Raw genomic sequence first — 228,561 nt, 5'->3', positions numbered from 1 at the left:
TCCTCGATGGACATGTCACCGTCGTAGGGGATCAGCTGGGTCTTGCGGTCGTCGCCGTACTTCTCGACGAGCGCGGTCAGCTCCGCGCTGACGATGCCGCGCTGGCGGACCGGGGAGGCGAGGATCTCGTTGTACTCCTGGATCTTCGCCTGGAGTTCGTCGTGCTCCTGGACGATCTTCTGGCGCTCCAGGGCGGCCAGCCGCCGCAACTGCATCTCCAGGATGGCGTTGGCCTGGATCTCGTCGATCTCCAGCAGGCCCATCAGGCCCGTACGGGCGATCTCGACGGTGTCGCTGCGCCGGATCAGCGCGATGACCTCGTCGATGGCGTCCAGCGCCTTCAGCAGGCCGCGCAGGATGTGCGCCCGCTCCTCGGCCTTGCGCAGCCGGAAGCGCGTACGGCGGACGATGACCTCGATCTGGTGCGTCACCCAGTGGCGGATGAACGCGTCCAGGGAGAGCGTGCGCGGGACGCCGTCGACCAGCGCCAGCATGTTGGCGCCGAAGTTGGTCTGGAGGTCGGTGTGCTTGTACAGGTTGTTCAGTACGACTTTGGCGACCGCGTCCCTCTTCAGGACGATGACGAGGCGCTGACCCGTGCGGGACGACGTCTCGTCGCGGACGTCGGCGATGCCGCCGAGCTTGCCGTCCTTCACGCCGTCGGCGATCTTCTGCGCGAGGTTGTCGGGGTTGACCTGGTACGGCAGCTCCGTGACGACCAGGCACTGGCGGTTCTGGATCTCCTCGACCTCGACGACCGCGCGCATGGTGATCGAACCGCGGCCGGTGCGGTACGCCTCCTCGATGCCCTTGCGTCCGACGACGAGCGCGCCGGTCGGGAAGTCCGGGCCCTTGATCCGCTCGATGAGCGCGTCCAGCAGCTCCTCGTGCGTGGCCTCGGGGTTCTCCAGGTACCACTGGGCGCCCGCCGCGACCTCGCGCAGGTTGTGTGGCGGGATGTTGGTGGCCATGCCGACCGCGATGCCCGCCGAGCCGTTGATCAGCAGGTTCGGGAAGCGGGAGGGCAGGACGGTCGGCTCCTGGGAGCGGCCGTCGTAGTTGTCCGTGAAGTCGACGGTCTCCTCGTCGATGTCGCGGACCATCTCCATCGACAGCGGCGCCATCTTGCACTCGGTGTACCGCATGGCCGCCGCCGGGTCGTTGCCCGGCGAGCCGAAGTTGCCGTTGGAGTCCACCAGCGGCATCCGCATCGACCACGGCTGCGCCAGGCGGACCAGCGCGTCGTAGATCGAGGAGTCGCCGTGCGGGTGGTAGTTGCCCATGACGTCGCCGACGACGCGGGCGCACTTGTAGAAGCCGCGCTCGGGGCGGTAGCCGCCGTCGTACATCGCGTACAGGACGCGGCGGTGCACCGGCTTGAGGCCGTCGCGGACGTCCGGCAGGGCGCGCGAGACGATGACGGACATCGCGTAGTCGAGGTACGAGCGCTGCATCTCCGTCTCGAGCCCGACGGGCTCGACGCGCTGCGCGATGACGCCGCCCTCTTCGGAGGTGACGGGAGTGTTCTCGTCGGTCATTGCTGGTGAAGGTCCTTCCTGGTGCGGTCAGCTGAGACCGACTCAGATGTCGAGGAAGCGGACGTCCTTGGCGTTGCGCTGGATGAACTGGCGGCGGGCCTCGACGTCCTCGCCCATGAGGACCGAGAACAGGTCGTCGGCCTGGGCGGCGTCGTCGAGGGTGACCTGGCCGAGGACGCGGTGCTCCTGGTCCATCGTGGTCACGCGCAGCTCCTCGGCGTTCATCTCGCCGAGGCCCTTGAAGCGCTGCACCGAGTCGTCCCGGATGCGCTTGCCCGCCTGGCGGCCCAGCTCGATCAGCGCGTCGCGCTCGCGGTCGGAGTACGCGTACTCGAAGTCGTCCTTGCCCCACTTGATCTTGTAGAGCGGGGGACGGGACAGGAACACGTGCCCGGCCTCGACCAGCGGCCGCATGAAGCGGAACAGGAAGGTCAGCAGCAGGGTGTTGATGTGCTGGCCGTCGACGTCGGCGTCCGCCATCAGGATGATCTTGTGGTAGCGCAGCTTCTCGATGTCGAAGTCCTCGTGGACACCGGTGCCGAAGGCCGAGATCAGCGCCTGGATCTCCTGGTTCTGGAGGATCTTGTCGATCCGCGCCTTCTCGACGTTCAGGATCTTGCCGCGGATCGGCAGGATCGCCTGGTACTCCGGGTTGCGGCCGGACTTGGCCGAGCCGCCCGCGGAGTCACCCTCGACGATGAAGATCTCGCACTTGGTGGGGTCGTTGGACTGGCAGTCGGAGAGCTTGCCCGGCAGGGACGCCGTCTCCAGCAGGCCCTTGCGGCGGGTCAGGTCGCGCGCCTTGCGGGCCGCCACGCGCGCGGTGGCCGCCTGGATGCCCTTGCGGATGATGTCCGCGGCCTCGTTCGGGTTGCGGTCGAGCCAGTCGTTGAGGTGTTCGTAGACCGCCTTCTGGACGAAGGTCTTCGCCTCCGTGTTGCCCAGCTTGGTCTTGGTCTGGCCCTCGAACTGCGGCTCGCTCAGCTTCACCGAGATGATCGCGGTCAGACCCTCGCGGATGTCGTCACCCGTGAGGTTGTCGTCCTTCTCACGGAGGAGCTTCTTGTCGCGCGCGTACTTGTTGATGAGGTTGGTGAGCGCCGCGCGGAAGCCCTCCTCGTGGGTGCCGCCCTCATGCGTGTGGATGATGTTGGCGAAGGAGTACACGCCCTCGCTGTAGCCGCTGTTCCACTGCATGGCGACTTCGAGGGAGAGGCTCTTGTCCTTGTCCTCCGCCTCCAGGTCGATGACCGTGGGGTGCACCGTCTCGCCCTTGCGGGAGTTCAGGTACTTCACGAAGTCGACGATGCCGCCCTCGTAGTGGTACGTGACCGTCTTGACCTCGGCCGTCTCGTCCGCGCCCGCCTCGTCCGCCCCCGAGGTGGCCTTCGCCGACTCGCGCTCGTCGGTGAGTTTGATCGTCAGGCCCTTGTTGAGGAACGCCATCTCCTGGAAGCGCCGCGAGAGCGTCTCGAAGGAGTAGTCGGTCGTCTCGAAGATGTCGCCGTCGGCCCAGAAGGTGACCGACGTGCCGGTCTCCTCGGTCGCCTCGTGCTTCGCCAGCGGGGCGGTCGGTACGCCCATCTTGTAGTCCTGCGTCCAGCGGTGGCCGTCCGTGCGGACCTCGACGGAGACCTTGCTCGACAGGGCGTTCACGACCGAGACGCCGACGCCGTGCAGACCACCGGAGACCGCGTAACCACCGCCGCCGAACTTGCCGCCCGCGTGCAGCACGGTCAGTACGACCTCGACGGCGGGCTTGCCCTCGGACGGGACGATGCCCACCGGGATGCCACGGCCGTTGTCGACGACGCGGACGCCGCCGTCGGCGAGGATCGTCACCTCGATCGTGTCCGCGTGGCCCGCCAGCGCCTCGTCGACGGAGTTGTCGACCACCTCGTACACGAGGTGGTGCAGTCCTCGTTCACCGGTCGAGCCGATGTACATACCGGGACGCTTGCGGACCGCGTCCAGGCCCTCGAGGACCGTGATGGCGCTGGCGTCGTAGGACGCCGTGACGGAAGCCTCGGCAGCACCGGCCGGGGCCTCGGTGGACGGGATGTTCTCGTTGGGGTTGCCGGAATCGGCCACGAAGCGCCCTTTCTGGCACAGCACGAGCCGGGCTCGTCGGCGGTTGCCGGAGCGGCTGCGGCATGTTGCGGTGGTAAGCCTTGATCAGCGTTGCTCAGCGTTTCCCGGACGGTCCCCACGTTCGGGGCGGGATTCTCTCCCAGTCTACCGGTAGCACTGACAGTGATGGGGGTTTGCCGGTACCTGAGTCCTCATGTGCCGCCCTGAACGGCGCTCGTCCGACTCCCGATATGCGGATGGGGGCTCCAAGAGGCTCACAGAGGCACTCAGCGCTTCGGGGCGTCAACCCTTTGCTACTCCAGGGTCAGGTCGCGATTCGCAACTGTGTGCGCCGGGCGCGCGGGCCCGTCCACAGGGACATACGGGGCCGTCCGAGGGGCGCGCCGAAGTCCCCTACGTGACGTTCGTCACCCGTAGGTGTCGCCGGGGCCAGTGCTCCCCGGGGCCCGCAGCGGGCCGTAGCGGCGGGCCGGGCCGCCGGGGCCGAGCACCTTGATCTGCCGCACCGCGCCGTGCCCGAGGTCCTCGTTGAGCCGGGCGACCAGCGTCGGCGCCAGCAGCCGCAGGTTCGTCGCCCAGGCCGTGGAGTCGCAGCGGACCACCAGCACGCGCTCGTCCTCGTCGTACCGCTCGGGCACGCAGTGCTTGGCCACGTCCTCCCCGACGATCTGCGGCCAGCGGCCCATCACGCCGCCCACCGCCGCCGGGGCCTCCCAACCGCGTTCGGTGATCAGCCGGTTGATCGCCGAGCCGAGCGCCATCGGATCACGGCCGTCGGCGCGCGCGCCGGAGCGCAGCCCGCCGCGACGCGCCTGCTTCCGCTGCCGCACCGCGTCCCCACGCGCGCGTGCCTGCTCCCGCGCCGCGCGCAACGCCACGCGCGCGAGGTCGACGCCGGAGGGCGCGGCAGGCGCCGCCTTGCCGGGGTCCGCCGGGGTCCGCCTCGGGGTGTCCTCGGGGATACTCCCGGGACCGCCCCCAGGGATCTGGTCGCTCATACGCGCTCCACCGCCCCCCCGGACACCGCGTACCGCGCGCCGCTGAGCACGTGCGGTACGTCGTCGTCGACCGCGGCCGTCACCAGCACCTGCTCGCCGGGCGCCACCAGCTCCGCCAGCCGCTCCCGGCGCCGGGTGTCCAGCTCGGCGAACACGTCGTCGAGGACCAGCACCGGCTCGTTGCCCTCGGCGCGCAGCAGGTCGTAGGAGGCCAGCCGCAGCGCCAGCGCGTACGACCAGGACTCGCCGTGGGAGGCGTACCCCTTCGCGGGCAGCTCGCCCAGCTTGAGCAGCAGGTCGTCGCGGTGCGGGCCGACCAGGGTGACGCCCCGCTCGATCTCCTGCTTGCGGACGTCCGCGAGCGCCGCCGTGAGCTGCTCGTACAGCGCCTCACGCGCGTGTGCCTCGCCGGGCGCCGACGGCTTGTACTCCAGGGCGAGCGGGCCGCCGCCGGGGGCCAGTTGCTCGTACGCCTTGTCGGCCAGCGGCTGGAGCGCGGCGATCAGGTCGAGGCGCTGGGCGAGCAGTTCGGCGCCCACGCGCGCGAGGTGCTGGTCCCACACGTCGAGGGTGGACAGGTCCATCGAGCGGCCACCGTGGCGGCGGGCCAGCGCCGCCGACTTCAGCAGGGTGTTGCGCTGCTTGAGCACCCGGTCGTAGTCGGAGCGGACCCCGGCCATCCGCGGGGAGCGCGCGGTGATCAGCTCGTCCAGGAAGCGGCGCCGCTCCCCGGGGTCGCCCTTGACCAGCGCGAGGTCCTCCGGCGCGAACAGCACGGTGCGTACGATGCCCAGGATGTCCCGGGGTCTGACCTGCGAGGACCTGTTGACGCGGGCCCGGTTGGCGCGGCCCGGGTTCAGCTCCAGCTCGACCAGTTGCTGCCGCTCGCCCTGCCGCACCTGCGCCCGGATGACCGCGCGCTCGGCGCCCATGCGGACCAGCGGGGCGTCGGAGGAGACGCGGTGGCTGCCGAGGGTGGCGAGGTAGCCGACCGCCTCGACCAGGTTCGTCTTGCCCTGCCCGTTGGGGCCGACGAAGGCCGTGACGCCCGGGTCGAGCGGGACCTCGACCCGGGCGTACGAGCGGAAGTCGGCCAGCGACAGATGCGTGACGTGCATGGTCGTTCGCCGACCTCCCCCGGCGTTGTGGACCGCCGAAACGGTCCTGTGGACTACGAGGCGGCCCTGTGGACCACCTCTTCTCGACCGGACTACTTCTTCTCGACCGCGTGGCCGCCGAACTGGTTCCGCAGCGCCGCGATCATCTTCATCTGCGGCGAGTCCTCCTGGCGCGAGGCGAACCGGGCGAAGAGGGACGCCGTGATCGCGGGCAGCGGCACGGCGTTGTCGATGGCGGCCTCCACGGTCCACCGGCCCTCGCCGGAGTCCTGGGCGTAGCCGCGCAGACCCTCCAGGTGCTCGTCCTCGTCGAGGGCGTTGACGGCCAGGTCGAGCAGCCAGGAGCGGATGACCGTGCCCTCCTGCCAGGAGCGGAAGACCTCCCGGACGTCGGTCACGGAGTCGACCTTCTCCAGCAGCTCCCAACCCTCGGCGTACGCCTGCATCATCGCGTACTCGATGCCGTTGTGGACCATCTTCGCGAAGTGGCCCGCGCCGACCTTGCCCGCGTGGACGGCGCCGAAGTCGCCCTCGGGCTTGAGCGCGTCGAAGACCGGCTGCACCTTCGCCACGTTCTCCGCGTCGCCGCCGTACATCAGCGCGTAGCCGTTCTCCAGGCCCCAGACGCCGCCGGAGACGCCGCAGTCGACGAAGCCGATGCCCTTGGCGGCCAGCTCCGCGGCGTGCTTCTCGTCGTCCGTCCAGCGCGAGTTGCCGCCGTCCACGACCACGTCACCGGGCTCCAGCAGCTCCGCGAGCTGGTCGATGGTGGTCTGGGTGGGCTCGCCCGCCGGGACCATCACCCACACCACGCGCGGGCCGCTGAGCTTGCCCACAAGCTCTTCCAGGCTGTGGACATCGGCGAGATCCGCGTTGCGGTCGTAGCCGAGGACGGTGTGGCCAGCGCGGCGGATCCGCTCGCGCATGTTGCCGCCCATCTTGCCGAGGCCGACGAGACCGAGCTCCATCAGTTGTGTTCCTTAGGTTCGCGAGGTGGCGTTACGGCCGTCCGTGCCGCGGCACGTTCGTACCCACGTACGAGCCTAAACCCGGACGCTCACGCACACCTGTGGGCATACGTGCTCATACGTACGCCCCACCTGCGGCTTCTGGGGAGCCCGGGGTCAGCCGCTCAGCCGGACCGGCATGATCAGGTACTTGTACGCGTCGTCCGCCTCGGCGTCCAGCGCGGGCTTGCCGCTGAGCAGCGCGGGCTTGGTGGACGTCGTGAAGGAGAGCTGCGCCACCGGGGAGTCGATCGCGCTCAGGCCGTCCAGCAGGAAGGTCGGGTTGAAGGCGATCGAGATGTCGTCGCCCTCCAGTTGGGCGTCGACCCTTTCCACAGCCTGTGCGTCGTCGCTGGAACCGGCCTCCAGGATGAGCACGCCCTGCTCGAAGCTGAGCCGCACCGGGGTGTTGCGCTCGGCGACCAGGGCCACGCGCTTGACGGCCTCCACGAAGGGCGCGGTCTCGATGACGGCGACGCTGTTGAACTCGGTCGGGAACAGCGTCCGGTACTTCGGGAGGTCGCCCTCCAGCAGGCGGGTCGTCGTACGGCGACCGGCGCCCTCGAAGCCGATGAGTCCCTCGCCCGCGCCGGAGCCGGACAGCGCCAGGATCACGCTGTCACCGCTGGTGAGCGCCTTGGCGGTGTCCAGGAGCGTCTTGGCGGGCACCAGGGCGACCGCGGAGGTGTCGGGGTTCTCCGGCTTCCACAGGAACTCGCGGACCGCGAAGCGGTAGCGGTCGGTGGAGGCCAGCGTGACCGTGTCGCCCTCGATCTCGATGCGGACGCCGGTGAGGACGGGCAGCGTGTCGTCGCGGCCCGCGGCGATGGCGACCTGCTGCACGGCGGAGGCGAAGACCTCGCCGGGGACCGTGCCCGTCGCGTTCGGCATCTGCGGCAGCGCGGGGTACTCCTCCACCGGCAGGGTGTGGAGGGTGAAGCGGGAGGAGCCGCAGACCACCGTCGCCCGTACACCGTCTGTGGAAATCTCCACCGGCCGGTTGGGGAGGGCGCGCGAGATGTCGGCGAGCAGACGGCCAGAGACGAGGACCGTGCCCTCCTCCTCGACCTCGGCCTCGACGCTGACCCGCGCGGAGACCTCGTAGTCGAAGCTGGACAGGCTCAGCTGGCCGTCCTCGGCCTTCAGGAGCAGGCCGGCGAGGACAGGCGCCGGCGGACGGGCCGGGAGGCTGCGTGCCGCCCAGGCCACTGCCTCCGCGAGTACGTCGCGTTCCACCCGGATCTTCACGGTTAGCCGCCTCCTGCTGTTGCCGGCGCTTCTCGCCCTGCTTCGCTTCGTCGTCTGTCTCGGTGTCGCCGGTCCCGGGACGGGAAGGACACCGGGGAACAGTCTGACGCACGGCACTGACAGTAGGTGCCTCTCGGGGTCAAGTCGTGACGAGGGGCAGCCGGGCTCCGAGCGGCGAGTTGTGCACAGGACCCGCTTCGAAACGAATTCCCCGCTCTAACTGGTTGGGGGTAGTAGTAGGGCCTGTGGATACCGTGGATAACCACGTTTGCCCAGCTCAGAGCGGGAATTTTGTCCACGGACCCTGTGGGCGGAGGCGGTGGACAACCAAGGTCCGCTGTGGAGAACAGAAAGTTCTGCACACCCCGTGCACAGGCAGGGGCGAGTTCTCCCCAGCGCCGTCCCCAGCTTTACCCATCTTTCCCACAGCCCAACCTGGCACCTTTGTGTGACGCGCTTCACTCGACGCGGTGAGGAGGCGCGTCATGTTGCCGAACAGTGGACAGAGCTGTGGAGAAGCTGGGGATCGCTGGGGACAATCGGTCCCAGCCTGTGGGTTGCCGGTGGACAACTCCGTGCACAGGCTGTGGACCAAGTCGCTGTCCACAGGTTGTGGAGATCTTTCGTCCACCAATCCACAAGGACCTGACCTGGCCTGATGATCTATCAACAGGGTCGGCTGTGGATACGGTCTGGACAACTTCGCGGTCCCCAGGATGTGGACGGCAGAAAGTCACCGAATCTGTGGAGAGTGGCCGTAACCCGGCGAGTATTCGAACAGCGGGTGGCGCGCGGGCGAGCACCGAGGAGGCCCCGGGAACAGCGAAGGGCGCCCCCGGAAGTCCTCCGGGGGCGCCCTGGACGCCGTACGAGCGGCCCTGGAGCCGCCCCGGTCAGCCGTTCTTGATGCGGTTCGTCAGCTCGGTCACCTGGTTGTAGATGGAGCGCCGCTCGGCCATCAGATTGCGGATCTTGCGGTCGGCGTGCATCACCGTCGTGTGGTCCCGGCCGCCGAACAGCGCGCCGATCTTCGGCAGCGACAGGTCCGTCAGCTCACGGCACAGGTACATCGCGATCTGGCGCGCCGTGACGAGCTGCCGCCCGCGCGAGCTGCCGCACAGGTCCTCGACCGTGAGGCCGAAGTAGTCCGCGGTCGCGCTCATGATGGCCGTCGAGGTGATCTCCGGCGTCGAGTCGTCCCCGCCGGGGATCAGGTCCTTCAGGACGATCTCGGTGAGCCCCAGGTCCACCGGCTGCCGGTTGAGCGACGCGAACGCCGTCACCCGGATCAGCGCCCCCTCCAGCTCGCGGATGTTGCGCGAGATCCGGGAGGCGATGAACTCCAGCACCTCCGGCGGGGCGTTGAGCTGCTCCTGCACCGCCTTCTTGCGCAGGATCGCGATCCGCGTCTCCAGCTCGGGCGGCTGGACATCGGTGATCAGGCCCCACTCGAAACGGTTCCTCAGCCGGTCCTCCAGCGTGACCAGCTGCTTCGGCGGCCGGTCGCTGGAGAGCACGATCTGCTTGTTGGCGTTGTGGAGCGTGTTGAACGTGTGGAAGAACTCCTCCTGCGTCGACTCCTTGTCCGCCAGGAACTGGATGTCGTCGACGAGCAGGATGTCCATCTCGCGGTAGCGCTTGCGGAAGCTGTCGCCCTTGCCGTCGCGGATGGAGTTGATGAACTCGTTGGTGAACTCCTCCGAGCTGACGTACCGCACGCGCGTGCCCGGGTACAGGCTCCGCGCGTAGTGCCCGATCGCGTGCAGCAGGTGCGTCTTGCCGAGCCCGGACTCCCCGTAGATGAACAGGGGGTTGTACGCCTTCGCGGGCGCCTCGGCGACGGCCACCGCGGCGGCGTGCGCGAAGCGGTTGGAGGCGCCGATGACGAACGTGTCGAAGAGGTACTTCGGGTTCAGCCGCGCGGTCGGCTCACCGGGGCCGGTCGCCGGGGCGGGCTGCGCGGCCAGCGGGCCCGGGGCGCCGCTGGAGGCGGGCAGCGCGGAGCCGACCGGGCCGCCGCGGTGCACGTGCCCGGAACCGGCGGGCGGCTCGGGCAGCTCCCGGCGGCCGTCCCGCTGGTCGTAGTCGCCGCGCGGGGGCTCGTACTCGGAGCGCTGCTGGTCGTAGGACGGACGATCCACAGGCTGTGGGCGGTAGTCCTGGGAGGGGCCGCCGTACTTGTCCTGCGATCCGTACGCGTCCTGTTGGCCGTACGAGTCCTGCGGGCGGTACGGCTCCTGCGCGCCGTAGGAGTCCTGCGAACCGTAGGTGTCCTGGGAGCCGTAGGAGTCGGATGAGCCGTACGACTCCTGCGACGACGGCGACGCGTACGGGTCCCGCTCCGGGAAGCCGAGGCGCTGCTGCTGCCAGCCGTAGTCGTCCTGTCCCGGGCGCGGCCAGGCGCCGGGCTCGGGGCGCTGGTACTCCGACGGGTAGGCCGGGCGGGCGGTGGGGAGCTGGTCCCCCGGGTGCTGGTCGCCGCGGTGGCGGCCGTAGCCGTCGTAGGGACCGGAGGGCGGCTCCGGCTCCTCGTAGCGGTGCTGCTGGGGAGGGCTCGGCGGGGCCGGGGGCTCACCGGCGGAGTCGTCCACGGTGATCGCGATCCGGATCGGCCGACCGCACTCCCGGCTCAGGGTCTCGCTGACGACCGGGGCGAGACGGCCCTCCAGTACGCCTTTCGCGAATTCGTTCGGTACGGCGAGCAGGGCGGTGTCCGCGACCAGCGCCAGCGGCTGACAGCGGCGGATCCAGTGCTCGTCCTTGGCCTCGACCCCCTGCCCGCGGCCCTCGCCGAGGAGCTGTTCGAGTACTCGCGGCCACACTGCGGCAAGATCGGCGGGTACGTCAGCCACAGGGCACGCTCTCTCATAGTTCCCACGAACGTGTGGTTCACGGGACGGGTCGGGATGTAAATCGGGTGGGGTGGGGACAAGGGAACGAATCGGAGTTCAGCCAAGGTAGTCAGGGCGACGGGTGCGGTTCAAGTTGTTGTCCCCAGCCTGTGGATAGTGTCTCCCACTGGCCCCTGGTTTGACCGAATGGCGCAGCCGCGCGTACCGTAACCAGGTCGAGTTGTCGATGGCTGCTGCCGCCTGCCTCCGATGGGCACAGATCACGTCTCCGCTGGTTGGCGGAGGGATTGCGGTGATCGGAAAGCGGTGCACTCGGGCGTAACGCGAGCTACTCGTGGGCGCACGGTGACAGCCAGGACGGCACCCCGCCAACCCCGATTTCTTTCTGGAGCCCCCGAGTGAGCAAGCGCACCTTCCAGCCGAACAACCGTCGTCGCGCGAAGACCCACGGCTTCCGGCTGCGTATGCGCACCCGTGCCGGCCGCGCGATCCTCGCGTCCCGCCGTGGCAAGGGTCGCGCCCGTCTGTCCGCCTGATCCCGGTCAGGTCATGACGTCGTGCTGCCCACCGAGAACCGGCTGAGGCGGCGCGAGGACTTCGCGACCGCGGTACGACGAGGCCGCAGGGCTGGACGCCCTCTCCTCGTCGTCCACCTACGAAGCGGTGCAACGGACCCGCACGCGCCTGGGGAGAGCGCTCCCCCGACGCGTGCGGGTTTCGTCGTCAGCAAGGCCGTGGGTGGCGCGGTCGTACGCAACAAAGTCAAGCGCAGACTGCGTCACCTGATGCGGGAGCGGGTCACCGACCTGGCCCCCGGTAGCCTGGTAGTCGTACGGGCGCTGCCCGGGGCGGGCGACGCCGACTATGCACAGCTAGCCCGAGACCTGGATGCCGCGCTTCAGCGGCTGCTGGGAGGGGGTGCGCGATGAAGTACCCGCTGCTGGCGCTGATCAAGCTGTACCAGTGGACGATCAGCCCGCTGCTCGGACCGGTGTGCAAGTACTACCCGTCGTGTTCCCACTACGGCTACACGGCCATCGACCGGCACGGTGCGATCAAGGGCACGGCGCTCACCGCCTGGCGCATCCTCCGGTGCAACCCGTGGTCGCTGGGCGGTGTGGACCATGTCCCACCGCGCAAGCGCCCGCGGTGGCACGAAATGCTGCGCGGTGCGTGGCGCGCACGCAAGGGCGGGCCCTCCGCCGCCGACCCGGCCACCGAGGGACAGAATTCTGTGAGTCCTTCCAGCCCGGCCGCAGAGACCTCGTCCCATGCCCAAGGAGCATGATTAGTGGACACGATTGCCAGCCTCTTCAGCTTTATCACCACACCCGTCTCGTGGGTCATCGTCCAGTTCCACAAGCTGTACGGTGCGATCTTCGGCCCTGACACGGGCTGGGCCTGGGGCCTGTCCATCGTGTCCCTGGTGATTCTGATCCGTATCTGCCTGATCCCGCTCTTCGTGAAGCAGATCAAGGCGACGCGCGCGATGCAGACGCTCCAGCCGGAGATGAAGAAGATCCAGGAGCGCTACAAGAACGACAAGCAGCGCCAGTCCGAAGAGATGATGAAGCTGTACAAGGAGACGGGTACCAACCCGCTCTCCTCGTGCCTTCCCATCCTGGCGCAGTCGCCGTTCTTCTTCGCCCTCTACCACGTGCTCAACAGCATCGCGTCGAACGACACCATCGGCGTGATCAACACCAGGCTGCTGGAGAGCGCGCAGAAGGCGCACATCTTCGGTGCTCCGCTGGCCGCGAAGTTCACCGACAGCTCCTCCAAGGTCGAGGCGCTCGGCTCCTCGATCACCGATGTGCGGGTCGTCACCGCCATCATGATCGTCCTGATGTCGCTGTCGCAGTTCTACACGCAGCGCCAGTTGATGACGAAGAACGTCGACACCACGGTGAAGACGCCGTTCATGCAGCAGCAGAAGATGCTGATGTACGTCTTCCCCGTCATCTTCGCCGTCTTCGGCATCAACTTCCCGGTCGGTGTCCTCGTCTACTGGCTGACCACCAACCTGTGGACCATGGGCCAGCAGATGTACGTGATCCACAACAACCCCACCCCGGGTTCGAAGGCCCAGGCCGCCTACCTGGAGCGCCTGTACAAGCACGTCACGCACCACAGCGGGGCCCGCAACCGTCGCGACCGCGCCATCATCAAGGCCATCGTCGCCAAGGGCCGGGACCGCAACGAGTACGAGCGCAAGTTCATCAACGGGCTGAGCAAGGCGGGGCTCGCCGCCCAGGCTGACGGCACCGTGAGCAAGAGCGACAGCGCGGTAGCCGTCGCCACCGAGGACGGTGCCCCCGCTTCCACGACCGCTCCCAAGCGTCAGCAGCCCAAGCGGCAGCCCAAGTCCAAGCGCCAGTCCGGCGGCGGTGCGAAGAGCACGTCGGCCACGGGTGGCGGTGCTGCCGATGAGGGCGACGCGTCCTCGTCGTCGACGTCGCTGAGCAAGTCCGACGAGCCGCAGGGCGGCAAGCCGTCCGGGTCCACCGGGAAGGCGGCACCCAAGTCCGGCGGCGGCCGAAGCCGGGCCCAGTCCGGTCAGCGCAAGGGCCCGCAGCGGCCCAAGTCCCCGACCAAGAAGTAAGAAGGAGTCCATCCCGTGACGGAAGGCACCACCTCCGCCGCTGCCGAGGGCGCAGACACCCTGACCCGCCTGGAGCAGGAGGGCGACATCGCGGCGGACTACCTTGAGGGCCTGCTGGACATCGCGGACCTCGACGGTGACATCGACATGGACGTCGAGGGCGACCGCGCCTCTGTCTCGATCATCAGCGACACCGGCAGCCGCGACCTGCAGAAGCTGGTCGGACGCGACGGCGAGGTGCTGGAGGCCCTCCAGGAGCTGACCCGCCTGGCCGTGCACCGGGAAACCGGCGACCGCAGCCGACTGATGCTGGACATCGCGGGCTACCGGGCGAAGAAGCGCGCCGAGCTGTCCGAGCTGGGCGCGAAGGCGGCGGCCGAGGCGAAGAACAGCGGTGAACCGGTGAAGCTGAAGCCGATGACGCCGTTCGAGCGCAAGGTCGTGCACGACGCGGTCAAGGCCGCGGGCCTGCGCAGTGAGTCCGAGGGCGAGGAGCCGCAGCGCTTCGTCGTCGTGCTGCCCGCCTGAGTCAGGCCCCGGCCTGGTCCTCACCAGTACCGGTCTGGGGCCTCGGCGGTCCCACATCCTCCGGCCCCGTCTGTTGCGCAGGCGGGGCCGAACTTTGTCAGCCTGTAGTTCTGGAGTCGGCGCTCAGCGCGTCGATGCGGTACGGAAGGACGGTCCCCGTGACGGAGGAAGCTGAACTCCCCCCTGCGCCCGAGCAGGCCCGCGATGTATTCGGCGATCGCTACGGGGATGCGGTCCGGTACGCGGAGCTTCTCGCCGAGGCGGGAGTGCAGCGCGGGCTCATCGGTCCGCGTGAGGTGCCCCGGCTGTGGGAGAGGCATCTGTTGAACTGTGCGGTGCTCTCCGAGGTCGTGCCCGAGGGCGTGACCGTGTGCGACGTCGGATCGGGGGCCGGGCTGCCCGGCATCCCGCTGGCGCTCGTCCGCGACGACCTGAAGATCACGCTGCTGGAGCCCCTGCTGCGGCGTACGAACTTCCTGACCGAGGTCGTCGAACTGCTGGGCCTTGACCATGTGACCGTGGTGCGAGGACGTGCTGAAGAGGTCATGGGGAAGCTCCCGCCGGTCCATGTGGTCACGGCACGTGCCGTGGCGCCACTGGACCGGCTCGCCACCTGGGGCATCCCTCTGCTGCGTCCCTACGGCGAGATGCTCGCGCTCAAGGGCGACACCGCCGAGGAGGAGCTGAAGAGTGCGGCCACCGCGCTGAGCAAGCTCGGCGCGGTGGAGACGTCCATCCTGCATGTGGGTGAGGGCGTCGTGGACCCGATGTCCACCGTGGTGCGTGTGGAGGTCGGGGAGAGCCCGGGCGGGGTGCGGTTCGCGGCCAAGAGGGCGAAGGCGGCGCGGACAGGAAGAGCGCGCCGACGTCGTTGATCGCTCATGGCGACAGGACGTACTCCACACAAGCTGTCAAACCTATGCATGACGGAGTGTCTCCCGGGCGGGGGCCTAGCCGCTGTGCATCGTGTTTCACGTGAAACGTCGCTCACTGCTGCACGGCATCATCAGTCGCGGCCGCGCTGCGGCCGAACCTCGCGACCGTAAGCCTCTCGGTTCTCTCGGGCAGGCTCCTCCCCGAGGAGAGGCTTCATCCCGTGACGCTCCGTCGCCCCCACGGGGCACGGAGTTGTCCACAGAGGTGGATTTCTCCACAGAACACCAGGGCTCACTGGTTCACGACCCCGAAGGCATGGGAGGCTCTGTTCATTGCGAGCCTGAAGTCGAGGAGAGTGAATCCTTGCGGTCCGACGCCAACATCGCGGGACCGATGACCGATCCGGTCCCCGGTCCCCGTACCGAGTCGATGGGGGACGATGTTTCACGTGAAACACCGCCCCCGATGGACGACACGCCTATCGGTCGTGCTGCCCAACTGGCGGTTGAGGCTCTGGGCCGCGCCGGTGAGGGCCTGCCACGGCCCGAGGAGACCCGTGTCATCGTGGTCGCCAACCAGAAGGGCGGGGTGGGCAAGACGACGACGACCGTCAACCTTGCCGCGTCGCTGGCTCTGCATGGCAGCCGTGTCCTGGTGATCGACCTCGACCCACAGGGGAACGCCTCCACCGCGCTGGGGATCGACCATCACGCCGAAGTCCCTTCCATCTACGACGTGTTGGTGGAGAGCAAGCCGCTCTCCGAGGTGGTCCAGCCGGTCCCCGATGTCGAGGGGCTCTTCTGCGCGCCCGCCACGATCGATCTCGCCGGTGCGGAGATCGAGCTGGTGTCCCTCGTGGCGCGCGAGAGTCGGCTTCAGCGAGCCATCCAGGCGTATGAGCAGCCGCTGGACTACATCCTCATCGACTGCCCGCCCTCGCTGGGTCTGCTGACGGTCAACGCCCTTGTCGCGGGCCAGGAGGTCCTCATCCCGATCCAGTGCGAGTACTACGCGCTGGAAGGGCTGGGCCAGTTGCTGCGCAATGTCGATCTGGTGCGGGGGCACCTCAACCCCACACTGCATGTATCGACGATTCTGCTCACCATGTACGACGGCCGGACGCGCCTCGCGTCCCAGGTCGCGGAAGAGGTGCGCACCCACTTCGGCGATGAGGTGCTGCGGACGAGCATTCCCCGCTCGGTCCGTATCTCCGAGGCGCCGAGCTATGGGCAGACGGTGCTGACCTACGATCCAGGATCGAGTGGCGCCCTCTCCTACCTTGAGGCGGCACGGGAAATCGCGCTGAAGGGCGTGGGCGTCAGCTATGACGCGACGCACGCCCATATCGGCGTCCAGAGCGAACAGAGCATGGTGGAGGGGATCCAGTGAGCGAGCGACGGAGGGGGCTGGGCCGAGGACTTGGCGCACTGATCCCAGCGGCACCGACGGAGAGGACCCCGGCCCAGACCGCGGTCGCAGGCGCCACGGCGCCCTCCCCGTCGGCGGTGCCGGTGATCACGGGCGACCGTGGGGTGGCCGCGGCAAAGGTGGCCACGCTGCCGCCTGTTTCACGTGAAACAGAGGAGCCCTCGCTCCCCGCGGCATCGGACGCACCCGCGTCGGTCATGGGCGCGCACTTCGCCGAGATCCCTCTCGACGCCATCACACCGAACCCTCGGCAGCCGCGCGAGGTCTTCGATGAGGATGCCCTTCAGGAGCTGGTGACCTCCATCAAGGAGGTGGGGCTCCTCCAGCCCGTGGTCGTCCGGCAGCTCGCTCCGGGGCGCTATGAGCTGATCATGGGCGAGCGCCGCTGGCGGGCCTGCCGTGAGGCGGGGCTGGAGGCGATCCCGGCGATCGTGCGGGCCACGGAGGACGAGAAGCTCCTCCTGGACGCCCTGCTGGAGAACCTGCACCGGGCGCAGCTGAACCCGCTGGAAGAGGCGGCTGCCTACGACCAGTTGCTGAAGGACTTCAACTGCACCCATGACCAGCTCGCGGACCGGATCGGACGCTCCCGTCCCCAGGTCTCCAACACCCTGCGGCTGCTGAAGCTCTCTCCGGCCGTGCAGCGACGGGTGGCCGCCGGGGTGCTCTCCGCGGGCCATGCTCGGGCACTGCTCTCCGTGGAGGACTCCGAGGAGCAGGACCGGCTGGCCCACCGGATCGTGGCCGAGGGCCTGTCCGTGCGGGCGGTCGAGGAGATCGTGACGCTGATGGGCTCGCGGCCCCAGGCGACCCAGCGCTCCAAGGGACCGCGGGCCGGTGCCCGGGTCTCCCCGGCGCTGACCGACCTGGCGACCCGGCTCTCGGACCGCTTCGAGACCCGGGTGAAGGTGGACCTGGGACAGAAGAAGGGCAAGATCACCGTCGAGTTCGCTTCGATGGAGGATCTGGAGCGCATCCTCGGCACCCTCGCCCCCGGCGAGGGACCGGTGCTCCAGCGGAGCCTGGATGACGACGAGTCCGAGGAAAAGGACGCCTGAACCAGCAAAGTGCGGGCCGTGTCCGGTGTGTAACGGACACGGCCCGCACTTTGCTTTTTGGCGGTATCGAGGGGAATCGCTTCGTGGATACGATGCGATCGAGTAGAGCGCACCCTCCTGACAGCCAGCTCTGAGGGGAGACGGAGCCGTGCGAGCGATGAGCCGGACCGGACTGGTGAGTGCGGGACTGGGGCTGGGCGCGGTCGGTGGATTCGTCGGCAGCCTGCTCAGGGAACGGAGCGCTCTGGCAGCCGCCCGCGCTGCGGCGGGTGGACGAGGAAGCGAGGAACAGGCTTCATGGGGCGTCGGCTCGTACCGCTCACGCTGGACAACCTTCAGAACCTTCCCCAGCGCTGTCGCTCGTGCGTCTTCTGGGAACTCGACCCGGTCAGCGGTGAGGCCGCGCTAAAGGCGGGCACGGCCGCGGTGGAGAAGGAGGCCTGGATCTCCGCCGTGCTCCTGGACTGGGGCTCCTGTGGCCGTGTCGTCTACGTCGACGACGTGCCGGTGGGCTTCGTCCTGTACGCGCCCCCGGCCTATGTGCCGCGTTCGACGGCGTTCCCCACGAGCCCCGTCGCCTCCGACGCGGTGCAGTTGATCACCGCCTATCTCGTGCCGGAGTTCCAGGGGCAGGGGCTGGGCCGGGTGATGGTCCAGACGGTGGCCAAGGATCTGCTGCGGCGGGGCTTCAAGGCGATCGAGGCGTTCGGTGACGCGCGCTGGAAGGAACCCGCCTGTGTGCTGCCCGCGGATCATCTGCTGGCGGTGGGGTTCAAGACGGTCCGGCCGCATCCGACGTACCCCCGGCTGAGGCTGGAGCTGCGGACGACGCTCTCCTGGAAGGAGGACGTCGAGATGGCGCTGGACCGGCTGCTCGGGGCGGTACAGAAGGAGCCGGTGCTTCGGCCGCTGTGAGAGCTGGCGCTGTGAAGGGCCGCTGTGACGAAGAGGCCGGTGTGGCGAAGGATTCGGTTCGGCGTGACGAAGGGGCCACCCCCTCGTGGGACGCTGTTGGTTTATTCGGCCCCTCGCGTGACGTCGGTCCCCACGACCCGGTTGTGGTCGTGGGGACCGACGTTTTTGCACGGGGGTGGGTGTCGATGTCGCTGCGGCCGAAGGGTCCGGGGGAGATTCCGGCGGAGACGGTGCGGGTGGCCCGTGCCGCGTTTCCGAAGGGCAGCCTGGCGATCCGGGTGCGGGACGAGTTGGGGCCGATGTTCCACGACGAGGACTTCGCGGATCTGTTTGCCTCACGCGGCCGGCCTGCCTGGTCTCCGGCCAGGCTGGCGCTGGTGTCGGTGCTCCAGTTCGTGGAGGGGCTGACCGACCGCCAGGCCGCGGAGGCGGTGCGGGCGCGGATCGACTTCAAGTACGCGCTCGGGTGTCGGCGTACAAGCGAACGTGCACCACCTCGTACGGATGAAAGTGCACCATTCTTGATGCGGTGATGGGGTGCCAGCCGTGAGCCTGCTGCTGTCGTTTCGGGGTGGCAGGGAGGCCGCTGACGGTGGTTTTGGATCCACATCGCTGGCTGGAGTTGAGGCGGTTCCGGCCGCTGTACGAGTCCGGTGCGATGAGCTTGCGGGAGATCGCGAAGGAGACCGGGCTGAACCGCCGGACGGTCAGCAAGTACCTGAAGGACTCCGCGGCGGTCGCGCCGCCGAAGAGAGAAACAGCAGATCAGCGGCCTCGGCGGGTGGTGGATGAGGTCGCGCCGCTGATCGACGCGATGCTCAGGTCGGAGATCCTGCTCAAGGGCAGGGTGATCCACGACCGCCTGGCCCAGGAGTACGGGGTCGCGATCAACTACCAGCGGGTGAAGCTCTATCTGCAGGAAGCCCGGCCCCGGATCGCGGAGGAACTGGGCATCAGCCCGGGTGAGCTGGCGGGCCTGCACCGGCGCTTCGAGGTCGTCCCCGGTGCTCAGGCCCAGGTCGACTGGGGAGACGAGGGCAAGATCCTCGCGCATGTCGGCATCCCGAAGGTCTATTCCTTCCACATGACGCTGTCGTACTCGCGCGACCCGTTCTGCTGTTTCACCACCAGCCAGGACCTGGCCACGTTCTTCGACTGCCATCGGGCCGCGTTCGCGCACTTCGGCGGGGTGCCGATAAGTATCGTCTATGACCGCACCAAGACGGTCGTGCGCCGGCACGTCGCCCCGGGTGAGGCGGTTCCGCTGCACCCGGAGGCGGTCGCCTTCGCCGGCCACTACGACTTCGACATCGACGTGCTGGCCGCCTACCGGCCTCAGGGCAAGGGCCGGGTCGAGCGGCAGGTGAACATCGTCCGCGACCACGTCCTGGCCGGGCGGGCCTTCTCCTCCATCGAGGAACTCAACGCCGCCTTCGCCGCCTGGGTCCCGCTGCGGCGGGCGAAGGTCCACGGCACCCACGGTGAGGTCATCGGACACCGGGCCGTGCGCGACCACATGGCCCTGCGTCCGCTGCCGGCGGCCCCCTACGTGGTCGCCCAAAGGCACCTGCGGCATGTCGGCAAGGACTGCCTGGTCGCCTTCGACGCGAACCTCTACTCGGTGCCCGCCCGCAAGGTCCGCCCCCGCCAGCTAGTCGAGATCCGGGCCACGAAATCGCAAGTCAGCCTCCATTCCACCGTTCCCGATGCAAGCGGCCAGACCCTGCTGGCCATCCATCCGCGGGCCGTTGGCCGGGGCGCCCGCATCGTGGATGAGACGCACTGGGACGGCCTTCCCACCGGCGCAGGCCGCCGCGTCACCACCGGTGACGACGCTCTGCCCTCACCCCGACGCGGCCAGCCGCCGAAGGCGGAGGCCGGACCGCTGCAGGCTCTGCTGAACCGGGCCGCCGCCGCGAACGTCGAGGTCGGCCGCCGCCCGCTGTCGGTCTATGACGAGCTGACCGGCACCCGTCCCTTCACCACCCCGACCAAGGAAGCCCGTTGAGCGAGCTGACCAGCACCCGCATCCGCACCACCGCCGCCAAGCTCGGCCTGCCGCACCTGGCCGAGGCCCTGAACCAGTACGTCCAGCGGGCGGACGAGGCCAAGATGGGCTACCTCGACTTCCTCGACCTCGTGCTGGCCGAGGAACTCGCCGTCCGCGACGACCGGCGCTTCCGCAACGGTCTGCGGCTGTCGAAGCTGCCGCACCACAAGACGCTGGAGGACTACGACTTCTCCTTCCAGCCCGACCTCGACCCGCGCAAGGTCAAGGACCTGGCCACCCTCTCCTTCGTCGAGGACAAGGCCAACGTCGCTCTGCTCGGACCGCCCGGGGTCGGCAAGACGCACATCGCCGTCGCCTTGGCGGTCGCGGCCTGCCGGGCCGGCTACTCGATCTACTTCACCAGCCTTGACGACATGGTCCGCCACCTCAAGGCCGCCGAGGACCAGGGCCGTCTGATCAGCAAGCTCACCAGCTACCTCCGGCCCGCCGTTCTCGTGGTGGACGAGGTGGGCTACCAGCCGCTGGAACGGGCCGAGGCGAACCTGGTCTTCCAGGTCATCTCCAAGCGTTACGAGAAGGGCTCGATCATCCTGACCTCGAACAAGACCTTCGGCGAATGGGGCCAGGTCTTCGGCGACGAGGTCCTGGCCACCGCGATCCTCGACCGGCTCCTGCACCACTGCGAAGTCGTCTCGATCAACGGCAACAGCTACCGGCTCAAGAACCGCCTCCAGGCCATCGAGCGGGAGACCGACGTGGCCTAACCAGTGGTGCACATAACTTCGTACTCGGTGGTGCACTCACATAAGTACCTGGACATCGGGCTTCAACTCGATGATCCCGGCTTTGATTTCTCGGTGCTGTCGGAGTTCAGGGACCGGTTGGCCGGGGCTGACGGCGGGCGCCGGGTCATGGACGGTGTGCTGGTCGCAGCCCGCGAGAAAGGGCTGCTCAAGAGCGCGGGCCGGGCCCGGACCGACTCCTCGCACGTGCTGTCGTCGGCGCGTGAGCTGTGCTGGCTGGAGCAAGTGGCCGAGACGCTGCGTGCGGCGCTGAACGCCCTCGCGCAGGCAGCTCCGGACTGGCTGACCGAGATCGCTGAGCCGAACTGGTTCCGTCACTACGCCACCAGGGCCGAGGATTCCCGGTTCCCCAAGGCCCGCGCGAAGCGGGACGAGGTGGGGTCACGGATCGGCCGGGATGGGACACGCCTGTTGGAAGCGGTCTTCGCTGCCGATGCCCCCGCAGAACTCCGCGCACTCGACGAGGTGGAGTTTCTGCGCCGGGTCTGGGTCCAGCACTTCCACCGGGTGGGCGGCGAGGTGACGCGCAGGGGCCCAAAAGACCGGCCGCCGGGCACGACGCGCCTGGTCAACCCCTATGACCCGGAGGCTCGTGTCGGCGTCAAACGGGACACCATGTGGGACGGATACAAGGTCCACCTCACCGAGACCTGCGGCGAGGTGGACGTTCCGAACCTGGTCACCAACGTGGCCACCACCGTGGCAACCGTCGCGGACAACGCGATGAACGAGGAGATCCACGCCTCCCTCGCCGCCCGGGACTGCCTGCCCGGCGAGCACTGGGTGGATGCCGGCTACCCCACCGCCGCCCACGTCCTCGCCGCCCGCACCCGGCACGGCGTCGAGCTGCACGGGCCACTGGCCGGCAACACCTCGTCCCAGGCCAAGGGCGCTTTCGGGCTGGACGCGTTCGCCGTCGACTGGGAACACCAGCAGGTGACCTGCCCAGGTGGTGCCACCGCCACGGACTGGTATCCCCGCAACGACTCCAAGGGCCTGCCGGTCATCCGCGTCAGGTTCCCCGCGAGCCGCTGCGGCCCCTGTCCCCACCTAAGCTCCTGCGTCAGCTCGGCCACCGGCCGCCGCCGGGAACTCATGCTGCGGCAACAGCAAGCTCAGCACGACGCCATCCGGCACATCCGCGCCGAACAGCAGACCGATGCGTGGAAAGAGCGCTACAAGATCCGGGCCGGGGTCGAAGGCACCATCTCACAGGCCGTCGGGCGTTGCGGCCTGCGCAGATCCCGCTACCGGGGCCTGGCAAAGACCAGCCTCCAGCACCAGCTCACCGGAGCCGCCCTCAACCTCGCCCGCATCGACGCCCACCTCACCGACACACCACGAGCCCGCACCCGCACCAGCCACTTCGCAGCACTGTGCCCCGCCGAGCTGACGCTCGACGGGGCACAAGCAGGGGCCGAATAAACCAACAGCGTCCCTCGTGGGAGCGGCCCCTTCGTTGTTTCACGTGAAACATTGCCGTCGGCTCGACGGCGGTGATCACTCGGCGATGAAGTCCTCAAGGTCGCGGAGGATCGCGGCCTTCGGCTTGGCGCCGACGATGGTCTTGGCGACCTCGCCGTTGGTGTAGACGTTCAGCGTCGGGATCGACATCACGCCGTACTTCGCGGCCGTACCGGGGTTCTCGTCGATGTTGAGCTTGACGATCTCGATCTTGTCGCCGTGCTCCTTGGCGATCGCCTCAAGGGACGGCGCGATCTGGCGGCACGGCCCGCACCAGGCGGCCCAGAAGTCCACCAGGACGGGCTTGTCGCTCTTGAGGACGTCCTGCTCGAAGGAGTCGTCGGTCACGTTCTTCAGGGTGCCGGCCACGGCGGGCTCCTTAACTGGTTGTTGCGTGGGGTGATGAGGGTCAGACGGTGGTCTTCTCGGGCTCGGCCATCTCCTCGTCCGCCAGGGCGGCGAGGAAGCGCTCGGCGTCCAGAGCGGCGGAGCAGCCGGTGCCCGCGGCGGTGATCGCCTGGCGGTAGGTGTGGTCGACGACGTCACCGGCGCCGAAGACACCCGTCAGGTTGGTCCGGGTCGAGGGGGCGTTGACCTTCAGGTAGCCCTCCTCGTCCAGCTCTAGCTGGCCCTTGAAGAGTTCGGTGCGCGGGTCATGGCCGATTGCGATGAACAGGCCCGTCACCGGGAGGTCGGACAGTTCGCCGGTCTTGACGTTGCGCAGCTTCAGGCCGGAGAGCTTCGGGTCGCCCTGGATCTCGGCGACCTCGCTGTCCCAGACGAAGGTGATCTTCGGGTCGGCGAAGGCGCGCTCCTGCATCGCCTTGGAGGCGCGCAGGGTGTCGCGGCGGTGCACGATCGTCACGGACTTGGCGAAGCGGGAGAGGAAGGTCGCCTCTTCCATCGCGGTGTCGCCGCCGCCGATGACGGCGATGTCCTGGTCCTTGAAGAAGAAGCCGTCACAGGTGGCACACCAGGAGACACCACGCCCAGAGAGCGCGTCCTCGTTCGGCAGCCCGAGCTTGCGGTGCTGGGAGCCGGTGGCGACGATCACGGCCTTCGCCTGGTGGACCGCGCCGGAGGTGTCGGTGACGGTCTTGATCTCACCGGTCAGGTCGACGGAGACGATGTCGTCCGCCACGAGCTCGGCACCGAACCGCTCGGCCTGGGCCCGCATGTTGTCCATCAGCTCGGGGCCCATGATGCCGTCCTGGAAGCCGGGGAAGTTCTCGACCTCGGTGGTGTTCATCAGCGCACCGCCCGCGGTGACGGCACCCTCGAACACCAGAGGCTTCAGCGACGCGCGCGCGGTGTAGAGCGCCGCCGTATAACCGGCGGGCCCGGAGCCGATGATGATCACGTTACGGACGTCGCTCACGGCTTGATTCCTCGTCTCTGGACTGAATCGTTCGACCGGTGGGAGTCTCGTTCCGGACTCTCACCCCACCCAACGGATCCTAAGGGGCGCACATTCCCGCTGTGTCCGGGCACACGAAGAAGCGCGGGAGGGCGAGATCAGGAACGCGGGTACGAGTGCTTCAGGAGCACCCTGGCCTTCACCGAAGCCTGATCCACACAGGTCGCGTCCACGAGGTAGGCGGTGACCCGGCTGGGGTCGGCGTCATCCGGGAGCACGACGAGCAGAGCGCGCGTCCCCTGATAGGTGCCTTCCTTGGCGGCCAGGGCCGCTTCCGGACCGTCGAGGGTCTGCTGGACGCACTCCGGGATGATCACCGTCGTCTCTTTGAACAGCTCGGTGGCCCCGTTGGTCGGGGAGCTGGGTGCGGACTCCACGCCGAAGCCGCCAGGCGAACGGACGCCACCTCGACGGTTCTGCTTCTCCGCGAGGAGATCCGCGACCTGTGTCTCTAGCTGTCCCTCAGAGAAGGTGTCCGCCGAGGTGGACTGCTCGCCCTGGGCGCTGGTGTCCGGCTCGCCGCCGCTCAGTGACGACCACAGGACGCCGCCCAGCCCGAGGGCGGCAGCCGAGAGGACGGCGCCCAGCACAACGTTCCTGCGGCGGCCCCCGCGCTTGCGGTCCTTGCGCCCAGGGCCGGTGGAGGAGGTACGGGCATGTCCGGCCGGGCGGCCGACGGACGATGTTTCACGTGAAACACGCGCGCTGTCGTCCGCGCCGGACGGGGCGCGGGAGGCTTCGACGGGTGTGCCGTCCAGAGCCTCGGGCGCCGTGGCGTTCAACAGCGCCTCAGCGGCGAGGGCGGCGTCGATACGCCCGGCCACCTCGGCGGGCATGGGCGCGGGGCCCGGGAGAGTGCCGAGCAGGCCGCGGATCTCCTTCAGCGAGATGTGGACATCCGCGCAGAGTTCGCACTCCTCCAGATGCCGCCGTACGGCGGTGGTCCGGTCCGGGGGGAGCAGGCCCTCGGTGAGGTCGGAGATCTCGGCGACATCAGGGTGCTCCGCCGCGTCCGTCGTGGATGTCACGCTCGCCCACCTCCGCCCTTCACAGAAGCTGAATCACTTGACCCGGAATCTCGCGGCCCGTCGTCACGCGGCCCCGCTGCCGGTGGGACGGATGCCCCCTGCGTCCGGTTCCGTCGCTCACCCGATGGTGTGCCGCTCCCGGCCTTCTCCGGCCGCAGATGGGTGAGCAACGGCAGCAGTCTTGCCCGGCCCCGGGCGCAGCGGCTCTTCACGGTGCCGACCGGCACATCGAGGACGCGGGCCGCTTCGGCGACGGGGTAGCCCTGCATGTCCACCAGGACGAGGGCGGCCCGCTGGTCCGCCGGGAGGGTGCCCAGTGCGGCGAGGAGCTGGCGGTGCAGGTCGTTGCGCTCGGCGGGGGCCGAGGCCGACTCGTGTGGCTCCAGGAGCTGCTCCAGCCGCTCGGTGTCGTCCACCGGCGAGGTCTTCCGGGAGGCCGCCTTGCGGGCCCGGTCGAGGCAGGCGTTCACCGTGATCCGGTGCAGCCAGGTCGTGACGGCCGACTGGCCGCGGAAGGTGTGGGCGGCCCGGTAGGCGGATACCAGGGCGTCCTGGACGGCGTCAGCGGCCTCCTCGCGGTCCCCCAGCGTCCGCAGCGCCACCGCCCACAGCCGGTCGCGGTGCCGCCGCACCAGCTCCCCGAACGCTTCGTGGTCGCCCTTGACGTGCCGGGCGAGGAGGTCCTGATCGCTCACATCGCCGTACGCGATGTCCTCTGCCATCGGGCCCCCTCGCCTTCGGCCGACTCAGCCCGTGAACTTCAGGTCGGTGATGGCCTGCTTGTAACCCGCGCTGCTGTACCCGTCCGTGGGCGCGTTCGGGACGGCCGTGATCCACAGCAGCACGTACTGGGTCTTCACCGCCTTCGGCGCCTTCATGGTGAGAGAGGTGCCGCTCGTGGTGGCGGTGCCGATCTTCGTCATTCCGTCGACGCCCGTCGACGGGGTAAGGGAGTCGGTGGCGTAGAGGGTGGCCGTCGTGTGGTCACCGCCGTACCGGAGCGCTATTGACGCGGCGGATACCTCCTTGGCCGAGCCGAGGTCGTAGACGATGCCCACGCCCGGCTTGTAGGGAGCCAGCTCCGGACCCTCGTTGTAGCGCTTGGTGCGCCAGAACGTGGAGCTGTCGCCGTCGTACGTGTTGCCGACGTCCTCGGCGGCCTGGGCGTCGCCGCTGGCCACGTACTCCTGCGCACCCTCGATCGCCAGGGGCTTGGTGGGCTTGGGCTTCTCGTTGCCCTTGTCGTTGTCGTCGGTCGTCTGCGTCTGGTTGGTGTCGTCGGCCTTGTCGCCCTGCTGCATCAGGGCGTCGGCCAACTGCCAGCTACCCAGGCCCAGTGCGGCGATCAGCAGCGCGGAGACCGCCCACTTCAGCGCCTTGCCGGTACGGCTCTGGAGCGGGGGTGGCGGGGACGGCACCGGCTGGGTGGCGCCGGGTGGCGCGGTGCGGCCGTAGGTGCCCTGCTGGTAGGTGGTGCGCTGGTACTCGGGCGGCGCGGTGAACGCGGGCTCCGGCGGGCGGATGCGGGGCATCTCGCCGATCGCCTTCACCAGGTCCTCGGGCGTGGTGCACGCCGATTCATGGCGGGAGGCGGTCGCGCCGTCGTTGACGAGCGCGCGCATCGCCAGCTCCGACAGCCCACGGTGCACCCCGGCACGCACCTGGTCGGGGGCGATAAGACCGACGTCCTTCGGCAGCCCTGACAGGCCGTAGGCGTCGCTCTCGTACGGCCAGCGCTGGGTGAGCGCCGCGTACAGCAGGGCGCCGATCGCCTCGGTGTCGGTGCGCTGTGGGGTGTCCGAACTGATGCCGCGCAGCGCGGCGTTGACGGCGAGGCCGCGGATGCGCCACTGGCCGGTGGAGGCGCGCAGCACGGCGTTGGGGTTGAGCCGGAGATGGGCGAGGCCCTCGCGGTGCGCGGCGGCCATGGCGGCGGCCACCTGGCTGACCATCTGGTAGGCGTCGTGCGGCTCCAGCGGACCGGCGGACAGCAGCGTGGTCAGCTCGGTGGCGTCGGGCAGCCATTCGTGGACGACGTAGACGAGGTCGTTCTCCTCGACCGCGTCCAGCACCTGGACGAAACGGGGGTCGCCCAGCAGGGCGGAGGAGCGGGCGGCGGCGAGCACGGAGCGGGCCCGGGAGTGATCCGCGGGCAGGACGTGGACGCCGACGGCGCGGCGCAGTTTCTCGTCGACCGCGCGCCAACTGCTGAAGCCGTCCAGACGGGTGACGCACTCCTCCAGGCGGTACCGTCTGGCGAGCTTGTGACCGCTGTGCAGTTCCGGCGGTGAGGTCTTACCGGGACCGCTGGTCCCGTCCCTCCCCTGTGCCTCGTCGTTCTTCGTGTTCCGCTCCAGGTTCTGGGCCACCCCGTCGGCCGTGGACTGGTCCGCCTGATCCGCCTTGGCGGTCAGCGGCTCGTCGCCGCTGTTGTCTGCCACGTCGACGGCAGCCGTGCTCCGTTCCGCCACCGTCGTTCCTGCCTCCCCATCCGTTGCGCGCCGTTCGACCTCGTGCGCGCCGTCCGACGCCGAAACCAATTGTGCCCACAGACCGCCGCTATGCACGACACACGATGGCGGACGATGGTTGTGCGCATACCCCCGCGTCAGCGCCCCAGACGCCCACGGACCATGCCGACGAGCGAGTTCAGCTCCTCCACACGCATCCGCCGGGCACCGACGAAGAAGACCGCGAGCAGTACGAGACCACCGGCCAGCAGCGCGGCGAAGGAGCCCGCGACGCCCTGGCCGAGTACCTGGGTGATGCCGTAACAGGCAGCGCCGGCGAGCAGGGCCGCGGGGATCGAGGCGATGCTCAGCCGGGCGTAGGTGCGCAGTACCCGCGCCCCGTCGAGGTCGCCGCCCAGCCGCCTGCGCAGCCGCTGCCAGGCGACACCGACGCCGATCACGTAGGCCAGGCCGTACGAGGCGGCCATGCCGACCACGGCCCAACGGGCCGGGAGCAGGGCGAAGCAGAGCGCTGAGGCGCCCGCGTTGACGGCGGCCACGATGACCGTGTTGTAGAAGGGCGTGCGGGTGTCCTCGTAGGCGTAGAACGCGCGCAGGACGACGTACTGCACGGAGTACGGGATCAGGCCGAGGCCGAACGCCATCAGCATGTAACCCATGTTGGTGGCGGCGTTGCTGCCCGAGGAGCCGAAGATCAGGGTGCACATCGGGACGCCGAGGGCGACGAACCCGAAGGCGAGCGGCACGATCGCGACGGCCGTGGTGCGCAGACCCTGGGAGATGTCGTCGCGGACGGCGCCGCCGTCGTCCTCCGCGGCCGAACGGGAGATCCGGGGCAGCAGGGCCGCCATCAGGGAGACGGTGATGATGGCCTGCGGCAGGCCCCAGATGAGCTGGGCGTTGGCGTAGGCGCTGAAGCCGGTGCCGGGGATGTTGGTGTCGGCGACGGCCGCGGTCGCGAGCTGGGTGACGACGAGGGCGCCCGCCTGGTTGGCGAGGACGAACAGGATCGTCCACTTGGCGAGCATCGCGGCCTTGCCGAGGCCGTGGCCCTTCCAGTCGAACCGCAGCCGCAGCCGGAACCCGGTCTCGCGCAGGTACGGGATCATGGCCAGCGCCTGGACGACGAGGCCGAGGAGGATGCCGATGCCGAGGAGTTGCTGGCCCTCCACCGGGATGTTGGTGACCTTCATGCCGGAGTGCTCGGCGGAGCCGTACACCCACAGGAACATGGCGAGGGTGACGATGATGACGACGTTGTTGAGGACCGGCGTCCACATCATCGCGCCGAACCGACCACGGGCGTTGAGGATCTGACCCATCACCACGTGGACGCCCATGAAGAAGATGGACGGCAGGAAGTAGCGGGTGAAGGTGATGCCGACCTCGTTGGCCGCCGGGTCCGTCGCCACCGAGTTCGACAGGGCGCGGACCAGCAGGGGCGCCGCGAACATCGCGATCAGGGTGAGCAGGCCCAGAGCCACCATGACGAGGGTCAGCAGCCGGTTGGCGTACGCCTCGCCGCCGTCCTCGTCGTCCTTCATGGCGCGCACCAGTTGGGGTACGAAGACCGAGTTGAGGCCGCCGCCGACGGTCAGGATGTAGATCATCGTCGGCAGTTGGTAGGCCACCTGGAAGGTGTCGCCGAGGAGCGCGGTGCCGAGGGCCGAGACGATCAGCGCCGAGCGGATGAAGCCGGTCAGGCGGGACACCATCGTGCCCGCCGCCATCACGGCGCTCGACTTCAGCAGTCCGGTCGCCCGTCCGCCCTTCCTCGGCGCGGACGCGGGCAGGGGCTCGGAGGGCTCGGCGGCGGGGGGCGGCACCGACGCCGTGGGGGCGGGCGCGGGCGCCTGGGGCGCGCCAGCGTAGGGACCCGTCGCGTTGTACGGGCCTGAGCTGTACTGACCCGCCTGGTAGGGGTCCGCCTGGTAGGGGCCCGGCTGGTACGGGCCCGCCCCGGACGGGTCCGCCGGTCCCGGGCCCATACCCGGCTCGGCGGCCTGGCCCGGTACCCCGGGATACCCCGTCGGCTGGTGCGTCCCGCTCTGCTGCTGGTCCCTGAACAGGTGCGCGAAGGCGTCCGGCTGCGGCTGCTCCCCACCGTACTGGCCGACCAGGTCGTCCACGCCGACGTACTGCGTGCTGCGCGGGTCGTCGCCGTACGGCAGGTACTGCGTCGGCCCCTCCGGCTCGGGCGCCGGGGTCTGCGCCCAGACGCGCGGGTCGGGGGCGTACGGCGAGGGCGGCGGCTGGGCGTACAACTGCTGCGGAGGCGGATAGGTGCCCGGGGGCGGCGGGGGGTGCGCGGCGCGGTCGTACAGCGCCTCGGCGACCGGGTCCTGCGCCGAGAGGTCCTGGGACTGGTACGGGTCCTGGTCGTAGGCGTCCTGGAGGTACATGTCCGCCGGGTGCTGCGGCGGCACCTGGCCGTGCTCGGGCGGCGGGCCCTCGGGATGGCCCGGGTCGCCCGCGGCCTGGCCACGGTCACCGTCGTACGGCGCGTTCATGCTTACTCCACCTCATCGGTCCCGGCCCCACCGGCCTCGGTGTCTCAACGGTCCACTCTCTCACCCGTCCCGGACGGGTCGGGGCTTTCCGTTGCGGTGTCCGGCCCAGGGTCACTCGGCTGCTCCGGGTCGCCTGCCCCGGCTCGCGCGCCGGACTCCTGTGTGTGACGGTCCGCGGGGTCCTCGGGGTTTCGTGGATCGCCGGTGGATTCGTCGTCGCCGTCGTTCGCGTCGTCCGGGACGTCCGTCTCGTCCTCCGCGGCCCTGCGGGCGGCGGCGCGCTTGCGCTGGGTGTACATGCGGAAGCCCGCGAGGACGAGCAGCAGCACACCGCCGCCGATGACCAGCATCACAGTGGCCGTGACCTCGGTGACCTTCACGTCGAACGTGACCGGCGTGCCGTACGCCTGCCCGTCCTCGGTGAACAACTGCGCCACCACCGTGACCCGGCCGTTGGCGTTGGCGGACGTGGGGAACTTCACCGACTGACTGTGTCCGCCGGAGACCGTGACGGGCACCTCGGAGTAGGTGTTGCCGCCGATCTCCAGACGCGTCGGGCTGGTCGAGGTGAGCCGCAGCACCAAGCGGTCGACGCCCTGCACCAGGTTGTTCTGCACGGTCACCGGGATGGTGGCGCTGCGCCCGGAGAGCTTGGTCTCCGACTTGTCGATCAGTCTGACCTGGCCGATCAGGTCGTCGAGGTAGCTCTCCACACCGGCGCGGAAGATGGCCGCCTCGGAGGCCCGGCCGCGCCACGAGGTGGACATCTCACGGTTGATGGCCCGGCCGAACGGGGTCACCACCCGGGTCTCGTCGGTGAGGATCACCTTGAAGTGGTCGAGCTTCTCCTGCGTGGTCGCGATCTGGTCGAACGTCGCCCGCGGCAGTTCGTGCTTGCGCAGCGACGAGGGGTACGAGGAGCGGGAGGGCACCTTCGTCGTGGCCGCGGGGTCCGGCTTGGCCTCCGCGGTGGCGGTGAGATCCTGGGCCTCGGTCCAGGTGCCGTCCTGGAGGGCGCTCACCGCCTTGGCCATCGCGCGCGCCTGGCTCGCGGTCGGCATCCGCGGCGGGGCGACGACGATGCTGCGCTGCTTGTTCGTCTGGAGGTTCAGCGCGAGGCTCTGCGCCAGGAACCGCTGCACGGCGAGTGCGGTGGTGGACGCCTTCGTCAGGTCCCCCTGGAACGCCGTCGACATCCGGGAGTCCGCGACCACCGCCGTGGTGCCACCGCCGATCGGGCGGGCCGCGGACGGCGTGTAGGGCAGACCGCCCGTCTCCTCCAGGCTGTCGCTGCGCGCGATCACCTTGTCGGCTCCCGCGGAGGTGGCGACCTTGACGATCGACGGGTCCACGGCGCCGTTCAGCGGCCAGGCGAAGTCGGTACTCGGGGTGACGTGCAGCACGGACCGCACGGTGGTGGCGGCGACGTCGGTCGCGGCCTTGAGGTGGCTCAGCGAGCCGGGGACGTTCGTGCCGTTGTGGGCGAGGGAGGCCAGGTCGGGGTCGCCGAACGGCAGGGCGACGACCTCCTTGCCCGCCACCGCCCGCTGGAGCTGGGCGAGCCACTTCCTGGCGACGGCCTGGTGGGTGCCGGAGACGGTGGTGTCGCCCTCGGCCTGGATCTCGTAGCCGCGCGTCATGGCGTCCACGGTCGCCAGCAGGTCCGGGTCGATCACCCAGGTGACGTCGAGGGAGCTGCCCAGCGACACCAGCTGCTCCAGACGGCCGCCCGCGGAGATCTCCTTGGCGAGGTCGTCATCGCTGAAGATCGGCGTCTGCTGCTCGTTCGACCCCGTCTCCGCCGTCATGTGGGAGGCGGCCATGAGCGGCCACAGAACGGTCGTCTTCGTCGACGTGTCGGGCTCGTCGGGCTGCCACGGCAGGAAGGTGCGCTGGATACCGAGCACCTGCTCCCAGGGCTGCGCGGACGTCTCACCGGACAGGGAGACCCCGAGCTGGTAGACGCCGCTGCCGTCGAGGTCCAGGTCGTCGACGGGAACGGAGATGCTGAAGCGCTGGGCGACGCCCGGGGTGAGCTTGGCAAACTCCTGGTCGGGGGCGTCGTCGACCTCTGTACCGTCCGTGCCGGGGACGTAGTCGGTGCGCTGGGAGACGCTGTCGATCTCCGAGCGCGTGGTCAGCTCGGGACCCAGGCGCAGATCGACGTGGGCGTCCGTGATCGCCTGCTTGCCCTTGTTCGTGACGGTGCCGGAGACGGTCAGGGTGTCGCCCTCGCCGGGGACGGCGGGGCTGAGCGAGTCAAGGGCGATGGCCACGGTGCGCGAGCCGGAGGCCGCCTTGGCGGAGGTCTGCCCGGCGGCATTCGCGGTCTGGGGGGCGGGAAGCTGGAGCAGAGCGGCCAGCAGGGGGACCCCGGCGATCAGTGCTGCGGTGCGCCGCAGCCTGGGGCGGGCAGGTGAGGGACCGGTCCCCTGGAAGTCTGCCGCCTCGGCCACGCCCTCGCCCGTCCCTCGTCGTCGTCAGTGGTCGTCGGAATGTGCGTCCACGCATGGTAACGATGCCCGCTGAGGGGAAGTGCCGCGGACCGTGTCACAAGATCGTAGGAGCTGGACCGCCGACCTGTATACGCGCCTCTGCAGGGGAACGCGCGGTTGGCGGAGAACGTGGGCGTACGCCGTTAAGGGCGCGCTCGCCGGTGTCCCGGCCACGTACCCTCTCTTGTTGTGCCGAACGCCAACGAAGACAAGCTCAGTGTCCTGAACCAGGTGCAGCGCCGTGCGGTAGACGAGCCGCTGACGGTCGCACCCGTCGCCGACGACCTCGCGCGCCGCTTCGCCGCGGCCGGATTCTCCCTGGCCCTGGTCGGCGGCTCGGTCCGGGACGCGCTGCTCGGCCGACTCGGCAACGACCTGGACTTCACCACCGACGCCCGCCCCGAGGACGTACTCAAGATCGTGCGACCCTGGGCGGACGCCGTGTGGGACGTCGGCATCGCCTTCGGCACGGTCGGGGCGCAGAAGGACGGCTACCAGATCGAGGTCACCACCTACCGCTCCGAGGCGTACGACCGTACCTCGCGCAAGCCCGAGGTGGCCTACGGCGACTCCATCCAGGACGACCTGGTCCGCCGTGACTTCACGGTCAACGCGATGGCGGTGGCACTGCCGGAGAAGACGTTCATCGACCCGCACGGTGGGCTCGACGACCTCGCGGCGCGGGTGCTGCGCACCCCGGGCACACCAGAGGCGTCCTTCTCGGACGATCCGCTGCGGATGATGCGGGCGGCGCGGTTCGCCGCGCAGCTCGACTTCGAAGTGGCTCCCGAGGTCGTCACGGCCATGACGGAGATGGCCGGACGGATCGAGATCGTCTCGGCCGAGCGGGTCCGGGACGAGCTGAACAAGCTGATCCTGTCCGCGCACCCCCGCAAGGGCCTCGCCCTGCTCGTGGAGACCGGCCTCGCCGACCGTGTGTTGCCGGAGCTGCCCGCCCTGCGGCTGGAGAGCGATGAGCACCACCGGCACAAGGACGTCTACGACCACACGCTGATCGTGCTGGAGCAGGCGATCGCGCTGGAGGAGAACGGCCCCGACCTGACCCTGCGGCTGGCGGCGCTCCTGCATGACATCGGCAAGCCGCGCACGCGACGGTTCGAGAAGGACGGCCGGGTCTCCTTCCACCACCATGAGGTGGTCGGCGCGAAGATGACCAAGAAGCGCATGACGGCGCTGAAGTACTCCAACGAACTGGTGAAGGACGTCTCGCGTCTGGTGGAGCTCCACCTGCGCTTCCACGGCTACGGCACCGGCGAGTGGACCGACTCCGCCGTCCGCCGCTATGTGCGGGACGCCGGGCCCCTGCTCGACCGGCTGCACAAGCTGACCCGCTCCGACTGCACGACCCGCAACAAGCGCAAGGCCGCCGCGCTGTCCCGGGCGTACGACGGTCTGGAGGAGCGCATCGCCCAGCTCCAGGAGCAGGAGGAGCTGGACGCGATCCGTCCCGACCTCGACGGCAACGAGATCATGCAGATCCTCGGTATCAAGCCCGGCCCCGCCGTCGGCAGTGCCTACAAGCACCTGCTGGAACTGCGGCTTGAGCACGGTCCGATGGGGCACGACGACGCGGTGGCGGCACTGAAGGAGTGGTGGGCCCAGCAGAGCTGAGGCTGTGGAACGAGGTCATGTTTCACGTGAAACATGACCTCCCCAGAGATGTGAAGAGGGCCGGTGTTTCACGTGAAACACCGGCCCTCTCCCTGTGTGCTTACTTCTTGTAGTCCTTCAGGCAGAGCAGGAAGTTCGAGCCGTCACCGGACTCGGTGTAGACGTACTCGAAGTCCTTGGCCTCGGTCTCGCACTTGCTCTGGGCGGTGATCCCGCTGTAGTTGCCCTTCACCTTCGCCAGCACCTCGTACTGGGCGTCGGACGAGCTGCAGTCCACGACCTCAAGGTCCGGGTTGTTGTCGTCGCTGCTCCCGCGGTGCATACAGTCACCGACGGCGGCCGTGTTGGCGTCGTCCTGGCTCGATATGTAAGCGCCGACCGCCACACCGACGACGATCACGGCCACGACGATGTTCTTGATCGTCTTGAAGCTGAGCTTGCGACGCGGCTGCTCCGGCGGGACCGGGGCGTACGGCGCGGTGGCCTGCTGCGGGAAGCCAGGCTGGCCGCCCTGGGGCGGGTACGGAGCCTGGGGCTGGCCCTGGGCGAAGGGATTCTGGCCCTGGGGCTGGCCCTGAGGCTGGTTCTGTGCGAACGGGTTGCCCTGGGACGGCGGAGTAGACACTTGGGGGTCCCCCTTGAACATAGGTGCGTGGCGCGATGACGTCGCGCGATAAGACCCACGTAAGTTATCGGCCTCCACTGACAACTCCGCGGCCGGATACGGCTCTGTGTCACTGATGTGACACTCTGCGGCGTTCAAAGCGGGCCATAGCCACCGCAACCGCTCCGTAGATAACGGCCACCGTTACCACCAGCGGGGCCGAGCGGCCGTCCGGCGGGAGCATCAGCGCGGCCATTCCGGCGGCGCCGACGAAGGCGATGTTGAACAGGACGTCGTAAACGGAGAAGATCCGGCCGCGGAAGCCGTCCTCGACCGAGGACTGCACGACGGTGTCCGTGGCGATCTTCGCGCCCTGTGTGGTCAGTCCCAGGACGAAGGCCGCGACCAGCAGCGGAACGGTGGCGAACGGCAGCCCGAGGGCGAGTTCCAGGACCGCGGCAGCCGCCGAGCACGCCACGATCCAGCGGCCGGGGCCGAGCCGGGTCGCCGCCCACGGCGTCACCACGGCCGCCGCGAAGAAACCGGCGCCGGACACGCCCAGCGCCAGCCCCAGCAGGGCGAGCCCCTCGTCCGTGTCGGAGGTCAGGGCGTAGCGGCACAGCATCAGCACCGTCACCGTCAGGGCGCCGTAGCAGAACCGCATCAGCGTCATCGCCCCCAGCGCCCAGGCGGCCTCCCGGCGCGGCGGCGCGGCGAGGTGCCGTACCCCCGCCACCAGGTCCCGGGCGGTCCCGGCGATGGCCCCCACCAGATGGGGCTGCACACGGTCCAGCTCGGGCCCGAGCGCCGCCACCGCGATCCGCAGCGAGGCGAGGGCCGCGCACAGGTACAGGCCCGCTCCCAGCAGCACCACGGCGGCGTCGGAGTCCGAGACCAGCAGCCGTACGACGAAGGCGAGGCCGCCGCCCGTGGTGGCGGCGAGCGTGCCCGCGGTCGGGGAGAGCGAGTTGGCCATCACCAGCCGCTCGGCGTCGACGACACGCGGCAGCGCGGCGGAGAGCCCCGCGAGGACGAAGCGGTTGACGGCGGTGACGCACAGGGCGGAGACGTAGAAGAGCCAGTCCGGGACCCCGCTGATGATCAGCGCGGCCGTCACCGCGGCGAGCGCGGCGCGCAGCAGATTGCCGTAGAGGAAGATCTGGCGGCGGCGCCAGCGGTCGAGCAGGGCGCCCGCGAAGGGGCCCACCAGGGAGTACGGCAGCAGCAGGACCGCCATCGCGGAGGCGACCGCGGCGGGCGAGGTCTGCTTCTCGGGCGAGAAGACGACATAGGTGGCGAGGCCGACCTGGTAGACCCCGTCGGCGCCCTGGGAGAGCAGTCGTACGGCGAGCAGTCGCCTGAAGCCTCGGAAGCGCAGCAGGACGCGTAGATCGCGGACGACGGCCATGGGCACAGCCTCACATACCGAAAGAGTCCCCGGGTGTGCGACCCGGGGACCCTCAACAGCTCACAGGACAGCGCCTGGTCAGCGGTCGACCTCGCCCTTGATGAACTTCTCGACGTTCTCGCGGGCCTCGTCGTCGAAGTACTGGACCGGCGGGGACTTCATGAAGTACGAGGACGCCGACAGGATCGGGCCACCGATGCCGCGGTCCTTGGCGATCTTCGCGGCACGCAGGGCGTCGATGATGACACCGGCGGAGTTCGGGGAGTCCCAGACCTCGAGCTTGTACTCCAGGTTCAGCGGGACGTCGCCGAACGCACGGCCCTCCAGACGGACGTAGGCCCACTTACGGTCGTCGAGCCAGGCCACGTAGTCGGACGGGCCGATGTGGACGTTCTTCTCGCCCAGCTCCCGGTCGGGGATCTGGGAGGTGACGGCCTGCGTCTTGGAGATCTTCTTGGACTCCAGGCGGTCACGCTCGAGCATGTTCTTGAAGTCCATGTTGCCGCCGACGTTCAACTGCATCGTGCGGTCCAGGATGACGCCCCGGTCCTCGAACAGCTTCGCCATGACGCGGTGCGTGATGGTGGCGCCGACCTGCGACTTGATGTCGTCACCGACGATCGGGACGCCCGCCTCGGTGAACTTGTCCGCCCACTCCTTGGTGCCGGCGATGAAGACCGGGAGGGCGTTGACGAAGGCGACCTTGGCGTCGATGGCGCACTGGGCGTAGAACTTCGCCGCGTCCTCGGAGCCGACGGGCAGGTAGCAGACGAGGACATCGACCTGCTTGTCCTTGAGGACCTGGACGACGTCGACCGGGGCCTCGGCGGACTCCTCGATGGTCTCGCGGTAGTACTTGCCGAGACCGTCGAGGGTGTGGCCGCGCTGGACGGTGACGCCCGTGCTGGGCACGTCGCAGATCTTGATGGTGTTGTTCTCGGAGGCGCCGATGGCGTCCGCGAGGTCGAGGCCGACCTTCTTCGCGTCGACATCGAACGCGGCGACGAACTCCACGTCACGGACGTGGTAGTCGCCGAACTGGACGTGCATCAGGCCGGGGACCTTGGTCGCCGGGTCGGCGTCCTTGTAGTACTCGACTCCCTGCACCAGCGACGCGGCGCAGTTTCCGACGCCGACGATGGCTACGCGAACCGAACCCATTCCGGTTGCTCCCTGTGTGTACTCGGTGAGGCCCTGACAGGGACCTCACGTGGCGGTGTCGTCGGGCGTATCCGGCCGGGGTTCGTCCCCGGGCCGGGGCAGGCCGCCCGTCGCTCCAGATGTGGTGTCCTGCTGAGCGGACCCCCCGGTGGCGGAACCTCTGAGGTCCCGCCCGGCCCGCTCGCTCTCGATCAGCTCGTTCAGCCAGCGCACTTCGCGCTCCACGGACTCCATACCGTGGCGCTGGAGCTCAAGGGTGTAGTCGTCGAGGCGCTCCCGGGTGCGGGCCAGGGAGGCGCGCATCTTCTCCAGGCGCTCCTCCAGCCGACTGCGGCGGCCCTCCAGTACGCGCATCCGTACGTCGCGTGAGGTCTGCCCGAAGAAGGCGAACCGCGCGGCGAAGTGCTCGTCCTCGTAGGCGTCGGGGCCCGTCTGTGAGAGCAGTTGCTCGAAGTGTTCCTTACCTTCTGCCGTCAACCGGTAGACGATCTTGGCCCGACGACCCGCGAGGGTGGCGGCGGGCTCGGAGACGTTCCCCGGTTCCTCGATCAACCAGCCGTTGGCGACCAGCGTCTTGAGGCACGGGTAGAGCGTCCCGTAGCTGAACGCGCGGAACACACCCAGTGATGTGTTGAGTCGTTTGCGCAGTTCATAGCCGTGCATCGGAGATTCGCGGAGCAGGCCGAGTACGGCGAACTCAAGAATCCCGGAACGCCGGCTCATCGTCGCCTCCTCTCTGCCGCGGGGATCCCGTGACGGTCTTTATGTCGCGCTGATGTATCGACTCGATACATCCAGACGATAGAACGCCGCTCCTGGTGCGACAAGGGGGAGGACAGTGAACGGCGTCACATCACTGATTCGTCTGAAGCAAGTTGCCGGATTTGGGGTGAACTTCGGGCCTAGACGGGTTTACAGGCTGCGTAGTCTGTGCGCCATGCACACCACCGGGAACCGAGTTGCGCCAGGGGGCGTCCCTGTCCCCGGTGCAGTACGGGTGAATGCGGTAACGACCGCATCCGTACTTCGGGGGGACCGGAAACCAGCCGCCGTTTCCAGGCGCGCAGAGGTGCGCCTGCCCGAGGAGTAATCGTTCGATGAGCGAGCACCGTCGCAAACCGCCGCAGCCGCAGGGAGGCGGACGTGCCGCGGCCCGACGCGGCCAGTCCGGCCCGGCCTCCGGCCGACGCGCGGCACCGCGAGGCGCCACCGGGTCTCCTTCCGACTCCTATGGGTCGGGTACCCACGGGGGTGAGGAGCGCCCCTACGGTGGTCGCGCCGAAGCCCGCCGCGCAGCGCAGAGAAGCGGAGGGGGCCGCCGCAGAGGCGCCGAGCCGGGACGCGGCGGCAGGCGCGCCGCTCCCGGTGGCCGTGCCGCTGACCCCGGGAAGAAGCGGCTCATCGACTACCCGCGCGCGGGCCGGTACGGCTGGCGCCGCTGGGTGCCCTCCTGGAAGCTCGTCTCCGGCCTGAGCCTCGCCTTCTTCGGCAGCCTCGTCGCCATCGCGGGCGTCGGCTACGCCATGGTGAGCGTCCCCAAGGTCGCCGAGACGGCGACGGCCCAGAACAACGTCTACTACTGGGCCGACGGATCCGAGATGGTGTCCACCGGCGGGGAGACGAACCGGCAGATCATCAACCTGTCGCAGATCCCCAAGGAGATGCAGTACGCCGTCGTCTCCCAGGAGAACAAGACCTTCTACACCGACAGCGGCATCGACCCGAAGGGCATCGCCCGCGCCATGTTCAACATGGCCCGCGGCGGCGACACCCAGGGCGGCTCGACCATCACCCAGCAGTACGTGAAGAACGCGATGCTGGACGACCAGTCGCAGACTGTCACCCGCAAGTTCAAGGAACTGTTCGTCTCCATCAAGGTGGGCGCGTCGGTCTCCAAGGACGACATCATGGCCGGGTACCTGAACTCGGCCTACTACGGCCGCAACGCCTACGGCATCCAGGCCGCTGCCCGCGCCTACTTCAACAAGGACGCCATCGACCTGAACCCGGGTGAGTGCGCGTTCCTGTCGGCCATGCTCAAGGGCGCCACGTACTACGACCCGGCCGGTGCCACGTCCATCGACCCGGTCAACGCCACGCCCGAGAAGAACAAGAAGCGGGCCGAGGTCCAGATGCAGGACACGCTGGACAAGATGGTCGAGCTGGACCACCTGGACGCCGCGACCCGGGCCAAGTACACGAGCCTGCCCAAGGTCAAGAACCCCCGGGCCAACACCGCGCTCAGCGGCCAGACCGGCTACCTCGTCGACCTGGTCAACGCCTACCTGGTCAACAACAGCGACAAGACCCACATCACCGAGCGCAAGCTCCGGGAAGGCGGCCTGTCGATCCACACGACCTTCGACAAGAAGAAGGTCGCGGCGCTGGAGAAGGCCGTCAAGAAGGTCGAGAAGGCGAACATCGACCCCAAGAAGCGCCCGGACACGGACACCCACGTCCAGTTCGGCGGAGCCTCCGTCGACCCGGCGACCGGCGCCATCGTGGCGATCTACGGCGGCAAGGACGCCACCCAGCACTTCACCAACAACGCCGATGTCACCGGCGCCCAGGTCGGTTCGACGTTCAAGCCCTTCGTGCTCGCGGCGGCGATGAAGTGGGGTGTGCGGGACCCCGACCTCGGTGAGGTCCAGGCCCAGGACGAACGCACCGTCGTCTCCCCGAAGAGCCTGTACAGCGGCAAGAACAAGTTCAAGATCAAGAACTACGACGGGAGCGTCTGGCACGACGAGGACGGCAAGGAGTGGCTCCAGGTCAACGACGGTGACGAGTCGCGCGGCAACCCGCCCGACTACAAGATCGACCTCCGTACGGCGATGCAGTACTCCGTGAACTCCGCCTTCGTACAGCTCGGCATGGACGTCGGCCTGGACAAGGTGAAGGAGGCGGCTGTCTCGTCGGGCATCCTGGAGAGCAGCCTGGCGGGCGCGAACTTCCCGTCGTTCTCCATCGGCACCTCCGACCCCAGCGCCATCCGGATGGCGGGTTCGTACGCCACCTTCGCCGCCAGCGGCAAGCAGCGGGCCCCGTACTCCGTCACCAAGGTGACCAGCAAGGACGGTCCCATCTTCACCCACGAGGTGGAGACCGAGCAGGCGTTCACCTCCCAGGTGGCCGACAACGTCACCGACGTGCTGAAGACCGTCGTGGAGGCCGGTACGGGTACCAACGCCAAGCTCCCCGGCCGCGACGTTGCCGGTAAGACCGGTACCACGGACGACAACAAGTCCGCCTGGTTCGTCGGCTACACGCCGCAGCTTTCGACGGCGATCAGCATGTTCCGGTACCCGGACGACGAGAGCATCAAGAACCGTACGTTCCTGAAGATGTACGGAACGGGTGACCAGGAGTCGATCCACGGTGCGTCGTTCCCCTCCGAGATCTGGCAGGCGTACATGTCCGAGGCGCTGAAGGGCCAGCCGGTGAAGCGGTTCCCCAAGCCGGAGCCGATCGGCGAGGTCGTCAACGACGAGGAGTCCGCGAGTCCGTCGCCCTCGGTCACCGAGACGGAAGAGGAGAGCCCGACCCCGACTCCGACGCCCACCAAGACCAAGCACAACACCCCGACGGCGACCCCTCCGACCGAGACCTGCGATTCCTGGTGGGGCTGTGGGGACACCGGCGGCAACGGGAATGGCAACGGCGGCGAGACGGGCGGCACGGAGGAGACCACGACACCTCCGCCGTCATCGAGCGAGACCACCGGCGAGGAAACCGGCGGGAACGGAAACGGCAATGGGAACGGAGGCCTCTTCGGAGGCGACACCACTTAGCCGTCATATGACCCGGCACGGGTGTTTCACGTGAAACACGGCGAGGGCCGCCGCACCGACCCAGGTGCGGCGGCCCTCGCCGTGTTCCCAGACGGGTACGGCAGGATGAGCCCCATGCCCAGTGCAGAGACGACACAAGCGAGCGCACGCCGGTCCGACCTGGTGCAGCCCACACGGGCCGACGAGGTCGCCGCGAGCGGCAGTGAGCTGATCGGCGGTCCCATCGGCAGGCACGCCCTGCTGGGGACGTCCTGGTGGACGCCGGTACGGGTGATCGCGCTCGTGGCGATCGGCATGTTCGCCCTCGGCCTGGTCCAGAAGGCGCCCTGCTACAACGGCGGCTGGTTCTTCGGCGCCAGCTCGCAGTACACGCACGCCTGCTACTCGGACATCCCGCACCTCTACAACGGCCGCGGCTTCGCCGACGGGCTGGTGCCCTACTTCGACCGGCTCCCCGGCGACATGGAGTACCTCGAGTACCCGGTGCTCACCGGCGTCTTCATGGAGGTCGCCGCCTGGCTCACCCCGGGCAGCGGCAGCATCCGGGACCAGGAGCAGTGGTACTGGATGGTCAACGCCGGGATGCTGATGGTCTGCGCGGCCATCATCGCCGTCTGCGTCTCCCGCACCCACGCCCGGCGCCCCTGGGACGGTCTGCTGGTCGCCCTGGCCCCCGCCTTCGCGTTGACCGCGACCATCAACTGGGACCTGCTGGCCGTCGCCCTCACCGCCGCCGCGATGCTGATGTGGTCACGCGGGCGCTCGCTGGCCTTCGGCGTCCTGCTGGGGCTCGCCACGGCCGCCAAGCTGTACCCCTTCCTCCTCCTCGGCCCTCTGTTCGTCCTGTGCTGGCGGGCAGGGAAGTGGCGGGAATTCGGCAAGGCGTTCGCGGGCGCGGCCGTCGCCTGGCTGGTCGTGAACCTGCCGGTGATGCTGCTCGCCTTCGACGGCTGGTCGAAGTTCTACACCTTCAGCCAGGAGCGCGGCGTCGACTTCGGCTCCTTCTGGTTGATCATGGCCCAGAACTCCAGTAACCCGATGAGCACCGAACTCGTCAACGCGCTCGCGATGTTCCTGGTGCTGCTGAGCTGTGCGGGCATCGCGGCCCTCACCTTCACCGCCCCGCGCCGACCACGCTTCGCTCAGTTGGCCTTCCTGATCGTCGCCGCGTTCATCCTCACCAACAAGGTCTACTCGCCCCAGTACGTGCTGTGGCTGGTGCCGCTGGCCGTCCTCGCCCGGCCCAAGTGGCGGGACTTCCTGATCTGGCAGGCGTGCGAGGTCGCGTACTTCCTCGGCATCTGGATGTACCTCGCGTACACGACCAGCGGCGACGCCCACAAGGGACTGCCGACCGACGGCTACCACTGGGCCATCGGCCTGCACCTGGTCGGCACGGCGTACCTGTGCGCCGTCGTCGTACGGGACATCCTCATGCCGGAGCGGGACGTGGTGCGCCGGGAGGGCGACGACGATCCCTCGGGCGGTGTCCTGGACGGAGCCGAGGACGTGTTCGTCCTCGGGACTCTGGCCCGTCCGCCCCGGCACGCGGCGCCTCTCGGGGAGGGGCCGCAGGTGAACTGGGGGGAGCCTGCCGACGGGCCCGGCCCTTCCACGGCCGGTCAGTGACGCGGGAGACGGCGAAGCGGCGCCGCTGACATGGTGCCGGTGATGTTGTGCGCGGCCCTTCGGCCCGCTCGGCTCACCGGCGCCCCTCGTGCGTCAGCGGTCCACCAGGGGCGGGTGGTGCCTCAGCGGTCCACCAGGCGGTCGAACTGCGTCGTGGTGTGCCGGAGATGGGCCACCAGCTTGTCGCCCACCTTCGGCTCCGGCGCGTCCGCGGGCACGAACAGGATCGAGACCTGCATGTGCGGCGGCTCCGCGAACCAGCGCTGCTTGCCGCCCCAGACGAACGGCGAGAGGTTCCGGTTGACCGTGGCCAGACCGGCCCGTGCGACGCCCTTGGCGCGCGGCATGACGCCGTGCAGCGCCTTGGGGGCCTCCAGCCCCACCCCGTGCGACGTTCCGCCCGCCACGACCACCAGGAAGCCGTCTGAGGCCGCCTTCTGCTGCCGGTAGCCGAACCGGTCACCCTTGGCGACCCGGGTGACGTCCAGGACGGCGCCCCGGTACTCGGTGGCGTCGTGGTCCCCCAGCCACAGCCGCGTGCCGATGCGGGCGCGGAAGCGGGTCTGCGGGAACTGCTGCTGGAGCCGGGCGAGTTCCTCGGCCTTGAGGTGGCTGACGAACATCGTGTGCAGCGGCAGCCGGGCGGCGCGCAGCCGGTCCATCCAGCCGATGACCTCCTCGACGGCGTCGGAGCCGTCGGTACGGTCCAGCGGCAGATGGATCGCGAAGCCCTCAAGACGGACGTTCTCTATGGCGGCGTGCAACTGCGGCAGGTCCTGCTCGCTCACCCCGTGCCGCTTCATCGAGGACATCACCTCGATGACCACGCGGGCCCCCACCAGGCCGTACACGCCGTCGACCGACGACACCGACCGGATCACCCGGTCCGGCAGCGGCACGGGCTCCTCGCCGCGCCGGTACGGCGTCAGCACCAGCAGGTCACCGCCGAAGAAGTCCTTGGTGCTCGCGGCCTCGTACGTCGTGCCGACCGCCAGGACGTCCGAGCCCAGCCGCGTGGCCTCCTCCGCCAGCCGCTCGTGGCCGAAGCCGTAGCCGTTGCCCTTGCAGACCGGGACGAGCCCCGGAAACTGCTCCTGCACGTGCTTGTGGTGCGCCCGCCAGCGCGCGGTGTCGACGTAGAGCGTGAGCGCCATGGCCGGACCTGGAACCTTTCTCGTGGCTGCGGTGTATCAGAGGTATGGAAGCTATGGAACCAAACGGCCGCGGCTCAGCGGCGCGACATGTAGATGTCGAGCGCCTTGTGGAGCAGCTTGTTGAGCGGGAAGTCCCACTCGCCGAGGTACTCGGCGGCCTCACCGCCCGTGCCCACCTTGAACTGGATCAGACCGAAGAGGTGGTCGGTCTCGTCCAGCGAGTCGGAGATGCCCCGCAGGTCGTAGACGGTGGCGCCGAGGGCGTAGGCGTCCCGCAGCATCCGCCACTGCATCGCGTTCGAGGGCCGGACCTCACGGCCGATGTTGTCGGAGGCGCCGTAGGAGTACCAGACGTGCCCGCCGACGACCAGCATCGTCGCCGCGGCCAGGTTCACCCCGTTGTGGCGGGCGAAGTACAGCCGCATCCGGTTGGGGTCCTCGGTGTTGAGGGCCGACCACATGCGCTGGAAGTACGACAGCGGGCGCGGCCGGAAGTGGTCGCGCACGGCGGTGATCTCGTACAGCCGCTGCCACTCCTCCAGGTCGTGGTAGCCGCCCTGGACGACCTCCACGCCCGCCTTCTCCGCCTTCTTGATGTTGCGGCGCCACAACTGGTTGAAGTTCTTGTGCACCTCTTCCAGCGACCGGTTCGCCAGCGGCACCTGGAAGACGTAGCGGGGCTGCACGTCGCCGAACCCGGCGCCGCCGTCCTCGCCCTGCTGCCAGCCCATCCGGCGCAGCTTGTCCGCCACCTCGAAGGCGCGCGGCTCGATGAAGTCGGCCTCGATGTCCCGCAGCCGCTTCACGTCCGGGTCCTGGATGCCCTTCTTGATGGACCCGGACTCCCAGCGCCGGATCACCACGGGCGGGCCCATCTTCACGGAGAACGCGCCCTGCTGCTTGAGGTGGGCCAGCATCGGCTGGATCCAGTCGTCCAGGTTCGGCGCGAACCAGTTGATGACCGGGCCCTCGGGAAGGTAGGCCAGATAGCGCTTGATCTTCGGGAGCTGCCGGTAGAGGACCAGGCCGACGCCGACCAGCTCGCCGGTGCGGTCGTCGAACCAGCCGAGGTTCTCGGAGCGCCACTCCGCCTTGACGTCCGCCCAGGCCGGGACCTGCATGTGGCTCGCCGCCGGCAGGCTCTGGATGTAGGCCAGATGCTGCTCGCGACTGATGGTCCTCAAGGTCAGGCTCATTCGGGGCGCTCCTCGGGCTGGTGTGTCCCCATGGGGTCAGGGGCTCCGGCTCTCGCGCCGAAGCCTACTGCGCCCAGGGAGCGCCCTGACTGGGCACACGGCACCTTTGCCCCGGGCCATGGCCTACCGGAGTACACCGGGGCGTTACGGGAGGACGGCGTCCGCGGGTCCCGGACGCCGCCGCGTCAGCCGACGACGCCGCCGAAGAGCCCGCCGTGTGCCATCCCGAGGAAGAAGCCGACGGCCGAGGCGCCGAGTCCCAGGATCAGGCCGAAGCGTTCGCGGGTCGTCTCCGAGACCCACTGCCCGTACGCGCCCGTCAAGATCCCCAGCAGGCCCGTCCAGGAGCTGAGGAGATGCAGGTCGTGGAACATCGCCGAGACGAAGGCCGTCACTCCGAGCACCAGCGTCACCGCGAGCAGGGTGTCCTGGAGCGGATGACGCCGGTCGTCCGTGGCGAACAGGGAGCCGGCGGTGTTGGGTCGCATTGCCTGTGCCATGGGGCACCTCCTGCGGAAGACGGCGCACTGTAGCGCCATACACACCCGATGTGTACAGATTGACTGCCTTCCCGGGTGGATTTCAACCGGAAGCGGTCGTGCGGGTAGGCTGTACCGTCTGCACCGGTGTCTGCCCACACCGAGTCGGCGACGCGTCAGGTACCCGTCCCGACCGACCTGGGAAACCGCCTACCGACCCCGATTGTCAGTGGCGGCCGATACCGTTGCGTACGCATCACAACCCTCCTGCCACGGAACGACCGTGGCCGCTGAGTCCAAAGGAGGTGGGTTCCACATGCGTCACTACGAGGTGATGGTCATCCTCGACCCCGACGTCGAGGAGCGCGCTGTCTCCCCGCTGATCGAGAACTTCCTTTCTGTCGTCCGTGACGGCGGCGGCAAGGTCGAGAAGATCGACACCTGGGGTCGTCGTCGTCTCGCGTACGAGATCAAGAAGAAGCCCGAGGGCATCTACTCGGTCATCGACCTTCAGGCCGAGCCTGCGGTCGTCAAGGAGCTCGACCGCCAGATGAACCTGAACGAGTCGGTCCTCCGGACCAAGGTCCTCCGTCCCGAGACCCACTGAGCTTCCGCTCAGCAGATCTCGGGTTTCGAGTAGCAGCACCAGCAGCCAGCAGCAAACCCGCCGAGAGGTTCCCCCATGGCAGGCGAGACCGTCATCACGGTCATCGGCAATCTTGTCGACGACCCCGAGCTGCGCTTCACCCCCTCCGGTGCGGCGGTCGCGAAGTTCCGTGTCGCGTCCACTCCCCGCACCTTCGACCGTCAGACCAATGAGTGGAAGGACGGCGAGAGCCTGTTCCTGACCTGCTCGGTCTGGCGTCAGGCGGCGGAGAACGTCGCGGAGTCGCTTCAGCGAGGTATGCGCGTCATCGTGCAGGGCCGCCTGAAGCAGCGGTCCTACGAGGACCGTGAGGGTGTCAAGCGCACGGTCTACGAGCTGGACGTCGACGAGGTCGGCCCCAGCCTGCGCAATGCCACGGCCAAGGTCACCAAGACCAGCGGTCGCGGCGGCCAGGGTGGCTACGGCGGCGGTGGCGGCCAGCAGCAGGGCGGCGGCTGGGGCGGCGGCCCCGGCGGTGGCCAGCAGGGCGGCGCTCCCGCCGACGACCCGTGGGCGACCGGCGCACCCGCCGGTGGCCAGCAGGGTGGCGGCGGTGGCTGGGGCGGCGGCTCCGGCGGCTCCGGTGGCGGCTACTCGGACGAGCCCCCCTTCTAGACCTTCGGGTCCCGGCCCCTGGAGGGCCGAGGGCGGGCCGTAACCCAAACTTCTTGATCACACAGGAGAAACACCATGGCGAAGCCGCCTGTGCGCAAGCCGAAGAAAAAGGTCTGCGCTTTCTGCAAGGACAAGGTCACGTACGTGGACTACAAGGACACGAACATGCTGCGGAAGTTCATTTCCGACCGCGGCAAGATCCGTGCCCGCCGCGTGACCGGCAACTGCACGCAGCACCAGCGTGACGTCGCCACGGCCGTCAAGAACAGCCGTGAGATGGCGCTGCTGCCCTACACGTCCACCGCGCGCTAAGGGAAGGGTGACCGAATCATGAAGATCATCCTCACCCACGAGGTCTCCGGCCTCGGTGCCGCGGGCGACGTCGTCGACGTCAAGGACGGTTACGCTCGCAACTACCTGATCCCGCGGAAGTTCGCTATCCGCTGGACCAAGGGTGGCGAGAAGGACGTCGAGCAGATCCGTCGTGCTCGCAAGATCCACGAGATCCAGACGATCGAGCAGGCCAACGCGGTGAAGGCGCAGCTCGAGGGCGTCAAGGTCCGCCTGGCCGTCCGCTCCGGCGACTCCGGCCGTCTCTTCGGTTCCGTCACCCCGGCCGACGTCGCCTCGGCGATCAAGGCTGCCGGTGGCCCCGAGGTCGACAAGCGCCGCATCGAGCTGGGCTCGCCGATCAAGAGCCTGGGCGCTCACGAGACGTCCGTGCGTCTGCACCCCGAGGTTGCCGCCAAGGTCAACATCGAGGTCGTCGCGGCCTGATCGCCGCACTCGGCTGGAACAGCTCAGAAGGGCCGCACCCTGTGAGGTGCGGCCCTTCTGCGTGCCCAGGCTCGGGCCGTCTTCTTGGCGGCGCTCGGGGGAGGTCCGGCCCGTGCTGGTCGAAGCCCGGCGGTGGTTTCACGTGAAACGCGGCGCCTGCCCGCGATCAGCGCGTGGCACCGGTCACCACCCAGCGGCCCGAGCGCGTGCGCACCCACAGGGTGAGCATCCGGACCGTCATCATCAGGTTCATCGCCAGCCAGAGCGCGGTGAGGCCACCGCCGAAGGTGGGCACGAGAAGCGCGACGGGCGCGAAGACCACCAGGGTGAGCAGCATGGCCCAGGCGAGATAGGGGCCGTCGCCCGCGCCCATCAGCACACCGTCCAGCACGAAGACCACCCCGCTGATGGGCTGGCAGACCGCTACGACGATCAGCGCGGGTAGCGCGGTGTCCTTCACCAGGGAGTCGCTGGTGAACAGCGGCAGGAAGAGGGGGCGCGTCAGGACGACCAGGACCCCGAGGACGACCCCCGCCGCGACACCCCACTGCACCATGCGGCGGCACACATCGCGGGCGCCCTGGGCGTCATCGGCGCCGAGATAGCGGCCGATGATGGCCTGTCCGGCGATGGCGATCGCGTCCAGGGCGAACGCCAGCAGGCTCCACAGCGACAGGATGATCTGGTGCGCCGCGATATCGGCGTCCCCGAGGCGGGCGGCGACGGCCGTCGCGATCATGAGGATCGCCCGCAGGGAGAGCGTGCGGACCAGCAGCGGCACCCCGGCCTGGGCTGATGCCCTGATACCGGCGAGGTCGGGGCGCAGCGCGGCCCCGTGCCTGCGGGCGCCGCGGACGACGACGAGGAGATACACCGCGGCCATCCCGCACTGGGCGATGACGGTGCCCCACGCCGAGCCCGCGATGCCCAGGCCGATGCCGTAGACGAGGACCACGTTGAGGGCGGCGTTGGTGACGAAGCCCGCGATGGCGACGTACAGGGGCGTCCTGGTGTCCTGGAGTCCGCGCAGGACACCGGTGGCGGCGAGGACGACGAGCATGGCCGGGATGCCGAGGGAGGAGACCCTGAGGTAGGTGGTGGCGTACGGGGCCGCGGTGTCGGAGGCGCCGAAGAGGTCGACGAGCGCCGGCGCGGTAGGCAGGACGACGGCGATGACCGTGGCACCGAGCAGCAGGGCGAGCCAGATGCCGTCCATGCCCTGGCGGATCGCGGCCTGGAGGTCGCCCGCGCCTACCCGTCGGGCGACGGCGGCGGTGGTGGCGTAGGCGAGGAAGACGAAGACGCTCACGGCGGTGGTGAGGAGGGCGGAGGCGACGCCGAGTCCGGCGAGTTGGGCGGTGCCGAGATGGCCCACGATGGCGCTGTCGGCCAGGACGAACAGGGGCTCGGCGACCAGTGCGCCGAAGGCCGGAACGGCCAGCGCGACGATCTCTCGGTCGTGCTGTCGCCGTGCGGCGCGGGGGGTCGCGGGAGCCTGTGTCATGAGCACCAATCTAATCTTCCACAGGTAAGAGATGCAAAGCCTATACGACCCTTACTGCTGGTCTCGCGCTGTGCACTCCCGCACACACTCCGGAAGGATCTTGAGCCGACCGGGGAAGTTTTTCTTCTGCACAGCCGGTGGACGGGATAACGGCAGGTCAGAGCAGGTCTTTGCGGAAGGGGCGGAGCTTGTTCACAGGGCTGTCCACCGGGTCGTGCACAGGTTTCGCCGAGTTCTCCACAGCATCCGGGTCGTCGTCCACATGGCCTGTGGATAACCAGATTGGCTGACGGTGCCCGGGGGCCTACGGTTGTCCGGCGCCCGCTCCGTCTGTCGGCAGCTAAACCATCACAAAACCGACGCGTCACAAGTGGAGTTGGGCTTCTCGGATTGTCGGTGCCGTGCCGTAGAAATGAGGGGCACGGCGAGGTCCGCTCGGCGGACGGGAGGAGGTGGCTCGGTGAGTATTTCCGAGCCCTTGGACGACCCGTGGGCCGACAGCGGCCCCAGTGATCGTCTGCCCGCGTCCCGTCGCCGCAGCGACGGAGGGCGGGGTCGCGACGAGCAGCACGACCGCGGCCCGGACAGCCCCGCGTGGGACGGCGGAGGTTCGTCCTTCGAGCGGGTGCCGCCCCAGGACCTCAACGCCGAGCAGTCCGTCCTCGGCGGAATGCTCCTGTCCAAGGACGCCATCGCGGACGTCGTGGAGATCCTCAAGGGCCATGACTTCTACAAGCCCTCGCACGAGACGATCTTCCAGTCGATCCTCGACGTCTACGCCCGGGGCGAACCGGCCGACCCGATCACCATCGCCGCCGAACTGACCAAGCGCGGTGAGATCAACAAGGTCGGCGGTGCGGCCTATCTGCACTCGCTGGTCCAGACGGTACCGACGGCGGCGAACGCCGAGTTCTACGCCGAGATCGTGCACGAGCGCGCGGTCCTGCGTCGACTGGTCGAGGCCGGAACCCGTATCACCCAGATGGGATACGCGGCCGACGACGACGTCGACGAGATCGTCAACCGCGCCCAGGCAGAGATCTACGCGGTCACCGAGCAGCGCACCAGCGAGGACTATCTGCCGCTCGGCGACATCATGGAAGGCGCCCTCGACGAGATCGAGGCGATCGGCTCCCGCAGCGGCGAGATGACGGGCGTGCCCACCGGGTTCACCGACTTCGACTCCCTCACCAACGGGCTGCACCCCGGGCAGATGATCGTCATCGCCGCGCGTCCGGCGATGGGCAAGTCGACGCTCGCGCTCGACTTCGCCCGCGCGGCGTCCATCAAGAACAACCTGCCCAGCGTCATCTTCTCGCTGGAGATGGGCCGTAACGAGATCGCCATGCGCCTGCTGTCGGCCGAGGCCCGGGTCGCGCTGCACCACATGCGCTCCGGCACCATGACCGACGAGGACTGGACCCGCCTGGCACGCCGGATGCCGGACGTGTCCGCGGCGCCGCTCTACATCGACGACTCGCCCAACCTGTCGATGATGGAGATCCGGGCCAAGTGCCGTCGGCTCAAGCAGCGCAACGATCTCCGGCTGGTGGTCATCGACTACCTCCAGCTCATGCAGTCGGGTGGTTCCAAACGCGCCGAGAGCCGTCAGCAGGAGGTCTCGGACATGTCCCGGAACCTCAAGCTGCTCGCCAAGGAGCTGGAGCTTCCGGTCATCGCCCTCTCCCAGTTGAACCGTGGCCCGGAGCAGCGCACCGACAAGAAGCCGATGGTCTCCGACCTGCGCGAATCCGGCTCCATCGAGCAGGACGCCGACATGGTGATCCTCCTGCACCGCGAGGATGCCTACGAGAAGGAGTCACCACGCGCCGGTGAGGCAGACCTGATCGTGGCCAAGCACCGAAACGGCCCCACGGCGACCATCACGGTCGCCTTCCAGGGCCACTACTCGCGGTTCGTGGACATGGCACAGACCTGATCCGCGCAGGCGGTATGTCGGGCGGGCGGACCTCGGGTTCCGCTGTCAGCCCCGCGGCGGACCCGCCTCAATGCGGCGCAGCACCGGAGCCAGGCGAGGGGCTCCCAAATGCGCTCGACGTGCGGGTGTTCGGCGGGGTGGACTGACGGCATGACGACTTCTCAGGGAGATCTGCTTCCCAGTACTCGACGGGCGTTGCTGCACCGGATCGCCGTGGCTCAGTCCGAGGGGCGGGCGCCGTCGCTGGTCGCGGCGGTTGCTCGGGGTGGGCGGGTGGTCTGGCACGGGGCGCGCAGCTCGGTGGACGGGCATGGGCCGGACGAGAACGTGCAGTACCGGATCGGTTCGATCACCAAGACGTTCACCGCCGTGCTGGTGCTCCGGCTACGGGACGAGGGACTGCTCGATCTCGCGGACCCGTTGGAGAAGCACCTGCCCGGGACCAGCGCGGGCACGGTCACGATCGCCCAGTTGCTCGCGCACAGCGGTGGGCTCGCGGCCGAGTCGCCCGGGCCGTGGTGGGAACGTACGCCTGGATCCCTGCGGCCGGAGCTTGCCGACGTGCTCGGTGAGCAGCCCTTCCGGCACCCCGTGGGCCGTCGGTTCCACTACTCGAACCCTGGCTACACCCTGCTGGGCGCGCTGGTCGAGCAGGTGCGGGGCGCCGCGTGGGCGGACGTACTTCGGCGGGAAGTGCTCGAACCCCTGGGGCTGGGCCGTACGAGCGTACGGCCGCAGTCTCCCCACGCGGGCGGCTGGGCGGTGCACCCCTGGGCGGATGTGCTGGTGCCGGAGCCCACCGAGGATCTGGGACGGATGGCCGCCGCCGGTCAGCTCTGGTCGACCACCGCTGACCTGGCGCGCTTCGCCGTCTTCCTGATGCACGGGGACGACCGGGTGCTCAGCGAGGAGAGCGTCCGGGAGATGCGTGCACCGGCCGCGGCGGTCGAGGCGGCGGATGTGGCGGACGGTTACTCCTATGGGCTCGGTCTGGAGGTCCGGCACCAGGACGGGCGGTTGCTCGTGGGGCATTCGGGTTCGCTGCCGGGCTTCCTGGCCAACCTGGTCTTCGCCGTGGAGGACGACGTGGCGGCGGTGGTCCTGACGAACTGCACCTCAGGGCCGGTGGCATCGGCGGTCGGTGCGGACCTCGTACGGATCGTCGCCGAGGCTGAGCCACGGATCCCGGAGCCCTGGCGGCCCCTGCGGGAGGTGGAACCGGCCACGCTGGAGCTGGCGGGGCAGTGGTACTGGGGGACGTATGCCTTCGGGCTGCGGGTGACGGCCGATGGGCTGATCTCGCTGGAGCCGTTGTCCGGTACGGGTCGCCGCTCGCGGTTCCGGGCGAACGGTGATGGCACCTGGACGGGACTGGAGGGCTACTACGCCGGTGAGCTGCTCCGGGCCGTCCAGCGGGCGGACGGAACCGTGAGCCATCTAGACCTGGGGTCGTTCGTGTTCACCCGCCAGCCCTACGACGAGGAGGCGCCGGTGCCGGGCGGTGTGGATCCTGATGGCTGGCGCGGGATCGGCTGAAGCTGGGGTTCCGTCGGCTTGGCCGCGAGTGAGGGGCGTCCTGTTTCACGTGAAACAGGACGCCCTCTGCCGTCAGAGCGGGAGCTTGAAGCCGGTGTGCGATGCCTCGAAGCCGAGTCGGTCGTAGAAACGGTGGGCGTCCGTGCGGGAGTTGTCGGAGGTTAGCTGCACCAACTGGCAGTCCTGCCGACGGGATTCGTCGATGGCCCACTCGATGAGCTGGGCGCCCAGACCGTTGCCGCGCTCGTCGGCGTGGACGCGGACGCCCTCGATGATCGATCTGGTGGAACCGCGGCGTGACAGCCCCGGAATGACCGTGAGCTGGAGTGTGCCGACGACGCGGCCCTCGCGGACGGCGACGACCAGATGCTGGTTCGGGTCGGCGCTGAGACGGTCCAGCGCGGCCCGGTAGGGGGTCAGATCGTCCGGGGACTCGCGCTGGGCGCCCAGCGGGTCGTCGGCGAGCATGTCGACGATCGCGGCCAGGTCGTCGGCGGCTGCGGCGCGTATCTCAAGATCTCCCATGCGTGGAACCCTAGGCGGGCACGTTCAGGGACTCCACGACGCGGACAAGAGGGGCGAGTTCGGGGTTCGTGGCGGCTTCGTCCAGGGCCTCGCGCAGGGCGGCGTCATTGGTGGGCCGCGCCTCGTCCAGCAGCTTCAGACCGGCCTCCGTGACATCGGTGTAGATGCCGCGGCGGTCGGTGGGGCAGAGATAGCGCTCCAGCAGGCCGCGGTCCTCAAGGCGGGTGACGAGGCGGGTCGTGGCGCTCTGGCTGAGGACGACCGCGTCCGCGACCTGCTTCATCTGGAGATGGCCGCCGTCGCCGTTGTGCTGTCGGCTGAGGACGTTGAGCAGGGAGTACTCGCGCGCGCTCAGTCCGTGGTGGGTCTGCAGGGCGCGCTCGATACGCGCCTCGATCCTGCCGTGCAGCAGGGAGAGGGTGCACCAGCCCTGGGCGAGGGCGGTGAGCGCGGGGTCCGTCGCTGTCATTGACGTCTTCCTTCGTCCCGGAGCGGCTGCGTTCAAGGATAGAGCAGTGTCGCAATAGACCGCCGTTGCGTATAGCCCGCGTCTGCAAGTATTGTGTTCACCTGTAAAGCGCTCATGCAATCACCTGGGAAGGTACCCCTCCATGCCTCTCGCGCTTCTGGCCCTCGCGATCGGGGCCTTCGGCATCGGTACGACCGAATTCGTGATCATGGGTCTGTTGCCCGATGTCGCGAGCGACTTCGGGGTCTCCATCCCCACGGCCGGGTTCCTGGTCACCGGCTACGCGCTCGGCGTGATGTTCGGTGCCCCGCTGATGACCGTGCTCGGCACCAAGGTCTCCCGCAAGCGGATGCTGATGCTGCTGATGGGGCTGTTCATCGTCGGCAACCTGCTCTCCGCCGTCGCCCCGGCCTTCGCGGTCATGCTGATCGGCCGCGTGGTCGCCTCCCTCGCCCACGGCGCCTTCTTCGGTATCGGCTCGGTCGTGGCGGCCGAACTCGTATCCCCCGACAAGAAGGCCGGAGCCATCGCGATGATGTTCACCGGGCTGACCGTCGCCAACGTCGTGGGCGTTCCCCTGGGCACACTCGTCGGGCAGTCCGTCGGCTGGCGCGTCACCTTCGGCATCGTCGCCGGGCTCGGCGTACTCGGCCTGCTCGGCGTCGCCCGGCTCGTCCCCGACCTGCCCAAGGCGGAAGGGGTGCGGTTGCGCCATGAGGTGGCAGCCCTCCGGAACGTCCAGGTCCTGCTCGCCATGGCGATGACCGTGCTCGGCTTCGGCGGGGTCTTCGCGGCCATCACCTACATCGCGCCGATGATGACCGACGTCGCCGGGTTCGCCGACTCCTCCGTCACCTGGCTGCTGGTCCTCTTCGGGCTCGGCATGGTCGGCGGCAACCTCGTCGGCGGCAGGTTCGCCGACCGCGCCCTGATGCCCATGCTCTACGTCTCCCTGGGCGCTCTCGCCGTCGTCCTCGCGCTGTTCACGCTCACGGCGCACCACAAGGCCCTCGCGGCCGTCTCCATCGCCCTGGTCGGCGCGCTGGGCTTCGCCACCGTCCCGCCGCTCCAGAAGCGGGTCCTGGACCAGGCGCACGGCGCCCCGACCCTGGCCTCCGCCCTGAACATCGGCGCCTTCAACCTCGGCAACGCCCTGGCCGCCTGGCTCGGCGGGCTGGTGATCTCGGGCGGTCTCGGCTACACCGCCCCCAACTGGGTGGGCGCGCTGCTGGCCGCCGCCGCACTGGGCCTCGCGGTCCTGTCGACCGTCCTGGAACGCCGGGACGGCACCGTCCCCAGCACCGTCGTCGCGGCGGGCGTCGGCGCCGCCGAGCAGCGGACGGCGGTCCGTCACTGACCGAGGGACAGCGGCCTCCGCCCACGTCCCTCACAGGCACGCGCACAGCCCAGAAGAACGCCGGTTCCCGACTCCGGGGACCGGCGTCTCTGTTGGCCGGGTCGCTCAGCCCGCGGCCACCGTGAGCGGAGCGAAGCGTCGGGTCCAGTCCCCGGGCAGCTCGGTCATGCCGTACGTCATGACCGAGTTGAAGGCGATGGACGCGAGGCCGTGCTCCTTCACCCAGGCGAGCAGTTCCTCGTGCCGTACGTCGATGTCGGTGCGCAGTGGTCGGTCGGTGTGGGCGGCGAGCGAGGCGATGAGGGCCTTCGCTGTCTCCGTGTCCCGGCCGATCAGCGGGCCCACCACATGGGTGTCCATGTTGGGCCAGGCGGCGGCATAGCCGATGATCTCGCCGCCCGCCACGGCCACCCGTACCCGGTCGGCGAAGGCGGGCAGCCGGGTGATGAGGTGGGTGCGATCCGTGCCGAACGCCTGGGCGTCCAGCCGCAGGATCGCCGTGAGGTCCTCGGCGGTGGCGGGGCGGGTGGCGACCTCGGGTTCCGGCCCGCCGGGGACGAAACGACCGCGCACCATCTCCGCCCGGCCGGTGGCCTTGAACCCTAGTTCCTCGTAGAGCGGGCGGCCGTGCGAGGTGGCGTGCAGGGTCAGGGGAGTCGTGCTCATCGTGGAGAGGACATGGCGCATCAGCCGACGGCCGACGCCTCGGCGGGCATGACGCTCAGCGACGAGAACCATGCCGATGGCACCCAGCTCCGGGCGGTCCGGGACTCCGTACTCCGTGACCACACAAGCGCTGACGAGGCCGCCCTCGGGGTCGTCGATGCCATATCCCTTTCCGGCCGTCAGGAGGAATCCCCATTTGTGTTCCTCACGCGGCCACCCCCGGTCCTCGGACAAGTCGGCGCAGGCGGGGAGATCGCGAAGCGTCAGTCGGCGGATGGGGAGAGCGGCGAGGGGAGGAGTAGGCACGCAGGTCAGGCTGTCAACGTCTGCCGGTGGCGTCCACCTGTTTCGGAAGAGATGTACGCGCTTTTGGTCAAGCGCAGACTGAGTGCCCAGCGTTCGGGCAGGTACGGGGTGTTTCACGTGAAACATCAGAATCGGCGCGGCACTCCCGGAAATTGCTGAATTGATCGTTCGCTCCGTGGCCAATACCGCTCCAGAGAGAGGGACTTGTGTGCGCGGCAGTGGCCTGTAGGGTCGACTCCCGCTCCCGAGGGAATGGGTCGATGTTCGAGGCGAGGCAGACCATGGACGCTCCGACCACCATGTCGGCCGACGACGGCGCTTCCGACGGAAGCGGCTGGTTCGCACCGAGGGACGCCTCCCCGGACGCCGTCCTCGTCCGCCGGACCATGAACGAGATAGCTCCGGTGGCCGACAAGGTCACCTCGTACTTCTACGCGCTGCTCTTCGTACGCCACCCGGAACTGCGGCCGTTGTTCCCGGCCGCGATGGACACCCAGCGGGACCGGCTCTTCAGGGCACTGCTCACCGCCGCCGAGCACATCGACCACCCCACGGTCCTGGTGCCCTATCTGAAGAACCTGGGCCAGGGGCACCGCAAGTACGGCACCCGGTCCGAGCACTATCCGGCGGTGGGTGAGTGCCTCATCGGGGCGCTGAGCCAGTATGCGGACGCCGTCTGGGACGAGCGGACCGAGGCCGCCTGGATCCGCGCCTACACGACGATCTCGCAGGTGATGATCGACGCCGCGGCGGTCGACGAACTGAGGGCTCCTGCCTGGTGGCACGCGGAGGTCGTGGCCCACGACCTCAGGACGTCGGACGTCGCGGTCGTCACCGTCCGCCCCGACCAGCCCTACCCCTTTCTGGCCGGGCAGTACACCAGTGTGGAGACCCCCTGGTGGCCACGCGTCTGGCGGCACTACTCCTTCGCCTCGGCGCCCCGCCCGGACGGACTGCTCACGTTCCATGTGAAGGCGGTCCCCGCGGGCTGGGTCTCCCACGCCCTGGTGCACCGGGCGCGCCCCGGCGACATCATCCGCCTGGGCCCGCCCACCGGGTCGATGACCGTGGACCACACCACCAGCAGTGGACTGCTCTGCCTCGGCGGCGGCACCGGCATAGCCCCCATCAAGGCGCTGATCGAGGACATCGCCGAGCACGGCAGGCGCCGACCGGTCGAGGTCTTCTACGGCGCCCGCACCGACCACGACCTCTATGACATCGACACGATGCTCCGGCTCCAGCGGGCGCACCCCTGGCTCGCGGTCCGCCCGGTCGTCGAGCAGCAGGCGCAGGCCCAGCTCCCGGACGCCCTGCGCGGCTACGGCCCCTGGAACGAGTACGACGCCTACCTCTCCGGCCCGCCCGGGATGATCCGCAGCGGTGTGCACGCCGTGCTGGCGGCCGGAATCCCGGCCGAGCGCATACGGCATGACGCGGTCGAGGAACTCATGGCCCCGACGAGCTGACGGTCACCCCAGGTCAGGCGCGTGCATCGCTCGTACGCCCTCGATATTGCCGTCCAGGTAGTGCCGGAGCGACAGCGGCACGAGATGGACGGAGGCGATGCCGACGCGGGTGAAGGGCACGCGCACGATCTCGTACTCGCCCAGCGGCTCCTCCACCTCGGGGCCATGGCGCAGGGCCGGGTCCATGGACTCCAGTCGGCAGACGAAGAAGTGCTGCACCTTCACGCCGGTCGCGCCGCCGTCCTCGCCGATGTGCTCGACCGTGTCCACGAAGCAGGGGACCACATCGGTGATCTTGGCGCCGAGTTCCTCGTACACCTCGCGGTGCAGGGCGTCGACGACGGTGGTGTCCCCCGGCTCGACCCCGCCCCCGGGAGTGACCCAGTAAGGATCCACGCCGGGCTTGGTGCGCTTGATCAGGATCAGGTCGCCGCCATCCAGAAGAACGGCGCGGGCGGTGCGCTTGACCACGGGTCGGACGGTCATGGAAGAAATGTGGCCCGCATGGTTCCACGTGAAACATCGCGAAAGGTCACCAGCCGAGCCCGGAAAGTGAGCTTCCCCGGCCACCATGAACGCTTGTCTCAGCACCAGTCGGCGGCGGCCCGCTGAAGCCACTCATGGGCCCGAGCGATATGCGGCATGGCCAGGGTGCCCGTGCGCACGACCAGGAAGTACGTACGCAGCGGCGGCACCGCGGGCTCATGCAGGGCGATCACGTCACCGCGCTCCAGGGCGGACGCGCACAGATAGCGGGGCAGCACCGCGAGCCCGGCACCCGCGCTCGCACAGGCGAGCACCGCCCGCAGATCGGGCACGATGACGGTTCCGGACGCGGAGGGGCGCGAGTCGAAGACAGAGGCCCAGTAACGGGAGATGAAGGGCAGCGACTCATGCACCTCGACGACCGGGACGTGCTCCAGGGCGAGGGCACCCCTACCGCGCAGGGCTCCGGGGCCGATCTCCTTGGACCAGCGGGGCGCGGCGACCAGGACGTGCTCCTCGTCGCAGAGCGCGGTCGCCGTGAGCAGGGCGCCACGCGGCTGGGTCGTACTGATGGCCAGGTCGTGGTGTCCGGCGGACAGTCCCTCCAGTGCCTCGTCGGCGTTGCCGAACGAGACCCGCAGGGCGAAACCCTGTCCGTCCTCGCCGGTCAGTCCCACCAGCGAGGGCAGCGCCCGTTCGGCGGTGAACTCCGGCGGCCCGGCCAGATGCAGGGTCCGTAAGGAGGAGTCGTCGTCGAGCCCGGTCTCGGTGATCTCCACCAGGGCGTCGAGGTGCGGTGCCGCCTTGTGGGCGAGTTCGTCGCCGATGGTCGTCGGGGTGACGCCCCGCGCCTGCCGCAGGAACAGGGGACGGCCGAGCTGTCGTTCCAGCGTGCGGATCTGCGAGGTGACAGCGGGCTGGGACAGGCCCAGCAGGGCGGCGGCGCGGGTGAAGGAACCGGCCCGGTGCACGGTGACGAACGTGCGCAGCAAGGCCAGATCCATGGCGCGCCCACCCCTTCTCGGGCCCTGCTCGAGCTTCGGGCAGGGCCCCAACGATAAATAAGTCGATAGCCCTCTGCCGCTACTGTGATTGGACACTGACACAGAGTCAACTAGCCTTGTACGCGCGGTTCTTCGCGCGCAGAACCGAAGACGGTCCGAGCCACGAGGGGGGAGGCTCGGACCGTCCGTTCTCCGTACCCGCGCCCACGGCGGACGTTCAGGCAGCGCTCACCCCGCCGACGCCTCCAGCGCCCGCAGCACGTCGGCCACGAGATCCCCGGGATCCTCGGCGCCGACCGACAGCCGGATGAAGCCCTCCGGCACCGCGTCCCCGCCCCAGCGACCGCGCCGCTCGGCCGTGGACCGTACGCCACCGAAGCTCGTCGCGTCGTCCACCAGCCGCAGCGCGTCCAGGAAACGGTCCGCACGCGCGCGCGAGGGCAGCGTGAACGACACCACACAGCCGTAGCCCCGCATCTGCTGCGAGGCGATCTTGTGCGAAGGGTCGGTCGGCAGCCCCGGGTAGCGCACGTCGAGCTGCTCGGGCCAGTCGCGCAGCGCCTCCGCCACGGTGAGGGCGGTGGCGTTCTGCCGTTCCACACGCAGCCCGAGCGTGGCGATCGACCGGTGCGCGAGCCATGCCTCCATAGGCCCGGGGATCGCCCCGACGATCTTGCGCCAGCGGCGTACGGCGGCCATGACCTCGGCGTCGCGGCCGGTGACGTACCCCAGGAGGATGTCCCCGTGCCCGGTGAGCTGCTTGGTGCCGCTGGCCACGGAGAAGTCGGCGCCCAGTTCCAGCGGGCGCTGCCCGAGCGGCGTCGCCAGCGTGTTGTCGACGGCGACCAAGGCGCCCCGCGCGTGTGCCGCACCGACGAGCCTGCGCACGTCGCACACGTCGAGCCCGGGGTTCGACGGCGTCTCGATCCACAGCAGCCGCGCGCCGTCGAGGACGTCGAGCTGGGCGTCACCGCCGGTCGGCGCGGTGCGCACCTCGATGCCGTACGCCTCCAACTGCGCCCGCACCAGCGGCAGCACCTGGTAGCCGTCGCTGGGCAGCACGACCGCGTCCCCGGCGCGCAGTTGGGAGAAGAGCACGGACGAGATGGCGGCCATGCCGGAAGCGAACGCCAGCGTCTCCACGCCGTCCGTGCCCGGCGCCTCCAGCTCGCCGATCGCCCGCTCCAGATGGGTCCAGGTCGGGTTCTCGTCCCGGCCGTAGGTGTACGGGCCCGTCGGGTCGCCCGGCAGATGGAAGTGCGCGGCGAACACCGGCCCGGGGAGGGTCGGCTCGTGCTTCACCGGCTGCGGCAGCCCCGCCCGTACCGCGCGCGTGCTCTCACCGGTGGCGGTCGCCGCACCGGACAGGGCCTCACGCGCGCGTGCGCCGTCCTCGTGCTGCCGCCCCGTACCGCTGTTCGCCTCGCTCATGCCGCGCGTCCCTCCACTTGCTCACGTACCGCGGCGAGCAGACCCGTGCTCGCCGCCTCCACCATCTCAAGACACTCCACGAAGCCGTCCGCGCCCCCGTAGTACGGATCCGGTACGTCGAGGTCGTCGACACCCACGGCGGGGTCGTACGAGCGCAGCAGCCGCACCTTGGCGGCGTCCTGCTCGGTGGGCGCGAGGCGGCGCAGGGCGCGCAGATGGCCGGAGTCGAGCGCGACGACGAGGTCGAGCCGGGCGAACCAGGCCGCCTGGAACTGCCGCGCCGTGTGCTCGGCGGCGTACCCGTGCTCCTGAAGTACGGCCGCCGCGCGCGGGTCGGCGCCCTCGCCCTCGTGCCAGCCGCCCGTACCGGCGCTGTCGGCCTCGACCAGTTCGTCGAGCCCGGCCTCCGCCACGCGCGCCCGGAAGACGGACTCGGCCATCGGGGAGCGGCAGATGTTGCCGGTGCAGACGAAACAGACACGGTAGGTCATGTGCTCAGTCCCCGTCGGGCAGGACGACGTTCAGCGCCCAGGAGACGATCGAGATGATCAGGCCACCCAGTACGGCGGTCCAGAAGCCCTCCACGTGGAAGCTCAGGTCGAGCTTGTCCGCCAGCCACGAGGTGAGCAGCAGCATCAGGGCGTTCACGACCAGGGTGAACAGGCCGAGCGTCAGGATGAGCAGGGGCAGGCTCAACAGCTTCACGACCGGCTTGACCAGGAAGTTCACCAGGCCGAAGATCAGCGCGACCAGCAGCAGGGTGCCGATCTTCTTGCCGGTGCTGTCACCGGTCAGGGTGATCTTGCCGACCAGCCACACGGCCACCGCCAGGGCGCCCGCGTTGGCGATCGTCTTGACTAGGAAATTCATCATGTGTCTGATCGTGGCAGACGAGATCGGCTACGAGCACGGGTGCGAGGGCGACGAAGCGATGAAGGCTTTCCGGCTGGACGAACTGGAGGCGGAACGCGCCGCCAACGAGGGGGCTTACCTTCAGTTCCTGCGGGAGCGGAACATGTCGGTCGGGCTGTACGCGCTGGACGCGGGCGAGCCGGACCCGCAGAAGCCGCACAACCAGGACGAGGTGTACTTCGTCGTCAGCGGGCGCGCCGCGATCACGGTCGGCATGGAGACCACGCAGGTGGCGCGCGGCAGCGTGGTGTACGTCCCGGCCGGGGTCGCCCACAAGTTCCACCACATCAGCGAGGACCTGAGGGTCCTGGTGGTGTTCTCACCGCCCGAGGGATGAGCCGCGCTCTCCGGGTTCCCTAGGGGTTCGGTCAGGGGAGGACAAGGGGTGCGGGGCGCCCGCTGGGCCCCTCGGCGCCCTAGCATCGAAGCAGGACATCGAAAAGGGTCGGCCCCAAGAAGCGTCGGCCCTCGACAGCCCCCGGCAACTGCGACGGGCGGAGAGACAGGACGAAGGCAATGCGAGAGATCTTCGCGGGACTTCCGTGGTGGGTGAAGTGGATCGCGGTGCCGGTCATCGCCCTGGTCGTGTTCGGCGGCCTGATAGCCAGCGTCATCGGCTTCGTGATCGGCCTGCTGTTCAAGGTGCTGGTCTTCGTGGCCCTGGTCGGCGGACTCATCTACGTCGTACGCAAGTTCACCTCCAGCTCCTCCTCACGCGGCGACTGGTGACCGGTTTCGGCGACGCGTGAGCGGTGCGGCGGTCGGCCCGGGGTTGAAACGGGTGGACCGGGTCGGGCGGCTGGTGCGCGGCGGCACGGGCAGGGTGACGGGTAACAGGATGCGCGGGTTCCCTCGGGCGGGGGAAGTTTCCCGCGCAGGCCGTCTGAGAGCGGCAATCGACGGTTAGAGTCCAGAACTCGTCGCGGGGAAGGACCCCGCGAGCGGCGCACACCTCCTCCCGTGTTCCCCGCACGGACAGCCCCCTCGCGCTCCGGGAGTGACTCTTGCCCACGGTTGACACCGCCCCAGCCGACCCAGAAACCCACGCACCCGCCGCGGCCACCCTGACGACCGCCCTCCCCACGCCGGGCCCACGCTTCAGGCCACCCGAGCAGCCCTCGCCACCAGCGACCGCGGCAGCGGCCGTACGAGCCGCCCCCGGCCCAAGGCGCCGGGCCGCCGCACCCGCGCCGGTGGCCCCGACGTGCTCCTCCGCGCAGCGGCCCTCCGAGCCGCCCCCGTCTCCGCACGCCACCACCCTCATCGGTTCCGTGCAGCGCGCCATGCGCCTGCTGGAGTGCGTCGCCGGGCACGAACACGGCGCCCCCGCCAAGCAACTGGCCCGTGAGACCGGCCTCGCCCTCCCCACGGCCTACCACCTGCTGCGCACCCTCGCCCACGAGGGCTATCTACGCCGGGAGCAGGGGCTGTACTTCCTCGGAGAGGCCGCCGAGCGGCTGAGCAGCGTCGGAGCCCAGCAGAAACGTCGCAGCACGATCGTTGACGCCCTCGCGCGCTGGCGGGACGCCATCGGCGTACCCGTCTACTACGCGCTCTACCGCGAGGGCGAGATCGACGTCAGATGCGTCTCCGACACCCCGGGCAACCCGGCGGTGGAGGAGTGGGCCGACTTCCGGGAGACCGGACACGCGCACGCCATCGGGCAGTGCCTCCTGTCCCAACTGGACGACGGCGCCCGCCGCGACCACCTCGACCGCTACCCCGTGCAGCCGATCACCCCGTACACGGTCCGCGACAACCACGGCCTGCTACGACGGCTGGAACGGAACCAGAGCATGGAGCCGGTGGTCGAGCGGCAGGAGTACGCGCTCGGAACGGTCTGCGCGGCGATCCCCCTGACCGTGGGCACCACCGCCGCGACGATGGCGATCTCCCTCCCGGCCCACCAGGCCGACCGGCTGCTCCCCGCGGTCCGGCAGTTGCAGGACGAGATCGGACAGTTTCTCGGCTCACTTGCGATCTCTATCAGTATCTGAAAACTCACTCCTTGTGATCTGATGCACACATTCAGCAAGATTCCAACAGTGTTCAGGGTTCATTCCCGGCCAGTCGACGGCAAATGACGGGGTAGGCGATGCGCGAGTCCGTACAGGCGGTACAGGCAGAGGTCATGATGAGCTTTCTCGTCTCCGAGGAGCTCTCCTTCCGCATCCCGGTGGAGCTGCGCTACGAGACCTGTGATCCCTATGCCGTGCGGCTGACCTTCCATCTGCCCGGGGACGCACCCGTGACCTGGGCGTTCGGGCGTGAGCTGCTGATCGACGGGGTCGGTCGGCCGTGCGGCGAGGGCGATGTGCGGGTCACACCGGTCGAACCCGAGGCGCTGGGCGAGGTCCTGATCCGGCTCCAGGTCGGCGCCGACCAAGCGCTGTTCCGGTCGTCGTCGGCACCGCTCGTGGCGTTCCTCGACCGCACCGACAGGCTGGTGCCGTTGGGCCAGGAGGGCGTGCTCGGCGACTTCGACGCCCACCTCGACGAGGCCCTCGACCGCATCCTCGCGGACCAGGGCGCTGGGTGAAGCGTTACTCCAGACAGGTGGCGTAACGCTTCACCTGCGGATGCGGATGCGGATGAGGGCGGGCGAGGGCGCGCTTCTCGCTCCGACTCGCCGGGTCAGCGCCTCCGGCGACGCCCCCGGCCGCCAGATGCCGCAGCCGGGCGGGCCCCGGTCGGTGCGGCGTCCTGGCCCTGCCGGGGTCCGGGCCGGTCGGCCGAGACCACGAGCGCCGCCAGCGCCGTGGTGACCGGCACCGACGCCACCAGGCCGATCGAGCCCACCAGTGTGCGCACGATCTCCTCAGCGACCAGTTCGCTGTTGGCGACCGCCCCCACGCTGCTCTGCGCGATGGAGAAGAGCAGCAGCAGCGGCAGCGCGGCACCGGCGTACGCGAGGACGAGGGTGTTAACGACGGACGCGATGTGGTCGCGGCCGATGCGGATGCCCGCGCGGTACAGGCCGCGCCAGCCCATCGTCGGGTTCGCCTCGTGCAACTCCCACACGGCGGAGGTCTGTGTGACGGTCACGTCGTCCAGGACGCCGAGCGAGCCGATGATGATACCGGCGAGCAGCAGACCGCTCATGTCGATCGTCGGGTACAGGCCGTGGATGAGGCCGGTGTTGTCGTCGGTGTTGCCGGTGAGCGCGGCCCAGTCGATGAACAGCGAGCCGAGGACGCCGATCAGCAGCAGCGAGACCAGGGTGCCGAGTACCGCGACCGATGTACGGGCTGACAGACCGTGGCACAGGTACAGGGCCATCAGCATGATGGCGCTCGCCCCGATGACCGCCACGAGCAACGGGTTCGAGCCCTGGAGGATCGCGGGCAGGATGAAGAAGTTCAGCACCAGGAAGCTGGCGGCGAGGGCGACCAGCGACATGACGCCCCGCAGCCGTCCGACGACCACGACGGCGACCGCGAAGATGCCCGCGAGCAGGGCCAGGGGCAGCCTGCGGTTCACATCGGTCACCGAGTACTGCAGGTCCTTGGGCGCCGAGGGCTCGTAGGCGACCACGACCTCCTGGCCCTCGTGCAACTGCCGGGACTGGTCCGGCTGCACGATCTCGGTGAACGTACGGCCGCTGTCCTTGCCGGTGTCGATCCGGATCGTCGCCTTCTTGCAGGTGCCCTGCGCCTGTTGCTGCGCGGAGGAGCCCTCGGCGGTGGAGGTGTCGCCCGTCGGCGGGACCGTGGAGCCGTTCACGGAGGAGCAGCTCAGGCTCTCCACCTTGGTGACCGTGGCCTGCTGGGTCTGCCGATCGAAACCGACCCCGGTGCGCTCGTGCGGGGGCGCGCCCCCGGGCCACAGGACGGCGAGACCGATGACGACCGCGGCGGTGAACGGGATGAGGATCGCCGCGATCACCTTGCGCAGGTGCTGGGAGACCGGCGCGGCGGGCCCGTGCCCGTGACCGTGCGAGTGCCCACCTCCGGCGCCGTGTCCGCCGTGGTCACCAGGCCCGTGCCCTCCGTTTCCACCGACTCCGTGCCCATCGTGGTCACCGGACCCGTGTCCACCACCGCCGCCGGACGCCCCGTGTCCACCACCGCCGCCGGACGACCCACGTCCTCCGCCACCTCCGGGCCCGCGCCCCCCAGGGCCACCGGAACGTCCGCCGGGGCCACCGGAAGCACCACCGCTTCCGGAACCGGCACCGGAACCGGCCCCAGGCCCGCCCCCCGGGCCGTACCCACCCCCGTACTCACCGCCGGGCCCGACGCCGTACCCCCCACTGGGCCCACCACCAGGCCCACCGCTGGGCCCGGCCCCAGACCCGTACCCGCCCTCGCCGCCGAATTCGGACCCCGCTGAACCCTGGCCCCGGCCAGGGGCATTGCCGGTTCTGGGGGCGGAGCCGCGTGGTGGTTCGGGCGGTGGGAACGGAGGATGCTGCGTCGTGGTCACCGACCGATCATCGCAAGAACGACAGAGGCCCTCTGTTCACCGCGCCCGAATTGACGCTAGCGTGGAGCCACCTTTGTAAACGCGGGAGCTCGGAGCACCGGGCTGAGAGGGCGCTGACCTCCGTCCCAGCGATGTTTCACATGAAACGTCACCCACATCGAGTGATGTTTCACACGGGACATCGGCGGACGGAAACCGCTGCGTCGACCGCCGAACCTGTTACCGGGTAATGCCGGCGTAGGGAGTAGGTCTCATGGCCAACAAGGACGTACGCACGCCTGCCTCCACGCAGCTCTCCAGCGACACGGAGTCTGCCGAGGTCGGGAAGTCCATCGGCTGGCACAAGGCGTATGTCGCGGGCTCCCGCCCCGACATACAGGTGCCGGTCCGTCAGGTGCACCTCACCAACGGGCAGTCGGTCACGCTGTACGACACATCGGGCCCGTACACCGATCCACTCGTCGACACGGACGTCCGCAGGGGTCTGTCACCGCTGCGCGAGAACTGGATCGTCGCCCGCGGTGACACCGAGGAGTACGCGGGCCGCCCCGTCCGTCCCGAGGACGACGGGATCAAGCACACCTCGCCGCGGGGCGGGCTGCGCAACCTGGACGCGGTCTTCCCCGGTCGGCCGCGGCAGCCGCGCCGGGGCCGCGACGGGAAGGCGGTCACCCAGCTCGCGTACGCGCGCCGCGGGGAGATCACGCCGGAGATGGAGTTCGTGGCGCTCAGGGAGAACGTCTCTCCCGAGGTGGTCCGCGAGGAGATCGCGGCGGGGCGGGCCGTGCTGCCCGCCAACGTCAACCACCCGGAGATCGAGCCGATGATCATCGGCAAGCGGTTCCTGGTGAAGGTCAACGCCAACATCGGCAACTCCGCGGTGACCTCCTCCATCGAAGAGGAGGTCGAGAAGATGACCTGGGCGACCCGCTGGGGCGCCGACACGGTCATGGACCTGTCCACCGGCCGCAACATCCACACCACCCGCGAGTGGGTGCTGCGCAACTCCCCGGTCCCCATCGGCACGGTGCCGCTCTACCAGGCGCTGGAGAAGGTCGACGGCAGGGCCGAGGAGCTGACCTGGGAGATCTACAAGGACACGGTCATCGAGCAGGCCGAGCAGGGCGTGGACTACATGACCGTCCACGCGGGCGTGCGCCTGCCCTACGTCCCGCTGACCGCCAACCGCAAGACCGGGATCGTCTCCCGCGGCGGCTCGATCATGGCCGCGTGGTGCCTGGCGCACCACAAGGAGAGCTTCCTGTACGAGAACTTCGAGGAACTCTGCGAGATCCTCGCCGCCTACGACGTCACCTACTCCCTCGGTGACGGGCTGCGGCCGGGCTCGATCGCGGACGCCAACGACGAGGCGCAGTTCGCGGAGTTGCGCACGCTCGGGGAACTCAACCAGATCGCCAAGCGTTGGAACGTACAGACGATGATCGAAGGCCCGGGACACGTCCCGATGCACAAGATCAAGGAGAACATCGACCTTCAGCAGGAGATCTGTGATGAAGCTCCGTTCTATACGCTCGGCCCGCTGACGACGGACATCGCTCCGGCGTACGACCACATCACCTCCGGCATCGGTGCCGCGATGATCGCCTGGTGGGGTACGGCCATGCTCTGCTACGTCACGCCCAAGGAACACCTGGGCCTACCCAACCGTGACGACGTCAAGACCGGCGTCATCACCTACAAGATCGCCGCCCACGCAGCCGACCTCGCCAAGGGGCACCCAGGTGCACAGGAGTGGGACGACGCCCTGTCCGACGCCCGTTTCGAGTTCCGGTGGGAGGACCAGTTCAACCTGGCCCTCGACCCGGACACGGCCCGCGAGTTCCACGACGAGACCCTGCCTGCCGAGCCCGCCAAGACAGCGCACTTCTGCTCGATGTGCGGGCCCAAGTTCTGCTCGATGAAGATTAGTCAAAGCATCACAGAGCGGTTCGGTGGTGCGGCGGCTGAGGGGGCGTCTCAGGAGGAGGTCGCGGAGGGGATGCTCCAGAAGTCGAGGGAGTTCGCGGCCAGCGGGAACAGGGTGTACCTGCCAATCGCTGAGTGACATGAGAGGGGGCAGTCGTGAAAGGCTGCCCCCTCTCACTTGTAGTTGAGGTGTCAACTGGTCAGTCTGCTGGCACATGCTGAGAGTGAACTTCCTGGCACGAGATCCGCTTTCCGGTTTCGGCTACCAAGAGGGCAGGGCGGCGGGTAAGTTGCAAGTGGCTAGTGGAAGGTGCTACCGTGATTCGCGGTGGTGAGGTGTTATTTGCCAAGCTAACCAATGACATGACATGAGAAGGTGAGAGGTCCTTCCTTGGCATGTCATGGAATGCCCCTCCCTTCTTAACTGTGAAGGAGGGGTACTTTTATGTCTGGGTTTGATTCGGTGATCAGTGCGATTCTGCTTGCCATGCTGATTGCGTTGGTGTGCATGATGTTTGATCGCGAGAACGGACGTAATTGGCGTGAGACGGTACAGTCGTCCGCGCGCGCATTCCGCTACGGACTGGGTCTGTGGATCTCGTTTCTGATCATCTACGGTGGCGCCGAAACCATTGATCGTTTGTAGCGGCCAGCGGCTCTAAAAGGGATAGCCAGACGGCGGTTGCCTCCAATAGACAAAGCTAGGGCCCCGTTTCTGAGATGGCAAACGGGACCCTAGCTGTGGGCGTTTTCAAAATGGCAGCTCGGGCCGGGTGGTACCTCGTTTGATGGTCGTGATCTGATCGTGGAAGTCGCGGCTGGCGGATTCGCGCGGGTAGCGACTGCGCAGTTCTTTGTCTAGCTCGTCGGCGACTAAAAGGAGCGATGGTAGGGACTTACGGTCGGCTGCCAGGGCAGCTGTGCCCATTTCGATGGCCTCTTCAATGTCGCCGGTGCGGGCGGCGGCGACTCCGAGGGTGAGGCGGGCTTCTGCGGCGCGCATCGGGGAGATTTCGGTGCCGTCGGGGCCGGTGCTGATGGTGATGACGGAGCGGGCGTGGGTGGCTGCGCGTTCGTCGTCGCCGAGGAGACGGTAGGCGTCCATCTCGTAGAAGTCCCACTTGTCGGGATCGATGATGAAGTGGTGTTCGGGGTGGTCCGGGCGGGGCAGGCGGTCCAGGCGGGCGCGTCCGGCGTCGAGGGATTCGCGGACCAGGCGGGCGTCTCCCATGCGGGCGGCGGCTCGGGCCTTGTGGGCGTAGAGCTGTACACCGACGGAGTGCGTCTGGTCGGCGACGTGTCCGGCCTCGACGGCTTCGATCATGTCTTGCCATCGGCTCTGGGTGAGGGCGAACCAAGCCTCGATCTCCCATGCCCATGCCTTGATCTCGCCGTGTCCGGTCTCCTCGCCGATGCGGAGGGCGGCGGCCTTGCTCAGGTTTGCGGCCTCGCGCTGGCCACGGTCGTACTGGACGCAGGCGTTCAGCAGGAAGAGCCATCCCGCGTCGACCAGTAGTTCCCGGTGCTGGCGCAGCGTCGTGCGGCCTTCAAGTTGCTTGGTGACGTAGTGCAGGCCGTTGCGGGTGCGCTCGTGCAGGTAGTCGGCGTCCGCGTACGGGTATGCGCGGGCCAGTTGGTCGATGCCCTGCTCGATCGACTCCAGGGCGGCGCTGTTGATGCTGGACATCTCCGTGCGTCGTAGTACCTCGGCGACGTCCCACAGCCCTGCGCCTCCCTGCTGGATCAGAGCGCTTGGGTCATCGGTGTGGGAGGCGACGGAGGGTCGTTCCAGTTCCCATGGGCGTGGTGCGAGTCCCGCGAGGTGGCCTGGGATGCGTAGGCCGTCGACCACTTCGAGGATCTTGTGGAACTGGGTGATCCGGGGACGTACGCCCTTGCCGTCGGTCTCCGGTCGGGCCATCTTGCCGATGTGTTCGCGCTTGTAGCCGACGGCTTCAGCGATCTTGGCGAAGCTGATGTTGCCGTGGAGTTTGGCCAGTCGGAAGACTTCGCCGAAGTCGTGGTTCGCGATGGCTGACCGTACGTCTGCGCGTTCGAGTACGTGCGGCGGTAGTGCTGCTGGTGTGGGTGCAGCCTCGGTCATCTCACTTCCCCATTGTGATTGACCTGATGTTCTGGGTTCGCTCTGCTCCTGTGATCTTCATTTCACGGTCTGTCTCGCGAGTGTACCCATGAGGGGGGTCCCCAAGAGGGGGGAGCGACAGCCGTGGCAGGGGGTGCACTCTCACGTCATCCTGTCGGGAAGGGCCCGGCAGGCGTGACCTGAGACGGGACCGTGTCATGGACGCGAGGAGCAAGCGGCCGGATGAGCATGAACGGGTGGCTGACGAACTGAGCGCGTACGCGTACTGGCGCGCGGCTCCCGATCCATCCTCGGGCGGTCACTTCCTCACACTGACGCTGTTCGCGGACTCGCCCAAGACCGGCAGTATCGCGCGGGACATGACGGCTGTGTTCCTCCGCTCCGCGGGTGCGGAAAGTGTCGTGGACGATGCCCGGCTGATCGTGTCCGAGCTGGTGGGGAACGTCGTGAATCACGCCGTGCCGGAGCCGCGTCTAGCGCACCCCGGCGGTAACCGGCGTATCGATGTGACCTTCAAGATCTGGCCGCGGTGGCTCTTCATCGGGGTTACCGACGAAGACTCGACGCCTCCTCTTCTCCCCATGGGCGACACGCTGTCGCCGGAACTGGTGGGAGAGCTGACCGAAGCGGTCTTACCTGACAGCGGTCGGGGGCTGATGATCGCGCAGCGGCTGGCGACGTCGGTCTGGTGGACCCCAGAAGCTCAGGGCGGCAAGACCGTCTGGTGTCGCCTCGATTTCGACAGCCTTGCATGGGGCCTGCCCGCTTGGTGATCTCCGGCCGTCGCCAGTCTGATGCTCTGGCTCTGAGCGGCGGCACGGAAAGCGGCCGGAGGTGATCTCCGGTCCATGAGGCGTGGCCTCCTGGGCGGCCTGCCGAGTTCCCCACTCGGTCTCAGGGGGCCACGCTTCACAACCGAAAACCCGAAACCGGGCCACCCCCTCAGCCCTAGGAAAGCGTGAGGGTGGCCCGGCAGGGGACGCGGCGGTCCCCGGTGCCTGATGGTACCGGGGCCGTCGCGCTGCGCTGCATCGCTTTCGGCTGCCCGGTAAGCAAGTTGACGATCCGTTACCTGCGACTGGGTTGAGGTGGACAGGGTGACTGGCACGGGCGGGAACTGGCCCGAGGGCGGCTCGGAGGCGTTCGCGGGTGCTGACTCGGGGCTGTGGGTTCGCGGAGTCGACTATGTGGCGGGCTGGCGAGAGGCTCATGAGGCTGCCGACCGTCTCAACCGGGCATTGCACGGGGTGGGCTTCGAGTTGTCGGAGCTGCGGGCAGTGGCCTCAACAGACGAGTCTGGGGGCGGGGTGGTGCGACTGGCGGGCTTGCCGGGCGCCGCAGACCGTTTGGCCATGGTCCTCGCGAATCTCGCGGGTGGCGACGGCGGTGCGTCGTGAGGTGTCGCGCGGCTGGTGAGCGGTGCACCTGGGCACGTCGGCGGCTGGAGAGACTTTGGGCTGGAGCTGCCATGGGGCGAGTGAACAGGGGGCCTTACGCTCGCCAGCGGATCGGGCAGTCTGTGGAGCTGCCCGCAATAGCCCGATCGGCCCCCTGTTCTTCGAGGCTCGCCCCATGGTGGCTGCCTAAAGTCTCGGAGGCCGCCGACCCCCGGCCCACCACACCCCTGCCTACGTCGGCCGGTCGACGCTTCGACTCCTCGGGCGTACTGCGGGGTGGGGCGCCCGGCGTCCGGACGGGACCGGCGGCCACGCCGCACGCCCGGCCGGGGCGGCCGGGTGGCCCGGCGCGCCGCAGGCGCGCCCTTGAGGAAGTGAAGACTGTTTCGACCGATGCCGGTTCGGCTTCAGGTGCGGGTGCGGCGTGCGGGCTGTTTGTCGGCGGTGATTCGGTAGGCGAGTTCGGCTCGGTCGGCGCCGATGCGCAGTTCTTCGAGGATCAGCGGGTGGTCGTCGGTGCCGTGCGCGACGCGGGCGACGTGCAGGACGGGGGTCGCGTCCGGCAGGTGCAGTGTGGTGCGTTCGTCGGGCAGTGGCATACGGGCGCTGACGGTTTCCGACCACCACAGCTTGTGGCCGTCGGTGGTGAGCAGGCGGTAGATCGCTGCCGGGCGCTTGCAGGGCTCCTCGGCGAGCAGGGGCACGGCTTCGGCGACCTCGAAGGGGATCAGTGTGCGGTGCATCGCGCGGGTGCCGGTCGCAGTGTGGATCAAGAGTCGGTCGCAGCCGAAGAGGGCTTCTTCTTTGCCCAGTGCGAGCAGTCGGCTGGTGGCCTTGGTGGTGTGGGTGCGGTAGGTGCTCGGTTCCTCGGCTTCCTCCCAGACCTCGCCACCCGGCATGGTGAACCGGCCATCGGCTGTGCGGTCGATGCGGCGTTCCATGGTGAGGGCGGGGTGTCCGGTGGAGCGGACGAAGCTGCCTTTGCCGTGGCGGACGTCGATAAGTCCTTCGGCGCGCAGGGCGGCGACGGCGTTGCGGACGGTGGGGCGGGATACGCCGTAGCGGGCCATGAGCTGGGCTTCGGACGGAAGCAGGGAGTCGGGCGGGAAGTCGCCGTTCAGGATGGCTTCGCGGATCGCGGCGGCGACCTGCTGATAGAGGGCTCCGGGGCGCTGGATCTCCGACATGGGCGGCTTCTCCGGTGAGGTCGTCGTAGGCACGTCGCACGCGTGTCATCACTCGTCAGCATAAGTAGTTGCGCTCTCGCCGTACAGCACTCCATAGTCGTAACTCGTAAGGACAAGTGACGTCAGCATCTTGATTGACGTCGTCGACTGGCCAGGGAGGCCAACACTCATGCAGTCCATTCCCGTGGACACGGCACGCCTGGGCGTACTGCGGTGCGCCAACGTGCCGGAAGTGAAGTTCAGCAACTCCGAGACACAGGAGGTGAAGAAGGACCGCGACGGCAATCCTGTCTACACCGTGGCCGTCACCGTGCGGCCCGACGGACGCCGTATCTCCGTGATCGAAATCGCGGTGAGCGGTGAGCCGAAGGGCCTGGAAGCGGGCCAGATCGTGAAGGTGATCGGGCTGACGGCGTTCGTATGGTCGATGGGCGACCGTAGCGGCGTCAGCTTCCGCGCCGACACCATCACCCCCGCGCACGGACCGGCAGCACACGGCAAGGGCGGTGACGCCTGATGGGACCGATGCTGCTCGCCTTCGCCCTGGCGGTGCTGGCCTGGATGCTGGTGCTCGGTGACCTGGCACGCCGCCACCGTCCGGCCTGGCACTGGTACCTCACCGGGTACCCGCTCACCGCGTGCCGGGTCGTGTTCACCTGGCGCAAGGTCGCCCTCCTCAACGACCTCGCCGTGTCCCGGCGCCCGCCCCGCGGGCTGCTCGGGGACCTGATGGTCAAGGGCGATCCGCTGCGGCCGGTGGCCCCCAGGGTCTCCTTCCCCCGCGCCACCCGCATGGGCCTGACCGTGACCGTGCGGCTGCACGCAGGCCAGACCCCGGCCACCTACATGGCAGCGGCCGATGCGCTCATGCACGCCTGGAAGGTGCACGCAGTGCGGGTCACCTCGCCCGAACGCGGGCTCGTCCTGCTCACCGCGACGGCCACCGACCCCCTGGAGCGGCCCGGCTTAGCCACCGCCCCCGCCGAATTACTGTCCGCGCTCATTGGCGCGCTGGAGAGCGGCGGGGCGTGGGTGATGAACCTGCGTCTGGTCCCGCACTGGCTCATCGCCGGGGCCACCCGCTCGGGCAAGTCCACCCTGCTGGCCCGGCTCATCACCCAGCTCGCCCCGCAACCGGTCGCCCTGGTCGGCATCGACTGCAAGGGCGGCATGGAACTCGGCCTGTTCGCCGGACGGCTGTCCGCGCTGGCCACCTGCCGACGCGAAGCGGTTGCGATCCTGTCCGCGCTCGTCGTCGACATGCAGGACCGGATGAGCGCTTGCCGGGCGGCCGGGGTCCGCTCCATCTGGGAGCTACCCGACACCCTGCGGCCGGTGCCGGTCGTCGTCATCGTCGACGAGATCGCGGAACTGTACCTGTCCGACGGCACCCGCGAGAGCAAGGCGGAAGCCGACCAGTGCTCCACCCTCCTGCTACGCCTCGCGCAGCTCGGGGCCGCGCTCGGCGTGCACTTGGTCGTCGCCGGACAACGGGTCGGCTCCGACCTCGGGCCCGGCGTCACCGCCCTGCGCGCCCAGCTCGGCGGCCGAATCTGCCACCGCGTCAACGACCCCGGCACCGCCGAAATGACCCTCGGCGACCTCAACAAGGACGCCGTGGCCGTCGCTCAGGCGATCACGGCTGAGGAACGGGGTGTGGCCGTGTGCACCGGGCGGGACGGCGGCTGGAGCCGCGCCCGCTCCCACCTCACACCGACCGAGGAAGCCGTAGCAACGGCACGCAAGCACGCGGCAATGACTCCGGACCTGCCCGCCCTCGGCCGTGGGCTGGCCGCGCTGGAAGGAGACGACAAGTGATCAGCGAAGGAACAGCGCTCACGTTCGCAGTGATCTTCGGGATCATCACCGTCCTCCTCGTCCGTTCCCGCGACGTACGCGCCTGGGAAGCGGTCTGCGTCGGCCTCTTCGGCGTCTACCTCGGCCAGACCCCCGTGATCCACACCATCCACGGACTCGTCACCTGGACCATCACCGGCTTCTCCCACACCTGAGCAGAAAGGACACACGGCCATGCCCATGCCACGCGTGCGCTGCCCCCACTGCAAAGGCGACGGAGCCCGCAAGACCTGGACCGGACGCAAGCGGCGCTGCCGCGTCTGCCGGGGCACCGGAACCATCCGCTGAACCCACCCCACCCACACCCACCAACTGGAGGAGATCCCCATGACCCACACCACCCCACCCGCCACCATCCAGGCCGCTACGGCGGCCCACCCCGAAAGGGCACCACCATCACCCCGCAGCACACCGAGGCTGACAGGCGCGCCACCCTCGACCGCGCGGCGCGCCTGCGTCAGCTCCCCGAAACCGACCGCGACGCCATCCGCCTCGCCCAAGACCCCCAGTTCCCGCGCTGGCTGGAACAGGTCACTGCCACCGGGGGCTGCGCTCACCCCGTCCACCTATCCGGCTCGACCACCACCCTGGACGGCACAACCGGCGAGATCCTCCACCACTACGACACCCGCACCGAACCCGGCGAACGCCTCCTCGTCCGTTGCCGCAACCGCCGCGCCACCATCTGCCCGGCCTGCTCACGCCTCCACGCCGGGGACACCTACCACCTCGTCCGCGCTGGCCTCCTCGGCGGCAAGAACATCCCCGCCACAGTCCGCCACCGCCCCCGGCTCTTCGTCACCCTCACCGCACCCTCCTTCGGGCCCGTCCACCGCACCGGGGAACGCTGCCGACCGCGCCGCGACGGCGGCCGGTGTGAGCATGGTCGGCCCCTCGGCTGCGGGGCACTCCATGCACCGGATGCGGCCTCCGTCGGACAGCCTCTATGCGCCGACTGCTACGACTACGCGGGCCATGTGCTGTGGCACGCACACGCCTCCAAGCTGTGGGACCGCTTCGCCATCGACGTACGGCGACGCCTGGCCTCCTCGCTCGGCCTCGTACAGTCCCGCTTCGCCCAGCACGCCCGGCTGTCCTTCGCACGCGTCGCCGAATACCAAAAGCGCGCAGCCGTCCACGTACACGCCATCATCCGCCTCGACGGACCAGACGGACCCGACACCGCACCTCTCGCCTGGGCCACCGCAGACCACCTCACCGGGGCCGTACGCACCGCCGCCGGACGGGTTATGGTCCGCACCCCCTACAGTCCAGCCGTGGGCGAACTCACCCTCACCTGGGGCGCCCAGCTCGACATCCGGCCCCTGCACTCCGACGGCGACGGACCAGATGACGACGCCGTAGCCGCCTACGTCGCCAAGTACGTCACCAAAGGGGCCAGCGACACCGGCTCAGGTACCGACCACCCAGTCACCACCCGGCACGACATCGACACCGCCCCCGTCAGCACCCACGTCCGCACCCTCATACGAACCTGCTGGCGCCTCGGCGGCCTCCCCGAATACGCACCCCTCCGCCTCCGAGCCTGGGCCCACACCCTCGGCTACCGCGGCCACATCCTCACCAAATCCCGCGCCTACTCCACCACCTACGCCGCACTCCGCGCCGAACGCGCACGCCACCTCGCCCACGCAGACACCCCCGACACGATCACCGAACGGCACTGGCGCTACGTCGGCTCCGGCCACACCCCCGGCGCAGCCCTCATCGCCGCAGGCATCGCCGAAGACCTCGCTCGGAACCGTGAAGCCGCCCGGGAAGATCTGCCGACCGGTGGTGATGCGGACTGAGCACCCCCACGAGGAAGACAGACGCCACACAGTCTGAAGAGGCCACGCTTCGTGCATGGATCGACCGCCAGATACGCCAATCTCCCCCACTCTCCGACGGTCAGCTCCGGAGCCTGGGGGAGATCCTGGGACTTCAGCTCATTCGGAAGTCCGCCACACGGGCTTGAGTAGGTCGGGGTCGAACGTCTTGTTGCCTTTGCCACCCGGCACGGCGATCACAGCGCTCAACACCTTCTTGATCGCCTCGCGCTTCTGCGTGAGGGTCTTCGACCCCCACGACTTCCTGACATCTTCCTGCGCTTCCTCGGCTTCCGCCCTTAGCGCTTCATGTGCCCGCTGATCGGCGCGCAGTTCCTTGATGCGTCGTTCGAGGACAGGAAGGTTGCGGAAGAACGCCTCATCGTCGATGTCCGTGTCTGCGTCATCGTGCCAACGCCGTTCGAGTTCGCGGCGACTTTGGAGGGCCCGCTCCAGGGCCTCGGCCTTGTCCCAGTCCGGTACCGCCTGGGCCTTGGTCGCGGCATCGCGCTCCAGCTTCGCGATCACCAGTTCCTCGATGGCCTTGTCTGTCTTGTCGCCGCGCTTGTACGTCTTGTTGCAGCCACCGTCCACGGTCTTCTTGCACATGTAGGCGTGCTGGTACTTCAGCCAGTCGTTTGCTTTGAGCCCGATCATCTTGTTGTTGCAGACCGTGCCGTCCTCCAACACGTGGCCGCAGCGCAGGATGCCTGTCAGCAGGTACTTGTGGACGAGACCGCCGCGCGGAGTTCCCGTCCCGCCACCCCGCTCCCTGATCTTGGACGTAACGGCGAACCACTCCTTCGGAGTGATGATCGGGTCCCACTCGCCAGTGATCGGCTGGTCATCGCCATCCCGGACAAGCTCACCCTTGATCTCGCGGTACCCACAGAGCCTCGCGTTCATCAGGACCTGCTTGACCGTCTGGTACTGGAAAGCGTTCCCACGGCTCGTCAGGAACTCGGCTTCCTTCCACCGTCTGGTGATCTCCGAGATAGAGGCCCCCGCGATCACGTCGTGCACGGCCTCCCGGATTGCGTCGGCCTCCTTCGTCCGCAACGTGACCTTGTCGTCCTCCCACCCGAAGGGACGCCACGCGGACACTGACTGCCCGCGGATCGCGCGACTGCGGTGGCTGTTGCGGCTCCTGCGCTGCTTCTTCCTCGTCTCGCTGAGGGACATGGCGACCCCTACAAGTCCCTTGATCTCAAACCCTTCGGCGTAGAGATCCTGCATCCCGTTCGAGTCGTGGTACACGCGCCCTTCATGTGAGGCGAACGCCTTCAGGTACCGCTCCCAGTCGCTCGGGCGTCGGTACAGACGGTCGTCGTTCACCGCCATGACGCCGTGGATCGGGTACCCCTCCGGCGTCGCTCCTGCCGAAAGATCGGCAATCAGCTGCTCGAAGTCGTCCCGTACGACGCTCTCCTTGCTCGCGCTCTTGTCGTTGTCCGTGTAGCGGTAGACCACCAGCCACCCGAACCTGCGGGCGGCATCCGTCATGTCGCGGTGCTGGTCCTCGATGCCGTGGGCGTCCTTCACCCGGCCGTCGAACGAGATCCGGGCGTAGCAGACGACGCACTTCAAGTTGGGATCGGCGGCCAGCATCGCGCGAACTTCCTCGACGGACGGCAGTCCCTCGGGTACGCCTCGCAGCTTGCTGACCAGCTCTTCGCGCTTGCCCACGGTGTTCCCCCTCGGTCCAAGTCGGGCTGCTGGAACGACCGTAGCGCATGTGAGGGTTCTATTAATGCTCTACTCGATGAAGATCTCCCAGGACATCCGCCGTGAGCACGGCGGGACACAGCGGGAGATCGAGCTGGGCATGGCCGAGAAGTCGAAGGAGTTCGCGGCCAGCGGGAACAGGGTGTACCTGCCCATCGCGGACTGACGCCAGCGCGGCGTTGCCGGTCAGCCCTGGCGTGGCTGGCGCCCCCTGGGTATCCGTGGTGGCTTGCGCTCCCCTCGGTGGGGGGCGCAAGCCGTGGGCTACTCCGGTGGGTGGTGCGGACCGTGGGCTACTCCGGTTTGTGGTCCGGGCCGCCGAAGTCCGGGCTGGTGTAGTCCGGGCTGGAGAAGCTGGGGCGGGCGCCCCGGCCGTCGCTGGGGCTGCTGAATCCGGGCCGGTCGTAGCCGAGGTGGGGCATCCGACCGGCCGGCCTGACGGGGTGGTGCGACGCACCATCGCGTCGGGTGCGGTGAGGGCCTCCCGCAGGAAGGGGATGATGCCGCGTTCGAGCAGGGCCTCGTGCCAGGCTTCCCTGGCCAGGGTGACCTCCTCGCTCAGTTCGGCGTACGGTCCGGCCTCCAGGGCGGGCCTGTTGTGCAGGGCCGTGATCAGCAGCCCCACGGCGGCGACCAGGATCGCGACCGCGGCCACGGCGCCGAACACCCAGCCGGTGGTGATCATGGACTGGGCGATCTCCAGGTCGGGGTTGAGTACCTTCAGGACGTACCCGACGAGCAGGAAGATCGCCGCGGCGGTTCCGGCGAGGACGGGAGCCAGGACCGCTATGACGGCCACGGCCCCCGCTCCGGCCGTCTCGGCGACCTCTCCCATGGTGGCGGCGAGCCCTATCGCTCCGTGGTCCGGCTCGGCCGAGCCGGATTCGCGTACGGACGACGGGGCGGACGACGCCGGTTGGCGCAGTTCCTCGCGGACCTTGACGTAGTGCTGGTATTCGGTTGCCGCCGCCGCCGTGATGAGGGCGGAGGCGCCCAGTGCCATGGTGCGCAGTTGTTCGGGATTGAGCCGCTGTCCCACAGCGGCCAGTTCCGGGCGGTGTGGTGCGGAGCGCAGCGCCTCATCGAGGATCCGCTCGTAGTCCTGGCGGTCCTCACTCAGCAGGTGCTGCGGAACGCTGTTCATGTGCATCCCCCGATGCTCCGTAGGGCTTGGGGCTCGCACGCTGACGAGCCGTCGGGCAGAAACGGAGGGGAGCCTGCTACGGATACGCCGATGGTAGAGCGGTGATGGTGCGCGGTGACAGGGGGTTTGCAGAAATTGGGCCCCCGGCTGCCTCGGCCCGCGCGCTCAGCGATCATCCTCCGTGGGGAGGGCGCCTACCCGTTGAAAGGTCAGTCATCCAGTGGAAGTTGCTGGACCAGCAGCTTTCCGGCCATGGTCACCCCGCCGTCCATGGCGATGGCGAGGCCGTCGGCGTAGACGTGCGGTCCCGCGACCACCGGGCCGCCGCTGTCCTCGCCCTCCTCGGAGCCGACCTCGCCCAGCAGATAGGGAATGGGGCTGTGGCCGTGAACGATCCGGGTGCCGCCGTACGTATCGAGCAGGGAGCGCACGGCGTCGGCGCCGCCCTCGTCGCGGAAGGAGAACCGCTTGGTGAACTTGCGGAAGAGGTCCCAGACCTCGTCCGCGTCGTTGCGGGTGAGGGTCTCGCGGACGGTGTCGTTGACGTCCTCGATGGAGCGGCCGTAGTCGAGATAGGCGGTGGTGTCGGAGTGGACGAGCAGGTGGCCGTCGACCTCCTCGACGGCGTCGAGGCGGGCCATCCACTGGAGGTGGTGGTCCTGGAGGCGGTCCATGTCGGTCTTCTGACCGCCGTTGAGCAGCCAGGCGGCCTGGAAGGTGGCGGTACCGGCACCGGAGTTGACGGGAGTGTCGCCGAAGCGCTTGGCGCCGATGAGGAGGAGTTCGTGGTTGCCCATCAGGGCCTTGCAGTAGCCGCCCGCCGCGGCGGCCTCGGCGGACAGCCGCATCACGAGGTCGATGACGCCGATGCCGTCCGGGCCGCGGTCGGTGAAGTCGCCGAGGAACCACAGCCGGGCGGTGCCCGCGCACCACTGTCCGGCGGCGTCGATCAGGCCCTTCTCGCGCAGGGCGGCCAGCAGCTCGTCGAGATAGCCGTGCACGTCACCGACGACGTACAGCGGGCCGGGCCCGGTGCCGGTGCCGGGCTGTGCGGTCGGGGCGGGGGCGGGATCGACGGTCACCTGAAGCGTGTCACCCCGGTTGATGACGGGCAGGTCGCGCTGGGTGGGGGTGTACTCGTCGGGGTAGTTCACCGGCTCGGTGGCGGGCCCGGTGGCGCTCTCACCGGCGCCGGGCGGATACGGGCCGGTCTGGTGGACGTACGCGGGCACCCGGAAGTCGCGCAGCGTCGCCGTCCGCTCCACCTCGGGTCCCTGACCGGCCCCCTGAGTCATCGACCCCTCCACCATCGCGCCGCAGTCGCACCGCTTCGGACTGCCTGGTCGCAGCGGCCCGCGGTGTCGTGGGCCCATCATAGGAATGCGGATCGTGCCATGTGATGACCCAGGGGTAGTGAATCGGAGCAGGACTCCGGTTCATCGCGGCTTTCGCCCCGATTGGCCGGGACTTCGACCGGGCGGGTAGCCGGTCGTGAGCCACCCGGAGGAGGGAGGGGCGTCAGGGGGTCGGGGTGACGCACGGTGTGGACGTGACGCTCGTGTCCCCACCCGACCGGTCCCTCGGCGGCTCCGGTCGCTGTGCTGCCCCACTCCGTCGGATTCCCTGACGCCCCCCGTTCCCCCGCCCCCGTTCCCCCGCGTCCCATGCCGCCTCCCCCCTACTCCCCCTCCTCGGGCGACCGCGGCGGGCTGACCGTCGTACGGGACGGTCGGCGTTGGGACGACGTGCGGACGATCAGTTCCGTCGGTATCACCTGCTCCACCGGGTGGTCCGACTCCAGGCCCTCGATGGCGTCGATGAGGAGCTGCACCACGGCCGTGCCGATGCGGCGGGGCTTCAGGGAGAGCGTGGTGATGGGCGGCTCGGTGTTGGCGTAGACGGTGGACTCGCTGCAGCAGACCAGAAGCAGGTCGTCCGGTACGCGCAGGCCGTAGCGTCGCGCGGCGGCGAGCAGATCGGTGCCGTTGGGGTCGAAGAGGCCGTAGACGGCGTCGGGCCGGTCCGGGCGGGCGAGCAGCCGGTCGGCGGCGACGGCGCCCGCGCACGGGTCGTGGGCGGGATACGCCTCGTACACCGGGTCCTGGCCGACGCGCTCGCACCAGCGCAGGTAGGCCGTGGTGGACAGGTGGGTGTAGGTGTCGGTGGTGGTGCCGGTCAGCAGGCCGATCCGGCGGGCGCCCGCGTCGGCCAGGTGGTCGAGGATGCCGAGTACGGCGGCCTCGTGGTCGTTGTCGACCCAGGCGGTGACCGGGAGCGCCCCGGCCGGGCGGCCGTCGGAGACGACGGGTAAACCCTGCCGGACCAGTTCGCTGACGACCGGGTCCTGGTCGGAGGGGTCGATCACGACCGTGCCGTCCAGGGCGACGTTCGACCAGACGTCGTGGCGTGAGGTCGCGGGGAGGATGACGAGGGCGTAGCCGCGGGCGAGCGCGGCGGAGGTGGCGGCGCGGGCCATCTCGGCGAAGTACGCGAACTCGGTGAAGGTGAAAGGTTCATCCCCGTAGGTCGTCACGGTCAGGCCGATCAGACCGGATTTCCCGGTACGGAGTGTGCGGGCGGCGGCCGAGGGGCGGTACCCCAGTCGGTCCGCCACCTCGCGGACGTGGCGGCGGGTGGCGTCCGGGAGCCTGCCCTTGCCGTTGAGGGCATCGGAGACGGTTGTGATGGAGACTCCGGCGGCGGCGGCGACGTCCCTGATGCCTGCCCGACCCGGCCGACTGCCTCGACGTGAGGTTTCCGCGCGGCTCACCTGGTGCTTCCCTGCTGCTGTCATGGCGAGCCGATAGTAGGGCTCATGAGGTGGGGTAGTGCGGACGCATATGCACCCGTTGACAGGCACGTTTCTGCATGGTCATCTCCTGTCAATTCCCTGGGAAAGCGAGGGATTTGGGCCGTCGCGCAACAGGAGGTGACTTGTCGGCGCGCACCCGCCTGCCAAGCGGTCGATGTTTCGAAGAGGTCTCAACTCACCTTCACGAGGGATGCGCGCTACGGCGTGAGCCACCGGCGCGTAGATATATGTAGGGCGCGCCCCCCGGTTCGTACGCCTTCATGTCGCTTCATACGGACCTCGCCCCCGAAGGGCCCCGTGGGTCGGGAGAGGCCGCTTCCCACCTGTTCGCAGCGAGGCCGAATCCTCATAAGGTGAGGAGTATTGGAAGCCGGTGGTGGCGAGGCGCCGCCGGTGGTCGCGAGGAGGACTGCGGTGAGCGAGACGAGCCCCAAGCTGCGCGCCGAGCTGGAGGGGATCCCCACCTACAAGCCGGGCAAGCCCGCCGCTGCCGGTGGCCCGGTGGCGTACAAGCTGTCCTCCAACGAGAACCCCTACCCGCCGCTGCCCGGTGTGATGGAGAGCGTGACGGCGGCTGCGGCCTCCTTCAACCGCTACCCGGACATGGCCTGTACGGCGCTGATGAACGAGCTGTCCGAGCGGTTCGCGGTGCCCGTCTCGCACGTCTCCACCGGCACCGGTTCGGTCGGTGTCGCGCAGCAGTTGATCCAGGCGACGGCGGGCCCCGGCGACGAGGTGATCTACGCCTGGCGGTCCTTCGAGGCGTACCCGATCATCACGCAGATCAGCGGTGCCACCTCGGTGCGGGTGCCGCTGACGCCGGGCGATGTGCACGACCTGGACGCGATGGCGGACGCGATCACCGACCGCACCCGGCTGATTTTCGTCTGCAACCCGAACAACCCCACCGGCACGGTCGTCCGCCGGGCTGAGCTGGAGCGTTTCCTGGACCGGGTGCCCGGTGACGTGCTGGTCGTGCTGGACGAGGCGTACCGCGAGTTCATCCGCGACCCCGAGGTGCCGGACGGTGTCGAGCTGTACCGGGAGCGACCCAACGTCTGTGTGCTGCGGACGTTCTCCAAGGCGTATGGCCTGGCCGGGCTGCGGGTCGGCTTCGCGATCGCCCATGAGCCGGTGGCGGCGGCGCTGCGCAAGACGGCGGTGCCGTTCGGGGTGAGCCAACTGGCGCAGGACGCGGCGATCGCCTCGCTGCGGGCCGAGGACGAGCTGCTCGGCCGGGTCGGCTCACTGGTGTGCGAGCGCAACCGGGTGGTCGAGGGGCTGCGCGCGCAGGGCTGGACCGTGCCGGAGACGCAGGCCAACTTCGTGTGGCTGCGGCTGGGGGAGCGCACGGTGGAGTTCGCGGCGGCGTGTGAGCAGGCGGGCGTGGTCGTGCGGCCGTTCCCGGGCGAGGGTGTGCGGGTGACGGTCGGGGAGGCCGAGGGGAACGACATCTTCCTGAAGGCGGCGGAAGGGTTCCGCAAGGAGCTGTGAGGTCCCCCACGGGGGATCTTCTCCGGGTAGCGGGCTCGCGCGATGGCGTCTACGTCATTCCGCGGGCCCTTTCTCGTGCCTGGGCCGTGTCATGGGCCGGACAGTCCACACCCCGCCGGGACCGTCGGGTCGGCTTGGGTACCCCCCCGCCTCTCCAGCGTCGAACAGTCATGCGTCATAATTGCTTGTGAATGTGAACGCGTTCACAAGCGTGTCCCGATTGCCCCCACGATGTGCGTGACAAACGGGGCAAGTCGCCGCGGTGTCCACGGCGAGGTAAGGAGACTGACGACGTGGAATTGGCATTGGCGCCGGAGACACTGGCGCGTTGGCAGTTCGGCATCACCACCGTCTACCACTTCCTGTTCGTTCCGCTGACGATCTCCCTCGCCGCCCTCACGGCCGGACTGGAGACCGCCTGGGTGCGCACGGGCAAGGAGAAGTACCTCCAGGCGACCAAGTTCTGGGGAAAGCTCTTCCTGATCAATATCGCGATGGGTGTCGTCACCGGCATCGTGCAGGAGTTCCAGTTCGGCATGAACTGGTCCGACTACTCGCGCTTCGTCGGTGATGTCTTCGGCGCTCCCCTCGCCTTCGAGGCGCTGCTCGCCTTCTTCTTCGAGTCGACCTTCATCGGTCTGTGGATCTTCGGCTGGGACAAGCTGCCCAAGAAGATCCACGCGGCCTGCATGTGGATGGTCTCCATCGGCACCGTGCTGTCGGCGTACTTCATCCTGGCGGCGAACTCCTGGATGCAGCACCCCGTCGGCTTCCGGTTCAACGAGGAGAAGGGCCGCGCGGAACTCACCGACTTCTGGCTGGTCCTGACCCAGAACACCGCCATCGCCCAGGTCTGGCACACCCTCTCGGCGGCCTTCCTCACCGGCGGCGCCTTCATGGTGGGCATCGCCGCCTTCCACCTGCTGCGCAAGAAGCACATACCGGTGATGCGGACCTCGCTCCGGCTCGGCCTGGTCACCCTGACCCTCGGCGGCCTGCTCACCGCGGTCAGCGGCGACCACCTGGGCAAGATCATGTACGAGCAGCAGCCGATGAAGATGGCCGCCGCCGAGGCGCTGTGGGACGGCGAGGGCCCGGCGCCCTTCTCGGTCTTCGCCTACGGCGACGTCGACAAGGGCCACAACAAGGTCGCCCTGGAGATACCCGGCCTGCTGTCCTTCCTGGCGCACAACGACTTCGACACCTATGTGCCCGGCATCAACGACACCAACGAGGCCCTCCAGAAGCAGTTCGGCCCCGGCGACTACAAGCCCATCGTCCCCGTCGCCTACTGGGGCTTCCGCTGGATGATCGGCTTCGGCATGGCGTCGCTGGCCCTCGGGATGCTGGGGCTCTGGCTCACCAGGAAGAAGTTCCTGCTGCCAGCCGCCCTGCGGACCGGGGACGACGAGGTGCCGCACCTGGTCCTGCTGAAGAAGCCCCTCGGCTCCCGGCTCACCCGGCTCTACTGGTTGCTGGCCCTGTGGACCATGGCCTTCCCGCTGATCGCCAACTCCTGGGGCTGGATCTTCACCGAGATGGGCCGTCAGCCCTGGGTCGTCTACGGACTGTTCCAGACCCGCGACGCGGTCTCCCCCGGTGTCTCCCAGGGCGAGGTCCTCACCTCGATGATCGTCTTCACGGCGCTCTACGCGATCCTCGCCGTGATCGAGGTCAAGCTGCTGGCGAAGTACGTCAAGGTCGGGCCGCCCGAGCTGACGGAGGCCGACCTCAACCCGCCCACGAAGATCGGCGGCGACCTCCGTGACGCCGACAAGCCGATGGCCTTCTCGTACTAGGCCGAGGGAGCTGCACAGTCATGGAACTGCACGACGTCTGGTTCGTCCTGATCGCCGTCCTGTGGATCGGCTACTTCTTCCTGGAGGGCTTCGACTTCGGAGTCGGCGTCCTCACCCGGCTGCTCGCCCGTGACCGGGCCGAGAAGCGGGTACTGATCAACACCATCGGCCCCGTCTGGGACGGCAACGAGGTCTGGCTGCTCACCGCCGGTGGCGCCACCTTCGCCGCCTTCCCCGAGTGGTACGCCACCCTCTTCTCCGGCTTCTACCTGCCGCTGCTGATCATCCTGGTCTGTCTGATCGTCCGGGGCGTCGCCTTCGAGTACCGGGTCAAGCGACCCGAGGAGAACTGGCAGCGCAACTGGGAGACCGCGATCTTCTGGACCTCGCTCATCCCCGCGTTCCTGTGGGGCGTCGCCTTCGGCAACATCGTGCGCGGGGTGAAGATCGACCGGGAGCTGGAGTACGTCGGTGACTTCTGGGACCTGCTCAACCCCTACGCCCTGCTCGGCGGCCTGGTCACGCTGGCGCTGTTCACCTTCCACGGGACCGTGTTCGTCGGCCTCAAGACCGTCGGGGACATCCGGGAGCGGGCCCGCACCCTGGCCCTCCAGGTCGGCCTGGTGACCGCCGTCCTGGCGCTGGTCTTCCTGGGCTGGACCCAGCTCGACAACGGCGACGCGGCCTCGCTGGCGGCGCTGGTCGTGGCCGTGGCGGCGCTGGTGGCCGCGCTGGCGGCGACCCGGGCCGGGCGTGAGGGCTGGGCGTTCACCCTCTCCGGGCTGACCATCGTGGCCGCCGTGGCGATGCTCTTCCTCACGCTCTTCCCGAACGTGATGCCGTCCTCGCTCAACGCGGACTGGAGCCTCACCGTCACCAACGCCTCATCGAGCCCGTACACCCTGAAGATCATGACCTGGTGCGCGGGCATCGCCACCCCGGTGGTGCTGCTCTACCAGTCGTGGACCTACTGGGTGTTCCGCAAGCGGATCGGCACCCAGCACATCGCACCCGAAACACAGCACATCGCATCCGAAGTCGCCCACTGAGGTGTGTTTCACGTGAAACCAATCGATCCGCGTCTGCTGCGCCACGCCCGTGCCACCCGGCGGTTCCTCATCGCCGTGGTCGGCCTGGGCGGGGTGGGAGCGGTGTTGGTCATCGCGCAGGCGATGCTCATCGCCGAGACGGTGGTCGGCGCGTTCCAGCACGGAAGGTCCGTCGCCGAACTCCGTACTCCCCTGCTGCTCCTGGTCGCCGTCGCCGGTGGCCGGGCGCTGGTGGCCTGGCTCACCGAACTCGCCGCGCACCGCGCGAGCGCGGCGGTCAAGTCCGAGCTGCGGGGACGGCTGCTGGAGCGGGCCGTGCGGCTGGGGCCGAGCTGGCTGAGCGGGCAGCGGACCGGATCGCTGGTGGCCCTCGCCACCCGGGGCGTCGACGCCCTCGACGACTACTTCTCGCGCTATCTGCCGCAGTTGGGACTCGTGGTCGTGGTGCCCGTGGCGGTGCTGGCGCGGATCGTGACCGAGGACTGGGTGTCCGCCGCGATCATCGTGGTCACCCTGCCGCTGATCCCCGTCTTCATGATGCTGATCGGCTGGGCCACCCAGTCCCGGATGGACCGGCAGTGGCAGTTGCTGTCCCGGCTGTCCGGGCACTTCCTGGACGTCGTGGCGGGGCTGCCGACGCTGAAGGTGTTCGGCCGGGCCAAGGCCCAGGCCGAGTCGATCAAGCGCATCACCGGTGAGTACCGGCAGGCGACGATGCGCACCCTGCGGATCGCCTTCCTGTCGTCCTTCGCCCTGGAACTCCTCGCCACCCTCTCCGTCGCCCTGGTCGCCGTGACCATCGGAATGCGGCTCGTCCACGGCGACATGGACCTCTACGTCGGCCTGGTCGTGCTCATCCTGGCACCGGAGGCGTATCTGCCGCTGCGGCAGGTGGGCGCGCAGTACCACGCGGCGGCGGAGGGACTGGCCGCCGCCGAGGAGATCTTCACGGTGCTGGAGACCCCGGTGCCGGAATCGGGCCACCGCCCGGTCCCGGACGGGGAGATCGCCTTCGAGCACCTGACCGTCCGCTACCCCGACCGCGCCGCCGACGCGGTCTCCGAGGTGTCGTTCACCGTGGCACCCGGCGAGACGGTGGCCCTCGTCGGCCCCAGCGGCGCGGGCAAGTCGACCCTGCTGCACGCCCTGCTGGGCTTCGTGCCGCCCACCGGTGGACGGGTGCGCGTCGGCGGCGCCGACCTCGCGGACCTCGATCTGGAGCAGTGGCGGTCCCGGGTGGCCTGGGTGCCGCAGCGCCCGCACCTCTACGCCCAGACGATCGCCGAGAACGTACGGCTGGCCCGACCCGACGCGGACGACGACGCCGTACGCCAGGCCCTCGCGGACGCCGGGGCGCTGGAGTTCGTGGACGCGCTGCCGCGGGGCACGGACACCCTGCTCGGTGAGGACGGCGCCGGACTCTCCGCCGGGCAGCGGCAGCGGCTGGCGCTGGCCCGCGCGTTCCTCGCGGACCGGCCCGTGCTGCTGCTCGACGAGCCGACGGCCGCGCTGGACGGGGCGACCGAGGCGGAGGTCGTGGCGGCGGTACGGCGGCTCGCGGCCGGACGGACCGTCCTGCTGGTCGTGCACCGGCCCGCGCTCCTGGAGGTCGCGGACCGGGTGGTCCGGCTGACGGAGACCACGGCGCTCGACACGTCGGCTCCCGCCACCCGGGAGACGGCACCGAAAGCCCACCGCCCCATAGAGACGGCACCGACCGGCGACCCCGCCGAGGGCGCCACGGAGCCCCGGCCCACCGGCGGCGTGCTCGCTCGGGTGCGCGCCATGTCCCGCGCCCGGCACGGGCGGCTCGCCCTCGCGCTGCTGCTCGGCAGCCTCGCGCTGGGCAGCGCCGTAGGACTGATGGCGACCTCCGGCTACCTCATCTCGCGGGCCTCGCAGCAGCCGCCCGTGCTGTACCTGATGATGGCCGTGACCGCGACCCGCGCCTTCGGCATCGGGCGGGCCGTGTTCCGGTACACCGAGCGGCTGGTGTCGCACGACGCCGTGCTGCGGATGCTCGCCGACACCCGGGTGGCCGTCTACCGGCGGCTTGAGCGGCTGGCGCCCGCCGGACTGCGCCGGACCCGCCGCGGCGACCTGCTCTCCCGGCTCGTCGCGGACGTGGACGCGCTTCAGGACTACTGGCTGCGCTGGCTGCTGCCCGCCGGTGCCGCCGCGCTGGTGTCGGCGGCGTCCGTGGGGTTCACGGCGTGGCTGCTGCCGGAGGCCGGTGCGGTGTTGGCGGTGGGGCTGTTGGCGGCCGGTGCCGGGGTCCCGCTGCTCACCGGTGCGGTGGCGCGGCGCGCCGAGCGCCGGTTGGCGCCCGCCCGCGGGGCGCTGGCGACCCGGGTGACCGACCTGCTCACCGGCACCGCCGAGCTGACCGTCGCCGGGGCGCTGCCCGCCCGTACCGCCGAGCTGCGGCAGGCCGACGGCAGGCTGACCCGGATCACGTCCCGCACGGCGACGGCCACCGCGCTCGGTGACGGGCTCACCGCGCTGGTCTGCGGACTGACCGTGGCCGCCGCCGCGCTGGTCGGCGCGCAGGCGGTCGCGGACGGGCGGCTGGGCGGCGTCGCCATGGCCGTCGTGGTCCTCACCCCGCTGGCCGCCTTCGAGGCCGTCCTCGGGATGCCGCTCGCGGCCCAGTTCCGGCAGCGGGTGCGCAAGAGCGCAGAGCGTGTGTACGAGGTGCTGGACGCGCCCGAGCCGGTACGGGAACCGGAACAGCCCCGGCAGGCGCCGCTGTCGCCGTTCCCACTCGTCGTGCGGGACCTGACCGCCCGGCACGCCGGGCAGGACCGGGACGCGCTCGCCGCGGCCGGACTGCGGCTGGAGGAGGGGCGCCGGGTCGCGGTGGTCGGGCCGTCCGGGTCCGGCAAGTCGACGCTGGCGCAGGTGCTGCTGCGGTTCCTGGACGCCCGCGCGGGGTCGTACACGCTGGGCGGGGTGGACGCGTACGCCCTCGACGGTGACGACGTACGGCGGCTGGTCGGGCTGTGCGCGCAGGACGCGCACCTCTTCGACAGTTCGGTGCGGGAGAACCTGCTGCTGGCGCGGAAGGACGCGACCGAGGCGCAGGTGCGTGACGCGCTGGCGCGGGCGCGGCTGCTGGAGTGGGCCGACGGACTGCCGGACGGACTGGACACGCTCGTCGGTGAGCACGGGGCACGGCTGTCCGGGGGGCAGCGGCAGCGGTTGGCGCTGGCGCGGGCGCTGCTGGCCGACTTCCCCGTCCTCGTCCTCGACGAGCCCGCGGAACACCTCGACCTGCCGACCGCCGACGCGCTGACGGCGGATCTGCTGGCGGCGACCGAGGGGCGCACGACGCTGCTCATCACCCACCGGCTGGCCGGGCTTGAGGCCGTGGACGAGGTGATCGTGCTGGACGGGGGGCGGGTCGTGCAGCGCGGCCGGTACACGGAGCTGGCCGCCGTCGAGGGCCCGCTGCGGGAGATGGCGGCGCGGGAGGCGGAGGCCGAGCTGCTGGTGGGCGTGGGGTAGCGCCGCGGGGCCCTGTCGTCGTCAACTCGGTGCTGGCGTCCGGTCGTACGACTCGGCCATCCGTGCCCGACTGTCCCCCGGGCGTACGACGTGAACAGGACTCGGGGCGGTCCACGGGGCCACGATCGCTGATATGCGCTCACCTCGCCGTCGCCCGCCGCTCGTTCCGGTGCTGCTGTGCGCGCTCGTCGTGTTCGTGTCCCGGCCCTCGGGTGCCTTCGGCGGCGACGGCATCACCGGCTCCGGGATCAGCGCCGAGGTGGCGCGGCTGTACGAGGACGCGGCGCTGGCGACCCAGCAGTACGAGGCGGGGCGGCGTGACGCCGAGGCGCAGCGGGAGCGGGCCCGGCACCTTGAGGGGCTGCTGGACGGTCGGCGGCGGGACATCGCGGCCCTGCACGAGGACCTGGGCCGGATCGCCCGCGCCCAGTACCGCACGGGCGGTGGGCTGCCCGTCGCGGCGCGGATGCTCCTGTCGGACAGTCCCGAGGAGCTGATGCGCGGTCAGCGCGTCGTGCGGCAGGCCGACCTCGCCGTGCACCGCGAGATCGACCGGAGCCGTCGCGCGGAGGCACGGCTCGCCACCGACGAGGCGCGGGCCAGGGCGGAGTGGGAGCGGCTGGAGCGGCGCAGCGCCGAACTCGCCGCGCTGAAGGACTCCATCCAGCGGAAGCTGGAGGAGGCCCGTGGGCGGTTGCAGGGGCAGGCAGACGTCTCGGCCGCGGCGGGCGCCTGTCGGGGCGCCGTCCGACTCGACCAGCCGGAGACGGGGTTCACGGGTGCGTGGGTCGCGCCGGTGGAGACGTACGAGTTGTCCGCCGGGTTCGGCAGCGGCGGGGCGCGCTGGGCGCACCGGCACACGGGGCAGGACTTCGCGGTGCCGATCGGCACGCCGGTGCGGGCGGTCGGCGACGGCAGGGTGGCGAAGGTGGCGTGCGGGGGCGCCTTCGGGATGCAGATCGTCGTCCAGCACCCCGGCGGCTACTACACGCAGTACGCCCATCTCGCCTCGGCCGCCGTCGACCCGGGGGAGCGGGTGCGCACGGGGCAGTGGATCGGCCAGTCCGGCTCGACCGGCAACTCCACCGGCCCCCACCTGCACTTCGAGGTACGGGTCACCCCGGAACTTGGCTCGGGCGTGGACCCGGTGGCGTGGCTGGCGGCACGGGGAGTACGGCTGTAGCGGCTGGGCGGTCTGAGCGCGCCCTCCGCGAGGCCGGGCGGTCTGATTGCGCACCCTCCGCGAGACCAGGCGGGCCGATTGCGCGCCCCCGCATGACCAGGCGGGCCGATCGCGCACCCCCGCGCGGCTGGGCGAGCCCATCGCGCCCCCCGCGGCAGGCGTGCCGTTCCCGCTACCCCGCGCGGCCACGCCGCCGACGCCGCTACGCCCGTTGCGCCAGCAGTCGTTCGATCACCACGGCCACGCCGTCGTCGTTGTTGGCGACCGTACGGCCGGACGCCGCCGCGATCACGTCCGGGTGGGCGTTGCCCATCGCGTAGGACTGCCCGGCCCAGGTGAGCATCTCGACGTCGTTCGGCATGTCACCGAAGGCGACGACCTCCTCGTGCGAGATGCCGCGCTCGGCGCAGCACAGGGCGAGGGTGCTGGCCTTGGAGACCTCGGGCCCGCTGATCTCCAGCAGGGCGCTGGGGCTGGACCGGGTGACGTTGGCGCGGTCGCCGATGGCGAGCCGGGCGAGGGTGAGGAAGGCGTCGGGGTCCAGCTCGGCGTGGAAGGCGAGGATCTTCAGCACCGGCTCGTCGGCGTGGGCGGCGTCCGGCGCCAGCAACCGCTCGGCCGGTTCCAGGGTGTCCGGGACCTCCAGGTGCATCTTGGGATAGTCCGGCTCCTGGTGGAAGCCGTACGTCTGCTCGACCGCGAACACCGTGCCCGGCGCCGCCTGCCGCAGCAGTTGTACGGCCTCCAGCGCGTTCTCCCGGGCCAGCTCGCGCACCTTCACGAACCGGTGGGCGCCGGGGCCGCCGTGCAGGTCGACCACGGCGGCGCCGTTGCCGCAGATGGCGAGGCCGTGGCCGTGGACGTGGTCGCTGACGACGTCCATCCAGCGGGCCGGGCGGCCGGTGACGAAGAAGACCTCGATGCCCGCCTCCTCCGCGGCGGCCAGCGCGGCGACCGTCCGTGGGGACACCGAGTGGTCGTCGCGGAGCAGGGTGCCGTCGAGGTCGGTCGCGATCAGCCGTGGCGGTACGGCGGATGCCTGGGCTTCGGGCTGTCGAGTCGCTGAGGTCACCCCGCCATTGTCCCGCATATGCCCGCACGCCCGTGCGGGAGTCCGCACATCTGAGGGGGCGCACGGGCGTTCCCTGTGGGAGCGGAGGGGGACCGCGCCGCTCAGCGCAGTTGCGCCGGAGCCTCCAGCGCGATCCGCTCGAAGACCTTCTCGTCGGCGGCGAAGTCGGAGTCGGGGATCGGCCAGTGGATCACCAGCTCGGTGAAGCCCAGCTCCTGGTGGCGCCCGGCGAAGTCCACGAACGCGTCGAGGGACGTCAGCGGGCGGCCACGGTCCGGGGTGAACCCGGTGAGCAGCACCTTCTCCAGCTCGGCCACGTCCCGGCCGACGGTGGCGCAGGCGTCGGCCAGCTTCTCGGCCTGGCCGCGCAGCGCCTGGACCGACTGCTCCGGGGTGCCGTTCTCGTACAGCGCGGGGTCACCCGTGGTCACCCACCCCTGCCCGTGCCGGGCGACCAGTTTCAGCCCGCGCGGTCCGGTGGCGGCCACCGCGAAGGGCAGCCGGGGGCGCTGCACACAGCCCGGGATGTTCCGTGCCTCGTGCGCCGAGTAGTGCTTGCCCTCGTACGACACCGCGTCCTCGGTCAGCAGCCGGTCGAGTAGCGGCACGAACTCGGCGAACCGGTCGGCCCGCTCACGCGGTGTCCAGGGCTCCTGGCCCAGCGCGGTGGCGTCGAAGCCGGTGCCGCCCGCGCCGATGCCGAGGGTGACCCGGCCGCCGGAGATGTCGTCGAGGGAGATCAGCTCCTTGGCGAGGGTCACCGGGTGCCGGAAGTTCGGTGAGGTCACCAGGGTGCCCAGTCGCAGCCGCTCGGTGATGGACGCGGCGGCGGTCAGCGTCGGTATGGCGCCGAACCAGGGGCCGTCCCGGAAGCTCCGCCAGGACAGGTGGTCGTAGGTGTAGGCGGTGTGGAAGCCGAGCTGCTCGGCCCGTGTCCAGGCGGAACGGCCGCCTTCGTGCCAGCGGCGGTACGGGAGGATCACGGTGCTCAGTCGCAGACTCATGCGTCGAGCGTATGCGTCCCCGGTGTTTCACGTGAAACACCCGGTGTGGTCATCGCACGCGGCTGCTCAGCCACGGGCTCAGGCTGATCATCGGCATGTACTCCTTGTGCGTGCGGTCGCCGGGCAGCGGCACGATCAGGAAGTAGCCGGGTGGGAATCGTCGTCCCTTGACGAAGGCGAGGTCGTCGAAGACGGAGCGAAGGAAGGCGGGCACCTCATCGCGCGGGATGTCGGGACACTCGACGCCCTCCACGGTGATCAGCGCGTCGTCATCGGGATAGAGCCGCACGCTCAGCCGGGGCAGCCCGCCGAACTCGACGAACGCCTCGTGCGGCAGCGAACCGTCCGGGTCGGCGATGACGCCGATGCCCGCGGCGCTGCGGCGGGAGGTCTGGTCCGCGCCGATGTCATGGCTGACCTCGATCTCACGGCCGTACTCCGTGGCGAGGGCCCGCAGGACGGTGACGGCGGCCTCGGTGGTGGGCAGATGCTGGTCCATACCTCTGATCATGGACCGCACGCCCCCGGTCTGTCAGTGGCTCCGGACCGCCAGCGGGTCAGTGCGCTTCCGGGAAGCGCAGGTACCGCGCCGGTACGGCCTGGGTCAGCCACACCCCGTTGGCGCTGACGCGGAACTCATAGCCGTCGCGGTGCATGGCGGCGGCGTCCACGGAGAGCACGACCGGACGGCCACGCCGGGCACCCACGCGGGTCGCGGTCTCGCGGTCGGCGGAGAGGTGCACGTCGTGCCGGTTCATGGGCCGCAGGCCCTCGGCGCGGATGGCGTCGAGATGACGGGCCACGGTGCCGTGGTAGAGGTACGGCGGCGGGGTCACCGCGGGCAGTCCGAGGTCGACCTCGATGCTGTGGCCCTGGCTGGCCCGGATACGGGTGCCGTCGATGGCGAAGCGCCGCTTGTCGTTGTGGGCGACCACGTGGTCCAGCTCCTCCCGGGTGACCCGGAAGCCGTGGGCGCTGGCCGCCGCGAGCAGCGCGTCGATCTCCACCCAGCCGCCCTCGTCGAGGGTGAGGCCGATCCGCTCGGGCTGGTGACGGAGGTGTTTGGAGAGGTACTTGGACACCTTCACGGTGCGTCTGTCGTCGAGGCTTTCGCTCATGACCTCAGGGTGCCGGGCGAGATGCGGATCACGCACTTTGTTTTGTCGCCGAGGTTTGATCCACAACCAACACCAGTTATCCACAGGAGAATTGACGGTCTTGTGGACAACCGCCTCCCCAGACGCCCCCGCCCTACACCGGCGGCTCCAGCCGCGCGATCCCCCGCAGCACCCCCGGCGCGAACCGGTACAGCAGCCGCAGACCACGTGCCTCCGCCGTCACCGGCACCACCGCCTCGTTGCGGACGACGGCGCGCAGGATCGCGTCCGCGACCTTCTCCGGCGGATAGTTCCGCAGCCCGTACAGCCGCGCCGTGCGCTTCCGGCGCCGCCGCTCCTCCTCGGGGTCGGCGCCCGCGAACCGGGCCGTGGAGGTGATGTTGGTGTTCACGAACCCGGGGCAGATCGCGGTCACCCCGATGCCCTGGCCCGCCAGTTCGGCGCGCAGCGACTCGCTGAGCATCAGCACGGCGGCCTTGGAGGCGCCGTACGCGGGCAGCGCCCTGGACGGCTGGTACGCCGCCGCCGACGCCGTGTTGACGATGTGGCCGCCCTGGCCGCGCTCGGCCATCTGACGCCCGAAGAGACGGCACCCGTGGATGACGCCCCACAGGTTGACGTCGAGCACCCGGCGCCAGTCCTCCGTCGTGGTGGCGAGGAAGGGGCCCGCCAGACCGATCCCCGCGTTGTTGACGAGGACGTCGACGACGCCGTACTCGGTGGCGACCTTGTCGGCGAGCTTCTCCATGGCCTGCTCGTCGGAGACGTCCACGGTCTCCGCCCAGGCGGCCGGGGCGCCGAGCAGCCGGGACGTCTCCGCGGTGCGGGCGGCGCTCTCGGCGTCCCGGTCGACGGCGACCACCCGGGCACCGGCCGCCGCGAACGCGTACGCGGTGGCCTGGCCTATGCCGCTGCCCGCCCCCGTGACCAGCACCAACTGCCCGCCGAACCGCTCGGCGTACCGCCCCTTCGGCACCGAAGCGGGCCGCGCACCCCGCCCAGCCCCAGCCCGGCCAGCCCCAGCCCGCCCAGCCCCAGCCCGCCCAGCCCCAGCAAGGCCAGAACCATCCCGGCCAGAACCAGCAAAACCAGCCCCACCCCCGCGAGAACCACCCTGACCACCCCCGCCAGCCTCCCCCTCCTCCAACGCGCTCACGAAATCCGCGACCCACGCGGCCAACTGGTCGGGACGGCTGCGCGGCACCCAGTGCTTCACGGGCAGCGCCCGCCGGGTCAGCCGCGGGACCCACCGCTCCAGGTCGTCGTACAACCGCTCGGAGAGGAACGCGTCGTTCAGGGGCGTGATGAGCTGCACCGGCACATGGGCGTACGCGTCCTCGCGCGGGCGACGCAGCCGTGGCCGGACGTTGTCCCGGTACAGCCAGGCGCCGTGCGCGGCGTCCGTCGGCAGCGACGAGGTCGGGTAGCCGTCCGAGGGCACCCGCTCGGCGCGCTCCAGGAGCCGCGGCCACGCCTTGCCGAGCGGCCCCCGCCAGGCCAGTTCGGGCAGGACGGGCGTGTGCAGCGCGTACACGTACCAGGACCGGGCGCCCTGGCCGAGGACCTGGGCGACCCGGCGCGGGGTGGGACGCCGTACGCGCCGCTTGATCCAGTGGCCGAAGTGGTCCAGGGACGGCCCCGACAGGGAGGTGAAGGACGCGATCCGGCCCTCGGTGCGGCGGACGGTGGCGAACTCCCACCCCTGCACCGAGCCCCAGTCGTGCCCCACCAGGTGCACCGGGCGGTCCGGGCTCACCGCGTCGACGACGGCGAGGAAGTCGTCCGTCAGCTTCTCCAGCGTGAACCCGCCGCGCAGTGGCCGCGGCGCGGCGGACCGGCCGTGCCCGCGGACGTCGTAGAGGACGACGTGGAAGCGGTCGGCCAGGCGCTCGGCCACCCGCGCCCAGACCTCCTTGCTGTCCGGATAGCCGTGCACCAGGACGACCGTCGGCCGGGCCGGGTCGCCCAGCTCGGCCACGCACAACTCCACGCCCCCGGTCCGCACCCAGCGCTCCCGCGCACCCTTGAGCACCCCTACGCCTCCTCAGCCCCGGAACCACCGTCGCGGTACGTGCCCGTAACGTGACACCGGCGAATCTTCCACTTGTTAGAGAAAGCGTCAATAGCATGGCCCGTAGCCCTCAGGCAGGGCATCCCCTACGGGCCCGTAGTCCCGGAGGCGGACGCCAAGACAGCTCTGCGGTCTGACGACCCGAGTGGCCCGCGTCACTACTGTCGACGACGTGACTGTGATCGCGACCGAAAGCCTGAGCAAGCGGTTCCCCCGGGTGACCGCGCTTGACCGGCTCTCCGTGGACGTCGGGCCCGGTGTCACCGGACTCGTCGGAGCCAACGGCGCCGGCAAGTCGACACTGATCAAGATCCTGCTGGGTCTCTCCCCGGCCACGGAGGGCCGCGCCCGGGTGCTCGGCCTCGACGTCGCCACCGAGGGCGCCGCCATCCGCGAGCGCGTCGGCTACATGCCGGAGCACGACTGCCTGCCGCCCGACGTCTCGGCCACCGAGTTCGTCGTGCACATGGCGCGCATGTCCGGCCTGCCGCCCACCGCCGCCCGCGAGCGGACCGCCGACACGCTGCGCCACGTCGGCCTCTACGAGGAGCGGTACCGCCCCATCGGCGGCTACTCCACCGGCATGAAGCAGCGCGTCAAGCTGGCCCAGGCCCTGGTCCACGACCCGCAGCTCGTCTTCCTCGACGAGCCGACCAACGGCCTCGACCCCGTCGGCCGCGACGACATGCTCAACCTGATCCGCCGCGTCCACACCGACTTCGGCATCTCGGTCCTGGTCACCTCACACCTGCTCGGCGAACTCGAACGCACCTGCGACCACGTCGTCGTCATCGACGGCGGCAAGCTGCTGCGCTCCAGCTCCACCACCGACTTCACCCAGACCACCACCACCCTCGCCATCGAGGTCACCGACACCGACGACCACCCCGACGGCACCCGCGCGGTTCGCGAGGAGCTGCACGCGCGCGGCGTCGAGGTCCTCGACGGCAGCGGCGGCCTCCCCGGCGCCGGACACATCATGCTGGTCACCGCGCAGGGCGAGGAGACCTACGACCTGATCCGGGACGTCGTCGCCGACCTGGGCCTCGGCCTGGTCCGCATGGAACAGCGGCGCCACCACATCTCCGAGGTCTTCAAGAACGCCGACAGCGAACCCGCTGGGGAACGGAAGGAGGCCGTGGGCCATGGCCGTTGACCACCCCGTCGCGACGCCGCCGGGCGGCGACGAGACCCGCATCCACAACATCGGCTACCGCAGCTACGACGGCCCCCGCCTCGGCCGCGCCTACGCCCGCCGCTCCCTGTTCTCGCAGTCCCTGCGCGGCGCCTACGGCCTCGGCCGGTCGGCGAAGTCCAAGGTGCTGCCGATGCTGCTGTTCGTGGTGATGTGCCTGCCCGCGGGCATCATGGTCGCGGTCGCCGTCGCCACCGACGCCAACGACCTGCCCGTCGAGTACACCCGCTACGCGATCATCATGCAGGCCGTGATCAGCCTGTACGTCGCCGCGCAGGCACCCCAGTCCGTCTCCCGCGACCTGCGCTTCAAGACCGTACCGCTGTACTTCTCGCGGCCCATCGAGACCACCGACTACGTCCTCGCCAAGTACGCGGCACTCGCCTCGGCGCTGTTCGTCCTCACCGCCGCCCCGCTGCTCGTCCTCTACATCGGGGCGCTGCTGGCGAAACTCGACTTCACCGACCAGACCGAAGGCTTCGCACAGGGGCTCGTCGCCGTGGCACTGCTCTCCCTGCTCTTCGCCGGGCTCGGCCTGGTGATCGCCGCGGTCACGCCGCGCCGCGGCTTCGGCATCGCCGCCGTCATCGCCGTACTGACCATCTCCTACGGCACGGTCTCCGTCGTCCAGGCCATCGCGTTCGAGCAGGACAGCACCGGCGCGATCGCCTGGCTCGGCCTGTTCTCGCCGATCACCCTCATCGACGGGGTGCAGTCCGCGTTCCTCGGGGCGCCCTCCGCGTTCCCGGGCGGTGAGGGCCCCGGCACCGGCGAGGGAGCCGTCTACCTCCTCGTCGTCCTCGGCCTCATCGCCGCCTGCTACGGCCTCCTGACGCGCCGCTACCGAAAGGTGGGCCTGTGACCACGCTCAGCATCGACCATGTCTCCCGCTGGTTCGGCAACGTGGTCGCCGTCAACGACATCACCATGACCATCGGGCCCGGCGTCACCGGCCTGCTCGGCCCCAACGGCGCGGGGAAGTCCACCCTCATCAACATGATGGGCGGCTTCCTCGCCCCCTCCACCGGCACCGTCACCCTCGACGGCCAGCAGGTCTGGCGCAACGAGCAGATCTACCGGCACATCGGCGTCGTCCCCGAACGCGAGGCGATGTACGACTTCCTCACCGGCCGCGAGTTCGTCCTCGCCAACGCCGAACTGCACGGCCTCGGCGCGCAGGCCGCCCAGCGGGCGCTGGCGACCGTCGAGATGGAGTACGCGCAGGACCGCAAGATCTCCACGTACTCCAAGGGCATGAGGCAGCGCGTGAAGATGGCGTCCGCGCTGGTCCACGAGCCGTCGCTGCTGCTGCTCGACGAGCCCTTCAACGGCATGGACCCCCGCCAGCGGATGCAGCTCATGGACCTGCTGCGGCGCATGGGGGACGAGGGCCGCACGGTGCTGTTCTCCTCGCACATCCTGGAGGAGGTCGAGCAGCTCGCCTGGCACATCGAGGTCGTCGTCGCCGGACGGCACGCGGCCAGCGGCGACTTCCGCAAGATCCGCCGTCTGATGACCGACCGTCCGCACCGCTACCTGGTGCGCTCCAGCGACGACCGCGCCCTCGCGGCGGCGCTGATCGCCGATCCGTCGACGTCCGGCATCGAGGTGGACCTCACGGAGAACGCGCTGCGCGTGCAGGCCGTCGACTTCGGCCGCTTCACCGCGCTGCTGCCGCGGGTGGCCCGGGACCACGGCATCCGGCTGCTGACCGTGTCGCCGTCCGACGAGTCCCTTGAGTCCGTCTTCTCGTATCTCGTCGCGGCGTAGGAGGCCGAAGATGTACGACCCCACAGTCGCCCGACTCACCTACCGGGCCCTGCTCGGCCGACGCCGGGCCCTCATCCTCGGCGCGCTGCCACTGCTGCTGATCGTCATCTCGATCGCGGTGCGCGCGCTCGCCGGGGCCGACGACCAGACCGCGTCGGACGTCCTCGGCGGGCTCGCCCTCGCCACGATGGTGCCGATCATCGGTGTCATCGCGGGCACCGGCGCGATCGGGCCCGAGATCGACGACGGGTCCGTGGTGTACCTGCTGTCCAAGCCGCTGAAGCGGCCGACGATCATCTCGACCAAGCTGTTCGTGGCGGTCGCGGTGACGATGGTGTTCTCCGCGCTGCCGACGCTGGTCGCGGGGCTGATCCTCAACGGCAACGGGCAGCAGATCGCCGTCGCCTACACGATCGCCGCGCTGGTCGCCTCCATCGCGTACGCGGCGCTGTTCCTGCTGCTCGGCACGGTGTCGCGGCACGCGGTGGTGTTCGGGCTGGTGTACGCGCTGGTCTGGGAGGCGCTGTTCGGGTCGCTGGTGCCGGGGGCGCGGACGCTGAGCGTGCAGCAGTGGTCGCTGGCGGTGGCCCAGGAGGTCGCGGACGGGTCGCTGGTGACGTCGGACGTCGGGCTGACGACGGCGACGGTGCTGCTGGTGGGCGTGACGGTGCTGGCGACGTGGTACGCGGGGCAGAAGCTGCGCACGTTGACGCTGGCGGGGGAGGAGTGACGGCGGGGGGAGCCGCCCCAGCGGCTCCCCCCGGCTACGGCAGCAGGCGTTCCAGCACCACCGCGATCCCGTCCTCCTCGTTGGAGGACGTCACCTCGTCCGCCACCGCGCGGAGCGACTCGTGGGCGTTGGCCATGGCCACACCGTAGGAGGCCCAGGCGAACATCGGGAGGTCGTTGGGCATGTCGCCGAAGGCGATCGTCTCGGCGGACCGTACGCCCAGGCGGCGGGCCGCGAGGGAGAGTCCCGTCGCCTTGGAGAGGCCGAGGGGGAGGAGTTCGACGATGCCCTCGCCCGCCATGGTGACGGTGACGAAGCCGCCCGCGACCCGGTCGGCGACCTTCGCCAGCTCGTCGTCGGACAGGGTCGGGTGCTGGATGTAGAGCTTGTTCAGCGGCGCCGCCCACAGGTCCGACGCGTCCGTGAACGGGACCGCGGGCAGGTGCTCGGAGATCGCGTACCCGGGGCCGACGATCACGTCGCCCTCCAGGCCGTCCCGGCTCGCCGCCAGGAACAGCGGCCCGACCTCCGCCTCGATCTTCGCCAGCGCCACCCCGGCCAACTGCCGGTCGAGGGTGACGGAGGTCAGCAGCCGGTGCTCCCCGGCGTGGTACACCTGCGCGCCCTGCCCGCAGACGGCGAGGCCCTGGTAGCCGAGGTCGTCGAGGATGTGCCGGGTCCAGGGGACCGCGCGGCCGGTGACGACGATGTGCGCGGCGCCCGCCGCGGTGGCCGCGGCGAGCGCGTCACGGGTGCGCGCGGAGACCGACTCGTCGGAGCGCAGCAGCGTCCCGTCGAGATCGGTGGCGATCAGCCGGTACGGGAACCCCGCGGTGGCACTCGCGTCGCTCACTGGGACACCGGTTCCAGAACCTCCCGGCCGCCGAGGTAGGGACGCAGCACCTCGGGCACGCGGACCGAACCGTCGGCCTGCTGGTGGTTCTCCAGGATCGCGACAATGGTCCGCGGTACGGCGCACAGCGTGCCGTTGAGCGTGGCCAGCGGGCGGACCTTCTTGTCCTCACGGACCCGGATGGACAGCCGCCGGGCCTGGAACTCGGTGCAGTCCGAGGTCGACGTCAGCTCGCGGTACTTGCCCTGCGTCGGGATCCACGCCTCGCAGTCGAACTTGCGCGAGGCGGAGGAGCCGAGGTCGCCCGAGGCGACGTCGATGACCCGGAACGGCAGCTCCAGCGAGGTCAGCCACTGCTTCTCCCAGTCAAGCAGGCGCTGGTGCTCGGCCTGGGAGTCCTCGGGGAGGACGTACGAGAACATCTCGACCTTGTCGAACTGGTGGACGCGGAAGATGCCCCGGGTGTCCTTGCCGTGCGAACCGGCCTCGCGGCGGAAGCAGGGCGAGAAGCCCGCGTAGCGCAGCGGGAGGCGGTCGGCGTCGAGGATCTCGTCCATGTGGTAGCCCGCGAGGGCCACCTCGGAGGTGCCGACGAGGTACAGGTCGTCCTTGTCGAGGTGGTAGACGTCCTGGGAGGCCTGGCCGAGGAAGCCGGTGCCGCCCATGGCCTGCGGGCGGACCAGCGCGGGGGTCAGCATCGGGGTGAAGCCCGCGGCGGTGGCCTGCGCGATCGCCGCGTTCACCAGCGCCAGCTCCAGGAGCGCGCCGACGCCGGTGAGGAAGTAGAACCGCGAGCCGGAGACCTTGGCGCCGCGCTCGACGTCGATGGCGCCGAGCAACTGGCCCAGCTCCAGGTGGTCCTTGGGCGCGAAGCCCTCGGCGTCGAAGTCGCGGATGGTGCCGTGCTCCTCCAGCGTGGCGAAGTCCTCCTCGCCGCCCACGGGGACGTCGGGGTGGACGAGGTTGCCGAGCTGGAGCAGGAGCGACTGGGTCTCGCTGTCGGCCGCGTCGCGCTCGGCGTCGGCCGCCTTGACGTCGGCGGCGAGCTGGCTCGCCCGCTTCAGCAGTTCCGCCTTCTCGTCCCCGGCGGCCTTGGGGATCAGCTTGCCGAGCGACTTCTGCTCGGCGCGCAGCTCGTCGAAGCGGACGCCGGACGACCTGCGCCGCTCGTCGGCAGACAGGAGAGCGTCGACGAGCGCGACGTCCTCTCCACGGGCGCGCTGGGACGCGCGCACACGGTCGGGGTCCTCACGGAGCAGGCGAAGGTCAATCACGCGGACAAGGCTACCGGTGCCGGATGAGCGCCCACGACTCACTATTCCGAGATGCGGCTTATGTGCACTTCTGGGAAAATCGCCGGACTCTGTCAATAAACCGTGTCCCAATTCCCTGAGACGGGGCAGTCAACGGGCGTGTGATTGACCGGATCGCCTTGTGGAGAACGGGACTTGGCGCTACCCGGCGGCCCGGTTGTCCACAGTGCTCCACACCCTCCGAGGAGTTATCCACAGGCTGTGCGGAAGATCTGTGGATGCGGGAATTGATCACTCCGTTCTCCGCGATCAAGGGCGATCAAGCCTCGGGATTCCCCGCGCAAACCCCATTTACCCGCACTTTCGAGTGGAAAGGGGTCGCTCCAAAGGATTGATCAAAGGAAAAGAGTGGACGAAGGGTGACCTGTGCGCCCGAGCGCCCAAGAGGGTGCTGTAGGGCGATTTGTCGACTGGCTGGCGCTTCTCTGTCGACTTGTCCCCAGGTCGAGAAGCGGACCTGTGGATAACTTCTGTGGGTAACGAAGATACGCAGGTAGGACTGGTGGGCGGAGCCGGTTCTGGCTAGAAACGGCCGTCCTGGCAGCGCGCCACCCAGTCGGACGCCGCCATGAACTCCTCGTCCGACGTCCCCGGCAGCGGCACGCCCACGTCCCCCACCGCCACGTCCGCCCGCGGGTACGAGCCGAGGAACCGCACCTCCCGGCAGCTCCGCTTCAGCCCACGCAGCGCGTCGGCCACCCGGCGGTCCGCGATATGGCCCTCGGCGTCGATGCAGAAGCAGTAGTTGCCGATCCCCGCCCCGGTCGGCCGGGACTGGAGCAGCATCAGGTTGATCCCCCGGGTCGCGAACTCACCCAGCAGATCGCGCAGCCCACCGGGATGGTCGTCGCGCTGCCACAGCACCACCGACGTCTTGTCCGCGCCGGTCGGCGCCGCGGGCCGGGCGGGCCTGCCCACCAGGACGAACCTGGTCTGCGCGTTCTCCGCGTCGTGGATGTTGGTCTCCAGCGGCACCAGGCCGTAGCGCGCCGCCGCGAACTCACCGGCGAACGCGGCGTCGTAGCGGCCCTCCTGCACCAGCCGGGCGCCGTCCGCGTTCGAGGCCGCCGACTCCCAGGCCACGTCCGGCAGGTGCGCCTTCAGCCAGTTGCGCACCTGCGGCTGCGCGGCCGGGTGGGCGGTGACCGTCTTGACGTCCGACAGCTTGGTGCCGGGCCGGACCAGCAGCGCGAAGGTGATCGACAGCAGCACCTCGCGGTAGATCATCAGCGGGCGGCCCGCGACCAGCTCGTCCAGCGTGGTGGTGATCCCGCCCTCGACCGAGTTCTCGATCGGCACGAACGCGGCCTCGGCCTCGCCGCCGCGCACCGCGTCGAGCGCGGACTGCACCGACACGTACGGGATCAGCTCCCGGGTCGCCGCCTCGGGAAGCGTCCGCAGGGCGACTTCGGTGAAGGTGCCCTCGGGACCGAGATACGCATAGCTCGCTGGCATGACCTCACCCTAATGGGCGGCCCCGGCACCAACCTGCCCAGGCGCCGACCTGCCCAGGCGCCGACCCGCCCAGGCGCCAGCACGGACACCGCGACGCCCCGCCGCCTCGCCGCCAAGGGCGCCTCACCCTTCCAGCAGCGCCTGCCCCACGTACCCGCCCTCCGGCGCCCCGCCCGGCACCGCGAACAGCCCGCTCGCCTCGTGCCGGATGAACGGCGACAGCGCGTCCCCCCGGTCCAGCTTGCGCTGCACCGGCACGAACCCGCGCAGCGGATCGGCCTGCCAGCAGACGAACAGCAGCCCGGCGTCGGGCGTCCCGTCCGCGTCGAAGCCGTCGTGGTACGAGAACGGGCGCCGCAGCATCGCCGCACCCCCGTTCTGGTCGGGCCGGGAGATCCGCGCGTGCGCGTTGATCGGCACCACCAGACCGCCCTCGGCGTCGGTCTTCTCCAGGTCCATCTCGGTGGTCTCCCCACCCCCGGACAGCGGCGCCCCATCGGCCTTGCGGCGCCCGATGACATCCTCCTGCGCCCCGACCGACAGCTTCTCCCAGTCGTCGAGCAGCATCCGGATACGGCGTACGACGACATAGGAGCCGTTCGCCATCCAGTCGGGGTCCCCGCCCTCCGGGACGTAGATCCGCTGGTCGAAGTCGGGCTCGCTCGGCTTGGGGTTGCGGGTGCCGTCGATCTGGCCCATCAGGTTGCGTGCCGTCATCGGCTGGGCGGTGGCCCCCGGCGACCGGTTGAAGCCGTTCATCTGCCAGCGGACCCGGGCCGCGGCACCCGCGTCCTTCTGGAGGGCGCGCAGCGCGTGGAACGCCACCAGCGCGTCGTTCGCGCCGATCTGCACCCACAGGTCACCGTCGCTGCGCGCCTTGTCGAGCCGGTCGGAGGAGAACTCGGGCAGCGGATCGAGGGCGACCGGCCGCCGCTTCTCCAACCCGGTGCGGGCGAAGAAGCTGTGCCCGAACCCGAAGGTCACCGTGAGCGAGGACGGCCCGGCGTCGGTCGCCACATCCGTGTCGCCCTGCGTCGCCGGTTCCCCCGCCATCAGCCGCCGTGCCGTCTCCGACCAGCGGCGCAGTAGGGCGACGGCCTCCTTGCGGCCCGCACCGGCCGCCAGATCGAAGGCGACGAGATGGCCACGGGCCTGCATCGGGGTGGTGATGCCGGGCTGGTGTTTCACGTGAAACTCGATCCGCTCGGCGCCCAGCGAGGTCAGCGGGGTGGCCTCGGCGGGCCGGGCGGCGTATCCCACACCCCCGCCCGCCGCGCCGAGCACGAGCCCGGTGGCACCGGCGGTGCCGAGCAGCCGCCGCCGGGAGATGCCCTCCCGGGTGGCGGTGTCGCCCTGGAGGTTGCTCGCGTCCAGGGGGACCCGGGCCTCGGGAATGGACTGGTCAGGCATGGTGATGTTCAGCCGATCTGCGCGTTCTTGGAGACGGTCACCTGGTCGATGTCGGAGGTCCGCACGGTCACGGCGACCTTCCAGTCGCCCGCCACGGGAATCTGCACCCCGCTCGCCGACCAGTGTCCGGTGGTGATGTGGTCCGGGGCCACGGGCAGCGGACCGATGTCCTGGGTCTCCAGGGTGAAGGCGATCTGCACCTCGGGGACGTCGAAGGCGCGGCCGTTGGGCCGCTCCACATAGACGTGCATGTCGTTGCCGCCGACCCGGGCGGGATCGAGGTCGATCCGTACGACGCCCTTGCCGTCCTGCCCGCCCGTGTCGAACGGGATCTCCAGCGTCAGCGCGCCGGAGACGGGGTCCGTGGCGGTGGCCGAGGTGGCCGCCTTGGCCTCCTCCACCGTGCGCCCCGGCTCGGCGGACGTCAGCAGGGTGGTCACGGCCAGGACGACGACCGCGACACCGGCCTCGGCCAGCACCGAGCGGCGCAGCCCGTAGCGGAGGGGGTCGGCGTCCCGCAGCCGCTTCTGCCGCGCGGCGTCCACGGCGGCCCGCTGCCGGGCGAGCTGCGCGGCCCGCCGCGCGTCACCCGGCTCGCCACCCTCCGAGACAGCACCCTTCTCCTCGCCGGAACCCTCGGCCCCCGCGGCCACCGGCTCCCGCTCCCGCTCCTCCTCGGCCGCCGATGCGGCCGCCGATGCGGAGGCCGATGCGGAGGCCGTCTCCCCCAACCGCCGGGTCCACCGCCGCGAGATCCAGGCGACCCCGACCAGCAGCGACACCAGCCCCAGCTTGATCAGCAGCAGTTGCCCGTACCGGGTGCCGGTCAGCGCGGACCAGTAGCCGACCTGCCGCCACGCCTGGTAGGTGCCGGTCGCCACCAGGGTGAGGACGCAGGTCAGCGCGGTGGTGGAGAAGCGCCGTACGGCCGACCGGTCGACCGGGGTGTCGAGGGGCGCCCAGCGCAGCGAGACGAGCAGTGCGCTCAGCCCGCCCAGCCAGGTGGCGACGGCGAGCAGATGGACGATGTCGACGGGCATCGCGATCCCCGGCTGGATGCCGCTGGAGGCGTGCTCGGCCATGGCCCAGCTCGCCGCCAGCCCCGCGGCGACGACGGTCCCGCCGACCGCGAGCCCGAAGGTGAGGTCCCGCTTCTCCTCGTCCTCGCGCTTGTCGTACGCGCCGAAGAGCACGGCGACGAAGAGCGCGGCGGCGGCGAGCAGCAGCAGCCGGGAGACCAGCGCGGCGCCGGTCTTGGTCTGGAGGACCTCCCCGAGCAGGTCGAGGTCGAAGATGTCACCGACCTCTCCGGACCGGCTGTAGGCGCCGCGCAGCAGCAACAGCGCCAGCGTCGCCGCGGTGAGCGCGACCCACCCGGAGACCACGAGCCGCTGCACGGCCCGCACCCCCGAGCCGCGCGGCCAGCAGACGAGGACGAACGCGGCACCGCCCACGAGCACGATGAACCCGGCGTACGACACGTACCGCGCGGTGTCGTACAGCCCGCCCACGAGCCCGCCGCCCGCCTCGGTCCCGGAGACCGACACGGACGTCTCGGAGGGGGCGCCGATGGAGAAGGTGAACGCGCCGGAGACGGGGTGGCTGTCGGCGGAGACCACCTGGTAGGCGACGGTGTACGTGCCGTCGGGCAGCCCCGAGTGCAGCCGCACGGAGTACGTGGTGCCGCCGATGTTGCCCGCCTCGCCGGTGTCGGCCCGCTCGCCCTTGGGACCGAGGACGCGCAGGGAGTCGTCGGACAGGGAGACCGTCTCGGAGAAGGTGAGCGCGATCTGGGCCGGGGCCGTGTCGACCACCGCCCCCTGCCGGGGGTCGCTGCCGGTCAGCGCGGCGTGCGCGGACGCCGGTCTGGCGGCGGCGAGGAGCACGCCGACGACGGCCAGGAACAGCAGCACCAGGGGCCGGACGCGTGGGGCGACGGTCGCTGTCAAGGTGGTCCCTCCCTCAGTTCCCCGGATCGGGGCGGTACGTCATCGGCTTGACCGGCATCTCGACGGTGACGGGGTCGCTCTGCGCGAAGTGCAGCACCACGGACACCGTCTCGCCTTCCTTGGGCATGTGCTTGAGCTGCTCGAACATCAGGTGGCTGCCGCCGCTCTCCAGCACGAGCTTCCCGTGGGCGGGCACGTCGAGTCCGCTGACCTCGCGCATCGACTGGTCCACGGTCTCGTGGACGGTCACCTCACCCGCGATGTCGCTGGTGACGGACTTCAGGGTGTCGTCGGCGCCGCCGTCGTTGGTGACGGTCAGGAACCCGGCCGCCATCCGGGAGACGGGCTGCGGCATGTAGGCACCCCCGACGGACAGGACGGCGTCCCCGCTCTCCTCGTCGGAGCCACACGCGGTGAGCCCCAGCCCGAGCACGAGCACCCCGGCCAGGAGGGAGCCAGCCGCCCTCACGGCCTCGCGCCCTTGATGAGCTTGGGCAGGTCGGTGGTGTAGTCGTCGACGGTGGCGTCCTCCCCGTAGAGCACGTACCCCGCGTCGGTCTTCGGGGAGAAGGCGATGACCTGGGTGCCGTGCATGGAGACGACCTTGCCGTCCTTGTCCTTCGTCGGCGCCTCGATGGAGATGCCGAGGGCGCGGGCCCCGGCCTGGATGGTGTCGAAGTCGCCGGTCAGCCCGACCACCTGCGGGTCGATGCCCTTCAGCCAGGTGCCGAGCGCCTCCGGGGTGTCCCGTTCGGGGTCGGTGGTGACGAACACGATCCGCAGCTCGTCCTGTTCGGCCTTCGACAACTGCTTCTTGGCGACGGCGATGTTGCTCATCGTCAGCGGGCAGACGTCGGGGCAGTTGGTGTACCCGAAGTAGATCAGCGTCGGCTTGCCGTCGGTCTGCTCGCGGAGGTCGTACCGCTCGCCGTGGGTGTCGGTCAGCACGAGGTCGGGCTTCTCGAACGGCTTGTCGAGGACGGTGGCGGCCTTGGCGGAGCCGGACTCCTCCGACACCACGGAGACCGGCGAGCCGTCGCCGTCGTCGTCACCGCTGCCGCAGGCGGAAAGGGTCAGGGAGGCGGCGGCGAGCAGGGCAGCCGCCGCGAAGGTCTTCTTGCGCATAGAGAAATGTCCCAGATGTGATGGCTCCGGCACACGCCGGGGTCGTACGACAGGCACCTGTCCGCACGTCCCCGGCGCGTACCGCTGAACGAGGCGGGGCCTCAGGCCGCGCTGCCGCCGCGGCGACGGCCCGCGAGGACGCCGTAGGCGACCCCGGCCGCGCCGAGGACGATGCCGACGACGCCGAGGACCCGGGCGGTGGTGTCGGTGCCGTCGGAGTCACCGGAGTCGGCGGTGGTGCTGGCGGCGGCCGACGCGTCGTCGGCCGCCTCCTCGGCGTCGGTGTCCTCGTCGGCGTCGTCGGCGCCGGACGCGCCGTGGTGGTCGTCCTCGGCGGCGGAGAGCGCGAGGACCGGCGCCGGGTGCTCCGGCTCCTCCGCGCCGTCCTGCGGCACCTCGATCCAGCGCACGACCTCGTCGTTGGAATACGTCTGGACGGCCTTGAAGACCAGTTCGTCGGTGTCCTCGGGCAGGGCGCCCACGGAGACCGGGAACTTCTGGAAGAAGCCCGGCTCGACGCCCTTGCCGGTCGCCGTCCAGGTGATCTTGGAGACGGCCTCGGTGACCTTGTTGCCGTGCACCTCAAGCGGCTTGTCCAGCGTGGCCTTGGTGACCTTGGCCTCCCAGCCCGGCACCGGCGCGGGCATCGCGGAGGACAGCGGGTGGTCGGCCGGGAAGGTGACCTCCAACTTGGTGGTCGAGGCGTTGTCCCGCTCGTTGGGGACCTTGAAGTTCACGGTCGCGTAGCCGCCCTTGGCGGCGGCGCCCTCCGGCTGCACGCTGACGTGCGCGAGCGCGGGCGAGGACAGGACGACGACGGCCGAGGCGGCGAGGGCGCCGACGGCGGCGATCCGGGATACCTGCATGGCGATGAGCACTCCACTTCGAGTGAGTCTTCGGGAGATCCGGGAGATCCGGGAGATCCGGGAGATCCGGGAGAGTCCCGCGAGATTCCGGTGATGGCCGGTCAGATCCGGCGAAAGGCAACGGAGGGCGTACGCGCGCGTGCCGCACGACAGCCCCCTCCGCCGGAACCTCCACACAGGGAGTGGGGTGGGGTGGTCGTGCCTCAGACGGCGAGTACGAACCCGTCGCCGGACGGCGGCCCCCGCCTGATCACGGAGTGCTCGAGAACGGCGCTACGAGGCTCGGGAACCGCGTCCGCGGGGGCGCACGCGACGCGCGGCCCCGTCGTGGGCGTCCCCGGAAGCCCCGTGTACAGGGCGCGGGCCAGCGCCAGCGCCGCGCGCAGGGAGCGGATGAGCCCGCCCTCGCTGACCCCCTGCGCCGACAGCTCGACCAGGCGCCGCAGCGCGAGGTCGCCGTTGCGCAGCAGCCACCCGGCGACGAGCGCCGCGAGGACGTGCCCCAGCAGCATCGGCAGGGACGGCAGCAGCGCGGCCCAGGAGTCCGAGGTGGTGGACAGCGCGTCCGCCGGGTGGTGACTCGTACCGGCGTGTGCCCCGGCCCCCGAGGCGCCGGTCGTGCTGGGCGCGACCCGCGCGTCGACCAGGATGCGGTGGGCCTGCGTGGGGCTGAGCGCCGCCGCGGTGGTCCCGCAGACCAGTCGGGCGGCCTGCGCGACCAGCGAGGCGTCGTCGCTCACGCGGGTGCCCGCCGACGCCGTACCGGACGTGGCGGCGTGCTGCCCGAGGCCGAACAGGGTGTGCAGCACGATCTGCCCGCCCGCGAGGAGCGCGGCGATCCCCGGCAGGGACCGCTCCCGCCCGGCGAGCGGCACCGCCACGGCGGCGGACCCGAGGAACCCGGCGGCCAGCGTCCACCACGGCAGCGCGACGCAGGACGCGATCGCGTGGGAGGCCCCGGACAGCACGACACAGACCGCGGCGAACACCGCGGCCCGCAACAGCCGGACCTCGCGTCCGGAGTGCGCCGTGCGCGCGTGGGGGGCAGTCATGGCGGGCTCATCATCGCACTGGCCCCACCGCCACCACAGGGCAGGTCCACAAGATGCCGTGGAAACCGGAAGATCACGGTCTGTCGCCGCTGGGGGGAGTGGGACCCGATGGGTCCAAGTGGTCCCCGTCAGCCCCACATACACCGCTTCCCACCCTCACCGCATCGCCCATATGGGCGGCATCACGTGAAATCCGCGCTTACGCGGGAGCCGCCGCGGCAATACGTAACGGTATGTCGAGCCGCGGCCAGGAGGCTGGAGCATGAGCATCTGGTGGTCACTCCATCTGCGCCGTGAAGCCGCGAGCGTCCCGCTGGCCCGCAGACTGCTGCTCGGCACGATGGAGACGGCGGGCGTCGACCCCGAGATCTCCTACGACCTCTCCGTGGCCCTCACCGAAGCCTGCGCCAACGCCGTCGAACACGGCGGCGACGGCGCGTCCGGGGGCGCGTCGGAGGCGTACCGCGTCACCGCCTACCTCGACGGCGAGAAGTGCCGGATCGAGGTCACCGACGCGGGACCCGGCTTCACCCCGCCCGCCGGACGCCAGCAGTTCCGGCTCCCCGCCCGCCCCGACGCCGAACACGGCCGGGGCCTTTGTCTGATCCGGGAACTCGCCGACCACGTCCACATCGGCCCCAAGCCGGGCCGCCGCGGCACCGTCGTCAGCTTCGACAAGATCCTCAAGTGGCGTGAGAACGCCCCGAACGCACCGCTGGTCACCGCCTCCTGATGGCAGACACGCGAAAGGCCGGGCACCCGGTGGTGCCCGACCTTTCCAGCGCGACGCGTCAGCCCTTGAGGTCGGCCATCCACGCCTCCACCTCGGCGGAGCGGCGCGGCAGCCCGGCCGACAGGTTCCGGTTGCCGTCCTCCGTGACGAGGATGTCGTCCTCGATGCGGACGCCGATGCCCCGGTACTCCTCCGGCACGGTCAGGTCGTCGGCCTGGAAGTACAGACCGGGCTCGACCGTCAGGCACATGCCCGGCTCCAGCACGCCGTCGACGTACGTCTCGGTGCGCGCGGCGGCGCAGTCGTGGACGTCCATGCCGAGCATGTGCCCGGTGCCATGGAGCGTCCAGCGGCGCTGGAGGCCGAGCTCCAGGACCCGCTCCACCGGCCCCTCGACCAGGCCCCACTCGACGAGCCGCTCGGCCAGCACCCGCTGGGCGGCGTCGTGGAAGTCGCGGTACTTGGCGCCCGGCCTGACGGCCGCGATCCCGGCCTCCTGCGCGTCGTACACGGCGTCGTAGATCTTCCGCTGGATCTCGCTGTACCGGCCGTTGATCGGCAGGGTGCGGGTGACGTCGGCGGTGTAGTACGTGTGCGTCTCCACGCCCGCGTCGAGCAGCAGCAGGTCGCCGGAGCGGACCGGGCCGTCGTTGCGGACCCAGTGCAGGGTGCAGGCGTGCGGACCGGCGGCGCAGATGGAGCCGTAGCCGATGTCGTTGCCCTCGACGCGGGCGCGCAGGAAGAAGGTGCCCTCGATGTAGCGCTCGCTGGTCGCCTCCGCCTTGTCGAGGACCTTCACCACGTCCTCGAAGCCGCGCACGGTGGAGTCGACGGCCTTCTGCAGCTCACCGATCTCGAACTCGTCCTTCACGAGCCGCGCCTCGGAGAGGAAGACCCGCAGCTCCTCGTCGCGCTCGGCGGTGACCTTGTCGGTCAGCGCGGCCTCGATCCCGGCGTCGTACCCGCGTACGACGCGCACCGGACCGGTGGCCTCGCGCAGCTTGTCGGCCAGCTCGCGCACGTCGGAGGCGGGGATGCCGTACAGCTTCTCCGCCTCGGTGAGGGAGTGGCGGCGGCCGACCCACAGCTCGCCCTGGCCGTCGAGCCAGAACTCGCCGTTCTCCCGGTTGGAGCGGGGCAGCAGGTAGATCGTCGCGTCGTGCCCGTCGGCCCTGGGCTCCATGACGAGGACGCCGTCCTCCGTCTGGTTGCCGGTGAGGTAGGCGTACTCGACGGACGCGCGGAAGGGGTAGTCCGTGTCGTTCGAGCGGGTCTTCAGGTTGCCCGCGGGGATCACCAGGCGGTCGCCGGGGAAGCGCGCGGAGAGCGCGGCGCGCCGGGCGGCGGTCTCGGCGGCCTGGGCGATCGGCTCCAGGTCGTGCAGCTCCGTGTCGGCCCAGCCGGACTTCATGCTCTCGGCCAGCTCGTCGGAGACGCCCGGGTACAGGCCGTTCTTCCGCTGCTTGATGGGCTCCTCGGGCTCGGTTTCCGAGGTCTCCGGGGTCGCCGGGTTCCGCTCGTCCGCCACGGTCATCCTCCTAGGTACGGCACTGGACCCCGCCCATCGTACGTTCGCCCCCTCACCCGGAAGGGGGCGCAGGGCCGCCGGGACTGTTACCCGGGCGTGCCCTCCCTCCCTTCCTACAGCGCGTCACCCGCAGAGCGCGTCACTCGAAGCGCGCCGCCAGCAGCACCACGTCCTCGGCGCCGTCGGCGCGGTCGAGGCCGTCCGGCAGTACCGTGCGCAGCACGTGGTCGGCGACGGCGCCCGGGTCGTGGCGCGCCGCCCTCGGCACGCCGGACGCCGCCGCGTGCAGCCGGGCGAAGGCGCGGTCGACCGGGTCGCCGGTGCGGTGCAGCAGCCCGTCGGTGTACAGCAGAACCGTCTCTCCTGGTGCGGCCTGCAGCTCCACGCTGGGCGCCTCCCAGCACGCCAACATGCCGAGCGGCGCGGAGACGGAGGTCTCCACGTACCGCGTGCGGCGCTCCCCGATCAGCAGGGGCGGGCTGTGCCCGGCCCCGGCCAGGGTGATCCGGCGCAGCGCGGGCTCGCAGTAGGCGAACAGCGCGGTGGCGGAGCGGGCGGGCTCGGTCAGCCGCAGCAGCAGCTCCAGGTCGGACAGGACGGCGACGGGGTCCTCGCCCTCCATCACGGCGTACGCGCGCAGGGACGCCCGCAGCCGCCCCATCGCGGCGACCGCGCTGGGCCCGGAGCCGGTGACCGAGCCCACGGAGAGACCGAGGGCCGCGTCCGGCAGCGGCAGCGCGTCGTACCAGTCGCCACCCCCGCGCGGGCCGGTGCGGTGCCGTACCGCGAGCTGGACGCCGGGGACCCGGGGCAGCCGGGCGGGCAGCAGTTCCTCGGACATCGTCGCCATGCACGCGCGCGTGCGCTCGACTTCGAGCACGCGGGCGAGGTGCTCGGCGGCGTGCCGGACGTACAGCCCGGCCAGGTGGCGCTGCCGCTCGGCCGGTTCGGCGGGGTCGTCGTACAGCCAGACGGCGGCGCCGAGCCGCCCGGCCGTGTCGGTGGCCAGCGGCAGCGCGTAGCTGGCGGCGAAGCCGAGGCGGACGGCCACGTCGCGGTGGCGCGGATGCAGCCCCTCCTCGGCGAACAGGTCGGGGTGCACGTCCTCGGTCGGCTGGCCGGGCAGTCCGGCGCGGGCGTCGAGGAGCGCGCCGTGCGGGAGGGCGGCGCGGGGCACGGTCTCGAGATGGCCGAGATCGGACGCGGCGAGTCCGAGGCCGACGGTGGTGGCGGGGCCGAGGCCGTCGTCCGGTTCCAGGACGACGAGTCCGCGCCGGGCGCCGACGAGGGCTGCTCCGGCGCGCAGCAGTTCGTGCAGGGCGTCGGGGAGGGTGGCCGTACGGGTCAGCCGCTCGGTGAGTTCGTGCAGCGTGGTGAGGTCGGAGACCCAGCCCGCGAGGCGGTCCTGGAGGAGGGCGCCAGGGCCGGTGGTGACCGCGGGGGTGTCCGGGGCGGAGGGCGCGGGCGCGACAGTGTGTGCGGGCGCGGGAACCGTTGAATCGATTCCGGCCACTTTCGGAGGGTGCGGGGCGTTCATGGTGTACGGCTTTCCGACCGGTGCGTATTGCTCAAAAGCATCGCAAACCCCCATGTCAATCTGCGCCGCTAGCAGTGTCTCCACATGTACACGCACTCGTGAGGGGATGTCCAGCATTGTCCTGCTGGTATCGCTGGTGTCCGTGGGGTCGATGGGATCAGCGAGAGGTGAGGGGGTTTTCTCGCGGTCTTCACTCGGTTCCCTTGCAGAAAAGCAAAATTGGCTTAAAACTGACTCGGGCAACGGCTTGTTGAGGTCGACTGGCCTTGTTCGACGGAGCGTCACAGCGGTCGTGATGGGTACGTACTCGGTGAAGGCCAGGGGTGGTTGGGGGCCACCCGGAACCTGGCGACGGACCCGGGCGTCCTATCCACCGACGACCGTGCCCCATCCTCCCGTGGCGGAGGCGGAGAGAAACACGCGGGACAGCAAAACGCCAGACTTCGCCACCCCCGCGCCAGGCCCATGCTTTTGATAGACGCAGTATGGACGCAACGGCCGCGGACGCAGCCGACGCTCGGCCCATAGGGGTTCCCCGTGCCTGAACGCCGGGGATGTGATGCGCCAACAGGTACGCACAGTGAAGTGATCGACACATGGTGTGATGAGAACCACGGTGTTGCCAGGCGTGCAACGGAAAGGAACGAGCGCTCATGCGCGAGATCCTCGGAAGGCTCGGAAGGCGACGCGGGCTCCTGTCCCGGCGTGACGACAGGGTGCCTGAGCTGCTCGACGCGGCCGTGACCTTCGCTACGGAATGGCAGTGGCCCGTACTCCCGGGCGTGGCGACCGACCCGGAGGGCCGGTCCCGCTGCGGCTGCCCCGACCCGGAGTGCACGGTGCCCGGCGCCCACCCCTTCGACCCCGGCCTGCTCGCGGCCACCACCGACGAGCGCATGGTGCGCTGGTGGTGGACCAACCGCCCGACAGCGCCGATCGTCCTCGCCACCGGCGGCGCGGCACCCTGCGCCGTCAGTCTCCCCGCCGCCGCGGCGGCCCGCGCCCTGACCGCGCTCGACCACTCCGGGATGCGTCTCGGCCCGGTCATCGCCTCCGCCGCCCGCTGGGCGGTGCTCGTCCGCCCTTACACGATGGAGCAGTTGGGCGAACTGCTGTACGCCAAGGACTTCGTGCCCGGCTCCCTGCGCTTCCACGGCGAGGGCGGCTACCTCGCGCTGCCGCCCTCCGAGACCGGCCAGGGCGCCATCCGCTGGGAGCGGGCCCCGCTGCCCGGCTCGGCCTCGCCGTGGGTGCCCGACGTGGAGGCGGTGGTGGACGCCGTGGTCGACGCCCTCACTCGTACGGGTGTGAGCGCGCCCGAGTTCTAGGGGGTGTCGGGCGCGCGGGCGACCGGGCGCCCCGCCCGCTCGTTATCTTCCGCCCATGCCCATCAACGTCCGTCTGCTCGCCCTCGCGGGCGTCGCCGCCTGCGCGGTGGCCCTGCCCCTGGCCATGGCGTCCGCGGGGCCGGTGGACGACCGGGGGCAGCCGCCTGCGCGTCCCGACCGGGCCGCCGTACGGCCGTCCGTGCCGCCCGGCGCCGACGACGGGGAGCCCGACGCCAAGGGTGCCGTGCCGCGGGAGCCCGGGGAGCCCGGGACCCCGCTGACCCTCGGCCTGGGCCTCGCCACCGCCGCCCGCTGCGGTCCCGAACTCACCTCCCGGGAGGGCGTCGAGGCGCAGACCTGCGTCCTGACGCAGGGCGCGGAGACCTGGGCGCGGACCTACTACCGCAACGCCACCGGCGACGCGCTGGACGCCGTACTGAGCCTGCTGGGTCCTGAGGGGCGGACGGTGCAGTTGCGCTGCGCGGTGGGGGCCGAGGACGAACCCGGCGTCTGTGACACGCCCCGGGACCGTGGGGCGGGGGAGCCCGCCGACTACACGGCGGTGGCGGAGTTCGCGGCGCGCGACGGGCGGGGGCCGCTGTTGCTGCGTTCCGGAAGCAATGTCGGCAACCCTGACGACGCCGACAACTCCGGTTCGCCTACGGGCGGTTGACACGTGACGGCGTTCCGTAAACAGGGCCGGGAACGGAAAGACCCGGTTGCTGGCGACGGGGGATGCACCAGCAACCGGGCTACTGGAACGGTAACAAGAGATCGGCAGTTAGCAAATTCGATCTCGGTTTTTGCTCGGTAATTTGGACACCGACTGGCGTGGGGCTGGGCCGAGTTGCAAACGGAGTCAGCCATTCCGGCCGGTTTGTGCGGTGCGGGTCCGGCTGACCGGTCGGTCAGCCGGAGACCGTCGTTCCGCTGTGCGTCAGCTGAGCGTGACCTGGCGGTTGGTCAGACCGCCGCGCGCCCGGCGCTCCTCGGGGGTGAGCGGGGCGTCCGTGGCGAGCGCGGTGGCGAGCCGCTCGGCGAACTCCGCGGCGGGCTTCTCGATGTCGTCCGCCGTGACACCGCTCGGCAGGTCCCAGACCGGCACGGTGAGGCCGTGCGCCCGGAAGGAGCCCACCAGGCGCGTGCCCTCGCCGAGGCTGGAGCGGCCCGCCGCGTGCAGGCGCGCCAGGGCGTCGAGGAGACGCTCCTCGGCGTGCGGCATGACCCAGCGCAGGTGGTTCTTGTCCGGCGTCTCGCACCAGTAGGCGGCGTCCACGCCCTGGAGGCGGACGGTCGGGATGGCCGCGGCGTTGGCCCGCTCCAGGGAGGCGGTCACCTCCGGAGTGGCGTTCTCCGCGTCCGGGACCCAGAACTCGAAGCCCGGGTGCACAACTGGCTCGAACGCGCCTTCGGCGTCGAGCAGATCCTGCAGGCGCGGACCGTCGGCCGGGGCGCGGCGGCCCTGGACGGGCGTCCCGGGCTTCGCCTCCAGCGCGCGCTGGAGGGTGTCCGCGAGGTCGCGGCTGATGTCCCCCGACGCCGTGTCGTTCTGGAGGCCCAGCAGCACGGAGCCGTCGTCGCGGCGCAGCGCGGGCCAGGCCATCGGCAGCACCGTGGCGAGCGTGACCGACGGGACGCCCTCGGGGAGGCCGCCCTTCAGGGTCAGCGGGACCGTGGCGGCCGGGACCAGCTCGCGCAGGGCCACCCAGTCGCACTCGCCGGGCAGGCCCTCGAACGGGCGCTGCACCAGCTCCGTCTCGGCCTGCGCGGCGGCCCGGCCGTGACAGGCCTTGTAGCGCCGCCCGCTGCCGCAGGGGCAGGGCTCGCGGGCGCCGACAACCGGGATCTCTCCGTCCGTGAGCTGCGGGCGCTTGGCCTTCGTCTGGGGTCGCTTCTTGGCCATGGTGGGTGTCTCCCGGAAACGGCTCGTCTGGTACGGCGGGAGCCTAGCCGTTCCGGTCATGACCGGTTGGACGGTGTGGACGACGCGGGAGTTGTGGACAACTCCGTCACCCCCGCTCCCCGAGGGCGGGCCGCGGCCCTGCCGTCGGCGGCCCACCGCCGAACCGTCAGTCCAGGTCGTCGAACGCGTCCGCGAAGTCCAGCCCCGGGATGACCGGTATATCCGGCATATCCGGGATGTCCGAGAGGTCGGAGATATCGGGGATGGCCGTGATCGACGGCGCGGTGACGCGGCTGGCGAAGTCGTCGCGCCGGTGCCCGGCGTCCGGGTCGTACACGTCGTCGTGGACGACGACCCAGACCGTGACCTCGCCGCGGGCGTCGTCCCGTACGCCCCAGTCGTCGGCCAGCGCCGTGATGATGTTCAGCCCCCGGCCGCCGTGCGCGGTGACCGACGGGGTCGCCGGGGCGGGCCGGGTCGGGCCGCCGCCGTCCGTCACCTCGACGACGAGCCGACCACCGGGGTCGACGCGCCACGCGGCGCGGACGTCACCGTCGCCGGAGAGGGCGTCACCCAGGGGCCGCCCGTGCTTGCACGCGTTGCTCAGCAACTCGGAGAGGATCAGTACGGCGTCGTCGATGACCGATTCCGCCACCCCGCCGCTGCGCAGTTGCGCCCGCATCCGGTGCCTTGCCTTCCCCACGCCCGCAGGGCCATGGGGTACGGCCATGCTCGACGACGTGGGCACCTCCTGTGCCACCACCAACGCCACCCCCGAGACCTCCTTCGCCCCACGCCACGGTGTGGATGCCCCAATGGCCTGAACCGGAAACCGGCCAATCCTCTTCCGGTGACGCATTCGCAACGATCGAATACGGTCCGAACGCGCCGGGGCACTCCCCGTAATGGGCACACGGCGACGGGTTCTCACCCCTTCTGCACGTCCCGCGGCCCGTGCCGGTTCAGTCGCCTCCAGCCGCCATCAGCCGCTCTCAGCCGCCGAGGTGGCGCAGCACCGCGCGCGGGCGGTTGGTGATGATGGCGTCGACGCCCAGGTCAGCGCAGAGATCGACGTCCTTGAGGTCGTTGACGGTCCACACGTGCACCTGGTGCCCGGCGCGCTTCAGCCGCTCGACGTAGACCGGGTGGTTGCGCACCAGCCGGATCGACGGACCGGCGATCCGCACCCCCTCCGGGAGACGGCCGTCACGTAGTCGCGGTGTGACGAACTGCATGAGGTAGACCGTCGGCAGCGTCGGCGAGGCGGCCCGCACGCGGTGCAGGGAGCGCGCGGAGAAGCTCATGACCCGTACCGGCGACGGCTCCGCCGCGGGCGGGGCGTCCAGGCCGAACCGCTTCAGCAGGAGCAGCAGCCGCTCCTCCACCTGACCGGCCCACCGCGTGGGGTGCTTGGTCTCGATGGCCAGCTCCACCGGGCGCCCGGCGTCGGCGACGAGTTCGAGCAGCCGCTCCAGGGTGAGCACGGAGGTGTCCGACGGGTCCCCCGGCCCGCCCGCGTCCCCCGGGCGGTGCTCCCAGTCCGGTTCCTCGTCCCGGCCGCGCCAGGCGTCGGGGTTCTTCCAGGAGCCGAAGTCCAGGGCGGCGAGGTCCGCGAGTTCCAGGGCGGAGACGGCGCCGCGGCCGTTGGACGTACGGTTGACGCGGCGGTCGTGCACACAGACGAGGTGGCCGTCCGCGGTCAGCCGTACGTCGCACTCCAGGGCGTCGGCGCCGTCCTCGATCGCCTTCTTGTAGGCGGCCAGGGTGTGCTCGGGCGCGTCCTCGGAGGCGCCGCGGTGGGCGACGACTTGGATCCGGTGCTGGCGTGCGTGGGTCACCGCGTCATGGTGCCACCGGGACGGGGTAACCGTGCGGGGCGGGTCGGTGACCTGAGGGCGACGAGGTATGGGTGAGATATTACGGATGCACGTTTGTGCTCGAAAATGTCTCATATAAAGGATGGCCGTGAACCCACAGCGACCGCTTATGGTGCCCTGATGGCCCGTGGGAAAAGCTGACGGCATACAAAAACACAGAGCCACATAGCCGTGGATCGAGCCGTGGACCGAGGAGAAGAGCTGTGAGCACCGAGAACGAGGGCACTGAGGTACCCCCGGCCCCGTCTGCACCTCCCGTGCCGGTGGATACTCCCGCAGCCTCCCCGCAGGCGGGCTCCGCCCCCGACACCAACTGGCCCCCGCCGCCCCCCGCGGCGCACCCCGTCGCCGGTCCCGAGACGGCGGACGGCGGCGGCCAGCCGCTCTGGGGTGCGGGAGCGGGAGGGGCGGCGGCGGGGCCGTACCAGCAGCCCCCGGTCGCCGCGCCGAAGCCGCCGCGCAGCGGGCGCGGCGGGCTGATCGCCGCGGTCCTGGTGGCCGCGCTGGTCGCGGGCGGCCTCGGCGGCGGGCTCGGCTACACCCTCGCCAAGAACGACGACGACACCAGCTCCACGACGGTCTCCGCCTCCGACAGCGGCGGCGACTTCAAGCGCGACCCGGGCACGGTCGCGGCCGTCTCCGCCAAGGCCCTGCCCAGCACGGTCACCATCGAGGCGGAGAGCAGCAGCGGCGAGGGCGGCACCGGAACCGGGTTCGTCTTCGACACCGAGGGCCACATCATCACCAACAACCACGTGGTGGCGGACGCCGTCGACGGCGGCAAGGTCTCGGCCACCTTCCCGGACGGCAAGAAGTACGACGCCGAGGTGGTCGGCCACGCCCAGGGCTACGACGTGGCGGTCATCAAGCTCAAGAACGCCCCGTCCAACCTGAGGCCGCTGACGCTCGGCGACTCCGACAAGGTCGCCGTCGGCGACGCGACGATCGCGATCGGCGCGCCCTTCGGCCTCTCCAACACGGTCACGACCGGCATCATCAGCGCCAAGAACCGCCCGGTCGCCTCCAGCGACGGCTCCGGCAGCCAGGCGTCGTACATGAGCGCCCTGCAGACCGACGCCTCCATCAACCCCGGCAACTCCGGCGGCCCGCTGCTGGACGCGCAGGGCAACGTCATCGGCATCAACTCCGCGATCCAGTCCAGCGGCAACGGCGGCTTCGGCACCGGCCAGTCCGGCTCCATCGGCCTGGGCTTCGCGATCCCGATCAACCAGGCCGAGTACGTCGCCCAGGAACTGATCAAGAACGGCAAGCCGGTGTACGCCCGGATCGGCGCCTCCGTCTCCCTGGAGGACACCACGGACGGCGCGAAGATCACCGACACCGGCGCGGGCGGCTCCGAGCCGGTGGAGCCGGGCGGCCCCGCCGACCGGGCGGGCCTGAAGCCGGGCGACGTGATCACCAAGCTGGACGATCACGTCATCGACTCCGGCCCCACCCTGATCGGCGAGATCTGGACCCACAAGCCGGGCGACAAGGTCACGCTCACCTACGAGCGCGACGGCAGGACCAGGACGGTGGACGTCACCCTGGACTCCCGGGTGGGCGACAGCTGACCCGGCCTCAGCTCGTCACGGCCACGACCTCCGACGCCCCCGACTCGGTGCCGTCCGCGTACCGCACCGTGAGGCGGTAGTAGACGGTCGTGGCCGACGGCTGCGTGAGGTCGTAGAAGGACTGGCTGTCGGCGGGCTCGCTGGCGATCAGCTCGAACGCCTTGCTCTGCGGGTTCCAGCGCCGGATGTCGAAGCCCGTGAGCGGGCTGCCGCTGTCGTTGCGGTCGCTGGGCAGGGCCCAGTGCAGGTCCCGGTGCGGCCCGGCGCTCAGGTAGGTGAGCGGGGCGCCGGTCGCGGCCGGGACGCCGGTCGGACGCAGGTCCAGCTCGGTCACGTCGACGACGCTCGCGCCGCTGTCGACGGTGAGCTGGTTGCCGTACTGGTCGACGGCGATGACGGCGTAGCGCACCTGTTCGCCGTCGGCGGCCACGGTGTCGTGGAAGGACGGCTCGGCGTTCCGCTGGGGCGATACGGGCGTGTATTTCCACGCCTCTTCACCGCTCGCGCGGGTGCCGCGCAGCACGAGGTAGTGGTCGAGGCCGGACCCGCTGGCGTCGTCCCAGGCCAGCGCGACCCCGTTCTCCTCGGGCACCGCCGTGAGACCGGTGACCGCGGCGGGCGCGGTGGTGTTGCCAGCGACGTCGACGGCGACCTCGTTGGACGGCGGCCCGCCGTTGCCCTCGTGGTCGACGGCGATGACCGAGTAGTAGTACGTCACCCCGGGCGGCGGCGCGGCGTCGGTGAACGACGTGCCGTACACGTGTTCCCCGACCAGAGTGCCGGTGACCCCGGCGGTGCGCGGCTTGGCGGAGCGGTAGACCGCGTAGCCCGCGAAGTCGGCGCTGCTCACCGCGGAGGCGTCCCAGCTGAGCGTGACGCCCGCCTCGTCCTCCCCGGCCCGCAGGTTGTGGGCGGTGTTGACCGGCCCGGTGTGGTCGTCGCTGTAGTACATCGCGGTGCCGGACGGCGCCGACTCGTTGCCGTGGGTGTCGACGGCGGTGGCGACGTAGTAGTAGACGTCGCCGGTCTGCGGCAGCGGCCCGCTGTAGTAGCTGCTCGTCAGCGGCGCCCCGGTCAGCCGGTTCCCGGCGGTGCGGGCGACCGGGAAGGACGTCGAGCGGTACAGGTGGTACCCGGCGAGGTCGGGCTCGGTGTTGCCGTCCCAGTACAGGGTGACGTTCTCCGGGCTGCCCATCGCCCAGTTGCCCTCGACGCCCTTGGGGGCGGCGGGCGCGGTCCGGTCGACGGTGGTGACACCGAGGTCGGCGGTACCGGAGGAGACGTTGCCCGCCTTGTCGTAGGCGCGGACCTCGTAGTAGTAGACGTTGCCGTCCTTGGGGGCGGTGGTGTCGGTGTACGAGGTGGCGGTCGTCGTGGCCAGCGGCTTCGCGGGGTACGAGGTGCCCTTCAGCCGCCGGTAGACCTTGTACCCGGCGAGGTCCATCTCCTTGTTCTTCGCCCAGGTGAAGCGGGTCGCGCCGGTCGCGGGGTCGTAGGTGACGGCGGCGCCGGTCGGGGCGAGCGGCTTGACCGTGTCGACGGTGGCCGACGTCCGGGGCGCGTAGGCGAACTTGACGTTGGCGGCGCCGGTCCAGTTGACGAAGTCGACGCGGAGGCTGTGCCTGCCCGCGGGGATGGTGAGGTTCACGGTCTTGGAGACGGTGGAGGAAACGTTCCGCCACAGGTCGACCTTGCGGACGCCGTCGACGTAGACGCGGATGCCGTCCCGGGAGGAGGCGGTGAACTGGAACGGCCCACCGGACCCGAAGTCCCGCGTCATCGCCCAGCGCACGCCGAAGTAGTTGGCGGGCATCCCCGCGACCGCCGGGGCGCCGGTGCCCCAGTCCTGGTCGATCACACCGTCGCAGTCCGTGCGCTTGGGGGTCCCGGAGAAGGTGGTGTTCGCGTAGAACGTCCGCTTGAACACGGGCGATACGCAGGTCACGGCGGCGGACGCCGGACCGGCCGCGGCGAGCAGCCCACCCACGGTGGCGAGCACGACGGTGGCCGCGGTGGTGACGCTGGCGACGGTGGGGACCGGGGCGCGTCTGGGTCGGTTCATGGATCTCCATCGCTCTGGACTTGGTGAGTGGTGGGTGCCGGGCGGCGGCGGGTGATCGGTGGCTGTTGCGCTGTCCGGCGACTGTTGGATGTCGACGACAGCGTCCGCTTGCCACCGCCGCCGATCACGACTCACCAGGGAGCCGTCAGGTTGTACGCGGCTTCAGGGGGTTCCGCTTTGAGCTGGGGCGGGGTGTCACGGAGAGGGAGACGGCGACGGAGAGGGTGACGGGGACGCAGAGGAAGACGGCGACGGGGCGGCGCTGGTGAGGAACGCGGCGAGGCGGTCAAGGACGCCGGGCAGCACCCAGTAGTACACCCAGGTCCCGCGCCGTTCGCAGTCGATGAGCCCGGCCTGTCGGAGCAGTTTAAGGTGGTGGGAGATCGTCGGCTGGGACAGCTCGAAGGCCGGTGTCAGCTCACACACGCAGACCTCGCCGCCCTCACCGCCCTCGCCGCGCGAGGCGATCATCGACATCAGCCGGAGCCGGACGGGATCGCCCAGCGCCTTGAACACCTTCGCGAGCTGGGCCGCCTGGTCGTCGTCCAGCGGCGCGGCGGACAGTCCGGCGCAGCAGGCGGTGGCCTGCTCGATCACCACAAGCTCTTGTTTCGACACACTTCTATATTGACGACGGCCGATCCAAGGCGCAAGCTGGCTTGTATCGAGGAACGTCTATACAGAACGTTCAGGGCACCGCCATGCCCGTCACGAGGAGTGAGCAATGACCGACCAGAAGACTGATCCCACCGATCCCACTGATCCCACTGGTGCCACTGGCGCCACTGATCTGCGCGAAGTCGTCCGCCAGCGCTACGCCGCCGCAGCCACGAAGGTCACGGAGGGCGGCGCCGCCTGCTGCGGCCCGGCGCCCGTCGAGGTCGACGAGAACTTCGGCTCCACCCTCTACGCCGCCGACGAGCGCGCCGCCCTGCCCGCGGAGGCGGTCGCCGCGTCACTGGGGTGCGGCAACCCGACCGCCGTAGCGGAACTGCGTGCGGGGGAACGCGTCCTCGACCTGGGGTCGGGCGGCGGCATCGACGTCCTGCTCTCCGCCCGCCGCGTGGGCCCCACGGGCAAGGCGTACGGGCTGGACATGACCGACGAGATGCTGGCCCTGGCCCTCACCAATGCTGAGCGGGCGGGCGCGACGAACGTCGAGTTCCTGAAGGGCACCATCGAGTCCATCCCGCTGCCCGCGAACACCGTCGACGTGGTGATCTCGAACTGCGTGATCAACCTGTCCGTCGACAAGCCCGCCGTGTTCGCCGAGACCTTCCGCGTCCTCCGGCCCGGCGGCCGCATCGGCGTCTCCGACGTCGTCGCCGACGACACCCTCACCCCCGAACAGCGCGCTGAACGCGGCGACTACGTCGGCTGCATCGCCGGCGCCCTGTCCTTCGCGGAGTACCGCCGGGGCCTGGAGGCGGCCGGTTTCACGGACGTCGAGATCACGCCCACCCATCCGGTCGCCGCCGACATGCACTCGGCCATCGTCCGCGCGGTCAAGCCGGGGTCGACCGCGACCACTTGCGGCACTCCCGGCGAGCAGACGAGAACCGCGACCGGATGCTGCTGCGGAACCTGACGGCAACCGGAACACGGACGACCACCCACCACCACCCCCGCGCAACCCCGACGCCCGGTACGCTGTACCCGCTCCGCCCCAGGTGGACCGGGGCACGGGTGGGTTGCCCGAGCGGCCTAAGGGAACGGTCTTGAAAACCGTCGTGGCGCGAGTCACCGTGGGTTCAAATCCCACACCCACCGCGCAGCGGAACGGCCCCCGACCTGGTTCTTCAGGTCGGGGGCCGGTTGCGCTCGGGGGGAGGGTGGGGGTCGCCTACCCTCGTTTCGTGGTGATCGGTGGGGTGAGGGCGGCTCGGGGTGTGGGCTGTCTCGTTGTGCTGGGTGGGCTGGTGGCCGGGTGTGGGGACGGGCGTGGGGAGGTGCCCGCGCGGCCCGAGGGTGGGCCTGGGGTGGTGAGTTGTGTGAGGGCGGATGGAGGGCTTGTCGCCGATCTGGATGGGGATGGGGTTGCCGATCGGGTTTCCGCGCCGTCTCTGACCGGGGGTGAGATGGTCGTGGACTTCGGGGGCGGGGTGGAGGTCGGGCCGCGGGAGCTTGTGGGGGAGCGGGGGGACGGGGCCGAGGATGTGCTGGCTGTGGTGGCCGACTTTGATCGGGATGGGTGGAGTGATCTTTTTGTCGTGGCCACCCCGGCGTTCCAAGGGGACGATCCCGTGGCGCCCTCTGTCTCCGAGCTGCGGCTCGGGCCGTTTTCGGCGCGTGGGCGGGGGCAGAGTGATCGGCGTGTCGAGGTGAGTGAGCCGCGGGCCGTCGCCGTCGCTGACTACAACCATGACCGGTACCCGGATCTCGCCGTCTACGGGCATCAAGGTGACGGGGTGTACGCGACGTCCGCCCGGCTTGGGGGTGAGGGCGGGCTTGAGAAGGGCGACAGTGAGGATAACCGGCGGTATCGGGAGGACGCTGACGTGACCGATCAGGAGACGCCCACTGCCATGCCCGAGGGAGGGCTGGGCGCGTTCTATCCGGCGTGTGCCGGTGAGTAACTAGCGCTTCAGGGCTCGGTAGTGCTTCAGGAGCCTCGCGATGCGGGTCTGGTCCGCCGTCGTGTTCAGTTCCGTCAGGAGGTCGTCGGGGCAGAGTTCGTAGAGGTCGCCCCAGTAGCGGCGGCCCTTGTTGTCCCAGATGCGGTAGCCGCCGGGGACGCCGCGGGCGACGTAGCGTCTTCTGCCCATGGGCTCCTCCTCCGAGTCCTAGGTGTGATGACCCGTCAGGCGGGCCGCCGAGGCTATTGTCGCTCGGGCCTCGCGTTCCGTGAGGCCCGTGGTGCGGGCCGCCTCGATCAGGGCGGGGAGCAGGGCGGGGGCCAGGCCGTTCTCGTAGGCGCGGCAGGCCGCCCAGAACAGGCGGGTGTTGCGCTGGCCCTCGTGCGCCGCCTGGACGAAGTGGACCAGGCCCTGGCCGTGGGCCCCGGTGGTCCTGCCCGACGCGCGCGGGCGCGGGGGTGGGAGCAGGAGCCGTAGCAGTGCCGTCGGGCAGCGGGCCGGGGCGAGGTGGGCCGTGCCGGGGGCCGTGGCGTAGGTGCCGTGGTCGGTGCGGGAGCCGGGGCCGACGAGGTAGCCGCCCGCGCCGCGGATGTCGATGCCGGGGGCGAGGCGGCCCGCGGAGTTGGGGACCGCCACGTCCGGGGGGCCGGTCAGCCACAGGTGGCGACCGCCGCTCGGGGTGAGTACGACCACGGTGGGCGGGATCGTGAAGAGGTGCCGCAGCGCCAGTTCGCGCAGGGCCGTCGAGGAGTCCGTGCCCGACTTGGTGTCCAGGTCGACGCCGATCAGGTGGTGCGGGGGCAGGCCGCAGGCGATGCCGTAGCCGGTCGCCCAGGGCGCGGCGGCGAAGAGTTCGCGGATGCGGCGCGGGTCGGTCGAGGCGTCGTACACCCCGTGTCCGAAGCGTCCGCACTCGCCGTGGCAGGGCGGGGCGGTCGGGTCGTCGCGGTGCGGGGAGCGCAGGGCCGGGAGCTTGGCGCGGGACAGGGGGATGACGGCCAGGCCGCGTTCGGCGGCGGACAGGGCGTGGGCGAGGGCCAGGGTGGAGGTCTGCCGGTCGGTGGTGGCCATACGAGTATTTTCGTACGCGTGTTCGAAGAAAGGAAGGGGGGTGGAGTGGTTCCGGGGGGTGACTCGCCCGGGGGTGGGGATCGGGTGGGGGCGTGGCGGAACGCTTCATCCCTTGCGGTGCTTGGGGTGTCCTCGTTCGCTGCCGCTCGGGGTGTCCTGGGTTGGGGGATTAGGAGGTGAAAAGGGTTTATCGACATGTCATCACGCTTGGGGGCGAATCGGGGCTTCCGGGGTGGTTCGGCGGGGATTCGGTGGGCAACCCTGGTCTCGCGACGTCGTGCTCACCGCACCGAGGTGGTCGGCCAACTGCCTTGGTGACAGCTCTGCTTCACGCGTTCGCGGTCGGACAGACCGCTCACGTCCTTCGCGTCCTTGGTTCTGGAGGAACACACATGGCAAGCATCCGTACCGCCCGCGTCATCGCCGCTGTCGCCGCCCTGCCGCTCGCCGCCGCCCTCTTCTCCGGTGGCGCGAGCGCTGACAACGGCTCGTTCGCGGACAACGGATCGAGCGCGGCCGTCAGCAACGCCCTCGCGGGCGTCGTCGGCAGCGGTGTCGGCGGCGCCAACACGGGCAACTCGGCCACCAGCCAGCAGCAGGCGACCGGTTCCGGCGCCTCGAACCAGAGCAACAGCGCCCAGGTCGACGGCGCCGCCTTCACGGCCGTCAACCAGGGCAACGACAACACCGCCGTCAGCTTCTCGCCGCTGTGGTGGTGAGCTGACCTCCTGAGGGGAAGTGCTTCGTGGGGTGATCAAGGTCAGCGTGTGCGGCGGTGCTTCGGCGCCGCCGCACAGGCGTTTGGGGGGAGGGGCTCGCCGCCAAGGAGCGGCTGCCGATCAACACCCATGGCGGCCAGCTCCGCGGCACGGCCGTCAACCAGGTCCCCGGGGCCGGACGGGCCCTGGTGACGGCCGGGACGGGGGTGCCGACGTCAGGGCTCGTCCTGACGGAGGACGGATGAGGGTCTGACAGTGGCGGCTCAGGGTCTGACAGTGGCGGCTCAGGGTCTGACAGGGGCGGCTCAGGGTCGCCCATGACTCAACCCGCAGTACCCCACCCCCTCCAGTCCACCTACAGGAGGTGCAGCCAGCACCACCCCTACAACCTGAGGGGGACCCGCCTTCAGGACCTCCGGCCGATCCGCGCCCCCGGGTGCCGCTCCTAGCGTTGAGCCATGACCACACCCGTCTGCACCAGCGCTTCGGAGGCCGCCACTGCGGCGAGGCAGACCACACCCACGCTCCCCGGCAGCCACCCGACCCGCACCGGGCACCCGACCGGCCCGTACGCGCCGTACCCCTCCTTCTCCTCCTACGTACGGGCCCGCCAGCCCGTGCTGCTGCGCACCGCCCGCTCGCTCACCGCGAACCCGAGCGACGCCGAGGACCTGCTCCAGACCGCGCTCGCCAAGACCTACGTCGCCTGGGAGCGCATCGAGGACCACCGTGCCCTCGACGGCTATGTGCGCCGCGCGCTGCTGAACACCCGTACCTCGCAGTGGCGCAAGCGCAAGGTCGACGAGTTCGCCTGCGACGAACTGCCCGAGCCGGAGCCCGCGCCCGGCACGGGGGGCGACCCGGCTGAGCGGCAGGCGCTGCACGACGCGATGTGGCGGGCGATCATGCGGCTGCCCGCGCGACAGCGCGCGATGGTCGTCCTCCGGTACTACGAGGACCTCAGCGAGGCCCAGACGGCCGAGGTGCTGGACGTCTCCGTCGGCACCGTGAAGTCGGCCGTGTCCCGTGCCCTCGGCAAGCTGCGCGACGACCCCGAGCTGGGCTTCGTCCGCTCCTGAGCCCGCTCGCGGGTCCGACCGGTCCGTAACGTGACCTGATCGATCATTCCTCCGGCTAGTGACATACCGCGCGGTATGCGCGCAGAATCAGCGCAACCCATTACCGCCGCGCACCCGACCGGCACCGCCCGCCGGTGCCCGCCCCGCGCAGGCGGTCGCGTAGGCAATGTCGCCCGGGAGGAACGCCGTGCTGAGCACCATGCAGGATGTACCGCTGCTGATCTCAAGGATCCTGACCCATGGGTCGACGATCCACGGCACATCGCAGGTGACCACCTGGACAGGCGAGGGCGAACCACACCGCCGCAGCTACGCCGAGATCGGCGCCCGCGCCGCCCAGCTCGCGCACGCTCTGCGCGACGACCTCGGGGTGGCCGCCGACGACCGGGTGGCGACCCTGGCCTGGAACAACGCCGAGCACGTCGAGGCGTACTTCGCGATCCCGTCCATGGGCGCGGTCCTGCACACCCTCAACCTCCGGCTCCCCCCGGAGCAACTCGCGTGGATCGTCAACCACGCCGCCGACCGCGTCGTCATCGCCAACGGCACCCTGCTCCCCCTCCTCGCGCCCCTGCTCCCGCACCTCAAGACGGTGGAGCACGTCGTCGTCTACGGCGTCGGCGACCGCGCGCCGCTCACCGAGGCCGCCGCGGCAGGCGGCGTCCGGGTGCACGAGTACGAGGACCTGCTCGCGGGCAAGCCGACGGCGTACGACTGGCCGGAGCTGGACGAACGCCAGGCCGCCGCCATGTGCTACACCTCCGGCACGACCGGCGACCCCAAGGGCGTCGTCTACAGCCACCGCTCGATCTACCTGCACTCCATGCAGGTCAACATGGCCCAGTCGATGGGGCTGACCGACCAGGACACCTCGCTGGTCGTGGTCCCGCAGTTCCACGTGAACGCCTGGGGCCTGCCGCACGCCACCTTCATGACCGGCGTCAACATGCTGATGCCGGACCGCTTCCTCCAGCCCGCGCCGCTCGCCGAGATGATCGAGGGCGAGAAGCCGACGCACGCCGCCGCCGTCCCCACCATCTGGCAGGGGCTGCTCGCCGAGCTGACCGCCAGGCCGCGCGACGTCTCCTCCCTCACCCAGGTCACCATCGGCGGCTCCGCCTGCCCGCCCTCCCTGATGGAGGCGTTCGACGCGCTGGGTATGCGGGTCTGCCACGCCTGGGGCATGACGGAGACGTCCCCGCTCGGCACCATCGCCCGGCCCCCGGCGCACGCGGTCGGCACCGACGAGGAGTTCGGCTACCGCCTCACCCAGGGCCGCTTCCCCTCCGGCGTCGAGGCCCGCCTCACCGGCCCCGGTGGCGAACGCCTCCCCTGGGACGGCGAGTCCGCGGGCGAGCTTGAGGTCCGCGGCCCCTGGATCGCGGGCGCCTACTACAACGGCCCCGACGCCGACCCGCTGCGCCCCGCCGACAAGTTCAGCGAGGACGGCTGGCTGAAGACCGGCGACGTGGGCACCATCTCCCCGGACGGCTTCCTCACCCTCACCGACCGCGCCAAGGACGTCATCAAGTCCGGCGGCGAGTGGATCTCGTCCGTCGATCTGGAGAACGCGCTGATGGCCCACCCGGACGTGGCCGAGGCCGCCGTCGTCGCCGTCCCCGACGACAAGTGGGGCGAGCGCCCGCTGGCCACGGTCGTCCTCAAGGAGGGCGCCACCGCCGACTTCGAGACGCTGCGCGCCTTCCTCGCCGACGAGGGCAAGATCGCCAAGTGGCAGCTCCCGGAGCGCTGGACGATCATCGAGTCGGTCCCGAAGACCAGCGTCGGCAAGTTCGACAAGAAGGTGCTGCGCAGGCAGTACGCGCAGGGGGAGCTGGACGTCACCCAGCTCTGAGCCGAGTCAGTCAAGCGGGTACGACCGTACGCGCGGGCCTACCGTCGTCGTACGGCCGTACCCCCGGCCCTACCGTCGTCGTACGGCCGTACCCCCGGCCCTACCGTCGTCGTACGGCCGTACCCCCCCACCCCACCCCCAGCCACACCGCCGCCACCGCGCACACCCCGCCCCAGCCCCAGTGGCCGAAGGCGGGGCCCGCGGCGGCCGAGGCGAGGGCGCCGCCCGCGAAGCCGGAGACCACGTAGGCGGTGTTCGCGGCGGCCGGGGTGTCGGTGGTCGTCAGGGCGAGGGTCTGGTTGGCCACGTGGGAGGCGACCAGGGCCGCGTGCACGGCGACCGCCGCCAGGAACAGCGCCCACAGCGCCCGGCCGCCCGCCCAGAACAGCGGCACGGACACGCCCGCGACCAGGTACGCCGACCGCACGACCTTCGCGGCGCCGAACCGGTCGACGAGCCCGCCCGCCAGCGGCGCCACCGCGCTGGAGGTGAGCCCGAAGAGGCCGAAGAGCCCGGCGGTCGCGGTGGACAGGTGGTACGGCGCCCCGGTCAGCAGCAGCGCCAGCGAGGTCCACACCGCGCTCCACGCCCCGAACATCCCCGCCTGCCGCAGACACGCCCGCCACAGGTCGGGCGAGCGCCGCAGCAGGCCGGGCAGCGCGGCGATCCCGGAGAACGGCCTGCCGCTCCGCGCCCGCCGCGCCGTCGGCAGCACGGCGGCGGTCGCGAGGCCGAGCGCCAGGGTCAGTACGGCGGCCCCGGCGAACACCCAGCGCCAGCCGAAGGCCTGCCCGGCCAGCCCGCCGAGCACCCGGGCGCCGACGATGCCGGTGAACAGGCCCGCGATGACGGCGGCGACATGCCGGGCCCGGCGCGCGGCGGGGGCGCGTTCGGCGACCAGCGGGACGAGGAGCTGCGGGATGACGGTCGCGCCGGAGGCGACGAACACCGCCACGGCGAGCGCCCCGGTGCCGGGCGCGGCGGCGCTGGCGACCAGCGCGAGCGTGGTGACCAGCGTGAGGATGCCGACCAGGCGGCGCCGGTTGACGGTGTCGCCCAGCGGGGCGAAGAACAGCAGGCCGACGGCGTACCCGAGCTGCGCGACGGAGGCGATCCAGGCCACCGCGGACGGGGTCGAGCCGAAGTCGCGGGCGATGAGGGTGAGCAGCGGGGCGGCGAGGTAGATGTTGGCCGCGGTGACCGCGCTGCACACGGCGATGAGGAGGAGGAAGAGTCCGTTCGCCCGTGCCGGGGCGGCGGCGGGGGAACGGGGACCGAGGACGTCAGAGGGCCTGATGCTACTGATGGTCTTCACAAGTAACCGTTTGGTTGGTCCGATGGGAGGCTGACGAGTCTGCGCTTGAGAAACGCTCGCTGTCAACCAAACAGTTAGTTACTTCAGGGCATTCCTGCCCTACCCTGTCCCGCATGGCAGCAAGGGACCCCGAGGCCACCAAGGCCCGGATCTTCCAGGCGGCGATCGACGAGTTCGCCCGGCACGGCATCGCGGGCGCCCGCATCGACCGCATCGCCAGCACGGCCCGGGCCAACAAGCAGCTCATCTACGCCTACTTCGGCAACAAGGCCGAGCTGTTCACCCAGGTCCTCGACAAGTGCATGATCGACCTCGCGGTCTCCGTCCCCGTCGACCCCGACGACATCGAGGGCTGGCTGGACCGGCTGATGGACTACCACGCCGCCCACCCCGAACTCCTGCGCCTGCTCTTCTGGGAGGGACTGGCGTACGGCTCCACCGAGCTGCCCGACGAGGACGAACGCCAGGCCCACTACGCCCGCAAGGTGGCCGCCCTCCAGGACGGCCAGGACCGCGGCGTCGTCAGCGCCGCCATCCCCGCCCGCGACCTGCTGTTCCTGCTGATCGCGATGGCCAACTGGGCGACCGTCGTACCGCAGATGAAACGCATCCTGGTCGGCGCGGACGACACCGACGGCGACCGCCTGCGCGCCTCCATCAAGGAGGCGGCACGCCGGATCACGGCCCGCTGACCAGCCCGGCAGGACGTCAGTTGGTCCCGATCCGGGCCAACAGGTCCACGATCCGGGCCTGCACCTCCTCGCTGGTGGACCGCTCCGCGAGGAACAGCACCGTCTCCCCCGACGCCAGCCGCGGCAGGTCGGCCGGGTCGACGGCGGCGGTGTAGACGACCAGCGGGGTGCGGTTGAGCAGCCCGTTCGCGCGCAGCCAGTCGATGATCCCGGCGAACCCGGCCTGCCGCCGGTGCACCTGCATCAGGTCCATCACCACGAGGTTCGGCCGGAACTGCCCGGCGAGCGCCACCGCGTCCGCGTCGCTCGCGGCCCGCGCCACCTGCATCCCGCGCCGCTCCAGCGTCGCCGTCAGCGCCAGCGCGATCTCCGCGTGCTCCTCGATCAGCAGGACGCGCGGCGGGTGCTGCTCACTGTCCCGGGGCGCCAGCGCCTTCAGCAGGACGGCGGGATCGGCGCCGTACGCCGCCTCGCGCGTCGCCTGCCCGAGCCCCGCCGTCACCATCACCGGCACCTCGGCGGCCACCGCGGCCTGCCGCAGCGACTGGAGGGCGGTGCGCGTGATGGGCCCGGTCAGCGGGTCGACGAACAGCGCGGCCGGGAACGCCGCGATCTGCGCGTCCACCTCCTCGCGCGAGTGCACGATCACCGGCCGGTAGCCACGGTCGCTGAGCGCCTGCTGCGTGGTGACGTCGGGCGCGGGCCAGACCAGCAGCCGCCGCGGGTTGTCCAGCGGCTCCGGGGGCAGCTCGTCGTCCATCGGCTGCGGCCGGGGCGGGTCCGCCACCTCGACCGCGCCACCGGGACCGTCCAGCGGCTCGGGTCCCTCGGCGGCGTTCTTGTCCGGCGCGCCTATGGCGTACGACCGTCCGGCCCCCTCGGACGCCTGCGGCGGCGCGAGCCGCGCCTGTCCGGCGAGGGACGGCTGGGTGTCCGTCGTGGGCTGCGGGTGCGGGCGGGCACCCTGCTCCGGACGCCCGGTGCCCGGGTCCGGCGGCGTACCCAGCTTGCGCCGCCGTCCGCCACCGCCCGGCTGCTGCGGGGGAGGCGTACCGCCCGCGCCCCCGGCGCCCTGCTGCTGCACCTGCGCGGCCTGCCGCGTGAACGGCACGCCCTGCCCCAGCGTGCGCACACTGATCGCGCGCCCCTGGGTGGAGTTCGGGTCCACAGGGGCCGCCACCGGCGCCGCCTCCTCGGCGGGCAACGGTTGCGCGACCCGCGGTGGGGCGGGGGCGTTCTCGGGGGGGAGCGGTGTTCCGGCGGCGGGGGTTCCGGCGGCGGGCGTCGCGTTGGGGCTTGGAGCCGGAGCCGGAGCCGGAGCCGGGCCTTGGGCCTGGGCCTGGGGTACGGCGGCCTCCGCGGGAAGCGGCTGCCCAGGCGCGGGCGCCGCGGGCGCCGCGTGGGCCGCGCGCGGCACGGCTGGCGCGGACGGCACGGGCGCCGCGATCGGCTGGTCGGCGGGCTGGGCGACCGCGTACCCGGGCGCCCCGACGGGCACCCCCTGCGCGGGCACGACGGGAGCCTGCGCTTCCGCCGCCGCTGCCCCCGCCTCCGCGCCCGCCGCGACGGCGGGCTGGGCCACGGCCCGCCGACGGCGACCCGTGGGCGCGCTGGTCGGGTGCGGCTGCGGCGGCGTGTGGTCGTCGCTCTGGTCGTGCGGTACGGCGTCATGACGCCCGTGGTCGTCAGCGTGGGCGTCGGCGGTGGCGGGGCTCGGCGCCTGGGCCGGAATCGGCGCGGGGGCGGGTCCGGGGACGGGCGGAGCCACCGGTGCGGGCGCGGGCATCCCGGCTGCTGCGGGTGCCGCTGCCGCTGCTGGTGCCGCTGCCGTGGGGGCTGCCGTGGGTGCCGCCGTCGCCGTCGCCGCGGCGGGCCGGTCGGCGTCGGCGGGCGGCAGGGCGAACACCGTACGCGGCCCGGCCTCCTGCGCGGCGGCGCGCTCCTGCGCCGCGGCGAGGGCACGGCGACGGCGCCCGGTCGGCTGCGCGTCCTCGGCGCCACCGGCACCGGGGGCGTCCGGACCGGAGGCGGGCAGCGCGGGCGGCAGGGCGTGCTGCTGCGCCTGCCCCAACTGCCGTGCCGGTCCCCCCTGCTGTCCCTGGGCGGGCTCGCCCTGTTGCGGATCGGCGGCACGCCGGTGTCCGCCGCCCGCGGGGACGCCTTGCGGCGGCACGGTCCCGCCGAGCCCGTTCCCGACCGCCGCGGCACCGGCGGCGTGTTCGGCGGCGGTGACGACGGCACCCTCGGAGACGCCGGGCGCCTCGGGCACCCCGGCGATCGCGGGCAGCGCGGCACCCGCACCCCCGGCGTCCTCGGCGGGCCGCCCGCGTCGCCGCCCGGTGGGGGCGTTCCCGGTCGCGGCGGGCGGCTGCACGGGGGCGGCGGCCTCAGCCTCCGCTCCCGACACGGCCCCCGACTCCGCGCTCGCCCCCGCCTCCGGCTCCGCGGGAGCGGCCGCGCGCCGACGCCGCCGCCCGGTGGGCGCGACGGCCTCCACCTCGGCACCGCCGCCCGCGCCCGGGACCTCGCTCTCCAGGAAGGCGTCGGTGGAGGCCCGCCGGGCCCGCCGCCGCCCACCACTGGTCGTGGCCACCACGTCCCCGGCGCGCGGCTCCGGCGCCGGAACGACCCCGGCCCCGCCCCCGATCGGCACCTCGAGGACGTACGCGTTCCCGCTCATCCCCGGCACCTCGTGCGTCTGGAGCACGCCGCCGTGCGCCCGCACGATCCCCCGCACGATCGGCTCGTGGACGGCGTCGCCCCCGGCGTACGGCCCGCGCACCTCGATCCGCACCGACTCGCCGCGCTGCGCCGCCGCCACGACGACGGTGTTGTCCAGGTAACCGCCGGTCGACACGGGCGTGTTGCCGGTCGCGTCGACCCCGGCGACGTCGGCGACGAGGTGGGCGAGCGCGGTGGCCAGCAGCCGGGAGTCGACCTCGGCCTCGATCGGCGGCGCGTGCACGGCGAACTGCACCCGCCCCGGCCCGATCAGCTCGACGGCGCCCTCGACCCCGGCGGCGACGACGGAGTCCAGCATCACCTTCGTACGGACGACGCTCTCGGCCCCCGCGTCGAGCCGCTGGTAGCCGAGCACGTTGTCGATGAGGGTGGTGATCCGCGAGTAGCCCGCCGACAGGTGGTGCAGCACCTGGTTGGCCTCGGGCCACAACTGCCCGGCGTCGTCCGCGGCCAGGGCGGCCAGCTCGCGCCGCAACTCGTCCAGCGGCCCGCGCAGCGACCGCCCGAGCAGCGTCAGCAGTTGCTCGTGCCGCCCGGCCAGGGCCTCGTACCGGTCCTTCTCCCGCTCCCCGAGGGCGGCGTACCGCTCCTCGCCCGCCGCCAGCTCCTCGGCGTGCTGCTCGCGCAGCTCCTCCAGCTCGGCGACGTGCTGCTGGCGCAGGGCGGTCAGGTCGGAGGCGTGCTCCTCGGAGAGCCGCTCCAGCTCCTCCGCGTGCGCCTTCTCCAGCGCGGCCTTCTCCTCGGCGAGCGCGTCGTAGGGCCGCCGGTCGGTGAAGGTCATCACGGCGCCGACGAGCTGGTCCCCGTCGCGCACCGGCGCGGTGGTCAGGTCGACGGGGAGCGCGTCGCCGTTCTTCGCCCATACGACCTGCCCGCGCACCCGGTGCTTGCGCCCGGAGCGCAGGGTGTCCGCGAGCGGGGACTCCCCGTACGGGAACGGCGAGCCGTCCGCGCGGGAGTGAAGGACGAGGGTGTGCAGCTCCTTGCCGCCCAGCTCGCTGGCCCGGTAGCCGAGGATCTGCGCGGCGGCGGGGTTGACGAGGACGACCCGCCCGTCGGTGTCCGTCCCCACGACGCCCTCGGAGGCCGCCCGCAGGATCATCTCCGTCTGCCGCTGCGACCGGGCGAGTTCCGCCTCGGTGTCGACGGTGCCGGACAGATCGCGTACGACGAGCATCAGCAGTTCGTCGGAGGCGTACCCGTGATTGTCGTAGGCCTGCTGGCCGGGGTTCTCCAGATTGGCGCTGGTGACCTCGACGGGGAACTCGCTGCCGTCGGTGCGCCGCGCGATCATCCGGGTCGGCTTGGTCCGGGACCGCGGGTCGATGTGGTCGGGCCGCCGCATGGAACCGGGGATCAGCTTGGAGTCGAACTGCGGCAGCAGGTCGAGCAGCCCCCGGCCGACGAGCGCGGTCCCGGGCGCCTCGAACGCCTCCAGCGCGATGGTGTTGGCGTTGACGACCGTGCCGTTGGCGTTGACCAGGACCAACGCGTCGGGAAGGGCGTCCAGTATGGCTGCGAGGCGAGCAGCGCCTCGGGATGGCCTGCTGCTCACGAGACGCTTCCTCCCTGTTACCGCACCTAGCCGACCGCTCGGGCCATCTTGCCAAGGGGCCCGCGACGTGTCACGCGAGGGAGTCTAAGGGCTGCGGTTGTGCTCGCGACGCTGGATGAGAGAGAGGTCGCACGACGCGGTGAGGGGGAACGGCGGTACGAACGCCGCCTCCGCGAGGCACTCGCGAAACCTCCACGGAACGGTCGTCACCCGGGGGCAAGCCCCTCACCGGCGCAGATCGGGCAGAAGCGGCACCAGCCGGTCCCAGCGGGCGATCTCGCACCCGTCGCTCCGGTCGAACACGGCATCGACGGGCCACCCGGCCCAGCTCCCGGTGACCCGCGCGGTGGCGGGCGCGCCGTACAACATCGTGCAGACACTCCCCCGCGCCACCGGAGCGAACCCCTCGCCTCCCCCCTCCCGGACACTGCGCGCGACGGCCCGACAGGCCCCACCGGGGTCGGGGTGCAGCCCTTCCCTCCCCCGCTCGGCGCGCCCGCCCCGGCAGTACACCTCATACGTCCCATCAGCCCCACGACCCGCGTCCCGCACCGTGACGGTGAGGTGGTCGACGTAGGGCTGGACGGCGGGACCTTGGGCGACCGCGGGGGCACTGGCCGCGACGGAGACGGCGACGGAGGCGACGGAGGCGGCGGTGGCGGCGACGAGACGGCGCACGGCGGCGACGAACATGACCTGAGACATGCCCTGTCTAACGCGACCGCGCCCCCGGCGTTGCGCGGGACGCCACCGCCCGGCGTCCCACCGGCGCAAAGGCGGCGAGAACGCCTTTGCCCTGCGGCCCACCCGCCTAGTACCGTGGGAGCCGATTGGTGACACCCCGCTCGACTGTGTCATCATCTGCACGCACCATTCGCGCTCGCGCGAGCGGTTGTGCTGGAGGCGTCGCCTAGTCCGGTCTATGGCGCCGCACTGCTAATGCGGTTTGGGGTTTACCCCCCATCGAGGGTTCAAATCCCTCCGCCTCCGCCGCGTGACCCCGAAGCCCCGGCCCCGTGCCGGGGCTTCCTCGTTCTCCCCCTCCGGACGGTGTTTCCGCAGGTCACAAGGGGTAGAGCAAACGGATTTCACATGACGGCGGCAGTCATGTAATGTTCTTCCTGTCGCCGCGAGCGGCCCGGAAGGGCAGGGAAGCGGAGACGGAAAACAGAACACAGGCACTCGTAGCTTAACGGATAGAGCATCTGACTACGGATCAGAAGGTTGCAGGTTCGAATCCTGCCGAGTGCGCACAGGTCACCAGGGCCCCGGAGAGATCCGGGGCCCTGGTGTTTTGCGTGTGCGCCGGTGGGTTGTTGTCAGCTATAGGTCCAGCGCCAGGCGGTCGAGCTGTAGGGGCAGGTGATCCGCGTGCCGGTCGCGGTGGTCGTCGTCGCGCCGTGGTCGCTGGTGCGGCAGAACTGTCCGGCGGAGTAGCAGTTCCCGGAGCTGGAGACGATCGAGCAGGTGCCGGTGGCCTCTACGGGCTCCTGCTGGTCACCGTTCCCCGTACCGACGAGGATGAAGTGGCCGTTCCGTGATGGTCGCTGTGCGGTCGTCGGTCGCCGCGGTCAGTGGTCTCTGGTGTTTCCCGGTCCCGCGCGGCATGATCGCGTCGATGTTCGGCCGGTACCGGCGAGGTGGATGGTGTGAAGGTCGTTCTCGCTCGGGTGGGGGACGTGGAGACGCTCGTGGGCTTTCGGGTGGAGGCCGCGGGATGGCTGGCGGGGGTGGGGAGTGACCAGTGGCAGCGGCCGTATCCCGTGGAGCGGTTGCTGCGGGCTGTCGAGGCGGGGGAGGTCTTTCTGGTGAGGGACGAGGGAGTCGCCGTGGCGACCGTCACCCTTGCCGGGCGGGAGACGCGGGGGCTGTGGACGGAGCGGGAGTTGGGGGAGCCGTCGCTGTTCGTCAGCAAGCTCGCCGTCGCGCGGACGCACGCCGGGCGGAATCTCGGGGGGCGGCTGCTCGACTGGGCCGGGGACCGTGCCCACCGGGCCGGGGCCGTGTGGCTGCGGCTGGATGCCTGGACGTCCAACGAGGCGCTCCAGGCGTACTACCTGCGGCAGGGGTTCCGGCACGTCCGTACCGTGCGGCAGGGGGAGGCCGTCTACGGGGGGCCGCGGGTGTCGGGGTGGCTGGCGCAGCGTCCGGCGCGGCCCGCCGAGCACGGGTTCGTCGATGAGACGCCGACGCCTGAGCCGCGGGGGTCCTAGGGCCCTACCGGTTCTCCCTGGGCGGTGCGGCGCGGTGTCATCTCGGTCGCCAGCCAGTGCAGGTCCTCGTAGAGGCGTGGCTCGCCGCGCGACTGGCGCTGGGCGTCGATCCAGGGGGCGTAGTTGTCCCGTACGGCGATGATCAGGCCGCCCCACGCCTGGTCGACGACCTCGCGGTCGAAGGCGTCCGAACGGGTGCCGACGCCCAGGTAGTTGAAGGCGGTGAGGTAGGACGTGATCAGTCTGACGGCCGTGGGGTCGCCCGCCAGGGCGCGGCTGATCAGGGCTGATACGGCGGTGTGGTCGCGTTCGTCGGGTATGCCCTCGTCGTACAGGGCCTTCCTGCGGTCCATGATGGCCGTCAGGTACTCCATGGTGGCCTGTTTGCGGCGCCGGTCATGGTCCTGGGCCGTACCGCGCGCCAGCATCAGGAGTTGCCATGCCAGCGCGCCGAACGCCACGACGCTGATGAGCAGGGAGCCGAAGGAGGCGACCAGGGACCACCGTTCATAGGACGTCACGGGCGGATACGTTACGGACCTTGTTCGGTTGGGGTGCTGGTTTTGGGTGAGCTGGGGCTTCTGCTTGGTCGATCGGGGTCAGGGGCGGGGCGTGCGCAGCGTCGCCCAGGCCGTGGCCATCGCCGTGAGGACGAGGGCCGTACCGACCGCGAAGGCCAGGTGGTAGCCGGAGGTCAGGGCCTCGGGGCGGGGCGTGCCGTCGGCGGTGAGGGACTCCGTGCGGGCGGCGGCCAGGGTGGAGAGGACGGCCACGCCGAGGGCCCCGCCGATCTGCTGGGTGGTGTTGAAGAGGCCGGAGGCGAGTCCGGCGTCGTCCTAGCCCGCGCCCGACATGCCGAGCGAGGTCAGCGCGGGGAGGGCGAGGCCGAAGCCGGAGGCCAGGAGCATCAGCGGGAAGACGTCCGTGAGGTAGTCGGCGTCGGCCGGGAGGCGGGTCAGCAGGGCCAGGAGCGCGGCCAGCAGGGTCAGGCCCGCCAGCAGGACCCGGCGTTCGCCGAAGCGGGCGTTCAGGCGGGCCGAGACCCCGAGGGAGATCACGCCGATGACCACCGCCGCCGGGAGCATCGCGAGGCCGGTCTCCAGGGCGCCGTAGCCCAGGACCTGCTGGAGGTGCAGGGCGACCAGGATCTGGAAGGAGTACAGGGCCGCCACCATCAGGATCTGGACCAGGTTCGCGCCCACCACCTTGCGGGCGCGCAGTACGCGCGGCGGCATCAGCGGCGTCGCCGCCTTCGACTGGCGGACGGCGAAGGTCGCGAGGAGCAGGACGGATACGGCGCCCATGGTCAGGGTGGGGGTGGCCGTCCAGCCCGTCTTCTCGACCTGGACCACCGCGTAGATGCCCAGCATCAGGCCCGCGGTGATCAGCAGCGCCCCCAGCGCGTCGGCGCCCGCCCGCAGGCCCAGGCCCCGGTCGGCGGGGAGGGCGTACGCGCCCAGGGCGAGGGCGGCCAGGCCGATCGGCAGGTTGATGTAGAAGATCCAGTGCCAGTTCAGGGCGTCCGTGAGGACCCCGCCGAGCACCTGGCCGATGGACGCCCCCGCGGCGCCGGTGAAGCTGAACACCGCTATCGCGCGGGCCCGTTCGGCGGGGCGCGGGAAGAGCGTGACCAGGATGCCCAGGCCCACCGCCGAGGCCATCGCGCTGCCGATGCCCTGGAGGAAGCGGGCGGCGATGAGGACGGCGGGGGTCGTCGCCGCGCCCGCCAGGAGGGAGGCGGCGGTGAAGACGGCCGTACCGGTCAGGAACATGCGCTTGCGGCCGATGAGGTCGCCCACCCGGCCCGCCAGGAGCAGCAGGCTGCCGAAGGCGATCAGGTAGGCGTTCACCACCCAGCTCAGGCCCGCCGGGGTGAAGCCGAGGTCCCGCTGGATGGCGGGCATCGCCACCGTCACGATGCTGCCGTCCAGGATGACCATGAGCGTGCCGGTGGCGATCACGGCCAGGGCCAGGTGGCGGCGGGGCTCCGGGGTGGGCGGGTCGTCGTGGGTGGTGGCGTCCTTGCGGTCCCCGTGGTGTGCGGTGCGTGGTGCGGGCATGGTCTCCCCCTGTTCGTCCTGCGTGGCATGGCGACAGTAGGGACCGTAGCAGATAGTTTGGTTGCAGACTATTTGTTTCGGGCCTATCCCTTCTGACGTGCCCTGCGCGCTCCCTGCGGGCTCTCCGCCGGGGTGCCGAGCGTGCCCGTGGCCAGGCGGTTCAGCAGGCGTACGAACACCTCGCGGTCGGCGCGGGTCAGGTCGCCCAGGGCGTCCCGGTGGACCCCGTCGACGATCTCCTGGCTGCGGCGTGCCACCCGCGCGCCCTCGTCCGTCACCGCGATGATCCGGGCCCGGCGGTCCCTGCTGGACGGGCGGCGTTCGGCCAGGCCCGCCTTCTCCAGGGCGTCCACCGTCGAGACCATCGTCGTCTTGTCCATGTCGCCGATCTCGGCCAACTGGATCTGCGTGCGCTCCTCTTCCAGGGCGTGCACCAGGACGCAGTGCATACGGGGGGTGAGGTCGATCTCCGCCAGCGCCGCCGCCATACGGGTGCGCAGGACGTGACTGGTGTGGTCGAGGAGGTAGGAGAGGTCGGGTTCGGTGCGCGTCGGGGTCGCGGGGGCCATCGCAGTCATATCGCCAGGATAGGGGTTTTGGTTGGTTGCGGATTATCCGGAAAGCGACGTTGTCAGTGGGGGCCTCTAGGCTTTTCCGTGATGGCACAGACAGGGATGGCTCAGGCGTGGAAGTGCTCGGGGCTGCGGTGGGTGTCGGGGCGTCCCGTGCTGGTGTGGGAGGGGGAGCGGAGGAGTGGGCTGGTGCGGGGGAAGCGGGTCGCCTTCCGGGTGGTCGAAGGGGGTGTGCGGGGCTGTGTGGGGGCGCGGGGGAACCCCTGTCCGGTGCGGGCCGTGGTGGCGGGGCGGAGCACCGGCGGGCGGTGCGAGGAGTGCGGGCGCCTCGACCGGGCGCACTCCGTCGCGGCGGATACCGTCGCCGACGACCCCCGGCCGTACCACGTGTACCTGGCCTGGTTCGGGCCCGGCATGGTCAAGGTCGGGATCACCGCCGTCGAGCGGGGGTCGGCGCGGCTGCTGGAGCAGGGGGCGGTCTGCTTCAGCTGGCTCGGCGCCGGGCCGTTGATGGCGGCACGGCGGGCCGAGGAGCTGCTGCGGGCGGCGCTGGGGGTGCCGGACCGGATTCCGTACGGCGCCAAGCGGGCGGTACGGGCCGCGCTGCCGGAGACGGAGGGGGAACGGGCGGCGGAGGTGAGGGGGTTGCACGCGCGGGCCGTCGGACTCGCCGGGTGGCCGGAGTCGTTGGTGCGGGAGCCGTGCCAGGTCGTCGACCACGTGCGGGCGTTCGGGCTGGACGGGGCGGTGCCGAGGGCCGTGGGGGAGGTGACGGAGCTGGTCGCCGGTGGGGTGGTGAGCGGGGAGCTGGTGGCCGCCGCCGGGCCGGATCTGCACCTCGCGGTCACGGGGTCGGGATCGGGGTCGCGGTCGGTGGTGGGGTCGCGGTCGGGGTCGGGGTCGGAACGAGGGTCGCAGGCGGTCGCGGGGGCGGTCGCGGGGGCGGTATCGAAGCCGGGGGCGCGGTCGGTCGTCGTGCTCGACACCCGGCTGATGACGGGGTGGGAGCTGGTCGCCGTAGGAGGGGAGAAGGGCAGTCTCACGGTTCCCGTGCGGGCGTTCAGGGATTCGCCAGGCCCACTTCAGGACGGGCTGTTCTGACGGGCCGGACGGCTCTCACCCCCGCCCTCACCTGAGAGTCACCTGTGCGTTTCTCAGACAAATCACAGGTTCCCGAAAGCGTGTTCTCAGAGCCGGTGGACATCGTGGGCGCCATGACCACGACCTCGCCCCAGGGGCGCACCGAACTGCTGAGGCCGGACGGGAGCCCCGTCCGGGTGCTCGTCGTGGACGACGAGCTGTCGATCACGGAGCTGCTCTCGATGGCCCTGCGCTACGAGGGCTGGCAGATCCGCACGGCGGGGGACGGGCACGGCGCCGTCCAGTCCGCGCGGGAGTTCCGGCCGGACGCCGTCGTCCTGGACATGATGCTGCCCGACATGGACGGGCTGGCCGTCCTCGGCCGGTTGCGGCGCGAGCTGCCGGACGTGCCGGTGCTGTTCCTCACCGCCAAGGACGCGGTGGAGGACCGGATCGCCGGGCTCACCGCGGGCGGCGACGACTACGTCACCAAACCGTTCTCGCTCGAAGAGGTCGTCGCCCGGCTGCGTGGGCTGATCCGCAGGTCGGGGGCGGCGGACCGGCGCTCGGAGTCGATGCTCGTCGTCGGTGACCTCACCCTCGACGAGGACAGCCACGAGGTCACCCGCGCCGGGGACTCCATCCACCTGACCGCCACCGAGTTCGAGCTGCTGCGCTTCCTGATGCGCAACCCGCGGCGCGTGCTGAGCAAGGCGCAGATCCTGGACCGGGTCTGGTCGTACGACTTCGGCGGCCAGGCCAACGTCGTCGAGCTGTACATCTCCTACCTGCGGCGGAAGATCGACGCCGGTCGGGAGCCGATGATCCACACCAGGCGCGGCGCCGGTTACCTGATCAAGCCCGCGGCGTCGTGACGGGCCGCGGACGCCGAAGGCCGCGTGCCCGGCGGGGGCCGGGACGCCAGCCGCGCACGCTGCGGACGCGGCTCGTCGTCGCGTCCGTCGTGCTGATCGCCGTCGTCTGCGCGGTGATCGGCTCCGTCACCACGCTCGCGCTGCGCTCCCACCTCTACGAGCAGCTCGACGGGCAACTGCACGAGGTCGCGATGGGCGTCAGCGGGAAGCTCGGCCCGCCCGGTGACGTCCAGGACGGCGACCGCGCCAACCCGGCACGGAGCACCGTCGACCTCGACGACTTCGTCACCCACGGTCCGCAGCCCAAGGGCACCATCGCCGCCGTCGTCGAGAACGGCACCGTCACCGAGGCCCGCGTCGGCGAGGACTCCGCCGACGACTACGGCATGACGCCCGAGCCGCTCACCACGGCGCAGACGGCCGCCCTCACCACCGTCCCGCAACAGGCGGGCGAGGTGCGCACCGTGGACGTACCCGGCCTCGGCGAGTACCGCGTCGAGTACACCAGCGGCCCCAACGGCAGCTACTACGTGGCCGTCCCCACGGCCGAGGTCACCGGCACCGTCAACACCCTGATCCTCGTCGAGGTCAGCGTCACCGCCGCCGGTCTCGCCGCCGCCTGTCTCGCCGGGGCCGCCATCGTCGGCGTCGCCCTGCGCCCGCTGCGCCGCGTCGCCGCCACCGCCACCCGGGTCTCCGAACTCCCCCTGCACAGCGGCGAGGTCAACCTCGACGAACGCGTCCCGGAGTCCGAGTGCGACCCGCACACCGAGGTCGGCCAGGTCGGCGCCGCCCTCAACCGGATGCTCGACCACGTGCACGGCGCCCTGCACGCCCGCCAGCGCAGCGAGACCCGGGTACGCCAGTTCGTCGCCGACGCCAGCCACGAACTGCGCACCCCGCTCGCCTCCATCCGCGGGTACGCCGAACTGACCCGGCGCGGCCGGGAGCAGGTCGGGCCCGACACCCGGCACGCGCTGGGCCGCATCGAGTCCGAGGCGGGCCGGATGACCCTGCTCGTCGAGGACCTGCTGCTGCTCGCCCGCCTCGACGCGGGCCGCCCGCTCCAGTTCGAGCGGACCGACCTCGTCCCCCTCGTCATCGACAGCGTCAGCGACGCGCGCGCCGCGGGCCGGGACCACGTCTGGCGGCTCGACCTCCCCGACGAACCCGCCCTCGTCACCGCGGACGCCGCCCGCCTGCAACAGGTGCTGGTCAACCTGCTGGCCAACGCCCGCACCCACACCCCACCCGGCACGACCGTCACCGCGCGGGTGCGGCGCGGCGGGCCGTGGCTGTGCGTGGACGTCGAGGACGACGGGCCGGGCATCCCGCCCGCACTGCTCCCCCACGTCTTCGAACGGTTCGCCCGCGGCGACTCCGCCCGCTCCCGCGCCACCGGCTCGACCGGGCTCGGCCTCGCCATCGTGCGGGCCGTGGCCGCGGCGCACGGCGGCGCCGTGACCGTCGACAGCGTGCCCGGCCGTACGGTCTTCACGGTGCACCTGCCCGCGCTCCCGCGGACGTGCGCCCATGAGACGTCGTACTCACAGGCACACCACAGCCTCACCACACGGGTGCGACAGGGCACTTGAGAACAGTCGGTGCCATGCGAACCGACTCTTCTCCCGGCACCCTCCCGGCACGGGAGCACCTCCCGGCCGGGGACGCCGGTACGCCTGTCCTGGACGTAGTGATCCCCGTCTACAACGAGGAGAAGGACCTCCAGCCGTGCGTACGGCGGCTGCACGACCACCTCACCCGGACCTTCCCGTACGCCTTCCGCATCACCATCGCCGACAACGCCTCCACCGACACCACCCCGCAGGTCTCCCGGCACCTGGCCGAGCGGATACCGCAGGTGCGGGCCGTGCGGCTGGAGCAGAAGGGGCGCGGGCGCGCGCTGCGGGCGGTGTGGTCCGCGTCCGACGCGCCCGTCCTCGCCTACATGGACGTCGACCTGTCCACCGACCTCAACGCGCTGCTCCCGCTGGTCGCCCCGCTGATCTCCGGCCACTCGGACCTGGCGATCGGCTCCCGGCTCGCGCGCTCCTCGCGGGTCGTGCGCGGCGCGAAGCGGGAGTTCATCAGCCGCTCGTACAACCTCATCCTGCGCGGCTCCCTCCAGGCCCGGTTCTCCGACGCCCAGTGCGGGTTCAAGGCGATCCGGCGGGACGTGGCGCGGGCGCTGCTGCCGCTGGTGGAGGACACCGGCTGGTTCTTCGACACCGAGCTGCTGGTGCTCGCCGAACGCGCCGGGCTGCGCATCCACGAGGTGCCGGTCGACTGGGTCGACGACCCCGACTCCACCGTCCACATCGTCAGGACGGCGACCGACGACCTCAAGGGCGTCTGGCGGGTGGGCAGGGCCCTGGCCACCGGTTCGCTGCCGCTCGACCGGCTCGCGCGGCCCTTCGGGGACGACCCCCGCGACCGCGAGATCAAGGACGTACCCGGCGGACTCGCCCGCCAACTCGTCGGCTTCTGCGTCGTCGGCGGCCTCTCCACCCTCTTCTACCTGCTGCTCTACACCGGCTTCCGGTCCTTCACCGGCTCCCAGGTCGCCAACGCGCTCGCGCTGCTCGTCTCCGCGGTCGCCAACACCGCCGCCAACCGCCGCCTCACCTTCGGCGTGCGGGGGCGCGGCGGCGCGGTACGGCACCAGGCGCAGGGCCTCGTCGTCTTCGGCATCGGCCTCGCCCTGACCAGCGGCTCCCTGGCCGCCCTGAACGCCGCTAGCTCCGACCCCGCCCACTCCACCGAGCTGGCGGTGCTGATCGCCGCCAACCTCGCGGCGACGGTACTGCGGTTCCTGCTCTTCCGGGCGTGGGTGTTCCCGGAGGAGCGCGACGCCCACCCGGTCCGCCCGGTCCCGGAGGAGCGCGACGCCCACCCGGCTCGCCCGGTCACGGAACCGCGCCCCACACCCCGTGCCGCCTGGGAGGACGCGACGACGCGGCTCCAGCCGGTACGCCCGTACGACACCGATCCGAGGGACCCGCGATGACCAGCACCACGACCACCACCACGGCCCTGCCCGGCCCACCCGCCGCCACCCCCGCGGCGCACGCCGCGCCCGGCACGTCCCTCCCGCGGCGGCTGTGGCGCGGACGCCCCGAGGACCCGCGCTGGGTGCGCCCCGCGTTCCTCGGCGCGCTGCTGCTGATCGGCGCGCTCTACACCTACGACCTCACCGCCTCCGGCTACGCCAACTCCTTCTACTCCGCCGCCGTCCAGGCGGGCAGCCAGTCGTGGAAGGCGATGTTCTTCGGCTCGCTGGACGCCGCCAACGCCATCACCGTCGACAAGCCCCCGGCGTCCCTGTGGCCGATGGCGCTGTCCGTCCGGCTGCTCGGCCTCAGCTCCTTCGCGATCCTCTTCCCCCAGGTGCTGATGGCGGTGGCGACGGCCGGGGTGCTGTACGCCTCCGTGCGCCGCCGGTTCGGCGCGGGCGCCGGGTTCCTCACCCTCGCGGCTTTCGCGCTGACGCCGGTCGCCGCGCTGATGTTCCGCTTCAACAACCCGGACGCCGCCCTCGCCCTGCTGATGGCCGTCGCCGTGTACGCCACCCAGCGCGCCCTGGAGGAGGCGCGGACCAGGTGGCTGGTGTGGGCCGGGGTGGCGATCGGGCTGGCGTTCCTCGTCAAGACGCTCCAGGCGTTCCTGATCCTGCCGGTGCTGGCGCTCGTCTACGTCGTCTGCGCGCCGACCGGGCTGCGGCGGCGCGTCGGCCAGGTGCTGCTCGCCGGGCTCGCCATGGTCGTCGCGGGCGGCTGGTGGGTGGCGGTCGTCGAACTGTGGCCCGCGTCCGCACGCCCGTACATCGGCGGCTCGCAGAACAACTCCTTCCTGGAGCTGACCTTCGGCTACAACGGCCTCGGCCGCATCAACGGCGAGGAGACCGGCAGCGTCGGCGGCGGTGGCGGCGGTCAGGGCGGCGGCAACTGGGGGGAGACCGGCTGGGACCGGATGTTCGGCTCCAGCATCGGCGGACAGATCTCCTGGCTGATCCCGGCCGCGCTGATCCTGCTGGTGGCGGCGCTCGTCGTGACCCGCAGGGCGGGGCGCACGGACGCGACCCGCGCGCTCTTCCTGCTCTGGGGCGGCTCCCTGCTGATCACCATGGTGGTGTTCAGCTATATGCAGGGCATCTTCCACGAGTACTACACCGTCGCCCTCGCCCCCTACATCGCCCCGTTGGTCGGCACCGGCGCGGCCCTGCTGTGGCGCGAGCGCGGACGGCTGGCCTGGGCCCCGCTGGTCGCCGCCGCGGCGATGACGGCGACGGCGGCGTGGGGATACGTGCTGCTCAACCGCTCCTCCGACGCCTACCCGGGGCTGAAGTGGCTGGTGCTCGTGGGCGGTCTGCTGGCCGCGCTGGGACTGGCGTTCGCGGGTCGGCTCGGACGTCGACCGGCCCTGGCGGTGGCGGGACTCGGTGTCGTCGCCGCGCTGGCCGGGCCCACGGCGTACACGCTGACGACGTTGAACGAGGGTCACACCGGGTCGATCGTCACGGCCGGTCCGGCGGTCGCGGGCGGCATGGGGGGCGGCCCTGGCGGGGGCCGCGGCGGCGCCGGGTTCCCTGGCCAGCAGGGCCAGCAGGGCCAGCAGAACGGCCAGCAGTTCCCGCAGCCCCCGACCGGCGGCTTCCCCAACCAGGGCCAGGAGGGTCAGCAGGGCCAGCCCACCGCCCCCGACGGTGCCATGGGCGGCCTCCTCAACGGCGCCACCGTCAGCGACGAGGCCAAGGAACTCCTAAAGACGGACGCGGCGGACTACACCTGGGCCGCCGCAGCCATCGGCTCCCAGAACGCCGCCAGTTACCAGCTCTCCACCGGCGAACCCGTGATGGCCATCGGCGGCTTCAACGGCACGGACCCGTCGCCGACGCTGGCCCAGTTCAAGGAGTACGTGGCCGAAGGGAAGATCCACTACTTCATCGCGGGCGGCGGCATGGGCGGTGGCATGGGCGGCGCCAGCGACGGCACGTCCTCGCAGATCACCTCCTGGGTCGAGGAGAACTTCAAGGAGGTGACGGCCGGTTCGGCCACCTTCTACGACCTGACGCAGGAAAGCTGACCCAGGTATTGCCGACGGCGGCGTTGCGGTGCCGGGCCGAGCGGGAAGATGCCAGGGAGTAGCGAGGAAGGTGCCCCATGGCGAGAGACGGCGCGGCCAGACGACCGGCGCGGACCAGCGTCTGGCTGGCGGACAGGGCGCGCCGCGGCGGCCGGGGCGGCGGGCAGCCGTCGGGGCTCGACCGGGAGCGGATCACCGAGGTGACCGTGCGGCTGCTGGACGCCGAGGGGCTGGCCGGGTTCTCCATGCGGCGGCTGGCGGCGGAGCTGAACGTGACCGCGATGTCCGTCTACTGGTACGTCGACACCAAGGACGACCTGCTCGAACTCGCCCTGGACGCCGTCCACGGCCAGCTCCGGCTGCCCGACCCGGAGGCCGACGAGGACTGGCGCGACCAGTTGCGCACGCTCGCCCGCGAGTACCGGGCGCTGCTGGTCCGCCACCCCTGGCTGTCGCCGCTGGCCGGGACGTACCTCAACATCGGCCCCCACGCGCGGGCGTTCTCCCGCGCCGTACAGCGGGTGATCCGCGGGACCGGGCTGCCCGCGCACGGCATGACGGGGGCGATCTCGGCGGTGTTCCAGTTCGTGTACGGGTACGGCACCGTCGAGAGCCACTTCATCGCGCGCAGCGCCGACTTCGGCATGACGCCGGACGACTACTTCCGGCACTCCCTGCGCACGGTGACGGAGTCGCCGACGACCGCCGGCGTCATCGAGGAGTCGAAGGACATCATGGCGGCGCGGGGCGGCGACACCGTCGAGGAGATGATGGAGCGGGACTTCGCCTTCGCCCTCGACCTGCTGGTGGCGGGCATCGAGGCGATGGTGGCGCGCGGCTCGGCGCCGTAGCGAGTCCTCGATCCCCTACTCCCCCTCCACCAGCCGCGCCGGGAACCCGCCGGTCGCCACCGGCCCCCACCGCTCCGGCGTGATCCGGATGATCGACTTGCCCTGCTTGACCATGGCGGCCCGGTACTCGTCCCAGTCCGGGTGCTCACCGGCGATGTTGCGGTAGTACTCCACGAGCGGTTCCACGGAGTCGGGCGTGTCGATGACCTCGGCGGTGCCGTCGATCTGCACCCAGGGCCCGTTGAAGTCGTCGCTCAGCACGACGAGGCTGACACGGGCGTCCCGCTTGGCGTTACGGGTCTTCGCCCGCTCGGGGTACGTGGAGACGACGATCCGCCCGGAGTCGTCGACCCCGCAGGTCAACGGCGACGCCTGCGGCCCACCATCACCCCGCCGGGTGATCAGCAGGGCCCGGTGCCGGGGCCGTACGAAGTCAAGCAACTCGGACAGGGATACGCGCGTGTTGGTCGCGATGTTCGGGGCCATGTCGGCAGCGTAGACACTTCGCGGCTAGAGTTCTGCACGTCGTGTGCTCGCAGTCGGGAATGTGCTGCGGAGCTTTTCTGCGCATGGCCTTTTGGGGCCGTGCACGCCGAAGAGGTTCGTGGTGACTGCGTCTGAGTTCTCTGGTGTGTCCGACTTCCCGGCCGAGGGTGCCGAGCCCCGTGTCCCGGGCCAACCGGGTGTCCCGGGTGCCGAGCCCCGTGTCCCGGGGCAACCCGGTGATCCGGAGGCCGAGCCCCGTGACCCGGGGGCGGGGCCGCGGGCCCCGAGTGGGTTCGAGCTGGCCGAGGCGCTGGCGCTGGCCGCGCGGCAACTGCACGACGCCAGCACCTCGCAGGGCACCCTGCGCACCGCCGTCCGGCTCGCCGTACGCCTGCTGCCCGGCGCCGAACACGCCGCCGTCACGGTGGTCGACCGGGGCGACGGCCACCGTACGGTCGCCTGGTCCGACGACCTGGTGCGCACGGCGCAGGGCACCTCACCCCCGTACTGGACCGCTCTCTGGCACACCCCCGTGGTCCGCCTCCCGGACGACGGGACCGGCGCGAGCGCCCCGGCCACCGGGGCCGACGAGCCGGACCCCGGCGCGCTGCTGCCCGGACCGGGGCTCGCCTCCGCGCTGGCGCTGCGGCTGCGGGCGGACCGGCGCCGCCTCACCGTGCTCACCGCGTACGCCCGGCTGCCGCGCGCCTTCGACGACACCGCCGCCCGCGTCGGACGGCTGTTCACCGCGCACGTCAGCCTGGCCCTGGAGTCGGCGACGGAACGCGAGCAGCTCACCGAGGCGATGCGCACCCGCGACCTGATCGGACAGGCCACCGGCATCCTCATGGAGCGCCTGGACATCGACGCGGCGGAAGCCTTCGGCAGCCTGGTGCGGGCCTCCCAGCGGGAGAACGTCAAACTCCGTGACCTGGCCCGCCGCCTGGTGGAAGACGCCCGGCGCACCGCGTGACGCCACCGGTCGTGGGCCTCAACTCGCCCATTCGGGATACCCGTACGGTCATGAGCCCCGACACCCACGACACACTGGAAATGGCGATGGTGCGCAGCAGCGGTCTCGACACCCTGCTGCACGACCTGACCGACCGTGCGGTCCAGGAGGTGCCCGGCGCCGCCGCGTGCAGCATCACCGTACGCCGCTCCGGACGGCTGCTCACCCTCGCGGGCAGCGGCGGTATGCCCGGCGGACTCGACCAGCGGCAGTACGAGAACGGCGAGGGACCCTGCGTGGAGGCGGCCCGCACCCACGCCGAGCAGTACGCGGCCGACCTGACGGCGGAGGAGCGCTGGCCCGGCTACCGGGCGTACGCGCTGTCGGTGGGCGTGCGCTGTGTGCTGGCGCTGCCGCTCACCGTGGAGCCGCAGACGGGCGCCGCGATCAACCTGTACGGCACCGAGCCCGGCTCGCTGGGCGGGAGCAGGGGCGCGGCCCGGGCGTTCGCGGCCCGCGCCGCCGACACCATCGGGGTCGCGCTGCGCATCGAGCGGGAGCGGACCTCGGTGGCCGACGTCCGCACCGCGCTGCTCTCCCGCAGCGTCATCGACCAGGCCATCGGCATCCTGATGGCCCAGGAACGGGTCAGCGCCCAGCACGCCCTGGCCCGGCTGCGCCGCCTGTCACAGGACCGGAACGTCAAACTCCGCGACCTGTGCGGCGCGTTGGTGGCGAGAGTCGGCGGCACGGACGGCACGTCCACGCCGACACCCCGTACGACCACCTCACCGCGCACGCCCCCGACACCCCCTACGCCCCCTACGCCCCGTACGCCCCCGTCACCCCGTGGGCAGTGACGCGCCCCGCACCGCCTGCACGTCCAGCTCCACCCTGAGCGTCGTACCGATCGCGGCGATGCCCGCCTGCACGACCTGGTTGTAGTTCATGGCGAAGTCCTCACGGCGCAGTTCGGCCGTCGCCCGGAACGCCGCGCGGGTGCCGCCCCAGGGGTCGGCGCCGGTGCCGAGGTAGGCGAGGGCCAGGTCGACGGGGCGTACGACGCCGCGCAGGCCCAGCTCACCGTGGACGGTCCAGCGGTCGGGACCGTCCGCGGTGAGCCCGGTGGAGCGGTAGGTGATCTCGGGGTGGCGCTCCGCGTCCAGGAAGTCCGCGGAGCGCAGGTGCGTGTCGCGGGTGGCGTTGCCGGTGTCGATGGAGTCGGCGCGGATGACGGCCTCCACCCGGGACTTCGTGACGTCGTCCGGCGCGATCTCGACCGCCGCCGCGAAGTCCGTGAACCGGCCCCGCACGCTGGAGATGCCCAGGTGCTGGGCGACGGCGGCGACGCTGGAGTGCGCCGGGTCGACGGTCCACGGCCCCGGCGGCGGCAGCTCGGCCCCGCCCTGCCGGGCCAGCGTGACCGTCCCCACCTCGGCCCGCCCGCTCGCGGTGACCAGCGCGCCGACGGCCGCGGGCGCGTACCCGACGGCGGTGACGATCACCGTGTAGGCCCCCGGCGCCAGCGCCGTCGCGTCCCGTACGGCACCCTCGGCGTCCGCCTCCGCGCGCAGCACCTGCGCCCCGCGCATGTCGGTCACGGTGACGACCGCGTGCGACACGGCCCACCCGTCCCTGGTACGGATCCTGGCGGTCAGTCCGCCCATCTCAACCCAACTCCTGCCTACGTACTGGAACCGGCCCGGGAAGCACGCCACCGCTACAGAGCGCGCTCCCCGGGCCGGGGTTCTGTGCTGGTCCGGCCGTTACCCGGTCACTCGGACGGGTGGGCCAGCTCGATGTCATGGCCGTCGGCGCCCGCGCCACTGAGGTTCAGCGAGGTCGCCACCGGCGGGTAACCGGTCGCGATGACCGTGTACTCGCCGCCGTCCAGGTCGGTGAAGGCGTACGCCCCGTCCGCCCCGGTGGTGGCCGAGCCGACCACGTTGCCCGCCGCGTCGACGAGCGTCACGCGGGCGTCGGCCAGCGGACCGTGCGGCGCCCGGACGACGCCCCGCACCCGGGCCCCGGCGTCCAGTTCGACCTCGACGCGGGTGACACCGGTGGAGCCCACCTCGACGGGCAGCGCGCTCGGCCGGAACCCGGCGGCGTTCACCGCGACGGTCACGGCCCCCGGCACCAGCTCCGCGAAGGAGAACTCGCCCTGCGCGCCGGTGGTCCCCCCGGCCAGCAGGTCCCCGCGCACATCGGTCACGACGACCATCGCGTCCGGCACGGGCTCCCCGCCGTCCGCCGCCCGCACCAGCCCGCTCAGCCCACTGGTGCCGCTGAGCAGCACGTCGTACGAGAGCGGCTCGCCGTTCACCACGATGGTGGACGCCTGCGGCTGGAACCCGTCGGCGGAGGCGATCAGGACGTACGAGCCCTCGCCCGGCGCGTCCACCGCGTACGAGCCGTCGGCCTGCGCGACCGACCGGCCCAACTGGCGCCCGGAGAGCGAGATGAGCGTGACGGCGGCCTGCGGCACGGGCGCGTCCTCGGCCCCGCGGATCCGCCCGCGGACGGGGATGCCGGTGGGGGCGCCGGTGACGGGGGCCTCCTGCTCGACGGCGGGTGCGGACACCTCCGGGGCGGCCTCGGCCACGGCGACAGCGGCCGGGGCCGGAGCGACCGCCTCCGCCTCCGTCTCCGTCTCCGCGGTCTTCGCCTGCGCCATCGCGGACGTGGTCCGCAACGGCACCTCCTTGATGAACACGGAGAACACCAGCGCGAGCAGCGCGACGGGCGACGCGTACAGGAACACGTCCGCGATGCCGTGGCCGTACGCGCCCTCGACCACGGCCCGCAGCGGGCCGGGCAGCGCGTCCATGTCGGGGATGCTGCCGCTGCCCGAGCCGGACTCGGCGAGCGCGGCGGCGTACTTCGGGTCGAGGGTGGCGAGCCCGTCCCTCAGGTGGTCGGTGATGCGGTGGCTGAGCACCGCGCCCAGCGCGGAGACGCCCACCGCGCCGCCCAGGGAGCGGAAGAAGTTGACGACGGAGCTGGCGGCGCCGAGGTCGCTCGGGGCGACCTGGTTCTGCGTGCACAGCACCAGGTTCTGCATCATCATGCCGACGCCGAGGCCCAGCAGCGCCATGTAGACGCCGACGTGCCAGTACGCGGTGTCGTACCGGATGGTGCCGAGCAGGCCGAGCCCGCCGGTCACCAGCGCACCACCGGCGAGCAGCCACGCCTTCCAGCGCCCGGTGCGGGTGATGACCTGCCCGGAGACGGTGGAGGAGACGAACAGACCGGCGATCATCGGGATCGTCAGGACGCCGGACATGGTCGGCGACTCGTTGCGGGCGAGCTGGAAGTACTGGCTGAAGAAGATGGTGCCCGCGAACATCGCGATGCCGACGAACAGCGAGGCCAGCGAGGCCAGCGTGATGGTGCGGTTGCGGAACAGCCGCAGCGGGATGATCGGCTCGGACGCCTTGGTCTCGACGAGCAGGAAGAGCGCGAGCAGCGCCAGCGTGCCGCCGACCATGGCGTACGTCTGCGTGGACGCCCAGTCGTACTTGTCACCGGCGAACGTCACCCAGATAAGCAGCAGGCAGACCGCGGCGGTGATGAAGAAGGCGCCCGCCCAGTCGACCTTGACCTGGCGCTTGACGACCGGGAGGTGCAGGGTGCGCTGGAGCACGACCAGGGCTATCACGGCGATCGGCACGGCGACGTAGAAGCACCAGCGCCAGCCGAGCCAGTCGGTGTCGGTGATCACACCGCCGATCAGCGGGCCGCCGACCATCGCGGTCGCAAAGGTCGCGCCGAGGTAGCCGTTGTACCGGCCGCGCTCCCGCGGGGAGATCATCGCCGCGAGGATGATCTGCGCGAGCGAGGACAGACCGCCCATGCCGATGCCCTGCACCGCGCGGAAGGTGATCAGCATGGCCGGGTTCTGCGACAACCCGGCCGCGGCCGAGCCCAGCACGAAGATGACGAGCGCGAGCTGCACCAGCAGCTTCTTGGAGATCAGGTCCGCGAGCTTGCCCCACAGCGGGGTGGACGCGGTCATCGTCAGCAGCGACGCGGTCACGACCCAGGTGTAGGCGCTCTGGCCGCCGCCGAGGTCCTTGATGATCTGGGGCAGGGCGTTGGAGACGATCGTCGACGACAGGATCGCGACGAACATGCCGAGCAGCAGACCGGTGAGCGCCTCCATGATCTGCCGGTGCGTCATGGGGGCGTCGCCGGTGTGGTGGCCCCCTGAGTGCTTGGCGTGGGCCCGCACACCGGATGGTGTGGTCGTTGCCATGGGCTTCCTTTTCCTACGTAGCGTCTTCGTCTTCGGGTGTACGGGTGGTCGGTGGGCGGCCTGGTCCTGGGGCAGGCCGCGCGGCGCGGCTAGACCGGCCGTGTGTGCGGCTGTGCGGGCCGTGCGTGCGGCTGTGCGGGCCGTGTGTGCGGCTGTGCGGGCCGTGTGTGCGGCTGTGCGGGCTCTTTCGCCGGTGGGACCGGCCGGGGCGGCACCGAGCGGCAGTCCCCGAAGTCCGCCCGCAGCCGGGTCATGAGCCGGACGAGCTGGCCGACCTCGTCGTCGGTCCAGTCGCTCAGCCGCTCGGCCAGCAGCGCGCTGCTCCGCCGGGACAGCTCGTCCAGGACGGCGTGCCCGGCGGGCGTCAGCCGCAGGATGCGCGAGCGCTTGTCCGCGGGGTCGGGGGAGCGGACGATCCAGCCGCGCTCCGCGACGTGCGCGACATGGCGGCTGGTGACGGACATGTCGACGGCCAGCAGCTCCGCCAGCCTGCCGATGCGCATGTCGCCGTGCCGGTCGAGCAGGGTCAGCACCGCGGCCGAACCGCCGGGACAGTCGGTGGGCAGCACCCGGCCGATGTCGCGCTTGACGGCTCCGAGCGCGCTGAGCTGACGGGCCAGCTCCTCGTACTGCGCCTGTTCGGCCATGGGCACTCCCTGACTTGTTGCTTAGGGCAACCATAAAAACAGTTGGTTGCCACAGGCAAACGAAAACAGGCAGGCGTGGCATAAAAACTTGGCAAAGGCAACTATTAGCGCCCGTAAAGATGCGGGTGAGCTCGGTCGCGGGCGCACGGCGCCGGTCAGGCGCCCCGCACTTGGGCGTCCTCCGCCTTTTCGCTAGGGTCTCGGCCCATGGCCAACACCCAGAACCCCCAGGGCAACCCGGACCCCGCGGGCAACACCCAGATGTTCCGCGCGTTCGTCGACGAGGCCCCCCAGGGCCGCCAGCAGCAGGCCGCCTCCGCCGGTCCCCGCCTCGGTCTGATCATCGGCGTCGTCGTCGCCGTGGCGATCGTCGCGGCGGTCGCCTGGCTGGCGCTGAAGTAACGCACACCGGCTGACGCGGCAGGGGTCGCTGGCGGAGGGCCCGCCTACGGAGGGCTCCCGCGGAGGCCCCCTGCGGAGGGCGCTACTCCCACCGCATGCAGACGTCCCGCGTCTCCACGTGCGTCCCGAGCGGCACCCTCCACGCCACACACACCGTCCAGTCCCCCGTCTTCCGCGCGCCGGTCCCGATCGGCGCCGGAAGCGCCTCGGTGGACTCGACGGCCGCCGTGGGCGGCGCGGTCGTAGGCGTACGGGTCTCAGAGGGCCGCTCGGCCGAGGGGGCGGCGTCGGTCTCGCGGAGCGCCGCCGGAGGAGGGCCCGGCGCCGCCGACGGCGACATGACCGCCCGTACCGCCGCCGCCCCCACGGGAGGCGAGGACGGTACCCGCGCAGATGGCGACCGCCGACGCGACCGTGAGGACGCCTCGGCGGCCACGGGCCCAGGCGGGCCCGACCTCTCTCACCGCTGGGAGCATCGCGCCATGAGGGCTGCCGCCCCGTCACTCGTGAAGGGACGAACCGATGCCGGGGTGCGGTCGGCTCAGTCGGAGATGAGCCCTTCCCGGAGCTGCGCCAGCGTCCGGGTCAGCAGCCGGGAGACGTGCATCTGGGAGATGCCGACCTCGTCGCCGATCTGCGACTGGGTCATGTTGGCGAAGAAGCGGAGCATGATGATCCGCCGCTCGCGGGGCGGCAGCTTGGCCAGCAGGGGCTTGAGGGACTCGCGGTACTCCACGCCCTCCAGCGCGCTGTCCTCGTAGCCGAGCCGGTCGGCCAGGGAGCCCTCGCCGCCGTCGTCCTCGGGGGCCGGGGAGTCCAGGGAGGAGGCGGTGTAGGCGTTGCCGACCGCGAGGCCGTCGACGACGTCCTCCTCGGAGACGCCGAGCACGGTGGCCAGTTCGGTGACCGTCGGGGAGCGGTCCAGCTTCTGGGACAGCTCGTCGCTGGCCTTGGTGAGGGCGAGCCGCAGCTCCTGGAGGCGCCGGGGGACGCGCACCGACCAGGACGTGTCCCGGAAGAACCGCTTGATCTCGCCGACGACGGTCGGCATCGCGAAGGTCGGGAACTCGACGCCCCGCTCGCAGTCGAAGCGGTCGATCGCCTTGATGAGGCCGATGGTGCCGACCTGGACGATGTCCTCCATCGGCTCGTTGCGCGAGCGGAACCGGGCCGCCGCGTACCGCACGAGGGGGAGGTTCAGCTCGATCAGGGTGTCCCGGACGTAGGCGCGCTCGGGGCTCGACTCGTCCAGCGTGGCGAGCCGCAGGAACAGGGAGCGGGACAGCGTGCGGGTGTCGATGGCCTCCGAGGTCTCCGGAGCCGGGAGGACCGGGACCGGCGCGGCCGGGAGGGCCGGAGCGTCGTGGATGGCGTCGATGGCGTCGAGCGCGTCGAGCGCCTCGGGCGCTGTCTCGCTCTTGGTGAGCGTGAGCACCTTCGAGCTGCCCTGTTCTGCGGACATGCCACCCCCTTTGGGTCGCGGGACGGTCGTGGCGGACGCTCCCGTGGAGGAACGCAGCCTTCACCTGAATACCGGAGCCGGGGCACCGGCAAACGCGCTTCCGGCAGAATGTCACATGTCGGCAACACGCTGTAGTGACATGTCGACATGCAAGACGCGAATCACCGCTGGAAACAGGGGGTCTGACGACTTCTCAGCGCACAACCCGCACCATCGTCCCTGGTGAGCGATTCGCTCGCAACGGTGACGGCTCGCTTCCGCTTTCGGTTGTGCGCCGGTGGAGCCCCGCTGGACCGCTGTGACCCCTACGCGTCGATCCGGTTGGCGGACCGCAGCCGCTGGAAGCTGCGCGCGAGGAGCCGGGAGACGTGCATCTGGGAGACGCCGAGTTCCGCGCTGATCTGTGACTGGGTGAGGTTGCTGTAGTACCGCAGCAGCAGGATCCGCTGCTCCCGCTCGGGCAGTTGCACCAGCAGGTGACGTACGAGGTCGCGGTGCTCGACGCCGTCCAGCGCGGGGTCCTCGTAGCCGAGCCGGTCGAGCAGCCCCGGCAGCCCGTCGCCCTCCTGGGCGGCCTCCAGGGAGGTGGCGTGGTACGACCGCCCGGCCTCGATGCAGGAGAGCACCTCGTCCTCGCTGATCCGCAGCCGCTCGGCGATCTCGGCGGTGGTGGGGGAGCGCCCGAAGGCGGTGGTGAGGTCCTCGGTGGCACTGTTGACCTGCACCCACAGCTCGTGCAGGCGGCGCGGTACGTGGACGGTGCGGACGTTGTCCCGGAAGTACCGCTTGATCTCGCCGACGACGGTCGGCATCGCGAAGGTCGGGAACTGCACGCCCCGGTCGGGGTCGAAGCGGTCGATGGCGTTGATCAGGCCGATGGTGCCGACCTGGACGACGTCCTCCATCGGCTCGTTGCGGGAGCGGAAGCGGGCGGCGGCGTACCGGACCAGCGGGAGGTTGGCCTCGATGAGCGCCCCGCGGACCCGGTCGTGCTCCGGCGTGCCCGGCTGAAGCTCCTTGAGCTGTGCGAAGAGCACCTGCGTGAGCGCCCGGGTGTCGGCACCGCGGCTGCGCTGCGGGGTGGCGGCGGCCGGGGCGGGAGCCTCTTCCTGGGGCGGCGCAGTACTGGCCGACACGGTCAACGCCACCTCTTCTTCGGTCTCTCTGCGGTCAACTCATCCGTCAACTCATCCTTCAAAAGCGGTCATAGCATCACAAGACATGTGCACCGTGTGCAAGCACCACAAAGCGCCGTGTTGGTGACGATTCACGGCAAAAGGCCCTCCGTCGTGACGACGGAGGGCCTTGGGCGGGTTACCGGGGCGCCGGACGCTCAGAACGCGTAGTCGGCGACCACCCAGGTGGCGAACTCGCGCCAGAGGGCGACGCCCGCCTGGTGCTCGGGGTGCTCCACGTACCGGCGCAGCGCGTCGGCGTCCTCGAAGGCGGAGTTGATGGCGAAGTCGTAGGCGATGGGGCGGTCGCTGACGTTCCAGCCCAGTTCCCAGAACCGGATCTCGGAGATCCTCCCGTCGAGGCCGCGGAAGGCCGCCACGCCCTCGGCCACGCGCGGGTCGTCGCGCTCGACGCCCTCGTTGAGCTTGAACAGGACCAGGTGGCGGATCATGACTTTCCTCCGTTGGCCACCCAGGTGGCGAAGTCGCCCAGCGCCTTGGCGGCGTCCGATATGCCCTCGAACCCTACCTGGACGTAGTCGGCGGCCTTCTCCGGGTCCGTGATGATCAGATAGAAGACGAAGACCACGAGTACGTAGACGGCGATCTTCTTGGCGTTCACCGCCATGCGCGGCCTCCCCTGTCTCCGCTGCTGGTGTGGTGCACGAGCACTGAAGTGGTACACGAGCGCGCACATGATCGCACGAAGGGCCCCGTCTGACGACGGGGCCCTTCTCAAGCGGTAGCGGAGGGATTTGAACCCTCGGTGACTTGCGCCACACTCGCTTTCGAGGCGAGCTCCTTCGGCCGCTCGGACACGCTACCGAGGAAGACACTACCCCAAGGTGGGCCCAGCTTTGAAATCCGATTCCGGGGGTGCGGGAGTGCGCCCCCGGGGTGCGAGGGGCTCAGCGGGCGCGGAAGAAATCGGTGAGGAGCCCGGCGCACTCCGGGGCGAGAACGCCCTCGATGACCTCGGGGCGGTGGTTGAGGCGCCGGTCGCGTACGACGTCCCAGAGGGAACCGGCCGCGCCCGCCTTGTCGTCGCGGGCGCCGTAGACGACCCGGTCGACGCGGGACTGCACGATCGCCCCGGCGCACATCGTGCAGGGCTCCAGCGTCACGACGAGTGTGCAGTCGGTCAGCCGCCAGGCGCCGAGGCGGGCGGCTGACCGGCGGATGGCCAGCACCTCGGCGTGCGCGGTCGGATCGCCGGTCGCCTCACGCTCGTTGTGCCCGGCCGCGAGCACGGTCGTACCGTCCGCGGCCAGCACGACGGCCCCGACGGGCACGTCACCGCCCCGGACCGCCGCGCGGGCCTCGTCCAGGGCGAGCCGCATGGCGGCCCGCCAGGGATCGCGTACGGGATCGGGGGAGGGGCCGGTGTCGGGGTCGGGGTCGTGCGCCGGGGGGCGTACGGGTGGTGGGGTACCGGGTTCGGGCGGGGTCAGCGGACGGTCTCCAGTACCTCCGAGGCACCCAGGGCCTCGGCGATCTCGGTGAGCGCGTCCTCCGACAGCGACAGCAGCTCCTTCTCGCTGACGCCGAGGTCGTCCAGGACGGCGGTGTCGCCGACCGGGCCGTGCGGCACGGACCCGGCGGAGCCGCCGTCCTCGGCGTCGTCCTCGTCCTCACCGTCCTCGGTGCCGTCGAGGTCGAGGGCGTCCAGGTCCGGGTCGTCGTCTCCGGGCTCCCTGCCGAGCAGTTCGTCGGTCAGCAGGATCTCGCCGTAGCTGCTGCGGGCAGCGGCGGCGGCGTCCGAGACGTAGATACGGGGGTCGTCCTCGCCGTCGATGCGGACGACGCCGAACCAGGCGTCCTCCTGCTCGATCAGGACGAGCACCGTGTCCTCGTCGGGAGAGGCTTCCCGGGCCAGGTCGGCCAGATCCGACAGGGTCTCCACATCGTCGAGCTCTGTGTCGCTCGCTTCCCACCCGTCTTCGGTGCGCGCGAGCAGTGCGGCGAAGTACACCGTGACTCTCCCACTGGTCATAGGCGTGCCGGTTGGGGGTCCCCCCGGCGGAGGTTTCGGGCGGAGAGAGCTGGGCTCCGAGCCCCACCCACTCGGAATCGTGGCAGAAACAAGGCGATCAGGGGACGTCTTCCGCTCCCTGTGTCCCGTGGTTTTGATCGCACTCCCGCGCTCTTCCACCAGCACACTCGTTGCCGCCACCTGCGGATCGTACGCGCCTTTGGCCATGGGTCACGCACGCCCACCCGGTCTTCGGCGTTCGCTGCCCCTACCAGCGGAACGTCCGCATACGCATCGCGTGCCGCAACCGGGCCGCCTTCACCCGCCGCGGCTGCACCCGTTCCCGCAACGCCCGCGCCTCCGCCAACTCCCGCAGGAACAGCGCGCGGCGCCTGCGACGGTCGGCGTCGGATTCGGGGTGGGGGTCGGGGTGGGGTTCGGGTATGGGGTCCGGTTCGGGGGTCGGGGGTTGGGGGCCCGCGGCCCCGCCGCCACCTCCGCCTCCGTCGCCGCCTCCGCCTCGCCGGGTCCGGGCACGGCGGGTTCCTTTCGACGGGCCCGCTACGTCGCCCGCTCGGCTGACCCGGTCGCGGGTGCGGTTCGGCTGGGCGCGGGGGCCGTCGGGCGGGTTCGGAGGGTCGCCCTCGCCCCCGCGGGTTCCTCTGGTCACGCCGCCTCCTCCCTTCACGCGGCTGGCCGGGCCGCGCTCTCCAGTTCCGCGTCGCCCGCTCCGGCTACCCGGCCGCTCGCCCTGATCCCCCACCTTCCCCCGGACGGGCGGTTTGGTACCACCCTCGGCGCGGCGCGTGTGGCGCGGGGCGCGGTTACTGTTAGGTCATGCGTCTCCACGTCGTCGACCACCCCCTGGTCGCCCACAAGCTCACCACGCTGCGCGACCAGCGCACCGACTCCGCGACCTTCCGGCGTCTCGCCGACGAGCTGGTCACCCTGCTCGCCTACGAGGCCACCCGCGACGTCCGCACCGAACAGGTCGACATCACCACGCCGGTCTCCCGGACCACCGGCGTCAAGCTCTCCCACCCGCGCCCCCTGGTCGTGCCGATCCTGCGGGCCGGGCTCGGGATGCTGGACGGCATGGTGCGGCTGCTGCCGACGGCGGAGGTCGGCTTCCTGGGGATGATCCGCAACGAGGAGACGCTCCAGGCGTCCACGTACGCCACCCGGATGCCGGAGGACCTCTCGGGCCGTCAGGTGTACGTCCTCGACCCGATGCTCGCCACCGGCGGCACCCTCGTCGCCGCGATCCAGGAGCTGATCAAGCGCGGCGCGGACGACGTCACCGCGGTGGTCCTGCTGGCCGCACCCGAGGGCGTCGAGCTGATGGAGCGCGAACTCGCCGGTACGCCCGTCACGGTGGTCACCGCCTCCGTGGACGAGCGGCTCAACGAGAACGGCTACATCGTCCCCGGCCTCGGCGACGCCGGTGACCGGATGTACGGCTCCGCGGAGTAACCCCCGCCGGGGGCGTACCGGACCGCCGCTCAGCAGTCCTTGCCCGCTCCCGACGCCTCCGGTTCCGGCTCCGTCAGCCTGGCCAGCGTCCGGGCCGCCTCCGGTGCCGTCGCCAGCTTCCTGAAGGCGTCGCCGATGATCAGGTCCACGGCGACGTCCTTGCGCTTGGCGTCGGTACGGCGTTCGGCGGCGGGAAGCTGCGCGCCGAGGACGGGCAGCGCGGTGTCGAGGGCGGCGGCGGGCCCGAGCACCACACCGGCGCCCTTGACCTTCTTGTCGTACTCCTTGGTCGCGTTGCCCACCTCACCGATCTTGAAGCCACGTTTCTTCAGCTCATCGGCGGTTTTCTGGGCGAGCCCGGTCCGCGTGGTCGCGTTGAGCACGTTGACGGTGATCTGGCGGGGCTCGGGCAGCGCCGCGGCCCGCGCCGAGCCCTTGGACGCGCCGGGCGACGGGCTCGCGCCCGCCGGGCAACCGGCACCGTTCCCGGCCGCTGACGCCTTGTCACCGCCGCCCGTGAAGACGTCGATGAGCTGGAGCGTTCCCCAGCCCACCATGCCGAGGGCGGCGACGGAGGCGACGACCACCAGGACGAGCCTGCCGCGCCGCCGGGGACGTCGCATCCGCGGGTACTTGTCCCCCGTGATCCGGTACTGGCCGCCCATGCCGGGGGGAGTCAGCATGCTCATGGGCGCAGCGTAGTGCGCCGGGGCGGCGATGCCTACTAGATGATCATTCGACGGCGCGCGGTCCGCCCGAATGGGACCCGAAAGGACCCGAAAGGGTCAACGGGGCGGTGCCGAGCCGGGTGTCCCGGGGGCGTCAGTCGAGTTCGAGCACGCGCGCGTGCAGCACCTGGCGCTGCTGGAGGGCCGCCCGGACGGCGCGGTGCAGGCCGTCCTCCAGGTACAGGTCGCCCTGCCACTTCACGACGTGCGCGAAGAGGTCGCCGTAGAAGGTGGAGTCCTCGGCGAGGAGTGTCTCCAGGTCGAGTTGCTGCTTGGTCGTCACGAGCTGATCGAGGCGGACCGGGCGCGGTGCGACGTCCGCCCACTGCCGGGTGCTTTCCCGGCCGTGGTCGGGGTACGGCCGGCCGTTTCCGATGCGCTTGAAGATCACACGGAAAGCCTACCGGTCCTGACGTTCCGGGCGCAGCCGTGCGGGGTGAGTGCGGGCCGCGAAATGACGTCGTAAACCTGTGTAAAGCGGAAAGGTGTTCGGGAAACGGTGACCCGGGCGTGGGGGCGCGCGGTGTGCACAGCCTGTGGACGGCCGGGCGCGGCGGAGGCGGTCGGTCCGGCTCCGCCGCGCCCACCGGGGTCCGTCAGCCCCGTTCCCGGCCGCCCTTCGCGGACTGCCGCTCCGAGCGCTGCTCGGCGCGGGTCGCGGGCTGCGGGGGCCTGTTGCGTACGGCCTCGGCGCGCAGGAGGGCGCGCAGGACCGCGTACGGGTCACTGGGCATGGCTGTGGTTCCGTCCTCGCGATGTCGACGATCGGTGGCTGATGACTGATGACTGATGGCTGATGGCTGATGGCTGGTCACTCGTGACTGGTGGCCGCCGTCGAGGCGGGCCGTCAGCAGATCAGCACCACGCAGCGCAAGGACTGGAGGGCGTACGGCGGTCGGGGCGGGAGGGTGGTCCGAGGGCCGTGGCCCGCCCGTGCGGCGGGCGGGGTGGGCCTGCCCGCCGGGCGCTGCGGTACGACGGGCCGGTGCGCGCCCCTGCCCGGTGCCCGCAGGGCCGTGTCGAGGGGGTCGGCCTCCGCCGCCGTACCACCGTTCTCGGCGGTCACCGTCACCGGTGGCACCGCCTGAGCCCCGGCGTGCGCCCCCGGCACGCACAGGACGAGCAGCAGCACCAGCGCCCGGAGCCACGCGTGACGGCGGTCGGGGTGTGGCGTACGGCTCATGTCGGGACGTCTCCCCGGCGCTGTCGCCGGAGCCACCGTCCCGCTCCGCGGATGCACCCGTCCGGCCCAGCGCACCGCCCGCCGCCTCACAACTCCCGCGGCACCCGGCCCGCCCGCCGCCTGATGCCGAACCCGGCGATGATCTCGACGACGCCGACCGCGACCAGCCAGCAGCCGCCGACGACGGTGAGCACGGCGACCGACTCGAACGGCGAGACGATCAGCACGACGCCCGCGAGCAGGGTGACGACCCCGAGCAGGAGCTGCCAGCCGCGCGCGGGCATCGCCGGGTCGGAGGCGGCGGCCAGGGTCTGGGTGAGGCCGCGGAACAGCCAGCCGATGCCGATCCACAGGGCGAGCAGCAGGATCGACTGGAGGGCGCCGCGGAAGCAGAACAGGCCGAGGAGGATGGACAGCACGCCGCTGACGAAGGCCATGACGCGCAGGGCGGTGGTGCGGTGGGTGCCGAAGGCGGCGGCGAGTTGGAAGACGCCGCTGACGACGAGGTAGAGGCCGAACAGCACCCCGGCGGCCCGCAGTGAGGCGCCCGGCCAGACCAGGACCAGGACACCGAGGACCAGCGAGGCGACGCCGGTGAGCAGGAGGGCCTGCCAGGCGGAACGGGACAGCAGGTGCAGGGGGCCTTCGAAGGGGGGCTCCGGACCGTCGTACGAGGGACCGCCGTGCGAGGGACCGCCGTGCGAGGGACCGCCGTGCGAGGGGCCGCCGTGCGCGGGACCGCCCTGCGCGGGACCGCCGTACTGCCGTCCGCGGGCGGTGGCGTGTGCGTGGCGGTCGTCGTACTCCGGGCCCCAGGGGGAGCCGCTCGGTGCCTCGGTCATGGTCCATGCTGGGGGCGCGCGGGCGCGCGCCGCACGCCGGGGTGGGCCACCCGGCTGACGGCGTTACTTCCCTTTCGCGGCCTTCGCCGCCGCCTTCATCTCCTGCTTGTGCGCCCGCACCTTCGCCAGTGACTCCGGGCCGGTGATGTCCGCGACGGAGCGGAAGCTCCCCGGCGCCCCGTAGTCGCCCGCCGCCTCCTGCCAGCCCTCGGGGCGCACGCCGAGCTGCTTGCCGAGCAGGGCGAGGAAGATCTGCGCCTTCTGCCTGCCGAAGCCGGGCAGTTCCTGGAGCCGCCGCAGCAGTTCGGGGCCGTCGGCGACGCCCTCCCAGACGGCGCTGGCGTCACCGTCGTAGTGCTCGACGAGGTACTGGCACAGTTGCTGGACCCGCTTGGCCATCGAGCCGGGGTAGCGGTGCACCGCCGGTTTCGCGGCGAGCAGCGCGGCGAAGGACTCGGGGTCGTGCGCGGCGATCTCGTGGGCGTCGAGGTCGTCCGCGCCGAGGCGGGCGGCGATGGTCGCGGGGCCCTTGAACGCCCATTCCATCGGCACCTGCTGGTCCAGCAACATGCCGATGAGCGCGGCGAGCGGACTGCGCCCGAGGAGCGCGTCGGCCTCGGGGTCCTGGGCGAGGTGGAGGGTGACGTCCATGGACCGATGATCCCGCTCCGGGGGCCGGACCGCGCGGTCACCTCCGTGCGCACGGGTCACGTACGATTCCCTCGCTAATACTTAGGCAAGCCTTACCTATTCCTTTAGTGCTTCCTCAGAGAGGGCGGGTCACGAGGTGACGACCGAGATCTACCGGGACGCCTACGGCATCCCCCACCTGCGCGCCGCCGACGCCACCGCGCTCGCCCGCGCCCAGGGGCGGGTCACCGCGCTCGACCGCGCCTGGCAACTGGAGGTGGAACGGCACCGCGCGCGGGGCACCTCGGCGTCCTTCCTCGGCGCCGACGCCGTCGGCTGGGACGTCTTCGTCAGACGCGCCCGCCTCGACGACACCGCAAGGCGCTGCTTCCGCTCCCTGGAGGAACGGGACCCGGAGACCGCCGACTGGGTGCGCGCCTACGTCGACGGGGTGAACGACGGCCTCGCCGAAGGGGCCCGCCGCACCCCCGAGTTCGACCGCACGGGCCTCGCCCCCGGCCGCTGGGAGCCGTGGACGCCGTTCGGTGTCTGGCTCGCCACGCACATCCTCTTCGCGGGCTTCCCCGCCAAGCTCTGGCGCGACCACGTCGTACGGCACCTCGGTCCCGACGCGGTCGGCCTGTTCGCCACCGACGGTCCCGGCACCTCCGGCAGCAACGGCTGGCTCGTCTCCGGCGAGCGCACGGTCACCGGGCACGCGGTCATCGCGGGGGACCCGCACCGGTTCATCGAGGACCCCGGCGTCTACCAGCAGATCCGGCTGTCCTGCCCGAAGTTCGACGTCGTCGGCCTCGCCGTACCCGGCGTCCCGGGCATCGCCCACTTCGGGCACACCGGCACGGTCGCCTGGGCCATCACCAACGCCATGGCCGACTACCAGGACCTCTACCAGGAGCGGCTGCGGCGGACCGGGGCCGGGGTGGAGGCGCTCGGGCCTGACGGGCGGTGGCACCGGGCGGAACGGCGCACGGAAGTGGTCGAGGTGGGGGGCGGTGGCGAGGAGCGGACCGAGGTCGAGGTCGAGGTCATCGAGACCGACCGGGGGCCGGTCATCGCGGGCGGCCCGGACGGGCTCGATGACGGCCCCGCGATCGCGGGCGGAGGGGAGGGCCCCGGCGGCGACCCCGCCCCCCTCGCCCTCAGCCTCCGCTACCCGCCCCGCGTCACCGGCGACCTCGGCTTCGGCGCCCTGCTGCCGCTGCTGCGCGCCCGTACCGTGGCCGACGTCGACCGGGCCTTCGACCAGTGGGCCGAGCCGGTGAACGTCGTGCAGGCCGCCGACACCGAGGGCGGCATCCTGCACCGGGTCGCGGGCCGGGTGCCGGTGCGCGGCGAGCGGGGGCGCGTCCGTACGGTGCCCGCGTGGGAGCCCGGTCACGAGTGGCGGGGCTGGCACGAGACACCCCGCGCGGACCTCACCGACGGTGTCGCGGTCATGGCCAACCAGCGCGGCCTCGCCACCCCGCTCGGCGTCGAGTTCGCCGCCCCGCACCGCGCCCGCCGCATCGCCGCGCTGCTCGCGGAGAGGGACCGCTGGTCCGCCGCCGACATGCCCGCCGTGCACACGGACACCCACCTCGGCTCCGCCGCCGCGCTGCTCGACCTGCTGGCCGACACCGACCCCGCCGTCCTCACCCCCGACGCCGCCGCGCTCCGCGACCGGCTGCTGCGCTGGGACCGCCGGATGACGGCGGACAGCCAGGACGCGGCGGCCTTCGCGGCGGTGCGCGGCGCGGTCGTACGCCGACTCGCCGCCGCACCCGCCTTCGCCGGGCTCACCGAACCGCCCGCCTACCCGGAGGTCCTCCTCCCCTGGCTGGCCCTCGTCCCGCGCGTGGGCTACGCGCTGGAGAACCTGCTGCGGGCGGAGGAGCTGGAGGAACTGTACGGCGTCGACCGCCCCGCGGTGGTCCGGGCGGCGGTCGAGGAGGTGGCCGGGAGCCCTGCCGCCCCCTGGGGCGACACCCACCGCCTCGCCCCCTGGCGGGCGCTGCCCGGTGCCCCGTACGACGAGCCCGGGCTCTCCGGCGACCACGACTGCGTGCTGTGCACCTCGGCCGTGCCCGGGCTCACCGACCTCGCCGCCCGTGGCCCGGCCGCCCGCTACGTGTGGGACCTGGCCCGCCGGGAGGACAGCCGGTGGGTGGTGCCGTTCGGCGCGTCCGGCGTGCCCGGCTCGCCCCACCACCGCGACCAGCTCCCCCTCTGGCTCGCGGGCGACCTCGCCCCCGTCGTCACCGACTGGGACCAGCTCACCAAGGAGCCCATGGAGCCCATGGAGCCCATGAAGATCAAGGAGACCAAGGAGACCGATGTCTGACCTCGAAACCACCGGCGTCCGCAAGCCCGTGCACGAACAGCACGTCGACGGGTTCGGCACGATCCGCGTCCGCCCCGTCGACATCCCCGCGGACGCCGCGGTGCTGCACTCCTGGGTGAGTGAGGAACGGGCCGCGTTCTGGGGCATGAACGGCCTCACGCGTGAGCAGGTCGCCGAGATCTACGCCCACATGGACACCCTCGACACCCACCACGCGTTCCTCCTCCTCAAGGAGGACGAGCCGGTCGCCCTGTTGCAGACCTACGAACCCGAGGCCGACCGGGTCAGCGAGTGCTACCCGCCCGAGCCCGGCGACATCGGCGTCCACCTGCTCCTCGCCCCCGCCGCCGCGGGCACGGCACGCCCCGGCTGGACGGGGGCGCTGGTGCGCGTCGTCACGTCGTACGCCCTGCTGGTCCTCGACCGGCGGCGGATCGTCGTGGACCCGGACGTGCGCAACGAGAAGGCGATCGCCCGCTTCGTGAGGGAGGGCTTCGTCGCGGGACCGCGGGTCGTCCTGCCGGAGATAGACCTCCCGGACGTGTACCTGCCCGAGAAGCACGCCCAACTCGCCTTCCTCACGCGGGAGGCGGCCTTCCCTGACCACTCCTGACGGGGGGTCGGGTGGGTAGCCTGCCGGGATGACCTCCGACACCCCCGGATCCGTCACCCCCGAGGCCCTCGTCGCGCACTACGGCATGGTGCCGATACCGCGCGAGGGCGGCCTGTTCCGGCAGACCTGGGCGGGCCCCGACCGCCCGGACGGCCGACCGGAAGGCACCGCGATCGTCGCCCTGCTCACCCGCGACGACTACTCGGCCCTGCACCGCCTGCCCACCGACGAGGTCTGGCACTTCTACCTCGGCGACCCCCTGGAACTGCTCCTCCTCGCCCCCGACGGCACCACCCGCACCGCCCTCCTCGGCCCGGACCTCCCGCGCGGCCAGCACCTCCAGTTCACCGTCCCGGCGGGCACCTGGATGGGCGCGCGGGTCGCCGGGAACGGCTCCTGGTCCTTCTTCGGCTGCACCATGGCCCCCGGCTTCTCCTACGACACCTACGAGCACGGCGACGCCGCCGAACTGACCGCCCGTTATCCCGCCGAGGCCGCGCGCATCGTGGCACTGTGCCGTCCATGAGCGTGCCGAGTGGGTCAGGGGCGTTGCTACGGGGCCAGACGGCCCTCGTCACCGGGGCGGGCGGCGGCATCGGCCGGGGCGTCGCGCTGCGGTTCGCCGAACAGGGCGCGGCGGTCGCCCTCCACTGCCGTACGGCGGTGGCGGCGGCGCGCGAGGTGGCGTCCCGCATCCGTGACGCGGGCGGCCGGGCCGTCGTACTCCAGGCGGACCTCGCGGACGAGTCGGCCTGCCACCGCGTCGTCCGCGAGGCGGCAGAGTGGGCCGACGGCCGCCTCACCGCCGTCGTCAACAACGCGGGCGTGCAGCCGGTGCGGCCCCTGGCCGGGATGACGGCCGACGAGTGGCGGGAAGTCGTGGACACCAATCTGACCAGCGTGTTCGCGTGTACGCAGGCGGCGGTGGAGGTCATGCGCGCGCAGGACGGGCGGGGAGGCAGCAACGGTCACGGGCGGGGCGGCAGCGATGGCGGTGAGCGGGGCGGCAGCGACGGCGGTGAGCGGGGCGGCAGCGTCACGCACATCGCGTCCGTCGAGGCGACCCACCCCGCCGCCGGACACGTGCACTACTCCGCCTCCAAGGCGGCCATCGTGATGCACGCGCGCGGGGCGGCGCTGGAGTACGGCCCGTACGGCATCCGCGTCAACACCGTCTCGCCCGGCCTGATCGACCGTGAGGGGCTGGCGGAAGCCTGGCCGGAGGGCGTGGAGCGCTGGCTGCGGGCGGCGCCGCTCGGCCGACTCGGCCGCCCCGAGGACGTGGCCGACGCCTGTGTGTTCCTGGCGTCGCCGCTGGCGTCCTGGGTGACGGGGCACGACCTGGTGGTGGACGGCGGGGTGACCGCGCGGCCGACCTGGTGAGCGCGGGGGCGTCCGCGTCCGTACCTAACCGGAAGGGCGGTACCGGAAGGTCGGGACGACGGAGACGCAGTGGTGGGCGATGCGGGCGAGCGAGAGCACGGCACCGGGACCGGCACCGGTAAGGGACGGCGATCCCTCCGGCGGCTGGTGCTGCTGGGCGCCGTGCTGGTCCTGCTCCTCCTCGGCGGCGCCGCCCCCGTCTGGGCCCACGCCGCCCTCCGCGACAGCGGCCCGCGCGACGGAACCGTCCTCACGTCGGCCCCCCGCCACCTCGACCTGAGCTTCACCGAGTCCGTCGGCCTGCTGGACGGCTCGGTCCGGATGCTGGACCCCGATGGCCGCCGCGTGCACCTGCCGGAGGCCCGGCACGGTCCCGGCGGCGCGCACACCGTCCGGGTCGCCCTGCCGGACGGCCTCGGACACGGCACGTACACCGTGGCCTGGCGGGTGGTGTCGGCGGACAGTCACCCGGTGTCGGGGGCGTTCACCTTCTCGGTGGGGGAGCGCACCCCGGCGGTGGCGGCCCCGGACACCGGTCCGACCGAGGACCCGGCCACCAAGAGCCTGCACAACATCGCCCGTTACCTCGCCTACCTCGCCGTGGCCCTGCTGATCGGCACCGCCGTCTTCGCCGCGGTCTGCCGCCCGCCCGACCCCGCGCCGCTCCGCACCCACCTGCGCGTCGCCTGGTGGACGCTGCTGACGGCGACCCTGGCCCTGCTGGTGCTGCGCGCCCCGTACGAGGCGGGCACCGGCCCGGCGACTGCCCTGGACGCGTCCGCCCTCCCCCACACCTTGACCAGCCGCCCCGGTCTCGCCCTGCTGGCCCGCCTGGCCCTGCTCGCCCCGGCGGCGTACGTCGCCGCCCGCGTCCTGCGCGGCTCCCGCTCCCGCGTCACCTACGGCACCGGCGCCGCGGTGGCCGTCGCGCTGGCCCTGACCTGGGCGGCGGCCGAACACGCCTCGGCCGGTATCCAGGTCCCGGTGGCGGTCACCTCGCACGCCCTGCACCTGCTCGCGGCGTCGGTCTGGCTCGGCGGCCTCGCCGCGCTGTACCGCACCGAGGTCCCGGCGCCCGCCGTCGCCCGCTTCTCGCGGCTGGCGTTCACCTGCGTCACCGTCCTGGTCGTCACCGGCACCTACCAGGCGTGGCGCGGCCTCGGCCCCCTGGACGCCCTCACCACCACCTCGTACGGCCGCCTGCTGCTCGCCAAGCTGGGGGCGGTCGCCGCGCTGCTGACGGCGGCGACGCTGTCCCGCCGCTGGACGCGGCGGTTGCGGAGGGGGACGGAGGCGGCTGCTCCGCCGCGGGAGCGGGTGTCCGTGGGAGTGGCAGCGGGCGCCGGGCCCGTGGCCATGGTCGGGCAGCTCCCCGTAGCGCAGGGCTCCGGGCCCGTGGCCATGGCCGGGGAACTCCCCGCAGCGCAGGGCTCCGGGCCCCCCGCGACGAAGCCCCTGGCCCTCCGCCGCTCGGTCCTCACCGAGGCGGTCATCGGCGTCGTCGTCCTGGTCCTGACGACCGTGCTGACCAGTACGCTCCCCGGCCGCGCCGCGACCGGGGCCGCCGCGGCCGGACCGGCGGCGCGGGGGCCCGCCGCCCCCGCCGGGCAGCCGCGTTCGGCGGTCACTACGGTCCCCTTCGACCTGGGCGCGACGGGCGGCCGGGGCACGGTGCAGATCAGCCTGGACCCGGCCAGGGTCGGCGAGAACAGCGTCCAGGCGGTCGTCTTCTCCGCCGACGGCGGCCTCTCCACGGTCCCCGAACTCCGGCTCTCCTTCACCCTCCCCGCCCAGGACATCGGCCCCCTCACCGCCGACCTGACCGACCGGGGCGGCTACTGGGCCACCGACTCCCTCGACCTGCCGGTCGCGGGCGACTGGACGATGAAGGTGACGGTCAGGACGACGGACGTGGACCAGGTGACCGAGTCGGCACGGCTGCGGGTCTGGGGGTAGGGCCCGTCGTCCGCGGCATGATCCAGACGACAGGCCCTAGCCCCGCTAATCCACATCTCCTACGCTGTTCCGAAGATCCGTAGATCATTGGAATTAGCAGATGGGGGCGGCCCAGCGGATGTGCCCCGTCGGCCTCGACGAGAGCAGGCAGCCACCGTGACGAGCACCGCCCCCGCCACCCCGCCCGGCATACGCGACGCCGACGGCACCGTCCCCGCCCAGCGCCGCGTGCTGCGGGTCCTGGTCGCCGCGCAGGTGCTCAGCGGCGCCGGGCTCGCCGCCGGGGTCACGGTCGGCGGGCTGCTCGCGCAGGACATGCTCGGCTCGACGGGCCTCGCGGGCCTGCCCAGCGCCCTGTTCACCGCCGGGTCCGCGCTGGCCGCCGTCACCGTCGGCCGGATCTCGCAGCGCGGCGGACGCCGCCCGGGACTGGCCGCCGGGTACCTCACCGGCGCGGTCGGCAGCGCGGCCGTCATCGTCGCCGCGGTGCTGGACAGCCCCGTCCTGCTCTTCCTCGCCCTGTTCGTGTACGGCGCCGGGAGCGCGACCAACCTCCAGGCCCGGTACGCCGGGGCGGACCTCGCGACGCCCGACCGCCGTGCCCGCGCGGTGTCGACCGTGCTGGTCGCCACGACCCTCGGCGGCGTCGCCGGTCCCAACCTCGCCGCGCCGACGGGCACGTTCGCGGAGGGGCTCGGCATCCCGAACCTGGCGGGGCCGTTCCTCCTCTCCGGCGCGGCGTACGCGCTGGCGGCGCTGGTACTGGCCGTCTGGCTGCGCCCCGACCCCCTGCTCCTGGCGAGGGACCTGGCCGCGGACGCCGTATCGCAGGAGAAGACCACCGCCCTATCGCAGCAGAAGACCGACGCCGTACCGGACGAGAAGACCCCCGCCCCCGGTGAGAGCGCGGCAGCGGCCCCCCGCGGCGCCGGTGTCGTGCTCGGTGCGCTGGTCATGATCCTCACCCAGTTGGTGATGGTCGCCGTCATGACGATGACGCCCATCCACATGCACGACCACGGCCACGGTACCGCCGCCACGGGCCTGGTCATCGCCCTCCACATCGCCGCGATGTACCTGCCCTCGCCGCTGACCGGCTGGCTCGTGGACCGGTACGGCCGACTGGCGATGGCCGCCGCGTCCGGCGTCACGCTGCTCGCCGCCGGTGTCGTGGCGGCGCTCGCCCCCGCCGACTCCATCGGCCTGCTCGCCGTCGCGCTGGCGCTGCTCGGCCTTGGCTGGAACTTCGGCCTGGTCGCGGGTACGGCGATCATCACCGACGCCGTTCCGCTGGCGACCCGGGCCCGCACCCAGGGCCTGGTCGACGTCTCCATCGCCATCGCGGGCGCCACCGGCGGCATGGCCTCCGGGATCGTCGTCGCCGCCGCGAGCTATCCCGTGCTGGCGCTGACGGGCGGGGTGCTGGCGCTGGCGGTGCTGCCCGCGGTGGCGGTGACGGCGTACCGCCGCTGAACGGACGCCGCCGCGCGACCGAGTGCCTACGGCCCCGCCCCCGCCGAGTGCCGGTCGGCCCCGCCCCCGGCGCCACCCGGCCCTACAACAACGTGCCCCGCTGGGGTGTGCTGGAAGCGACACCCGAACGGCAGCGGAGTTGGCACCCGGCACGGGAGGCACGATGAGCGGTCTGGTGATCGTGGGCGTGGACGGTTCGGCGTCGAGCCTCGGCGCCGTGGAGACGGCGGCGCGGGAGGCGCGGGCGCGGGCGGCGACCCTGAGGGTCGTGCACGCCTTCTTCTGGCCCGCGCTGCACGTGCCCCTGGGCCCCTCGCCGGTCGGCCCCGGCGACGGTGGCCTGCGCGCCCTGGCCGAGGGCCTGCTGACGGAGGCGGTGGAACGGGCGCGGGCCACGGCACCGGGCCTGGAGGTCGAACAGTCCCTGCTGACCGGCGACCCGCTGACCGTCCTGGAGGCGCAGTCGCGCGCCGCGGACCTGGTGGTCGTCGGCTCCCGGGGGATGGGCGGCTTCGTCGGCCTGCTCGTCGGCTCCACGGCGGTGCACCTGGCCGCGCACGGCCGCTGCCCGGTCCTGGTGGTGCGCGAGCAGCCCACGCCGGACGGCCCGGTCGTCCTCGGCGTCGACGGCTCACCCGCGGGCGGACGGGCCGTGGACTTCGCCTTCGCCGAGGCGGAACTGCGCAAGGCCCCCCTGCTGGCGCTGCACGCCTGGACCACGTGGAACGCCCCCCTGCCCGCCCCACGGGACCCTTCGACGCCGTACGCGAACCCGCCGGGCGCCCTCGCCGCGGAGGAGGAACGCCTGCTGTACGAGGCGGTCGCGGGCCGTCAGGAGAGGTACCCGGGAGTGGTGGTGGAACACCGGATCGTGCACGGTGGCACACGGGAGTCCCTGATCGAGGCGAGCCGCTCCGCGCAGCTCCTGGTCGTCGGCTCCCGGGGCCGCGGCGGCTTCACGGGCCTGCTCCTCGGCTCGGTGAGCCAGGCGGTACTGCACCACGCCCACTGCCCGGTGGCGGTGGTACGCGGAGCGGAGACGCACGAAGGGCAAGGAAGGAGCGGACGATGACCGAGAGGACCCCGCCGCACGCGTCCGACCCCTCGGTGATCGTGGGCGTGGACGGCTCCCCCTCCAGCCTGCACGCCGTGGAGGTCGCCGCCCGAGAGGCGCACCTGCGAGGGCAATCCCTACGCATCGTGCACGCCTTCGGCCAGCCCCACGGCCACCTGCCGACCGGCGCCGACCACAGCCTGGAGCCGATGATTCACGGCACCCTGGTCCGCGCCGAGGAACGGGCGTACCAGGTGGCGCCGGGCATCGAGATCGACCGTTCCGTGGTGGCGGGCGACGCCTTCGAGGTGCTGGAGGTCGAGTCGCGGTCGGCGTCGCTCGCCGTGGTCGGCAGCCGTGGCCTGGGCGGGTTCGCCGGGTTGCTGCTGGGCTCGACGGCGGTGCACCTGGCCGCGCACGGCACCTGCCCGCTGCTGGTGGTGCGGGGCCGTCCCGACCCGCTGGGCGCGGTGGTGCTGGCGGTGGACGGTTCCGAGGCGGGGGAGGCGGCGGCGGAGTACGCGTTCGCGGAGGCGGCGCTGCGCGGGGCGCCGCTGGTCGCCGTACACGTCTGGAACACCTGGAGCGAACGCGCGTACGAGGGTCCCGGCGACCCGCTGTCGACCATGGTCGTCGACACGGACCACCTCCGGGAGGCCGAGCAGCGCCTGCTGGACGAGACGGTGGCGCGGTGGCAGCCCGCGTACCCGCAGGTGGCCGTGGAACGCCGCCTGATCCGCGCCCGCACCCGCCCGGCCCTCATCGAGGCCAGCCGCCACGCCCAGCTCCTGGTGACGGGCGCCCGCGGCCGCGGCGGCTTCACGGGCCTGCTCCTGGGCTCGGTGAGCCAGGCGCTGCTGCACCACGCCCACTGCCCGGTGACGGTGGTCAGGGAGAGGCGCCGCTGAGGCCAGCCGGGACGGGCCCCCGAGGCCTCCCCCGGAACACCTGCCTCACATGCCACTCCCGATGACCGTGGGCCACCGGCTCGGCACCCGGCTGCGGCCCGATGACCGGCCGCCCGGCGAGCGCGACGACGTACTCACGGGCGGCGGCACCGCGCCCGACGAACTCCTGCGACACGATGATCCGGTGCCCGTCCCCCACACCGAGAACCCCCTTGTCGAAGAGCTTGTGGTGCAGCGCACACAGACACAGCCCGTTGTCGACGTCATCGGGCCCGTCGAACGCCCACCACCGCACGTGCGCGGCCTCCAGCCCCACCGGTACGGCCCCGATCGCCCCGTCGTACCCGCAGAAGGCGCACTGGTACTCGTAGGCGGTGAGCACCTGCTCCCGCATCCGCGGATCCCGCCGCCTCCGCAGCACCCCCGCGTAGGGCCCGGCCTCCGCGGGCTCCAGCTCCAGCCCGACGGCCTCGCACAACTCACCATGCAGCGACGGCGGGAAGTGCAGGTCAAGCAACACCCGAGCCATCCGCCCCAACAACTCCGGCTCCCGCACCAGCGCCCTCCGCAACTCGGGCACCAGCCGCCCCACGGCCCTCGAGGCCCGCAACTCCCCCACCCCACTCCCGGGACTACCGGGCCCACGATCCGTCCGGACCTCCCACACCCCGTCACTCACCAGGTGGTGGAAGGGGTAGGCGGGCGTGGTCCGGTTCGGCGGCCCGTACTCCGCGAGCAGCCGCTGAAGACTCCCCTCAACAGCGCTGTACCGCAGCTCCGCCTGCTCGTCCCGCTGGAACTGCCCCAACGCGTACAACAACAGCAGCGGCTTGTGCGGCGCCCGCACCCCACTCCGACTCCACTGCCGCAACCGCCCCACCCGCTCAAGCCACTCCATGACCGAAGGGCAACCTCTCACTGGCCAGTTCCCGAAGACGTCCTCTCCACCGAACACAGGGCCCCAGACATATCAGGGCCACCCCGGCGGCAGAACCCTCGCCCCGTTCTCACCCTCCGCTCCTGAGTTCGAACGGGGCCCGAGCCGCCCTTGCCCAGACCGCCGCCCAGAGCGGTCCCGCCGGGAGCACCACCGCTCAACCCGCTGCCCGCGACCCCGCCACGCAACTGACCCACATAAGAACGGCGTTACGGTACGTCTCGACCATCACAGCGCGTTTGTCACATGTTCGCCTCCGCCCGGCGATGCGAGGCGGGACACGGGGAGGGACCACGCATGGCGTGGGACGAGTGGGAGCAGCTCAAGACCGCGGCGGCCGTACGGCACACCACACAGACGCGACTCGGCAGTGGTGGCGGTTCCGGTGGGTTGCGGTCCGACAAGGCGGTGTGGGGCAAAGCCGGGACGGACGTGAGGGAACTGCGTGAGGACATCGCCCAGGCGCTGGCGAAGATGGCGGACGGTCAGACAGGACTCGGCAAGGCTCCCGGCTGCCTGACCGCGGCTGCCCAGCGGGAGGTCTGTGACTCCTGGTCGCGCTACGTCAAGGACGTGAGCGAGCGGTGCGACACGCTGGCCGAGCTGTTCGAGAAGGTGGGCAACGACCAACTGAGGACAGACCAGGCGATCAAGGACGAGATCACCAAACTGAGGGTCCAGTACGAGGACAGTCCCAGCGTCGGCGGCCAGCGCGAGGGCCGGTGACCGGACGCGCCATGGACTACACGACGCTCAGCGCTCTCAAGCCGTCCGGATTCACGGACGCGGCGGACGGATACCGCGCGACGAGTGACATGGCCAGCGCCGCCAAGGACCTCGTCGAGCATCAGATCGCCGCGGCCATGCGTGGGTCCCTCGCAGGAGAGGCAGCCAGGGCGGCACTCGATCAGTTAAGGGAACTGGCCGAGAACCTCCACTACACCCAGGCTGAATGCGGTCTGATCAGTACGGCACTCAACGGCTTCTCCTACGATCTGGAGGCGGCCAGGAGAAGGCTGGACATCGCGGTCATGGGCGCGCTGACCAAGGAGTTCACCGTGCATCCCGACGGGTCGATCAGTTACCCGCCGGGCGGGGAAAGGACCGACGGGAAGCTGCCCGCAGGCGGCACGGTGCGGGGCCTGACAGCCCCGGTGGCTGCCGCGATCGGTCGCCAGGCAGGCAGCATCGATCCCAATCCCAACCGGCTCCTCGCCCAGGAGTACGCCAACCAGATCGCCACGGCTCTCAGGGAAGCCACCGAGGCCGACGAGAAGTGGGCGCCGAAGCTACGGGCGCTGAAGGCCGACGACGACCTGACCGTCTCCGACCGGGACTGGGCCGACGTGAAGAAGGACACCGAGGGTGTTCTCCACAGCGCCGGGAACTACCTCGACAGCATCAAGGAACCGCCCAAGAACGGCAGCCCCGAGGAGAACGCCGGCTGGTGGAACAGCCTCACCGCTGAGCAGCGGACGGCGTACCTGACCCTCCAGCCGACAGCCGTCGGCGCGCTCGACGGCCTGCCCACCGAAGTCCGTGACGAGGCCAACCGTACGGTGTTGGCGGAGACCAGGGCGAAGTACCAGATGGAGTTGGACTCCATTCCTCCCGAGCCCGAGCGCTGCGTCTACGGCCCCCACGGCGGCTTCCCGCGCGTGAACGAGGAATGGCAGGAGTGGAACGCGAAATACGGTGACAGAAAGGCGTCCCTGGAAAAGACCCTCAAGGGCATGAACGCCATCCAGAGCCGCTTCGACGCCACAGGTAAGAACGGTCTCCCTCCGGCTTACCTCCTTGGGTTCGACACCAAGGGCAACGGACATGCCATCGTCGCCAACGGCAACCCGGACACGGCGGATCACACGGCGGTATATGTGCCCGGCACGACGTCGCGCCTTGAAGGCGCTGGTGGTGACATCGGGCGAATGACCAGGTTATGGACGGAAGCCCAGGCAATGGATCCGAGCCGGTCCGTTTCCACAGTCACCTGGATCGGCTATGACGCCCCGCAGAGCATCGTCCCGGAGGCCATGGACGAGCACTGGGCGCACGACGGCGCCCCGAGGCTCAACCGGTTCCTGGACGGACTCCAGACAGCTCAGGGCGGCCCGGACGCCAGCCATGCGACCGTCATCGGCCACAGCTACGGTTCCACGACGGTGGGCGCCGCCGCCATGGCGAAAGGGAACATGTCGGCGGACGAGATCGTCGTGGCTGGTAGTCCCGGGATGCTCGTGGGCGGGGCAGACGGTCTCGACGTCGGCAAGGATCACGTGTGGTCAGAGGCCGCGAGGAGCGATCCTGTGCCTGCTGGCGGAAAGGTGGCCCGCCTGGGCGGTGAAAGATGGGACATCGAGACCTGGAACGGCATTCCCTTCAATGCGGGATACGTTCAGGTCATCCCCTCTGACGAAGCCTTCGGCGCTCATCGTATGGACGTGGACACGAGTGGCCACAGCAACTACTGGAACGAACGCTCGCAGAGCCTGAAGAACCAAGCAGCGGTAGTCGTCGGCCGCTACGACAGGGTGGAGGAAGACGATTGACCACCGCTGACAACCCTCGCCGCCGTCGGGCGCGCCGCCTGGGTGTTGTCTTCGCGACCGTTGCTCTGTCCCTCGCCGCAACAGGATGTTCGAGCACGTTGAACCGCAGCGATAACGCTTCCACAGCCAATGACCCCACCAGGTCCGAGCCCACCACGCTCGACGTGGAAGAGGCCCGTCAGAAGGCGAAAGCTGTCTCCAGTCAGATCTACGACATGATCGGCATCAAGGCAGGCAAGGTGACCGAGCCGGCCCCGGCATCGCACCCTGCGGAGAAGACCCCGAGCACCTGTACAGCACGGTGCACCCCTGGTCCCTCCACGGCGTCTCCGAGGACGAACTGAAGGACGGCTTCCGGCGCCTGAAGGCGGTTCTCCCCGAACGGGAGTGGAAGATCGTCGAGTACGGCCCCAACGACAGCAAGAGCAGGACGCTGGAGCTCACGGCCGACTTGAGGACGGAGCCCTTCTCCTTGAACGCGGAACTGTGGGTGTCCAGCGCCACAGCCGGAACGGAGAAGGACCCGAAGATCTTGCTCAACCTCACATCCGGATGCTTCCGCGCCCCTACGGGGACAACGCTCGACCAGGAGTTCTAGCCCTCACAGGCGCCCCCCTGGCCCCCAACCAACCACCACACGTCGAAGGGCCCCACCGCGAACGGTGGGGCCCTTCGACATCGTGCCCGGTGAGGCACTGGCGGAGGATACGAGATTCGAACTCGTGAGGGGTTGCCCCCAACACGCTTTCCAACTGTCCGCAGGGCCGTACAGCGGCGTCCGTAGGCGTTCACAGGCCAGTTCGAACGGGGTGTGCGTGCGTGGGTGAACGGTGGCGGCCGTCGGCGCACTGGACAAGAAACAGGACAACGGGGCGCAAGGCGCTCCCACCCAGCCGGGCCCGTTCGAAACTTGGGGGCCCTCGCTGCTCACATCCGCTGAGCGCGCCATGGCTGGCTATGTCTCGAATCAGCCGCATCCCGCACAAGAGGGTCAAGCCGGGGCACGCGGCCACTGTCAGTGCCGTCCGACAGACTGGTTGTAGAGACCCCAGGTGGACTAGTCGGCCACAGATCGCTGTGGTTTAGGCCACCAGGCTATAGGCTGTTCTCCATGGTAGAGAGGACATTGGTGAGCCCTATGGGCGAAACTGAAACATACGAACGAGATCTAGTCCACCTGGCGAGGGTCGCGATGGCCGGGCGGGCACAAGACGTGCAAACCCTGGTCCAGCGCATGGCCCGTCGCTATCAACGATCAAATGAATCCCTCGCTGGCTCGCTTCGAGAGCTGCTGCGTTCAGCCCCAACTGCACAGACGCCCTTGCGTGGATTTGGTAACACCGCCTCCCTCCCTCTGGACAGCGATAGCCGCCTGCCGCTGATCAGGGCGGAGCAGCTCGGACCGGCAGTTCGTCCCGTCTTGGCTCCGCCCGTGAGAGCGGCCGTGGAGCAACTCCGTGACGAACATCGGAGCGCAGACCGACTCGCACGACAAGGTCTAACGCCTAGTCGTACCGGGCTGTTCACTGGACCTCCCGGTGTTGGCAAGACACTCGCTGCCCGATGGCTTGCGGACGAACTGAATCTCCCGCTGCTCGTTCTAGATCTTTCCTCCGTAATGAGCAGCTATCTCGGCCGAACTGGGGGAAACATTCGTAAGGTGCTTGATTACGCGAAATCAAGCCCATCGGTCCTGCTGCTGGACGAACTTGACACAGTGGCCAAACGGCGCGATGACATGGCCGAAGTGGGAGAACTAAAAAGGCTTGTTACGGTCCTCCTCCAGGAAATTGATGATTGGCCTTCTGGTTCATTGCTACTGGCTGCTACGAATCATGCTGATCTTTTGGATCCGGCAGTGTGGCGACGATTCGACCTGGTAGTCAAATTCCCCTTGCCCGGGCCAGTCGAGCTAGAGGAAGCGCTTCTCTCCTATTGCGGAAACGAGGCTCCGAGGAATATTGCATTCCTAGCGAGGATTCTTCAGGGTGCCTCGTTCGCTGATGCGGAGCGTTTCGTTATGACGGCTCGCAGGAAAGCGGCCCTCGGCGGCGAGCATACGTTCGATGTCTTGCTGAATATGGGACAGGAACGTCTGGCGCAAATGAACCATGTCGAACGTCTTCAGGTGGCACTGGATCTAGTGCAAGATGGGAGCCTCTCGCAGAGGAGGGCTAGCGAGTTGACGGGAGTCAGCCGCGACACGATTCGACGCAAGCAGCGCACGGACCAAGAGCAGTAGGGCTAGGGGGACACTATGGCTGGGGAGCGCAACTTCTTACTCGGACACGGCGAACGTCTCGTCGAGAGAGTGACACCATCGACGGGTGGAACAACGCCCGTACTGCCATACACGGCAGAGGAGGCCGACAGCGGCTTCTCCCTCAACTCCAGACGGCAGTGGAGACATTCGATTCCTTGCCAGACGAGGCTTGCCCCTCAGGGAAAACGGTAGGCCTAGTCACACTGCATCCCCAGTGGATTGCCAAGTCCTACCATCCCGCTGACTTCCTTCGGGATAACGGGCTTTCGTACATTGGCTCCCGGGGCGCAAAGGTCACGCCAGAAAAGTGGACGCGTCAAGGCGAACCTGTCGAGTTGGATACAACGGAGCTATTTGTATCCGGGCAGCGAGAATCATTTTCACATCTTGCGGAGCGACTAGAGTCTCCTGACGCATTCCCTGAGGGGTCGGCTCTGCAGAGAGTCGAGGCGTTCCGAGCCCCGATCGCTTCGGATAAGCAGCGCGGGGTTATGTCGTTGCCTCCCACCTCATCAATTTTCGAGGTGGGTCTTCATATCCCGAGCGTGGACCGCGATGCCATCGTTAGATCCTTCCAGCGATGGGCACGTGCATGTGGCGCCTCGGCCGACCTCGGTAGGAGCATCCCGGTATCTGGGCTCATTTTTATGCCCGTCGCCGTCCAGCCGGATGAACTGGACGAGCTCAGCAAATTCTCTTTCCTCCGGGTCATTCGACCGATGCCGAAGCTTCGTACGCTGCATCCAGTTGAGCGGAGCCTCTCCGTAGGTAACCTGCCTCCGATTGAAGTGCCAGATGCGCCCGCAGTCGACAGTTCTATCCGTATGGCCATCTTCGACGGCGGACTACCGTCAAACGGCCCCATGAGTCCGTGGGCCCAGTCTCTCGATGTGCCTGGGGTCGGCGCAGCCGTGGAAGAGTGCGTTGATCACGGCCATATGGTGACGTCAGCCGCCCTCTTCGGCTGCCTGACTCCGGGGGAGGTCGCACCGCGACCTTTCAACAGCGTGGACCACTATCGGATTCTCGACGACGTAGAGGAGGACTCCTACGCTCTCTACACAGCACTAAATCGCATTCGCGATGTGTTGGAAGAGAAGAACTACGACTTCGTGAACCTCAGTCTCGGCCCGGAGCTCCCTATCGAGGACGATGAAGTGCACCCGTGGACAGCGGTACTGGACGAATACCTCTCTCATGGACAAACCTTCATGACCGTAGCAGCCGGAAATAACGGCAACGACGACTGGGCCTCAGGAAATGCCCGTGTCCAGGTGCCATCCGACTGTGTGAACGCCCTCGCTGTTGGATCCGCCAATAGTAAACTGAAGAACTGGGATCGAGCTGGGTACAGTGCAATTGGCCCAGGACGCTCGCCAGGCCTGGTGAAGCCAGATGTGCTAAGTTTCGGAGGCGCTCAGTACGAGCCTTTTATCTTCCTTCCCAGCAATGGGACAGATTCCCCATTGTCGGCGATGGGTACGAGCTTCGCAGCCCCGGCCACCCTCAGGATGGCCGCAGGCATTCGAGCGCACTTCGGCGGACACATTAAACCCCTCGGCCTCCGGGCTCTACTCGTACATTGTGCCGAGCGCGGCATCATGCCTGTAGAAGAGGCTGGTTGGGGGCGGGTTCCTGACCACATCGACGCCTTCGTAATCTGCCCTGCTAACTCGGTTCGCGTTTTGTATCAGGGGGCAATCGAGCCAGGTCAGACGATGCGAATGCCCATTCCTCTGCCCGAGGATGTAAAGACGGGCAACGTCGAAATTAGCGCGACCTATTGCATCAACTCACCAACCGACTCGCGTAGTCCAAGTACATACACGGCCAGTGCCATTGAACCTGTTTTCCGTCCACATGCGGAAAGGTTCAGTAACGAAGACAGCGTGCACCCGAAGACCGATTCATTCTTCAGGTCGAGCGACTTCCTCCCAGAGAATGATCTGCGAAAGGGGGCGCACAAGTGGGAGACCACCAAACATAGGACCCTCACCAAAAGGGCCTCATCTTTGCTCCGGCCGGTATTCGATGTGAAATACCATTCCAGGATCGAGCAGCTCGTCGGCGTCGCAACTGAGAAGGTAGAGTACGCGCTTGTGATCACTCTCACCTCATCCCAAGATGCGGATATCTATAACAAGGTTGTCCGTGCTTACAGCGGGCGATTGGAAATCTTGCAGCCGCAGGTAGAAATTCCAATCACTGTGCAGCCGTAGCCTCCCCACTGAATGTAATCTCCCAACGGCGGGAGCCGCTCACCTTGAGTGGCTCGCGCCGCGGTCCATCGTGCAGCTCGGGGCAGAAGCCCAGCTCATCGGTCAGTTGGGTAAGAGGCTGGAGACTGTGAGGCGCAACATGGACGCCAGCGAGATCGAGGAAGGGGATGCGGCGCCGCAGAGGCGGCGCGGCCTGCGCCATGCGCGGGCGTTGAACGAGGTAGAGGAGTCTTTACTGCGGCGTCCTCCAGTTCTGCCAGCGGCGGAGCAGGCCAAGGGGCTCGCTCACCTCATGCCTGATCTAGGGATTCCGGAGCCAGTCGGCTTGTGAACCCCTGCCCACGGAGACGCTCGTACGCACCCGTGATGTGGTCGGGGATCTCCTGCTCAATCATGAACCCCTGTCGGGGGTAGATCATGAGCCGTTGCTGGGCACCGACAAGCATGTCTAGGACAAGCCTGGCATCCCCGATCGAGTCGACGTAGTCGGCCAGCGTCATCGACGTAGAAGCGCACAACCATTCGACGGCGGGCCAGTGTTTGCAAGCTGTCGCGTACGCGCGCCGTTCCTCGTAGGGCTTGCTGACCAGAAGGACGGACGAGACGGGCACCTCTCGTTCTTCCAGCAGGGCGCGGGAGAAGCGGATGTTCTCTCCGGTGTTCCGGGCGCGCGGTTCAACGAGGATGGCCCGCTCCGGCACCTCCAGCTCGATCGCGCGCTCACGGTAGTGCTCGGCTTCCCCGCGGGGCATCCGCTCACGTGTCGTGCGGCTGGTCGCTCCCGTGAAGACGATGAGCGGGGCCATGCCCCGGTGGTAAAGGTCCGCTGTCGTGTCGGCTACGCCCAGGTCGTGACTGCCGAGACCGATGGCGACGGAGCAGGGGCGCGGCTCGTGCCCCATCTGCTGGAAGTCCCACAGCCGCTGAGCGTCTGCCCACGCCTGAGCCGAGATCACTTACTCTCCCTCTCCGTCTTCGCTGAGTCGGGCACCTTGAAGTCGTACGACCACGCGAAGCGCGTCGCCGCGTGCACACCGATGGCGAACTCCACCACGGTCCCGTCCGCTGTGCGGGTGGTCCGATGCAATTCCACCACCCACTCACCGGGGGAGAGCTGGAGTAGCTGTGCCTCTTCGGCCGTGGGCACGCGTGCGAACAGTTCCTCCGTCATGTTGTCGATCTCGTATCCGGCGTCGTAGAGGACTCGGAAGCCGCCGCCCCGTCCGGCTGGCCCCGGAGTGGGGTCGACGATGCGGGTTCCCTCGACGTGTTCGGGCCGGTAGTAGCTGGTGAGGGTGTGCGTCGGCTGGTCGCCTTCCTTGACCAGCCGTGCCCGCGCGTACACGGCGGCTCCCTCGGGCAGGCCGTGCGCAGCGGCCACGGTGGCGGGCGCCTTAACCCGGCTGACCGTCTGCGTCTGTTCGTTCCGCCGGTACGAACGGCCGGACGCCACCCGGTCCGCGACGAACGCGACTTCGTCGCCATCCCGCCACTTGGCCTTGTCGTACCGCTCGGTGCCCAACCGCTTCAGTGGCGCTTTCGGGCGTACGACGGTGCCGTGCCCACGCGTCATGGTCACGAGCCCTTCGGCTTCCAGCGCCTTGTAGGCCCGGTGCACCGTCTCCTTGGAGCCCTCGCCTGCCTCTACTAGCTCCCTGATCTGCGGAAGCTGCTTGCCGGGCTCGATCTGGCCAGCCTTGATCTGCTCGGCATACCGATCCGCCAGTTCCCGCCATTTTGGCGCTTTCGCTGCCACGCGGAACTCCTCTCGACAGGTCCCAGTGAAGCACACAGTCCTAGGACTATTGACAGTCCTAGGACTGCGATGCATTCTCATCTCAGGCCGCTCGCAGTCCTAGGACAGCGAACGAAGGGGTCCTCTTTGGACTTCCCTCGGCGGCCGGTCGGTTCGGGACCGCTCACGTTCGCCGCGTGGGCCCTGAGCTGGTCGTTCCTTGAGAACTGCATAGGTGGGCCCCGCCTCCCCGAGTCGAAAAGGCGGACCGCGCGGCTTGGAGCCGCGCCTCACGTCCCTACGAGCGTGGGAGGTCGGTTGTGAGCCGACGACATACCAAGGCACCGCCGCGACGGACCGGCGCGCGGTGCCTGACCTGTAAGCCCGGTCCACTTCGTTCCGCGGCGTTTGGCGCTGCGGTCGGCTGCCTCTCCCGCCCGTCCGTCCCGCCGTTAGGCGAGGGCGTACGGGCGGGAGCGCGGGGAGCCGGATGTACCGCTCCAACGGCAAGCGGCTCCCGGGGTGCCACCCGGGAGCCGCGTTCGGGCCGTTCCTCCGTGGAAGGAACTGCGACCCATGGACCACGTTGTCACACCTCAGGACGCCGTTACGGCGTTCCCGGACTTCATCGAGCCGACGAACGCGGAGCTGGACGCGATCGAGCAGGAGATGCCCGTCATCCTGGCGGACGTCGACCTGTTGGACGCGCACATCGCGACCCTTGACCGGGTCCCGACCAAGTTCGACGAACGGCGCATCCGCCGGGCCCGTCACCGTGTGCTGGCCGCTCGCGTCGCCCTGCTCAACCAGACGTCGGTCGGTGCACGCCTTTCCGGCGGTGCGGCATGACGGACACGCTGAGGCTGGACGAGATGGCCCTGCCGCTGCGAGCCCTGCGGATGCTGGCGGCGGATTTCGGGCACCTGTCGGCACCGTCGGTGCAGGTGTCCACCATCTACCCGGAGCGGCTGGAGCTGTCGTTCTACGACGACCTGCCGGGTTTCGAGGCGTGGCGCGAAGCCCTGGGGGTTGCTCCGGACGCCGTGACCTACCGCGAGCAGAGTGACGGCCGTACCCGCGTCCTGCGGGCGAGCGTCGACTACGCGGGCGCGGTGGTCTGCCTGACGGGCTACGCGCAGATCAGCGCCCCGGTTCCGGTTGGGGGTGCGGCGTGATCCGCATCGTCACTCAGGCCCGCCTTGCCCGGCTGGGGGACGACGCCCGCGCCGCCCTCGACCGCGCGCAGCGTGCAGAGAGTGCCGCCTCTGAGGCGGGTGAGATGTTCTCGCACGCCCTGGAGGAACTGTCCGCCGCGCAGCAGGAGCTCCTGCTGAACGAGATCGAGATCAGCCGCCTGCGTGAGGAACTGAGGCGTGAGCCGGTGGAGGGCGAGACGCTGACGGTGCTCATGCGCTATGGCGAGCCGCACACCATCTACGCCTGTCGTGAGGACGCCTACGCCGACACGGCCACGCATGGCGTGCCCGCCGGGACGCCGTGGGTGCCCGCGCGTGGACGCCCGGCGTCCGTCTCCGAGTGGCGCTGTGAGGCGTTCATCTACAACGCCGATTCCAACGGGTTCCGCCGGGCGTACATGCCCGTGTCGAACACGCTCGGGGGTGCGGCGTGAACAGTGTTCAGACGCGTTCAGCGGAGCGTGCGCTGTCGTCCGGGACGTGGCTGATCGTGTGCGGGGCGATGCTCTACTCGATCCTCACCGTGACGCCGTTGATGGCCGCGCACACGGCGGATGAGTGGGACTGGACGGCACCGATTCTGCCCCTGGTGGTGGACGCTGCGGTCGTCATCGTGGTCAAGCTGGATGACGTGCTGGCCCGCCTCGGTGGGCATGGTGGCCGCTGGCCGATCGTGCTGCGGTGGATGACGGGCCTGATGACGCTCGCCCTCAACACGGCCGATTCCGCGCTGAAGAAAGACCTGGTGGGCGTGGCTGTCCACGCGGTAGCGCCGCTGCTGCTGATCGTCACCGCGGAGACCAGCCTGGCCTACCGACGCGCCATCGCCCGCGCGGTGGCCGCGCTGCAAGCCGCGCAGGAAGCCGAGCGGGAGCGGCGCGAGCAGGCCGCACGCGAGCGTGCCGAGCAGGACCGCGCCGCGGTCCGGGAGGAGCGCGAGCACGCCGCGATGCTGGCGCGTGAACAGCGTGAACACGAAGCCCGCATGGCCCGCGAGCAGGCGGAGCGCGAGGAGCGGCAGCGGCGCGAGGAGCGCGAAGCCCAGCAGCGTGCCGAGGCTGCCGAGCGGGACTCTCGTGAACGCCGTGAACGTGAGCGTGAACAGCGTGAGCAGGAGCGGCTTCACCGTGAACAGCAGGCCCGGCAGCAGGCGGAAGCCGCCGAGCGGGAGCGTGCCGAACGGGCGGCTCGTGAACGCGCCGCTCTGCTGGAGCGCGGCCCGGCGCAGACCAAGCTGCCCGAGGACGAAGCCCGCCGCATCGTGACGGCCGCGTTCGCTTCGGGTCTGCCGGTGCGGGCCGCTGCCGAGCTGTGCGGGTGGTCGGTCGGCTGGGTCTCCACCCGCTATCAGGAACTGCGCGACGCTGGCGACGGTGACCGGCCGCACCTGGTGGCTGTGGGTGGTCAGTGATGCCGACCGCCTTCAGCGACTGCTTTGACCCCACGGGCGCCCGCTACGGCGTTCCGACGTACCCGTGGCGCCTGGCTCCGGATGGCCTGGCCACCCGTCGCCAGTTACGGGCCCGTGGCCTGCGTCCGGGGGGTCAGCCGATCGCCGCGCAGCTCATGCTGATCAACCGGCGCACCGGGACGGTCCGTGTTGCCTACCTGTACCGCGTTGACCGCGCTGTGCCGGTCCGGCCGATGACGTCCCGCAAGTGGGGGGCTTTGGCGCTGGCGATGCTCGCGCGCCGTACCTGCCCCTGCTGCCGACTGGACGTCGGCTACTGCATCCCGCGCTCGTACGGCCTGTGCGGCTACTGCCTGACCGCTGACCACCAGTGCGCCGCCGCCTGACATTCCCCCCTTCCTTTCACTCAGACCCGGGAGGTCTGCTGTGTCCAGCCGTACCCGCACCCGCGCCGTGAAGACGGCCGCGGGTGTCCACACCGTCCGCCTGCCCCGCCAGCGGGGCCGACGCCGCCTGGACCCGTTCGTGATCGTGGTCCCCGAACACCCCTCCCTGACCCGGCAGGTGCTGTCCGGTCTGACGCTGATGCTGTGGGACCACCGCCGCGCCCTCGCCCCGACCGGTATCGCCGTGCTGGCGCTGGCCGTGACCGCGCTGCTGCACGTGCTGGGCTGGTGGTCCGCCCTGGTGCTCGCCCCGCTGGCCCTGGCGCCCGCGGCATGGTTCACGCTCGTGCAGCTGCGCCGCCCGGCCCGTCGTTCCGCGCTGGCCTGGCGTATCGGCCTGACGGTGCTCGCCACCCTCGCCGCAGCGTGGGTGGCGCTGGCTGCCGGGTTCGGTCCGCTGGCGGGCCCGCTGGAGTTGGTGTGGCTGCTCACCCTGATCGCCGCGCAGAGCGCATGGTCCGTCGTCCGCCGCACCCGCTGACCCGGAAAGGACACCTCCTGATGGTGCAGAACAGCAACGGCCAGCGTCCGCGTGGGCCGGTGAACGACCCCAAGACCGGCAAGTTCGCGAACGCCGGAGCCGCCGCGGGCGGCTTCGTCGGCGCGCACGGCGGCTCGCTGGTGCCGCCGATCAACGTCACCGTCAACAACACCAAGAACGCGGCGCGGGCCGGTGGCAGTCGTCCGCACGCCGAAGCGCTGTTGCCGTCGCCTGAGTTCACCTCCCCGGCGCAGGTGCGGAACTACTGCAACACCCTGCGGGCGGCGGCTGTGACGCTGTCCATCGAGGTCGCCATGGGCGCGGAGATCCTCAAGGGCGTATTGAGCGCCGTTCCGGACCCGGAGGGGCGAGCGTTCGGCTCCCGCATCCGGGCGCGGAAGGTGGCGCGCAAGATGCAGCGGTCCGCGGACGCGCTGCGCGACGCCGCGAAGAACGCCGCGGCCACCTACTCGACCTTCCAGCAGGAGTTCGAGGAAGAGATCAACCGCGTCCGTCACCGCGCCCGCAAGCCCCAGCAGCCGGTCATGAACTGGGCTCAGCAGTAAGGAGGGTGCGGTCATGGTCGAACGCAACGCTGACGAACTGCACGAAATCCAGCTTCAGGGCGCCTCCAACGCGTCCGGTCTCGGCGCCTACCTGCTGCACCGGGCCAAGCCGCACCTGCCGCCGTGGCTCGGTGTCGCGGGCGTCGGCGCGGCCGGATGGCTGGGAAGCCTGCGGTGGGCGGACAGCACCGCCGCGGGCGTCGGTCTGACCCTCGGCTCGGTGGTGCTGACCGGCGCCACCTGGTTCATGGGCCGGTCGACCAGCCACTCCCGCCGCCTGCACTCCGCTATCACGGTGGCCGCGGGCTCGGCCTGGCTGACCGGGGCCTGCCTGGCGGCCCCGCCGCCGGGCCGCTGGACGACCTGTACCTGATGGGCGGACCGGCCGCGGCGTTGTCGTGGAACGTGCGCATGGTCCTGCGCCGCAACCCCGAACCGACCGGCGAGAGTTCCGACAAGGGGCTGCTGGCGAAGGTCGGCCTGGCCCGCGCGCAGATCGGGCAGGCGAAGGTGGAGCCCAACCGGGTCACCGCGCCGCTCGCGCTGGAGCCGGGCGAGCAGACCAACGACGACGTCACCAAAGCCCTGGCCCGGATCGCGTCCGCGCTGGACCTGCCGACCTCCGCCGTCCGCTACACCCCCGATCCGGGGTCGTCGCGGCGCGGGGAGCTGGTGATCGTGCCAGAGGACATGCTGGCTGAGTTCGTGGAGTGGGAGGGCCCGTCGAACCTGGGCGGCTCGATCGCGGAACCGCTGGTGATCGGCCGCTACGACGACGGCTCCCCGCTGCTGCTGTGGCTGCCCGGCGACCCGGAAGCCAAGCGGAACTCCACGCACGTCCTGGTCGCCGGGGGCACCGGTTCCGGCAAGGGCGACGCCGCACTGAACCTCCAGACGGAGATCCTCTCCCGCCGGGACGTGCTGCTCTGGCTGTCCGACCCGAAAATGTTCCAGGACTTCCGCCCCCTGCTGCCGGGCATCGACTGGGCCGCTGAAGGCGGTACCCCGACCGAGGTCATGGTCGAAGCGATCAAGGCCGTGATCCCGGCCCGTACCGCGTGGCTGGGCAAGCACTCCTACCGCCAGTGGCTCCCCGAGTGCGCTAAGCGGCAGACCAGCACCGCCCACACCTGCCGCCCGGACGGACGGGCGTGCGGCTGTGAGGGGATGCCGTTCCTGGTCGCGTGGATGGAAGAGGCCGCCAGCACTCTGAGGGACCTCGGGGACGACGCGTTCACCGGGATCTCGCAGGAAGCCCGTTCCGCCGGTGTCTCGCTGATCGTGTCGCTTCAGCGACCGTCGTACGACCAGATGTCCACCTCCACCCGCGCGTCCCTGCCGTCCGTGATCGCACTCGGCTGCGACCCGCGCGACGAGGGATTCTCGCTGCCGGAAGCGGTCATCGACGCGGGCGCCCACCCCGGCGCCTGGGGCAACCGCCGCCCCGGCTACTGCTACCTGGTCAGCCCCGGCATCGACGAGGCGCGCTACCCCTCACCGGGCCGGACACGGGCGTTCACCCACCGGTCCGTCTCCCGCATGGAAGTCCTCGCGGCATGGGCACAGCGCAACGGCGCCACCGCCGACCCCATCACCGCGGGCGCCGCGTCCAGCGCCGCAGGCCGCGCCTACACCGGCCGACCCGCCCCCGGCGACGACCCCAGCGGCCACCGGACCGCCGTCGAGGAGGACGACATGGACGACACCCAGTACGGGCCACTGGTCGACCCCGAGGACGACCACATCGACCCCGAAGCCGACCTCCCCGACGACGAACCCGGCGACGACGCCCCGATCTTCGGACAGGAGCCCGGTCACAAGCCCGCCCCCGAAGAAGCCCGCCGTCTGTTCGAGCAGGCGCTGACGGAGTTCGAGGAGCAGGGGCACATGGTCGTCGGTCCGAAGGACTTCATGGACTGGTGCGACCAGCACAGCCTGTCCCGCTCGTGGGTGTCCAAGCGGCTCAAGGAAGCAGCGCTGGAGGGCCGGTTGCAGCCGACGAACACCACCGGCCGGTGGCGGATCGTCCCCGCCCTCACGGCCGCCTGACACCCGTCACATGTGACGGGCCCGTCACACCCAAACCCCTAGGCAGGCGGGTGTGACGCGCCATCACAGCGGCCCGTCACACCCCCACCACCGTCACGTCACACCCACCCGCGGGCCCGCGCACGCACCCTCACGCACGGGCCCGCGGCTGTCCCGGAAGGAACCCGCATGGGTCACTCCGAACGACCCGCGCCCCTCGAAATCCACCACCCCCAGCCGATCACCGTGCACCCGCCCGTCCCGGCGCCGCTGGTACCGGTGCAGCCCAGCACGCCCCCGGCGGTGCAGTCGATCGTGCTGCCCAACGGCCAGGTCGTCACCGGCTACACCCTCAACCCCGCGCCCGCCCCGCTCTCCGTACCGGCGACCACGAAACCGCCCGTCTCCCGCGCCGCGGCGAACATCGCCCTCGGAGGCGTCGGATTCCTCGCCGTGTCCGGCGGACTGCTCCTGCTCACCTCGTTCATCGCCGCCCTGACCGCGCTGATCACCCAGCTCATCATCCTCGCCGCCGTGATCTTCGGCGGCTGGATCGCTGTCCAGATCTTCGGCGCGAGCCGCCACGACAGCGGCGGGACCACGGTCAACATCCGCCGCGCCACCTTCCGACGCAACCACTTCCACGGCTGAGAAGGGCTGGTCATGACGAACGCTGAGCACCCCGCCGACAACGCGCCCACGGTGCCCTGGCCGGACGGGCCGATGGTGGCGCTGGACGTCGAGACGACCGGCGTCGACCCGGAGACAGCCCGGATCGTCGCCGCTGCCGTGGCCGCGGTCGGCGGGGGCACCCCGCCCGAGACGACCACCTGGTTAGTGGACCCCGGCGTCGAAATCCCCGCGGAAGCCACCGCGATTCACCGGATCACCACCGAGCAGGCCCGCGCCGATGGCCAAGCCCCCGCTACCGCGCTGCCCGAGATCATCGAAGCACTGGCGGAACCGTTGTCGGCGGGATGCCCGATCGTGGTCTTCCGGCCCCCTACGCGCTGACCGTGCTGGCCCGCGAGTGCAGCCGCCACAACGTCGCCTTCCTGGACGGGGACGTCGCCCCGGTCATCGACCCGTTCGTGCTGGACAAGCAAATCGACCGCTACCGCAGCGGTCGGCGCACCCTGCCCGCGCTGTGTGAGCACTACCGCGTCCGCCACGACGGCCCCAACGACGCCACCGCGGACGCCCTGGCCGCCGCCCGCCTGGCCTGGCGCCTGCCGCGCGTCCACCCCCAGCTCGCCACCATCGCCCTGCCCGACCTGCACCACCGTCAGCGCCAGTGGGCGGCTGAGCAGGCCGTGAGCCTGCGACAGCACCTGCGCCGCACCAACCCCGCCGCCGCGGTCAGCGGGGACTGGCCCCTCACACCCGCCCCGTAGGAGGCCCGGTGTCCTTCGAGATCCGCGTGATCTGCGACCACGACGACGCCGACGCCGTCACCCAAACCCTCGCCAACGCCTTCCGCGTCGGCACCCCCCGCACCTACCCCACCCGCGACGGCATCCGCACCCGCATCTACCTCACCGCCGAACACCAGCCCAACCACAAGGACGACGGCACCAAGAGCTGAGCACGAACACAGCAAGGGCGACCCCTACTCACGCCAATGAATCCGGGTCGCCCTTGCCAGCCAGCCCCTGCGAGAGGACTGGAGACCTCCAGCATGACCCAAGACCCCCGCACCGCGCTGCTGAACGCGGCGCTGGAAGCCGCCGAACGCGGCTGGTACGTCTTCCCCTTGCGCCCCGGCAGCAAGCGCCCTGCCCTGCACGGTGAGAAGGCGTGCACCCGCACTGGGCCGTGCGCGGACGGGCACTTGAAGTGGGAGCAGCGCGCCACCACCGACCCCGACCGCATCCGCGCCGCGTGGTCGAGGGCCCCGTTCAACGTCGGTATCGCGACCGGCCCGTCCGGTCTGCTGGTGGTCGACCTGGACACGCCAGAGCACAAGGGCAGTTCGGACGCACCTGACGGTGCGGCGACCTTTGCAGCGCTCTGCGAGCGCGCCGGGCACTCCGTCCCCGACACCTACCGCGTGCGGACCGCGAGCGGCGGGACCCACCTGTACTTCACCACCCCCAACGGGGTACGGCTGGCCAGCACGGCGGGAACCGTCGCGGCGTCCGTGGATACCCGTGCGTGGGGCGGCTACGTCGTCGCTGCGGGCAGCATCCTGCCCACCGGAACCTACGAAGCCCTGTGCGGCCCCGAGACGGCCGCGCTGCCGTCCTGGCTGCACGCCCTGGTGCAACCCGCGCCGCCGCGGACAGTGAGCCCGTTGAAGCTCCCCGCAGTCGACGGCAACCGTGCGGCCGTGGCCGCGCTGGAAGCCGAATGCGCTGTCGTCACAGAGGCGCCGGAAGGGCTGCGCAACGTCACGCTCAACCGGTGCGCCTTCAAGGTGGGGCGGTTCGTCGCGTGGGGCGACCTCCCCCGGCATGTGGTTGAGGACGCCTTCCAAGGGGTTGGAGAGGCGGTGGGCCTCACCGCTGCCGAGTGCCGCGCCACGATCCGCAGCGCCCTGAACAGCTCCCTACGCAGCGCCCGTCCGCGGGAGGTGGGATGACCACCCCGCGCCGCCCCCGCTTGGAAGGCCAACCGCCCTCGACCACCGGCCCCGACCACGCCCGACCGGCCGCACCACTGACGGCCGTAGGCGGGCCGAAGGGCGCCGCCCGCAAGGGCGTCCCTTCTGCCCTTCGCTCTGACCCGGACATGGTCGTCATCAACGGCATCTGGCCCGCTCTCCACGTCCGCTTCACCCACCCGCCCGTCGCGGACTGGCTGTGCGGGTGCAGCCACCACGAACGTGCCGTGGGCCGCGCCGCCGTTATCGAACTGACCACCCGCGCCCACGTCGGCACTTGCCCCCACACCACTCCCGCGCAGGAAGGCAGGGCCGCCGCATGACCCCCACGCCCATCGACGGGGCCGCGCTGCTGGACGAGGTGGAAGCCTTCCACCGCCGCTTCAACATCTTCCCCACCGAGGCCGCGTACGTCGCCGTCGCGCTGTGGGACGCCCACGCCCACCTGCTCGACTGCTTCGACTCCACCCCCCGCATCGCGTTCTTGTCCCCCGAACCGGGGTCGGGCAAGTCGCGGGCGCTGGAGATCGTGGAGACGCTGGTGCCTCAGCCGATGGTGGCCGTGAACGCGTCCGCCGCCGCCCTCTTCCGGGCCGTGTCCGGCGCGAACGGGCGCCCCACCATCCTGTTCGACGAGATCGACACCATTTTCGGCCCCAAGGCCGGAGACAACGAGGAACTGCGCGGCTTCCTCAACGCCGGGCACCGCCGCTCCGGGGTCACCTACCGGTGCATCGGTGACGGCGGCAACCAGACCGTTCAGGCGTTCCCCTCCTACTGCGCGGTCGCGGTCGCCGGGCTCGGCTCGCTCCCGGACACGATCCTCACCCGGTCCGTCGTCATCCGGATGCGCCGCCGCGCCCGCAGCGAGAAGGTCGAACCCTTCCGGGCTCGCATCCATGAGGCAGAGGGCCACAAGCTCCGGGACCGGCTCGCGGCATGGGCTGAGCAGGCGCGCGGGACGGTCATGGACGCGTGGCCGGACATGCCCGAAGGGGTCACCGACCGGCCCGCGGACGTGTGGGAACCCCTGCTCGCCGTCGCGGACGCCGCCGGGGGACAGTGGCCCGACCGGGCCCGTCAAGCCTGCCTGACCCTGGTCAAAGCCGCTCAGGCCAACGACAAGGGCAGCATGGGGGTGCGCCTGCTGACCGACCTGCGTGACCACGTGATGGTCGGCATCGACCGCCTCCCCACCATCGCCATCCTGGATCGGCTGCACGCCCTTGATGACGCGCCCTGGGCCGATCTCGGCGGCAGGCCGCTCGACAATCGGCGCCTGTCGCGGATGCTCGGGGAGTACATGACCGCGGACAACGAGCCCATCACCTCCCGCAACATCAAGGCGGGCGGCAGCGTGCTCAAGGGCTACTACGCCGCTGATCTCCGCGACGCGTGGGCCCGCTACTGCCCCCCGCCCTCGGAAAGTCCGCTACCTCCGCTACCCGGGACCGAAAACCTCACCTGACCAGCGCAAACAAGGTAGCGGCAAACGCCCCCGCGACCCGCTACCCGACCGCTACTCATCCGCTACCGCTACCCCTTCCCGCTACCCCGATCAGGCGCCCCTGACCTGCGCGGTAGCGGCGGTAGCGGAAGTAGCGGCCCCTCAGAGATGCCCCCGAAGGACTGCCCCGAGGAGACCACGTGAGCATCACCACTGTGGACACCGGTCGGTTCGCTAAGGGAGACGGCCCCCCTCCTGTCCTCCTGACCGTTGAGGAAGCCGCCACCTGCCTCCGTATCGGCCGCACCACCTGCTTCGCCCTCATCCGCACCGGGGAGCTGGAGTCCCTGATGATCGGCGGACTCCGCCGCGTCCCCGCGGACGCCCCGGCCGCCTACCTCGCCCGCCGCCGTGCCGAGCGACGTGCCGCCTGACCGATCCCTCACCGGAGCGCCGCCCGCCACGGGTCGGCGCTCCGGTCGTTCCTACTCGCAGTACCAAGGAGCCCGCCTGTGGCGGAAGAGAAGAAGAAGCGCACCCGCCGGGCCAACGGCGAGACAGCCATCTATTTCGGCAAGGACGGCCGCTGGCACGCGCGCGTGCCGATGGGCTACAAGGACAACGGAGAGCCCTACCGCAGGCACATCACCCGCCCCTCACACGACGCCTTGGTCGAAGAGGTCAAGCGGTTGGAGAAGCAGCGGGACCAGGGCGTCGGACAGCAACCCGGGAAGCTGTGGACGGTCGAGAAGTGGCTGTGGCACTGGGTCGAGAACATCGCCAAGCCGACCGTCAGCGAGAACACGTACGACGGCTACGAGGTCGCTGTACGCGTGCACCTTGTTCCTGGCGTCGGTAAGCACCGCCTTGACCGCTTGCAGCCTGAGCACCTGGAGAGCCTGTATCGCCGTATGCAGGCGAACGGGAAGCGCAAGGCGGGTACGGCTCACCAAGCTCACCGCACCGCCCGGACCGCGCTGGGGGAGGCGGTGCGGCGCGGCTACGCAGCGAGAAATGCCGCCGCGTTGGCGAAGCCGCCGAGACTCGAAGAGGACGAATCCGAGGTCGAGCCCTACTCCGTGGAGGAGGTGCAGCGCCTACTGCTCGAAGCCAACAAGCGCCGGAACAGCGCCCGCTGGATGCTGGCCCTTGCGCTTGGACTGCGGCAGGGCGAGACGCTCGGACTGCGTTGGGCTGACGTTGACCTGGCCAACGAGTACCTGAAGCTGCGCCGGAACCGTCTGCGTCCGCGGTACAAGCACGGATGCCCGGAAGCCTCCCCCTGCGGCCGGAAGCCGGGCTACTGCCCGGACAAGGTGCAGGTCCGGCGCGAGACCAAGAACACCAAGTCCCGAGCGGGCCGCCGTGCTGTACCCCTGCCGGGCCCGCTGGTCGCCATGCTCCGGACCCATGCCGAGGCGCAGGAACGGGAACGCAAGACGGCTGGTGACCTGTGGGTTGAGTCGGACTACGTGTTCACCAAACCGCTGGGTGGACCGCTGAGCCCGAACACGGACTATCACGACTGGAAGCGGCTACTGGAGGACGCGGGAGTTCGGGAAGGCCGACTGCACGATGCCCGGCACACGGCCGCCACCGTGCTCATGCTGCTCGGTGTCCCGGACCGCGTCATCGATCAGATCATGGGGTGGGAGCCGGGGACGTCCGCGAGTATGCGGGCCCGGTACCTCCATGTGCCGGACGCCATGCTCAAGGACGTGGCCCGGAAGATCGCTGAAGCCATCTGGGGAGTTCCTGGAGCGCGCCCTGTGGACAAAAACCAGGACAACGGGAGCTGAGAACCGTCGAAGGGCCCCACCGCGAACGGTGGGGCCCTTCGACATCGTGCCCGGTGAGGCACTGGCGGAGGATACGAGATTCGAACTCGTGAGGGGTTGCCCCCAACACGCTTTCCAAGCGTGCGCCCTAGGCCTCTAGGCGAATCCTCCGCCGGAAACATTACATGACGCTGGGGAGTGCTCGCGAACTCGTTCCTGCCGGTCGGATCGGGTAACCTGTGCGGAGCCCCTCACGCGGCGCTATCTGACTGAACTCCCCCAGGGCCGGAAGGCAGCAAGGGTAGGTTGGCTCTGGCGGGTGCGTGGGGGGCGCTTGCGTTCCCAGGCCGCCGGGTCGCCGGGCCGTTCCGTGGGCGGGGTCGGTTGTCAGTGGGCGCCTATAACCTCGTATGCGTGTCGTCTCTTGCGTTGTACCGCCGCTACCGCCCGGAGTCCTTCGCCGAGGTCATCGGGCAGGAGCATGTCACCGACCCGCTGCAGCAGGCGCTGCGGAACAACCGGGTCAATCACGCGTACCTGTTCAGCGGTCCGCGCGGCTGTGGCAAGACGACCAGCGCGCGCATCCTGGCCCGCTGTCTGAACTGCGAGAAGGGGCCGACGCCGACCCCCTGCGGGGAGTGCGACTCCTGTCGCGACCTCGCGCGCAACGGGCCCGGCTCCATCGACGTCATCGAGATCGACGCCGCCTCGCACGGTGGTGTGGACGACGCCCGTGACCTGCGCGAGAAGGCGTTCTTCGGGCCCGCCCGCAGCCGGTACAAGATCTACATCATCGACGAGGCCCACATGGTCACGTCGGCCGGTTTCAACGCGCTGCTCAAGGTCGTCGAGGAGCCGCCGGAGCATCTGAAGTTCATCTTCGCCACGACCGAGCCCGAGAAGGTCATCGGGACCATCCGGTCGCGGACCCACCACTACCCGTTCCGGCTGGTGCCGCCAGGGACCCTGCGTGACTACCTCGGCCAGGTGTGCCAGAAGGAGGACATCCCCGTCGAGGAGGGTGTGCTGCCGCTGGTCGTGCGCGCCGGGGCCGGGTCCGTACGTGACTCCATGTCCGTCATGGACCAGCTCCTCGCCGGTGCCGGTGCCGACGGTGTGACCTACGCCATGGCCACCTCCCTCCTCGGGTACACCGACGGCTCGCTCCTCGACTCCGTCGTCGAAGCCTTCGCCTCCGGTGACGGCGCCGCCGCCTTCGAGGTCGTCGACCGGGTGATCGAGGGGGGCAACGACCCCCGGCGGTTCGTCGCCGACCTGCTGGAGCGGCTGCGTGACCTCGTCATCCTCGCCGCCGTGCCCGACGCCGCGGAGAAGGGGCTCCTCGACTACCCCGCCGACGTCGTCGAGCGGATGCAGGCCCAGGCCCAGTCCTTCGGGCCCGCCGAGCTGACCCGCGCCGCCGACATCGTCAACGAGGGCCTCACCGAGATGCGCGGTGCCAACTCGCCCCGCCTCCAGCTCGAACTGATCTGCGCCCGCGTCATGCTGCCCGCCGCCTACGGCGACGAGCGGTCCGTGATGGCCCGCCTCGACCGGCTGGAGCGTGGCATCAACTTCTCCACCGGGGCCGGTGCGCCTCCGATGGCGTACGTGCCCGAGCCTGGGGCGCACGGGGGGGACGCGACCGTTCCGGGTGGCGGTGCCGCTGCCGCGCGGGCCGCGGTGCGGGGGGGCCCGGGGGCCGCCTCCCCGAGTCCCTCTCCTACGGCCGCTGCCGCGCCCAGTGTGCCCAGCGCCCCCAGTGCTCCTGTCGAGCAGGCGGCTCCAGCCGTGCCGAGTACGGCGCCTGCCGCCCCCTCACAGTCCGCTCCCGCCCCCGGCGCCTGGCCCACCGCCACCACGGCGGGCAGCGGTGGCCGACGGCCGGGCGGCTGGCCCACCACCAACGCCCCGGCCGGGGGTGGTGACACCCGTCCCCCGGCGCCCGCGACGGCCCCTGCGGCAGCCGCACCAGCCGCACCAGCCGCGCCATCTCCCACGCCCGCCGCCGCCCCCGCCTCCGGCGGGCTCGACCCCCGCACCCTCTGGCCCAACATCCTCGAAGCCGTCAAGAACCGGCGCCGCTTCACCTGGATCCTCCTCAGCCAGAACGCCCAGGTCACCGGCTTCGACGGCACCACCCTCCAGCTCGGCTTCGTCAACTCCGGCGCCCGGGACAACTTCGCCAGCAGCGGCAGTGAGGACGTACTGCGGCAGGCGCTGGTCGAGCAGTTCAACGTGCACTGGAAGGTGGAGGCCGTCGTCGACCCGTCCGGCGGCGGCTCGGCACCGCCAGCCCCCTCCGGGCCCGCCCCCAGCGGCGCGTCCAGCGCCCCCAGCGGCTACGGCACCTCCAGTGGCGGCGGCGCCACGCCTCCCCAGCGCCCCACGCCTCCGCAGTCCACCCCCGCCCCGGCCCCGGCCGCCAGCCCCCCGCCTCCCCCGGCACCCAGACCTGCCCCCGCCCCCGCCCCCGCCGCCGTTCCGGACCCCGTGTCCCCAGAGGACGACATCCCCGAGGACGACGACCCCGACCTCGACGAGTCGGCCCTCTCCGGTCAGGAGCTGATCGTGCGGGAACTGGGAGCGACCGTGGTGGAGGAACTCACCAACGAGTAGTCCAGCCGCCCCCTCCTTGGAGGAAACCCCAACCCCTCCACCCCGGCCCCCTCGGCGGCCCGCACAAAGCGCGCCGCCCGCTGCCGTTAGGCTGACCCCGTGAAGGTCCTCGTCATCGGCAGCGGCGCCCGCGAACACGCCCTGTGCCGCTCACTGTCCCTCGACCCCGCGGTCACCGCGCTGCACTGCGCCCCCGGCAACGCCGGTATCGCGGAGGTCGCCGAGCTGCACCAGGTCGACGCCCTGGACGGCGCGGCCGTCTCCACGCTCGCCACGAAGCTCGGCGCCGAACTGGTCGTCGTAGGCCCGGAGGCGCCCCTCGTCGCGGGGGTGGCCGACGCCGTGCGCGAGGCGGGGATCCCGGTGTTCGGCCCCTCCAAGGAGGCCGCGGCGCTGGAGGGGTCCAAGGCGTTCGCCAAGGAAGTGATGGCGGGTGCCGGGGTGCCCACCGCGCGGTCGTACGTGTGTACGACACCCGAAGAGGTCGCCCGGGCGCTGGACGCCTTCGGCGCGCCGTACGTCGTCAAGGACGACGGTCTCGCCGCGGGCAAGGGCGTCGTCGTCACGTCCGACCTCGACGCGGCGAAGGCGCACGCCGCCGCCTGTGAGCGCGTCGTCATCGAGGAGTTCCTCGACGGACCGGAGGTGTCGCTGTTCGCCGTCACCGACGGCGAGACGGTCGTCCCGCTGCGGCCCGCGCAGGACTTCAAGCGCGCCCTGGACGGCGACGAGGGCCCGAACACCGGCGGCATGGGCGCGTACTCCCCGCTGCCCTGGGCCGATCCGAAGCTGGTGGACGAGGTGCTGGAGACGGTCCTCCAGCCGACCGTCGACGAGATGCGGCGGCGCGGCACGCCGTTCTCCGGGCTGCTGTACGCCGGGCTCGCGATCACCTCGCGCGGGGTGCGGGTGATCGAGTTCAACGCCCGTTTCGGCGACCCGGAGACGCAGGTCGTGCTGGCCCGCCTGAAGACCCCGCTCGCCGGGATCCTGATGGCCGCCGCCACCGGCAACCTCGCCGACCTCGAACCCCTGCGCTGGAGCGACGACGCGGCCGTCACCGTCGTCATCGCGTCGCACAACTACCCCGGCACCCCCCGCACCGGCGACCCGATCACCGGCCTCGACGAGGTGGCCGCCACAGACGCCCCGCACGCGTACGTGCTCCACGCGGGCACCCGGCGCGACGGTGACGCGGTGGTCAGCGCGGGCGGCCGGGTGCTGTCCGTCACCGCCACCGGCAAGGACCTCGCGCAGGCCCGGGAGCGTGCCTACGAGGCCGTCGGCCGGATCCGCCTCGACGGCTCCCAGCACCGTACGGACATCGCGGCGAAGGCGGCGGCGGGCGAGTAACCGCGCAGGTCAGCAGGCATCCCCACGGGCCCCGGAATCCCTCAGGACTCCGGGGCCCGGTCCTTGCCCGGCGTCAGCCACCTTTCCCCAAAGCCATTCCATCGAGTGACCAATGCCCCATCCGGCTGACGGGGGCCGGACCCCCAACTAGGGTGCGGCGCAAGCGTTCCGGCACTTGGCCCACCGGCATTGCGATGTCAGTGGCGGGTGCCACAGTGGGGGAGTGAGCAACGCCAGGGCAGTCGGCGGCGACCACCGTGACGGACAGCGTCACGGCGGGCGCCGTACGAGCCGCGGTACGTGCCGTCGTACGAGTCGTCGTACAGGACAGCAGGGAGGGGGTGACGACCGGTCGTGACCGGTATGGGTGTGGACGCGGGTGCGCAGTCAGCGCGGGCCCGTGCCCTGGCCGTGCTGCGGGTGCGCAGCCGGGCGCTGGCCGTGGCCCTGCTGCCCGCCGCCGCTGCCGTGATCCTCTTCGCGGGCGGTTCCACCGGCCACCTCGTCGGCGGCGGCTGGGACGCCGCCCGGTGGGCCGTGGGCCTGGCCGCGGCGGTCGTGCTGCTGGCGGCGGGCGGTATCGCGCTGGTCATCGCGCGGGCCCGGCCCGCCGTGAGCCCGACGGTCCCGATCCTGGAGGAGGCCGCCCCCGACCTGTACCGGATGGTCCGTGACCTCGCCGACCGCCTCGACGTGCCCGCCCCCTCGGCCATAGCGCTCACCCCGGACTGCGACAGTTGGCTGGAGGACCGCACCCATCCGGCGCACGGCCCGCCCGACGACCAGCGGGACCCGGCGCGCGGCCAGCGCCGTACGAGCGCCGCCCCGGTCCTCGTCATCGGCTCGCCGTTCCTGTGGTGGATGCGGGTGGGTGAGCTGCGCGCGGTCCTCGCCCCGGTCGTCGCGGGTACGGGGCCGTCGGCGCACCCCGACATAGCCGCGGCCCGGCGTTTCCTGCGGGGCCTGGACGCGGCGGTCGCCGTCGCCTCGGCACCCGCCCGGGGCGTCGGCGCCCGGCCCCGGCCGCCGCTGCGTCCGCTGTACGCGGGCGTCGGCTGGGTGGCCCGGCTGCTGCTGCGGGGCTGCCGGGAACACGCGGCCGAGATGGAGCGCGGGGTCGCCGCCGCGGCGGCCGAGCGTGCCCAGGCCGTGGACTACGGGCTGCGGATCGTCGCCCAGGAACAGGTCGGCCTCGCCTACGCGGGCTGGGACCGGCTGCTGACCCGGGTGGCGCTGCCCGCCTGGCGGATGGGCCGCTGGCCGTCCCGGCTGGACGCGGGCGTCGTGGCCGCCCTCACCGAGCTGTCCCGACGGGACCGGCTGGCCGAGGGGTTCGCCTCCCGGCTGGGTGAGCGTCCCGCCTGTGACCTGCTGGAAGAGCCCGGCACGGTGGACGAGGCCGCGTCGCTCCTCGCCGCCCGGCTCTTCCACGGCGGCCCCGCCGGACCCGGGCCCGACTGGGCGCCGGTGGAGTGGGAGGACTACCCGGACGAGGTCGTCGACCGCAAGTGGCGCACCGACGCCGCCCGGCTCCACCGCGTCCTGGACACCCTCGGCGTCCGCCGCACCACCCCGGGCTCCGCGGGCCCCACGCTGGCCCGCATCGTCGACCACCTGTCGGCGCGGGAGTACCAGGAGGACGCGGGGGAGGCCAACGGACCTGACGCCAACGGAACCGCGGCCGACCCCACCCCGCCAACGGCCGCCCTCGCGCCCACAGCCACTCCCACGCCCACCCCTACGCCCACCCCCACCCCCGACCCCACCACCCGCTGCGCCGCCCTAGCCGAAGGACTCAGCGCCGAGCTGGCCCGCGAGGAAGCCGCCGCGGCGGCGAACGCCCCGGCCCTCGGCGGCCCCACCGGCCCCGCCGGAACCGCGGGCTCCCCCGACCCCGACCTCTGGGGCGACGGCGCCCTCCCCCTCTTCCCCCTCCAGCCACCCCGCACCCCGCGCGAGCTGCTCGCCGACCACGTCACGGCGATGGTCTGCTGCGCCGCCATGGACACCGCGGGCGCCACCCCGGGCCTCGACTGGCTCGACGGCCCCTCCCTCCTCCTCAAGGGCGAACGCGCCGCCGACCTCACCCCGAGGGTCCTCAGCCTCCTGGAGGACGGCGACCCGACACCGCTGCGCGAGTGGCTGACGGAGACGGGGATACGCCCGGAGAAACCGGTCCGCCTCGTCTGACCATCCGGAACCTCACCTTCCACTTTGGGTCAATTCGCAACGACCAGTGACAGTCCGCGTGCGCAATGTGATGTGCTGGGACCGAACGCGCACACGGCGAAGGCGTACGACAGGCAAAGGCGTACGACAGGCAAAGGCGTACGACATACGACAGCCGACGCCGGTCGCTTGTGTCGCATCCGCCCGGAACACCACACCCACGGGGGCAAGGGAGGGACGCAACCATGGGGTCGGAGAAGATCCGCCGCTGGGAGTCGGGCGCGCTGGCACACGCGGCGACAGATCCCTTCGGCCAGGGCCCGGTCCCCTGGCTCCGCGGCGACGTGACGCACGCCGACGACACCGGCCGCCCGGTCCCCTGGTACGTGGACCGGCCCGACCCCTCCGACACCGCCCCCCACCCCCCGCGGTCCCGCTCCGCCACCCCCCGGGTCCCGTTCCCCCGGGCCGCCGACGACGTGCACCGCCAGATCAAGGGCTTCACCGCCACCGGCGCGGTCGCCCCGGGCGACGCCATCGACTTCCACGTCACCGTCGACCCACCCCAGGAGTTCGCCGTCGACGTCTACCGCATCGGCCACTACGCCGGTGACGGCGCCGCCAAGATCACCTCCAGCCCCCGCCTCTCCGGGATCGTCCAGCCCTCGCCGCTCACCGCCGACCGCACGGTCTCCTGCCACCACTGGTGGCTCTCCTGGCGGCTGCAGATCCCGACGTACTGGAACGTCGGCGCGTACGTCGCCGTCCTCACCACCGCCGACGGCTACCGCTCGCACGTCCCCTTCACGGTCCGCGACGACCACCCGGCCGACCTGCTCCTGGTGCTGCCGGACGTGACCTGGCAGGCGTACAACCTCTACCCGGAGGACGGCCGCACCGGCGCCAGCCTCTACCACGCCTGGGACGAGGAGGGGCGGCTGCTCGGCGAGGCCGACGCCGCGACCACCGTCTCCTTCGACCGCCCGTACGCGGGCGCTGGCCTGCCGCTGCACATCGGGCACGCCTACGACTTCGTCCGCTGGGCCGAGCGCTACGGCTACGACCTCGCCTACGCCGAGGCCCGCGACCTGCACTCCGGCCGCATCGACCCCACCCGGTACCGCGGCCTGGTCTTCCCGGGCCGCGACGAGCACTGGTCGATCGCCATGCGCGCCGCCGTCGAGCGCGCCCGCGACCACGGCACGTCCCTGGTCTTCCTCTCCGCCAACACCCTGTACTGGCAGGTGGAGCTGGGCCAGTCCGCCTCCGGCGTCCCCGACCGGCTGCTGACCTGCCGCAAACGCCGGGGCCCGGGCAAGCCGGTGCTGTGGCGGGAGGTCGACCGCCCCGAGCAGCAACTGCTCGGCATCCAGTACCAGGGCCCGGTCCCCGAACCGCACCCCCTGATCGTCCGCAACGCCGACCACTGGCTGTGGGAGGCCACCGGCGCCCACGAGGGCGACGCGATCGACGGCCTGGTCGCGGGCGAGGCCGACCGCTACTTCCCCCGCGCCCCGCTGCCCGACCACGACGAGCGCATCCTGCTCGCCCACTCCCCGTACGCCGACGCCGACGGCGTCCTCCGCCACCAGGAGACGTCCCTCTACCGCGCCCCCTCCGGCGCCTGGGTGTTCGCGTCCGGAACCTTCGCGTGGACGCCGTCCCTGGACCGCCCGGGGCACGTCGACCCGCGGGTCCAGCGGGCCACCGCGAACCTCCTGGACCGCATCTGCAAACGCGACTGACCCGCCGTCCGCGATCACTTACCGGTACGGGACAATCGACCCATTGGACAGAACCACGGGGAGGAACCGTGTCCGGATTCGTCGAAAAGCCCGAACCGATCCAGGTTCCGGGTCTGGTGCACCTGCACACCGGAAAGGTGCGTGAGCTGTACCAGAACGAGGCGGGCGACCTCGTGATGGTCGCCAGCGACCGCATCTCCGCCTACGACTGGGTGCTGCCCACCGAGATCCCCGACAAGGGCCGCGTCCTCACCCAGCTCTCCCTGTGGTGGTTCGACCAGCTCGCCGACCTGGTGCCGAGCCATGTCCTGAGCACCGAACTGCCCACGGGCGCCCCCGCCGACTGGGCGGGCCGCACCCTGGTCTGCAGGTCCCTCCAGATGGTCCCGGTGGAGTGCGTGGCCCGCGGCTACCTCACCGGCTCGGGCCTCGTCGAGTACCAGCAGAGCCGTACGGTCTGTGGCCTCGCCCTCCCCGAGGGACTGGTCGACGGCTCCGAACTGCCCGCCCCGATCTTCACGCCCGCGACCAAGGCGGAGGTCGGTGAGCACGACGAGAACGTCTCCTACGAGGAGGTCGCCCGCCAGGTCGGCGCCGAGACCGCCGCGCAACTGCGCCAGGCCACCCTCGCCGTGTACAGCCGCGCCCGGGACATCGCCCGGGACCGCGGAATCATCCTCGCGGACACCAAGTTCGAGTTCGGCTTCGCGGGCGACGAGCTGATCCTCGCGGACGAGGTCCTCACCCCGGACTCCTCCCGCTTCTGGCCCGCCGACACGTGGCAGCCGGGCCGCGCGCAGCCGTCGTACGACAAGCAGTACGTCCGTGACTGGCTGACCTCCGCCGAGTCCGGCTGGGACCGCAAGAGCGAGCAGCCCCCGCCCGCACTGCCCGAGCAGGTCGTCACGGCGACCCGCGCCAAGTACATCGAGGCGTACGAGCGCCTGACGGGCACAAGCTGGAGCTAGGAACGACGGAACCCCGGTCCGATGGACCGGGGTTCCCGTTGAACTGGAGCGGACGACGAGGCTCGAACTCGCGACCTCAACCTTGGCAAGGTTGCGCTCTACCAACTGAGCTACGTCCGCGTTGCGCCGTGGCGCGAGAGCAACTATACCCAACCTCGCTCGCGCGCGAGCCGTACTGCCGAATGCCGGCTCTCGACCCCGAGCTTCGACACCGCCGACGAGAGGTAGTTCCGCACCGTCCCCTGCGACAGCGCCGCCCGCTCGGCGATCTCCGCGACCGGCGCCCCGTCGGCGGCCAGCTCCAGGACCTCCGCCTCCCGCGCGGTCAGCGGCGAGTCCCCGGCGGCGATCGCGTCGGCGGCCAACTCCGGGTCGACGTAACGGCTTCCGCCGTGCACCGTACGGATGATCTCCGCGAGCCGCTCGGCGCTGACCGTCTTCGGCACGAACCCGCGCACGCCCGCCGCGAGCGCCCGCTTCAGATGCCCCGGCCGACCGTGACTGGTCACGATCAGCACCTGGCAGCCTGGGAGCTCCGCGCGCAGCGATGTGGCGACCTTCACACCGTCCGCCCCGGGCATCTGGAGGTCCAGCACGGCCACGTCGGGCCGGTGCGCCCGCGCCATCGCCAACGCCTCCGGCCCGCTCGCCGCCTCCGCGACGACCACGAGGTCCTCCTCCAGCGACAGCAGCGTGGCCAGCGCCCCACGGATCAGGTGCTCGTCATCAGCGAGCAGCAGCCGCACCGTCACGCCGTCGCCTCCCCGGCCATCCCGACCGGGACCTCGGCCACCAGCCGGAACGCGTCCCCGCCAGCGGCGCCCGCCTCCAACGACCCGCCCACCACGGCCAACCGCTCCCGCAGCCCCGCGAGCCCCGAACCACCACCCGCACCAGGTGCGGAATCGCCCACGCCGTCGTTCTCCACCGTCAGCACCACCCGCCCCGCCCGCACCCGCAGCCCCACCTCACACCGCTTGGCGTCGCCGTGCCGCAGCACGTTCGTCGTCGCCTCCCGCACCACCCACGCCAACGCCGACTGCACCTCACCGGGCAGCCCGCCCGGCACCGCCGACACCGCGCACTCGATGCCCGCCGCCGCGAGCACCCCGCGCGCCCCGGCGATCTCCACCTCCAGGTCGGCCTCGCGATACCCCCGTACGACGTCCCGCACCTCGCGCTGCGACTCCCGCGCGATCCGCTGGACCTCGACCATCTGCTCCACCGCCTCCGGCCGCCCGCGCCGCGCCAACTGCACGGCCAGCTCGCTCTTCAGGGCGATCACGGCGAGGTTGCGCCCCATGACGTCGTGCAGATCGCGCCCGAACCGCAGCCGCTCCTCGGCCACCGCCAGCCTGGTCCGGGTCTCGCGGGCCTCGTCGAGCGCGTAGACGGCGTCCAGCAGCCAGACGGAGAAGACGGACGTGAAGGCGAGGAACCCGCCGCCCACCAGCATGGCGAGCGAGGACACCAGCGCGTTGGGCGCGGACAGCCCGAGCGAGAACGACACCGCCCCCGTCCCCGCCGCGAACCCCACCACCAGCCCGAAGACCCGCACCCGCGACCGCACCCCGAGCGCGAGCAGCCCCACGCCGAAGACCACCACGGCCGAGAAGACCGCGCTGGTCGCCCCGTCGACGTCCTCGCCCTTGGGGCCGTGCTCCGAGATCCAGATCGCCGCGACCCCGATCACCGTGGTGACCACGCCCAGCGCCCACAGCAGCCGCACCGGCTGCTCCCGCCGCCCGCGCGTCCAGTCCAGGGCCCGTGACGCGGTCACCCCGCCCAGCACGGCGTGAGCCAGCACCATCGCCAGCAGCAGCCCGCCGAGGCGCGGCCCCGTCAGTCCGACGGCGGGCAGCCCGGCCGTGGCGACCTCGATCACCGCGAAGAAGTGGAACGACCACCGGGTGTACGTCTCCACCTGCGCCGGGGTGCTCTTCCCCCGCCACCAGCCCCCTGCCCCACCCACGTCCGCACTCAACTCCCCGCCTCAGCGCCGCGGCTCCCACCGGAACCACCGCCGTACAGCAAACACCGCGACCCCCGTCCAGGCCAGCGCGGTCGCCACCGTGCCCAGCGCCTCGTACCCCGACAGGCTCCCGGTCCAGCCGCCCCGCACCAGCGTGATGGCGGGGGACAGCGGCAGCAGTTCGCACACCGAGGCCACCCGGTCGGGCAGCAGTTCCAGCGGTACGGCGATCCCGGAGCCGAGCATCGAGCCGAGCACCAGCGGCAACGTGGTGACCTGGGCGCTCTCCACGGTCCGGGTGACGATCGAGGTGGCCGCGGCGAGCGCCGCGCACAGCGGCAGCCCCAACAGCAGCCCCAGCACCGCCAGGTGCGGAGCGCGCGGCGAGGGCAGGTCGAGCAGCAGCGCGCACCCGGCCACCAGCAGCAGCGACTGCGCGAGCCCGGTCGCGACCGCGGGCAGCGCCGCACCGGTCATGATCTCGGCGTCCCGCAGCTCACCGGTCCGCAGCCGCTTGAGCACCAGCTCCTCACGCCGGGACGTGTAGACGGCGACCAGCGTGCCGTACACCGCGAACAGCAGCGAGAACCCGATCGAGGCGGGCAGCAGCACCAGCCCGACGGTGAGCCCGGCCTCCGCCAGGTCCATCTCCGTCATGGCCGAACGCAGCGTGAACGGCAGCGCGAGCGGCACCAGCAGCGCCGTGAGGACCGACCCCCTGCTCCGCCCGAACAGCGTCAGCTCGGCCCGCGCCAGCGCGGCCATCCGGCTCCTGGGCGTGGTGACACCACCGACACCACCGACACCACCGACAACACCGCTCATCGCACGGCCTCCCGCACCTCAGGGCCGTCGGCCTCCGCCGCCTCCCGCGCGATGCCCAGGAACGCCTCCTCCAGCGACGCCGACCGCATGTCAAGCCCCCGCAGTTCGACCCGCGCGTCCTGCGCCCACCGCAGCAGCCCGGTCGCCGCCCGCTGCAACGCGAAGGTCCGCAGCCGTACGACCCGCCCCTGCGTCTCGTGCCCGCACACGCCCAGCTCGTCGAGGGGCGGCAGATCGCCCACGAAGTACCCCTCGGGCAGTTCGAAGGAGATTCGGGACGGCCGGTCCGCGGTCACCTCGGCCGGTGTCCCGGCGGCGGCGATCCGCCCCTCGTGCAGGATGGCCAGCCGGTCGGCGAGGCTCTCCGCCTCCTCCAGGTAGTGCGTGGTCAGCAGCACCGTCGTACCGGCGTCCCGCAGTCCGCGCACCAACTCCCAGGTGTCCCGGCGTCCTTCCGCGTCCAGTCCGGTCGTCGGCTCGTCGAGGAAGAGCACCTCGGGCTCACCGAGCAGGGCGAGCGCCAGATCCAGCCGCCGCCGCTCGCCCCCGGACAACTGCTTCACCCGTACGTCGGTCTTCCCCGCCAGTCCGACCAGCGCGAGCACCTCCGCGCCGGGCCGCGCCCCGCTCGTACAACCCGCCCACATCCGTACCGTCTCCGCGACGGTCAGCTCGGAGGGGAACCCGCCCTCCTGCAACATCACCCCGGTGCGCGGTCGTACGGCGGCCCGCTCCTCGTAGGGATCGTGCCCGAGCACTCGCACCCGCCCCCCGGCCGGTGCCGCGAGCCCTTCCAGCAGCTCCACCGTGGAGGTCTTGCCCGCCCCGTTGGTGCCGAGCAGGGCGAAGACCTCGCCATGTTTCACGTGGAACGTCACCCCGCGTACGGCCTCGAACCCGCCCCCGTAGACGCGCCGCAGGTCAGTGACCTCGATCACGTGCTCGTGTCCGCTTGTCGTCATGCCCCCAGCGTCCCGGCGTCCACCGGCGGACGGCAGTGCGCGCTGTCACCGCTCCCCATGACAAATGTCAGAAACCGCGACTCCGAGACAAACAGAAGTCCCCGGTCCATTGGACCGGGGACTTCTACGAACTGGAGCGGACGACGAGGCTCGAACTCGCGACCTCAACCTTGGCAAGGTTGCGCTCTACCAACTGAGCTACGTCCGCACTGCGCCCGAACAGCTTTCACTGATCGGTGCGAGCACCAGCCTACCTGATCCATCAGAGTGGTCAGACCGGCGATGCAGAGCGGGTGACAGGAATTGCACACTGCGCCTTCCCCCTGGAAGGGGGATGTTCTACTACTGAACTACACCCGCACGCTCCGTGAGCTGGGCTTTTCGGCCCCGCCCTGCGGCGTGCTCCAGACTCTAGCTGATCACCGGGGGTGCCGCGCAAGTCGGTTGCCGCAGGGGGTGGCTGACCGGGCGTCGGGGCTCAGCGCGCCGCGGCGAACGCCTCGTAGACCTTCTTGGGAATCCGGCCGCGCGCGGGGACGTCCATCTTGTTGGCCTGCGCCCAGGCGCGCACGGCGGCGGGGTCGGGGGCGACCTCCGTCTGCCGGTAGGCCTTGCCCGACTTCGCCCGCTTACGACCGGCCTCCACGTACGGCGCGAGCGCCTTCCGCAGTTTGCTGGCATTGGCTTCATTCAGGTCGATCTCGTACGACTTGCCGTCGAGTCCGAAGGCGATCGTTTCCGCCGCTTCCGAGCCGTCGATGTCGTCGAAGAGAGTGACCACGACCTTCTGCGCCACGAATATCGGTCCCTTCGTACGGCACGGTGACAATTCATTTGTACAGTGCCCGACAATGCGATGTGAAGCTCGACTAAATCCTTCCGCGTGTCCGCGCGCAATAGGTATCGGGTGTCGATCCGGGAGCTTTTCCTGAACTTTTCGCGGACGGGCAAGGGTGCCGGGAGGCCGTGGCGGTCATCACGTAGGTTCCTACAAGGCGACGCGCGTAGAAATTTTGTGCGGGTACTCTGAAGTCACCTGTCTGAAGCCAGTGGCAGGAACCTGCTCAGCACCACACCACCGGGAGTGCCAGTGGCACGCGTCGTAGTCGACGTCATGCTCAAGCCGGAGATCCTCGACCCCCAGGGCCAGGCGGTGCAGCGCGCACTGCCGCGCCTGGGTTTCGACGGCATCTCCGACGTACGTCAGGGAAAGCGTTTCGAACTGGAAGTGGACGGGCCGGTCGACGAAGCCGTGCTCGCCCGCATCCACGAGCTGGCGGAATCCTTCCTCGCCAACACCGTGATCGAGGACTTCACCGTGAAGGTGGAGGAAGTCGCGGAGGCCGTGAAGTGACCGCTCGTATTGGCGTCGTCACTTTCCCGGGCAGCCTCGACGACCGGGACACCCAGCGCGCGATCCGGCTCGCGGGCGCGGAACCCGTCGCCCTCTGGCACAAGGACAAGGACCTCAAGCAGGTCGACGCCGTGGTCCTCCCCGGCGGTTTCTCCTACGGCGACTATCTGCGCGCCGGAGCCATCTCCCGCTTCTCGCCGGTGATGGAGACCGTCATCGACCAGGCGAAGGCCGGACTGCCGGTGCTCGGCATCTGCAACGGCTTCCAGGTGCTCACCGAGGCGCACCTGCTCCCCGGCGGGATGCTCGGCAACGACCACCTGCACTTCATCTGCCGCGACCAGAAGCTGCGGGTGGAGAACGCCTCCACCGCCTGGACCAGCGACTACGAGAGCGGGCAGGAGATCCACATCCCGCTCAAGAACATGGACGGCCGCTACGTCGCCGACCAGTACACGCTGGACCAGTTGGAGGCCGAGGGCCGCGTCGCCTTCCGGTACCTCGACTTCAACCCCAACGGCTCGCTCAACGACATCGCGGGCATCACCAACGAGGCGGGCAACGTCGTCGGTCTGATGCCGCACCCGGAGCACGCCGTGGAGCCGCTGATCGGCACCGGCCGCACCGACGGCCTGCCGTTCTTCACCTCGATCATCAAGAAGCTGGTCACCGCATGAGCAGGACGCCTCTGGACACGGTCGAGCACGCGGCCGCGACCCCCGACGTCGAGCTGCCCTGGGCCGAACTCGGCCTGAAGAAGGACGAGTACGAGCGGGTCGTCGAGATCCTCGGCCGCCGCCCCACCGGCGCCGAACTCGCCATGTACTCCGTGATGTGGTCCGAGCACTGCTCGTACAAGAGCAGCAAGGTCCACCTGCGCCAGTTCGGCGAGAAGGCCCCCGAGAACGACGCCCTCCTCGTCGGCATCGGTGAGAACGCGGGCGTCGTCGACGTCGGCCAGGGCTACGCCGTCACCTTCAAGGTGGAGTCGCACAACCACCCGTCGTACGTGGAGCCCTACCAGGGCGCCGCGACCGGCGTCGGCGGCATCGTCCGCGACATCATCGCGATGGGCGCCCGCCCGGTCGCCGTCGTCGACCCGCTGCGCTTCGGCGCCGCCGACCACCCCGACACCAAGCGCGTCCTGCCGGGCGTCGTCGCGGGCATCGGCGGCTACGGCAACTGCCTGGGCCTGCCCAACATCGGCGGCGAGGTCGTCTTCGACCCCTGCTACCAGGGCAACCCGCTGGTCAACGCCGGGTGCATCGGCGTCATGCGGCACGAGGACATCCACCTCGCCAAGGCGTCCGGCGCGGGCAACAAGGTCATCCTGTACGGCGCCCGCACCGGCGGCGACGGCATCGGCGGCGCGTCGATCCTGGCGAGTGAGACCTTCGACGACGCCAAGCCGTCGAAGCGTCCCGCCGTCCAGGTCGGCGACCCCTTCCAGGAGAAGCTGCTCATCGAGTGCACCCTGGAGGCGTTCCGGGAGAAGCTCGTCGTCGGTATCCAGGACCTCGGCGCCGCGGGCCTGTCCTGCGCGACCAGCGAACTGGCCTCCAACGGCTCCGGCGGCATGACCGTCACCCTGGACGACGTACCCCTGCGCGACTCGACGCTCTCCCCCGAGGAGATCCTGATGTCGGAGTCGCAGGAAAGAATGTGCGCGGTGGTGGAGCCGGAGAAGGTCGACCGCTTCCTCGCCATCTGCGAGAAGTGGGACGTCATCGCCACCGTCATCGGTGAGGTCACCGACGGCGACCGCCTGGAGATCTACTGGCACGGCGAGAAGATCGTCGACGTCGACCCGCGCACGGTCGCCCACGAGGGCCCCACCTACGAGCGCCCCTACGCCCGCCCGTCCTGGCAGGACGCCCTCCAGGCGGACGACGCCAACAAGCTGCCCCGCCCGGAGACGGCCGAGGAGCTGAAGGCGCAGGTCCTGAAGCTGGTGTCGTCCCCGAACCAGGCGTCCAAGAAGTGGATCACGTCCCAGTACGACCACTTCGTGCAGGGCAACACCGTCCTCGCCCAGCCCGAGGACTCCGGCATGATCCGCATCGACGAGGAGACCGGCCTCGGCGTCGCCATCGCCACCGACGGCAACGGCCGCTACGCCAAGCTGGACCCGTACAAGGGCGCCCAGCTCGCGCTCGCGGAGGCGTACCGGAACGTGGCGACGACCGGCGCCAAGCCGCTCGCCGTCTCCGACTGCCTGAACTTCGGCTCGCCCGAGGACCCGGCGGTGATGTGGCAGTTCGCGGAGGCGGTACGCGGCCTCGCGGACGCCTGCCAGCAGCTCGGCACCCCGGTGACCGGCGGCAACGTCTCGCTCTACAACCAGACCGGCGAGGCCGCCATCCACCCGACGCCGGTCGTCGCGGTCCTCGGCGTCATCGACGACGTCGCCCGCCGCACCCCGGTCGCCTTCCGGGAGGAGGGCCAGCTCCTCTACCTCCTCGGCGACACCAAGGAGGAGTTCGGCGGCTCGGCCTGGTCGCAGGTCGTCCACGACCACCTCGGCGGACTGCCGCCCGAGGTCGACCTGGAGCGCGAGCGGCTGCTGGCCGAGGTGCTGATCTCGGCCTCCCGGGACGGCATGATCGACGCCGCGCATGACCTGTCCGACGGCGGTCTGATCCAGGCGGTCGTCGAGTCGGCGCTGCTCGGCGGCAAGGGCGCCCGGCTCGTCGTACCGGACGGGCTCGACGCGTTCACGTTCCTGCTCTCCGAGTCCGCGGGCCGCGCGATCGTCGCCGTGCCGCGCTCGGAGGAGGTCCGCCTGAACGACATGTGCGGCGCCCGCGGCCTGCCCGCCACCCGCATCGGCGTCATCGACGGCGACACGGTGGAGGTCCAGGGCGAGTTCACCCTCACCCTGGCGGAACTCCGCGAGGCCCACGAGGGCACGATCCCGGCCCTGCTGGCCTGACCGCCCGGCACCCGAAGGCCCCGCACCCGCCCGGTGCGGGGCCTTCGCCACGACCGGACCACCCCACGTCCTAGGCTCACCCCATGCCACCCGCCAGGAAACGCCCCCGCGCCTACGACCCCGCCAGGACCCGCGCCGCCGTCCTCACCCAGTACGGCCACGTCCGGGCGGCCGTCCGCACGCTCACCCCCGAGCAACTCGCGCTGCCGACGCGGCTCGGGGAGTGGACCGTACGGGAGCTGGCGGCGCACGTCGGCATGGCGCTGGCGGCGGTGTCCCGGCTGCTGGCCGAACCCGAGCCCGCCCGGCGCACCGGCGCCCTCCTCGACTGGCCGTCCGCGATCGTCGCCGACGCCCCGCGCATCGCCGGGCACGCCCGTGACCTGGCCGAACGGCACCCGGACCTCGACGCCCATCTCGCGGACGTCGAACGCCGGTTCACCGCCGACCTCGACGCCCACCCCGGCACCCGGCTGCTCCCCACCAGCGCGGGCGCGCTGCCGCTGGCGGACTACGTCGTCACCCGCACCGTCGAACTCGTCGTCCACACCGACGACCTGAACGCCGCCGTGCCCGGCCTCGACATCCCGTACGACCGCCAGGCGCTGGCCGCCTGCACCCGGCTCCTCGCCGACGCCCTCGCCGCGAAGGCGCCCGGCGGTGCCACGGAGGTGCGGATCCCGCCGTACGCCGTCGTGCAGTGCGTCGAGGGCCCCCGGCACACCCGCGGTACCCCGCCGAACGTCGTCGAGACCGACCCGCTGACCTGGACCAGGCTCGCCACCGGACGGCTGACCTGGCAGGACGCCGTCACGGACGCCAAGGTGAGCGCGAGCGGCGAGCGCGCCGACCTCAGCGGCCTGCTGCCCCTGCTGTCCTGAGAGGGGGGAACCGACCGGGAACCAACCCCCCGCCCACCCCGTCGAATCGGCATGTACAGGCAGACGACGCACCGCAAGACCGCCACCATGGCTCTCGCTTTCGCCCTGCTCCCCCTCGCAGCCGCCTGCGGCACCGAGAAGGCCGACGGCGGCAGCGGCTCGGCCGCCCCCAGCACGCCCCTGACCGGCGTCCACTGGACCGTCGACAGCGTCACCGTCGACGGCAGGACCCACAAGGCGCCCGCCTCGGCCCGGCTGCGGATCGACGACAGCGGCCGGGCCCAGGGCAACTTCGGCTGCAACCACTTCAGCGCCCAGGCCACCGTCGACGGCGACAGCGTCCGCATCACCGACGCCGCGTCCACCGAGATGGCCTGCGACGACGTCCCGATGGGCTTCGAGCAGCGGCTCTCCGCCGCCCTCACCGGCGACACCCTCACGGCCCGCACCGACGACGGCCACCTCACCCTCACCACCAGCACCGGCGACACCGTCCGCCTCACGGAGGAGAAGGACGCCGACCTGTACGGCACCCGGTGGACCGTCACCGGCGTCGGCAGCGGCGAGGTCTCCCAGTCCCTCCCGGCCGGTACCGAGGGCAAGGCGCACCTCACCTTCGACGACAGGACGGGCAAGGTCACCGGCAGCCTCGGCTGCAACAGGGTCACCGCCCGTGCCACGGTCGGCGACGGCACCATCACCCTGGGCACGCCGTCCACCACCCGAAGGATGTGCGACGCCTCACTCATGGACACCGAGAAGCGGCTCCTCGGCCTCTTCGACGCCACGGTCGACTACCGGCTCGACCACCGCACCCTCACGCTGACCAGCCAAAACGGCGAAAGCGTCACCGCCAGCCCCGGACAGTGACGAACCTCACACCGATCGATCGCCGGGATTCCCCAATTCGGACCAGTGGTCGACCTCGCCTACACTCGGTGCCGTGCCACGTGGTGACGGTCGACTCAATCACGATCTGCTTCCCGGCGAAAAAGGCCCCCAGGACGCGTGTGGCGTCTTCGGTGTCTGGGCTCCGGGCGAAGAGGTCGCAAAGCTCACGTACTTCGGGCTCTACGCCCTCCAGCATCGGGGCCAGGAATCCGCGGGAATCGCGGTCAGCAACGGCTCCCAGATCCTCGTCTTCAAGGACATGGGCCTGGTCTCCCAGGTCTTCGACGAGACCTCGCTCGGTTCGCTCCAGGGTCACATCGCGGTCGGACACGCCCGCTACTCGACCACCGGCGCCTCCGTGTGGGAGAACGCCCAGCCGACGTTCCGCGCCACCGCGGACGGTTCCATCGCGCTCGGGCACAACGGCAACCTGGTCAACACGGCGCAGCTCGCCGAGATGGTCGCCGACCTCCCCAAGGAGGACAACGGCCGCTCCACCCGGGTGGCCGCCACCAACGACACCGACCTGCTGACCGCGCTCCTCGCGGCCCAGGTCGACGAGGACGGCAAGCCGCTGACCATCGAGGAGGCGGCCCCCGTGGTCCTGCCCCAGGTCAGGGGCGCGTTCTCGCTCGTCTTCATGGACGAGCACACCCTGTACGCGGCCCGCGACCCGCAGGGCATCCGCCCGCTGGTCCTCGGCCGCCTGGAGCGCGGCTGGGTGGTCGCCTCCGAGAGCGCCGCCCTGGACATCTGCGGCGCCAGCTTCGTCCGGGAGATAGAGCCGGGCGAGTTCGTCGCCATCGACGAGAACGGTCTGCGCACCTCCCGATTCGCGGACGCGAAGCCCAAGGGCTGTGTCTTCGAGTACGTGTACCTGGCCCGCCCCGACACCGACATCGCCGGGCGCAACGTGTACCTCTCCCGGGTGGAGATGGGCCGCAAGCTCGCCGCGGAGGCCCCCGTCGAGGCCGACCTGGTCATAGCGACCCCGGAGTCCGGCACCCCGGCCGCCATCGGCTACGCGGAGGCGTCCGGCATCCCCTTCGGCGCCGGTCTGGTCAAGAACGCGTACGTCGGACGGACGTTCATCCAGCCCTCGCAGACCATCCGCCAGCTCGGCATCCGCCTGAAGCTGAACCCGCTGAAGGAAGTCATCAAGGGCAAGCGGCTGGTCGTCGTGGACGACTCCATCGTCCGCGGCAACACCCAGCGGGCCCTGGTCCGGATGCTCCGGGAGGCGGGCGCCGCCGAGGTGCACATCCGGATCTCCTCGCCGCCCGTGAAGTGGCCCTGCTTCTTCGGCATCGACTTCGCCACCCGCGCCGAGCTGATCGCCAACGGCATGTCGGTCGACGAGATCGGCCGCTCGCTGGGCGCCGACTCGCTGGCGTACATCTCCATCGACGGCATGATCGACGCGACCACCATCGACAAGCCGAACCTCTGCCGCGCCTGCTTCGACGGCGAGTACCCGATGGAACTGCCGGACCCCGAGCTGCTCGGCAAGCAGCTCCTGGAGACCGAGCTGGCCGCCGGTCCCGCCGCCACGGCCGCCACCGACGCCATCCGTCGCCCGTAGGCGCCCGCACCACCTGCCGTACGACACGAAGGTTCTCAAAGCCATGTCTGAGACATCTGAGACAACTGGTGCCAGCTACGCAGCAGCGGGCGTCGACATCGAAGCGGGCGACCGCGCGGTGGAGCTGATGAAGGAGTGGGTGCGGAAGACCCAGCGCCCCGAGGTCCTCGGCGGCCTCGGCGGCTTCGCCGGGCTCTTCGACGCCTCCGCCCTCAAGCGCTACGAGCGTCCGCTGCTCGCCTCCGCCACCGACGGCGTCGGCACGAAGGTCGACATCGCCCGCCAGCTGGGCGTCTACGACACCATCGGCCACGACCTGGTCGCCATGGTGATGGACGACATCGTGGTCTGCGGCGCCGAACCGCTGTTCATGACCGACTACATCTGCGTCGGCAAGGTCCACCCCGAGCGGGTCGCCGCGATCGTCAAGGGCATCGCGGAGGGCTGTGTCCTGGCCGGATGCGCCCTGGTCGGCGGTGAGACGGCCGAACACCCGGGCCTGCTGGGCCCGGACGACTTCGACGTGGCGGGCGCCGGTACGGGCGTCGTGGAGGCCGACCGGCTCCTCGGCCCGGATCGCATCCGTACGGGTGACACGGTGATCGCCATGGCGTCCTCCGGCCTTCACTCGAACGGGTACTCGCTGGTCCGGCACGTCCTGCTCAACCAGGCGGGCCTGTCGCTGGACGCGGAGGTCGCCGACCTCGGCCGCCCGCTCGGCGAGGAACTCCTCGTCCCGACGAAGATCTACTCGCTGGACTGCCTGGCGCTGACCCGCACCACCGAGGTGCACGCCTTCAGCCATGTCACCGGCGGCGGACTCGCGGCCAACCTGGCCCGGGTCATCCCGGACGGGCTGCACGCGATCGTCGACCGCTCGACCTGGACGCCCGCACCGGTGTTCGACCTCGTCGGCCGGACCGGCGACGTCGAGCGTCTTGAGCTGGAGAAGACCCTGAACATGGGCGTGGGCATGATCGCCATCGTCCCCGAGGAGTCCACCGACGTGGCCCTCGCGACCCTCGCCGACCGTGGCGTGGACGCCTGGGTCGCCGGAGAGATCACCGACCGTGGTGAGCACACGACGGGCGCGGCGCTGGTCGGTGACTACGCGAGCTGAGCGGAGGCGTGCGGCCCGGCGGGCAGCACAGAACCCGGTCGGTGACCGAAGTCACCGACCGGGTGAATGCTCAGTGCAGGGTCAAGCGCCGCGACGGTGTTGCGAGGACTGGTCGTCCTCGTCCTCCTCGTCGTCGTCCTCATAGAGGTCGGCGTACCGGGAGTACAGGTCGTCGTCATCCTGCCCATCGTCTTCGAACCGCTCGCCGTTAGGCGGCGGCGGATTCGATGTCGATGCGCCCAGCTCTTCGGCCAGGCGTGAGAGATCAGTCCCACCGCTGTTGTACTTCAGCTGGCGGGCGACCTTCGTCTGCTTGGCCTTGGCCCGGCCGCGCCCCATGGCTCGACCCCCTCAACGACGGGGCTCGACGGCCCCAGAGTCTTGACACGCGTTCATGGTCCGGAACGGGCTCTCCGTGGAGAGACCGGTCCGTAGGGCTTCCACGGTACCTGAGCCCGCGCCCATACGGTACGTCGCCCGCATGACGTGCCCGCGCCCAGAACCTGCGAGACGCCCCGTCCTCGCTGGTCAGTGGCGATTTTAACCACTTCCCGACGGGCGACCCGCCGGTGGAAGTGAGAGTTCTCTCTAACTTCCACCGACAGGTACCGCCCAAACCCGCGGCAGCCCTCGCGCCGCGGGGTCACCAACCGCGCCGCGCGGCGGCCTCGTGCATCCGCTGCTCGGCGATCCGGTCGGCCGCCGCGGCGGGCGGAATCCCGTCCGACTTCGCACGTGCGAATATGGCCAGCGTGGTGTCGTAGATCTTCGACGCCTTCGCCTTGCACCGGTCGAAGTCGAAGCCGTGCAGCTCGTCCGCGACCTGGATGACACCGCCCGCGTTCACCACGTAGTCCGGCGCGTAGAGGATCCCGCGGTCGGCGAGGTCCTTCTCGACGCCCGGGTGGGCGAGCTGGTTGTTGGCCGCGCCGCACACCACCTTGGCGGTCAGCACCGGCACGGAGTCGTCGTTCAGCGCGCCGCCGAGCGCGCACGGGGCGTAGATGTCCAGGCCCTCGACGCGGATCAGCGCCTCGGTGTCCGCGACGGCGGTGACACCCTCCGGGTGCCGGTCGAGAATCCGCCGTACGGCGGCCTCGCGGACGTCCGTGATGACGACCTCGGCGCCCTCTTCGCGCAGGTGGTCGACCAGGTGGTGGCCGACCTTGCCGACGCCCGCGATGCCGACCTTGCGGCCGCGCAGCGTCGGGTCGCCCCACAGGTGCTGGGCGGAGGCGCGCATCCCCTGGTAGACGCCGAAGGCGGTGAGCACGGAGGAGTCGCCCGCGCCGCCGTTCTCCGGGGAGCGGCCGGTGGTCCACCGGCACTCGCGGGCCACCACGTCCATGTCGGCGACATAGGTGCCGACGTCGCAGGCGGTGACGTACCGGCCGCCGAGCGAGGCCACGAACCGGCCGTAGGCGAGCAGCAGCTTCTCGGTCTTGATCGTCTCGGGATCACCGATGATCACGGCCTTGCCACCGCCGTGCTCAAGCCCGGCCATGGCGTTCTTGTACGACATCCCGCGCGCGAGGTTCAGCGCGTCCGCGACGGCCTCCGCCTCGCTGGCGTACGGGTAGAAACGGGTACCGCCGAGGGCGGGGCCCAGGGCGGTGGAGTGGATGGCGATGACGGCCTTCAGACCGCTGGCGCGGTCCTGGCAGAGCACGACTTGCTCATGACCGCCCTGGTCCGAGTGGAACAGGGTGTGCAGTACATCAGCAGGTGCGCCGGTTACGTCGGTCACGGTGGTGACTCCTGAGTACATAGCGGCGGGTTGGGGGCGAGCGCCCGTACGGGTGGCGGGGCTCGTAGCAGGAGGTTAGGGCCTGCCGCCGAGCCATGGCCGCCGAGTGGTCCAGATCACCTCCGCACGGAGTACCCTCGCGGCCGTTCATGGGAGGATTTGCAGTGATTTCCCATCCGTCCCGGAGCGGCCCCGCAAGGTTTCCCCGGCGGCGGGCGGGGGAGGGAGCAGGCGTGCCCAAGGTGTCCTCGTTGATCGTCCCGTACGCGGCGTACCTGCGCGTGTACGAGCCCCTGGCCGCCTTTCCGGAGCCCGAGCGCACCCACTGGGCGCGCTACGCCCGGCACCCCGAGCACCCCTCCTACCAGGACGAACTGCGCCGCTCCCTGGCCGACTTGATCCCCACCCCGCCGATCCCGGTGCCGGTGCACGAGTCGGGCGACGCCTTCGTCCTCGACCTCGACGGCGTGACGTACGTCTGCCCCTGGCGCACCCGGCTGCGCGGCTGGCAGGCGCTGGGCGACCTCGCCGAGGAGCTGCCGCCGCCGGTCCTGGACGCCGTACTGCCCCCGGTCCTGCGCCGCCAGGCCACCCAGGACTACGACCGCTGGCTGGCCGACCACCCCGACGCCCGCCCGTGGATCCGCACCGCGACCTGGCAGGTTCCGCTGAACTGGTTCGTCCTCGTCACCGACGAGGAGCGGGAGTACGACAAGGGGTCCGCGGACGCCGACGACGAACCGCCGGTGCCGGTGCTGCGCTACCGCACCCCCATGGTCCAGGCCCGGCGCCGGGTCGCCCGCGGGCTGCGGGCGCTGCGTGAGGCCGTCGACGAGGGCCCGCTGATCGACGGGCTGGTGGACGTGGGCCGCTGGCTGGAGGAGTTCCACCCCAGGTCCCTGGTCGAGGTGGACTACGGCGGCCTGGTGCACGCCCTGCCCGCGGGAGATCTGGAGGGCGACCACTCGGCGGCCGACGTGGCCGAGGGCATCGAGGCGCTGCGCGGCGGCGACGCGGCACGGGCGGGGCGCGCGTACGGGCGGCTGGTGGAGCGCTGGCGCACGGTCCGCGACCTGCGCTCCGCGAACTGACGGAGCGCCAGACGGCGGCGGGAGTGATCCAGCGAACGTGATGTAGGTCACGGTCACATCGCCGTCGAACAGCGTACGGTCTAGCTTCTTCCCGGAGTTGACGGGACGTAGGGCCCGATCCGGGCGTATGTGTCAAGCGTGACAGACCGCACGTACACGGCCCTTGCGCCCCTTACCCCTCCTCGTGCCAAAATAGGACAAGGAGCCCGGGGAGGGCTCTATCTCAGCATTGCACGCTTTGGGGGGTCTCGTGACTCCTGATCGCTCTGTGACTGATCGTCACAGTGGCGTGACTGTCCGCTATGGCATGGTCCATCGGCTTCCGTCGGTGATGAACGCCTGGGGGGGCAATTCCATCGGTTTGGCCGACGCGGCTGGACAGATGGTGTAGTTGTAGTGCCGAGGACAAGCCGTTCGTCCTATAACCGACTCGACTCGCGTCCGCCATTTCGGGCAACGCGGGTCAAGGTGCAGAATTTAGAGGAAAGAACCGAGAAGGTTCGGTTCTCCCGAGGAGGCCGCTCATGACCGCTCGCACCCCTGATGCCGAGCCGCTGCTGACCCCGGCTGAGGTCGCCACCATGTTCCGCGTCGACCCGAAGACGGTCACGCGCTGGGCGAAGGCCGGCAAGCTCACGTCGATCCGCACGCTCGGCGGGCACCGCCGCTACCGCGAGGCGGAGGTCCGCGCTCTGCTCGCGGGCATCCCGCAGCAGCGCAGCGAGGCCTGACCAGGCTCTAACGGGCCTGATGGGCCCCTAGCGGGCCCGAACAGCACGAACGGACCCCAAGGGGTCCGAACAACTGAATACCCGGGCAAAGCGGCCGGTCCCCCATCTGCCGCGACGTCCGGAACCACACAGCTCCAAGCGACGCGGGTCCTGCCCCAACAGGGCCCCCGCCCACCGTCGTCGGGCAAGTGACAGGGTGCGTCGTGGATCGCGCTGGACTCCGCCGGGTCCAGCGCGGTCTTTTTTGTGCCCTGGGGTGGGCTCACGGGGTGCGGGCGCGGTGCTCTGTGAGCGGCCTTGTCGGAGTCTGAGGGCTGCCTCTGGGCCTACCGTCAGGGCTGGTGCAATTGCACATATTAAATTGACCAGTTGTAGGTGGGGTGTAAGTACCACCCCTGTCAAAACTCATACGGTGACACCCGTCACATGCCACGGTACTTGTTGCCTCTGGCGTATGTGCGCTAGTGGAGGCATGGATTCCATCAGCCCCTGGGGACAAGGGCGTTGAGGGCTCAGCCAGTCGCGGAGGGCTGCTCGCGCTCGGTGTCCTCCTCGCCCTGGCAGCGGCTCTCCGGGGCCCTCGGCGGGCTCTCCAGCGCCAGCCGCAGCAACTGGTGGCAGATGGGACAGTGCCGGGTCAGGTGCCGATACGACGAGGCGGCCGACAGGTGCGCACGGAGGAGCGCCCGCGTCTCATGCCTAGCCGATGCCGCCATACGCCACCTCCGCAGGCCCACCCCGGGCACACCGCCCTCTTCTCTGGGTACCGAGCGAATGTGACGCCGTCAACAAGCAGGAGAGCCCGGATCCGAAGATCCGGGCTCTCACTTTCCACTGCGGTCCTGACGGGATTTGCTGTACCGACTGCGGCTGCGCCGCGGGCGCGGCCTCCACCTGGACAGGGTGGCGGCGGGGTTCATGGCGAAGGCCCGCGTCCTCTTCGGGCGCGGGCCTTCGATCGTTCCTCTTGCGGTCCTGACGGGATTTGAACCCGCGACCTCCACCTTGACAGGGTGGCGAGCACTCCAAACTGCTCCACAGGACCAGGTTTCGCGGCGCCATTCGTGCGTTGCGCTGCGAGAAAGGACTCTACAGGAGGGCGGGCGCCTGGTCGAACTCACTTAACGTGCGGGGGTCGTTACGGGACAGCCGCGTCGATCGCCTTCACGATGCGTTTGTCCGAGACGGGGTACGCCGTACCGAGGGCGTGGGCGAAGTAGCTGACCCGCAGCTCCTCGATCATCCAGCGGATGTCCCGTACCGCCGACGGCACCGGCCGCCCCTGCGGCAACTGCTCCAGCAGCCAGGCGTACTCGTCCTGCATCTCGTGGACCTTCTGCATCCGCGTCGTGTCCCGCTGCACGTTCGTCGGCATCTGCTGGAGGCGCCGGTCCGCGGCCACCAGATAGCGCATCAGGTCCGGCAGCCGCCGCAGCCCCGTCTCCGTCACGAACCCCGGCTTCACCAGCGCGTCCAACTGCTTGCGCACGTCCGTCAGGTTCGCCAGCAGCGTGGCGCTGCGTACGCCCTTCAGACGGCGCTCACACGCCTGCCAGGCGGCGAGCACCTGCTGCGTCTGGGCCACCGTGCGGACCGTCGTGTCGACGATCTCCGCGCGGACCTTGTCGTACAGCTTCCGGTACGACTCCTCGTCCCACACCGGCCCCCCGAAGTCCGCGATCAGCTTGTCCGCGGCGGCCATGGCGCAGTCCTCGAACAGGGCCTGCACCGAGCCGTGCGGGTTCGCGGACAGGGCGAGCTTCTGCGGGTTCGTCAGCCGGTCGCTGGCGAACTTCGCCGGGTTGACCGGGATGTTCCGCAGGATCAGCCGCCGCGTCCCCCGCCACATCGCCTCCGCCTGCTCGGCCTCGGTGTCGAAGAGGCGTACGGAGACGGTGTCGCCGTCGTCCACGAGCGCCGGGTACGCCTTCACCGGCTGCCCGCCCGGCGGGTCTCGAAGACGCGGTCCAGGGTGCCGATCGTCCAGTCCGTCAGCCCCGTGCGCTCCAGCGACGGCCCGCCCTGCCGCTCGGCGGTCGCCGCGGCGGCCCGCGACAGGGCCTGGCGCGCCTTCGGCTTGAGCTGGAGCCGCAGCGCCTCCAGGTCCTTGTCCTCGGCCAGCTTGCGGCGCCGCTCGTCGACGATCCGGAAGGTGATCCGCAGATGCTCGGGCACCCGGGACCAGTCGAAGTCCTCGGCGTCGAACGGCACGCCGACCATCCGCTTCAGCTCCCGCGCCATGGTCACCGTCAGCGGCTCCTGGAGGGGCACCGCCCGCTCCAGGAACCGCTTGGCGAAGTTCGGCGCGGGCACGTAGTTGCGGCGGATCGGCTTCGGCAGGGACCGGATCAGCTCGGTGACCAGCTCCTCCCGCAGCCCCGGGATCTGCCAGTCGAAGCCCTCGTCGCTGACCTGGTTGAGCACCTGGAGCGGGATGTGCACGGTGACACCGTCGGCGTCCGCCCCCGGCTCGAACTGGTACGTCACCCGGAACTTCAGGTCGCCCTGCCGCCAGGAGTCGGGATAGTCCGCCTTGGTGACCGCCTCCGCCGACTCGCGGATCAGCATCGCCCGCTCGAAGTCGAGGAAGTCGGGCTGCTCGTGCCGCTTGCGCTTCCACCAGGAGTCGAAGTGCGCGCCGGAGACGACGTGTTCGGGGACCCGCTGGTCGTAGAAGTCGTACAGGGTCTCGTCGTCGACGACGATGTCCCGGCGCCGGGCGCGGTGCTCCAGCTCCTCGACCTCGCTGAGGAGTCTGCGGTTGTCGGCGAAGAACTTGTGGTGCGTGCGCCAGTCGCCCTCCACCAGGGCGTTGCGGATGAACAGCTCCCGGCTGACCTCGGGGTCGATCCGGCCGTAGTTCACCTTGCGCTGGGCGACGATCGGGATGCCGTACAGCGTGACCTTCTCGTACGCCATCACGGCCGCCTGGTCCTTCTCCCAGTGCGGTTCGCTGTAGGTGCGCTTGATCAGGTGCTGGGCGAGCGGCTCGACCCACTCCGGCTCGATCTTCGCGTTGACGCGGGCCCAGAGCCGGGACGTCTCCACCAGCTCCGCCGACATCACGAACCGCGGCGGCTTCTTGAACAGCGCCGAGCCGGGGAAGATCGCGAACTTGGCGTTGCGGGCGCCGAGGTAGTCGTTCTTGTTGCCGTCCTTCACGTCCTTCATGCCGATGTGCGAGAGCAGACCGGCGAGGAGGGAGACGTGGACGCGGTCGGCGGGGGCGTCGTCCTCGTTGAGGTGGATGCCCATCTGCTTGGCGACCGTGCGCAACTGCGTGTAGATGTCCTGCCACTCGCGGATGCGCAGGAAGTTCAGGTACTCCTGCTTGCACATCCGGCGGAAGGAGGACGAGCCGCGCTCCTTCTGCTGCTCGCGCACGTACCGCCACAGGTTGAGGAAGGCGAGGAAGTCGCTGGTCTCGTCCTTGAAGCGGGCGTGCTGCTGGTCGGCCTGGGTCTGCTTGTCGGCGGGGCGCTCACGCGGGTCCTGGATGGACAGCGCCGCGGCTATGACCATGACCTCGCGGACACAGCCGTTGCGGTCGGCCTCCAGGACCATTCGGGCCAGCCGCGGGTCGACAGGAAGCTGGGCCAGCTTGCGCCCGGTGTCGGTGAGCCGCTTGCGCGGGTCCTTCTGCGCCGGGTCGAGGGCGCCCAGCTCCTGGAGCAACTGCACGCCGTCGCGGATGTTGCGGTGGTCCGGCGGGTCGATGAAGGGGAACTTCTCGATGTCGCCGAGCCCGGCCGCGGTCATCTGGAGGATGACCGAGGCGAGGTTCGTCCGCAGGATCTCCGCGTCCGTGAACTCCGGCCGGGCGAGGAAGTCGTCCTCGGAGTACAGCCGGATGCAGATGCCGTCGCTGGTCCGTCCGCAGCGGCCCTTGCGCTGGTTGGCGCTGGCCTGCGAGACCGGCTCGATGGGCAGCCGCTGCACCTTGGTGCGGTGGCTGTAGCGGCTGATGCGGGCGAAGCCGGGGTCGATGACGTACTTGATGCCGGGCACGGTCAGCGAGGTCTCGGCGACGTTCGTGGCCAGAACGATCCTGCGTCCGGTGTGCGGCTGGAAGACGCGGTGCTGCTCGGCGTGCGAGAGCCGCGCGTACAGCGGCAGCACCTCGGTGAACCGGAACTTCCTCTTGGTCAGCGCGTCGGCGGTGTCGCGGATCTCCCGCTCACCGGAGAGGAAGACGAGGATGTCGCCGGGCCCCTCGGCCTGGAGCTCCTCGACGGCGTCGACGATGGCGGTGATCTGGTCCCGGTCGGCGTCGTCCCCGTCGTCTTCGAGCAGCGGCCGGTACCGCACCTCCACCGGATACGTCCGCCCGCTGACCTCGATGATCGGCGCGTCCCCGAAGTGCCGCGAGAACCGCTCGGGATCGATGGTCGCGGAGGTGATGACGACCTTGAGGTCGGGCCGCTTGGGCAGCAACTGCGCCAGGTACCCGAGCAGGAAGTCGATGTTCAGCGACCGCTCGTGGGCCTCGTCGATGATGATCGTGTCGTAGGCGCGCAGCTCGCGGTCGGTCTGGATCTCCGCGAGGAGGATGCCGTCCGTCATCAACTTGATGAAGGTGGCGTCCGGGTTCACCTGGTCGGTGAACCGCACCTTCCAGCCCACGGCCTCCCCGAGCGGCGTCCGCAGCTCCTCCGCCACCCGCTCCGCGACGGTCCGGGCGGCGATCCGGCGCGGCTGGGTGTGCCCGATCATGCCGCGCACGCCGCGCCCCAGCTCCAGACAGATCTTCGGGATCTGCGTGGTCTTGCCGGACCCGGTCTCACCGGCGACGATCACGACCTGGTGATCACGGATGGCCTCCGCGATCGCGTCCTTCTTCTGGCTGACCGGCAACTGCTCGGGGTAGGAGACGGCGGGCACGCGCGCCCGTCGCTCGCCCATCCGTGCCCCGGCCTTGTCGACCTCGGCCTCGATCTCGGCGAGCACGGCGGCCCGCGCCTCCGGCTTGCGGATCTTCCGGGCACCCTCCAGCCTCCGCCCGAGCCGGTGCGCATCACGCAGCGACAGCTCGTTGAGGCGGGGGGCGAGGGCGCCGAGGGTGGGGGCAGGGTGCGTAGACATACGGGTTCCAGGATCTCATCCCAGTGAAAAACGTGGCTAACGCTTTTGCGGCGGCACGCCAAAGCCCCCGTCGATGATCTCGACGGGGGCCGCGGTGGTGGCTGGGGCCGGGGTCGAACCGGCGACCTATCGCTTTTCAGGCGATCGCTCGTACCAACTGAGCTACCCAGCCACGAGGTTTCACGTGAAACCTCAGCGGTCCTGACGGGATTTGAACCCGCGGCCTCCACCTTGACAGGGTGGCGAGCACTCCAAACTGCTCCACAGGACCAAGCGTGATGTACGACAGTGTCGCACACCGTACTGCGTGCCCCCAACGGGATTCGAACCCGTGCTACCGCCTTGAAAGGGCGGCGTCCTAGGCCGCTAGACGATGAGGGCTATCGGCCCGCCTGGGCGCTTCTCAGCGCGTCGGGGACGTGAGAAGCATATGGGATGGCGGGAGGTATCGCCAAAACGGTTTACGGGGTGGTCCACGGCGAGGTTTACGGGGAGGGGGAGGCCGGGCCCGTCGGGCTGGCCGGGGACTCCGTGGCGGAGCCCGCCGAGGGGCCGGTCGTGAAGGGCGAGGGCGACTGGGTGGCCCCGGGGCTGTTCTCCTCCGGGAGGTGGCGGCTGACCTCGGCCGTGGTCAGGCCCAGCCCGCCCAGTTCGATCTCGTCCCACGCCTGGAGGCGGCGGGTGTCGCGGTCGAAGTAGAGGATCGACGCCTCGATGGGGTCGGGGTGCTCGCCCTCCACCGCGCGCAGACCACTGCCGCCCGTCGAGCCCTCGATGCGCAGCCGGGTGCCGTAGGGCAGCACCTCCATCTCGTCGTGGTGCAGATGACCGGCCAGCACCAGCGGCACCTCGCCGTCCGTCTCGCGGGCCGCGGAGGGTTCATGGGCGATGGCGACGTCCACCGGCTTGCCGCGCGCCCGGTGGTCGCGCAGGGCGGAGGCGAGGCGGGCCCCGGCCAGCTCCTGGGACGCCTCGGCGCCGGGTCGGGCCGAGCGGTCCGGGGTGAACTGGGGGTCGCCGATGCCCGCGAACCGCAGCCCGGCGACGGTCTCGGCGCGGCCGTCGTCGAGGACGTGCACGTTCTCCATGTCCTTCAGGTACTCCTGGGTGACCGTCGAGTCATGGTTGCCGCGGACCCAGACGTAGGGCGCGCCGAGGTCCTCGATCGGGTCGAGGAAGCCGTTCTCGGCGGCGGAGCCGTGGTCCATGGTGTCGCCGGAGTCGACGATCACGTTCACCTCGTACTGCTCCACCAACGAGGCGATGATCTTCCAGCTCGCCGGGTTGAGGTGGATGTCCGACACGTGCAGCACCCGGATCGTGGACGGGTCGGGCGCGTACGCGGGCAGCGTGGACGTGACGTCGTAGAGCTTGGTGACGTTGGTGACCAGGCGGGCGAGTTCCTTCTGGTAGACGTCGAACTCGGTGACGATGCTGCGGGCGTTGCCGACCAGGGACGGCGCCGAGGAGAGCAGGCCGGAGAACTTCGGTTCCAGGACGGACTTGGGGTTCCAGGTGGCGTACGCCGTCGCTCCCGAGGCGGCCAGCAGGGCGAGGGCGAGGCCGCCCGCGGCCAGGGCGCGGCGCGGGCGCCGGTAGACGGCCAGGCCCAGCGCGGCGGCGCCGGTGACGACGGCGACGCTGGAGCGTACGGCGAGGTCGAGGGTGCCGTGTCCGACGTCTCGGGTGACCTCGTCCTGGAGTCCGGAGAGGCGCTCGGGGTGGTCGACCAGGGCCTGCGAGCGGACCGGGTCGAGCTGGTCGACGTTGACGTCCAGACGGACGGGGGCGACGTGGCTGTCCAGGTGCAGGGCGCCCAGCGGGGAGACGTTGATCTTCGTGCCGCCGGTGAGGGACGGCCGCAGGGTCATCGTCGTGTCCATCGGCCCGACCGGCGTCCGCACGTTGCCGACGATCAGCAGCCCCAGCCAGGCGCCCATGAGGACCACCGCGACCAGCCCGAGCCCGCGGGCCCAGGGGTTGGGCCGGGGGGCGAGTTCGAGGGCGGGCGGTGCGGTACGGCGGCCGCGGCGGGAGACGAGGGCTCGGCGGCGGGACTTCCGTAGGCGGTTCAGGCGGTTCAGTCGGTGCAGGGCGTTCAGGACTGCGGCTGGGACGCGGGCCATTGGAGCCGTATGCCCAGGTCCCCGGGGCGGTATGCGGGCCTGTGCGGCTTCCGGGTGGGCCGCGTGTCGGCCGTACGGGCTCGGACGGGCCCGTACGGGGCGCCGTACCGGACAATGGGCCTGTGCTGGAGATGACGCGCGAGGAGTTCGAGGAACTGGTCGCCGAGGCGCTGGACCGCATTCCGCCGGAGCTGACACGGCTGATGGACAACGTCGCGGTGTTCGTCGAGGACGAACCGCCGAGCGACGACCCCGAGCTGCTCGGGCTGTACGAGGGCACCCCGCTGACGGAGCGCGGTGAGTGGTACGCCGGGGTGCTGCCGGACCGGATCACCATCTACCGGGGCCCGACGCTGCGGTT

Annotated in this window: 201 protein-coding genes, 12 tRNA genes, 1 other RNA gene and 6 pseudogenes (2 of these 220 cut by a window edge); 115 read left to right on the top strand and 105 right to left on the bottom strand. The window is 70.7% G+C overall.

All coding sequences use genetic code 11. From position 1 onward, the window contains the following. From gyrA to dnaA, 7 genes are all read right to left on the bottom strand, one after another. Window positions 1-1,538 carry the 5' portion of a DNA gyrase subunit A gene (gyrA, locus tag ACFQZ6_RS18355; RefSeq protein ID WP_381610406.1) on the bottom strand. 1,057 nt of this gene lie to the left of the window's left edge, so the window shows 1,538 of its 2,595 coding nt (coding positions 1-1,538); it begins with the start codon at window positions 1,536-1,538; the stop codon falls past the left edge of the window. 42 nt (window positions 1,539-1,580) lie between these two features. After that, window positions 1,581-3,653: a DNA topoisomerase (ATP-hydrolyzing) subunit B gene (gene gyrB / locus ACFQZ6_RS18350; RefSeq protein ID WP_381610402.1), complete on the bottom strand. Its 2,073-nt coding sequence runs from the start codon at window positions 3,651-3,653 to the stop codon at window positions 1,581-1,583. Window positions 3,654-4,036: 383 nt separating this feature from the next. Further along, entirely contained in the window at window positions 4,037-4,627 is a 591-nt protein-coding gene (locus ACFQZ6_RS18345) for a DUF721 domain-containing protein (RefSeq protein ID WP_381610399.1), read from the bottom strand. Beyond that, the gene (recF, locus tag ACFQZ6_RS18340) at window positions 4,624-5,745 is read right to left on the bottom strand and encodes a DNA replication/repair protein RecF (RefSeq protein ID WP_381610396.1); all 1,122 of its coding nucleotides are present in this window, start codon (window positions 5,743-5,745) and stop codon (window positions 4,624-4,626) included. The genes ACFQZ6_RS18345 and recF overlap by 4 nt, the downstream gene beginning before the upstream one ends. Before the next feature lie 92 nt (window positions 5,746-5,837). Beyond that, complete coding sequence (gene gnd / locus ACFQZ6_RS18335; protein WP_381610393.1) at window positions 5,838-6,713, bottom strand: phosphogluconate dehydrogenase (NAD(+)-dependent, decarboxylating); 876 nt, start codon at window positions 6,711-6,713, stop codon at window positions 5,838-5,840. 156 nt (window positions 6,714-6,869) lie between these two features. Beyond that, window positions 6,870-8,000: a DNA polymerase III subunit beta gene (gene dnaN / locus ACFQZ6_RS18330; protein ID WP_360225118.1), complete on the bottom strand. Its 1,131-nt coding sequence runs from the start codon at window positions 7,998-8,000 to the stop codon at window positions 6,870-6,872. Window positions 8,001-8,893: 893 nt separating this feature from the next. Continuing rightward, window positions 8,894-10,852, bottom strand: a complete 1,959-nt coding sequence (gene dnaA, locus ACFQZ6_RS18325) for a chromosomal replication initiator protein DnaA (RefSeq protein WP_381610388.1) — start codon at window positions 10,850-10,852, stop codon at window positions 8,894-8,896. Window positions 10,853-11,250: 398 nt separating this feature from the next. Here dnaA and rpmH point away from each other — a divergent pair, with 398 nt between their 5' ends. The 13 genes and pseudogenes from rpmH to ACFQZ6_RS18260 all read left to right on the top strand — a co-directional run. Continuing rightward, window positions 11,251-11,388, top strand: a complete 138-nt coding sequence (gene rpmH, locus ACFQZ6_RS18320) for a 50S ribosomal protein L34 (protein ID WP_003949374.1) — start codon at window positions 11,251-11,253, stop codon at window positions 11,386-11,388. A gap of 21 nt (window positions 11,389-11,409) precedes the next feature. Next, entirely contained in the window at window positions 11,410-11,781 is a 372-nt protein-coding gene (gene rnpA / locus ACFQZ6_RS18315) for a ribonuclease P protein component (protein WP_381610385.1), read from the top strand. Then, a complete protein-coding gene (gene yidD / locus ACFQZ6_RS18310) occupies window positions 11,778-12,140 on the top strand; it encodes a membrane protein insertion efficiency factor YidD (RefSeq protein ID WP_360225122.1) in 363 nt (120 codons plus the stop codon). The genes rnpA and yidD overlap by 4 nt, the downstream gene beginning before the upstream one ends. A gap of 3 nt (window positions 12,141-12,143) precedes the next feature. Beyond that, window positions 12,144-13,454 (top strand): membrane protein insertase YidC, encoded by a 1,311-nt coding sequence (gene yidC, locus ACFQZ6_RS18305; RefSeq protein WP_381610382.1) that lies wholly within the window; start codon window positions 12,144-12,146, stop codon window positions 13,452-13,454. Window positions 13,455-13,469: 15 nt separating this feature from the next. After that, window positions 13,470-13,982 (top strand): Jag family protein, encoded by a 513-nt coding sequence (locus ACFQZ6_RS18300; RefSeq protein WP_381610379.1) that lies wholly within the window; start codon window positions 13,470-13,472, stop codon window positions 13,980-13,982. A 158-nt stretch (window positions 13,983-14,140) separates the two neighbouring features. Continuing rightward, on the top strand, window positions 14,141-14,857 hold the full coding sequence (rsmG, locus tag ACFQZ6_RS18295; RefSeq protein ID WP_381610376.1) for a 16S rRNA (guanine(527)-N(7))-methyltransferase RsmG: 717 nt from the start codon (window positions 14,141-14,143) through the stop codon (window positions 14,855-14,857). A 316-nt stretch (window positions 14,858-15,173) separates the two neighbouring features. After that, window positions 15,174-16,247, top strand: a complete 1,074-nt coding sequence (locus ACFQZ6_RS18290) for a ParA family protein (protein WP_381618421.1) — start codon at window positions 15,174-15,176, stop codon at window positions 16,245-16,247. Next, window positions 16,244-17,344: a ParB/RepB/Spo0J family partition protein gene (locus tag ACFQZ6_RS18285; RefSeq protein WP_381610374.1), complete on the top strand. Its 1,101-nt coding sequence runs from the start codon at window positions 16,244-16,246 to the stop codon at window positions 17,342-17,344. Before ACFQZ6_RS18290 ends, ACFQZ6_RS18285 begins: the two co-directional genes overlap by 4 nt. A 297-nt stretch (window positions 17,345-17,641) precedes the next feature. Next, window positions 17,642-18,259, top strand: a complete 618-nt coding sequence (locus tag ACFQZ6_RS18280; protein WP_381610371.1) for a GNAT family N-acetyltransferase — start codon at window positions 17,642-17,644, stop codon at window positions 18,257-18,259. 185 nt (window positions 18,260-18,444) lie between these two features. Then, window positions 18,445-18,792, top strand: a complete 348-nt coding sequence (locus ACFQZ6_RS18275; protein ID WP_381610367.1) for a transposase — start codon at window positions 18,445-18,447, stop codon at window positions 18,790-18,792. 125 nt (window positions 18,793-18,917) lie between these two features. Next, window positions 18,918-20,267 carry an IS21 family transposase gene (istA, locus tag ACFQZ6_RS18270; RefSeq protein ID WP_449334067.1) on the top strand — a complete coding sequence of 450 codons (1,350 nt, stop codon included), beginning with the start codon at window positions 18,918-18,920 and terminating at the stop codon, window positions 20,265-20,267. Beyond that, complete coding sequence (istB, locus tag ACFQZ6_RS18265; protein ID WP_381604214.1) at window positions 20,264-21,034, top strand: IS21-like element helper ATPase IstB; 771 nt, start codon at window positions 20,264-20,266, stop codon at window positions 21,032-21,034. The genes istA and istB overlap by 4 nt, the downstream gene beginning before the upstream one ends. Window positions 21,035-21,088: 54 nt before the next feature. Further along, a pseudogene (locus ACFQZ6_RS18260) lies at window positions 21,089-22,498 on the top strand (transposase); the annotation flags it as partial. Window positions 22,499-22,573: 75 nt separating this feature from the next. Here ACFQZ6_RS18260 and trxA read toward each other — a convergent pair. The 7 genes from trxA to ACFQZ6_RS18225 form a co-directional block, all read right to left on the bottom strand. After that, on the bottom strand, window positions 22,574-22,906 hold the full coding sequence (gene trxA, locus ACFQZ6_RS18255) for a thioredoxin (protein WP_381610364.1): 333 nt from the start codon (window positions 22,904-22,906) through the stop codon (window positions 22,574-22,576). Between the two features lie 40 nt (window positions 22,907-22,946). After that, complete coding sequence (trxB, locus tag ACFQZ6_RS18250; protein WP_381610361.1) at window positions 22,947-23,915, bottom strand: thioredoxin-disulfide reductase; 969 nt, start codon at window positions 23,913-23,915, stop codon at window positions 22,947-22,949. A 137-nt stretch (window positions 23,916-24,052) separates the two neighbouring features. Then, a complete protein-coding gene (locus tag ACFQZ6_RS18245; protein WP_381610358.1) occupies window positions 24,053-24,982 on the bottom strand; it encodes an anti-sigma factor family protein in 930 nt (309 codons plus the stop codon). Further along, on the bottom strand, window positions 24,979-25,704 hold the full coding sequence (gene sigM / locus ACFQZ6_RS18240; RefSeq protein WP_381610355.1) for an RNA polymerase sigma factor SigM: 726 nt from the start codon (window positions 25,702-25,704) through the stop codon (window positions 24,979-24,981). The genes ACFQZ6_RS18245 and sigM overlap by 4 nt, the downstream gene beginning before the upstream one ends. A gap of 24 nt (window positions 25,705-25,728) precedes the next feature. Further along, window positions 25,729-27,453 (bottom strand): serine/threonine protein kinase, encoded by a 1,725-nt coding sequence (locus ACFQZ6_RS18235; RefSeq protein ID WP_381610352.1) that lies wholly within the window; start codon window positions 27,451-27,453, stop codon window positions 25,729-25,731. Between the two features lie 137 nt (window positions 27,454-27,590). Beyond that, window positions 27,591-29,963: a murein biosynthesis integral membrane protein MurJ gene (murJ, locus tag ACFQZ6_RS18230; protein WP_381610350.1), complete on the bottom strand. Its 2,373-nt coding sequence runs from the start codon at window positions 29,961-29,963 to the stop codon at window positions 27,591-27,593. A gap of 44 nt (window positions 29,964-30,007) precedes the next feature. Beyond that, complete coding sequence (locus tag ACFQZ6_RS18225; RefSeq protein ID WP_381610348.1) at window positions 30,008-32,419, bottom strand: DUF6049 family protein; 2,412 nt, start codon at window positions 32,417-32,419, stop codon at window positions 30,008-30,010. Between the two features lie 228 nt (window positions 32,420-32,647). Here ACFQZ6_RS18225 and ACFQZ6_RS18220 point away from each other — a divergent pair, with 228 nt between their 5' ends. Next, window positions 32,648-34,090, top strand: a complete 1,443-nt coding sequence (locus ACFQZ6_RS18220; RefSeq protein WP_381610345.1) for a CCA tRNA nucleotidyltransferase — start codon at window positions 32,648-32,650, stop codon at window positions 34,088-34,090. A 100-nt stretch (window positions 34,091-34,190) separates the two neighbouring features. Here ACFQZ6_RS18220 and ACFQZ6_RS18215 read toward each other — a convergent pair whose 3' ends face one another. The 4 genes from ACFQZ6_RS18215 to ACFQZ6_RS18200 form a co-directional block, all read right to left on the bottom strand. Further along, window positions 34,191-34,715 carry an LppU/SCO3897 family protein gene (locus ACFQZ6_RS18215; RefSeq protein ID WP_381610342.1) on the bottom strand — a complete coding sequence of 175 codons (525 nt, stop codon included), beginning with the start codon at window positions 34,713-34,715 and terminating at the stop codon, window positions 34,191-34,193. Window positions 34,716-34,824: 109 nt separating this feature from the next. Continuing rightward, window positions 34,825-36,102, bottom strand: a complete 1,278-nt coding sequence (locus ACFQZ6_RS18210; protein WP_381610339.1) for an MFS transporter — start codon at window positions 36,100-36,102, stop codon at window positions 34,825-34,827. Between the two features lie 78 nt (window positions 36,103-36,180). Next, window positions 36,181-37,263 (bottom strand): inositol-3-phosphate synthase, encoded by a 1,083-nt coding sequence (locus ACFQZ6_RS18205; protein ID WP_381610336.1) that lies wholly within the window; start codon window positions 37,261-37,263, stop codon window positions 36,181-36,183. A 45-nt stretch (window positions 37,264-37,308) separates the two neighbouring features. After that, window positions 37,309-37,986: a PadR family transcriptional regulator gene (locus tag ACFQZ6_RS18200; protein WP_381610333.1), complete on the bottom strand. Its 678-nt coding sequence runs from the start codon at window positions 37,984-37,986 to the stop codon at window positions 37,309-37,311. Window positions 37,987-38,360: 374 nt separating this feature from the next. On the opposite strand from ACFQZ6_RS18200, the gene ACFQZ6_RS18195 reads away from it, so the two are divergent. Then, on the top strand, window positions 38,361-41,054 hold the full coding sequence (locus ACFQZ6_RS18195) for a transglycosylase domain-containing protein (protein WP_381610330.1): 2,694 nt from the start codon (window positions 38,361-38,363) through the stop codon (window positions 41,052-41,054). Between the two features lie 114 nt (window positions 41,055-41,168). Then, window positions 41,169-42,683 (top strand): glycosyltransferase family 87 protein, encoded by a 1,515-nt coding sequence (locus ACFQZ6_RS18190; RefSeq protein WP_381610327.1) that lies wholly within the window; start codon window positions 41,169-41,171, stop codon window positions 42,681-42,683. Between the two features lie 122 nt (window positions 42,684-42,805). On the opposite strand, the gene ACFQZ6_RS18185 is transcribed toward ACFQZ6_RS18190, so the two are convergent. From ACFQZ6_RS18185 to ACFQZ6_RS18175, 3 genes are all read right to left on the bottom strand, one after another. Then, on the bottom strand, window positions 42,806-43,837 hold the full coding sequence (locus ACFQZ6_RS18185; RefSeq protein WP_381610324.1) for an alanine racemase: 1,032 nt from the start codon (window positions 43,835-43,837) through the stop codon (window positions 42,806-42,808). A 74-nt stretch (window positions 43,838-43,911) separates the two neighbouring features. Continuing rightward, window positions 43,912-45,033 (bottom strand): peptidoglycan bridge formation glycyltransferase FemX, encoded by a 1,122-nt coding sequence (gene femX / locus ACFQZ6_RS18180; protein WP_381610321.1) that lies wholly within the window; start codon window positions 45,031-45,033, stop codon window positions 43,912-43,914. Window positions 45,034-45,218: 185 nt separating this feature from the next. Next, window positions 45,219-45,533: a hypothetical protein gene (locus ACFQZ6_RS18175; RefSeq protein WP_381610318.1), complete on the bottom strand. Its 315-nt coding sequence runs from the start codon at window positions 45,531-45,533 to the stop codon at window positions 45,219-45,221. A 295-nt stretch (window positions 45,534-45,828) separates the two neighbouring features. On the opposite strand from ACFQZ6_RS18175, the gene rpsF reads away from it, so the two are divergent. From rpsF to rplI, 4 genes are all read left to right on the top strand, one after another. Then, a complete protein-coding gene (gene rpsF / locus ACFQZ6_RS18170) occupies window positions 45,829-46,119 on the top strand; it encodes a 30S ribosomal protein S6 (RefSeq protein ID WP_018566239.1) in 291 nt (96 codons plus the stop codon). Between the two features lie 75 nt (window positions 46,120-46,194). Next, window positions 46,195-46,773, top strand: coding sequence for a single-stranded DNA-binding protein (locus ACFQZ6_RS18165; protein ID WP_381610315.1), 579 nt, complete (start codon window positions 46,195-46,197; stop codon window positions 46,771-46,773). Window positions 46,774-46,848: 75 nt separating this feature from the next. Then, a complete protein-coding gene (gene rpsR / locus ACFQZ6_RS18160) occupies window positions 46,849-47,085 on the top strand; it encodes a 30S ribosomal protein S18 (protein ID WP_003949403.1) in 237 nt (78 codons plus the stop codon). 18 nt (window positions 47,086-47,103) lie between these two features. Beyond that, window positions 47,104-47,550 (top strand): 50S ribosomal protein L9, encoded by a 447-nt coding sequence (gene rplI / locus ACFQZ6_RS18155; protein WP_381610312.1) that lies wholly within the window; start codon window positions 47,104-47,106, stop codon window positions 47,548-47,550. A 166-nt stretch (window positions 47,551-47,716) separates the two neighbouring features. On the opposite strand, the gene ACFQZ6_RS18150 is transcribed toward rplI, so the two are convergent. Further along, on the bottom strand, window positions 47,717-49,054 hold the full coding sequence (locus ACFQZ6_RS18150; RefSeq protein ID WP_381610309.1) for an MATE family efflux transporter: 1,338 nt from the start codon (window positions 49,052-49,054) through the stop codon (window positions 47,717-47,719). 460 nt (window positions 49,055-49,514) lie between these two features. Between ACFQZ6_RS18150 and dnaB the strand changes: the two genes are divergently transcribed. Both dnaB and ACFQZ6_RS18140 read left to right on the top strand, forming a co-directional pair. Next, entirely contained in the window at window positions 49,515-50,993 is a 1,479-nt protein-coding gene (gene dnaB / locus ACFQZ6_RS18145) for a replicative DNA helicase (protein ID WP_381610306.1), read from the top strand. 150 nt (window positions 50,994-51,143) lie between these two features. Continuing rightward, the gene (locus ACFQZ6_RS18140) at window positions 51,144-52,529 is read left to right on the top strand and encodes a serine hydrolase domain-containing protein (RefSeq protein WP_381610303.1); all 1,386 of its coding nucleotides are present in this window, start codon (window positions 51,144-51,146) and stop codon (window positions 52,527-52,529) included. Window positions 52,530-52,601: 72 nt separating this feature from the next. Here the strand turns inward: ACFQZ6_RS18140 and ACFQZ6_RS18135 are convergent, their stop codons facing one another. Together ACFQZ6_RS18135 and ACFQZ6_RS18130 are read right to left on the bottom strand one after the other, a co-directional pair. Then, on the bottom strand, window positions 52,602-53,054 hold the full coding sequence (locus tag ACFQZ6_RS18135; RefSeq protein WP_381610300.1) for a GNAT family N-acetyltransferase: 453 nt from the start codon (window positions 53,052-53,054) through the stop codon (window positions 52,602-52,604). A gap of 10 nt (window positions 53,055-53,064) precedes the next feature. Further along, the gene (locus ACFQZ6_RS18130; protein WP_381610296.1) at window positions 53,065-53,523 is read right to left on the bottom strand and encodes a MarR family winged helix-turn-helix transcriptional regulator; all 459 of its coding nucleotides are present in this window, start codon (window positions 53,521-53,523) and stop codon (window positions 53,065-53,067) included. Between the two features lie 142 nt (window positions 53,524-53,665). Here ACFQZ6_RS18130 and ACFQZ6_RS18125 point away from each other — a divergent pair, with 142 nt between their 5' ends. Further along, window positions 53,666-54,880: an MFS transporter gene (locus ACFQZ6_RS18125; RefSeq protein ID WP_381610293.1), complete on the top strand. Its 1,215-nt coding sequence runs from the start codon at window positions 53,666-53,668 to the stop codon at window positions 54,878-54,880. A 105-nt stretch (window positions 54,881-54,985) separates the two neighbouring features. Here ACFQZ6_RS18125 and ACFQZ6_RS18120 read toward each other — a convergent pair whose 3' ends face one another. Beyond that, on the bottom strand, window positions 54,986-55,852 hold the full coding sequence (locus ACFQZ6_RS18120; protein WP_381610290.1) for a GNAT family N-acetyltransferase: 867 nt from the start codon (window positions 55,850-55,852) through the stop codon (window positions 54,986-54,988). A 299-nt stretch (window positions 55,853-56,151) separates the two neighbouring features. Between ACFQZ6_RS18120 and ACFQZ6_RS18115 the strand changes: the two genes are divergently transcribed. Continuing rightward, complete coding sequence (locus ACFQZ6_RS18115; RefSeq protein WP_381618418.1) at window positions 56,152-57,321, top strand: globin domain-containing protein; 1,170 nt, start codon at window positions 56,152-56,154, stop codon at window positions 57,319-57,321. Window positions 57,322-57,324: 3 nt separating this feature from the next. Here the strand turns inward: ACFQZ6_RS18115 and ACFQZ6_RS18110 are convergent, their stop codons facing one another. The 5 genes from ACFQZ6_RS18110 to ACFQZ6_RS18090 form a co-directional block, all read right to left on the bottom strand. Further along, window positions 57,325-57,807 carry an NUDIX domain-containing protein gene (locus ACFQZ6_RS18110; RefSeq protein ID WP_381610287.1) on the bottom strand — a complete coding sequence of 161 codons (483 nt, stop codon included), beginning with the start codon at window positions 57,805-57,807 and terminating at the stop codon, window positions 57,325-57,327. A gap of 98 nt (window positions 57,808-57,905) precedes the next feature. Further along, a complete protein-coding gene (locus ACFQZ6_RS18105; RefSeq protein WP_381610284.1) occupies window positions 57,906-58,811 on the bottom strand; it encodes a LysR family transcriptional regulator in 906 nt (301 codons plus the stop codon). Window positions 58,812-59,039: 228 nt separating this feature from the next. After that, complete coding sequence (locus ACFQZ6_RS18100; protein WP_381610281.1) at window positions 59,040-60,242, bottom strand: cystathionine gamma-lyase; 1,203 nt, start codon at window positions 60,240-60,242, stop codon at window positions 59,040-59,042. Then, entirely contained in the window at window positions 60,239-60,733 is a 495-nt protein-coding gene (locus ACFQZ6_RS18095) for a low molecular weight protein-tyrosine-phosphatase (protein ID WP_381610278.1), read from the bottom strand. Before ACFQZ6_RS18095 ends, ACFQZ6_RS18100 begins: the two co-directional genes overlap by 4 nt. Before the next feature lie 4 nt (window positions 60,734-60,737). After that, entirely contained in the window at window positions 60,738-61,115 is a 378-nt protein-coding gene (locus tag ACFQZ6_RS18090; RefSeq protein WP_381610275.1) for a phage holin family protein, read from the bottom strand. 58 nt (window positions 61,116-61,173) lie between these two features. Between ACFQZ6_RS18090 and ACFQZ6_RS18085 the strand changes: the two genes are divergently transcribed. The 4 genes from ACFQZ6_RS18085 to ACFQZ6_RS18070 all read left to right on the top strand — a co-directional run bounded on the left by ACFQZ6_RS18085 (window position 61,174) and on the right by ACFQZ6_RS18070 (window position 63,693). Further along, window positions 61,174-61,491, top strand: a complete 318-nt coding sequence (locus ACFQZ6_RS18085; RefSeq protein ID WP_210922216.1) for a cupin domain-containing protein — start codon at window positions 61,174-61,176, stop codon at window positions 61,489-61,491. A 179-nt stretch (window positions 61,492-61,670) separates the two neighbouring features. Further along, the gene (locus ACFQZ6_RS18080) at window positions 61,671-61,883 is read left to right on the top strand and encodes a DUF5326 family protein (RefSeq protein ID WP_381610272.1); all 213 of its coding nucleotides are present in this window, start codon (window positions 61,671-61,673) and stop codon (window positions 61,881-61,883) included. A gap of 542 nt (window positions 61,884-62,425) precedes the next feature. Beyond that, on the top strand, window positions 62,426-63,151 hold the full coding sequence (locus ACFQZ6_RS18075; RefSeq protein WP_381618413.1) for an IclR family transcriptional regulator: 726 nt from the start codon (window positions 62,426-62,428) through the stop codon (window positions 63,149-63,151). A 98-nt stretch (window positions 63,152-63,249) separates the two neighbouring features. Continuing rightward, on the top strand, window positions 63,250-63,693 hold the full coding sequence (locus tag ACFQZ6_RS18070) for an SsgA family sporulation/cell division regulator (RefSeq protein ID WP_381610267.1): 444 nt from the start codon (window positions 63,250-63,252) through the stop codon (window positions 63,691-63,693). A 95-nt stretch (window positions 63,694-63,788) separates the two neighbouring features. Here ACFQZ6_RS18070 and ACFQZ6_RS18065 read toward each other — a convergent pair whose 3' ends face one another. After that, window positions 63,789-65,579 (bottom strand): YibE/F family protein, encoded by a 1,791-nt coding sequence (locus tag ACFQZ6_RS18065; protein ID WP_381610264.1) that lies wholly within the window; start codon window positions 65,577-65,579, stop codon window positions 63,789-63,791. 253 nt (window positions 65,580-65,832) lie between these two features. On the opposite strand from ACFQZ6_RS18065, the gene thiC reads away from it, so the two are divergent. Continuing rightward, window positions 65,833-67,644 carry a phosphomethylpyrimidine synthase ThiC gene (gene thiC / locus ACFQZ6_RS18060; RefSeq protein ID WP_381610261.1) on the top strand — a complete coding sequence of 604 codons (1,812 nt, stop codon included), beginning with the start codon at window positions 65,833-65,835 and terminating at the stop codon, window positions 67,642-67,644. A 306-nt stretch (window positions 67,645-67,950) separates the two neighbouring features. Beyond that, on the top strand, window positions 67,951-68,151 hold the full coding sequence (locus ACFQZ6_RS18055; RefSeq protein WP_381610258.1) for a hypothetical protein: 201 nt from the start codon (window positions 67,951-67,953) through the stop codon (window positions 68,149-68,151). Window positions 68,152-68,256: 105 nt separating this feature from the next. Here the strand turns inward: ACFQZ6_RS18055 and ACFQZ6_RS18050 are convergent, their stop codons facing one another. Next, on the bottom strand, window positions 68,257-69,609 hold the full coding sequence (locus ACFQZ6_RS18050) for a tetratricopeptide repeat protein (protein WP_381610256.1): 1,353 nt from the start codon (window positions 69,607-69,609) through the stop codon (window positions 68,257-68,259). 197 nt (window positions 69,610-69,806) lie between these two features. Here ACFQZ6_RS18050 and ACFQZ6_RS18045 point away from each other — a divergent pair, with 197 nt between their 5' ends. Beyond that, window positions 69,807-70,382 carry an ATP-binding protein gene (locus ACFQZ6_RS18045; protein WP_381610253.1) on the top strand — a complete coding sequence of 192 codons (576 nt, stop codon included), beginning with the start codon at window positions 69,807-69,809 and terminating at the stop codon, window positions 70,380-70,382. A gap of 1,031 nt (window positions 70,383-71,413) precedes the next feature. On the opposite strand, the gene ACFQZ6_RS18040 is transcribed toward ACFQZ6_RS18045, so the two are convergent. After that, window positions 71,414-72,193: a GntR family transcriptional regulator gene (locus ACFQZ6_RS18040; protein ID WP_381610250.1), complete on the bottom strand. Its 780-nt coding sequence runs from the start codon at window positions 72,191-72,193 to the stop codon at window positions 71,414-71,416. Window positions 72,194-72,362: 169 nt separating this feature from the next. Here ACFQZ6_RS18040 and ACFQZ6_RS18035 point away from each other — a divergent pair, with 169 nt between their 5' ends. The 4 genes from ACFQZ6_RS18035 (at window position 72,363) to ACFQZ6_RS18020 (ending at window position 75,861) form a co-directional block, all read left to right on the top strand. Beyond that, window positions 72,363-72,710: an SCO3933 family regulatory protein gene (locus ACFQZ6_RS18035; protein WP_381610247.1), complete on the top strand. Its 348-nt coding sequence runs from the start codon at window positions 72,363-72,365 to the stop codon at window positions 72,708-72,710. After that, window positions 72,710-74,011 (top strand): FtsK/SpoIIIE domain-containing protein, encoded by a 1,302-nt coding sequence (locus ACFQZ6_RS18030; protein ID WP_381610243.1) that lies wholly within the window; start codon window positions 72,710-72,712, stop codon window positions 74,009-74,011. The genes ACFQZ6_RS18035 and ACFQZ6_RS18030 overlap by 1 nt, the downstream gene beginning before the upstream one ends. After that, window positions 74,008-74,205 (top strand): hypothetical protein, encoded by a 198-nt coding sequence (locus ACFQZ6_RS18025; protein ID WP_381610240.1) that lies wholly within the window; start codon window positions 74,008-74,010, stop codon window positions 74,203-74,205. Before ACFQZ6_RS18030 ends, ACFQZ6_RS18025 begins: the two co-directional genes overlap by 4 nt. 297 nt (window positions 74,206-74,502) lie before the next feature. After that, window positions 74,503-75,861 (top strand): replication initiator, encoded by a 1,359-nt coding sequence (locus ACFQZ6_RS18020; protein WP_381618410.1) that lies wholly within the window; start codon window positions 74,503-74,505, stop codon window positions 75,859-75,861. 138 nt (window positions 75,862-75,999) lie between these two features. Here the strand turns inward: ACFQZ6_RS18020 and ACFQZ6_RS18015 are convergent, their stop codons facing one another. The 4 genes and pseudogenes from ACFQZ6_RS18015 to ACFQZ6_RS18000 form a co-directional block, all read right to left on the bottom strand. After that, window positions 76,000-77,565: a recombinase family protein gene (locus tag ACFQZ6_RS18015; protein ID WP_381610237.1), complete on the bottom strand. Its 1,566-nt coding sequence runs from the start codon at window positions 77,563-77,565 to the stop codon at window positions 76,000-76,002. A 332-nt stretch (window positions 77,566-77,897) separates the two neighbouring features. After that, window positions 77,898-78,754: pseudogene (locus tag ACFQZ6_RS18010) on the bottom strand (hypothetical protein). Between the two features lie 203 nt (window positions 78,755-78,957). Beyond that, complete coding sequence (locus ACFQZ6_RS18005; protein ID WP_381610234.1) at window positions 78,958-80,058, bottom strand: metallophosphoesterase family protein; 1,101 nt, start codon at window positions 80,056-80,058, stop codon at window positions 78,958-78,960. Window positions 80,059-80,426: 368 nt separating this feature from the next. Continuing rightward, complete coding sequence (locus ACFQZ6_RS18000) at window positions 80,427-81,542, bottom strand: LacI family DNA-binding transcriptional regulator (RefSeq protein ID WP_360220968.1); 1,116 nt, start codon at window positions 81,540-81,542, stop codon at window positions 80,427-80,429. A gap of 432 nt (window positions 81,543-81,974) precedes the next feature. Between ACFQZ6_RS18000 and hisC the strand changes: the two genes are divergently transcribed. From hisC to ACFQZ6_RS17975, 5 genes are all read left to right on the top strand, one after another. After that, window positions 81,975-83,054 (top strand): histidinol-phosphate transaminase, encoded by a 1,080-nt coding sequence (gene hisC / locus ACFQZ6_RS17995; protein ID WP_381610230.1) that lies wholly within the window; start codon window positions 81,975-81,977, stop codon window positions 83,052-83,054. 293 nt (window positions 83,055-83,347) lie between these two features. Next, complete coding sequence (locus ACFQZ6_RS17990; RefSeq protein WP_381610227.1) at window positions 83,348-84,853, top strand: cytochrome ubiquinol oxidase subunit I; 1,506 nt, start codon at window positions 83,348-83,350, stop codon at window positions 84,851-84,853. 20 nt (window positions 84,854-84,873) lie between these two features. Next, complete coding sequence (gene cydB, locus ACFQZ6_RS17985) at window positions 84,874-85,902, top strand: cytochrome d ubiquinol oxidase subunit II (RefSeq protein ID WP_381610225.1); 1,029 nt, start codon at window positions 84,874-84,876, stop codon at window positions 85,900-85,902. Between the two features lie 12 nt (window positions 85,903-85,914). Continuing rightward, window positions 85,915-89,409, top strand: a complete 3,495-nt coding sequence (cydD, locus tag ACFQZ6_RS17980) for a thiol reductant ABC exporter subunit CydD (protein WP_381610222.1) — start codon at window positions 85,915-85,917, stop codon at window positions 89,407-89,409. Between the two features lie 133 nt (window positions 89,410-89,542). After that, entirely contained in the window at window positions 89,543-90,592 is a 1,050-nt protein-coding gene (locus ACFQZ6_RS17975) for a M23 family metallopeptidase (protein WP_381610219.1), read from the top strand. Between the two features lie 202 nt (window positions 90,593-90,794). On the opposite strand, the gene ACFQZ6_RS17970 is transcribed toward ACFQZ6_RS17975, so the two are convergent. The 5 genes from ACFQZ6_RS17970 to ACFQZ6_RS17950 form a co-directional block, all read right to left on the bottom strand. Then, window positions 90,795-91,682 (bottom strand): Cof-type HAD-IIB family hydrolase, encoded by an 888-nt coding sequence (locus ACFQZ6_RS17970; RefSeq protein ID WP_381610216.1) that lies wholly within the window; start codon window positions 91,680-91,682, stop codon window positions 90,795-90,797. Between the two features lie 83 nt (window positions 91,683-91,765). Beyond that, on the bottom strand, window positions 91,766-92,668 hold the full coding sequence (locus ACFQZ6_RS17965) for an LLM class flavin-dependent oxidoreductase (RefSeq protein WP_381610213.1): 903 nt from the start codon (window positions 92,666-92,668) through the stop codon (window positions 91,766-91,768). 49 nt (window positions 92,669-92,717) lie between these two features. After that, complete coding sequence (locus ACFQZ6_RS17960; RefSeq protein WP_381610209.1) at window positions 92,718-93,179, bottom strand: hypothetical protein; 462 nt, start codon at window positions 93,177-93,179, stop codon at window positions 92,718-92,720. Between the two features lie 46 nt (window positions 93,180-93,225). Beyond that, complete coding sequence (locus ACFQZ6_RS17955) at window positions 93,226-93,786, bottom strand: RNA 2'-phosphotransferase (RefSeq protein ID WP_381610206.1); 561 nt, start codon at window positions 93,784-93,786, stop codon at window positions 93,226-93,228. Between the two features lie 133 nt (window positions 93,787-93,919). Further along, window positions 93,920-95,818, bottom strand: a complete 1,899-nt coding sequence (locus ACFQZ6_RS17950; protein ID WP_381610203.1) for an SDR family oxidoreductase — start codon at window positions 95,816-95,818, stop codon at window positions 93,920-93,922. 217 nt (window positions 95,819-96,035) lie between these two features. Here ACFQZ6_RS17950 and ACFQZ6_RS17945 point away from each other — a divergent pair, with 217 nt between their 5' ends. Genes ACFQZ6_RS17945 through ACFQZ6_RS17930 form a run of 4 tightly spaced genes read left to right on the top strand, consistent with a single transcriptional unit; the run spans window position 96,036 to window position 99,552 of the window. Then, complete coding sequence (locus ACFQZ6_RS17945) at window positions 96,036-97,013, top strand: ABC transporter ATP-binding protein (RefSeq protein ID WP_381618407.1); 978 nt, start codon at window positions 96,036-96,038, stop codon at window positions 97,011-97,013. Further along, complete coding sequence (locus ACFQZ6_RS17940) at window positions 97,003-97,914, top strand: ABC transporter permease subunit (RefSeq protein WP_381610200.1); 912 nt, start codon at window positions 97,003-97,005, stop codon at window positions 97,912-97,914. The genes ACFQZ6_RS17945 and ACFQZ6_RS17940 overlap by 11 nt, the downstream gene beginning before the upstream one ends. Next, complete coding sequence (locus ACFQZ6_RS17935; RefSeq protein WP_381610197.1) at window positions 97,911-98,822, top strand: ABC transporter ATP-binding protein; 912 nt, start codon at window positions 97,911-97,913, stop codon at window positions 98,820-98,822. The genes ACFQZ6_RS17940 and ACFQZ6_RS17935 overlap by 4 nt, the downstream gene beginning before the upstream one ends. 10 nt (window positions 98,823-98,832) lie before the next feature. After that, window positions 98,833-99,552 (top strand): ABC transporter permease subunit, encoded by a 720-nt coding sequence (locus ACFQZ6_RS17930; protein ID WP_381610194.1) that lies wholly within the window; start codon window positions 98,833-98,835, stop codon window positions 99,550-99,552. 34 nt (window positions 99,553-99,586) lie between these two features. On the opposite strand, the gene ACFQZ6_RS17925 is transcribed toward ACFQZ6_RS17930, so the two are convergent. The 9 genes from ACFQZ6_RS17925 to ACFQZ6_RS17885 all read right to left on the bottom strand — a co-directional run bounded on the left by ACFQZ6_RS17925 (window position 99,587) and on the right by ACFQZ6_RS17885 (window position 109,575). Next, the gene (locus tag ACFQZ6_RS17925) at window positions 99,587-100,405 is read right to left on the bottom strand and encodes an HAD family hydrolase (RefSeq protein ID WP_381610191.1); all 819 of its coding nucleotides are present in this window, start codon (window positions 100,403-100,405) and stop codon (window positions 99,587-99,589) included. Next, complete coding sequence (serS, locus tag ACFQZ6_RS17920; RefSeq protein WP_381610188.1) at window positions 100,402-101,679, bottom strand: serine--tRNA ligase; 1,278 nt, start codon at window positions 101,677-101,679, stop codon at window positions 100,402-100,404. Before serS ends, ACFQZ6_RS17925 begins: the two co-directional genes overlap by 4 nt. Before the next feature lie 561 nt (window positions 101,680-102,240). Then, on the bottom strand, window positions 102,241-103,173 hold the full coding sequence (gene pheA / locus ACFQZ6_RS17915) for a prephenate dehydratase (RefSeq protein ID WP_381610185.1): 933 nt from the start codon (window positions 103,171-103,173) through the stop codon (window positions 102,241-102,243). A gap of 123 nt (window positions 103,174-103,296) precedes the next feature. After that, window positions 103,297-104,583, bottom strand: coding sequence for an iron uptake transporter deferrochelatase/peroxidase subunit (efeB, locus tag ACFQZ6_RS17910; protein ID WP_381610182.1), 1,287 nt, complete (start codon window positions 104,581-104,583; stop codon window positions 103,297-103,299). Between the two features lie 8 nt (window positions 104,584-104,591). Continuing rightward, a complete protein-coding gene (locus ACFQZ6_RS17905; RefSeq protein WP_381610179.1) occupies window positions 104,592-106,532 on the bottom strand; it encodes a copper resistance CopC/CopD family protein in 1,941 nt (646 codons plus the stop codon). Between the two features lie 13 nt (window positions 106,533-106,545). After that, entirely contained in the window at window positions 106,546-107,001 is a 456-nt protein-coding gene (locus tag ACFQZ6_RS17900) for a copper chaperone PCu(A)C (RefSeq protein ID WP_381610176.1), read from the bottom strand. Continuing rightward, entirely contained in the window at window positions 106,998-107,657 is a 660-nt protein-coding gene (locus tag ACFQZ6_RS17895; RefSeq protein ID WP_381610173.1) for an SCO family protein, read from the bottom strand. The genes ACFQZ6_RS17900 and ACFQZ6_RS17895 overlap by 4 nt, the downstream gene beginning before the upstream one ends. Before the next feature lie 101 nt (window positions 107,658-107,758). Then, window positions 107,759-108,523, bottom strand: coding sequence for a YcnI family copper-binding membrane protein (locus ACFQZ6_RS17890; RefSeq protein WP_381610170.1), 765 nt, complete (start codon window positions 108,521-108,523; stop codon window positions 107,759-107,761). A 203-nt stretch (window positions 108,524-108,726) separates the two neighbouring features. Beyond that, the gene (locus tag ACFQZ6_RS17885; protein ID WP_381610167.1) at window positions 108,727-109,575 is read right to left on the bottom strand and encodes a hypothetical protein; all 849 of its coding nucleotides are present in this window, start codon (window positions 109,573-109,575) and stop codon (window positions 108,727-108,729) included. A 262-nt stretch (window positions 109,576-109,837) separates the two neighbouring features. Here ACFQZ6_RS17885 and ACFQZ6_RS17880 point away from each other — a divergent pair, with 262 nt between their 5' ends. Next, window positions 109,838-110,308, top strand: a complete 471-nt coding sequence (locus tag ACFQZ6_RS17880) for an ATP-binding protein (protein ID WP_381610165.1) — start codon at window positions 109,838-109,840, stop codon at window positions 110,306-110,308. Window positions 110,309-110,366: 58 nt separating this feature from the next. On the opposite strand, the gene ACFQZ6_RS17875 is transcribed toward ACFQZ6_RS17880, so the two are convergent. Both ACFQZ6_RS17875 and ACFQZ6_RS17870 read right to left on the bottom strand, forming a co-directional pair. Then, a complete protein-coding gene (locus tag ACFQZ6_RS17875) occupies window positions 110,367-111,842 on the bottom strand; it encodes an aminopeptidase P family protein (protein WP_381610162.1) in 1,476 nt (491 codons plus the stop codon). Between the two features lie 133 nt (window positions 111,843-111,975). Further along, window positions 111,976-113,490 (bottom strand): PP2C family protein-serine/threonine phosphatase, encoded by a 1,515-nt coding sequence (locus tag ACFQZ6_RS17870; protein ID WP_381610160.1) that lies wholly within the window; start codon window positions 113,488-113,490, stop codon window positions 111,976-111,978. Window positions 113,491-114,026: 536 nt separating this feature from the next. Here ACFQZ6_RS17870 and ACFQZ6_RS17865 point away from each other — a divergent pair. After that, a complete protein-coding gene (locus tag ACFQZ6_RS17865) occupies window positions 114,027-114,701 on the top strand; it encodes a bifunctional DNA primase/polymerase (RefSeq protein ID WP_381610157.1) in 675 nt (224 codons plus the stop codon). A 61-nt stretch (window positions 114,702-114,762) separates the two neighbouring features. Continuing rightward, window positions 114,763-115,374 (top strand): hypothetical protein, encoded by a 612-nt coding sequence (locus ACFQZ6_RS17860; protein ID WP_381618404.1) that lies wholly within the window; start codon window positions 114,763-114,765, stop codon window positions 115,372-115,374. 264 nt (window positions 115,375-115,638) lie between these two features. Here ACFQZ6_RS17860 and ACFQZ6_RS17855 read toward each other — a convergent pair whose 3' ends face one another. From ACFQZ6_RS17855 to ACFQZ6_RS17845, 3 genes are all read right to left on the bottom strand, one after another. Beyond that, complete coding sequence (locus ACFQZ6_RS17855; protein ID WP_381610154.1) at window positions 115,639-116,604, bottom strand: DUF5926 family protein; 966 nt, start codon at window positions 116,602-116,604, stop codon at window positions 115,639-115,641. A gap of 166 nt (window positions 116,605-116,770) precedes the next feature. Beyond that, window positions 116,771-117,463, bottom strand: a complete 693-nt coding sequence (locus ACFQZ6_RS17850; protein WP_381610151.1) for an ATP-binding protein — start codon at window positions 117,461-117,463, stop codon at window positions 116,771-116,773. A 133-nt stretch (window positions 117,464-117,596) separates the two neighbouring features. Continuing rightward, on the bottom strand, window positions 117,597-118,442 hold the full coding sequence (locus tag ACFQZ6_RS17845; RefSeq protein ID WP_381610148.1) for a glycerophosphodiester phosphodiesterase: 846 nt from the start codon (window positions 118,440-118,442) through the stop codon (window positions 117,597-117,599). Between the two features lie 242 nt (window positions 118,443-118,684). On the opposite strand from ACFQZ6_RS17845, the gene ACFQZ6_RS17840 reads away from it, so the two are divergent. Further along, window positions 118,685-120,055, top strand: coding sequence for a S1C family serine protease (locus ACFQZ6_RS17840; protein WP_381610145.1), 1,371 nt, complete (start codon window positions 118,685-118,687; stop codon window positions 120,053-120,055). Between the two features lie 7 nt (window positions 120,056-120,062). Here the strand turns inward: ACFQZ6_RS17840 and ACFQZ6_RS17835 are convergent, their stop codons facing one another. Together ACFQZ6_RS17835 and ACFQZ6_RS17830 are read right to left on the bottom strand one after the other, a co-directional pair. Next, window positions 120,063-122,117, bottom strand: coding sequence for a PA14 domain-containing protein (locus tag ACFQZ6_RS17835; protein WP_381610142.1), 2,055 nt, complete (start codon window positions 122,115-122,117; stop codon window positions 120,063-120,065). A gap of 195 nt (window positions 122,118-122,312) precedes the next feature. Further along, window positions 122,313-122,735 carry an ArsR/SmtB family transcription factor gene (locus ACFQZ6_RS17830; protein WP_381610139.1) on the bottom strand — a complete coding sequence of 141 codons (423 nt, stop codon included), beginning with the start codon at window positions 122,733-122,735 and terminating at the stop codon, window positions 122,313-122,315. 106 nt (window positions 122,736-122,841) lie between these two features. Here ACFQZ6_RS17830 and arsM point away from each other — a divergent pair, with 106 nt between their 5' ends. From arsM to ACFQZ6_RS17815, 3 genes are all read left to right on the top strand, one after another. Further along, window positions 122,842-123,705 (top strand): arsenite methyltransferase, encoded by an 864-nt coding sequence (gene arsM / locus ACFQZ6_RS17825; RefSeq protein ID WP_381610136.1) that lies wholly within the window; start codon window positions 122,842-122,844, stop codon window positions 123,703-123,705. A gap of 97 nt (window positions 123,706-123,802) precedes the next feature. Then, window positions 123,803-123,887, top strand: a tRNA-Ser gene (locus ACFQZ6_RS17820). Window positions 123,888-124,195: 308 nt separating this feature from the next. After that, the gene (locus ACFQZ6_RS17815; protein ID WP_381610133.1) at window positions 124,196-124,693 is read left to right on the top strand and encodes an FG-GAP-like repeat-containing protein; all 498 of its coding nucleotides are present in this window, start codon (window positions 124,196-124,198) and stop codon (window positions 124,691-124,693) included. Here the strand turns inward: ACFQZ6_RS17815 and ACFQZ6_RS17810 are convergent, their stop codons facing one another. Together ACFQZ6_RS17810 and ACFQZ6_RS17805 are read right to left on the bottom strand one after the other, a co-directional pair. Further along, complete coding sequence (locus tag ACFQZ6_RS17810) at window positions 124,694-124,882, bottom strand: hypothetical protein (protein ID WP_381610131.1); 189 nt, start codon at window positions 124,880-124,882, stop codon at window positions 124,694-124,696. A gap of 18 nt (window positions 124,883-124,900) precedes the next feature. After that, the gene (locus ACFQZ6_RS17805; RefSeq protein WP_381610128.1) at window positions 124,901-125,764 is read right to left on the bottom strand and encodes a bifunctional DNA primase/polymerase; all 864 of its coding nucleotides are present in this window, start codon (window positions 125,762-125,764) and stop codon (window positions 124,901-124,903) included. A 392-nt stretch (window positions 125,765-126,156) separates the two neighbouring features. On the opposite strand from ACFQZ6_RS17805, the gene ACFQZ6_RS17800 reads away from it, so the two are divergent. The 4 genes and pseudogenes from ACFQZ6_RS17800 to ACFQZ6_RS17785 all read left to right on the top strand — a co-directional run bounded on the left by ACFQZ6_RS17800 (window position 126,157) and on the right by ACFQZ6_RS17785 (window position 129,417). After that, on the top strand, window positions 126,157-126,483 hold the full coding sequence (locus ACFQZ6_RS17800; protein ID WP_381610125.1) for a hypothetical protein: 327 nt from the start codon (window positions 126,157-126,159) through the stop codon (window positions 126,481-126,483). 101 nt (window positions 126,484-126,584) lie between these two features. Then, window positions 126,585-126,728: pseudogene (locus ACFQZ6_RS17795) on the top strand (lipid-transfer protein); the annotation flags it as partial. 213 nt (window positions 126,729-126,941) lie between these two features. Then, a complete protein-coding gene (locus ACFQZ6_RS17790) occupies window positions 126,942-127,562 on the top strand; it encodes a SigE family RNA polymerase sigma factor (protein ID WP_381610122.1) in 621 nt (206 codons plus the stop codon). Window positions 127,563-127,728: 166 nt separating this feature from the next. Further along, the gene (locus tag ACFQZ6_RS17785; RefSeq protein ID WP_381610120.1) at window positions 127,729-129,417 is read left to right on the top strand and encodes a long-chain fatty acid--CoA ligase; all 1,689 of its coding nucleotides are present in this window, start codon (window positions 127,729-127,731) and stop codon (window positions 129,415-129,417) included. Between the two features lie 100 nt (window positions 129,418-129,517). Here ACFQZ6_RS17785 and ACFQZ6_RS17780 read toward each other — a convergent pair whose 3' ends face one another. Then, window positions 129,518-130,714, bottom strand: coding sequence for an MFS transporter (locus ACFQZ6_RS17780; RefSeq protein ID WP_381618401.1), 1,197 nt, complete (start codon window positions 130,712-130,714; stop codon window positions 129,518-129,520). A gap of 131 nt (window positions 130,715-130,845) precedes the next feature. Between ACFQZ6_RS17780 and ACFQZ6_RS17775 the strand changes: the two genes are divergently transcribed. Beyond that, window positions 130,846-131,424, top strand: a complete 579-nt coding sequence (locus tag ACFQZ6_RS17775) for a TetR family transcriptional regulator (protein ID WP_381610117.1) — start codon at window positions 130,846-130,848, stop codon at window positions 131,422-131,424. Between the two features lie 16 nt (window positions 131,425-131,440). Here ACFQZ6_RS17775 and ACFQZ6_RS17770 read toward each other — a convergent pair whose 3' ends face one another. Together ACFQZ6_RS17770 and ACFQZ6_RS17765 are read right to left on the bottom strand one after the other, a co-directional pair. Next, a complete protein-coding gene (locus ACFQZ6_RS17770; protein ID WP_381610114.1) occupies window positions 131,441-135,721 on the bottom strand; it encodes a PAS domain-containing protein in 4,281 nt (1,426 codons plus the stop codon). Window positions 135,722-135,946: 225 nt separating this feature from the next. Beyond that, window positions 135,947-136,426, bottom strand: coding sequence for a hypothetical protein (locus tag ACFQZ6_RS17765; protein ID WP_381610111.1), 480 nt, complete (start codon window positions 136,424-136,426; stop codon window positions 135,947-135,949). 194 nt (window positions 136,427-136,620) lie between these two features. Here ACFQZ6_RS17765 and ACFQZ6_RS17760 point away from each other — a divergent pair. The 3 genes from ACFQZ6_RS17760 (at window position 136,621) to ACFQZ6_RS17750 (ending at window position 137,934) form a co-directional block, all read left to right on the top strand. Beyond that, window positions 136,621-136,711, top strand: a tRNA-Ser gene (locus tag ACFQZ6_RS17760). A gap of 188 nt (window positions 136,712-136,899) precedes the next feature. Continuing rightward, a tRNA-Arg gene (locus ACFQZ6_RS17755) sits at window positions 136,900-136,972 on the top strand. A gap of 398 nt (window positions 136,973-137,370) precedes the next feature. Beyond that, window positions 137,371-137,934, top strand: a complete 564-nt coding sequence (locus tag ACFQZ6_RS17750) for a GNAT family N-acetyltransferase (RefSeq protein ID WP_381610108.1) — start codon at window positions 137,371-137,373, stop codon at window positions 137,932-137,934. On the opposite strand, the gene ACFQZ6_RS17745 is transcribed toward ACFQZ6_RS17750, so the two are convergent. From ACFQZ6_RS17745 to ACFQZ6_RS17735, 3 genes and pseudogenes are all read right to left on the bottom strand, one after another. Then, window positions 137,931-138,455 carry a DUF4760 domain-containing protein gene (locus tag ACFQZ6_RS17745; RefSeq protein WP_381610105.1) on the bottom strand — a complete coding sequence of 175 codons (525 nt, stop codon included), beginning with the start codon at window positions 138,453-138,455 and terminating at the stop codon, window positions 137,931-137,933. The genes ACFQZ6_RS17750 and ACFQZ6_RS17745 overlap by 4 nt on opposite strands. Before the next feature lie 78 nt (window positions 138,456-138,533). Continuing rightward, a pseudogene (locus ACFQZ6_RS17740) lies at window positions 138,534-139,994 on the bottom strand (MFS transporter). Window positions 139,995-140,077: 83 nt separating this feature from the next. Continuing rightward, on the bottom strand, window positions 140,078-140,572 hold the full coding sequence (locus ACFQZ6_RS17735) for a MarR family winged helix-turn-helix transcriptional regulator (RefSeq protein WP_381610102.1): 495 nt from the start codon (window positions 140,570-140,572) through the stop codon (window positions 140,078-140,080). A gap of 96 nt (window positions 140,573-140,668) precedes the next feature. Here ACFQZ6_RS17735 and ACFQZ6_RS17730 point away from each other — a divergent pair, with 96 nt between their 5' ends. The 6 genes from ACFQZ6_RS17730 (at window position 140,669) to ACFQZ6_RS17705 (ending at window position 148,454) form a co-directional block, all read left to right on the top strand. After that, complete coding sequence (locus ACFQZ6_RS17730; protein WP_381618398.1) at window positions 140,669-141,667, top strand: DUF2797 domain-containing protein; 999 nt, start codon at window positions 140,669-140,671, stop codon at window positions 141,665-141,667. 113 nt (window positions 141,668-141,780) lie between these two features. Further along, window positions 141,781-142,521 (top strand): response regulator transcription factor, encoded by a 741-nt coding sequence (locus ACFQZ6_RS17725; protein ID WP_381610099.1) that lies wholly within the window; start codon window positions 141,781-141,783, stop codon window positions 142,519-142,521. Further along, complete coding sequence (locus ACFQZ6_RS17720; RefSeq protein ID WP_381610096.1) at window positions 142,518-144,116, top strand: ATP-binding protein; 1,599 nt, start codon at window positions 142,518-142,520, stop codon at window positions 144,114-144,116. The genes ACFQZ6_RS17725 and ACFQZ6_RS17720 overlap by 4 nt, the downstream gene beginning before the upstream one ends. A 14-nt stretch (window positions 144,117-144,130) precedes the next feature. After that, the gene (locus tag ACFQZ6_RS17715; RefSeq protein WP_381610089.1) at window positions 144,131-145,528 is read left to right on the top strand and encodes a glycosyltransferase; all 1,398 of its coding nucleotides are present in this window, start codon (window positions 144,131-144,133) and stop codon (window positions 145,526-145,528) included. After that, entirely contained in the window at window positions 145,525-147,603 is a 2,079-nt protein-coding gene (locus tag ACFQZ6_RS17710) for an ArnT family glycosyltransferase (protein ID WP_381610086.1), read from the top strand. The genes ACFQZ6_RS17715 and ACFQZ6_RS17710 overlap by 4 nt, the downstream gene beginning before the upstream one ends. A gap of 77 nt (window positions 147,604-147,680) precedes the next feature. Then, complete coding sequence (locus ACFQZ6_RS17705; protein ID WP_381610083.1) at window positions 147,681-148,454, top strand: TetR/AcrR family transcriptional regulator; 774 nt, start codon at window positions 147,681-147,683, stop codon at window positions 148,452-148,454. A gap of 15 nt (window positions 148,455-148,469) precedes the next feature. On the opposite strand, the gene ACFQZ6_RS17700 is transcribed toward ACFQZ6_RS17705, so the two are convergent. Continuing rightward, the gene (locus tag ACFQZ6_RS17700; RefSeq protein WP_381610080.1) at window positions 148,470-148,940 is read right to left on the bottom strand and encodes a PPOX class F420-dependent oxidoreductase; all 471 of its coding nucleotides are present in this window, start codon (window positions 148,938-148,940) and stop codon (window positions 148,470-148,472) included. 298 nt (window positions 148,941-149,238) lie between these two features. Between ACFQZ6_RS17700 and ACFQZ6_RS17695 the strand changes: the two genes are divergently transcribed. Together ACFQZ6_RS17695 and ACFQZ6_RS17690 are read left to right on the top strand one after the other, a co-directional pair. Next, window positions 149,239-149,913: an ANTAR domain-containing protein gene (locus tag ACFQZ6_RS17695; protein ID WP_381618395.1), complete on the top strand. Its 675-nt coding sequence runs from the start codon at window positions 149,239-149,241 to the stop codon at window positions 149,911-149,913. Window positions 149,914-149,963: 50 nt separating this feature from the next. Beyond that, entirely contained in the window at window positions 149,964-150,752 is a 789-nt protein-coding gene (locus tag ACFQZ6_RS17690) for a GAF and ANTAR domain-containing protein (protein ID WP_381610078.1), read from the top strand. On the opposite strand, the gene ACFQZ6_RS17685 is transcribed toward ACFQZ6_RS17690, so the two are convergent. From ACFQZ6_RS17685 to ACFQZ6_RS17675, 3 genes are all read right to left on the bottom strand, one after another. Then, window positions 150,735-151,559: a YceI family protein gene (locus ACFQZ6_RS17685; RefSeq protein ID WP_381610075.1), complete on the bottom strand. Its 825-nt coding sequence runs from the start codon at window positions 151,557-151,559 to the stop codon at window positions 150,735-150,737. The genes ACFQZ6_RS17690 and ACFQZ6_RS17685 overlap by 18 nt on opposite strands. Window positions 151,560-151,666: 107 nt before the next feature. Next, the gene (locus ACFQZ6_RS17680) at window positions 151,667-154,150 is read right to left on the bottom strand and encodes an MFS transporter (protein ID WP_381610073.1); all 2,484 of its coding nucleotides are present in this window, start codon (window positions 154,148-154,150) and stop codon (window positions 151,667-151,669) included. 89 nt (window positions 154,151-154,239) lie between these two features. Then, window positions 154,240-154,797, bottom strand: a complete 558-nt coding sequence (locus ACFQZ6_RS17675) for a MarR family winged helix-turn-helix transcriptional regulator (protein WP_381610070.1) — start codon at window positions 154,795-154,797, stop codon at window positions 154,240-154,242. 207 nt (window positions 154,798-155,004) lie between these two features. On the opposite strand from ACFQZ6_RS17675, the gene ACFQZ6_RS17670 reads away from it, so the two are divergent. Then, the gene (locus ACFQZ6_RS17670) at window positions 155,005-155,199 is read left to right on the top strand and encodes a hypothetical protein (RefSeq protein WP_360220756.1); all 195 of its coding nucleotides are present in this window, start codon (window positions 155,005-155,007) and stop codon (window positions 155,197-155,199) included. Between the two features lie 541 nt (window positions 155,200-155,740). Here ACFQZ6_RS17670 and ACFQZ6_RS17665 read toward each other — a convergent pair. The 8 genes from ACFQZ6_RS17665 to ACFQZ6_RS17630 all read right to left on the bottom strand — a co-directional run bounded on the left by ACFQZ6_RS17665 (window position 155,741) and on the right by ACFQZ6_RS17630 (window position 160,478). Then, on the bottom strand, window positions 155,741-156,661 hold the full coding sequence (locus tag ACFQZ6_RS17665; protein WP_381610067.1) for an RNA polymerase sigma factor SigF: 921 nt from the start codon (window positions 156,659-156,661) through the stop codon (window positions 155,741-155,743). 305 nt (window positions 156,662-156,966) lie between these two features. Further along, window positions 156,967-157,803 (bottom strand): RNA polymerase sigma factor SigF, encoded by an 837-nt coding sequence (locus ACFQZ6_RS17660; RefSeq protein WP_381618392.1) that lies wholly within the window; start codon window positions 157,801-157,803, stop codon window positions 156,967-156,969. Between the two features lie 191 nt (window positions 157,804-157,994). Further along, entirely contained in the window at window positions 157,995-158,288 is a 294-nt protein-coding gene (locus ACFQZ6_RS17655; protein ID WP_381610064.1) for a Dabb family protein, read from the bottom strand. Beyond that, window positions 158,285-158,464, bottom strand: a complete 180-nt coding sequence (locus tag ACFQZ6_RS17650; RefSeq protein ID WP_381610061.1) for a hypothetical protein — start codon at window positions 158,462-158,464, stop codon at window positions 158,285-158,287. Before ACFQZ6_RS17650 ends, ACFQZ6_RS17655 begins: the two co-directional genes overlap by 4 nt. A gap of 112 nt (window positions 158,465-158,576) precedes the next feature. Continuing rightward, window positions 158,577-158,661: transfer RNA gene (locus tag ACFQZ6_RS17645), tRNA-Ser, on the bottom strand. 83 nt (window positions 158,662-158,744) lie between these two features. Beyond that, window positions 158,745-159,176 carry a tRNA adenosine(34) deaminase TadA gene (gene tadA, locus ACFQZ6_RS17640; protein ID WP_381610058.1) on the bottom strand — a complete coding sequence of 144 codons (432 nt, stop codon included), beginning with the start codon at window positions 159,174-159,176 and terminating at the stop codon, window positions 158,745-158,747. Window positions 159,177-159,283: 107 nt separating this feature from the next. Further along, entirely contained in the window at window positions 159,284-159,808 is a 525-nt protein-coding gene (locus ACFQZ6_RS17635) for a tRNA adenosine deaminase-associated protein (RefSeq protein ID WP_381610056.1), read from the bottom strand. Between the two features lie 268 nt (window positions 159,809-160,076). Then, window positions 160,077-160,478 carry a hypothetical protein gene (locus ACFQZ6_RS17630; protein WP_381618912.1) on the bottom strand — a complete coding sequence of 134 codons (402 nt, stop codon included), beginning with the start codon at window positions 160,476-160,478 and terminating at the stop codon, window positions 160,077-160,079. A 167-nt stretch (window positions 160,479-160,645) separates the two neighbouring features. Between ACFQZ6_RS17630 and upp the strand changes: the two genes are divergently transcribed. Continuing rightward, window positions 160,646-161,281, top strand: a complete 636-nt coding sequence (gene upp / locus ACFQZ6_RS17625) for a uracil phosphoribosyltransferase (protein ID WP_381610053.1) — start codon at window positions 160,646-160,648, stop codon at window positions 161,279-161,281. Between the two features lie 29 nt (window positions 161,282-161,310). Here upp and ACFQZ6_RS17620 read toward each other — a convergent pair whose 3' ends face one another. From ACFQZ6_RS17620 to ACFQZ6_RS17595, 6 genes are all read right to left on the bottom strand, one after another. Then, window positions 161,311-161,970, bottom strand: coding sequence for a LytR C-terminal domain-containing protein (locus tag ACFQZ6_RS17620; RefSeq protein WP_381610050.1), 660 nt, complete (start codon window positions 161,968-161,970; stop codon window positions 161,311-161,313). A gap of 133 nt (window positions 161,971-162,103) precedes the next feature. After that, entirely contained in the window at window positions 162,104-162,400 is a 297-nt protein-coding gene (locus ACFQZ6_RS17615) for a type II toxin-antitoxin system VapB family antitoxin (protein WP_004943146.1), read from the bottom strand. Between the two features lie 205 nt (window positions 162,401-162,605). Continuing rightward, window positions 162,606-162,743, bottom strand: a complete 138-nt coding sequence (locus ACFQZ6_RS17610) for a hypothetical protein (protein ID WP_381610047.1) — start codon at window positions 162,741-162,743, stop codon at window positions 162,606-162,608. Between the two features lie 113 nt (window positions 162,744-162,856). Then, on the bottom strand, window positions 162,857-163,192 hold the full coding sequence (locus tag ACFQZ6_RS17605; RefSeq protein ID WP_381610044.1) for a hypothetical protein: 336 nt from the start codon (window positions 163,190-163,192) through the stop codon (window positions 162,857-162,859). 86 nt (window positions 163,193-163,278) lie between these two features. Beyond that, window positions 163,279-164,034: an HdeD family acid-resistance protein gene (locus ACFQZ6_RS17600; protein ID WP_381610041.1), complete on the bottom strand. Its 756-nt coding sequence runs from the start codon at window positions 164,032-164,034 to the stop codon at window positions 163,279-163,281. A gap of 63 nt (window positions 164,035-164,097) precedes the next feature. Beyond that, entirely contained in the window at window positions 164,098-164,685 is a 588-nt protein-coding gene (locus tag ACFQZ6_RS17595; RefSeq protein ID WP_381610038.1) for an HhH-GPD-type base excision DNA repair protein, read from the bottom strand. A gap of 136 nt (window positions 164,686-164,821) precedes the next feature. Between ACFQZ6_RS17595 and ACFQZ6_RS17590 the strand changes: the two genes are divergently transcribed. From ACFQZ6_RS17590 to ACFQZ6_RS17555, 8 genes are all read left to right on the top strand, one after another. Next, window positions 164,822-167,005, top strand: coding sequence for a penicillin acylase family protein (locus tag ACFQZ6_RS17590; RefSeq protein WP_381610035.1), 2,184 nt, complete (start codon window positions 164,822-164,824; stop codon window positions 167,003-167,005). After that, window positions 166,998-167,618 carry a GNAT family N-acetyltransferase gene (locus ACFQZ6_RS17585; protein ID WP_381610032.1) on the top strand — a complete coding sequence of 207 codons (621 nt, stop codon included), beginning with the start codon at window positions 166,998-167,000 and terminating at the stop codon, window positions 167,616-167,618. The genes ACFQZ6_RS17590 and ACFQZ6_RS17585 overlap by 8 nt, the downstream gene beginning before the upstream one ends. Window positions 167,619-167,646: 28 nt before the next feature. After that, on the top strand, window positions 167,647-168,144 hold the full coding sequence (locus tag ACFQZ6_RS17580; protein ID WP_381610028.1) for a cupin domain-containing protein: 498 nt from the start codon (window positions 167,647-167,649) through the stop codon (window positions 168,142-168,144). Next, on the top strand, window positions 168,141-169,001 hold the full coding sequence (locus ACFQZ6_RS17575) for an SDR family NAD(P)-dependent oxidoreductase (protein WP_381610026.1): 861 nt from the start codon (window positions 168,141-168,143) through the stop codon (window positions 168,999-169,001). Before ACFQZ6_RS17580 ends, ACFQZ6_RS17575 begins: the two co-directional genes overlap by 4 nt. A gap of 147 nt (window positions 169,002-169,148) precedes the next feature. Next, window positions 169,149-170,957, top strand: a complete 1,809-nt coding sequence (locus ACFQZ6_RS17570) for a copper resistance CopC/CopD family protein (RefSeq protein ID WP_381618390.1) — start codon at window positions 169,149-169,151, stop codon at window positions 170,955-170,957. Window positions 170,958-171,113: 156 nt separating this feature from the next. Beyond that, complete coding sequence (locus ACFQZ6_RS17565) at window positions 171,114-172,430, top strand: MFS transporter (protein WP_381610023.1); 1,317 nt, start codon at window positions 171,114-171,116, stop codon at window positions 172,428-172,430. 163 nt (window positions 172,431-172,593) lie between these two features. Continuing rightward, window positions 172,594-173,502: a universal stress protein gene (locus ACFQZ6_RS17560; protein ID WP_381610020.1), complete on the top strand. Its 909-nt coding sequence runs from the start codon at window positions 172,594-172,596 to the stop codon at window positions 173,500-173,502. Then, window positions 173,499-174,392, top strand: coding sequence for a universal stress protein (locus tag ACFQZ6_RS17555; protein ID WP_381610017.1), 894 nt, complete (start codon window positions 173,499-173,501; stop codon window positions 174,390-174,392). Before ACFQZ6_RS17560 ends, ACFQZ6_RS17555 begins: the two co-directional genes overlap by 4 nt. Here ACFQZ6_RS17555 and ACFQZ6_RS17550 read toward each other — a convergent pair. Further along, complete coding sequence (locus ACFQZ6_RS17550) at window positions 174,373-175,290, bottom strand: phosphorothioated DNA-binding restriction endonuclease (protein ID WP_381610014.1); 918 nt, start codon at window positions 175,288-175,290, stop codon at window positions 174,373-174,375. The genes ACFQZ6_RS17555 and ACFQZ6_RS17550 overlap by 20 nt on opposite strands. 336 nt (window positions 175,291-175,626) lie before the next feature. On the opposite strand from ACFQZ6_RS17550, the gene ACFQZ6_RS17545 reads away from it, so the two are divergent. From ACFQZ6_RS17545 to ACFQZ6_RS17525, 5 genes are all read left to right on the top strand, one after another. Then, window positions 175,627-176,055, top strand: a complete 429-nt coding sequence (locus tag ACFQZ6_RS17545) for a hypothetical protein (protein WP_381610011.1) — start codon at window positions 175,627-175,629, stop codon at window positions 176,053-176,055. Window positions 176,056-176,066: 11 nt separating this feature from the next. After that, window positions 176,067-177,878, top strand: a complete 1,812-nt coding sequence (locus tag ACFQZ6_RS17540; RefSeq protein WP_381610008.1) for an alpha/beta hydrolase — start codon at window positions 176,067-176,069, stop codon at window positions 177,876-177,878. A 301-nt stretch (window positions 177,879-178,179) separates the two neighbouring features. Next, window positions 178,180-178,476 (top strand): hypothetical protein, encoded by a 297-nt coding sequence (locus ACFQZ6_RS17535; protein ID WP_381610005.1) that lies wholly within the window; start codon window positions 178,180-178,182, stop codon window positions 178,474-178,476. Between the two features lie 513 nt (window positions 178,477-178,989). Further along, complete coding sequence (locus tag ACFQZ6_RS17530; RefSeq protein WP_381610002.1) at window positions 178,990-180,120, top strand: AAA family ATPase; 1,131 nt, start codon at window positions 178,990-178,992, stop codon at window positions 180,118-180,120. A 668-nt stretch (window positions 180,121-180,788) separates the two neighbouring features. Then, window positions 180,789-182,360, top strand: a complete 1,572-nt coding sequence (locus ACFQZ6_RS17525; RefSeq protein ID WP_381609999.1) for a S8 family peptidase — start codon at window positions 180,789-180,791, stop codon at window positions 182,358-182,360. A gap of 290 nt (window positions 182,361-182,650) precedes the next feature. On the opposite strand, the gene ACFQZ6_RS17520 is transcribed toward ACFQZ6_RS17525, so the two are convergent. After that, a complete protein-coding gene (locus tag ACFQZ6_RS17520; protein WP_381609996.1) occupies window positions 182,651-183,316 on the bottom strand; it encodes a YdcF family protein in 666 nt (221 codons plus the stop codon). Beyond that, on the bottom strand, window positions 183,313-184,116 hold the full coding sequence (locus ACFQZ6_RS17515) for a GntR family transcriptional regulator (RefSeq protein WP_381609993.1): 804 nt from the start codon (window positions 184,114-184,116) through the stop codon (window positions 183,313-183,315). The genes ACFQZ6_RS17520 and ACFQZ6_RS17515 overlap by 4 nt, the downstream gene beginning before the upstream one ends. 555 nt (window positions 184,117-184,671) lie before the next feature. Between ACFQZ6_RS17515 and ACFQZ6_RS17510 the strand changes: the two genes are divergently transcribed. The 17 genes and pseudogenes from ACFQZ6_RS17510 to ACFQZ6_RS17430 all read left to right on the top strand — a co-directional run bounded on the left by ACFQZ6_RS17510 (window position 184,672) and on the right by ACFQZ6_RS17430 (window position 196,071). Then, window positions 184,672-184,944, top strand: coding sequence for a DUF6284 family protein (locus ACFQZ6_RS17510; RefSeq protein WP_381609990.1), 273 nt, complete (start codon window positions 184,672-184,674; stop codon window positions 184,942-184,944). Next, a complete protein-coding gene (locus tag ACFQZ6_RS17505; protein ID WP_381609987.1) occupies window positions 184,941-185,270 on the top strand; it encodes a hypothetical protein in 330 nt (109 codons plus the stop codon). Before ACFQZ6_RS17510 ends, ACFQZ6_RS17505 begins: the two co-directional genes overlap by 4 nt. Then, entirely contained in the window at window positions 185,267-185,725 is a 459-nt protein-coding gene (locus ACFQZ6_RS17500; protein ID WP_381609984.1) for a hypothetical protein, read from the top strand. The genes ACFQZ6_RS17505 and ACFQZ6_RS17500 overlap by 4 nt, the downstream gene beginning before the upstream one ends. Further along, entirely contained in the window at window positions 185,722-186,702 is a 981-nt protein-coding gene (locus tag ACFQZ6_RS17495; RefSeq protein ID WP_381609981.1) for a DUF2637 domain-containing protein, read from the top strand. Before ACFQZ6_RS17500 ends, ACFQZ6_RS17495 begins: the two co-directional genes overlap by 4 nt. Next, window positions 186,702-187,088: an RRQRL motif-containing zinc-binding protein gene (locus ACFQZ6_RS17490; protein ID WP_381609977.1), complete on the top strand. Its 387-nt coding sequence runs from the start codon at window positions 186,702-186,704 to the stop codon at window positions 187,086-187,088. The genes ACFQZ6_RS17495 and ACFQZ6_RS17490 overlap by 1 nt, the downstream gene beginning before the upstream one ends. Window positions 187,089-187,128: 40 nt before the next feature. Next, window positions 187,129-187,629: a hypothetical protein gene (locus ACFQZ6_RS17485; RefSeq protein ID WP_381609974.1), complete on the top strand. Its 501-nt coding sequence runs from the start codon at window positions 187,129-187,131 to the stop codon at window positions 187,627-187,629. A 20-nt stretch (window positions 187,630-187,649) separates the two neighbouring features. Further along, window positions 187,650-188,195, top strand: a complete 546-nt coding sequence (traA, locus tag ACFQZ6_RS17480; RefSeq protein WP_381609971.1) for a plasmid transfer protein TraA — start codon at window positions 187,650-187,652, stop codon at window positions 188,193-188,195. A 13-nt stretch (window positions 188,196-188,208) separates the two neighbouring features. Beyond that, a pseudogene (gene traB / locus ACFQZ6_RS17475) lies at window positions 188,209-190,244 on the top strand (plasmid transfer protein TraB). Window positions 190,245-190,412: 168 nt separating this feature from the next. After that, complete coding sequence (locus tag ACFQZ6_RS17470) at window positions 190,413-190,874, top strand: hypothetical protein (protein WP_381609968.1); 462 nt, start codon at window positions 190,413-190,415, stop codon at window positions 190,872-190,874. A 12-nt stretch (window positions 190,875-190,886) separates the two neighbouring features. Continuing rightward, a complete protein-coding gene (locus ACFQZ6_RS17465; protein ID WP_381609965.1) occupies window positions 190,887-191,237 on the top strand; it encodes an exonuclease domain-containing protein in 351 nt (116 codons plus the stop codon). Next, window positions 191,201-191,617 (top strand): hypothetical protein, encoded by a 417-nt coding sequence (locus tag ACFQZ6_RS17460; protein ID WP_381609963.1) that lies wholly within the window; start codon window positions 191,201-191,203, stop codon window positions 191,615-191,617. The genes ACFQZ6_RS17465 and ACFQZ6_RS17460 overlap by 37 nt, the downstream gene beginning before the upstream one ends. Before the next feature lie 8 nt (window positions 191,618-191,625). Next, complete coding sequence (locus ACFQZ6_RS17455) at window positions 191,626-191,808, top strand: hypothetical protein (RefSeq protein ID WP_381609960.1); 183 nt, start codon at window positions 191,626-191,628, stop codon at window positions 191,806-191,808. 93 nt (window positions 191,809-191,901) lie between these two features. Next, window positions 191,902-192,804, top strand: coding sequence for a bifunctional DNA primase/polymerase (locus ACFQZ6_RS17450; RefSeq protein WP_381609957.1), 903 nt, complete (start codon window positions 191,902-191,904; stop codon window positions 192,802-192,804). Window positions 192,805-192,953: 149 nt separating this feature from the next. Next, on the top strand, window positions 192,954-193,148 hold the full coding sequence (locus tag ACFQZ6_RS17445) for a hypothetical protein (protein WP_381609954.1): 195 nt from the start codon (window positions 192,954-192,956) through the stop codon (window positions 193,146-193,148). Beyond that, window positions 193,145-194,293, top strand: a complete 1,149-nt coding sequence (locus tag ACFQZ6_RS17440) for a DUF3631 domain-containing protein (RefSeq protein WP_381609950.1) — start codon at window positions 193,145-193,147, stop codon at window positions 194,291-194,293. Before ACFQZ6_RS17445 ends, ACFQZ6_RS17440 begins: the two co-directional genes overlap by 4 nt. Before the next feature lie 179 nt (window positions 194,294-194,472). Continuing rightward, window positions 194,473-194,706 (top strand): helix-turn-helix domain-containing protein, encoded by a 234-nt coding sequence (locus ACFQZ6_RS17435; protein WP_381609947.1) that lies wholly within the window; start codon window positions 194,473-194,475, stop codon window positions 194,704-194,706. Window positions 194,707-194,784: 78 nt separating this feature from the next. Then, window positions 194,785-196,071 (top strand): tyrosine-type recombinase/integrase, encoded by a 1,287-nt coding sequence (locus ACFQZ6_RS17430; protein ID WP_381609944.1) that lies wholly within the window; start codon window positions 194,785-194,787, stop codon window positions 196,069-196,071. 62 nt (window positions 196,072-196,133) lie between these two features. Here the strand turns inward: ACFQZ6_RS17430 and ACFQZ6_RS17425 are convergent. Then, window positions 196,134-196,221: transfer RNA gene (locus tag ACFQZ6_RS17425), tRNA-Ser, on the bottom strand. 71 nt (window positions 196,222-196,292) lie between these two features. On the opposite strand from ACFQZ6_RS17425, the gene ffs reads away from it, so the two are divergent. The 6 genes from ffs (at window position 196,293) to ACFQZ6_RS17395 (ending at window position 204,904) form a co-directional block, all read left to right on the top strand. Next, an RNA gene (gene ffs, locus ACFQZ6_RS17420) (signal recognition particle sRNA small type) lies at window positions 196,293-196,391 on the top strand. Window positions 196,392-196,464: 73 nt separating this feature from the next. Continuing rightward, window positions 196,465-198,669, top strand: coding sequence for a DNA polymerase III subunit gamma and tau (locus tag ACFQZ6_RS17415; protein WP_381609941.1), 2,205 nt, complete (start codon window positions 196,465-196,467; stop codon window positions 198,667-198,669). Window positions 198,670-198,768: 99 nt separating this feature from the next. Beyond that, the gene (gene purD, locus ACFQZ6_RS17410; RefSeq protein WP_381609938.1) at window positions 198,769-200,022 is read left to right on the top strand and encodes a phosphoribosylamine--glycine ligase; all 1,254 of its coding nucleotides are present in this window, start codon (window positions 198,769-198,771) and stop codon (window positions 200,020-200,022) included. 363 nt (window positions 200,023-200,385) lie between these two features. Beyond that, entirely contained in the window at window positions 200,386-202,212 is a 1,827-nt protein-coding gene (locus ACFQZ6_RS17405) for a hypothetical protein (protein WP_381618387.1), read from the top strand. Between the two features lie 224 nt (window positions 202,213-202,436). Further along, complete coding sequence (locus tag ACFQZ6_RS17400) at window positions 202,437-203,936, top strand: N,N-dimethylformamidase beta subunit family domain-containing protein (protein WP_381609935.1); 1,500 nt, start codon at window positions 202,437-202,439, stop codon at window positions 203,934-203,936. A gap of 68 nt (window positions 203,937-204,004) precedes the next feature. Then, window positions 204,005-204,904 (top strand): phosphoribosylaminoimidazolesuccinocarboxamide synthase, encoded by a 900-nt coding sequence (locus ACFQZ6_RS17395; protein ID WP_381609932.1) that lies wholly within the window; start codon window positions 204,005-204,007, stop codon window positions 204,902-204,904. Between the two features lie 44 nt (window positions 204,905-204,948). Here ACFQZ6_RS17395 and ACFQZ6_RS17390 read toward each other — a convergent pair. The 8 genes from ACFQZ6_RS17390 to ACFQZ6_RS17355 all read right to left on the bottom strand — a co-directional run bounded on the left by ACFQZ6_RS17390 (window position 204,949) and on the right by ACFQZ6_RS17355 (window position 209,459). Beyond that, window positions 204,949-205,024 (bottom strand) — tRNA-Gly (locus ACFQZ6_RS17390). 23 nt (window positions 205,025-205,047) lie between these two features. Further along, window positions 205,048-205,650 (bottom strand): response regulator, encoded by a 603-nt coding sequence (locus ACFQZ6_RS17385; protein WP_381618384.1) that lies wholly within the window; start codon window positions 205,648-205,650, stop codon window positions 205,048-205,050. Between the two features lie 2 nt (window positions 205,651-205,652). Continuing rightward, window positions 205,653-206,876, bottom strand: coding sequence for a sensor histidine kinase (locus ACFQZ6_RS17380; protein ID WP_381609930.1), 1,224 nt, complete (start codon window positions 206,874-206,876; stop codon window positions 205,653-205,655). A 21-nt stretch (window positions 206,877-206,897) separates the two neighbouring features. Next, entirely contained in the window at window positions 206,898-207,701 is an 804-nt protein-coding gene (locus ACFQZ6_RS17375) for an ABC transporter permease (RefSeq protein ID WP_381609927.1), read from the bottom strand. Beyond that, window positions 207,698-208,663, bottom strand: a complete 966-nt coding sequence (locus ACFQZ6_RS17370; protein ID WP_381609924.1) for an ABC transporter ATP-binding protein — start codon at window positions 208,661-208,663, stop codon at window positions 207,698-207,700. Before ACFQZ6_RS17370 ends, ACFQZ6_RS17375 begins: the two co-directional genes overlap by 4 nt. A gap of 132 nt (window positions 208,664-208,795) precedes the next feature. Next, window positions 208,796-208,871 (bottom strand) — tRNA-Gly (locus tag ACFQZ6_RS17365). An 80-nt stretch (window positions 208,872-208,951) separates the two neighbouring features. Beyond that, window positions 208,952-209,023: transfer RNA gene (locus ACFQZ6_RS17360), tRNA-Gly, on the bottom strand. A 118-nt stretch (window positions 209,024-209,141) separates the two neighbouring features. Continuing rightward, window positions 209,142-209,459, bottom strand: a complete 318-nt coding sequence (locus tag ACFQZ6_RS17355) for a histone-like nucleoid-structuring protein Lsr2 (RefSeq protein ID WP_360220664.1) — start codon at window positions 209,457-209,459, stop codon at window positions 209,142-209,144. A gap of 294 nt (window positions 209,460-209,753) precedes the next feature. Between ACFQZ6_RS17355 and purS the strand changes: the two genes are divergently transcribed. The 7 genes from purS to purM all read left to right on the top strand — a co-directional run bounded on the left by purS (window position 209,754) and on the right by purM (window position 217,423). Further along, a complete protein-coding gene (gene purS / locus ACFQZ6_RS17350) occupies window positions 209,754-210,017 on the top strand; it encodes a phosphoribosylformylglycinamidine synthase subunit PurS (RefSeq protein ID WP_210925980.1) in 264 nt (87 codons plus the stop codon). After that, window positions 210,014-210,694, top strand: coding sequence for a phosphoribosylformylglycinamidine synthase subunit PurQ (gene purQ, locus ACFQZ6_RS17345; RefSeq protein ID WP_381609920.1), 681 nt, complete (start codon window positions 210,014-210,016; stop codon window positions 210,692-210,694). Before purS ends, purQ begins: the two co-directional genes overlap by 4 nt. Next, on the top strand, window positions 210,691-212,949 hold the full coding sequence (gene purL / locus ACFQZ6_RS17340; RefSeq protein ID WP_381609917.1) for a phosphoribosylformylglycinamidine synthase subunit PurL: 2,259 nt from the start codon (window positions 210,691-210,693) through the stop codon (window positions 212,947-212,949). Before purQ ends, purL begins: the two co-directional genes overlap by 4 nt. Before the next feature lie 83 nt (window positions 212,950-213,032). Then, window positions 213,033-213,830, top strand: coding sequence for a maleylpyruvate isomerase family mycothiol-dependent enzyme (locus ACFQZ6_RS17335; protein ID WP_381609913.1), 798 nt, complete (start codon window positions 213,033-213,035; stop codon window positions 213,828-213,830). Between the two features lie 87 nt (window positions 213,831-213,917). Then, complete coding sequence (locus ACFQZ6_RS17330; RefSeq protein ID WP_381609910.1) at window positions 213,918-214,700, top strand: META domain-containing protein; 783 nt, start codon at window positions 213,918-213,920, stop codon at window positions 214,698-214,700. A gap of 73 nt (window positions 214,701-214,773) precedes the next feature. After that, window positions 214,774-216,303 (top strand): amidophosphoribosyltransferase, encoded by a 1,530-nt coding sequence (gene purF, locus ACFQZ6_RS17325; protein WP_381609907.1) that lies wholly within the window; start codon window positions 214,774-214,776, stop codon window positions 216,301-216,303. A gap of 43 nt (window positions 216,304-216,346) precedes the next feature. Further along, window positions 216,347-217,423, top strand: coding sequence for a phosphoribosylformylglycinamidine cyclo-ligase (purM, locus tag ACFQZ6_RS17320; RefSeq protein WP_381609904.1), 1,077 nt, complete (start codon window positions 216,347-216,349; stop codon window positions 217,421-217,423). An 81-nt stretch (window positions 217,424-217,504) separates the two neighbouring features. Here purM and ACFQZ6_RS17315 read toward each other — a convergent pair whose 3' ends face one another. Together ACFQZ6_RS17315 and ACFQZ6_RS17310 are read right to left on the bottom strand one after the other, a co-directional pair. Further along, window positions 217,505-217,762, bottom strand: a complete 258-nt coding sequence (locus tag ACFQZ6_RS17315; protein ID WP_381609901.1) for a DUF3073 domain-containing protein — start codon at window positions 217,760-217,762, stop codon at window positions 217,505-217,507. 304 nt (window positions 217,763-218,066) lie between these two features. Beyond that, window positions 218,067-219,170 carry a Leu/Phe/Val dehydrogenase gene (locus ACFQZ6_RS17310; RefSeq protein ID WP_381609898.1) on the bottom strand — a complete coding sequence of 368 codons (1,104 nt, stop codon included), beginning with the start codon at window positions 219,168-219,170 and terminating at the stop codon, window positions 218,067-218,069. A 233-nt stretch (window positions 219,171-219,403) separates the two neighbouring features. On the opposite strand from ACFQZ6_RS17310, the gene ACFQZ6_RS17305 reads away from it, so the two are divergent. Together ACFQZ6_RS17305 and bldC are read left to right on the top strand one after the other, a co-directional pair. Then, on the top strand, window positions 219,404-220,261 hold the full coding sequence (locus ACFQZ6_RS17305; RefSeq protein WP_381609895.1) for a hypothetical protein: 858 nt from the start codon (window positions 219,404-219,406) through the stop codon (window positions 220,259-220,261). A 524-nt stretch (window positions 220,262-220,785) separates the two neighbouring features. Continuing rightward, window positions 220,786-220,992: a developmental transcriptional regulator BldC gene (gene bldC / locus ACFQZ6_RS17300; protein ID WP_003949541.1), complete on the top strand. Its 207-nt coding sequence runs from the start codon at window positions 220,786-220,788 to the stop codon at window positions 220,990-220,992. Window positions 220,993-221,504: 512 nt separating this feature from the next. Here the strand turns inward: bldC and ACFQZ6_RS17295 are convergent. From ACFQZ6_RS17295 to ACFQZ6_RS17265, 7 genes and pseudogenes are all read right to left on the bottom strand, one after another. After that, window positions 221,505-221,708: a DUF6274 family protein gene (locus tag ACFQZ6_RS17295; protein WP_381609892.1), complete on the bottom strand. Its 204-nt coding sequence runs from the start codon at window positions 221,706-221,708 to the stop codon at window positions 221,505-221,507. Window positions 221,709-221,962: 254 nt separating this feature from the next. Further along, window positions 221,963-222,037 (bottom strand) — tRNA-Asp (locus ACFQZ6_RS17290). Window positions 222,038-222,130: 93 nt separating this feature from the next. After that, window positions 222,131-226,074 (bottom strand): annotated as a pseudogene (gene hrpA / locus ACFQZ6_RS17285) (ATP-dependent RNA helicase HrpA). Window positions 226,075-226,169: 95 nt separating this feature from the next. After that, window positions 226,170-226,246, bottom strand: a tRNA-Phe gene (locus ACFQZ6_RS17280). A 24-nt stretch (window positions 226,247-226,270) separates the two neighbouring features. Then, window positions 226,271-226,345: transfer RNA gene (locus ACFQZ6_RS17275), tRNA-Asp, on the bottom strand. A 37-nt stretch (window positions 226,346-226,382) separates the two neighbouring features. Continuing rightward, window positions 226,383-226,455 (bottom strand) — tRNA-Glu (locus tag ACFQZ6_RS17270). Window positions 226,456-226,559: 104 nt separating this feature from the next. After that, window positions 226,560-228,200, bottom strand: coding sequence for a metallophosphoesterase family protein (locus ACFQZ6_RS17265; protein ID WP_381609888.1), 1,641 nt, complete (start codon window positions 228,198-228,200; stop codon window positions 226,560-226,562). 122 nt (window positions 228,201-228,322) lie between these two features. Between ACFQZ6_RS17265 and ACFQZ6_RS17260 the strand changes: the two genes are divergently transcribed. Continuing rightward, window positions 228,323-228,561 carry the 5' portion of a metallopeptidase family protein gene (locus ACFQZ6_RS17260; protein ID WP_381609886.1) on the top strand. 112 nt of this gene lie beyond the right edge of the window, so 239 of the gene's 351 nt are visible here — the first part of the coding sequence; the start codon lies at window positions 228,323-228,325; its stop codon lies off the right edge, out of view.

Source organism: Streptomyces flavalbus, assembly GCF_042674625.1.
GTDB lineage: Bacteria > Actinomycetota > Actinomycetes > Streptomycetales > Streptomycetaceae > Streptomyces > Streptomyces flavalbus.
This window is presented reverse-complemented; position numbering and strand designations above follow the sequence as displayed.

Excerpts from the sequence above, each read along its gene's own strand:
- ACFQZ6_RS18345 (WP_381610399.1), bottom strand. The coding sequence starts at position 4,627 with ATGAGCGACCAGATCCCTGGGGGCGGTCCCGGGAGTATCCCCGAGGAC.
- recF (WP_381610396.1), bottom strand. The coding sequence starts at position 5,745 with ATGCACGTCACGCATCTGTCGCTGGCCGACTTCCGCTCGTACGCCCGG.
- gnd (WP_381610393.1), bottom strand. The coding sequence starts at position 6,713 with ATGGAGCTCGGTCTCGTCGGCCTCGGCAAGATGGGCGGCAACATGCGC.
- yidD (WP_360225122.1), top strand. The coding sequence starts at position 11,778 with ATGAAGTACCCGCTGCTGGCGCTGATCAAGCTGTACCAGTGGACGATC.
- ACFQZ6_RS18290 (WP_381618421.1), top strand. The coding sequence starts at position 15,174 with ATGGGAGGCTCTGTTCATTGCGAGCCTGAAGTCGAGGAGAGTGAATCC.
- ACFQZ6_RS18280 (WP_381610371.1), top strand. The coding sequence starts at position 17,642 with ATGGGGCGTCGGCTCGTACCGCTCACGCTGGACAACCTTCAGAACCTT.
- ACFQZ6_RS18275 (WP_381610367.1), top strand. The coding sequence starts at position 18,445 with ATGTCGCTGCGGCCGAAGGGTCCGGGGGAGATTCCGGCGGAGACGGTG.
- istA (WP_449334067.1), top strand. The coding sequence starts at position 18,918 with ATGAGCTTGCGGGAGATCGCGAAGGAGACCGGGCTGAACCGCCGGACG.
- sigM (WP_381610355.1), bottom strand. The coding sequence starts at position 25,704 with ATGGCAGAGGACATCGCGTACGGCGATGTGAGCGATCAGGACCTCCTC.
- murJ (WP_381610350.1), bottom strand. The coding sequence starts at position 29,963 with ATGAACGCGCCGTACGACGGTGACCGTGGCCAGGCCGCGGGCGACCCG.
- ACFQZ6_RS18210 (WP_381610339.1), bottom strand. The coding sequence starts at position 36,102 with ATGGCCGTCGTCCGCGATCTACGCGTCCTGCTGCGCTTCCGAGGCTTC.
- ACFQZ6_RS18205 (WP_381610336.1), bottom strand. The coding sequence starts at position 37,263 with ATGGGTTCGGTTCGCGTAGCCATCGTCGGCGTCGGAAACTGCGCCGCG.
- ACFQZ6_RS18200 (WP_381610333.1), bottom strand. The coding sequence starts at position 37,986 with ATGAGCCGGCGTTCCGGGATTCTTGAGTTCGCCGTACTCGGCCTGCTC.
- ACFQZ6_RS18195 (WP_381610330.1), top strand. The coding sequence starts at position 38,361 with ATGAGCGAGCACCGTCGCAAACCGCCGCAGCCGCAGGGAGGCGGACGT.
- ACFQZ6_RS18190 (WP_381610327.1), top strand. The coding sequence starts at position 41,169 with ATGCCCAGTGCAGAGACGACACAAGCGAGCGCACGCCGGTCCGACCTG.
- ACFQZ6_RS18185 (WP_381610324.1), bottom strand. The coding sequence starts at position 43,837 with ATGGCGCTCACGCTCTACGTCGACACCGCGCGCTGGCGGGCGCACCAC.
- femX (WP_381610321.1), bottom strand. The coding sequence starts at position 45,033 with ATGAGCCTGACCTTGAGGACCATCAGTCGCGAGCAGCATCTGGCCTAC.
- ACFQZ6_RS18175 (WP_381610318.1), bottom strand. The coding sequence starts at position 45,533 with ATGGCACAGGCAATGCGACCCAACACCGCCGGCTCCCTGTTCGCCACG.
- rpsF (WP_018566239.1), top strand. The coding sequence starts at position 45,829 with ATGCGTCACTACGAGGTGATGGTCATCCTCGACCCCGACGTCGAGGAG.
- ACFQZ6_RS18165 (WP_381610315.1), top strand. The coding sequence starts at position 46,195 with ATGGCAGGCGAGACCGTCATCACGGTCATCGGCAATCTTGTCGACGAC.
- rpsR (WP_003949403.1), top strand. The coding sequence starts at position 46,849 with ATGGCGAAGCCGCCTGTGCGCAAGCCGAAGAAAAAGGTCTGCGCTTTC.
- rplI (WP_381610312.1), top strand. The coding sequence starts at position 47,104 with ATGAAGATCATCCTCACCCACGAGGTCTCCGGCCTCGGTGCCGCGGGC.
- ACFQZ6_RS18150 (WP_381610309.1), bottom strand. The coding sequence starts at position 49,054 with ATGACACAGGCTCCCGCGACCCCCCGCGCCGCACGGCGACAGCACGAC.
- ACFQZ6_RS18140 (WP_381610303.1), top strand. The coding sequence starts at position 51,144 with ATGACGACTTCTCAGGGAGATCTGCTTCCCAGTACTCGACGGGCGTTG.
- ACFQZ6_RS18135 (WP_381610300.1), bottom strand. The coding sequence starts at position 53,054 with ATGGGAGATCTTGAGATACGCGCCGCAGCCGCCGACGACCTGGCCGCG.
- ACFQZ6_RS18130 (WP_381610296.1), bottom strand. The coding sequence starts at position 53,523 with ATGACAGCGACGGACCCCGCGCTCACCGCCCTCGCCCAGGGCTGGTGC.
- ACFQZ6_RS18125 (WP_381610293.1), top strand. The coding sequence starts at position 53,666 with ATGCCTCTCGCGCTTCTGGCCCTCGCGATCGGGGCCTTCGGCATCGGT.
- ACFQZ6_RS18115 (WP_381618418.1), top strand. The coding sequence starts at position 56,152 with ATGTCGGCCGACGACGGCGCTTCCGACGGAAGCGGCTGGTTCGCACCG.
- ACFQZ6_RS18110 (WP_381610287.1), bottom strand. The coding sequence starts at position 57,807 with ATGACCGTCCGACCCGTGGTCAAGCGCACCGCCCGCGCCGTTCTTCTG.
- ACFQZ6_RS18105 (WP_381610284.1), bottom strand. The coding sequence starts at position 58,811 with ATGGATCTGGCCTTGCTGCGCACGTTCGTCACCGTGCACCGGGCCGGT.
- ACFQZ6_RS18100 (WP_381610281.1), bottom strand. The coding sequence starts at position 60,242 with ATGAGCGAGGCGAACAGCGGTACGGGGCGGCAGCACGAGGACGGCGCA.
- ACFQZ6_RS18095 (WP_381610278.1), bottom strand. The coding sequence starts at position 60,733 with ATGACCTACCGTGTCTGTTTCGTCTGCACCGGCAACATCTGCCGCTCC.
- ACFQZ6_RS18090 (WP_381610275.1), bottom strand. The coding sequence starts at position 61,115 with ATGATGAATTTCCTAGTCAAGACGATCGCCAACGCGGGCGCCCTGGCG.
- ACFQZ6_RS18085 (WP_210922216.1), top strand. The coding sequence starts at position 61,174 with ATGAAGGCTTTCCGGCTGGACGAACTGGAGGCGGAACGCGCCGCCAAC.
- ACFQZ6_RS18080 (WP_381610272.1), top strand. The coding sequence starts at position 61,671 with ATGCGAGAGATCTTCGCGGGACTTCCGTGGTGGGTGAAGTGGATCGCG.
- ACFQZ6_RS18070 (WP_381610267.1), top strand. The coding sequence starts at position 63,250 with ATGCGCGAGTCCGTACAGGCGGTACAGGCAGAGGTCATGATGAGCTTT.
- thiC (WP_381610261.1), top strand. The coding sequence starts at position 65,833 with ATGGCCAACAAGGACGTACGCACGCCTGCCTCCACGCAGCTCTCCAGC.
- ACFQZ6_RS18055 (WP_381610258.1), top strand. The coding sequence starts at position 67,951 with ATGTCTGGGTTTGATTCGGTGATCAGTGCGATTCTGCTTGCCATGCTG.
- ACFQZ6_RS18050 (WP_381610256.1), bottom strand. The coding sequence starts at position 69,609 with ATGACCGAGGCTGCACCCACACCAGCAGCACTACCGCCGCACGTACTC.
- ACFQZ6_RS18045 (WP_381610253.1), top strand. The coding sequence starts at position 69,807 with ATGGACGCGAGGAGCAAGCGGCCGGATGAGCATGAACGGGTGGCTGAC.
- ACFQZ6_RS18040 (WP_381610250.1), bottom strand. The coding sequence starts at position 72,193 with ATGTCGGAGATCCAGCGCCCCGGAGCCCTCTATCAGCAGGTCGCCGCC.
- ACFQZ6_RS18035 (WP_381610247.1), top strand. The coding sequence starts at position 72,363 with ATGCAGTCCATTCCCGTGGACACGGCACGCCTGGGCGTACTGCGGTGC.
- ACFQZ6_RS18030 (WP_381610243.1), top strand. The coding sequence starts at position 72,710 with ATGGGACCGATGCTGCTCGCCTTCGCCCTGGCGGTGCTGGCCTGGATG.
- ACFQZ6_RS18005 (WP_381610234.1), bottom strand. The coding sequence starts at position 80,058 with ATGGTGGAGGGGTCGATGACTCAGGGGGCCGGTCAGGGACCCGAGGTG.
- ACFQZ6_RS18000 (WP_360220968.1), bottom strand. The coding sequence starts at position 81,542 with ATGACAGCAGCAGGGAAGCACCAGGTGAGCCGCGCGGAAACCTCACGT.
- cydB (WP_381610225.1), top strand. The coding sequence starts at position 84,874 with ATGGAACTGCACGACGTCTGGTTCGTCCTGATCGCCGTCCTGTGGATC.
- ACFQZ6_RS17975 (WP_381610219.1), top strand. The coding sequence starts at position 89,543 with ATGCGCTCACCTCGCCGTCGCCCGCCGCTCGTTCCGGTGCTGCTGTGC.
- ACFQZ6_RS17970 (WP_381610216.1), bottom strand. The coding sequence starts at position 91,682 with ATGCGGGACAATGGCGGGGTGACCTCAGCGACTCGACAGCCCGAAGCC.
- ACFQZ6_RS17965 (WP_381610213.1), bottom strand. The coding sequence starts at position 92,668 with ATGAGTCTGCGACTGAGCACCGTGATCCTCCCGTACCGCCGCTGGCAC.
- ACFQZ6_RS17960 (WP_381610209.1), bottom strand. The coding sequence starts at position 93,179 with ATGATCAGAGGTATGGACCAGCATCTGCCCACCACCGAGGCCGCCGTC.
- ACFQZ6_RS17955 (WP_381610206.1), bottom strand. The coding sequence starts at position 93,786 with ATGAGCGAAAGCCTCGACGACAGACGCACCGTGAAGGTGTCCAAGTAC.
- ACFQZ6_RS17940 (WP_381610200.1), top strand. The coding sequence starts at position 97,003 with ATGGCCGTTGACCACCCCGTCGCGACGCCGCCGGGCGGCGACGAGACC.
- ACFQZ6_RS17930 (WP_381610194.1), top strand. The coding sequence starts at position 98,833 with ATGTACGACCCCACAGTCGCCCGACTCACCTACCGGGCCCTGCTCGGC.
- pheA (WP_381610185.1), bottom strand. The coding sequence starts at position 103,173 with ATGCCAGCGAGCTATGCGTATCTCGGTCCCGAGGGCACCTTCACCGAA.
- efeB (WP_381610182.1), bottom strand. The coding sequence starts at position 104,583 with ATGCCTGACCAGTCCATTCCCGAGGCCCGGGTCCCCCTGGACGCGAGC.
- ACFQZ6_RS17895 (WP_381610173.1), bottom strand. The coding sequence starts at position 107,657 with ATGCGCAAGAAGACCTTCGCGGCGGCTGCCCTGCTCGCCGCCGCCTCC.
- ACFQZ6_RS17890 (WP_381610170.1), bottom strand. The coding sequence starts at position 108,523 with ATGCAGGTATCCCGGATCGCCGCCGTCGGCGCCCTCGCCGCCTCGGCC.
- ACFQZ6_RS17885 (WP_381610167.1), bottom strand. The coding sequence starts at position 109,575 with ATGACTGCCCCCCACGCGCGCACGGCGCACTCCGGACGCGAGGTCCGG.
- ACFQZ6_RS17880 (WP_381610165.1), top strand. The coding sequence starts at position 109,838 with ATGAGCATCTGGTGGTCACTCCATCTGCGCCGTGAAGCCGCGAGCGTC.
- ACFQZ6_RS17875 (WP_381610162.1), bottom strand. The coding sequence starts at position 111,842 with ATGACCGTGGCGGACGAGCGGAACCCGGCGACCCCGGAGACCTCGGAA.
- ACFQZ6_RS17870 (WP_381610160.1), bottom strand. The coding sequence starts at position 113,490 with ATGCTGGACATCCCCTCACGAGTGCGTGTACATGTGGAGACACTGCTA.
- ACFQZ6_RS17865 (WP_381610157.1), top strand. The coding sequence starts at position 114,027 with ATGCGCGAGATCCTCGGAAGGCTCGGAAGGCGACGCGGGCTCCTGTCC.
- ACFQZ6_RS17855 (WP_381610154.1), bottom strand. The coding sequence starts at position 116,604 with ATGGCCAAGAAGCGACCCCAGACGAAGGCCAAGCGCCCGCAGCTCACG.
- ACFQZ6_RS17850 (WP_381610151.1), bottom strand. The coding sequence starts at position 117,463 with ATGCGTCACCGGAAGAGGATTGGCCGGTTTCCGGTTCAGGCCATTGGG.
- ACFQZ6_RS17835 (WP_381610142.1), bottom strand. The coding sequence starts at position 122,117 with ATGAACCGACCCAGACGCGCCCCGGTCCCCACCGTCGCCAGCGTCACC.
- arsM (WP_381610136.1), top strand. The coding sequence starts at position 122,842 with ATGACCGACCAGAAGACTGATCCCACCGATCCCACTGATCCCACTGGT.
- ACFQZ6_RS17815 (WP_381610133.1), top strand. The coding sequence starts at position 124,196 with ATGGTCGTGGACTTCGGGGGCGGGGTGGAGGTCGGGCCGCGGGAGCTT.
- ACFQZ6_RS17810 (WP_381610131.1), bottom strand. The coding sequence starts at position 124,882 with ATGGGCAGAAGACGCTACGTCGCCCGCGGCGTCCCCGGCGGCTACCGC.
- ACFQZ6_RS17805 (WP_381610128.1), bottom strand. The coding sequence starts at position 125,764 with ATGGCCACCACCGACCGGCAGACCTCCACCCTGGCCCTCGCCCACGCC.
- ACFQZ6_RS17800 (WP_381610125.1), top strand. The coding sequence starts at position 126,157 with ATGGCAAGCATCCGTACCGCCCGCGTCATCGCCGCTGTCGCCGCCCTG.
- ACFQZ6_RS17790 (WP_381610122.1), top strand. The coding sequence starts at position 126,942 with ATGACCACACCCGTCTGCACCAGCGCTTCGGAGGCCGCCACTGCGGCG.
- ACFQZ6_RS17785 (WP_381610120.1), top strand. The coding sequence starts at position 127,729 with ATGTCGCCCGGGAGGAACGCCGTGCTGAGCACCATGCAGGATGTACCG.
- ACFQZ6_RS17775 (WP_381610117.1), top strand. The coding sequence starts at position 130,846 with ATGGCAGCAAGGGACCCCGAGGCCACCAAGGCCCGGATCTTCCAGGCG.
- ACFQZ6_RS17765 (WP_381610111.1), bottom strand. The coding sequence starts at position 136,426 with ATGTCTCAGGTCATGTTCGTCGCCGCCGTGCGCCGTCTCGTCGCCGCC.
- ACFQZ6_RS17735 (WP_381610102.1), bottom strand. The coding sequence starts at position 140,572 with ATGACTGCGATGGCCCCCGCGACCCCGACGCGCACCGAACCCGACCTC.
- ACFQZ6_RS17730 (WP_381618398.1), top strand. The coding sequence starts at position 140,669 with ATGGCTCAGGCGTGGAAGTGCTCGGGGCTGCGGTGGGTGTCGGGGCGT.
- ACFQZ6_RS17725 (WP_381610099.1), top strand. The coding sequence starts at position 141,781 with ATGACCACGACCTCGCCCCAGGGGCGCACCGAACTGCTGAGGCCGGAC.
- ACFQZ6_RS17715 (WP_381610089.1), top strand. The coding sequence starts at position 144,131 with ATGCGAACCGACTCTTCTCCCGGCACCCTCCCGGCACGGGAGCACCTC.
- ACFQZ6_RS17710 (WP_381610086.1), top strand. The coding sequence starts at position 145,525 with ATGACCAGCACCACGACCACCACCACGGCCCTGCCCGGCCCACCCGCC.
- ACFQZ6_RS17705 (WP_381610083.1), top strand. The coding sequence starts at position 147,681 with ATGGCGAGAGACGGCGCGGCCAGACGACCGGCGCGGACCAGCGTCTGG.
- ACFQZ6_RS17700 (WP_381610080.1), bottom strand. The coding sequence starts at position 148,940 with ATGGCCCCGAACATCGCGACCAACACGCGCGTATCCCTGTCCGAGTTG.
- ACFQZ6_RS17690 (WP_381610078.1), top strand. The coding sequence starts at position 149,964 with ATGAGCCCCGACACCCACGACACACTGGAAATGGCGATGGTGCGCAGC.
- ACFQZ6_RS17685 (WP_381610075.1), bottom strand. The coding sequence starts at position 151,559 with ATGGGCGGACTGACCGCCAGGATCCGTACCAGGGACGGGTGGGCCGTG.
- ACFQZ6_RS17680 (WP_381610073.1), bottom strand. The coding sequence starts at position 154,150 with ATGGCAACGACCACACCATCCGGTGTGCGGGCCCACGCCAAGCACTCA.
- ACFQZ6_RS17675 (WP_381610070.1), bottom strand. The coding sequence starts at position 154,797 with ATGGCCGAACAGGCGCAGTACGAGGAGCTGGCCCGTCAGCTCAGCGCG.
- ACFQZ6_RS17670 (WP_360220756.1), top strand. The coding sequence starts at position 155,005 with ATGGCCAACACCCAGAACCCCCAGGGCAACCCGGACCCCGCGGGCAAC.
- ACFQZ6_RS17665 (WP_381610067.1), bottom strand. The coding sequence starts at position 156,661 with ATGTCCGCAGAACAGGGCAGCTCGAAGGTGCTCACGCTCACCAAGAGC.
- ACFQZ6_RS17655 (WP_381610064.1), bottom strand. The coding sequence starts at position 158,288 with ATGATCCGCCACCTGGTCCTGTTCAAGCTCAACGAGGGCGTCGAGCGC.
- ACFQZ6_RS17650 (WP_381610061.1), bottom strand. The coding sequence starts at position 158,464 with ATGGCGGTGAACGCCAAGAAGATCGCCGTCTACGTACTCGTGGTCTTC.
- tadA (WP_381610058.1), bottom strand. The coding sequence starts at position 159,176 with ATGCGGCTCGCCCTGGACGAGGCCCGCGCGGCGGTCCGGGGCGGTGAC.
- upp (WP_381610053.1), top strand. The coding sequence starts at position 160,646 with ATGCGTCTCCACGTCGTCGACCACCCCCTGGTCGCCCACAAGCTCACC.
- ACFQZ6_RS17620 (WP_381610050.1), bottom strand. The coding sequence starts at position 161,970 with ATGAGCATGCTGACTCCCCCCGGCATGGGCGGCCAGTACCGGATCACG.
- ACFQZ6_RS17610 (WP_381610047.1), bottom strand. The coding sequence starts at position 162,743 with ATGCCCAGTGACCCGTACGCGGTCCTGCGCGCCCTCCTGCGCGCCGAG.
- ACFQZ6_RS17605 (WP_381610044.1), bottom strand. The coding sequence starts at position 163,192 with ATGAGCCGTACGCCACACCCCGACCGCCGTCACGCGTGGCTCCGGGCG.
- ACFQZ6_RS17600 (WP_381610041.1), bottom strand. The coding sequence starts at position 164,034 with ATGACCGAGGCACCGAGCGGCTCCCCCTGGGGCCCGGAGTACGACGAC.
- ACFQZ6_RS17595 (WP_381610038.1), bottom strand. The coding sequence starts at position 164,685 with ATGGACGTCACCCTCCACCTCGCCCAGGACCCCGAGGCCGACGCGCTC.
- ACFQZ6_RS17585 (WP_381610032.1), top strand. The coding sequence starts at position 166,998 with ATGTCTGACCTCGAAACCACCGGCGTCCGCAAGCCCGTGCACGAACAG.
- ACFQZ6_RS17580 (WP_381610028.1), top strand. The coding sequence starts at position 167,647 with ATGACCTCCGACACCCCCGGATCCGTCACCCCCGAGGCCCTCGTCGCG.
- ACFQZ6_RS17575 (WP_381610026.1), top strand. The coding sequence starts at position 168,141 with ATGAGCGTGCCGAGTGGGTCAGGGGCGTTGCTACGGGGCCAGACGGCC.
- ACFQZ6_RS17560 (WP_381610020.1), top strand. The coding sequence starts at position 172,594 with ATGAGCGGTCTGGTGATCGTGGGCGTGGACGGTTCGGCGTCGAGCCTC.
- ACFQZ6_RS17555 (WP_381610017.1), top strand. The coding sequence starts at position 173,499 with ATGACCGAGAGGACCCCGCCGCACGCGTCCGACCCCTCGGTGATCGTG.
- ACFQZ6_RS17550 (WP_381610014.1), bottom strand. The coding sequence starts at position 175,290 with ATGGAGTGGCTTGAGCGGGTGGGGCGGTTGCGGCAGTGGAGTCGGAGT.
- ACFQZ6_RS17545 (WP_381610011.1), top strand. The coding sequence starts at position 175,627 with ATGGCGTGGGACGAGTGGGAGCAGCTCAAGACCGCGGCGGCCGTACGG.
- ACFQZ6_RS17540 (WP_381610008.1), top strand. The coding sequence starts at position 176,067 with ATGGACTACACGACGCTCAGCGCTCTCAAGCCGTCCGGATTCACGGAC.
- ACFQZ6_RS17530 (WP_381610002.1), top strand. The coding sequence starts at position 178,990 with ATGGTAGAGAGGACATTGGTGAGCCCTATGGGCGAAACTGAAACATAC.
- ACFQZ6_RS17525 (WP_381609999.1), top strand. The coding sequence starts at position 180,789 with ATGCCCGTCGCCGTCCAGCCGGATGAACTGGACGAGCTCAGCAAATTC.
- ACFQZ6_RS17510 (WP_381609990.1), top strand. The coding sequence starts at position 184,672 with ATGGACCACGTTGTCACACCTCAGGACGCCGTTACGGCGTTCCCGGAC.
- ACFQZ6_RS17505 (WP_381609987.1), top strand. The coding sequence starts at position 184,941 with ATGACGGACACGCTGAGGCTGGACGAGATGGCCCTGCCGCTGCGAGCC.
- ACFQZ6_RS17490 (WP_381609977.1), top strand. The coding sequence starts at position 186,702 with ATGCCGACCGCCTTCAGCGACTGCTTTGACCCCACGGGCGCCCGCTAC.
- traA (WP_381609971.1), top strand. The coding sequence starts at position 187,650 with ATGGTGCAGAACAGCAACGGCCAGCGTCCGCGTGGGCCGGTGAACGAC.
- ACFQZ6_RS17470 (WP_381609968.1), top strand. The coding sequence starts at position 190,413 with ATGGGTCACTCCGAACGACCCGCGCCCCTCGAAATCCACCACCCCCAG.
- ACFQZ6_RS17465 (WP_381609965.1), top strand. The coding sequence starts at position 190,887 with ATGACGAACGCTGAGCACCCCGCCGACAACGCGCCCACGGTGCCCTGG.
- ACFQZ6_RS17460 (WP_381609963.1), top strand. The coding sequence starts at position 191,201 with ATGCCCGATCGTGGTCTTCCGGCCCCCTACGCGCTGACCGTGCTGGCC.
- ACFQZ6_RS17450 (WP_381609957.1), top strand. The coding sequence starts at position 191,902 with ATGACCCAAGACCCCCGCACCGCGCTGCTGAACGCGGCGCTGGAAGCC.
- ACFQZ6_RS17445 (WP_381609954.1), top strand. The coding sequence starts at position 192,954 with ATGGTCGTCATCAACGGCATCTGGCCCGCTCTCCACGTCCGCTTCACC.
- ACFQZ6_RS17440 (WP_381609950.1), top strand. The coding sequence starts at position 193,145 with ATGACCCCCACGCCCATCGACGGGGCCGCGCTGCTGGACGAGGTGGAA.
- ACFQZ6_RS17405 (WP_381618387.1), top strand. The coding sequence starts at position 200,386 with ATGGGTGTGGACGCGGGTGCGCAGTCAGCGCGGGCCCGTGCCCTGGCC.
- ACFQZ6_RS17400 (WP_381609935.1), top strand. The coding sequence starts at position 202,437 with ATGGGGTCGGAGAAGATCCGCCGCTGGGAGTCGGGCGCGCTGGCACAC.
- ACFQZ6_RS17375 (WP_381609927.1), bottom strand. The coding sequence starts at position 207,701 with ATGAGCGGTGTTGTCGGTGGTGTCGGTGGTGTCGGTGGTGTCACCACG.
- ACFQZ6_RS17370 (WP_381609924.1), bottom strand. The coding sequence starts at position 208,663 with ATGACGACAAGCGGACACGAGCACGTGATCGAGGTCACTGACCTGCGG.
- purL (WP_381609917.1), top strand. The coding sequence starts at position 210,691 with ATGAGCAGGACGCCTCTGGACACGGTCGAGCACGCGGCCGCGACCCCC.
- ACFQZ6_RS17335 (WP_381609913.1), top strand. The coding sequence starts at position 213,033 with ATGCCACCCGCCAGGAAACGCCCCCGCGCCTACGACCCCGCCAGGACC.
- ACFQZ6_RS17330 (WP_381609910.1), top strand. The coding sequence starts at position 213,918 with ATGGCTCTCGCTTTCGCCCTGCTCCCCCTCGCAGCCGCCTGCGGCACC.
- purM (WP_381609904.1), top strand. The coding sequence starts at position 216,347 with ATGTCTGAGACATCTGAGACAACTGGTGCCAGCTACGCAGCAGCGGGC.
- ACFQZ6_RS17315 (WP_381609901.1), bottom strand. The coding sequence starts at position 217,762 with ATGGGGCGCGGCCGGGCCAAGGCCAAGCAGACGAAGGTCGCCCGCCAG.
- bldC (WP_003949541.1), top strand. The coding sequence starts at position 220,786 with ATGACCGCTCGCACCCCTGATGCCGAGCCGCTGCTGACCCCGGCTGAG.
- ACFQZ6_RS17295 (WP_381609892.1), bottom strand. The coding sequence starts at position 221,708 with ATGGCGGCATCGGCTAGGCATGAGACGCGGGCGCTCCTCCGTGCGCAC.
- ACFQZ6_RS17265 (WP_381609888.1), bottom strand. The coding sequence starts at position 228,200 with ATGGCCCGCGTCCCAGCCGCAGTCCTGAACGCCCTGCACCGACTGAAC.